At 70.8% G+C, this 230,686-nt stretch carries 189 protein-coding genes and 2 pseudogenes (2 of these 191 cut by a window edge); 87 read left to right on the top strand and 104 right to left on the bottom strand.

The annotated features are described in order from the left end of the window. Positions 1-34: the 3' end of a cupredoxin domain-containing protein gene (locus THESUDRAFT_RS13275; protein ID WP_242823234.1), read on the top strand. The gene continues 347 nt to the left of window position 1, outside the view; only the last 34 of its 381 coding nucleotides appear in the window; its start codon lies beyond the left edge, outside the window; it ends in the stop codon at positions 32-34. A gap of 204 nt (positions 35-238) precedes the next feature. Here the strand turns inward: THESUDRAFT_RS13275 and THESUDRAFT_RS04185 are convergent, their stop codons facing one another. Both THESUDRAFT_RS04185 and crcB read right to left on the bottom strand, forming a co-directional pair. Continuing rightward, a complete protein-coding gene (locus THESUDRAFT_RS04185) occupies positions 239-580 on the bottom strand; it encodes a DUF190 domain-containing protein (protein WP_006903481.1) in 342 nt (113 codons plus the stop codon). Positions 581-621: 41 nt separating this feature from the next. Then, a complete protein-coding gene (gene crcB, locus THESUDRAFT_RS04180) occupies positions 622-981 on the bottom strand; it encodes a fluoride efflux transporter CrcB (protein ID WP_006903480.1) in 360 nt (119 codons plus the stop codon). Between the two features lie 385 nt (positions 982-1,366). Here crcB and THESUDRAFT_RS04175 point away from each other — a divergent pair, with 385 nt between their 5' ends. Together THESUDRAFT_RS04175 and THESUDRAFT_RS04170 are read left to right on the top strand one after the other, a co-directional pair. After that, positions 1,367-2,302 (top strand): TerC family protein, encoded by a 936-nt coding sequence (locus THESUDRAFT_RS04175; RefSeq protein WP_006903479.1) that lies wholly within the window; start codon positions 1,367-1,369, stop codon positions 2,300-2,302. 162 nt (positions 2,303-2,464) lie between these two features. Beyond that, complete coding sequence (locus THESUDRAFT_RS04170; protein ID WP_006903478.1) at positions 2,465-3,868, top strand: class II fumarate hydratase; 1,404 nt, start codon at positions 2,465-2,467, stop codon at positions 3,866-3,868. Positions 3,869-3,895: 27 nt separating this feature from the next. On the opposite strand, the gene THESUDRAFT_RS04165 is transcribed toward THESUDRAFT_RS04170, so the two are convergent. The 3 genes from THESUDRAFT_RS04165 to THESUDRAFT_RS13845 form a co-directional block, all read right to left on the bottom strand. Beyond that, positions 3,896-4,879: a serine hydrolase gene (locus THESUDRAFT_RS04165; protein ID WP_242823233.1), complete on the bottom strand. Its 984-nt coding sequence runs from the start codon at positions 4,877-4,879 to the stop codon at positions 3,896-3,898. A gap of 232 nt (positions 4,880-5,111) precedes the next feature. Next, positions 5,112-5,477: a DUF4363 family protein gene (locus tag THESUDRAFT_RS04160; RefSeq protein WP_006903476.1), complete on the bottom strand. Its 366-nt coding sequence runs from the start codon at positions 5,475-5,477 to the stop codon at positions 5,112-5,114. 8 nt (positions 5,478-5,485) lie between these two features. Beyond that, entirely contained in the window at positions 5,486-5,899 is a 414-nt protein-coding gene (locus tag THESUDRAFT_RS13845; protein ID WP_006903475.1) for a hypothetical protein, read from the bottom strand. 140 nt (positions 5,900-6,039) lie between these two features. On the opposite strand from THESUDRAFT_RS13845, the gene THESUDRAFT_RS04150 reads away from it, so the two are divergent. After that, complete coding sequence (locus THESUDRAFT_RS04150; protein WP_006903473.1) at positions 6,040-7,041, top strand: DUF421 domain-containing protein; 1,002 nt, start codon at positions 6,040-6,042, stop codon at positions 7,039-7,041. A gap of 337 nt (positions 7,042-7,378) precedes the next feature. On the opposite strand, the gene THESUDRAFT_RS04145 is transcribed toward THESUDRAFT_RS04150, so the two are convergent. Next, the gene (locus THESUDRAFT_RS04145; RefSeq protein ID WP_006903471.1) at positions 7,379-7,939 is read right to left on the bottom strand and encodes a deoxycytidylate deaminase; all 561 of its coding nucleotides are present in this window, start codon (positions 7,937-7,939) and stop codon (positions 7,379-7,381) included. 163 nt (positions 7,940-8,102) lie between these two features. Between THESUDRAFT_RS04145 and THESUDRAFT_RS04140 the strand changes: the two genes are divergently transcribed. Then, a complete protein-coding gene (locus THESUDRAFT_RS04140) occupies positions 8,103-8,702 on the top strand; it encodes a DUF2203 domain-containing protein (RefSeq protein WP_006903470.1) in 600 nt (199 codons plus the stop codon). Between the two features lie 18 nt (positions 8,703-8,720). Here the strand turns inward: THESUDRAFT_RS04140 and THESUDRAFT_RS04135 are convergent, their stop codons facing one another. The 4 genes from THESUDRAFT_RS04135 to THESUDRAFT_RS04120 form a co-directional block, all read right to left on the bottom strand. After that, the gene (locus THESUDRAFT_RS04135) at positions 8,721-9,383 is read right to left on the bottom strand and encodes an MBL fold metallo-hydrolase (RefSeq protein WP_006903469.1); all 663 of its coding nucleotides are present in this window, start codon (positions 9,381-9,383) and stop codon (positions 8,721-8,723) included. Next, on the bottom strand, positions 9,383-10,288 hold the full coding sequence (lipB, locus tag THESUDRAFT_RS04130) for a lipoyl(octanoyl) transferase LipB (protein ID WP_006903468.1): 906 nt from the start codon (positions 10,286-10,288) through the stop codon (positions 9,383-9,385). Before lipB ends, THESUDRAFT_RS04135 begins: the two co-directional genes overlap by 1 nt. Continuing rightward, positions 10,285-11,607 carry a lipoyl synthase gene (gene lipA / locus THESUDRAFT_RS04125; protein WP_006903467.1) on the bottom strand — a complete coding sequence of 441 codons (1,323 nt, stop codon included), beginning with the start codon at positions 11,605-11,607 and terminating at the stop codon, positions 10,285-10,287. Before lipA ends, lipB begins: the two co-directional genes overlap by 4 nt. Before the next feature lie 324 nt (positions 11,608-11,931). Then, entirely contained in the window at positions 11,932-12,804 is an 873-nt protein-coding gene (locus tag THESUDRAFT_RS04120) for a hypothetical protein (RefSeq protein WP_006903466.1), read from the bottom strand. Positions 12,805-13,381: 577 nt separating this feature from the next. Here THESUDRAFT_RS04120 and THESUDRAFT_RS04115 point away from each other — a divergent pair. Further along, on the top strand, positions 13,382-13,753 hold the full coding sequence (locus THESUDRAFT_RS04115; RefSeq protein ID WP_341349082.1) for a YunC family protein: 372 nt from the start codon (positions 13,382-13,384) through the stop codon (positions 13,751-13,753). Between the two features lie 411 nt (positions 13,754-14,164). On the opposite strand, the gene THESUDRAFT_RS04110 is transcribed toward THESUDRAFT_RS04115, so the two are convergent. Next, positions 14,165-14,773: an ECF transporter S component gene (locus THESUDRAFT_RS04110; RefSeq protein WP_423219084.1), complete on the bottom strand. Its 609-nt coding sequence runs from the start codon at positions 14,771-14,773 to the stop codon at positions 14,165-14,167. A 1,032-nt stretch (positions 14,774-15,805) separates the two neighbouring features. Here THESUDRAFT_RS04110 and THESUDRAFT_RS04105 point away from each other — a divergent pair. Then, a complete protein-coding gene (locus THESUDRAFT_RS04105; protein WP_006903463.1) occupies positions 15,806-15,997 on the top strand; it encodes a hypothetical protein in 192 nt (63 codons plus the stop codon). Positions 15,998-16,191: 194 nt separating this feature from the next. Here THESUDRAFT_RS04105 and lpdA read toward each other — a convergent pair whose 3' ends face one another. The 7 genes from lpdA to THESUDRAFT_RS04070 all read right to left on the bottom strand — a co-directional run bounded on the left by lpdA (position 16,192) and on the right by THESUDRAFT_RS04070 (position 31,774). Beyond that, positions 16,192-17,676 (bottom strand): dihydrolipoyl dehydrogenase, encoded by a 1,485-nt coding sequence (gene lpdA, locus THESUDRAFT_RS04100; RefSeq protein ID WP_006903462.1) that lies wholly within the window; start codon positions 17,674-17,676, stop codon positions 16,192-16,194. Positions 17,677-17,703: 27 nt separating this feature from the next. Continuing rightward, positions 17,704-19,329 carry a dihydrolipoamide acetyltransferase family protein gene (locus THESUDRAFT_RS04095; protein WP_006903461.1) on the bottom strand — a complete coding sequence of 542 codons (1,626 nt, stop codon included), beginning with the start codon at positions 19,327-19,329 and terminating at the stop codon, positions 17,704-17,706. 142 nt (positions 19,330-19,471) lie between these two features. Continuing rightward, entirely contained in the window at positions 19,472-20,449 is a 978-nt protein-coding gene (locus THESUDRAFT_RS04090; RefSeq protein WP_006903460.1) for an alpha-ketoacid dehydrogenase subunit beta, read from the bottom strand. After that, positions 20,449-21,702: a pyruvate dehydrogenase (acetyl-transferring) E1 component subunit alpha gene (pdhA, locus tag THESUDRAFT_RS04085; protein WP_006903459.1), complete on the bottom strand. Its 1,254-nt coding sequence runs from the start codon at positions 21,700-21,702 to the stop codon at positions 20,449-20,451. The genes THESUDRAFT_RS04090 and pdhA overlap by 1 nt, the downstream gene beginning before the upstream one ends. Before the next feature lie 194 nt (positions 21,703-21,896). Then, positions 21,897-25,283 carry a Swt1 family HEPN domain-containing protein gene (locus THESUDRAFT_RS04080; RefSeq protein WP_006903458.1) on the bottom strand — a complete coding sequence of 1,129 codons (3,387 nt, stop codon included), beginning with the start codon at positions 25,281-25,283 and terminating at the stop codon, positions 21,897-21,899. A gap of 33 nt (positions 25,284-25,316) precedes the next feature. Continuing rightward, positions 25,317-28,157 carry a DUF1156 domain-containing protein gene (locus tag THESUDRAFT_RS04075; protein WP_006903457.1) on the bottom strand — a complete coding sequence of 947 codons (2,841 nt, stop codon included), beginning with the start codon at positions 28,155-28,157 and terminating at the stop codon, positions 25,317-25,319. A 2-nt stretch (positions 28,158-28,159) separates the two neighbouring features. Then, positions 28,160-31,774, bottom strand: coding sequence for a helicase-related protein (locus THESUDRAFT_RS04070; protein WP_242823347.1), 3,615 nt, complete (start codon positions 31,772-31,774; stop codon positions 28,160-28,162). Between the two features lie 130 nt (positions 31,775-31,904). Here THESUDRAFT_RS04070 and THESUDRAFT_RS12125 point away from each other — a divergent pair, with 130 nt between their 5' ends. Further along, a complete protein-coding gene (locus tag THESUDRAFT_RS12125) occupies positions 31,905-33,005 on the top strand; it encodes an MFS transporter (RefSeq protein ID WP_006903455.1) in 1,101 nt (366 codons plus the stop codon). A 10-nt stretch (positions 33,006-33,015) separates the two neighbouring features. Here the strand turns inward: THESUDRAFT_RS12125 and THESUDRAFT_RS04060 are convergent, their stop codons facing one another. Beyond that, on the bottom strand, positions 33,016-34,614 hold the full coding sequence (locus tag THESUDRAFT_RS04060) for an IS200/IS605 family accessory protein TnpB-related protein (protein WP_006903454.1): 1,599 nt from the start codon (positions 34,612-34,614) through the stop codon (positions 33,016-33,018). 190 nt (positions 34,615-34,804) lie between these two features. On the opposite strand from THESUDRAFT_RS04060, the gene THESUDRAFT_RS04055 reads away from it, so the two are divergent. After that, on the top strand, positions 34,805-34,990 hold the full coding sequence (locus THESUDRAFT_RS04055; protein WP_006903453.1) for a hypothetical protein: 186 nt from the start codon (positions 34,805-34,807) through the stop codon (positions 34,988-34,990). Here the strand turns inward: THESUDRAFT_RS04055 and THESUDRAFT_RS13265 are convergent. Continuing rightward, the gene (locus tag THESUDRAFT_RS13265) at positions 34,969-35,106 is read right to left on the bottom strand and encodes a hypothetical protein (protein ID WP_156821712.1); all 138 of its coding nucleotides are present in this window, start codon (positions 35,104-35,106) and stop codon (positions 34,969-34,971) included. The two genes, THESUDRAFT_RS04055 and THESUDRAFT_RS13265, sit on opposite strands and share 22 nt — an antisense overlap. 406 nt (positions 35,107-35,512) lie before the next feature. On the opposite strand from THESUDRAFT_RS13265, the gene THESUDRAFT_RS04050 reads away from it, so the two are divergent. Next, positions 35,513-35,785, top strand: coding sequence for a DUF3243 family protein (locus tag THESUDRAFT_RS04050; protein WP_006903451.1), 273 nt, complete (start codon positions 35,513-35,515; stop codon positions 35,783-35,785). A gap of 91 nt (positions 35,786-35,876) precedes the next feature. Here THESUDRAFT_RS04050 and THESUDRAFT_RS04045 read toward each other — a convergent pair whose 3' ends face one another. Then, positions 35,877-36,419: a hypothetical protein gene (locus THESUDRAFT_RS04045; RefSeq protein WP_242823232.1), complete on the bottom strand. Its 543-nt coding sequence runs from the start codon at positions 36,417-36,419 to the stop codon at positions 35,877-35,879. A 356-nt stretch (positions 36,420-36,775) separates the two neighbouring features. Between THESUDRAFT_RS04045 and THESUDRAFT_RS12120 the strand changes: the two genes are divergently transcribed. From THESUDRAFT_RS12120 to THESUDRAFT_RS04005, 8 genes are all read left to right on the top strand, one after another. Next, positions 36,776-38,134, top strand: coding sequence for an MFS transporter (locus tag THESUDRAFT_RS12120; protein WP_006903449.1), 1,359 nt, complete (start codon positions 36,776-36,778; stop codon positions 38,132-38,134). Between the two features lie 448 nt (positions 38,135-38,582). After that, positions 38,583-39,449: a heme o synthase gene (gene cyoE, locus THESUDRAFT_RS04030; RefSeq protein ID WP_040826258.1), complete on the top strand. Its 867-nt coding sequence runs from the start codon at positions 38,583-38,585 to the stop codon at positions 39,447-39,449. A 4-nt stretch (positions 39,450-39,453) separates the two neighbouring features. Continuing rightward, positions 39,454-39,630: a hypothetical protein gene (locus tag THESUDRAFT_RS13670; RefSeq protein WP_006903447.1), complete on the top strand. Its 177-nt coding sequence runs from the start codon at positions 39,454-39,456 to the stop codon at positions 39,628-39,630. A gap of 156 nt (positions 39,631-39,786) precedes the next feature. Continuing rightward, complete coding sequence (locus THESUDRAFT_RS04025; RefSeq protein ID WP_006903446.1) at positions 39,787-40,371, top strand: cytochrome; 585 nt, start codon at positions 39,787-39,789, stop codon at positions 40,369-40,371. Between the two features lie 16 nt (positions 40,372-40,387). Further along, positions 40,388-42,271 carry a cbb3-type cytochrome c oxidase subunit I gene (locus tag THESUDRAFT_RS04020; protein ID WP_006903445.1) on the top strand — a complete coding sequence of 628 codons (1,884 nt, stop codon included), beginning with the start codon at positions 40,388-40,390 and terminating at the stop codon, positions 42,269-42,271. A 150-nt stretch (positions 42,272-42,421) separates the two neighbouring features. Continuing rightward, entirely contained in the window at positions 42,422-43,912 is a 1,491-nt protein-coding gene (locus THESUDRAFT_RS04015) for an NADP-dependent isocitrate dehydrogenase (protein ID WP_006903444.1), read from the top strand. 189 nt (positions 43,913-44,101) lie between these two features. After that, complete coding sequence (gene acnA / locus THESUDRAFT_RS04010) at positions 44,102-46,915, top strand: aconitate hydratase (protein WP_006903443.1); 2,814 nt, start codon at positions 44,102-44,104, stop codon at positions 46,913-46,915. Between the two features lie 110 nt (positions 46,916-47,025). Beyond that, complete coding sequence (locus THESUDRAFT_RS04005; RefSeq protein WP_006903442.1) at positions 47,026-47,394, top strand: DUF1801 domain-containing protein; 369 nt, start codon at positions 47,026-47,028, stop codon at positions 47,392-47,394. Positions 47,395-47,552: 158 nt separating this feature from the next. On the opposite strand, the gene THESUDRAFT_RS04000 is transcribed toward THESUDRAFT_RS04005, so the two are convergent. The 5 genes from THESUDRAFT_RS04000 to THESUDRAFT_RS03980 all read right to left on the bottom strand — a co-directional run bounded on the left by THESUDRAFT_RS04000 (position 47,553) and on the right by THESUDRAFT_RS03980 (position 53,995). Next, on the bottom strand, positions 47,553-47,801 hold the full coding sequence (locus tag THESUDRAFT_RS04000; RefSeq protein WP_006903441.1) for a ferredoxin: 249 nt from the start codon (positions 47,799-47,801) through the stop codon (positions 47,553-47,555). A gap of 397 nt (positions 47,802-48,198) precedes the next feature. Then, on the bottom strand, positions 48,199-49,362 hold the full coding sequence (locus THESUDRAFT_RS03995) for a M42 family metallopeptidase (RefSeq protein WP_006903440.1): 1,164 nt from the start codon (positions 49,360-49,362) through the stop codon (positions 48,199-48,201). Continuing rightward, positions 49,352-50,380 carry a M42 family metallopeptidase gene (locus THESUDRAFT_RS03990; RefSeq protein WP_006903439.1) on the bottom strand — a complete coding sequence of 343 codons (1,029 nt, stop codon included), beginning with the start codon at positions 50,378-50,380 and terminating at the stop codon, positions 49,352-49,354. Before THESUDRAFT_RS03990 ends, THESUDRAFT_RS03995 begins: the two co-directional genes overlap by 11 nt. Then, a complete protein-coding gene (locus THESUDRAFT_RS03985) occupies positions 50,358-51,470 on the bottom strand; it encodes a M20/M25/M40 family metallo-hydrolase (RefSeq protein WP_006903438.1) in 1,113 nt (370 codons plus the stop codon). Before THESUDRAFT_RS03985 ends, THESUDRAFT_RS03990 begins: the two co-directional genes overlap by 23 nt. Positions 51,471-51,904: 434 nt before the next feature. After that, a complete protein-coding gene (locus tag THESUDRAFT_RS03980; protein ID WP_006903437.1) occupies positions 51,905-53,995 on the bottom strand; it encodes a DUF2512 family protein in 2,091 nt (696 codons plus the stop codon). A 549-nt stretch (positions 53,996-54,544) separates the two neighbouring features. Here THESUDRAFT_RS03980 and THESUDRAFT_RS03975 point away from each other — a divergent pair. The 5 genes from THESUDRAFT_RS03975 (at position 54,545) to THESUDRAFT_RS03955 (ending at position 59,116) form a co-directional block, all read left to right on the top strand. After that, on the top strand, positions 54,545-55,468 hold the full coding sequence (locus THESUDRAFT_RS03975; RefSeq protein WP_006903436.1) for a PRD domain-containing protein: 924 nt from the start codon (positions 54,545-54,547) through the stop codon (positions 55,466-55,468). A gap of 147 nt (positions 55,469-55,615) precedes the next feature. Further along, positions 55,616-56,749 carry a PTS transporter subunit EIIC gene (locus THESUDRAFT_RS03970; protein WP_006903435.1) on the top strand — a complete coding sequence of 378 codons (1,134 nt, stop codon included), beginning with the start codon at positions 55,616-55,618 and terminating at the stop codon, positions 56,747-56,749. Positions 56,750-56,833: 84 nt separating this feature from the next. Then, the gene (locus THESUDRAFT_RS13840) at positions 56,834-57,160 is read left to right on the top strand and encodes a PTS sugar transporter subunit IIB (RefSeq protein ID WP_278199598.1); all 327 of its coding nucleotides are present in this window, start codon (positions 56,834-56,836) and stop codon (positions 57,158-57,160) included. After that, a complete protein-coding gene (locus tag THESUDRAFT_RS03960; protein ID WP_006903433.1) occupies positions 57,153-57,704 on the top strand; it encodes a PTS sugar transporter subunit IIA in 552 nt (183 codons plus the stop codon). The genes THESUDRAFT_RS13840 and THESUDRAFT_RS03960 overlap by 8 nt, the downstream gene beginning before the upstream one ends. A 50-nt stretch (positions 57,705-57,754) precedes the next feature. Continuing rightward, positions 57,755-59,116: a DUF7916 family protein gene (locus THESUDRAFT_RS03955; RefSeq protein ID WP_006903432.1), complete on the top strand. Its 1,362-nt coding sequence runs from the start codon at positions 57,755-57,757 to the stop codon at positions 59,114-59,116. Here THESUDRAFT_RS03955 and THESUDRAFT_RS13260 read toward each other — a convergent pair. From THESUDRAFT_RS13260 to THESUDRAFT_RS03945, 4 genes are all read right to left on the bottom strand, one after another. Next, the gene (locus tag THESUDRAFT_RS13260; RefSeq protein ID WP_156821710.1) at positions 59,096-59,314 is read right to left on the bottom strand and encodes a hypothetical protein; all 219 of its coding nucleotides are present in this window, start codon (positions 59,312-59,314) and stop codon (positions 59,096-59,098) included. The two genes, THESUDRAFT_RS03955 and THESUDRAFT_RS13260, sit on opposite strands and share 21 nt — an antisense overlap. 85 nt (positions 59,315-59,399) lie before the next feature. Next, positions 59,400-62,219 (bottom strand): M36 family metallopeptidase, encoded by a 2,820-nt coding sequence (locus THESUDRAFT_RS03950; RefSeq protein WP_006903431.1) that lies wholly within the window; start codon positions 62,217-62,219, stop codon positions 59,400-59,402. 9 nt (positions 62,220-62,228) lie between these two features. Further along, entirely contained in the window at positions 62,229-62,609 is a 381-nt protein-coding gene (locus THESUDRAFT_RS13835) for a hypothetical protein (RefSeq protein ID WP_006903429.1), read from the bottom strand. Between the two features lie 507 nt (positions 62,610-63,116). Continuing rightward, positions 63,117-63,686, bottom strand: coding sequence for a transcription repressor NadR (locus tag THESUDRAFT_RS03945; RefSeq protein ID WP_242823231.1), 570 nt, complete (start codon positions 63,684-63,686; stop codon positions 63,117-63,119). Positions 63,687-64,347: 661 nt separating this feature from the next. On the opposite strand from THESUDRAFT_RS03945, the gene THESUDRAFT_RS03940 reads away from it, so the two are divergent. After that, positions 64,348-64,890, top strand: coding sequence for a hypothetical protein (locus THESUDRAFT_RS03940; RefSeq protein ID WP_006903427.1), 543 nt, complete (start codon positions 64,348-64,350; stop codon positions 64,888-64,890). Positions 64,891-65,120: 230 nt separating this feature from the next. On the opposite strand, the gene THESUDRAFT_RS15170 is transcribed toward THESUDRAFT_RS03940, so the two are convergent. The 5 genes from THESUDRAFT_RS15170 to THESUDRAFT_RS03915 all read right to left on the bottom strand — a co-directional run bounded on the left by THESUDRAFT_RS15170 (position 65,121) and on the right by THESUDRAFT_RS03915 (position 73,098). Next, positions 65,121-66,422 (bottom strand): C40 family peptidase, encoded by a 1,302-nt coding sequence (locus THESUDRAFT_RS15170; RefSeq protein ID WP_006903426.1) that lies wholly within the window; start codon positions 66,420-66,422, stop codon positions 65,121-65,123. Between the two features lie 267 nt (positions 66,423-66,689). Next, positions 66,690-69,155, bottom strand: coding sequence for an ABC transporter ATP-binding protein (locus THESUDRAFT_RS15165; RefSeq protein ID WP_006903425.1), 2,466 nt, complete (start codon positions 69,153-69,155; stop codon positions 66,690-66,692). A 42-nt stretch (positions 69,156-69,197) separates the two neighbouring features. After that, positions 69,198-70,151, bottom strand: coding sequence for an ABC transporter permease (locus THESUDRAFT_RS03925; protein WP_006903424.1), 954 nt, complete (start codon positions 70,149-70,151; stop codon positions 69,198-69,200). Positions 70,152-70,178: 27 nt separating this feature from the next. Continuing rightward, positions 70,179-71,090: an ABC transporter permease gene (locus THESUDRAFT_RS03920; RefSeq protein WP_006903423.1), complete on the bottom strand. Its 912-nt coding sequence runs from the start codon at positions 71,088-71,090 to the stop codon at positions 70,179-70,181. Positions 71,091-71,439: 349 nt separating this feature from the next. Beyond that, positions 71,440-73,098 (bottom strand): peptide ABC transporter substrate-binding protein, encoded by a 1,659-nt coding sequence (locus THESUDRAFT_RS03915; protein ID WP_051009243.1) that lies wholly within the window; start codon positions 73,096-73,098, stop codon positions 71,440-71,442. A 462-nt stretch (positions 73,099-73,560) separates the two neighbouring features. On the opposite strand from THESUDRAFT_RS03915, the gene THESUDRAFT_RS03910 reads away from it, so the two are divergent. After that, a complete protein-coding gene (locus tag THESUDRAFT_RS03910; RefSeq protein ID WP_242823230.1) occupies positions 73,561-74,577 on the top strand; it encodes a PH domain-containing protein in 1,017 nt (338 codons plus the stop codon). A gap of 172 nt (positions 74,578-74,749) precedes the next feature. On the opposite strand, the gene lysA is transcribed toward THESUDRAFT_RS03910, so the two are convergent. Continuing rightward, the gene (gene lysA / locus THESUDRAFT_RS03905; RefSeq protein WP_006903420.1) at positions 74,750-76,087 is read right to left on the bottom strand and encodes a diaminopimelate decarboxylase; all 1,338 of its coding nucleotides are present in this window, start codon (positions 76,085-76,087) and stop codon (positions 74,750-74,752) included. A 483-nt stretch (positions 76,088-76,570) separates the two neighbouring features. Then, positions 76,571-77,533: a hypothetical protein gene (locus THESUDRAFT_RS03900; protein ID WP_006903419.1), complete on the bottom strand. Its 963-nt coding sequence runs from the start codon at positions 77,531-77,533 to the stop codon at positions 76,571-76,573. Between the two features lie 904 nt (positions 77,534-78,437). Here THESUDRAFT_RS03900 and THESUDRAFT_RS03895 point away from each other — a divergent pair. Next, complete coding sequence (locus THESUDRAFT_RS03895; protein WP_006903417.1) at positions 78,438-80,168, top strand: MFS transporter; 1,731 nt, start codon at positions 78,438-78,440, stop codon at positions 80,166-80,168. Between the two features lie 182 nt (positions 80,169-80,350). On the opposite strand, the gene THESUDRAFT_RS03890 is transcribed toward THESUDRAFT_RS03895, so the two are convergent. After that, a complete protein-coding gene (locus THESUDRAFT_RS03890) occupies positions 80,351-81,394 on the bottom strand; it encodes a thermonuclease family protein (RefSeq protein WP_006903416.1) in 1,044 nt (347 codons plus the stop codon). Between the two features lie 339 nt (positions 81,395-81,733). Here THESUDRAFT_RS03890 and THESUDRAFT_RS03885 point away from each other — a divergent pair, with 339 nt between their 5' ends. The 4 genes from THESUDRAFT_RS03885 (at position 81,734) to THESUDRAFT_RS03870 (ending at position 84,145) form a co-directional block, all read left to right on the top strand. Further along, positions 81,734-82,366 carry a DUF1700 domain-containing protein gene (locus tag THESUDRAFT_RS03885; protein ID WP_006903415.1) on the top strand — a complete coding sequence of 211 codons (633 nt, stop codon included), beginning with the start codon at positions 81,734-81,736 and terminating at the stop codon, positions 82,364-82,366. 152 nt (positions 82,367-82,518) lie between these two features. After that, entirely contained in the window at positions 82,519-82,950 is a 432-nt protein-coding gene (locus THESUDRAFT_RS03880; RefSeq protein ID WP_006903414.1) for a PadR family transcriptional regulator, read from the top strand. Positions 82,951-83,120: 170 nt separating this feature from the next. Then, entirely contained in the window at positions 83,121-83,390 is a 270-nt protein-coding gene (locus THESUDRAFT_RS03875; protein WP_006903413.1) for an autorepressor SdpR family transcription factor, read from the top strand. Next, positions 83,360-84,145, top strand: a complete 786-nt coding sequence (locus tag THESUDRAFT_RS03870) for an SdpI family protein (RefSeq protein ID WP_006903412.1) — start codon at positions 83,360-83,362, stop codon at positions 84,143-84,145. The genes THESUDRAFT_RS03875 and THESUDRAFT_RS03870 overlap by 31 nt, the downstream gene beginning before the upstream one ends. 184 nt (positions 84,146-84,329) lie before the next feature. Here the strand turns inward: THESUDRAFT_RS03870 and THESUDRAFT_RS03865 are convergent, their stop codons facing one another. The 4 genes from THESUDRAFT_RS03865 to THESUDRAFT_RS03850 form a co-directional block, all read right to left on the bottom strand. Next, positions 84,330-86,024, bottom strand: coding sequence for a hypothetical protein (locus THESUDRAFT_RS03865; protein WP_040826252.1), 1,695 nt, complete (start codon positions 86,022-86,024; stop codon positions 84,330-84,332). A 77-nt stretch (positions 86,025-86,101) separates the two neighbouring features. Then, complete coding sequence (locus tag THESUDRAFT_RS12115) at positions 86,102-86,842, bottom strand: RNA polymerase sigma factor (RefSeq protein ID WP_051009241.1); 741 nt, start codon at positions 86,840-86,842, stop codon at positions 86,102-86,104. Positions 86,843-87,138: 296 nt separating this feature from the next. Continuing rightward, the gene (locus THESUDRAFT_RS03855) at positions 87,139-87,669 is read right to left on the bottom strand and encodes a hypothetical protein (RefSeq protein WP_006903409.1); all 531 of its coding nucleotides are present in this window, start codon (positions 87,667-87,669) and stop codon (positions 87,139-87,141) included. A 191-nt stretch (positions 87,670-87,860) separates the two neighbouring features. Next, positions 87,861-88,376: a DUF1572 family protein gene (locus THESUDRAFT_RS03850; RefSeq protein ID WP_006903408.1), complete on the bottom strand. Its 516-nt coding sequence runs from the start codon at positions 88,374-88,376 to the stop codon at positions 87,861-87,863. Between the two features lie 527 nt (positions 88,377-88,903). Here THESUDRAFT_RS03850 and serS point away from each other — a divergent pair. From serS to THESUDRAFT_RS03805, 9 genes are all read left to right on the top strand, one after another. Next, on the top strand, positions 88,904-90,184 hold the full coding sequence (gene serS / locus THESUDRAFT_RS03845) for a serine--tRNA ligase (protein WP_006903407.1): 1,281 nt from the start codon (positions 88,904-88,906) through the stop codon (positions 90,182-90,184). A gap of 207 nt (positions 90,185-90,391) precedes the next feature. After that, the gene (locus tag THESUDRAFT_RS12110; RefSeq protein WP_006903406.1) at positions 90,392-91,792 is read left to right on the top strand and encodes an NUDIX hydrolase; all 1,401 of its coding nucleotides are present in this window, start codon (positions 90,392-90,394) and stop codon (positions 91,790-91,792) included. A gap of 210 nt (positions 91,793-92,002) precedes the next feature. Beyond that, positions 92,003-92,800 (top strand): 2,4-dienoyl-CoA reductase, encoded by a 798-nt coding sequence (gene fadH, locus THESUDRAFT_RS03835; protein ID WP_006903405.1) that lies wholly within the window; start codon positions 92,003-92,005, stop codon positions 92,798-92,800. An 82-nt stretch (positions 92,801-92,882) separates the two neighbouring features. After that, a complete protein-coding gene (locus THESUDRAFT_RS03830) occupies positions 92,883-93,635 on the top strand; it encodes a (Fe-S)-binding protein (RefSeq protein ID WP_006903404.1) in 753 nt (250 codons plus the stop codon). Positions 93,636-94,188: 553 nt separating this feature from the next. Further along, positions 94,189-96,858 (top strand): LutB/LldF family L-lactate oxidation iron-sulfur protein, encoded by a 2,670-nt coding sequence (locus THESUDRAFT_RS12105; protein ID WP_006903403.1) that lies wholly within the window; start codon positions 94,189-94,191, stop codon positions 96,856-96,858. 32 nt (positions 96,859-96,890) lie between these two features. Beyond that, the gene (locus THESUDRAFT_RS03820; RefSeq protein WP_006903402.1) at positions 96,891-98,159 is read left to right on the top strand and encodes an MFS transporter; all 1,269 of its coding nucleotides are present in this window, start codon (positions 96,891-96,893) and stop codon (positions 98,157-98,159) included. A 638-nt stretch (positions 98,160-98,797) separates the two neighbouring features. Then, on the top strand, positions 98,798-99,352 hold the full coding sequence (locus THESUDRAFT_RS03815) for a GntR family transcriptional regulator (RefSeq protein WP_006903401.1): 555 nt from the start codon (positions 98,798-98,800) through the stop codon (positions 99,350-99,352). A gap of 353 nt (positions 99,353-99,705) precedes the next feature. After that, on the top strand, positions 99,706-100,338 hold the full coding sequence (locus THESUDRAFT_RS03810; protein ID WP_242823345.1) for an ABC transporter ATP-binding protein: 633 nt from the start codon (positions 99,706-99,708) through the stop codon (positions 100,336-100,338). Beyond that, complete coding sequence (locus THESUDRAFT_RS03805) at positions 100,335-101,255, top strand: hypothetical protein (protein WP_006903399.1); 921 nt, start codon at positions 100,335-100,337, stop codon at positions 101,253-101,255. The genes THESUDRAFT_RS03810 and THESUDRAFT_RS03805 overlap by 4 nt, the downstream gene beginning before the upstream one ends. Positions 101,256-101,353: 98 nt before the next feature. On the opposite strand, the gene THESUDRAFT_RS03800 is transcribed toward THESUDRAFT_RS03805, so the two are convergent. Continuing rightward, positions 101,354-102,454: an ArsR/SmtB family transcription factor gene (locus THESUDRAFT_RS03800; protein ID WP_006903398.1), complete on the bottom strand. Its 1,101-nt coding sequence runs from the start codon at positions 102,452-102,454 to the stop codon at positions 101,354-101,356. Positions 102,455-102,635: 181 nt separating this feature from the next. Between THESUDRAFT_RS03800 and THESUDRAFT_RS03795 the strand changes: the two genes are divergently transcribed. After that, complete coding sequence (locus tag THESUDRAFT_RS03795; protein WP_006903397.1) at positions 102,636-103,052, top strand: hypothetical protein; 417 nt, start codon at positions 102,636-102,638, stop codon at positions 103,050-103,052. A gap of 73 nt (positions 103,053-103,125) precedes the next feature. On the opposite strand, the gene THESUDRAFT_RS03790 is transcribed toward THESUDRAFT_RS03795, so the two are convergent. After that, positions 103,126-103,527 (bottom strand): VOC family protein, encoded by a 402-nt coding sequence (locus THESUDRAFT_RS03790; RefSeq protein WP_006903396.1) that lies wholly within the window; start codon positions 103,525-103,527, stop codon positions 103,126-103,128. Between the two features lie 320 nt (positions 103,528-103,847). Between THESUDRAFT_RS03790 and THESUDRAFT_RS03785 the strand changes: the two genes are divergently transcribed. Continuing rightward, on the top strand, positions 103,848-104,843 hold the full coding sequence (locus THESUDRAFT_RS03785) for a sulfite exporter TauE/SafE family protein (protein ID WP_006903395.1): 996 nt from the start codon (positions 103,848-103,850) through the stop codon (positions 104,841-104,843). A 249-nt stretch (positions 104,844-105,092) separates the two neighbouring features. Here THESUDRAFT_RS03785 and THESUDRAFT_RS03780 read toward each other — a convergent pair whose 3' ends face one another. The 3 genes from THESUDRAFT_RS03780 to THESUDRAFT_RS03770 all read right to left on the bottom strand — a co-directional run bounded on the left by THESUDRAFT_RS03780 (position 105,093) and on the right by THESUDRAFT_RS03770 (position 108,420). Further along, the gene (locus THESUDRAFT_RS03780) at positions 105,093-105,473 is read right to left on the bottom strand and encodes a DUF488 domain-containing protein (RefSeq protein WP_006903394.1); all 381 of its coding nucleotides are present in this window, start codon (positions 105,471-105,473) and stop codon (positions 105,093-105,095) included. Between the two features lie 300 nt (positions 105,474-105,773). Further along, on the bottom strand, positions 105,774-106,658 hold the full coding sequence (locus tag THESUDRAFT_RS03775; protein WP_006903393.1) for a hypothetical protein: 885 nt from the start codon (positions 106,656-106,658) through the stop codon (positions 105,774-105,776). Positions 106,659-107,034: 376 nt separating this feature from the next. Beyond that, positions 107,035-108,420 carry a selenium-binding protein SBP56-related protein gene (locus THESUDRAFT_RS03770; protein WP_006903392.1) on the bottom strand — a complete coding sequence of 462 codons (1,386 nt, stop codon included), beginning with the start codon at positions 108,418-108,420 and terminating at the stop codon, positions 107,035-107,037. Positions 108,421-108,736: 316 nt separating this feature from the next. Between THESUDRAFT_RS03770 and THESUDRAFT_RS13255 the strand changes: the two genes are divergently transcribed. From THESUDRAFT_RS13255 to THESUDRAFT_RS03735, 8 genes are all read left to right on the top strand, one after another. Next, positions 108,737-108,988 (top strand): hypothetical protein, encoded by a 252-nt coding sequence (locus THESUDRAFT_RS13255; RefSeq protein WP_006903391.1) that lies wholly within the window; start codon positions 108,737-108,739, stop codon positions 108,986-108,988. A gap of 79 nt (positions 108,989-109,067) precedes the next feature. Beyond that, the gene (locus THESUDRAFT_RS15255) at positions 109,068-109,484 is read left to right on the top strand and encodes a PH domain-containing protein (RefSeq protein WP_006903390.1); all 417 of its coding nucleotides are present in this window, start codon (positions 109,068-109,070) and stop codon (positions 109,482-109,484) included. 345 nt (positions 109,485-109,829) lie between these two features. Next, positions 109,830-111,734 (top strand): DUF2397 domain-containing protein, encoded by a 1,905-nt coding sequence (locus tag THESUDRAFT_RS03765; protein WP_006903389.1) that lies wholly within the window; start codon positions 109,830-109,832, stop codon positions 111,732-111,734. Positions 111,735-111,957: 223 nt separating this feature from the next. Then, on the top strand, positions 111,958-113,277 hold the full coding sequence (locus tag THESUDRAFT_RS03760) for a TIGR02678 family protein (RefSeq protein ID WP_006903387.1): 1,320 nt from the start codon (positions 111,958-111,960) through the stop codon (positions 113,275-113,277). After that, on the top strand, positions 113,274-114,425 hold the full coding sequence (locus THESUDRAFT_RS03755; protein WP_006903386.1) for an ATP-binding protein: 1,152 nt from the start codon (positions 113,274-113,276) through the stop codon (positions 114,423-114,425). The genes THESUDRAFT_RS03760 and THESUDRAFT_RS03755 overlap by 4 nt, the downstream gene beginning before the upstream one ends. Before the next feature lie 117 nt (positions 114,426-114,542). Continuing rightward, on the top strand, positions 114,543-117,869 hold the full coding sequence (locus THESUDRAFT_RS03750) for an SbcC/MukB-like Walker B domain-containing protein (RefSeq protein WP_006903385.1): 3,327 nt from the start codon (positions 114,543-114,545) through the stop codon (positions 117,867-117,869). Positions 117,870-118,137: 268 nt separating this feature from the next. After that, positions 118,138-120,057 carry a TIGR02679 domain-containing protein gene (locus THESUDRAFT_RS12100; protein WP_169328702.1) on the top strand — a complete coding sequence of 640 codons (1,920 nt, stop codon included), beginning with the start codon at positions 118,138-118,140 and terminating at the stop codon, positions 120,055-120,057. Positions 120,058-120,198: 141 nt separating this feature from the next. Then, entirely contained in the window at positions 120,199-120,555 is a 357-nt protein-coding gene (locus THESUDRAFT_RS03735) for a hypothetical protein (protein ID WP_006903383.1), read from the top strand. A gap of 16 nt (positions 120,556-120,571) precedes the next feature. Here THESUDRAFT_RS03735 and THESUDRAFT_RS03730 read toward each other — a convergent pair whose 3' ends face one another. Both THESUDRAFT_RS03730 and THESUDRAFT_RS03725 read right to left on the bottom strand, forming a co-directional pair. Next, positions 120,572-121,240 carry a GNAT family N-acetyltransferase gene (locus tag THESUDRAFT_RS03730; RefSeq protein ID WP_006903382.1) on the bottom strand — a complete coding sequence of 223 codons (669 nt, stop codon included), beginning with the start codon at positions 121,238-121,240 and terminating at the stop codon, positions 120,572-120,574. Between the two features lie 183 nt (positions 121,241-121,423). Next, positions 121,424-121,753, bottom strand: a complete 330-nt coding sequence (locus THESUDRAFT_RS03725) for a chitobiase/beta-hexosaminidase C-terminal domain-containing protein (protein ID WP_040826241.1) — start codon at positions 121,751-121,753, stop codon at positions 121,424-121,426. A gap of 414 nt (positions 121,754-122,167) precedes the next feature. On the opposite strand from THESUDRAFT_RS03725, the gene THESUDRAFT_RS03720 reads away from it, so the two are divergent. Next, positions 122,168-123,001, top strand: a complete 834-nt coding sequence (locus THESUDRAFT_RS03720; protein ID WP_006903381.1) for a hypothetical protein — start codon at positions 122,168-122,170, stop codon at positions 122,999-123,001. Positions 123,002-123,365: 364 nt separating this feature from the next. Beyond that, complete coding sequence (locus THESUDRAFT_RS03715) at positions 123,366-124,325, top strand: hypothetical protein (protein ID WP_156821706.1); 960 nt, start codon at positions 123,366-123,368, stop codon at positions 124,323-124,325. Between the two features lie 6 nt (positions 124,326-124,331). Here THESUDRAFT_RS03715 and THESUDRAFT_RS03710 read toward each other — a convergent pair whose 3' ends face one another. The 6 genes from THESUDRAFT_RS03710 to THESUDRAFT_RS03690 all read right to left on the bottom strand — a co-directional run bounded on the left by THESUDRAFT_RS03710 (position 124,332) and on the right by THESUDRAFT_RS03690 (position 130,712). Continuing rightward, complete coding sequence (locus THESUDRAFT_RS03710) at positions 124,332-126,167, bottom strand: thiamine pyrophosphate-binding protein (protein WP_006903379.1); 1,836 nt, start codon at positions 126,165-126,167, stop codon at positions 124,332-124,334. 147 nt (positions 126,168-126,314) lie between these two features. After that, positions 126,315-126,617, bottom strand: coding sequence for a hypothetical protein (locus THESUDRAFT_RS03705; protein WP_006903378.1), 303 nt, complete (start codon positions 126,615-126,617; stop codon positions 126,315-126,317). A 94-nt stretch (positions 126,618-126,711) separates the two neighbouring features. Then, a complete protein-coding gene (locus tag THESUDRAFT_RS03700) occupies positions 126,712-127,941 on the bottom strand; it encodes an IS256 family transposase (RefSeq protein WP_006903377.1) in 1,230 nt (409 codons plus the stop codon). Between the two features lie 258 nt (positions 127,942-128,199). Next, positions 128,200-128,784: a short-chain dehydrogenase gene (locus THESUDRAFT_RS03695; protein WP_006903376.1), complete on the bottom strand. Its 585-nt coding sequence runs from the start codon at positions 128,782-128,784 to the stop codon at positions 128,200-128,202. Continuing rightward, positions 128,781-129,617: an aminoglycoside adenylyltransferase domain-containing protein gene (locus tag THESUDRAFT_RS12725; protein WP_083855336.1), complete on the bottom strand. Its 837-nt coding sequence runs from the start codon at positions 129,615-129,617 to the stop codon at positions 128,781-128,783. Before THESUDRAFT_RS12725 ends, THESUDRAFT_RS03695 begins: the two co-directional genes overlap by 4 nt. Before the next feature lie 162 nt (positions 129,618-129,779). Next, complete coding sequence (locus THESUDRAFT_RS03690; protein ID WP_006903374.1) at positions 129,780-130,712, bottom strand: L-lactate dehydrogenase; 933 nt, start codon at positions 130,710-130,712, stop codon at positions 129,780-129,782. A 268-nt stretch (positions 130,713-130,980) separates the two neighbouring features. On the opposite strand from THESUDRAFT_RS03690, the gene THESUDRAFT_RS03685 reads away from it, so the two are divergent. Then, positions 130,981-132,099, top strand: coding sequence for a DDE-type integrase/transposase/recombinase (locus tag THESUDRAFT_RS03685; RefSeq protein ID WP_242823198.1), 1,119 nt, complete (start codon positions 130,981-130,983; stop codon positions 132,097-132,099). A 527-nt stretch (positions 132,100-132,626) separates the two neighbouring features. Here THESUDRAFT_RS03685 and THESUDRAFT_RS03680 read toward each other — a convergent pair. The 7 genes from THESUDRAFT_RS03680 to THESUDRAFT_RS03645 form a co-directional block, all read right to left on the bottom strand. Continuing rightward, positions 132,627-134,537 carry a thiamine pyrophosphate-binding protein gene (locus tag THESUDRAFT_RS03680; RefSeq protein WP_006903373.1) on the bottom strand — a complete coding sequence of 637 codons (1,911 nt, stop codon included), beginning with the start codon at positions 134,535-134,537 and terminating at the stop codon, positions 132,627-132,629. Next, a complete protein-coding gene (locus tag THESUDRAFT_RS03675) occupies positions 134,534-136,108 on the bottom strand; it encodes an FMN-binding glutamate synthase family protein (protein WP_006903372.1) in 1,575 nt (524 codons plus the stop codon). Before THESUDRAFT_RS03675 ends, THESUDRAFT_RS03680 begins: the two co-directional genes overlap by 4 nt. 686 nt (positions 136,109-136,794) lie before the next feature. Then, positions 136,795-140,049: a phosphoenolpyruvate carboxylase gene (locus THESUDRAFT_RS03670; RefSeq protein ID WP_006903371.1), complete on the bottom strand. Its 3,255-nt coding sequence runs from the start codon at positions 140,047-140,049 to the stop codon at positions 136,795-136,797. Positions 140,050-140,169: 120 nt separating this feature from the next. Continuing rightward, complete coding sequence (thrB, locus tag THESUDRAFT_RS03660; protein WP_006903370.1) at positions 140,170-141,522, bottom strand: homoserine kinase; 1,353 nt, start codon at positions 141,520-141,522, stop codon at positions 140,170-140,172. 2 nt (positions 141,523-141,524) lie between these two features. Further along, entirely contained in the window at positions 141,525-142,688 is a 1,164-nt protein-coding gene (gene thrC, locus THESUDRAFT_RS03655; RefSeq protein ID WP_040826240.1) for a threonine synthase, read from the bottom strand. 594 nt (positions 142,689-143,282) lie between these two features. Continuing rightward, entirely contained in the window at positions 143,283-143,711 is a 429-nt protein-coding gene (locus THESUDRAFT_RS03650; protein ID WP_006903368.1) for an SRPBCC domain-containing protein, read from the bottom strand. Beyond that, complete coding sequence (locus tag THESUDRAFT_RS03645; protein ID WP_006903367.1) at positions 143,708-144,025, bottom strand: ArsR/SmtB family transcription factor; 318 nt, start codon at positions 144,023-144,025, stop codon at positions 143,708-143,710. Before THESUDRAFT_RS03645 ends, THESUDRAFT_RS03650 begins: the two co-directional genes overlap by 4 nt. A gap of 208 nt (positions 144,026-144,233) precedes the next feature. Here THESUDRAFT_RS03645 and acs point away from each other — a divergent pair, with 208 nt between their 5' ends. After that, positions 144,234-146,243 carry an acetate--CoA ligase gene (gene acs, locus THESUDRAFT_RS03640; protein ID WP_006903366.1) on the top strand — a complete coding sequence of 670 codons (2,010 nt, stop codon included), beginning with the start codon at positions 144,234-144,236 and terminating at the stop codon, positions 146,241-146,243. A 116-nt stretch (positions 146,244-146,359) separates the two neighbouring features. On the opposite strand, the gene THESUDRAFT_RS03635 is transcribed toward acs, so the two are convergent. Next, positions 146,360-146,734 (bottom strand): carboxymuconolactone decarboxylase family protein, encoded by a 375-nt coding sequence (locus tag THESUDRAFT_RS03635; protein ID WP_006903365.1) that lies wholly within the window; start codon positions 146,732-146,734, stop codon positions 146,360-146,362. A 353-nt stretch (positions 146,735-147,087) separates the two neighbouring features. On the opposite strand from THESUDRAFT_RS03635, the gene THESUDRAFT_RS03630 reads away from it, so the two are divergent. Beyond that, positions 147,088-147,567 carry a nucleoside recognition domain-containing protein gene (locus THESUDRAFT_RS03630; RefSeq protein ID WP_040826236.1) on the top strand — a complete coding sequence of 160 codons (480 nt, stop codon included), beginning with the start codon at positions 147,088-147,090 and terminating at the stop codon, positions 147,565-147,567. Between the two features lie 63 nt (positions 147,568-147,630). Beyond that, positions 147,631-148,125 carry a hypothetical protein gene (locus tag THESUDRAFT_RS03625; protein ID WP_040826234.1) on the top strand — a complete coding sequence of 165 codons (495 nt, stop codon included), beginning with the start codon at positions 147,631-147,633 and terminating at the stop codon, positions 148,123-148,125. A gap of 67 nt (positions 148,126-148,192) precedes the next feature. Here the strand turns inward: THESUDRAFT_RS03625 and THESUDRAFT_RS03620 are convergent, their stop codons facing one another. From THESUDRAFT_RS03620 to THESUDRAFT_RS03610, 3 genes are all read right to left on the bottom strand, one after another. After that, positions 148,193-148,642 (bottom strand): SRPBCC family protein, encoded by a 450-nt coding sequence (locus tag THESUDRAFT_RS03620; RefSeq protein ID WP_006903364.1) that lies wholly within the window; start codon positions 148,640-148,642, stop codon positions 148,193-148,195. A gap of 170 nt (positions 148,643-148,812) precedes the next feature. Beyond that, positions 148,813-149,967, bottom strand: coding sequence for an XdhC family protein (locus THESUDRAFT_RS14915; RefSeq protein ID WP_006903363.1), 1,155 nt, complete (start codon positions 149,965-149,967; stop codon positions 148,813-148,815). A gap of 85 nt (positions 149,968-150,052) precedes the next feature. Then, positions 150,053-150,703, bottom strand: a complete 651-nt coding sequence (locus THESUDRAFT_RS03610; protein WP_006903362.1) for an O-methyltransferase — start codon at positions 150,701-150,703, stop codon at positions 150,053-150,055. A 491-nt stretch (positions 150,704-151,194) separates the two neighbouring features. Between THESUDRAFT_RS03610 and THESUDRAFT_RS03605 the strand changes: the two genes are divergently transcribed. Continuing rightward, a complete protein-coding gene (locus THESUDRAFT_RS03605) occupies positions 151,195-151,878 on the top strand; it encodes a metal-dependent hydrolase (RefSeq protein WP_006903361.1) in 684 nt (227 codons plus the stop codon). A 244-nt stretch (positions 151,879-152,122) separates the two neighbouring features. Here THESUDRAFT_RS03605 and THESUDRAFT_RS03600 read toward each other — a convergent pair whose 3' ends face one another. The 4 genes from THESUDRAFT_RS03600 to THESUDRAFT_RS03585 all read right to left on the bottom strand — a co-directional run bounded on the left by THESUDRAFT_RS03600 (position 152,123) and on the right by THESUDRAFT_RS03585 (position 156,160). Then, positions 152,123-152,995 (bottom strand): SIR2 family NAD-dependent protein deacylase, encoded by an 873-nt coding sequence (locus THESUDRAFT_RS03600; RefSeq protein WP_006903360.1) that lies wholly within the window; start codon positions 152,993-152,995, stop codon positions 152,123-152,125. Positions 152,996-153,114: 119 nt separating this feature from the next. Continuing rightward, positions 153,115-153,432, bottom strand: a complete 318-nt coding sequence (locus tag THESUDRAFT_RS03595; RefSeq protein ID WP_006903359.1) for a hypothetical protein — start codon at positions 153,430-153,432, stop codon at positions 153,115-153,117. A gap of 118 nt (positions 153,433-153,550) precedes the next feature. Continuing rightward, positions 153,551-155,113, bottom strand: coding sequence for an FAD-binding oxidoreductase (locus THESUDRAFT_RS03590; protein ID WP_006903358.1), 1,563 nt, complete (start codon positions 155,111-155,113; stop codon positions 153,551-153,553). A gap of 186 nt (positions 155,114-155,299) precedes the next feature. Then, positions 155,300-156,160 carry a DinB family protein gene (locus tag THESUDRAFT_RS03585; protein WP_006903357.1) on the bottom strand — a complete coding sequence of 287 codons (861 nt, stop codon included), beginning with the start codon at positions 156,158-156,160 and terminating at the stop codon, positions 155,300-155,302. Positions 156,161-156,396: 236 nt separating this feature from the next. On the opposite strand from THESUDRAFT_RS03585, the gene THESUDRAFT_RS03580 reads away from it, so the two are divergent. Together THESUDRAFT_RS03580 and THESUDRAFT_RS03575 are read left to right on the top strand one after the other, a co-directional pair. Next, positions 156,397-157,437, top strand: coding sequence for a prephenate dehydratase (locus THESUDRAFT_RS03580; protein ID WP_006903356.1), 1,041 nt, complete (start codon positions 156,397-156,399; stop codon positions 157,435-157,437). 231 nt (positions 157,438-157,668) lie between these two features. After that, on the top strand, positions 157,669-157,983 hold the full coding sequence (locus THESUDRAFT_RS03575; protein WP_242823228.1) for a hypothetical protein: 315 nt from the start codon (positions 157,669-157,671) through the stop codon (positions 157,981-157,983). A 184-nt stretch (positions 157,984-158,167) separates the two neighbouring features. Here THESUDRAFT_RS03575 and THESUDRAFT_RS12720 read toward each other — a convergent pair whose 3' ends face one another. Together THESUDRAFT_RS12720 and aceA are read right to left on the bottom strand one after the other, a co-directional pair. Further along, positions 158,168-158,950, bottom strand: coding sequence for a hypothetical protein (locus THESUDRAFT_RS12720; RefSeq protein ID WP_083855334.1), 783 nt, complete (start codon positions 158,948-158,950; stop codon positions 158,168-158,170). Between the two features lie 723 nt (positions 158,951-159,673). Beyond that, complete coding sequence (aceA, locus tag THESUDRAFT_RS03570) at positions 159,674-161,062, bottom strand: isocitrate lyase (protein WP_006903353.1); 1,389 nt, start codon at positions 161,060-161,062, stop codon at positions 159,674-159,676. A 1,305-nt stretch (positions 161,063-162,367) separates the two neighbouring features. Here aceA and ilvN point away from each other — a divergent pair. The 8 genes from ilvN to ilvB all read left to right on the top strand — a co-directional run bounded on the left by ilvN (position 162,368) and on the right by ilvB (position 173,034). Beyond that, a complete protein-coding gene (gene ilvN, locus THESUDRAFT_RS03565; protein WP_006903352.1) occupies positions 162,368-162,976 on the top strand; it encodes an acetolactate synthase small subunit in 609 nt (202 codons plus the stop codon). 102 nt (positions 162,977-163,078) lie between these two features. Continuing rightward, entirely contained in the window at positions 163,079-164,194 is a 1,116-nt protein-coding gene (ilvC, locus tag THESUDRAFT_RS03560) for a ketol-acid reductoisomerase (RefSeq protein WP_006903351.1), read from the top strand. A gap of 68 nt (positions 164,195-164,262) precedes the next feature. Then, on the top strand, positions 164,263-165,546 hold the full coding sequence (locus THESUDRAFT_RS03555; RefSeq protein WP_006903350.1) for a 2-isopropylmalate synthase: 1,284 nt from the start codon (positions 164,263-164,265) through the stop codon (positions 165,544-165,546). Between the two features lie 148 nt (positions 165,547-165,694). Beyond that, positions 165,695-166,996: a 3-isopropylmalate dehydratase large subunit gene (gene leuC / locus THESUDRAFT_RS03550; protein ID WP_006903349.1), complete on the top strand. Its 1,302-nt coding sequence runs from the start codon at positions 165,695-165,697 to the stop codon at positions 166,994-166,996. 79 nt (positions 166,997-167,075) lie between these two features. Continuing rightward, positions 167,076-167,612: a 3-isopropylmalate dehydratase small subunit gene (locus THESUDRAFT_RS03545; RefSeq protein WP_006903348.1), complete on the top strand. Its 537-nt coding sequence runs from the start codon at positions 167,076-167,078 to the stop codon at positions 167,610-167,612. A 69-nt stretch (positions 167,613-167,681) separates the two neighbouring features. Then, positions 167,682-169,205 carry a 3-isopropylmalate dehydrogenase gene (gene leuB / locus THESUDRAFT_RS03540; protein ID WP_006903347.1) on the top strand — a complete coding sequence of 508 codons (1,524 nt, stop codon included), beginning with the start codon at positions 167,682-167,684 and terminating at the stop codon, positions 169,203-169,205. A gap of 23 nt (positions 169,206-169,228) precedes the next feature. After that, complete coding sequence (gene ilvD / locus THESUDRAFT_RS03535) at positions 169,229-170,917, top strand: dihydroxy-acid dehydratase (protein ID WP_040826815.1); 1,689 nt, start codon at positions 169,229-169,231, stop codon at positions 170,915-170,917. A 365-nt stretch (positions 170,918-171,282) separates the two neighbouring features. Continuing rightward, positions 171,283-173,034 (top strand): biosynthetic-type acetolactate synthase large subunit, encoded by a 1,752-nt coding sequence (gene ilvB, locus THESUDRAFT_RS03530; protein ID WP_040826231.1) that lies wholly within the window; start codon positions 171,283-171,285, stop codon positions 173,032-173,034. 21 nt (positions 173,035-173,055) lie between these two features. On the opposite strand, the gene THESUDRAFT_RS03525 is transcribed toward ilvB, so the two are convergent. From THESUDRAFT_RS03525 to THESUDRAFT_RS03500, 6 genes are all read right to left on the bottom strand, one after another. Further along, a complete protein-coding gene (locus tag THESUDRAFT_RS03525) occupies positions 173,056-174,147 on the bottom strand; it encodes an ABC transporter ATP-binding protein (protein WP_006903344.1) in 1,092 nt (363 codons plus the stop codon). A gap of 1 nt (position 174,148) precedes the next feature. Continuing rightward, on the bottom strand, positions 174,149-175,147 hold the full coding sequence (locus tag THESUDRAFT_RS03520; protein ID WP_006903343.1) for an ABC transporter ATP-binding protein: 999 nt from the start codon (positions 175,145-175,147) through the stop codon (positions 174,149-174,151). Positions 175,148-175,330: 183 nt separating this feature from the next. Continuing rightward, entirely contained in the window at positions 175,331-176,209 is an 879-nt protein-coding gene (locus tag THESUDRAFT_RS03515) for an ABC transporter permease (RefSeq protein ID WP_006903342.1), read from the bottom strand. Between the two features lie 10 nt (positions 176,210-176,219). Next, positions 176,220-177,140 carry an ABC transporter permease gene (locus tag THESUDRAFT_RS03510; RefSeq protein ID WP_006903341.1) on the bottom strand — a complete coding sequence of 307 codons (921 nt, stop codon included), beginning with the start codon at positions 177,138-177,140 and terminating at the stop codon, positions 176,220-176,222. Positions 177,141-177,173: 33 nt separating this feature from the next. Next, entirely contained in the window at positions 177,174-178,772 is a 1,599-nt protein-coding gene (locus tag THESUDRAFT_RS03505) for an ABC transporter substrate-binding protein (protein ID WP_006903340.1), read from the bottom strand. 64 nt (positions 178,773-178,836) lie between these two features. After that, positions 178,837-180,210 carry a dipeptidase gene (locus tag THESUDRAFT_RS03500; RefSeq protein ID WP_006903339.1) on the bottom strand — a complete coding sequence of 458 codons (1,374 nt, stop codon included), beginning with the start codon at positions 180,208-180,210 and terminating at the stop codon, positions 178,837-178,839. Positions 180,211-180,629: 419 nt separating this feature from the next. On the opposite strand from THESUDRAFT_RS03500, the gene THESUDRAFT_RS03495 reads away from it, so the two are divergent. The 5 genes and pseudogenes from THESUDRAFT_RS03495 to THESUDRAFT_RS15250 all read left to right on the top strand — a co-directional run. Next, complete coding sequence (locus tag THESUDRAFT_RS03495; RefSeq protein WP_006903338.1) at positions 180,630-181,886, top strand: Zn-dependent hydrolase; 1,257 nt, start codon at positions 180,630-180,632, stop codon at positions 181,884-181,886. Positions 181,887-182,101: 215 nt separating this feature from the next. Beyond that, positions 182,102-184,099: an ABC transporter ATP-binding protein gene (locus THESUDRAFT_RS13665; RefSeq protein WP_006903337.1), complete on the top strand. Its 1,998-nt coding sequence runs from the start codon at positions 182,102-182,104 to the stop codon at positions 184,097-184,099. Further along, a complete protein-coding gene (locus tag THESUDRAFT_RS03485; protein ID WP_006903336.1) occupies positions 184,086-184,928 on the top strand; it encodes an energy-coupling factor transporter transmembrane component T family protein in 843 nt (280 codons plus the stop codon). Before THESUDRAFT_RS13665 ends, THESUDRAFT_RS03485 begins: the two co-directional genes overlap by 14 nt. Positions 184,929-184,955: 27 nt before the next feature. Next, complete coding sequence (locus THESUDRAFT_RS03480) at positions 184,956-185,531, top strand: ECF transporter S component (protein ID WP_006903335.1); 576 nt, start codon at positions 184,956-184,958, stop codon at positions 185,529-185,531. A 237-nt stretch (positions 185,532-185,768) separates the two neighbouring features. Further along, positions 185,769-185,960, top strand: a pseudogene (locus THESUDRAFT_RS15250) (hypothetical protein); the annotation flags it as partial. A gap of 79 nt (positions 185,961-186,039) precedes the next feature. On the opposite strand, the gene THESUDRAFT_RS03475 reads toward THESUDRAFT_RS15250, so the two are convergent. The 20 genes from THESUDRAFT_RS03475 to THESUDRAFT_RS03380 form a co-directional block, all read right to left on the bottom strand. Further along, positions 186,040-186,750 (bottom strand): ABC transporter ATP-binding protein, encoded by a 711-nt coding sequence (locus THESUDRAFT_RS03475; protein WP_006903333.1) that lies wholly within the window; start codon positions 186,748-186,750, stop codon positions 186,040-186,042. 176 nt (positions 186,751-186,926) lie between these two features. Further along, a complete protein-coding gene (locus THESUDRAFT_RS03470; protein WP_006903332.1) occupies positions 186,927-187,700 on the bottom strand; it encodes an ABC transporter ATP-binding protein in 774 nt (257 codons plus the stop codon). Beyond that, complete coding sequence (locus THESUDRAFT_RS03465) at positions 187,687-188,667, bottom strand: branched-chain amino acid ABC transporter permease (RefSeq protein WP_006903331.1); 981 nt, start codon at positions 188,665-188,667, stop codon at positions 187,687-187,689. The genes THESUDRAFT_RS03470 and THESUDRAFT_RS03465 overlap by 14 nt, the downstream gene beginning before the upstream one ends. 16 nt (positions 188,668-188,683) lie before the next feature. After that, complete coding sequence (locus THESUDRAFT_RS03460) at positions 188,684-189,562, bottom strand: branched-chain amino acid ABC transporter permease (protein WP_006903330.1); 879 nt, start codon at positions 189,560-189,562, stop codon at positions 188,684-188,686. A gap of 124 nt (positions 189,563-189,686) precedes the next feature. Beyond that, positions 189,687-190,847, bottom strand: a complete 1,161-nt coding sequence (locus THESUDRAFT_RS03455; RefSeq protein ID WP_006903328.1) for an ABC transporter substrate-binding protein — start codon at positions 190,845-190,847, stop codon at positions 189,687-189,689. 178 nt (positions 190,848-191,025) lie between these two features. Continuing rightward, positions 191,026-192,516, bottom strand: coding sequence for a CoA-acylating methylmalonate-semialdehyde dehydrogenase (locus THESUDRAFT_RS03450; RefSeq protein WP_006903326.1), 1,491 nt, complete (start codon positions 192,514-192,516; stop codon positions 191,026-191,028). 3 nt (positions 192,517-192,519) lie between these two features. Beyond that, a complete protein-coding gene (locus THESUDRAFT_RS03445; protein WP_006903325.1) occupies positions 192,520-193,839 on the bottom strand; it encodes an aspartate aminotransferase family protein in 1,320 nt (439 codons plus the stop codon). A gap of 95 nt (positions 193,840-193,934) precedes the next feature. After that, positions 193,935-195,368, bottom strand: coding sequence for an aldehyde dehydrogenase family protein (locus THESUDRAFT_RS03440; RefSeq protein WP_006903324.1), 1,434 nt, complete (start codon positions 195,366-195,368; stop codon positions 193,935-193,937). A 91-nt stretch (positions 195,369-195,459) separates the two neighbouring features. Further along, positions 195,460-196,593, bottom strand: coding sequence for a zinc-dependent alcohol dehydrogenase family protein (locus tag THESUDRAFT_RS03435; RefSeq protein WP_006903323.1), 1,134 nt, complete (start codon positions 196,591-196,593; stop codon positions 195,460-195,462). An 18-nt stretch (positions 196,594-196,611) separates the two neighbouring features. Further along, a complete protein-coding gene (gene aiiT, locus THESUDRAFT_RS03430) occupies positions 196,612-197,448 on the bottom strand; it encodes a quorum-quenching N-acyl-homoserine lactonase AiiT (RefSeq protein ID WP_006903322.1) in 837 nt (278 codons plus the stop codon). A gap of 150 nt (positions 197,449-197,598) precedes the next feature. Further along, entirely contained in the window at positions 197,599-199,347 is a 1,749-nt protein-coding gene (locus THESUDRAFT_RS03425) for a long-chain-fatty-acid--CoA ligase (protein ID WP_006903321.1), read from the bottom strand. 60 nt (positions 199,348-199,407) lie between these two features. Continuing rightward, the gene (locus THESUDRAFT_RS03420) at positions 199,408-200,391 is read right to left on the bottom strand and encodes a phosphotriesterase family protein (protein ID WP_006903320.1); all 984 of its coding nucleotides are present in this window, start codon (positions 200,389-200,391) and stop codon (positions 199,408-199,410) included. Between the two features lie 191 nt (positions 200,392-200,582). Further along, positions 200,583-201,794 carry an MBL fold metallo-hydrolase gene (locus THESUDRAFT_RS03415; protein ID WP_006903319.1) on the bottom strand — a complete coding sequence of 404 codons (1,212 nt, stop codon included), beginning with the start codon at positions 201,792-201,794 and terminating at the stop codon, positions 200,583-200,585. Between the two features lie 138 nt (positions 201,795-201,932). Then, complete coding sequence (fabG, locus tag THESUDRAFT_RS03410) at positions 201,933-202,685, bottom strand: 3-oxoacyl-ACP reductase FabG (RefSeq protein ID WP_006903318.1); 753 nt, start codon at positions 202,683-202,685, stop codon at positions 201,933-201,935. Between the two features lie 133 nt (positions 202,686-202,818). After that, positions 202,819-203,277 (bottom strand): MaoC/PaaZ C-terminal domain-containing protein, encoded by a 459-nt coding sequence (locus THESUDRAFT_RS03405; RefSeq protein WP_006903317.1) that lies wholly within the window; start codon positions 203,275-203,277, stop codon positions 202,819-202,821. 62 nt (positions 203,278-203,339) lie between these two features. Continuing rightward, the gene (locus tag THESUDRAFT_RS03400; RefSeq protein ID WP_006903316.1) at positions 203,340-203,735 is read right to left on the bottom strand and encodes a MaoC family dehydratase N-terminal domain-containing protein; all 396 of its coding nucleotides are present in this window, start codon (positions 203,733-203,735) and stop codon (positions 203,340-203,342) included. A gap of 114 nt (positions 203,736-203,849) precedes the next feature. Next, the gene (locus THESUDRAFT_RS03395; RefSeq protein ID WP_006903315.1) at positions 203,850-205,016 is read right to left on the bottom strand and encodes an acyl-CoA dehydrogenase family protein; all 1,167 of its coding nucleotides are present in this window, start codon (positions 205,014-205,016) and stop codon (positions 203,850-203,852) included. Between the two features lie 67 nt (positions 205,017-205,083). Next, entirely contained in the window at positions 205,084-205,797 is a 714-nt protein-coding gene (locus THESUDRAFT_RS03390) for an ABC transporter ATP-binding protein (protein WP_006903314.1), read from the bottom strand. Next, positions 205,785-206,615, bottom strand: coding sequence for an ABC transporter ATP-binding protein (locus THESUDRAFT_RS03385; RefSeq protein ID WP_006903313.1), 831 nt, complete (start codon positions 206,613-206,615; stop codon positions 205,785-205,787). Before THESUDRAFT_RS03385 ends, THESUDRAFT_RS03390 begins: the two co-directional genes overlap by 13 nt. Then, the gene (locus tag THESUDRAFT_RS03380) at positions 206,596-206,919 is read right to left on the bottom strand and encodes a hypothetical protein (RefSeq protein WP_156821703.1); all 324 of its coding nucleotides are present in this window, start codon (positions 206,917-206,919) and stop codon (positions 206,596-206,598) included. Before THESUDRAFT_RS03380 ends, THESUDRAFT_RS03385 begins: the two co-directional genes overlap by 20 nt. 142 nt (positions 206,920-207,061) lie before the next feature. Between THESUDRAFT_RS03380 and THESUDRAFT_RS14190 the strand changes: the two genes are divergently transcribed. The 6 genes from THESUDRAFT_RS14190 to THESUDRAFT_RS03355 all read left to right on the top strand — a co-directional run bounded on the left by THESUDRAFT_RS14190 (position 207,062) and on the right by THESUDRAFT_RS03355 (position 213,740). Further along, the gene (locus THESUDRAFT_RS14190; protein ID WP_242823226.1) at positions 207,062-207,487 is read left to right on the top strand and encodes a helix-turn-helix domain-containing protein; all 426 of its coding nucleotides are present in this window, start codon (positions 207,062-207,064) and stop codon (positions 207,485-207,487) included. Between the two features lie 157 nt (positions 207,488-207,644). Continuing rightward, positions 207,645-208,262 (top strand): RNA-guided endonuclease InsQ/TnpB family protein, encoded by a 618-nt coding sequence (locus tag THESUDRAFT_RS14185; protein WP_242823225.1) that lies wholly within the window; start codon positions 207,645-207,647, stop codon positions 208,260-208,262. Between the two features lie 900 nt (positions 208,263-209,162). Further along, positions 209,163-211,244 carry a hypothetical protein gene (locus THESUDRAFT_RS03370; RefSeq protein WP_006903312.1) on the top strand — a complete coding sequence of 694 codons (2,082 nt, stop codon included), beginning with the start codon at positions 209,163-209,165 and terminating at the stop codon, positions 211,242-211,244. Then, entirely contained in the window at positions 211,241-212,089 is an 849-nt protein-coding gene (locus THESUDRAFT_RS03365; RefSeq protein ID WP_006903311.1) for an ABC transporter ATP-binding protein, read from the top strand. The genes THESUDRAFT_RS03370 and THESUDRAFT_RS03365 overlap by 4 nt, the downstream gene beginning before the upstream one ends. A 146-nt stretch (positions 212,090-212,235) precedes the next feature. Then, on the top strand, positions 212,236-212,718 hold the full coding sequence (locus THESUDRAFT_RS03360) for a hypothetical protein (RefSeq protein ID WP_242823224.1): 483 nt from the start codon (positions 212,236-212,238) through the stop codon (positions 212,716-212,718). Between the two features lie 107 nt (positions 212,719-212,825). Next, the gene (locus THESUDRAFT_RS03355) at positions 212,826-213,740 is read left to right on the top strand and encodes a transposase (RefSeq protein WP_242823223.1); all 915 of its coding nucleotides are present in this window, start codon (positions 212,826-212,828) and stop codon (positions 213,738-213,740) included. 81 nt (positions 213,741-213,821) lie between these two features. Here the strand turns inward: THESUDRAFT_RS03355 and THESUDRAFT_RS03350 are convergent. The 3 genes and pseudogenes from THESUDRAFT_RS03350 to THESUDRAFT_RS03345 form a co-directional block, all read right to left on the bottom strand. Further along, positions 213,822-214,313: pseudogene (locus THESUDRAFT_RS03350) on the bottom strand (branched-chain amino acid ABC transporter permease); the annotation flags it as partial. 30 nt (positions 214,314-214,343) lie between these two features. Continuing rightward, entirely contained in the window at positions 214,344-214,508 is a 165-nt protein-coding gene (locus THESUDRAFT_RS13250) for a hypothetical protein (RefSeq protein WP_006903308.1), read from the bottom strand. A 25-nt stretch (positions 214,509-214,533) separates the two neighbouring features. Then, entirely contained in the window at positions 214,534-214,824 is a 291-nt protein-coding gene (locus THESUDRAFT_RS03345) for a putative quinol monooxygenase (RefSeq protein ID WP_006903307.1), read from the bottom strand. A 247-nt stretch (positions 214,825-215,071) separates the two neighbouring features. Between THESUDRAFT_RS03345 and THESUDRAFT_RS03340 the strand changes: the two genes are divergently transcribed. From THESUDRAFT_RS03340 to THESUDRAFT_RS03330, 3 genes are all read left to right on the top strand, one after another. Beyond that, the gene (locus THESUDRAFT_RS03340) at positions 215,072-216,652 is read left to right on the top strand and encodes a spore germination protein (RefSeq protein ID WP_006903306.1); all 1,581 of its coding nucleotides are present in this window, start codon (positions 215,072-215,074) and stop codon (positions 216,650-216,652) included. Beyond that, positions 216,649-219,108 carry a Ger(x)C family spore germination protein gene (locus THESUDRAFT_RS03335; RefSeq protein WP_006903305.1) on the top strand — a complete coding sequence of 820 codons (2,460 nt, stop codon included), beginning with the start codon at positions 216,649-216,651 and terminating at the stop codon, positions 219,106-219,108. Before THESUDRAFT_RS03340 ends, THESUDRAFT_RS03335 begins: the two co-directional genes overlap by 4 nt. 135 nt (positions 219,109-219,243) lie before the next feature. Then, positions 219,244-220,782 carry an amidase gene (locus THESUDRAFT_RS03330; protein WP_006903304.1) on the top strand — a complete coding sequence of 513 codons (1,539 nt, stop codon included), beginning with the start codon at positions 219,244-219,246 and terminating at the stop codon, positions 220,780-220,782. Here THESUDRAFT_RS03330 and THESUDRAFT_RS03325 read toward each other — a convergent pair. Together THESUDRAFT_RS03325 and THESUDRAFT_RS03320 are read right to left on the bottom strand one after the other, a co-directional pair. Further along, the gene (locus THESUDRAFT_RS03325; RefSeq protein WP_006903303.1) at positions 220,774-221,205 is read right to left on the bottom strand and encodes a hypothetical protein; all 432 of its coding nucleotides are present in this window, start codon (positions 221,203-221,205) and stop codon (positions 220,774-220,776) included. The genes THESUDRAFT_RS03330 and THESUDRAFT_RS03325 overlap by 9 nt on opposite strands. 32 nt (positions 221,206-221,237) lie before the next feature. Beyond that, positions 221,238-221,567: a hypothetical protein gene (locus tag THESUDRAFT_RS03320; protein WP_006903302.1), complete on the bottom strand. Its 330-nt coding sequence runs from the start codon at positions 221,565-221,567 to the stop codon at positions 221,238-221,240. A 339-nt stretch (positions 221,568-221,906) separates the two neighbouring features. Between THESUDRAFT_RS03320 and THESUDRAFT_RS03315 the strand changes: the two genes are divergently transcribed. From THESUDRAFT_RS03315 to THESUDRAFT_RS03285, 7 genes are all read left to right on the top strand, one after another. Next, positions 221,907-222,731: a TetR/AcrR family transcriptional regulator gene (locus THESUDRAFT_RS03315; RefSeq protein WP_006903301.1), complete on the top strand. Its 825-nt coding sequence runs from the start codon at positions 221,907-221,909 to the stop codon at positions 222,729-222,731. A gap of 11 nt (positions 222,732-222,742) precedes the next feature. After that, positions 222,743-224,332 (top strand): acyl-CoA dehydrogenase family protein, encoded by a 1,590-nt coding sequence (locus tag THESUDRAFT_RS03310; protein ID WP_006903300.1) that lies wholly within the window; start codon positions 222,743-222,745, stop codon positions 224,330-224,332. Positions 224,333-224,543: 211 nt separating this feature from the next. Further along, a complete protein-coding gene (locus THESUDRAFT_RS03305) occupies positions 224,544-226,151 on the top strand; it encodes an AMP-binding protein (protein ID WP_006903299.1) in 1,608 nt (535 codons plus the stop codon). Between the two features lie 236 nt (positions 226,152-226,387). Then, complete coding sequence (locus THESUDRAFT_RS03300; protein WP_006903298.1) at positions 226,388-226,786, top strand: MerR family transcriptional regulator; 399 nt, start codon at positions 226,388-226,390, stop codon at positions 226,784-226,786. A 25-nt stretch (positions 226,787-226,811) separates the two neighbouring features. Next, entirely contained in the window at positions 226,812-227,660 is an 849-nt protein-coding gene (locus tag THESUDRAFT_RS03295; protein ID WP_006903297.1) for a zinc metalloprotease HtpX, read from the top strand. 129 nt (positions 227,661-227,789) lie between these two features. Beyond that, a complete protein-coding gene (locus THESUDRAFT_RS03290; protein WP_006903296.1) occupies positions 227,790-229,118 on the top strand; it encodes a hemolysin family protein in 1,329 nt (442 codons plus the stop codon). Next, positions 229,115-230,458 carry a hemolysin family protein gene (locus THESUDRAFT_RS03285; RefSeq protein ID WP_006903295.1) on the top strand — a complete coding sequence of 448 codons (1,344 nt, stop codon included), beginning with the start codon at positions 229,115-229,117 and terminating at the stop codon, positions 230,456-230,458. The genes THESUDRAFT_RS03290 and THESUDRAFT_RS03285 overlap by 4 nt, the downstream gene beginning before the upstream one ends. A 77-nt stretch (positions 230,459-230,535) precedes the next feature. On the opposite strand, the gene THESUDRAFT_RS03280 is transcribed toward THESUDRAFT_RS03285, so the two are convergent. Next, on the bottom strand, positions 230,536-230,686 hold the 3' portion of the coding sequence (locus THESUDRAFT_RS03280) for an integrase core domain-containing protein (protein ID WP_207635415.1). Its footprint extends 248 nt past the window's final position; only the last 151 of its 399 coding nucleotides appear in the window; its start codon lies off the right edge, out of view; the stop codon is at positions 230,536-230,538.

Raw genomic sequence — 230,686 nt, 5'->3', positions numbered from 1 at the left:
GGTGGCCCGGGTGGTGATCCGCGGGGAGCGCTAAGCACCGCGCGCCTCGGCCCCATTGCCCGCACCCGGCACCTTCGCCGCGCCTCGCCACCCCCTGGCCGCCCTGTGTGCCCATCCCCGCCTGCACGGCCCCTCCGTCGCCTCCGCCCGGCCCTCCGCCGCCGCCTCCGCCCCACCGGTGCTGTTGGGGCAGCAGCGAGGCCGGCGCCGGCGGGCCCGCCCGCCGCCTTGCCGGTCGTCAGCGCTGCCGGTTCTTCCGGTAGGCGACGATCTCCACGTCCTCCAGGACCACCAGGCCTTCCTGCACCGCTTCATCCAGGAAGGCCAGCAGCGGCTGCAGGCGGTCGACGTGATCGACGATCTCGACGATGACCGGCAGATCCGCCGACAGCTCCAGGACCCGGGCCGCATGGACGCGGCTGTTGGCGCCGTATCCCTCGATCCCGCGGTACACGGTGGCCCCGGCCAGCCCCAGCTCCCGCGCCTTGAGCACGATGGCGTGGTAGAGGGGTTGCCCCTGCCACCGGTCCGTCTCCCCGATGTAGACCGTCAAGCGCCGGGCCGGCGCCTGGATGCGCAAGGCCCCTTCCCCCTCTTCCCGCGATGTCCGCCCCCGCTCCCTCACAACCGCACCCCCAGCGCCTGGCTGGCACCCCAGCCCAGCCAGGCGGCCGCCATCCCCAGGACCAGGCTCGCCCCCAGGTAGGCGGCGGCTGCCCCGGGGCGCCCATCCCGCAGCAGGGTCAGCGCTTCCCAGGTCATGGTGGAAAAGGTGGTGTAGGCGCCGACAAACCCGCTGGTCAACGCCAGGCGTACGGCGGGCGATGTCACGGTATTCAGCAGCAAAGGATGCAGGAACGCCAAGATGAAGGCGCCCGTCAGGTTGATCGCCAGCGTTCCCCAGGGGAACCCTCCAGGCGTCCGTTCGGCGATCCACTGGGTCAGCCCGTACCGCGCCAGCGCGCCGGCCGCTCCCCCCAGCGCGACTCCAAGCCAGACCAGGACCGATCACTCCATTTCCAATTGCCGTCCCTCCCCAGTATAATCGAGGTGAAGATCCGGCCGGGGGCCGCGCCAGGCTCCCGAGCCCACAACGAGGATCCCTGAAGGGGAGTAGCCGCCGCGGGACGAACCGGCCGGTGCCGCCCATCGGGACGGCACCGGGATGATCGCCGGGGTCTCGCGGTCCCGCGGGCCGTCAATACGGGGCGACCAGGCGCCGCCCGGCCCGCGGTGCGCAGGTCCAGCGGGCAAGACCTTCGGGCGCTTGCGACCGTGCGATCGCAGCGGCCCGAAGGTTTTTTATTGAACGTCAGGGGTTCGGCCATGCTGTAGCCGACCTCGAGACCAACAGGAGGGACGGACGTTGGCCCTGGTCCTGTTCAATCTGCTGGTCGTCGCCCTGATCCTCTTCGACCTGGGCCTTGGCCGGCGCCAGGCCACCTTGACGGCTCGCCAGGCCGTCTTCCGGACGCTCTTTTACGTGGCCATCGCCGTCGGCTTCGGCATCTGGCTGGGGCAGGCCCGGGGCGGCACCACCATGGCGGAATACTTCGCCGGCTACCTGGTGGAGTACGCCCTGAGCATGGACAACATCTTCGTCTTCATCGCGCTGTTCTCGTTCTTCTCCGTGCCGGAGGAGCTGCGCCCCCGGGTGCTGCTGTGGGGCGTGCTGGGTGCCCTCATCATGCGCGGGCTGATGATCTGGGGCGGTGCCGCCCTGCTGGAACGCTTCCACTGGTTGCTTTACGTCTTCGGGGTCATCCTGATCGCCACGGGCATCCGCTTCCTGCGGCACAAGGACGACGAGGCCGGCGACGTGGAACGCAACCCCGTGCTGCGGCTGGTGCGCAAGCTCTTGCCCGTCACGGAGGAGTACCACGGGGGCCGGTTCTTCGTCCGGCGGAACGGCCGGCTGTGGGCGACGCCCTTGTTCGTCGTCCTGGTGCTGATCGAGACCACGGACCTGATGTTCGCCCTGGATTCCATCCCGGCCATCTTCGGCATCACCCGGGATCCCTTCGTGGTCTACACCGCCAACGTCTTCGCCATCATCGGGCTGCGGTCGCTGTTCTTCGTCTTCAGCGCCATCCTGCCCCTGATTCGCTACCTGAAGTACGGCCTGGCCGTCACCCTGGTGTTCATCGGGGTGAAGATGTTGCTGATCGACGTGATCCACCTGGCCCCCGCCACCTCGCTGGGCATCCTGGCTCTCATTCTGGGGGCGTCCGTGGTGGCCTCGGTCCTGTTCCCCCCGCGGGAACCGGCGGAAGCCGCGGGCAACCCTCGCCACAAGTCCTGACCTCCGTGGGGGCCGGCGACGGGCGCGGAGGGCCGGACCGGTCGCGCCGCCGGCACCGGCGCGCTCCGCACGCCGCTTGCCGGCCCCCGCAGCCCCGTACGCCGCCACCCGCCCATGGTATGATCAGGATGGCACAAGCCATCCTGGTGGAGGTGGCACCCCGTGGCAGAACAGGCCTATCGCATCGAGCGGGACTCCATGGGCGAGATGCGGGTTCCGGCCGATGCGCTCTACGGCGCCCAGACCCAGCGGGCCGTGGAGAACTTCCCCATCAGCGGCATCCGGTTTCCCCGCCCCTTCATCCGCGCCCTGGGCCTGATCAAGCGCGCCGCCGCCCAGACCAACGCCGAGCTGGGTCTTCTGGACGCCCGGCTGGCCGAGGCCATCGTCCAGGCGGCCGGCGAGGTCATCGAGGGCAAGCTGGACGACCATTTCGTCCTGGACATCTTCCAGACCGGCTCGGGCACCTCGACCAACATGAACGCCAACGAGGTCATCGCCAACCGGGCCATCCAGATCCTGGGCGGCCAGATCGGCTCCCGCAGCGTGCACCCCAACGACCACGTCAACATGGGCCAGTCCAGCAACGACGTGATCCCTACGGCCATCCACATCGCCGCCCTGGAGCAGATCGAACGCAAGCTGATCCCCGCCCTGGAGTCCCTGCGGGACGCCCTGGCCGAAAAGGCCCGCGCCTTCGATGACGTCATCAAGATCGGGCGCACCCACCTGCAGGACGCCACGCCGATCCGCCTGGGCCAGGAGTTCTCGGGCTACGCCAGCATGGTCGACCACGGCATCCGCCGCCTGCGGTCGCTGCGCGAGCACCTGGCCGAACTGGCCCTCGGCGGGACGGCGGTGGGCACGGGCATCAACACCCACCCCGAGTTCCCGCGGCGCACCATCGCCCGCATCGCCGAGGCGACGGGCCTGCCCTTCCGCGAGGCGGAGAACCACTTCGAGGCCCAGGGCTCGCGGGACGCGGTGGTGGAAGCCAGCGGCCAGCTGCGCACCGTGGCCACCAGCCTGATGAAGATCGCCAACGACATCCGCTGGCTGGGCTCCGGACCCCGCTGCGGCATCGGCGAGATCCTGATCCCGCCGACCCAGCCGGGTTCGTCCATCATGCCGGGCAAGGTCAACCCCGTCATGTCCGAGATGCTGATGATGGTCTGCGCCCAGGTCATCGGCAACGACGCGGCCATCGCCGTCAGCAACACCCACGGCAACTTCGAGCTCAACGTGATGATGCCGGTGATGGCCCACAACCTGCTCCAGTCCATCGAGCTGCTGGCCAACGGGGCGGCCACCTTCACCGAGCGCTGCGTGCGCGGCATCGAGGCGAACCGGGAGCGCTGCGAGGCGCTGATCGAGGGGTCCCTGGCCATGGTCACCTCCCTGGTGCCCCGGCTGGGCTACGACACCGCCGCCGACATCGCCAAGGAGGCCTACGCCAGCGGCCGCACGGTGCGGCAGCTGATCCTGGAGAAGGGCCTGCTCTCGGAAGAGGAGACGGCCCGCCTGCTGGACCCGCGGCGGATGACGGAACCGGGCCGGGCCGAGTGAGGGCCCGGCCCGGCTCCAAGATGAACCCTACCGCGCCGGGCCGAGTTGTTCCTGAAAATCGTAGACGATCTTGCTGATGCGGGCGATGTCCTCGAAGCCCTGGTCGATGTTGTCCACGCCTTTCGAAAGGACGGCCAGGACGAAGGGCCGCCGGCCGAAGACGATGCCCACGTCGTCGGCCACACCCTCGATGTCCCCTTCCTTGTGGGCGACGAACACATCCGGGGGCAGCTCACCCGGCAGGCCGACGTGGAAGATGGCGTGACCCATGTCGTCCAGCATGCGGCCGCCCAGCAAGGGGTGCTGGCGAGCAAAGTCCAGCACGGCCTCCACGTAGATCCCCATGTCCCGGGCCGTGCTGATGCGGCGGCCGCCGGGGAAGATCACCTCGCCCCCCAGCCGGCGCATGAACTCGCCCACGTTGTCCTTGCCGAAGTGGCGAAACAGCATGTTGGTCGTCACGTTGTCGCTGATGGTGATGGACAGGTTGGTGAGCACGCGCAGGGAGTAGCTCTTGCCGGGGAAGCCGTCCCTCTGGAGGATGCCGGCGCCGCCCGTCAAATCCCGGTCGGGCTCGTAGACGATCCGGTCGTCCATGCGGGCGCGGCCGGCGGCCACCTGGTGGTTCACGTAGAGCACCAGCGGCACCTTGATGGTGCTGGCGGCGTGGATCGGCTCCCGCTCGTTGATCCCCCAGGTGGCGCCCGTCTGCAGGTCTTTGAAGTAGATGCCGAAGGTCTGGGGCCGCGTCTCGATGAACTCCCGCACCCTGGCCACCAGGGGGCCGTAGTCGGGCTGCCGCGCGCCGGGACGCAGCTGGGCGCGGTCCAGCAGCTCGTCCAGCCGGGCCAGGGTGTCACCGGAATCGGGATCGACCACGGGGATGCTGGAGGCGCTCAGGCCGGGGGCCCTGCCGGGCTTGGCCGCCCGGTCGCCGTCGGGAGCCTGGGCCAGGTTCATCCGGCACCCGGCCACAAGGACGCTGAGGCTTACAAGGCCTGTCAGGGCCACCACCCGCCACGCCCGGGGGCGAGGCCGGCCGTTCCTTTTCTCCCCGCCCTGCCTTCCGGACCCGTCCGGGTGCCGGTCTTCAGGCTCAGGCCGGCCCGGTCCGGCTGCATGCCCGCGGCCCGTGTCCCCGCAGCGCCGTGCCCCGTCATCCATGTTGCTGCGCCCTCCTGCCTTGCCCGGCCCGTGCCCCGCAGCCGATGGGCCCTTGGGTTACCCGGTTCGCCATGCCCCGTCAGTAGGTGCCGATGTCTTCGATGAGGGTGGTCATCAGGGCCAGGGCGGTGATGGCTTCGCTCTTGTCCTGCAGCTCGATGGCTGCACGCAACGTGGCCAGCTGGGCCTCAAAGTCCCGGATGGCCGTGGCATCGCTGTTCACCGCCACGGGCACCCTCACCCTTTTCCACTCGGATTCCAGGCGCGCGGCGAGGGCGGCGGCCCGCTGCCAGTCCTCCGCCTGGACGGCCTCCCGCGTCGCCTGGATGCCCTGGCCGATGGAGCCGCTAGGGGTCAGGGGCTTGCGGAAGTACGTCGGCGCCACGCCCAGGGCGATCCCCATGATCACCAGCAGGGTGACGATGATGTAGCGCCGTGCCTTCATGGACCCGGCTACTCCTTACCGCCGCCGGCCGCCCCGCCGCCGGCGGCGCCCCGGCCTGCGGCCACCGGTTCGGCCTTGCCCCGCCGCCGGCGGGGACTCCCCTGGGCTCCGGCCAGCGGCTCGCCGGGTGCCACCTCGGCCGGGGGCTCGGGCCGCTCCCGGGCCGGGGGACGGTGGTCGTTGTGCCCGTCGGCGCCGAACAGCTCGCCTCCAGGCGACTGGCGCGGGTATTCCGGTTCCTCCGCCGCCACCTTGCGAATGCGGCGTTCCAGTCCCTGCTCCATCACCCGCGCCTGGGCCGCCGCCCGGCGCAGGCGCTCCCGCTCTTCTTCCGACTGCGCGCTGGCGGCGAGGGAATCCAGTCCTGCCCGTACCCGCTTCAGGGTCGCCGCCGCCCGCAACAGCTTGGCGTAGGTCGTCATGCCACAGGCCCTCCTTGCAACGGCCGGTCGCGGCTTCCTGCGGAATCCATCCCATGGCGAAGGCCCGTCGCTTGCGAGTATCCCCCGCCGGCGGGGTGCGTATTTCGCGCCAGTGCCGCAGACACTGGGAGCGGACAGGCGTGACCGGCCGGCGGGCGGGCGTCACCGCCCGTTCGACCCGGCCTGATCAGTGCCGCTGCCGGGCCTTGCCGGCGGAGGGACCGCCGGTTGCGCGGTTTTGCGTCGACGTGATCCGGACGGTGGCTTGGGGGGACGTGCGGGTGCCGGAAACACTACTGGTGCTGATCCGGTCGATCATCGCGTTCGTCTGGCTCTTCTTCCTGACCCGGTTCGTGGGCCGCAAGCAGGTGTCCCAGCTGACGTTCACCGAGTACGTGGTGGGGATCACCATCGGGTCCATCGCCGCCCAGACCTCCACCGATCCCCAGAACCGGTTCCTCGACGGTATCGTGGGCGTGGCCGTGTGGGCGCTGGCTGCACTCGCACTGACCTACCTGCAGCAAAACAGCAACGCGGCGCGCAAGTTCATCGAAGGGGAGCCCGTGGTGGTGGTCGCCCGGGGCCAGGTGCAGGAGAAGGGCTTGCGGATGGCCCGGCTCTCGGTGGCGGAGCTCATGGAGCTGCTGCGCCAGAAGAACATCTTCGACCTGCGCCAGGTGGACTGGGCCCTCATGGAAACCGACGGGCAGCTCACGGTTCTCAAGAAACCCGAACATGAGCCGCTGACGGCAAAGACCGCGGGCGTGCTGACCCCGTCCCGCCCTGAATTCCCGTATGTGGTGATTGCGGACGGGCAGGTTCTTCCCAACTCCCTGCGCGCGGCGGGCAAGGACGAGGCCTGGCTGCGCCAGGAGCTGTTGCGCAACGGGGTCGACGACCCGAGCCAGGTGATGGTGGGCCAGATCATCGGCAACCAGCTGTACGTGGACCTCAAGCAGGACACCCAGACCATCACCCAGCCCTCGCTCCGGGCCACCCTGGGCGCCGACCTGGAATCCCTCCAGGCGGACTTCGCCAGCTGGGCCCTGGAAACGGAAGACCCCGAGGCTCGTCAAATGTATGAGGAGTACGCCCGGAAAACGGGGGAGATCCTGAAGGATCTGGACGCCCTGGTGAGATAGCCCAGCGGTTTAGGGTTTGAATTAATCAATTCGCCCCCCGAAAGAAGCAGGGATACGAAACGAGGTGTCGAAAACCCATAGCGACGAGGGGACCTGCAGCATGCCCCGCCCCTCGTCAACCGGCCAGGTTCCTCACCGCTGGCCCCAAAGCTTCCGGCCCTGCCGGGCGGTCGCCTGCCCCGCCCGCCCGGAGCCGGGCCGGAGGGTACCCATGCCCCCAGCAGAGGCGATGCGCCACCCGCGCAGCGCCTCTGCTTTTTGCGGCTCTTGCCTGGCAGCGGCTCTTGCCCGGCAGCCACCGGCCCGCCGGCGTGCTCGTGCCCCAACACGGGGGCCGTCATGCGGGGGCCGGTCCCCCGGCACCGCCCGCCATGGGCTCCAGCGGGATCCCCGCCCGCTCCAGGAATTCCACCGCCCGCGGGTCGGGGTACCAGTCCCGGTAGACCACCCGCACCACCCCTGCGCCGATCAGCAGCTTGGCGCAGTGGAGGCAAGGGGTGGCCGTGGTGTAGAGCGTGCTGCCCTTCACGGTGACCCCGTGCAAGGCCGCCTGGAGGATGGCGTTGGCTTCGGCGTGGATGGTGCGGACGCAATGCCCGTCTTGCATCAGGCAACCGGCCTCGGTACAGTGGGGGAACCCCGGTGGCGCCCCGTTGTAGCCGGTGGCCAGGATGCGCCGGTCCCGCACCAGCACCGCCCCCACGTGGCGGCGCGGGCAGGTGGACCGCCTCGCCACCACCTCCGCCAGTTCCATGAAATAGGCATCCCAGGGGGGCCGCTGGTCGGCCGGATCCTCCTGGCGTGACCCGGCCGGAGGAGCCGGCTCCGGGTGCGGGTGGGGCCGGACGGCTTGATCCGCCCGGGCTGGTGGATCCTGCGCGCTCTGCTGCTCGGCCATCGGCGCTTTCCTCCCCGCCTGATTGCCTGACCGCCTAAGTGGAGTGCCCGGCGACCGCTTGCCCAGACTCCCCGGCGGCTTGCACGGCCGGCTGGATGGGTCAGCCGTTGCCGCCGCCTGCGGCGATGTTACAATAACACCAGTTTGAGTCGAGGTGACCGCGATGCCCGCCGGAGGCCGCAAGTTCTTCACCCCCGAAGAGGCCACCGCCCTGCTGCCCGTCATCCGGCAGCGGCTCCTGCGCCTGCGCCGCCTCTACCAGAAGGCGCGCCAGTCGTACCGGGAGATGGAGCAGATCGAGGCCGTCGGCTACAAGCCCGACGGCACCCTGATCATGTCCTACGACTACAAGCTGGCGCGGCAGGCGCTGCGGGCAGCGGTGGAAGAGGCCAACCAGCTGCTGGCGGAGATCCACAGCCTGGGCTGCCTGGTCAAGGATGTCGACCTGGGCCTGGTGGATTTTCCGGCGCGCCTGAACGGAGAGCCCGTGCTCCTCTGCTGGCGGCTGGGAGAGCCCCGGGTTGCCTACTACCACGGCGAGCATGAGGGCTTTCGCGGCCGCAAGCCGATCCCACCCGCACGGGGCGGTGGCTCTGCTTCCTGCGGCCCCGCCGGCTGGGACGCGGCGTCGGAGGGCATCGGCCCGGGGGGATCCAGCGCGGGGTCCTCACCGCCGCGCTGGCGCCGCGCCGCCGGTCACAACGGATCCACGGGTCCCGGCACCGGTCCGGACGAACCGGCCGGCCCGGACCGGGAGGCCTGACCACCACCCGTCTCGCCATCAATCCAGGCCCCGACCGGCGGACCGCAACCGGAGGAAGGGGTTGGCCACGCGCTCGGTCCCGATGCGGGTTTCCGGCCCATGGCCCGGCAGCACCCGGGTGGCGTCGGGCAACACCATCAGTTCCCGGTGAATGCTCTGGAGCAACGTCTCCAGATCCCCGCCCGGCAGGTCGGTGCGGCCGATCCCGCCGGCGAAGAGGGTGTCGCCAGCCAGCACCAGCCCCTCGGCGGCACCGCGGCCCACGTACACCACGTGCCCGGGGCTGTGCCCGGGAGTAAAGCGCACCTCGAATTCCATGGACCCGAACGCCAGGCGCTCGCCGCCCTCCAGCAGGTGATCCGCCGGCGGCGCCACCACCGGCTCCAGCCAGACCGACAGGTTCAGCTGGGGATCTCCTAGCCAGCTCGCCTCGTTGCGGTGGATCCACACCGGAGCCCCCGTGGCTTCCTTGATCGCCTGGAGGCCGCCGATGTGGTCGAAGTGGGCGTGGGTGAGCAGCACCGCCGCCACCCGGTAACCCCGGACGGCTTCCAGCATGGGATCGGGGTCATGGGGGGCGTCGACCAGCACCGCGACCTTGCCGGCATCATCCAGCAGCACGTACCCGTTGGCCTGGACGGGCCCCAGGGGAAAGGCCAGCACCCGCAAGGTGGGCTCCATCACCCGGTCCCCTCCCTGGTGGCCGGGGAGGCCGCCGCGCCCTCCGCACCCTGACCGGCCGCCTGGCCAGCCGGCCGGTACCCCCACGCCTCGAGCCAGCCTGAGTCGCCGGTCCACTCCAGGCGGCGCCCCAGGACCCGGGCCAGTTCCTCCGCGGCCACCTGCGCCACCGCTTCCAGGGCCGGTGCCCGGCCCAGCAAGCGGGCCATGGAGGTGACGCCCCGGTCCGTGATGCCGCAAGGGATGATGCCGCCGAAATAGGCCAGGTCGGGGTCCACGTTGAGAGCGAACCCGTGCCAGGTGACGCCCCGGCTCACGCGGATGCCGATGGCGGCGATCTTCTCACGGCCGGCCCACACGCCCACCAGCCCGTCCTCCCGGTGGGCTACGACGCCGAAGCGGGCCAGGGTCGCCACCAGGGCTTCCTCCAGGCCGTGGACATAGCGCTTGAGGCCCCCGGGCAGGTTCTTCAGGTCGACGATGCCGTAGCCCACCAGCTGCCCCGGGCCGTGATAGGTGACCTTGCCCCCGCGGTCGATGTGGAACACCTCCACACCCCGCTGCCGGCGCAGGGTGGGGCTGAGCAGGATCTCGTCGTCGCGGCCGCTGCGGCCCACGGTGTAGACCGGCGGGTGCTGGAGCAGGAGGAACAGGTCCGGCACCCGGCCCTCGCCCCGGGCCCGGGCCAGTCGCTCCTGCAGCCGCCAGGCCGGTTCGTAGGGGGTGAGGCCGGGCAGCCAGGTGACCCGCAGGACGGGCGGGCCGTCCGGCAGCGCCGGGCCGGCAGCGGATGCCGCTGGGACGGCCCGCTGGGGCCCCGCGGCGCCACCCGCGCCGGTGGCGGTGGCGGTTCTTATGATGCCACCGGTCCGTATCCCGGTGTGGGGACCGGTTGGGGGATTCATGCTCCCGCTGCGCCCCCCGCTGCCCGGGCAGCCTGCAGGCCATGGACCGTTGCCAAGGGGGCCGCCTGGGCTGGGGCCCCGCGGTGGGTCTCCGGGGGCCCGGCCTGGACCTGCGCCGGTGCGGCTTCGTCCCCCGCCCCGTCCCGCCGGCGCGCCCGGTCGGCCTGCTCGTGGGCATGGTACGAGCTCCGCACCAGGGGGCCGGATTCCACGTGGGAAAAGCCCATGGCCAGGCCGATGCGCTTGAGCTCCGCGAACTCGTCCGGGTGGTAGTACTTCTCCACCGGGAGATGGACGGGCTCCCGGGTCGGGCGCAGGTACTGGCCGATGGTGACGATGTCCACCTGGTGGGCCCGCAGGTCCCGCAGGGTCTGCAGGATCTCGTCCCACGTCTCGCCCAATCCCAGCATCAGGCCCGACTTGGTCTTGATGTGGGGTGCCCGCCGCTTGGCTTCGGCCAGGAGGGCCAGGGACCGGTCGTATCGGGCCCGCGAGCGCACCCGGTCGGAGAGGCGCCGCACCGTCTCCACGTTGTGGTTCAGGATGTCGGGTTCGGCGTCCAGGACCACCTGCAGGGCGTCCCAGTCGCCGTTGAAGTCGGGGATCAGCACCTCGACCGCGGTATCGGGACAGCGGCGCCGGATGGCCCGGATGGTCTCGGCGAAGACGGCGGCGCCCCCGTCCCGGAGGTCGTCCCGCGCCACCGACGTGACCACCACGTGTTGCAGGCCCAGGCGCTGGACGGCATCCGCCACCCGCTCCGGCTCCGCCCAATCCAGCTCGGTGGGCCGGCCCGTGGTGACGGCGCAGAACCGGCAGGCCCGGGTGCAGATGTTCCCCAGGATCATGAAGGTGGCGGTCAGGTTCTCGAAGCACTCGTAGATGTTGGGGCAGCGGGCCTCTTCGCAGACGGTGTGCAGGCTCATGCCGCGCAGCAGCCGCTTGAGCCGGTTGTAATTGGGCCCTTGGGCCAGCCGCACCTTGAGCCAGTCAGGATGGCGGCGCCCGGCGTGACCGCCGGCCAGGGCATGGCCGTCCGCCGCCGGGAGGTCACGAAACCCTCGGGTACGGGCATCGGAGCCGGATCCACCGGCCGCCGGCGCCGGTCCGGCCCCAGCGGGGGAGCGGCCGGGTTGGGCCGTGGCGGCGGCGTCGGGCCCGGGAAGAGCCGGACCGGTTTCCTGGCCGGCACCTGCCTGGCCAGGGCGAGCCGCCGGGGAAGCAGGTACGATGGCCGGGCCGGCGCCGGACCGAGGCTCCTGCGGTCCCGCCAGCGCTTCCGTTTCGGGCGAGCTTCCATTCCGGTGAAGGGCTTCCATGGGGCGCGATCCCACCTTCATTGGGGTGGCCGCCGCAGGGCCGGCCGGCCCGGCGCGGCTGCCAAATGGGCCTTCGCCTTCGGGCGCCGGGTTCCTCCCGGGCGGGTTTCCACGGGCAGGTACCTGCGGGCGGGGACTTTCGGCAGGGGCCTTCAGGCCGAGGCCTTGCGGCGGGGGCCGTGCGGCGCGTTGTGCCCACCAGTTCCCACCGCGGGCTCCCCCGGCTCGGGGAGCCGCGACGGCAGCACAGCACCGGCCGTCAACGCGACAAGGGGGCCGGGATGGAACCCGGCCCCCTGGACGACCGCACCGGCGGCGGTCACGTCAACCCCGGAAAGCGCCACCCGCCTGCTCGTTGGCCGTGGCCGACTGCCATTTGGCGGAGTAGTTCTCCGCCGGGTTGTAGCTCTGGGCCGTGGCGCCGTACTGGGCATGGCCGCCCGGGCCGGCCTGCCCGTACTGGCCGGCCTGGCCCTGGAACTGCCCGTACTGGCCGGCCTGGCCCTGGAACTGGGCGGATGACCCCGCCTGGTTCTGGAACTGGCCATACTGGCCTCCGGCTTGGCCGTACTGGCCTACCTGGCTCTGGAACTGGCCTGCCGTGCTCTGGGTGTACTGGCCGCCGTACTGACCGTACGGGGCTCCCGCCTGGGCACCCGCCTGGCCATACTGGCCGTACTGGCCGAATTGCCCGGCTTGGTTCTGGAACTGGCCATACTGGCCGCCGGCTTGCCCGTACGGCTGGCCGTACTGGCCAGCCCCCGCGGCGCCATAGCTGGCGCCCCCGGCCTGGTTGCTCATGTTACCCGCACCGGCCTGGGACTGCCAGCGGCTGCTGTAGTTTTCCGCGGGATCGTAGCTCTGGGCCGTGGCGCCGTACTGGGCATGGGCGCTCTGGCCATACTGCCCGAACTGCCCGGCCTGGTTCTGGAACTGGCCATACGCCCCCGCCTGGCTCTGGAACTGCCCGTACTGGCCGGCCTGGCCGCCAGCCTGCCCGAACTGGCCGTACTGGCCCAATTGCCCGCCGGCCTGGCCGGCCTGGTTCTGGAACTGGCCCGAAGCCTGGTTGCCCAGGCCCTGCCCGCCCGCCGGCGACTGCCACTGGGAAGTGTACTGCTCCTGCGGGTTGTACGATTGCGGCGTTGCGCCGTAACGAGCGTGGCTCGGGCCACCAAAGGCGCTGGGTTCGTCCACGATGATCCCCCCTGACGGCTAGCTGTTTCCAGCGGTTAGATTGCGGAAGCCCCCGGCTGCTATACCTTCCAGTTGCCACCATCTCCCGGCACCGGGGGCCGTCCGCCCGGCAGCCCGGCCGGTCCCGTCCGGCCGGTCAAGCCGGTCACTCTACCCGTCACGGCCGGTCACGCCGGGGGCTCCACGGGTCAAGGGCGGCCGGTCCCCCGGTCACGGACCGCCGTCTCGCCGGGACGGGCAGGCCACGGGCCACGAGGCAGCCAGATGGCGTACCGGAGAAGAGGTGAGCCCCGCTCCTGCGAGCGGGACGTGCAGGGAGGAGTCCCGCCTGCCGCCCCGTGTGGGGCGGCGGCCCACGGGCGGCCATACAATGCCCTAGCCAGCGGTTCCAGGGGCCCAGGTCCGGGCGGCGACCCCGGCCAGCGGCGGGCCCTCAAGCCGGGATCCGCCGCGGTTGCCGCGGTTTCCCCGGAGGGCCCCCGCCCCCGGCACCGGGGCGGCCCGTAACCGGACCGGCGGGCTCCGCACGGAACGGGCGCGCTGCGCCCGCACCATGCGCCCGCGCCATCGGGAGGGAATGCCTGTGGTCGAGGTTCGGCCCATCCCCCTCAAGGGCGGAACGGCCGTCGGCGTGAAGGTGGAACTGCCCAAGACCCGGCTGGTGGCCATCGCGACCCCCGCCGGGTACATCATGTGCGGCGCCCTGGACGTGCGCCTGCTGGACGACCTACTCGGAGCCCGCCGCATCGTGGCGGGCCGCGCTCTCGGCGTCCGCGACTTCAGCGATCTCCTGGAGCGCCCGCTGGAGTCGGTCACCAGCGCGGCGCGGGAGTTGGGTATTCACCCGGGGATGACGGGGCGCGACGCCCTGGAACGCCTCCTGGCGGTGGAACCGGCTCCCGCCGTGACGGCGGCCGGCGGCGACGACCCGGGCCCGGCGGCCGGGTGAAGGGCTGGGGGAGGAGGCCATGGGCTGGGCTCGGGGCCGGGAGAAGGGGGTACCGAAGAGCCGGCCGAAGCCTGGAAGCCCGGGTCAACGGCCCACGAAAAGCCCGGAAGAGGCGGGCGGGGGGCGGGCGGTCAAGCCCGCCTGCCCGGCGGCCGCCGGGGTCGCCGGCCCGTCGCCATGAAGGAGGGCAGGGCGCGGAGAAGGCAGGGGGCCGGTTCCTCCGCAGAAACCGGCCCCCTTTTCCTGGGCGAGGACGCCGGGGCACGGCCAGCCCAGGGCCTGCCAGGTGCAGGCGCCCCCCGGGCCCGCGCCCAGCGCCCTGCGCGCGTCATGCACTGCAGCCGCCAGGCCCCGCGCCGCGGGCCGCCAGGCTCCGCAGCTCGCCTGGCGCTGCAGCCCGCCGGGCTCCCCCTACGGGCGCCGCGGCTCCCCGGCCGCCTGGCCCGCCCAGCCCTCGGCCACCGGCGTGGTGAAGACGGGGTCCTCCAGCACGCGGGCGATGCGCGGGTAGGCCACCAGCGCCAACACCCCGGTGGCCAGGCCCTTGATCAGGTTGAAGGGAGTGATGGCGGTGACCACCGTGGCCCCCACCTGCTCGGCGGGCACCCCCCACAGCGGCAGGAAGACGAAGTAGTTGGCCACGGCCATCACAGCGCTGGTGCTGGCGGTCCCCACCAGCATGGCCAGGGCCAGGGCCCAGCGGCTGCCGATCTTCCGGTAAAGCCACGCGGCCGGCACCACATAGGCCAGGCTGGCCAGCAGGTTGGCGGCGATCCCGACCCAACCCGCCGTGGACTTGCCCGAGAAGAGGAACAGCAGGTCCTTGACCAGCGCCACCGTGGCGCCGGCCGCGGGGCCGTAGGCGAAGCCGCCCATCAACACGGGCAGATCGCCGGGATCGTACTTGAGGTACGCCGGGATGAAGGGGAGGAGAGGCGTCAGCTGGATCTCCCACAGCATGAGCAGGAACGCCATGGACGCCAGGAGCGCCAGGCGCACCATGCGACGAACCACCGGCATGCACCCCCTGCGCAGAGCGTGCGGGCGGGCATCAAAAAAGCCCGTCCCGCCCAGCCCTTCGGGGGAACGGACGCAGGTGGACCCGTAGGCTTGCGCGTGGGTCAACGATTTCCCGGTGGCGCGCGGAATTCCGCGCTCGCGTGATCCGCACGGCCGCACGCGACCGCGGGCGTCCCGCACGGGAGATGGCGCCGCAACTGCGAGCGCCCGTCGCGGTCGACCACGACCCCCGGCCGGCACCCCCGGCCGGCTTCCCCTGGCGCACCGGCGTCGACCGGGCGCCGCACATTCCGCGGTCGAACGCCGAACCCCCGCGGTCGGCACGCTGGCGGCACTCCGCCGCGGCGACCCCGGCCCACCCCGCCACCGGCGTCGCCAGCAGGGCCCATCCGCCCGGTGCCAGGTGCGCGGTAGCGGAGCGCAACCACCACGTGCGCGGGACGTCCGCCAGGTGCTCGGTGCACAATGGCGGGACAACCGCCAGGACGCGGCACACCTGCGCGCGGCACTCCACCCGGCGAGCACGGCAAGGCCGCGCTCGCCTCTCCCGGGAAATCCCGCGTCCCTTCCTTCTCCCATCCGGACTATCACCGTCGGCTCCGGCTTCTCACCGGAATCGGCCGCGCCCTTCACCGCACCGGCGCCGGGGAGGCCTGCCTGCCTCGGCCCGGGCATGGGTGCTCCGGCGCGCGGTTCGCGGGCTGGTGCGGTCGCGCCAGGACTGGCGCGCCGCCATCACCGCCGGTCGGGACTTCCACCCTGCCCCGAAGGAAGGTCATGGATTGTGATGTGGAGGTGAGGACCGTCCGGACGAAAACCCACCTCTAAGATGACTATAACAGATCCGGCAAGACCTGAGATCCGCCAGCCCGCGAAATCCGGCGGCACCTGGAACAGCCGCAGGTGTCGCCCGCCGTGCCCTCGACCTGCCCGCGCTGTTACAAGGCTCCGGTCTGCGGCCCCGCCGTTCCGGGCAGGTTATTGCTGCGAAACCGGGTGAACCGGAACGGACGAACCGGTGGGGTGATCGGGATGGGCTGGGCATTGACGCTGGTGGTGGCCGGGCTGGCGCTCCTGCTGGTAGCGCGGCTGGGGATCTTCGCCCTTACCCTGGGGCTGGGCCTGCTGCCCTTCCTCCTGATCGCCGGCGGCGTCATCTGGGCCGTGTCCACCGTGATGGCCCGCCGGCGGAACGGAACCGGCGGGCCGGCTGGCACGAGCTGATGGACATGGGCTGATGGACATGGGCTGATGCACCGTCGCGCCGTTCGACGATCGCCTCCAGCGGAGGGATCGCCCCGGTATCCAAAGGAATCGCTGCCGGAATGCGGCCGGCATGCCGGAGGGGAGGAATCGCCCCCGGCACACCGGACCGTCGAGGCATTGCCCCCCCCGTGACCGCTCTCCGTTACCGCTCGTTACCGCTTCCCCAGCACGTGGATGGCGTGGCCCAGCCCCGCCTCCGCCGCCTCCATCACCGCCTCGCTTAAAGTCGGGTGGGCGTGGATGGTGAGGGCCAGATCCTCCAGGGTGGCGCCCATCTCGATGGCCAGGGCCAGTTCGGCCACCAGGTCGGACGCCTCCGGCCCCACGATGCCCGCCCCCAGGACCACCTTGCTCTCCCGATCGGCCACCAGTTTGACGAACCCGTCCCGCTCGCCCAGGGTCAGGGCCCGGCCGTTGGCCGCGTAGGGGAACCGCCCGACCACCGGGTCGTAGCCCTGCTGGCGCGCCTGTTCCTCCGTCAGCCCCACCGTGGCGATCTCCGGGTCGGTGAAGACGGGTGCCGGCACCGCCACGTAATCGGCCGCCGCGGGCAACCCGGCGATGACCTCCGCCGCCACGATCCCCTCCCGGCTGGCCTTGTGGGCCAGCATGGGACCGGGCACGATGTCGCCGATGGCGAAGATGTTCCGCTGGCTGGTGCGCAGCTGGGCATCGACCTTCACCCGGCCCCGCTCGTCCAGCTCCACGCCCGCCAGCTCCAGTCCCAGGCCGCCGGTGTTGGGCCGCCGGCCCACGCTGACCAGGACCGCGTCGGCCACCACGGCCTGTTCTTCCGATCCGGACGAACCCGCCGATCCCGGCGCCCCGGCTCCCGCCGCCCCCTCCCCGCGGGGCTCGGGCCGGAACACCACCCGGACCCCCTCGCCGCCGGGCGCCTCTTCCCACCCCAGGACGCGGACGCCGGTGTGGACCTTGACCCCCAGCTGGCGGAGGCGCCGGGCCACCACCTGCACCAGCTCCGGATCGGTGCCGGGGAGCAGCTGGTCAGCCAGCTCCAGCACCGTCACCTCCGACCCCAGCTTGGCAAAGGCGGTGCCCAGCTCGAGGCCGATGTACCCGCCCCCGATCACCACCAGCCGCAGGGGCAGGTGGTCCAACGTCAGGGCATCCGAGGAATCCAGGATGCGGATGCCGTCGAAGGCGAAGCCCGGAAGCTCAACGGGCCGCGAGCCCGTGGCCAGGATGCAGTGCTTGAACCGGTAGACCTCGTTGCCCCCACCGGGGTTTTCCACCAGCACCTGGTTGGGCCCGGTGAAGGTGGCCCGCCCCTTCACCACCGTCACGCCGTTGCCCCTGAGGAGCTGCTCCACGCCGCCCGTCAGCCGCTGGACCACCGACTGCTTCCAGCCCTGCAACCGGGCAAAGTCCAGCCGCGCCCCCTCGACCACGATGCCCCGCTCCGCCTCCCGGGCCAGCCGGTGATAGGCCTTGGCGGCATCGATCAGGGCCTTGGAGGGGATGCAGCCCACGTTCAGGCACACCCCGCCCAGGCGGTCTTTCTCCACCAGGGTGACGTCCTTGCCCAGCTGGGCGGCCCGGATGGCGGCCACGTAACCCCCCGGGCCGCCCCCGATGACCAGGACCTCGGTCTCCGTCGCCACCTCGCCGACGACCATCCCATCCACTCCCGTTCTGCCCCGCCATCAGGCCATCTCCAGGAACAGCAGGCTCGGCTGCTCCAGGTACTCCTTGATCCGGTTGACGAACCGCACCGCGTCGGCCCCGTCGGCCACCCGGTGGTCGAAGCTCAGGGCGAGGTACGTGATGGTCCGCACCACGATCTGCCCATCCCGCACCACCGGCGTCTCGCGGAACTTGTGCACGCCCAGGATCGCCACCTCGGGGTAGTTGATGATGGGCGTGGACCACACGCCGCCGCCCAGGGCGCCCACGTTGGTGATGGTGAAGGTCGAACCCCGCACGTCGTCCAGGGCGATCCGCCGCGCCCGGGCCGCTTCGGTCAAGGCCGCGATCTCCCGGGCCAGCTGGAAGATGCTCTTGCGGTCCACGTCCCGCACCACGGGAACGATGAGGCCCTCGTCGGTGGCCGTGGCCACACCGATGTGGTAGTAACCCTTGAGCACGATCTCCTGGCGCTCGTCGTCCAGGCTGGCGTTGAAGATGGGAAACTGCTGCAGGGCCGCCACCACGGCCTTGGCAATGAAGGGTAGATAGGTGAGCTTGATCCCCCGCTGCTCCGCCAGGGGCAGGGCCTTGCGCCGCAGCTCCGCCAGTTCGGTGACGTCGACCTCCTCCACGTGGGTCACGTGGGGGGCGGTGTACTTGGACTGGACCATCTTCTCGGCGATGCGCTTGCGCAGGCCCCGCAAGGGTACGCGCTGCTCGCCTCCCGCTGCAACGACCCACTTGGCGGCCGAACCGGCCGCGGCCGCGGGCCTGGCCGCGCCCGCCGTGGCTGCGGCGGCCACCCCCGGTACCCCCGCCGGGGTCGCCGCGGCGGCGCCAGGGGATGCAACGGCCGGTCCGGCAGACGGGGCCGCACCCGCTGGCGCAGTGGGTGCCACGGCCGGCGTTGCCCCCGGAGCTGCGGGCGGGGCCGCCACCGTCGCGCCACCCGCCGTTGCACCGGCCGCAGTCGCCGTGACCGCCGGCGTCCCGGCTGCCCGGGCCGCGGCAAAGGCCCGCACGTCCTCGGCCGTCACCCGGCCCGCCGGGCCCGTCCCGGGGATCTGCCGGATGTCGACCCCCAGCTCCCGGGCCAGCCGGCGGGTGGCCGGGGTGGCCAGGACCCGCCGCGCTGCGGCCGCCGGCCCGCCGCCTGGGGCCGCCGGGGCTGCGTCGCCCGGCGCCCGAGCCCCGCGCGCTGCATCCGCCCCGGGCACCGCGGCCGGGCCAGGCGGGGGCGGCGGCGTGACCCCAGGTGAGGCGGCCGGCACCCCTCCCGGGGCCGCGGCCGGGCCCGCGGCCGCCGGAGCCGGGGGCGCCTGGTGCGGCGCCGCCGGGGGCGCCGCCTGGGCCGCAGGGGCCGCAGCAGCAGCCGGCGCCGCCCCAGCCGGTTCGTCCCCCTGGGCTTCTGTCTCGATCACCACGATCACGCTGCCGACCTGGACCACATCGCCCTCGTTGCCGCGCAGCTCCAGCACCACGCCGGCCACCGGGGACGGGATCTCCACCGTGGCCTTGTCGGTCTGCACCTCCACCAGGGGCTGGTCCTCGTGCACCCGGTCCCCCGGCTTGACCAGCCAGCGGACGATCTCCCCTTCGTGGATGCCCTCGCCCACGTCGGGCAACCGGAATTCGTACGCCATCCGCCGCACCTCGCTTTTCCGGGGCCGCACCTGGCCGTTCCCGGGCCAGGAGCCCAGCACCCGCTCCACGGCCCGGGTCAGAAGCCCGGGTCAGAAGCCCGGGTCACAAGCCCGGGTCAGACGTCCGGCTCGGAAGTCCGGGTCAGAAGTTCAGCACCCGCTCCACGCCCCGGATCACCCGTTCCTTGTTGGGCAGGTAGTAGTCTTCCAGGTGGAAGAGGGGCATCGGGGTGTCGAAGCCCGCCACCCGGTACACCGGCGCCTCCAGGTACAGGAGGGCCCGCTCGTTGATCAGGGCCACGATCTCCGCCCCGAAGCCGGCCGTCTTGGGCGCCTCGTGGACCACCAGGGCCCGGCCCGTCTTCTGCACCGCCGCCACGATGGCGTCCACGTCCACCGGGCTCAGGGTCCTGAGGTCGACGATCTCGCACTCGATGCCACGGCCCGCCAGTTCCTCCGCCGCTTCCTCCACGATCCGCACCATGGCGCCCCAGGTGAAGATGGCCACATCCCGCCCCTCCCGGACCGTGCGGGCCCGGCCGATGGGGACGGTGTAGGCCTCCTCCGGCACCTCCTGCCGGAAGGCGCGGTAGATCCGCTTGGGTTCGAAGAAGATCACCGGGTCGGGGTCGCGGATGGCGGCGATCAAAAGGCCCTTGGTGTCGTAGGGGGTGCTGGGGATCACCACCTTGAGCCCCGGCTGGTGGATGTACCAGGCCTCGGGGCTGTCGGAGTGGTGCTCGGGCGCCCGGATACCGCCGCCCCAGGGGGCCCGGATCACCAGCGGGCAGGTGAACCGCCCGCGGGAGCGGGCCCGGATGCGGGCGGCGTGGTTGACGATCTGGTCAAAGGCCGGGGCCATGAACCCCTCGAACTGGATCTCCGCCACGGGCCGCAGGCCGTAGATGGCCATGCCAATGGCGGTACCCACGATGGCCGACTCGGCCAGCGGCGTGTCGATCACCCGGTTCTCGCCGAACCGCTGGTAGAGGCCTTCGGTGGCCCGGAAGACGCCGCCGTTGACGCCTACGTCCTCGCCCAGGACGACCACCCGTTCATCCAGTTCCATTTCCGTGCGCAGGGCGTCGGCCACCGCCTGGACGATGGTCAGCTTGGCCATCACCGCCCACCCCCTTGCTGGCCGTCCCGGCCCGGTGCGGCGCCCGGGGCCCCGCCCGCTGCGGTAGCGCCCTGGCCACCGGCCGTGCCGCTCCCGCCGGCCGCCGCTCCGCCCGGACCGCCCGCACCCGGACCCGGGGCCCCGCCCCCAGCAAAGCTGCCGCCCGCAGCCCCGGCCTCCCCCAGTTCCGCCAGCAGCTCCCGCCGCTGTTCTTCCAGGTGCCAGGGCAGCTGGGCGTAGACGTAATCGAAAATGGCCGCCGGCGACGCCTTGGGCATGGCCTCCACCGCCTGCACCGCCGCCGCCACCCGCTGCCGGGCTTCCTCGGCCAGGGTCTGATCCTGGGCCTCGTCCAGCAGGCCCCGGGCCATGAGGAAGCGCCGCATGCGGTTCAGGGGATCCCGGCGCTGGCGCCACTCCTCCACCTCGTCCCGCCCGCGGTAGCGGGTGGGGTCGTCGGCGGTGGTGTGGGGCCCGTAGCGGTAGGTCAGCGCCTCGATCAGGGTCGGCCCCTCGCCGGCCCGGGCCCGGTCCAGGGCCTCCTTGGTCACCTTGTACACGGCCAGCACGTCGTTGCCGTCGACCCGGACCCCGGGGAAGCCGTAGGCCACCGCCTTCTGGGCGATGGTCTCCGACGCCGTCTGCCGGTGCAGGGGCACGCTGATGGCGAACTGGTTGTTCTGGCAGAAGAAGACCACCGGCGCCTTGAAGACCCCGGCGAAGTTGCAGCCCTCGTGGAAGTCGCCCTCGGAGGTGGCGCCGTCGCCGAAGTAGACGATGAAGGCCCGGCGGTCGCCGCGGATCCTGGCGGCCCAGGCGGCGCCGACGGCGTGGGGGATCTGGGTGGCGATGGGCACCGCCACGGTGAAGACGTTGACCTCCGGCGGGATCTGGTTGCCCTCTTCCCGGCCCATCCAGTAGAGCAGCACCTTCTCCATGGGCAGGCCGTGGATCATGGTCACCGCGTGCTCGCGGTAGGATGGGAAGACCCAGTCTTCGGGCTGCAGGGCAAAGGCGCTGCCCACCTGGGCGGCCTCCTGCCCTGCCAGCGGGGCGTACGTCCCCATGCGCCCCTGGCGCTGCAGGTTGAGGCAGCGCTCGTCGAAGGTACGGGCCAGGACCATCCACCGGTAGAACTCCACCAGCTTCTCATCGGTAAGATCCGGGGCCGGCTCCCCGACCAGGTTGCCGTCGGGGTCCAGCACCCGGACCAGCTCCAGGGTCTCCTCCCGGAGGTGGTGCAAGCTGCCCACGCCGCTCCCCCCTGTTGTCAGGAGCTCCCCCGGCGCGGGCGGCCCCGCGCCGCGAGGCTTCCAACGAGGCTTACAAACGGTCGTTAGGAACGAACCCACCGGGTTCAGTTCGGTTGTGCTCTGGCATTGCCTGCCGCGATCGGGCAGGTACCCCCGCCCCAACCCCGCCGCCCCAACCCCGCCACGGGCGCGGCCTACTCTTCTTCGAAGTGGTGCTCCTCGAACTTCAACGTGTTGCAGTTTTCCCGCACCGTCCGGATCACGGGCTCGGAGAACCCCGCGGGCAGCGACGCCTCGATCTCCAGCGTGATCCGGACCTCAGCCCCGGGCGGGGCCGCCAGGTGGGCGATGACCTCCTCGGCGATCTTCCCGGCATCCCCTCCCACCCGCATGGGGTTCAAGGTGGCCCTGCCGTAGAAGCGGCGAAAGACGGGCTGGGGCGGCGTGCCCGGCACAGCCCCCGGCCCTTGGCCCCCGCCCGGAGCGACCACCACACCGGCCACGGTCACCCCGGCGGCACCGGCGGTCGCGGGCTGCCCGGCCGGGCCTCCGCCGGCCACATCACCCGCTCCGGCCGGCCCGACCAGTTCGGCCTTGAGCTGCCGTTCCGCCACCGCCGGACGAACCAGCAGCCCCACCGGAGCAAGGGCATCCAGGGAGACCCCCTCCCCCGCCCTCAGCCCGCGGTAACGGCCGGCCGCCTCGTCATAGCTCTCGGCATACGCGAAGCCGTCTTGCAGCCACGTCAGCATCCCCACGCCGTTCTCGATCGCACCCACCAGCACCGACGGATCCCGCAGCCGGGGGAGATAGAGGTAGCGGAAGAAGTCCTCCACCAGCTGGCGGACCTCCACGTGGTCGCCGCGCCACAGGGGCACCTTGTCCAGCTGCAGGCGCAGCACGTTGCCGCCGAGCTGGGTGTACAGGTGACCGTCAGGAACCAGCTTCTTGCCGGCCCGTTCCACCAGGTTCCCGGAGCCCGACAACCGCACGGCCACCCATTCCATCTCTCCCTGGGGGTCGGGCTGCTCGGGTACCAGCACCCATTGAAAGGCCTCCTCCAGGCGCAGGTTCACCGTGGCATCGGCGTCCGCCCTCTGCCGCTCGGCGGTGCGGGTCTGGTGGGGGTCCAGGTTGAGGGCCTCCCGCTCCCGCAGGATGGAATCCCAGGCCTGGTAGCGCCGGACCGCCTCATCGAGGCCGTCCAACTGGGAGCGGTCCACCGCCAGGAACACCAGCGTGTTCCGGTACACGCGGGGCTGGTGGCCACGCCACTCGAGGATCTGGGCGGCGGCCGCCCGGGCGGGGCTCTCGCCGCTGCGCTGGTGCGGGGCGTCGAGGCCCAGGATCACCAGCCGGGCGGCCGGTTCGTCCGGCACCTCCTGGCTGGATCGGGGGAAGGGGTGCACCCCCGCGAAGGGGCCCGCAGCGTGGCGCGCCTGGTCCCGCACACGGCGCTCGATCTCCTCGGCCACCCTGTCGGGCTGGCCCTTGAGCTGCTCGGCCCGTTCCTCCGCCAGGCTGTTGACGTTGGGCTGGGGAGCGTACCAGTAACGGGTCCCGTCGGTGTACAGGTAGGTCGCCCGGCTGGCCAGGCGCCGCAGGGCATCCCCGAAGACGTTGGGCGACTCGCCGGGTCCGACGCAGCCCAGCCGGATCCGCCGGTCGTCCAGGCCCCGGTTGGCCGCGGTGTAGGTGGGGGCGGAACCGAGGAAGATGGTTCGGGCCACCCGGCGGGCGGCACCGTAGCGACCGAAGGTGTTCGACTCGCCGTCGATCTGCCGGGGCAGCGAGCCCTCGCCGTCCACGTCCCGCTGGATCACGGGGACCCAGTTGTCCGTCAGGTAGCGGGTGAGCTCCGACTGCACCCGCGAGTCGTTCATGGGCAGGGTGGAGGGGAGGATCAGGGGGCTGCGGTCTCCCTGCTCCCACAGGCTGTGGATCACCGCGGCCATGAGCCGCAGCACGCCCCGGGTCCGCTGAAACCGCACCAGGGTCGCCCAGTCGCCGTATAGGCGGTCGAAGACCTCGGGGTGGATGGGGTAGGCCGCCTTGATCCGGCGCTCGTACTGGGGCTGCCGGCACTCGGCGGGGAACTCCCCGGGATGTTTCTCATAAAGCTCCATGAAGGCCCGGGCCACCACGTCCCGCGCCTCGAACTGCTCGGGGTCCGTCATGGGCTGGAAGAGCCGGCGCCGGACGATTTCGAAGCTCTCCTCGGGGGTGGCCGGCCGCCAGGGCACCTCCACGCGCCCGATAACGTTGCGCAGCCGCTCCAAGGCTTCCCGGCCGCGGGAGCCGCCTACCTCGACGTCCTCGGCACCGGTGCGGGTGGCGGTGGGGCTCTCCGACGCCGGCAGGCTCACCACCAGCAGGGCGTGGGGGACGGCCTTGACCGCCTCGGTCAGGGCCTGGGCGAAGGTGAACTGGGTCTCGAAGCTGCCGGCGGGCAGGTCGCCGGCGTCGTGGAGCTGGCGGGCGTAGGCCACCCACTCGTCGATGAGGATCAGGCAGGGCCCGTAGTCCGCCAGCAGCTGGCGCAGGGTGTCGCCGGGGTTGGTGGCCCGCTCGTCGTCGGCCCGCACCCGCTCGTAGGCGTCCCGCCGCCCCAGCTGCCAGGCCAGCTCGCCCCAGAGGGTGCGGACCACCGTGCCGTCGTCCTTGACGCTGGGGTTGCCGACGGAGATGCGATTGCCCACCAGCACCACTCTCCGCGCCCGGGGGATGGAGGTGAAGCCGGCCTCCCTGAGCACGTCCTCGACGCCCGGGAGGCTCCCCGGCCCGAGGCCGGAGAACAGGTGGTACAGTGCCAGCATGGAGTGGGTCTTGCCGCCGCCGAAATTGGTCTGGAGCTGGACCACGGGGTCGCCGCCCTGGCCGGACAGCCGTCGTACGGCATTCACCAGCAGCCCCTTCAAGCTCTGGGTCGGGTAGGTGCGACGGAAGAACTCGGCCGGATCCTGGTACTCGTCCCGAGCCTCACCGAGGTACACCTGCCACAGGTCGGCAGCGAACTCGGCCTGCTGGTAGCGCCCGCCGGCCACGTCCTCGTGGGGGCTCACCACCTCCCGCCAAGGTTTGAGCATCCCGCTGGCCGCCGCCTCGATCAGGGAGCCGCCCGCCTTGCGCCGCTGCTGCCGGACCTTTTCATCAAACTGGATGCGCAGGAGCTCCGCGGTCATACGGTCCAATTCCTCTGCCTCAGGGGCGGCGATGGCGGCCAGCAGGCGCCGGGCGGAATCGAGGACCCGGTAGGTGTCGTCGCTGCTAAAGGGCTCCTGGTGGGCCCAACGGTTGCGCCAATCGCGCATCTCGGAGACGAAGCTGCGCTCGGCCTGGCCCAGGGTATGCTTGAACACGTCGTTCCACGTGTTCCACATCAGCTTGAGGAGGAGGGCGACGTCCCACTGTTCCACCGGCTTCTCGGCCACCAGGGGATCGTCGACGAAGCGCAAGAGGACGCGGTCATCCACCCGCCCCTCCTTGCGGGCGAGGCGGATCTCCCGGGCGACGAAGGGCGCCAGCCCGTTGCGCAGCAGTTCGAGAGCCCTGCGGACCCGTTCGTAGTTGCTTACGGCCACGGTCCCACCCCCAAAAACTCGCCATCCGGCCGATCATAGCACGGTCATCTGCTCGCCCTGGCGGCCTTGCGCCAGCCGGACCAGCTCGGGCCAGGCCAGAACCAGGGCGTTGTAGGCCAGGGACTCCTGGGTCCGGCCCTTGCGCTCGCTGATGCGGAACAGCCGGTAGGCCAGGTCCCGGGCCATCTCCGCCCGGCCACCCAGCCTGGCGACCAGCCAGGCCGTGGCCGCCTCGCCAGCGCCTTCGTGATAGTAGACCCGGAGGAGCTGGTGGGTGGCACTCCACACGGTCGGCGCCTTGTCGCGCTCGGGGTCCCAGTTGGGGTCGAGCTCCTCCGGCCGCAGCAGGCGGACACGGCCGCGCTGGGCCCGTACGATCCCCGCCTGCTCCAGGCCGGATAGGGTGGTCACCTTGGCCTTGGACAGGAGCTCGGCCTCACCGAACTCCCCCTCGTCGAACCCGTGCTGCTCGTACCAGGCTATGGCCCAGCGGGTCTCGTTGTCGAAGTCGTCTTCCTGTTCGGCAAGCACTTCGGTGAGAACCTGGTTGATCAGGGCCAGCGCAGTGCGGACCGTCATCTTCCGGCCGTCGGGTTCCAACACCCGGCTGCAACGGGAGTAGATGGCCATCCCCGGACCGATGGCGGCCTGGGCCAAGTCCACGGGAGCGACGTTGCCCTGTTTGAGCCGCTTGATCGCGTCGGGTAGCTCACGCTTGAGTTCCGCCATGAACCCGCGGCGGTCAATCTGGGGTGCATCCTCGGGTCGGGGTCGACAGGCCAGCACAATGTAGGAAGCAAGCGCGTTGGAACCCATGGCCCGCATCCGCCACTTCTGCGAGGCACGCACCGGCCAGGTGGCGGTGATCTGAAAACCCGTGCCGATCAGAGCCTCCAGCATCGTCTCCCACCCGGTGGTACGGTCCACCCGGTTACCGTTCGTCTCTTCGTCTTTGTTACCCGCTCCGCTCTCCTCGTCGTCCTGCTTGAAGGCATAGTAGACGGTGAGGGGAAACCGCGGGTCCATCTTCTCGCGCAGTTGCCCGAAGGCCCGGCGGAAGCCCTCCTCGAAGTGTTCCTTGGCCTCATGCCTGTCTCCACCAAACCGCTCCGGCGCCGCCACCAGCTCCGGCTCCTTGGGTACAAGAATGGTAGCGAAGAGGGCCGGGTAGAGATCGCCGATCGTCCGCCGCAGCCACACGTAGAAGAAGTCCGAAAGGGCAGCGTAGCCGATGTTGTCATAGTAGGGCGGATCGGTGCTGACGAGGAGGTTCTTGAGGTGATCCCACGGCCGAGCAGCGTCGAGAGAGCGGACATGCCCCGGAGATTTTGGAACTCCGACAACAGGAATTGTCTCGATGGCATCAGCGCATATATTAACCGCATTATACCAGCAAATGGCCTTTTCACCTAGGAGATTAGCTTCAGCGAAATCCCATACCATCGGAATGGCTTGGCGGCCAAATAGGTGCATCTGTTGTTGACCACTAGGTTTCCACGTGCTCAAGGCATTGTTAAAATCCGCGCACCTGTCAAGCGCGAGTGCAAGAAAAACTACCACTGAAGCGGCGTAGGCATCTGCCTCGTCGTGCGACAGTCCGGCGGCGGCCGCATCTCGTCGTACGTCCGCCCGCACTTCCCGTACCAGGTCCGACAGCGTCACCATGGCCGTGAGCTGGCGGGGGGTGAATAGTTCATACCAGTACCTGAAACCGTAGTTTGGTACGACAAAGCCTAGGGCTTTAGATGGCATTTCCTGCACCGGGTAGTCATCGGGGTTGGCCATGCTAGCCACGTGTTCGTGATGCGCATAGGCAGGAAGGTAGAGTCGGCCACGCCCCGAGTCCGCAACAATGGCTATAAGACGAGTGGCCATCATACCAGATTGCGCCTGCTTACGGATATATACAAAGGAAATGGGGTCACCGGTCAAAATACATCGGAACCCAGAAGTCGCCATCTTCGTCCCTGTAGTGATTGCAACGCGATCCTTAGGACGTCCAGTTTGCACAACGAAGTACCAGGTACAGGTTGCACGGTCAATTACGGGTTCAAGATATACTTCCTTGCCTTTTGTGCTGGATAGCCAGAATGTACTCATAAGAGGCACCTGAGCGCCCCTGGCCGCCGGGTTCGGGCTCGGCACGGTCCGCGCCCAGATCCAGGCGATCACCGGCAGTTCCTTGCCCACGTACGGCTGGAGATCCGGCCGTCCCTCGGCCATCTCCGGCGTCACCTTGACCGGGGGATAGAGGTGGCCGATCTTCTCGCGGGCCCGCTCGAGGATCACCCGCCCGTAGTAACGCACGTCCGCTGCGAGACCGGCTGTACCACGCCACCGGGCATTGCCACCGACTTTGCCGCGATCTTCCGGATTGACGGGCGGGTGGTCCGTCCACCGGGGTGCAATCTCCAGGTTGCACTTGTTGAGGAGAACGGCCACCGGGTTGATATCCCCCGCGTAGGCCTCGAACCCCAGGCGCGCAGCCTCCAGCGGGATGGAACCCCCGCCCGCAAAGGGATCCAGCACCGGCGGCAGTTTCCCGTCGCAGTGCTTGAGCATCTCGGCCCGGGCCTCGGCGTAGACCTCGGGGTGCTTGTGAAGCTGCTTCTGCATCATCTTCCGGATGATGCCGAAGAGCCGCTCCCGCTCCCGGGCCTGTTCCTCCTCGGTGGGGAAGCGGTCCGGGTGGCTGGACGGGTCGTCGACCACAGAGGCAAAGAGCACCGCCCGGGCCACCGGCAAGGGCAGCCGCGCCCACCAGTGGTGGATCCCCTTGGGATGGGGGCCGATCCCCGGCATCTTGTCATAGGCCGAAGCGTCGTTGATCTCGGTTAACGGCAGGGCGACTTCGATCAGCTTTTTCCGGGTCAAGGTCAGTCCACCTCACCAGCAGCGATCATGTCTTGCCGTGGGGTCTCCCCCCGCCCCCACAAATCCTCCCAATCGTAATTCACGCTGGCCGCCCCGAAGTCCGGCTCGCGGCGGAAGGGCCGCCGCACGTACCGGACCTCCTGCACCCGGCCGTCCTTCACCTGAACCAGAGCCAGGATGTAGTCCTCCGGCTTGTTCAGGGCTGTGAGGATTTCGTTCTTCGTCACCGTCACCGTGCGGGCGCCGGCGACGCGGCCCTTGACCTCGATGAACCGCAGCCGGCCCGGCTGGGTGGGGATCCGGGATTCGATGTCGTAGCCGCAGCGGTCCCGGCTCACATCCCGGGGCTCGTATCCGAGAGCACGTTCGATGGCCAGGACCGCCTCCATGGCCAGGCGCTCGACCTCTTCCGTCTCCCGGGCGAACAGGCCGGGTTCGTCCGCAGCCACCTCCCCCCGCAGCCGCCGCAACAGGCCCACGGGCACGATCAGGGCATAGCCCAGCACCTCCGGGGGCAGGGCCGCCAGGTTCTTCTCCTGCTCCAGCTCCCGCATGCGCTTCTCCAGCCGGGCCTGCAGCTCGTCGGCCCGCTGGCGCGCCCTGGCGGAGTTGATCCGGGCGTTGACCTTGCCCGCCTGCTCCTGCAGGCGCAGTTCCTCGGCCCGGTGGTCCCAGTAGGCGATCTCCTTGGTCAGGCGGTCCTTGACGGCGGCCATGGTCTTCTCCACCAGGGCGACCTTGTGCCGCCGGACCTCCTCGAAGTGGGCGGGTACCAACTTCTCTATGGCGTAGGAGACGGCCTGCGCCTCCAGGTCGTGGGCCTGCGCCCCCTGCAGCCGTGCCTCCAGCTCCGGGGCCAGGAGGGCCTTCTCCTCCTCCGCCACAGGCCGGTAGTCCAGGTACGGGGCGTAGCCCGCGTTGCGGGCGCGACCGTCGGCATCGATCTCGACGAACTGCAGGCGCCGCGAGACCACCCGCACGCGGCCCTCGCCGTCCACCCGGCCGTCGCGGATGGCGTGCTCCAGGTAGAAGAGCCAGCGGGGCGTCTCCCCCTCGTCCCGTTCGTCCACCAGCACCGCCCCCTGCTTCAGCAGCGGGCGGTACCGCTCCAGGATCACATCGATGGTGGCATCCAGCAAGGGGTGGCCGGGGCAGACGAAGGCGGCGGGCGGCCGGCCGGGGACCCGGATGAGCTCCTTCTCGAAGCAGATGCGCTCATACCGCGGAAGAACCGGCGCCCCCCGGCCGATCACTCGGTCCCGCTGCCGGATCACCGAGGGCACATGGGTGATCTCGTAGCGCCGGGGCTCCCGCTGGCGGGCTGCGCCGCCCAGCTGGCGAAAGGCCTCAAGGAAGAAGGCTTCGATGAAGTGGGGCTGCAGCCTGCGGGCCTCGGCCCGCTCCATCTCTTCCCGGATCTGCTGGACCTGGCGGGCGTCCAGGGTGTCGCGGGCCAGGGCCCCCTCCTCCAGCAGCTGGCGCAGCCGCTCCCGGTCCAGCCGCACGGCGACCACCTGGTTCAGGCGGGCACGCACGTCGGGCCGGTCGCCGTAGCGGATGGCCTCGATCATCAAGTTGCGCAGCTCCGCCCCGTCGATGGCCTTGCCCAGCACGTCAAAGACGCGCCCGCCCAGGGCCCGCTGCTCCGCCTCCAGCTTGCGCAGCAGGGCCAGGTAGACCTCGCCCTCCCGGGTGTTCTGGGCCACCAGATTCCAGAGGTGACAGACTTCCGTCTGGCCGATGCGGTGGATGCGGCCGAACCGCTGCTCCAGCCGGTTGGGGTTCCACGGCAGGTCGTAGTTGACCATGAGATGCGCCCGCTGGAGGTTGATCCCCTCGCCGGCGGCGTCGGTGGCCACCAGCACATGCACGTTGGGATCCTGGGTAAAGAGCTCCTGCGCCTTGCGGCGTTCCTCCCGGCCCATGGTGCCCTCGATGACCACGACGGCCTCGGGGCGCCCCAGCAGGGTCTGGATCCGCCAGGCCAGGTATCGGGCCGTGTCCCGGTGCTCGGTGAAGATCACCAGCTTGCGCCGGTGCCCCCGGGCGTCGAACATGACCTCCCGGTCCTGGAGGATCTTGGAGAGCTCCTCCCACTTGCGGTCGGTGCCGCTCTGGCGCACCCGTAAGGCCAGGGCTTCAAGCTCTTTGAGGGTTTCGATCTCCGCTCGGAGCTCGGCGATGGTCTGGGCGGCCGTCGCCTGATCGACGATGGCCTCCTCGACCTGCTCCAGCTCGCCGGCGGGCGCGTCGTCCTCCAGGTCCGCCCACTCCGACGCGTCCAGTTGCGGCAGTTCATCCCACCATTCTAGGCGTGGGCCCCGTCCGGCTGCAGCGCCTGCGACCGCCGGGGCCAGCTGAGCCAGGCGCCGCTGCGCCTCGGCACCGCGGCGCAAGGCCTCTTCCTCCCGCAGGCGCCGCTCCAGCCGTTCGCGGCGCCGGCGCAGGGACTGGTAAATGGCCTCCGGGGACGAGGCCAGCCGCCGCTGCAGGATGGTCAGGGCAAACCCGACGGTGCCCTTGCGCCCCTCGTTCTGCAGGGCATCGGCGCGGTTGAACTCCTGGCGGACGTAGTCGGTGACCGCCTTGTAAAGGGCTGCCTCGCCGTCGGAGAGCTCGTAGGCGACGGTATAGGCCTTGCGCTCCGGGAAGAGGGGGGTCCCGTCGAAGCGGACCAGGTCTTCCTTGACCATGCGGCGCATGAGGTCGGACACGTCCGTGGTGTGGACGCCGTCCCGGAACCGCCCCTCGAAGCGGTCACCGTCCAAAAGGGCCATGAAGAGCTGGAAGTCTTCCTCCTTGCCGTTGTGGGGCGTGGCCGTCATCAGCAGGAGGTGCCGGGTGACGGAGGCCAGCAGCTTGCCCAGCTTGTACCGCTTGGTCTCCCGGATCTCACCGCTGAAGAAGGAGGCCGACATCTTGTGGGCCTCGTCCACCACCACCAGGTCCCACTCGGTACGGGCCAGCTTGGACTGCAGCACCTCGTCCCGCGCCAGCTTATCCAGGCGGGCGATGACCAGGGGCATCTCCGCCAGCGCGTTGCCGGTCCGGGCCGCCTCGATGCGGTCGTTGGTCAGGATCTCGAAGGGCAGGTCGAACTTGGCCGACAGCTCGTCCTGCCACTGCTCCACCAGGCTGCCAGGGCAGACGATCAGGCACCGGTGCACGTCGCCCCGCAGCATCAGCTCCTTGATCAGGAGCCCGGCCATGATGGTCTTGCCGGCGCCGGGGTCGTCCGCCAGGAGGAAGCGCAGCGGCTGCCGGCGCAGCATCTCCCCGTAGACCGCCGTGATCTGGTGGGGCAGGGGTTCGATCAGCGACGTGTGCACCGCCAGCAGCGGGTCGAAGAGATGGGCCAGGCAGATGCGCAAGGCCTCGGAGACCAGGCGCAGGGCCGCCCCGTCGGCATCCAGGTTCCAGGGCCGGCCCGGCGTGACGATCTCCAGCATGGGCTCCCGGTCGCGGAAGACCAGCTCCGTCCCGGGCCGCCCCGACGCATCCTTGTAGAAGAGCTCGACCACGTTGGACCCGTGCCAGCGCACGTCGATCACGGTGACGGGCCCGCTGGGCAGGAGGCCCGCAAGCAAAGCTCCCCGGGTAATCTCTTCCAGGCGCATCAAGGATTGGGCCCCTTTTCGAGCGGCATTCGCAGGCGATGTCGGCGATGTAATAACTTCGCCATGGAAGGCCATTCCCTCCCCAGCATGACCTGGGGACCGTGAACATCCGGGACGGTGGATCGGGAACGTGGCAAGGGCGGAACGAAGCCGGCCGGAGGCCGCCCGCGGCCTTTTGCTGGCCGCCGTGGCCTTCGGCGCCCTCTTGAATCCCCTCAACTCGTCGATGATCGCCGTGGCGCTGCCCGCCATCGCCCGGGACTTCCGGGTGCCCATCGGGCGGCTCACCTGGGTCATCGCCGCCTTCTACCTGGCCAGCTCGGTGGGCCAGCCGGTCCTGGGCAAGGTGGCCGACCGGCTGGGCCGGCGGCGGGTCTTCTTCACCGGGCTCGTCCTGGTGGCCGCGGCGTCTGCCCTGGCGCCCCACGCCCCGACCCTGGGGGCCCTGGTGGCCGCCCGGGTGCTGCAGGCGCTGGGGAGCTCGGCCCTCTACCCGGCCGGCATGGCCGCGGTCCGCGACGCCTTCACCGGACGAACGGGCCAGGCCCTGGGCATCCTGGCGGTGTTCGCCTCCACCTCGGCGGCCCTGGGCCCTTCCCTGGGCGGGTTCCTGGTCAGGGCCGGCGGCTGGCAGGCGCTGTTCTACGTCAACTACCTGCCCGTGGCCCTCAGCCTGGCGCTGGCGGCCCAGGCCTTTCCGCCCGGCGGAGCCGCCGGTGGCGATCCTGCCGGCGCCGGCCCGGGTCGGGTCGCAGGTCACGGGCCCGCCAGCAGGGCCCCGGCAGGCATCGCCGGTGGCGGGCCCGGCGCTCAAGACGCGCGCGAAGTTGCCAGTGGCGCGCCCGGCGCCGCGGGCCGGGGCAGGGCCAGCGCCGCCGGGGCCGGGCACGCCGAGCGGCCGGGTTCGTCCCCCTCCCGGGGGGTCCGGGCGGTGGAACGGGCCCGGGCGGCGGAAGGGGCCGGCGGGCTCGACCTGCCGGGCATGATGCTCTTCGGTGGAACCGTCTTGGCCGGGCTGGCGGCGCTGCTCTCCCTGTCCGAGCCTCGCCCCGCCTGGTGGGCGGTGCCCGTGGCCGTCGCCCTGGGTCTGGCCCTGGCGCGCCGGGAAGGGAGGGTCAAGGCGGCGGGCGGGGAGCCCTCCAACCTCGCCTTCTACACGATCTTCTTCGGCATGCCGGCCTACTTCGAGGAGGTCCGCCACCTAGACCGTTCCTCAAAACATAGGCATTGATTGCATCCGCCTATGACGCCGGGCGAACGGTGCTCCCGACGATTCGCGCCGGGGGATCGCACCCCGGACCCCAAGCCAGACCATCGCACCCGGGGCCGTGCGGCCTTGAGGCCGCCGGTGCCCGGGTGGATCGGGGTTCCCCCCGACCTGGGGCGTCCTCGGAGGACCGCTCATAGAGCCGGTGCGCCCGCTGGCCGCGCACCGACGGGGCGATGCGCCGCCAATCGCTCCAGACGTGCCGCCCTCGATTCCTCGCGGGTAGAGGGCGGGCGGTTCCGGAGCGCAAGCGCTCGCCCAAACCCAGGCCCCGGCGGGCGATCGCCACCGCCGCGGCGGCGTGGGGCGACAGTCCGTACCGGGCCATAAACTTGACCTTGCCAATCACGCTGGTGAAGGCCGGGTTGACCCGGATCACTTCCACGCCTTCCCGGGCGGCCCGGGAGAGCAGCAGGGTCATGAACGCGCCGTAGGCAAAGGCGGACAGCATCCGGGCGTACCGATCGCCCTCTTCTCGAAGACGAGCCTTCTTCTCCCGAAAATCCAGCCGCTCCACCACGATGGGCTTGCCGGCGCCCTTTGCCCATGCCACCAGGTCCGCCACCACCTCGCCCAGGATGGCCTTCACCTGCTCCCGGCGCTTGCCTTGGAGCGGAAGTCGCATGTCGCGCGCCGCCACCGGGTTGCCGAAGCGGTCGACCTCCGCCACGGCCAGCCGGTCGGGGTTCAGATCGGCACCAAGGGCCCCCGCCCTTCGCGATGTCGTGATCGGGGCCGCGGGCCGTTCGGTGGTGGCGAAGACGTACCAGGCGCCGTTCTTCCGGACAAAGCGGTAGGAAATCGCTTGCCCAGACGCGAGGGCCGCCAGGATGACATCCTGCCCATAGGGGAAACGGACGCCGTGCAGCCAAACATGCCGTCCAAAGCGGCCGGCCAGGGCGTTGGGCAACCGAAGGCGCAAGCGGTCGCCCAAGAGCGAACACGTCTGGTTGCCGCTCCTCTCGTCTTTGGAGCCGAGGCAGAAGAAGCTTTGGCTGCGGGCATCGCGCCATGCCTTGCGCCATGCGTCGTGGGAAGCGAACCCATTCGCCTCCAGGTGGAACTGCCGGTGGAACAAACGCCGCGAGCCAAAACAAATCGGCGGCGATCCCGTCCGCGCTTCCGCCGCTGCCAGGCGGGCGCGCAGCATCGCCAGCCGCCGCTTCTTCTGGTGCAGCCGAAACCGGATCCGACGCCGGCGCGCCGCCCTCTCTTGGGGGGCAAGGGTCGCCCAGCGCCCCTTGCCCGAGGCCAAGGCTTTCTCCTGCTTGTGGAGCTTGGCGATCGCGCGTTCGGTGGATTGGATCTGCCCGCGCAGGTGCGCCAGATGGTGCCGATGGGCTTCCTCCGCCGCCTTCACCTTGGCCTTCAGTTCGGTGGCCAGCGCGTTGAAGTAGCGGGCTGTGATGCCGTCGCGGGCAATGGACTCCCGCTTGCATTCGACAAGGGGACGCTTCCGCACGTAGAGATCGACGAACAACCGGCGCAGCAGGCGACCGTACAGGGCGGCGAGGGCGTCCAGGGCCGGGTAAACCGACCGGTCATGGATCTTCGTCTGGAAGGTCGCCTGCATCGGCCCGATCATCCTCCCTTCCCAGGATACCAAACATATGTTCCATCCACAAGCCGAATAGGGGACAGGTCGGAAGTGGGAGAACCGTTATGCGGAAGGTTCGCCTACGGCTGATAACAGATGATGATGGAATGGTAAGCAGCTACGAACCCCGGGCAGAGAGGAAACGGGGGCCGCCTCGGGGCTCTACATGACCTGCCGCTACATCGGCAGCATCCTCTCCAGCAGCCTGCTCGGGATCCTGCTGGGCGGGCCGCTGGGGAGCGCCATGCTGCGGGAGCTGGCCCTGGCGCTGCTGGTGCCGGCCGCGGGCCTCCTGCTCTTCATCCGGTGGATCCCGGCCCGGGGCGGCCCCTACGAGCCCGCCCGCGGGTAGCGGGCCAGTTCTCTCTCCAGCCGGCGCACCACCGCCTTGCCCAGGCGCCGCTCGGCGGCGGCGCGGAATGCCTCCCAGCTGTCGAAGCCGAACTGGTGGGCCATCTTCTCCTGCATCGCCTCGCGCGTCGGCCCCTGACCACCGGGTCCATCGTGGGCCGGCGGCTGCGCCCCAGCTGGCGCAGGCACCGGCCGGGGTATAGGCCCCGGGTTGCCGGCTGCCCGCATCCCGGATGCGCCTGCAGCTGGTACCTGCCCGCCCGTACCCGGTGCCGGTTCCGCGCCCCGCTGAAAACCGGTCTGGTGGCGGAACCCACCGTCCGTGGGCCTCAAGATGTCACCTCCTGCCATGGACGGTACGTGACCCCCGAAATGGGGTTCCCGCCTCCCATGGCCTTTATGAGGGAGACAAGGCGGCCGGGCCGCCCGGGAGGCCCGGGTACGAGGCGCGCCGCCGCCCGCCCCTCGCATACCGCTGCGGTGCCGGTGACACCTTAGACATCGGCGAAGGGAGGAATCACCGGTGCCGGAATTCAGCGAGGTCTTCCGCCAGCAACTGACCGTCCTGGCCGACAAGGTCCGCACCATGGAGAACCTGGGGATGTCCAGCGAGGGCATTACCGGCGTGGTGACGGAGGTCGGCGACTGGCTGGCGCGGGAAGCGGAGCCGCGCAGCGCCGAGCAGCGGCTCTTGAAGGAGATGTGGCAGAACGCCAGCAATCAGGAGCAGGCGCAGATCGCCTCGGCTTTGATCAAGCTGGCCGACCGCACCGTCGGCCGCAACGTGGCCAGGTAGCCTCCTAGCCCCCTCCCCTCACCCGCGGGGCCGGTGCCGCCTGGGGCACCGGCCCCGCTGCCGTTGCGACCCGCCGCTGTAGCAAGGGGGATCAATCCACGAACGTGGCCGTAGCCAGGTCAAAGCGCAGTTCATCACCCGAGCCGGCCCGCAGGATCAAGACCCCGTCCCCGGCGCCGGTGATCCGCAGGCTGCCCTGCGCACGGGGCGATTCCACCGGCCTCCCCCTGACGAACCGCCACTGGTCATCGTACCAGTGGACGATCACCAGGCCCTGCTCCGGCCGGTCGCGGTAGGCACCGGCGAAGACCGCCATATGGCCGTCCCCGGCGGGGCCCTGCCAGCGGTTCTGGATCACCACCGTGGGATCCGGATACTCGCCCGATTCGATGATGCCCGCCGGTCTTGCGGGGTCACCCTGTTGCACGGCCTCCCGCGCCCCCACCTGGTCCTTGGGTGCCGGGGGAGAAGAACGCCTGTAGACGTCTTCCCGGGCCGCCATCTCCCGCTTCTCGCCGGGAGGCAGGTCAAACCACCACGGCTCCGAAGCGCGGGACGCGGACCCCACGCCGGCCAGGACCATAGACCCCACCGCGACCAGCACCGTTGCGACCACCCGCCTCACCTTCGCCATCCCCCCGACTGTGGTTCCGGGAGCTCGCCCGACTCGGGGTTCCCAGGCTCCTGTGCAGGGCTCCTTCCCGCAGGGGTCCTGCCCGGTGTTCCCAGGGTGCGGCGCGAGGCCCCTCGTCCATTGTGGATGCCCATCCATGTCTTGCCATTTACACCAAGGCTACATGTTTCGTGACGCCAAAGCTACATTTCCTTGACGCAGTTCAGTGCACCGGAGGAGTGCACCAGCGCAGTGTACACCCACCGGAATGAGACCAGCCCGGTTCGGCCGTTGCTGCAGGGCCGCCGGCACGACTACACTCGTAGTGCCAGGCCCGTACGCGGGATGCCGGAGCCCGGCCCGGGGAGCGAACCGTCATGCACCGGTTGCTTTATGTGGCCGTCATGGCTGCCTTCTTCGACCAGTTCTCCCAGATGCCTCTGATCGCCCCCTATGCCCACCGGCTGGGGGTCCCTTCTTTCCTGGCGGGACTCATCGTAGGGGCCTATTCCCTGACCAATCTGACTGGGAACCTGGCCGCCGGCCGCTGGCTGGATGGGGGGCGACGCAAGGGCGTGCTGGTGCTGGGTCTGGCGCTGGCGGCCCTGGGCGCCGGCGCCTACGCCCCGGCGGAAACGGCCGCCCAGCTGGCGCTGGCCCGGCTGGTGCATGGCTTTGGTGCAGGCCTGGTGACGCCGGCGGCCTTTGCTCTCCTGGGGGACCACGGTGAGAGCACCCACCGGGGGCAGATCATGGCCGGTGCCGGTGCCGCCATCGGCCTGGCTTCGGTGGTGGGCCCGGCTTACGGGGGCCTGCTGGCTCAGCGCCTGGGTCCGGGCTGGGTGTTCGCCACCACCGCAGCGCTGCTGTTCCTGGTGACCATGGTCGTGGCCCGTTGGGTCCGGGACGAGGAGGTCGCGGCCTCCCACGGGCCTGCCCGCCGGACCGGCTTGGCCGCCGGCGGGGGTGACATGGCGGCGTACGGCAACCCGGCCCTGGCCGCCGCTCAGGCCCCGCAGGGTTCATCCCCTTCCCCGGCCCGCTCCCCAGCCCCGGGCGGGCGGCGCGCTCCCGAGCCCGGCGCCCCGGCGGCGCCCCGCACGACCCCCCTGTGGAGGAACACAGCCCTGCGCCTAGCCTACCTGGGGGCCCTGGCCCTGATGTTCGCCCTGGGGCTCCTGGTGTACACCCTCCCCGCCAAGGTGGCCGCCCTGAGCGCTGGCCCTGCCGCCACGGGGATGTTGCTCAGCCTGTTTGGGCTTACCGCCATCGCCCTCTTCCTCTCCCCCGCCAGCCGCCTGTCCGACCGCTGGGGGCGGGTTCGGCCGCTGCTGGCGGGCCTGCTGGCCGTGGCGGCGGCCCTGGCGGGCCTGGCCGCCTTCGGTTCCCTGCCCGGCCTGGCGCTGGCCATGGTGGTCTTTGGCACCGGCTTTGCCCTGGTGTTCCCCGCGGCTGCGGCCCTGGTGGTCGATGCCACGGGCCGGGGGCAGCGGGGCCGGGCCTTCGGGCTGTTCTATGCGTGCTTTTCGGTGGCCGTCGTGGCCGGTTCCGCCGCGGCGGGGGCGCTGGGCCATCCCACCTGGACCTTCCTGGCCGGGACCGCTGCGGTCGGCATCCTGGCGGTTCTTCTCGCCTGGACGGGGCGAGCCCTGACGGGACAAGCTAGCCCGGCCGCCGCGGCCGGTCAAGACGGGCAAGGTCCCCCGGCCAGCGGTCGCCCCCTGGGACTTCGCTGAATCCTCTCGCCTCGCCGCCGCCGAACCGGCCTGCAGTTGGGCTTCGCTACCCGGGCCTCCCTACCTGGCTTCCCTGCAGGGGCCCGTTCCACGCGCCAAGACCCAGTTTACCTTTCAACTCAATAAAGACTTAAAGCGCCCCTCCTCCGCCGGATCTTGCCCTTTAACTCACCTTATTTACGGTTTTCGTGTGATCTTCGTCACACGGCGCCTCCCCGTCCCCTCCCTAGCGTGGATCCTGGAAGTCCCGCCCAGGGGAAGGACGCCCGACCCCGGGGACAAGGGGGGACGCGCCATGACGGGAAGCACCACGGACGCCGCAGGCGCCCCGCCACAAGCGGCCCCGAGGACGGCTCCGGTGCTGCCGTCCCGGCGGGCTCCGGTTCCGGGCGCCACGCCATACGGCTGTTCTCCGTGCCGGGCCCTTGCCCCCACGGATAAGGTCCGGATGATGCTGGACCTGGTCATCCTCACCAAGCCGCGCATCGTCCTGATGCTGGTCCTGTCGGGGGTGCTGGCGGGGTACGCCGGGGCTGGCGGGCAGCCCGATCCGGCCCGGCTCGCCGGCTTCGCCCTGGCCGGCGGCATGGCCGCCGCCGGGGCGGCGGCGTTCAACCACTTCGTAGACCGGGACGTGGACAGGCGCATGGACCGCACCGCCGCCCGGCCCCTGCCGGCGGGGCGCCTGGAGCCCCTGCGGGCGCTGGAAGTGGGGGCGGTCCTGTCCCTGGCCGGCGTCTCGGCCGCCGCGGTGCTGCTGGGCGGCGCCGTGGCCCTGGTGCTGCTGGCGGGCATCGCCGTCTACGCCGGGCTCTACAGCCTCTGGCTCAAGCGGCGCACGGCGTGGAACATCGTCCTGGGCGGCACCGCCGGCAGCCTGATGGTGCTGGCCGGGTGGCTGTCCCAGACCGGCACCCCGGGTCCCGGAGCGTGGCTCCTGTTCGCCTGGCTCTTCCTCTGGACGCCTTCCCATTTCTGGCCCCTGGCCATCGTGGTCCGGGACGAGTACGCCCGGGCCGGCATCCCCATGCTGCCCGTCACCGCGGGACCCCGCCGGGCGGCTTGGCTCACCCTGGCCAATACCCTGGCGCTGGTGGTCCTTTCCCTGATCCCCGCACTCTGGGGCTGGTACCGGGGCCGGCACACCCTGGCAGTGGCGGCAGCGGGGGCGGTCATGGTGGCGCTCAACCTGGCGGTCGCCCTGGCCGGCCCCGGCCGGCGGGAGCGCCTGGCCTGGCGGCTGTACAAGCTTTCCGGCCCCTACCTGGGCTGGATCCTGGCGGTCTTCGCGCTGGCCCTGGCAGGAAGGGGGTGAGGCCATGGACGGAGGGCGCGCGGCGGCGCAGACGGACCCGGTGCCGGAGCCGGTGCCGTGGATCCAGCGGCTGCTGGATGACGAGTTCTTCCTGCTCGGCGTGGGCCTGATGGTCCCGGTGCTGCTCTACATCGTGTGGGGCCTGATGGAACTGGCCCAGGTGCCCCTGTTCCCGCGGTGATCGCGCCCGGCCGGAGCCGGCAACGGGACGCGGCAGTGAGCTCAAGGGCGGTGGAACCGGCAACGCCGGCAGCCTGGCGACAGGCGCGGCGCCCCCTCGCCCCAGGGGAGGCGGCAGCCGCCGGCGGTGCCGCAGCACGCAAAGGAGGTCAAGGGGATGAACGCAGCGGAACGTGGCCCGGCGGTCCACGCCGTGGCCGGTCCGGGAAGCGCCTCGGCCCTCGAACCGCCCCCGCGGGTGTGGTGGGGTCCTCTGGGCCGGATCGAACGGGTCTGGCTCATCGCGGCCCTGATCTGGGCCCTGGTGATGTTCGCCATGATGTGGATCTGGCCCCACGTGGGCCACCAGAACACGCCCATCGAGAGCTACCGCATGGCGCCGGCCGACTTTAAAGCCGCGGCCGAGGCCTTCATCAAGGAGCACCAGGTGGGCGAGGAGTTCGGCGTGCCGGTGGTGGAACCGGAGCCGGGAGGCGAGGTCTACCTGGAGGCCATGGCCTACCAGTGGCGGCCGATCCTGCGGCTCAAGCGCGGCGAGACGTACCGGCTCTACGTCTCCTCCACCGACCTTCAGCACGGCCTCTCCATCCAGCCGCTGAATCTGAACTTCCAGGTCCTGCCCGGCTACGTCTACGTGATCGAGCTGACGCCCCAGCAGACCGGCGAGTACGCCGTGGTCTGCAACGAGTACTGCGGCGTCGGACACCACCTGATGAGCGGCCGGCTCATCGTGGTCGACTAGGTGGGGGGGATGGCTCATGGCGTCAAGCACCGTGGTGGCGACCCGCACCCCGGCGCCGGCAGGGCCTGCCGCCGGCTTCCGCACGTGCCCGGTCACCGGCTTGGCCGTCCACCGGCAGGCCGAGACGCTGATCATCGTCAACGCGGTCACGGCGGTGGTCTTCCTGGCCTTCGGCGGCCTGCTGGCCCTGCTCATCGGCCTGACCCGCTGGCCGGCGGTGCACCTTCTCCCGGCGGAGCTGTTCTACCGGTTCGTCACGGCCCACGGCACCACCATGCTGGTCTTCTGGATCCTGTTCTTCGAGGTGGCGGGCCTGTACTTCGGCAGCGCCGTCCTGCTCAATACCCGTCTGGTGACGCCGCGGGCGGGCTGGATCGCCTACGCGCTCATGCTGGCGGGCGCCCTGGTCACCGAGGCGGCCATGCTCACCGGCGAAGCCAACGTGATGGTCACCGCCTACCCGCCCCTGAAGGGCCACCCGGCCTTCTACCTGGGGCTCATCGTCTTCACCGTGGGGGCGCTGGTGGCCGTGGGCGTGTTCTTCGCCACCGTCCTGCGGGCACGGGCGGAAGGCCTGGTGAAGACCTCCCTGCCCCTGGTCACCTATGCCTTCCTGGCCGCAGCGGTGCTGGCGGTCTTCACCCTGGTCTCGGGCGCCCTGGCCCTGATCCCGACCTTCCTGTGGAGCATGGGCTGGCTGCCGTCGGTCGACCCGGCCGTCTACCGGCTCCTCTTCTGGGGCTTCGGCCACGGCTCCCAGCAGGTCAACCTGGCCGCCATGGTGGGCGTGTGGTATGCCCTGGCCAGCCTGACGGTGGGCGCGCGGCCGCTCCATGAGGGGCTGAGCCGGCTGGCCTTCTTCCTCTACGTGGCCTTCATCCAGCTGGGCTCCATCCACCACCTGCTGGTCGACCCCGGGCTGGGCACCAGCAACCGCATCATGAACACCAGCTACTTCATGTACCTGGCCACGGTGGGCAGCATGATCCACGCCTTCTCCATCCCCAGCGCCGTGGAGGTCGCCCAGCGGGAGCGGGGGCATCACCGCGGCCTGTTCACCTGGCTGCGCAAGGCGCCCTGGGGCGAGCCCGGCTTCGCCGCCCTGGCCCTGTCCGTGCTGTGGTTCGGCTTCGTGGGCGGCGTGACGGGCGTGATCATGGGCCAGATGCAGCTCAACATGCTGGTGCACAACACCCTGTTCGTCCCGGGGCACTTCCACTCCACGGTGGTGGCCGGCACCACGGTGGCCTTCATGGGCATCGCCTACTACCTGCTGCCGCTGATCGGCCAGCGGCCCCTGGCCTTCCCGGGCCTGGCCCGGTGGCAGCCCTACATTTATTCCCTGGGCCTGGCCGTCCTGACCGGAAGCATGATGGCCGCCGGGAAGCTGGGCGTGCCGCGGCGCCTGTGGGACATCACCTACCAGCAGGCGGCCATCCCGGTGACGGTCTTTGAAGATCCCCGGGTCCAGCTGCTGCTCGCCGGGGTCGGCATGGGCGCCGTGTTGGCGGTGCTGGGCGGGGCGATGTTCGTGGCGGTCATGCTGGGCACCCTGTTCTCCCACCGCACCACCACCCGGGTTGGCGCGGGGCTGCGCATCGCCCTGCCGGCCACCGCACCCGGCGCGATCCCGCCCATCACCGGCGGATCCGGCCCCGAGGGGCCGGGCGGCGAGCAGGGCCGGCAAGCCCAGGGTGCGCCGGGCGGCACGGGCCCGGCGGGCCACAGGGCGGGCCCGGCCGCGGGGGCCGGCTACGGGGCGGCCCCGGAGCCCGGGGCTCCCGGGGCCCGGGTGGAGGCGCCGGGCACCGTGGTGCTGGTCTTCGCCTTCCTGGCCTGGTTCGTCCTGATGTACGTGGTCGCCTGGTCGAACCTGCACAAGGTGTGGCCGGTGGGCTGAATTCGCGGAACCCCGGGGCCGGCGGCGGCTACGCCGCCGGCCCCGCCGGTTCCTCCCCCGGGGCGGCGGGTCCGGCCGCAAGTTGACTTGGCTTGCAAGCCCAGTGGTATACTCGCGTCGAGGGGCACGGGAGCCCCTGGGGAGGAAGATATGCCACTCGTAACCACCGAGAGCGGGAAGAAGCTCTTCGTCACGGAAGACGGCCGCAAACTCGTCACCGTCATTCCCGGCGACGGGATCGGCCCGGAGTGTATCGACGCGACCTTAAAGATTCTGGAGGCAGCCAAGGCCCCCCTGGTCTTCGAGATCCGAGAAGCGGGGGCCAGTGTATTTAAGAAGGGCCTTGCCTCCGGCGTGCCGCAGGAGACCATCGACTCCATCCGCAAGTCGCGGATCGTCCTCAAGGGGCCCCTGGAGACCCCTGTCGGCTACGGCGAGAAGAGCGCCAACGTCACCCTGCGCAAGCTCTTCGAGACCTACGCCAACGTGCGGCCGGTGCGGGAGCTGCCCAACGTGCCCACTCCCTATTCGGGCCGGGGCATCGACCTGGTGGTCGTCCGCGAGAACGTGGAAGACCTGTACGCCGGCATCGAGCACCAGCAGACTCCGGGGGTCGCCCAGACCCTCAAGCTGATCTCCGACAAGGGATCGGAGAAGATCGTCCGCTTCGCCTTCGAGCTGGCCCGGGCCGAAGGGCGAAAGCGGGTCCACTGCGCCACCAAGTCCAACATCATGAAGCTCAGCGAGGGGACCATGAAGCGGGTCTTCGAACGGGTGGCGCAGGAGTATCCGGACATCGAGGCCCAGCACATCATCGTGGACAACGCCGCCCACCAGCTGGTAAAGCGGCCCGAGCAGTTTGACGTCCTCGTCACCACCAACATGAACGGGGACATCCTCTCCGACCTCACCTCGGGCCTGGTCGGCGGGCTGGGCTTCGCCCCCTCGGCCAACATCGGCAACGAGGTGGCCATCTTCGAGGCGGTCCACGGCTCCGCCCCCAAGTACGCCGGCAAGAACGTGATCAACCCCACGGCGGTGCTCCTCTCGGCGGTGATGATGCTGCGCTACATCGAGGAGTTCGCCGTGGCCGAGCTGATCGAGAACGCCGTCCTCTACACGCTGGAGGAGGGCAAGGTCCTGACGGGCGACATCGTGGGCTACGACCGCGGCGCCAAGACCACGGAGTACACCGACGCCATCATCGCCAACCTGGGCCAGAAGCCGCGGAACGCCCAGGTTCGCTCCTACCGCGCCGTCAAGCTGCCCCAGATCAGCCCCGAACCGGCCTACGTGAAGGCCCGGAGCCGCCGCATCGTGGGCGCCGACGTGTTCGTCGAGAGCGACCTCTTGCCGGAGCAGCTGGGTCCTGCCCTGGAGGAACTGGCGGAGGGCAGCGCCTTCCGCCTGAAGATGATCTCCAACCGCGGGACCCAGGTGTACCCGCCCACGGGCGGGCTGATCGACCTGGTGGACCACTACCGCTGTCGCTTCCTCTACAAGGGCGACGGCGAGGCGCGCCAGGAGGACGTTGTCGACCTGGTCCAGCGGGTGGGCAGCCGCTTCCGCTGGATGCAGATCGAGGTGTTGCAGGAGTTCGACGGCGAGCCGGGGTTCACCAAGGCGCAGGGCGAGGACTGAGGGGGCCTGCCGGCGGCACGGCGGCGCCGGGGGGCGAAAAGGCATCGATAGCTCTTGTGGGATATCAGACGTTCGGGGGGCTCGGCCGGTGGTTGCCGGGCCCCCGCCTTTTTGCGACCCGGGATGGGACCGGCAGGTCCTGGCCGGGCAGAAAAAGCGTTACAATGGCCCCAGAGAGGGGGACGACGGATGGCCGAGCGACGCGACCCGTTTGGCGTGCGCACCACCCTGGAGACGCCGGGCGGCCCCGTGGTGATCTACAGCCTGCCCAGGCTGGCCGAGGCGGCCGGCGTCGACCTGGATCGCCTGCCTTTCACCATCCGCATCCTGCTGGAGAACCTGCTGCGCAACCTGGACGGCGAGACCGTCACCGAGGACGACGTCCTGGCCCTGGCCCGCTGGCAGCCCAAGCCCGACGGGCGGGAGATCGGCTGGATGCCCTCCCGGGTGCTGCTCCAGGACTTCACCGGCGTGCCGGCGGTGGTCGACCTGGCCGCCATGCGCAGCGCCGTGGCCCGCATGGGGGGCGACCCCAAGCGGATCAACCCGCTGGTGCCGGCGGATCTGGTCATCGACCACTCGGTAATTGTCGACGCCTTCGGCACCCAGTATGCCTTCTTCTACAACGTGGAGAAGGAGTTCGAGCGCAACCGCGAGCGCTACACCCTGCTCCGCTGGGCGCAGAACGCCTTCGACAACTTCCGCGTGGTGCCGCCGGGGACGGGCATCGTCCACCAGGTGAACCTGGAGTATTTGGCCAAGGTGGTCCACCGCCGGGAAGAACACGGCGAGGTGCGGGCCTACCCCGACACCCTGGTGGGCACCGACTCCCACACCACCATGGTCAACGGCATGGGGGTGCTGGGCTGGGGCGTGGGCGGCATCGAGGCCGAGGCGGTGATGCTGGGCCAGCCCTACTTCATGCAGGTGCCCGAGGTGGTGGGCTTCCGCCTGACGGGCCAGCTGCCCGAGGGCGCCACCGCCACCGACCTGGTGCTCACCGTCACCCAGATGCTGCGCAAGAAGGGCGTGGTGGGCAAGTTCGTCGAGTTCTTCGGGCCGGGGCTCTCCAACCTGCCCCTGGCGGACCGGGCCACCATCGGCAACATGGCCCCCGAGTACGGCGCCACCTGCGGGTTCTTCCCCGTGGACAGGGAGACCCTGGGCTACCTGCGCCTGACGGGCCGGGACGAGGAGCACATCGCCCTGGTGGAGCGGTACTGCAAGGAGCAGGGCCTCTACCGCACCGACCAGACGCCCGACCCCGTCTACAGCGACGTGCTGGAACTCGACCTGGGCGACGTGGAGCCCAGCCTGGCCGGGCCGCGGCGGCCCCAGGACCGGGTGCCGCTGCGGGAGGCGGGCCGCGCCTTCCGCGAGGCGCTGGCCACCTTCGGCAAGAAGCCCAGCGACACCTCGGTGCCCTTCCGGCCGGGCGCCGAGCCGGGGCGCGAGGCCGCCCGGGCGGGTGCGGCCGCGGCCGGCGGGGACGGCGCGGGAGCCGGAGCGGCCCATGCCGGTTCGTCCGGCGAGGGCGGCGGCGTGGCGGTGCTGACCCGGCCCAGGACCACCACCGAGCTCACCCACGGCTCGGTGGTCATCGCCGCCATCACCAGCTGCACCAACACCTCCAACCCCTCGGTGATGCTGGCGGCGGGCCTGCTGGCCAAGAAGGCGGTGGAGCGGGGCCTGACGGTCAAGCCCTACGTCAAGACCAGCCTGGCGCCGGGCTCCCGGGTGGTGACCGACTACCTGCGGGAGGCGGGGCTGCTGCCGTATCTCGAGGCGCTGCGCTTCCACGTGGTGGGTTACGGCTGCACCACCTGCATCGGCAACAGCGGCGCCCTGCCCGAAGACGTGGCCCAGGCCATCACCGAGAACGACTTGGTGGCGGCGGCCGTGCTCAGCGGCAACCGCAACTTCGAGGGCCGCATCAACCCGCTGGTCAAGGCCAACTACCTGGCCTCGCCGCCCCTGGTGGTGGCCTACGCCCTGGCCGGCACGGTGGACATCAACCTGCTGGAAGACCCCCTGGGCTATGACCCCAACGGGCGGCCCGTCTACCTGCGGGACATCTGGCCCACCCAGGAGGAGATCCAGGCGACCATCCGCCAGGTGGTGCGGCCCGAGCTGTTCAAGAAGGAGTACGCCCGGGTCTTCGAGGGCCCCGAGCAGTGGCGCCAGCTGCCCGCGCCCGAGGGCGACCTGTACAACTGGGATCCGGCCTCGACCTACATCCAGGAGCCGCCCTTCTTCAAGGACATGGGGGACGAACCCGGCCGGCCGGAGGACATCGTCCGGGCCCGGGTGCTGGCCCTCCTGGGCGACTCCATCACCACCGACCACATCTCGCCGGCGGGCTCGATCCCCAAGAACAGCCCGGCGGGCCAGTACCTCCTGGAGCGCGGCGTCAAGTGGGAGGAGTTCAACACCTACGGCTCGCGCCGCGGCAACCACGAGGTGATGATGCGGGGCACCTTCGCCAACATCCGGCTGCGCAACCAGCTGGTCCCCGGCACCGAGGGCGGCTGGACCCTGCACATCCCCAGCGGCCAGAAGATGACCATCTACGACGCCGCCATGCGCTACCAGCAGGAGGGCACGCCGCTGATCGTCATCGGCGGCAAGGAGTACGGCACCGGCAGCTCCCGCGACTGGGCGGCCAAGGGCACCTACCTGCTGGGCGTCAAGGCGGTGATCGCCGAGAGCTTCGAGCGGATCCACCGGAGCAACCTGGTGGGCATGGGCGTGCTGCCGCTGCAGTTCGTCGACGGGCAGAACGCGGCGAGCCTGGGGCTGACCGGCACCGAGGAGTACTCCATCACCGGCATCGGCGAAGGCCTCGCGCCGCGCAAGCGCCTGCAGGTGACGGCCCGCCGCGACGACGGCAGCGAGGTGCGCTTCGAGGTGCTGTGCCGGCTGGACACGCCCATCGAGGTGGAGTACTACCGGCACGGCGGCATCCTGCAGAAGGTGCTGCGGCAGATCATGCGGGCGGCGTGACGGTGCCTGGGCGGGGCGACAGCAAGGCGAGAGGGTATGCGAGATGACCGGCGGGGCGGCTCCAGGGAGGGCCGCCCCGCGGCCCTTGCCGCTGGGAAAGGAGAGAAGCCTTGAGTGGTACAAGATGCGACCTAGGCGAAACCGCCGTTCTGGAGAAGATCCAAACGTGGCGGGAACCCTTCCGGTCCTACGGCTTGCGGCTGCATCGGGTCATCCTCGATGCCGTGCCCGGACTCACCCCGCGACTGTGGTACGGCATGCCCGGATACGCCAGGGGCAGCGGTCCTGTCCTCTGCTTCTTCCGAGCCGACGAGCGCTTCATGACCTTCGGCCTGACGGACAAAGCGCACTTCGAGCGGGAGCCGAACCAGGCCGACCAGTTCATGCCCAGTGCCTGGTTTTTCACGCACCTGGACGAGCTAACGGAGATGCGCGTCGCCGCCATCGTGCGGAACGCCACGGCGGCTCGCCGGCCCTGAACAAAGGCCGGTGGCGAGTTCCGGGGAGCCGGCACTCCGGCGGTCAAAGCCGTGTTCGCCTGGACGGGGCGCGGCCTAAATACAACACGCGCCCCGGAGACGGCTCCGGGGCGCTGCTGGCTGGCACGCTCGGTGATGGGAGCTGGGGCGGCCGAGGATCAGAGCTGGCCGCGTTCCTCGAAGAACTTGCGGGCCTTCTCCTTGTAGTGCTCCCACTGCTCGGGGACCTCGTCCTCGTCGTAGATCGCCTCGACGGGGCAAACGGCCGCGCAGGCGCTGCAGCCGATGCACTCCTCCGGGTGGATGAAGAACTGGTCCTCGCCCTCGTAGATGCAGTCCACCGGGCAGACCTCGACGCAGGACTGGTCCTTGGTGCCGATGCACGGCTCGCAGATGACGTAGATCATCGGCCGGTGCTCCTTTCCTCGCCGGTTTACCCCTCTAAGTCTATGGCAACCCCGTCCACCGTGGCAAGGCGGCTGGCAGCTGTGGTTGCCCCTGGCGGACCCCCGTGGACCGGCCCCGGCGTGGAAGCGCCTGTGGGCCGGAGCGCCCGGCGCGCTCCCGGCGGCCGGGAGGCGTTGCCAGGGACCGGATCAGTGCCCGCCTCTCTTACTGTACCGCATGGCCGGGCGAGAATCCTGCCGGGAACTCGCAAATTCGCGCGATTTCGGCAGAAAAGAAGTGATATTCATTTTCACCCATCCCAAAGGGTTCTCCCAGCCCTTGCTTCTCCCGGCCCTTGCCCCTCCCAGCCCGACTGCGGGCAGGCCGCCCGCGGCATGCCGCCGTTCCGTCCGGGGTCTAGAGTTCCGGCAACGGGCGCTGCAGCATGGCGACCAGCAGCCGCACGGCCCCCTCCAGGTCGCCGGCATCGACCATCTCCCCCGGCGTGTGGGCGTACCGCGTGGGAATGGAGAGGGTCCCCGCCGGCACCCCGGCCCGGGCCAGCTGCATCGCGCCGGCGTCGGTGCCGCCGAAGGGCAGCACCTCCAGCTGGTACGTGATCCCCTCCGCCTCCGCCGTGCCTTCCATCCAGCGGCGCACCAGCGGGTGGGCGATCTGGCTGTTGTCCTTCACCTTGACGGCCGGCCCCTTGCCCAGTTCCACCGCCACCCGGTGCTCAGGCTCCGGGGTGTCCCCGGCCAGGGTGATGTCCACCGCCACCGCCACGTCCGGCTCGATGCCGAAGGAGGCGGTGCGGGCGCCGCGCAGGCCCACCTCCTCCTGGACCGTGAAGACGAAGAACACCTCGTGGGGCGAGTCCTCCAGCCGCGCCATGGCCTCCATGACCACCGCGCAACCCGAGCGGTCGTCCATGGCCTTGGCCACCAGGCGCCGGCCCGCCCGCTCCAGGGGCCGGTGGAACACGGCCATGTCGCCGACCCGCACGGAGCGGCGCGCGTCGTCGCCCGAGGCGGCGCCGATGTCCACGAACAGCTTGCCCATCTTGAGGTCGCGGGCGCCGTCCAGTTTCTCGCTGGAGACCACGCCGATCACGCCGCCGGCAAACTCGACCCGCTGGCCCATGAGGATGACGGGATCCTGCCCGCCCACCGGTTCGACCCGGATGAAACCCTTCTCGTCGATGTGGGTGGCGATGAGGGCGATCTCGTCCATGTGGGCCGCCACCATGATCCGCCGCCCCGAACCGCCGCCGCGGCCCGGGGCCGCCCCACCCCGCGGCCCGCGCCGCGCGATCAGGTTGCCCAGGGCGTCCACCCGCACCTCGTCGGCCCAGGCCTCCACCCGCGCGCGAATGTACTCGCGCACGGCCTCCTCCCGGCCCGACGGGCCGTAGGTCTGGGTCAGGTCGCGGAGGAACCCGATCAGGCGGGATTCGCCCGCCGGCTCCTCCCGCTCCGCGGCCGGGGCGGCAACGGGCTGCGGTTCGCGGCCCGCACCGGAGGGGTGCGGCGGCTCGCCGCCCGGCCCGGCCCGACCGGCCGTCATGTCGTCAGTCACCATGGCGGGGCACGCCTCCTTCGCTCAGGTCTTCAAGAAACCCGCGGACCAGCCTGGCCGCATCGTGATAGTCCTGCTGGCTCATCACCGCGCAGGGGGAGTGGATGTAGCGGCACGGCACCGAGACCACCGCCGACGGGATGCCGGCGCGCGCCTGGTGGATCCGGCCGGCGTCGGTGCCGCCGAAGGTGGTCCGCTTCCACTGGTAGGGGATGCCCCGCCGCTCGGCCGCCGCCACCAGCCGGTCCGTCAGCCAGCGGGGCGGGATCACCGTCCGGTCCATGGCGGTGATGGCCGGCCCGTGCCCGAGGCGGGTGGACTGGCCGTGTTCGTCCGCACCGGGGATGTCGGCGCAGGTGGTGCCCTCCAGCACCAGGGCCACGTCGGGCGCGATGGCATAGGCCGCCGTGGCCGCGCCCCTGAGGCCGATCTCCTCCTGGACGGTGAAGGCGCCGTAGAAGGGGAAGTCGTAGTCCTCCTCCAGAAGGGCGGCCAGCAGCGCGCAACCCACCCGGTCGTCGAAGGCCTTTCCCTTCCAGCAGCCCTGGCCCAGCTCGCCGAAGGCCGTGTCGAAGGTGGCGTACTGCCCGGGACGAACCAGCTTCTCCGCCTCCTCGCGGGAGGTGGCCCCGATGTCGATGTAGAGCTCGTCCGCGGGGGTCACGCTGCTCGCCTTGCGGTCCAGGTGGATCGGCTTGCTGCCGATGACCCCGGGCACGCCGTCCGGCCCCACCCGCACCCGCTTGCCGGGCAGCAGCCGGTCGTCCAGGCCGCCGACCTTGGCAAAACGCAGGAGGCCGCTCTTCTCGATCCGGGTGATCATCACGCCGACCTCGTCCATGTGGGCGGCCACCATGACCCTGGGGCCGGGCTTGTCCTTCCCCTTGACGACCAGCAGGTTGCCCATGCCGTCGATGCGGTAGGCGTCGATGTGGGGGCGCACCGCCTCCAGCAGGAGCTCGCGCACCGCCCCCTCGTCCCCGGAAACGCCCCGGGCCTCACTGAGCCGCGCCAGCAGCACCCGCCCTCACCTCCTGCCAGCCCGGACCCACCAGCCGGCTGGCAGCCCCGGCGTCGAGCCGGGCCGCCGTGGCGGCCAGCAAGCGGGCCGCCTCCTGGACGTCGCCCAGGTCGACCACCTCCGCCGGGCTGTGCATGTGCCGCAGCGGCACCGACACCAGGCCCGTGGGGATCCCCTCGCGGGCGATCTGGATCGCCCAGGCGTCGGTGCCCGAGGCGCCCGGAATGGGCTCGGGCTGGGTGGCGATGCCCTCGGCCTTCGCCGCCTCCCGCAGGGCCTCCAGCACCCGCGGGTGGATGTTGGCCCCCTGGGCGACCGCCGCGCCCTTGCCCAGTTCCACGGTCTTGCCGTCGGGCACGCCGGGCTGGTCGCCGAAGGTCACGTCCACGGCGATGGCCAGGGTGGGGTCGAGGCCGTAGGCGCTGGTGGCGGCCCCCCGCAGCCCCACTTCCTCCTGGACCGTGGCCACGGCGTACACGTCCACGGCGTGGCGCCGGCGGGCCAGATCGGCCAGGGCCAGGGTCAGCACCGTGACGCCCACCCGGTTGTCCAGGCTCTTGCCCGTCATGCGCCGGCCCTGAAGGCGCGCCGGCGACTGGCGGAGGGTGACGGGGTCGCCCACCCGCACCCGGCGCCGCACCGCCTCCGCCGGCAGGCCCACGTCGACGAACAGGTCCCGCAGGCGGGGCACCTGGCGCGCCTCTTCGGCGCTGGTCAGGTGGGGCGGCTTGGTCCCCACCACGCCGGCGAGGGGCCCGCCCGCGGTGTGGACCGTGACCTCGAGCCCCAAAAGGTTGCGGGGGTCGGCGCCGCCGGCGGCGTCGACCCGCAGGAAGCCCTCGTCCTCGATGGCGGCCACCAGCAGGGCGATCTCGTCCATGTGGGCCGCCCACATCACGCTGGCCCGCCGCCCGCCGGGGAGGGCCAGCCCCTCGCCCCGCACCACGGCGATCACGTTGCCCAGGGCGTCCCGGCGCACCTCGGCGGCCAGGGGCCGCCAGAGCTCTTCCACCGCCGCCGCCACGGGCCCCTCATGGCCCGGGGGACCGGCGATGGAGGCGAGGCGGGCCAGCACTTCCGCCGCATCCAACAAGCAACCCTCCTCCCACCCGCCGTTCCCGCCGGTCGAACCGGCCGTCCGGCCCGGCCCGCCGTTGGGCGGCACCTGTTGGCCCGGGGAACGGCGCCTGGAACGGACCCGCCGGTGCGGCGCAAACCAGGGCGAACCGCACCGGCGGGCCGTCCTTCTTCCGAAGTTCGATGATACCACTTCTGGCAGGATGATCTGCGGCCGGGCGTGGCGAGAGAGGACCGCGGAGGCGGGACAGCTGGGCAACGGTAGGCCACGACGGCAGGAGGCTGCCACGGCGGCGGGCCACCGGGGCTGCGGCAGGGCGCCGCCGGCGCGGATCACGGGGCCGCTGCGGCATGGGCCGTCGCAGGGGGTGAACCCCGCGGTCTTCCGGGTATCCGGGCTTTCCGGTTTCCTGGCTGCGGCCGGAGGGTTGCCGGACGGTGTGCCCGCTACTCGCCCGGCACCGGCCGGGCCAGCCCCCGTGTCTTCAAGTACCGGTGGAAGAAGAACTCGGCGATGCCCAGGGCCAGGGACGCCAGCCCCACCGGTCCCGGCCGCAGGGCCAGGGCCGGCCACAGGTAGCCGGCCACCGCCAGGATCAGGGCCGCCAGCAGGACGTCCACCACCATCGCCACCGCCTGCCCGCCGACGGGCAGGACGATGCGATCGCCGGTGACGTAACCGGCCAGGGTGACGGCGGCAGCCAGAAGGAGCAGAGCACCGGGTCCGGCCATGCTCCCGCCTGCAGGGAGGATCCAGAGCAGGACGGCCGCCGTGGCGACGAATTTCACGGCCAGCGCCGAGAGGTGCGGCACGGCTCTCACCCTGGTTAGGATTCCCCGCAACCCGGGCGGCCGCCACCCGTGCCTCCGGCCGGCCGGACCCCCGGCCTGCCCCGCGGGCCGCCCAGGGCCGCCAGGGGACAAGGGGCGCGCACCGCCGGCGCGGCGCGGGCTGGCCCACCGCGCCGGCGAGGGCGCCACCCTGGCCCCGCCGGGGACCACCGCCGGCGCCACGACCGTGGCCCGCCGGGCAAGGGCGCGAGGGGCGGCGGCCCGGGCGGCGGCAAGACCCGCCACCGGCGAGACGATCCCCGGGGTGACCCGCGCCTTGACCAGGGGACTGGGGCGCGAAGCCGGCAAACCTGGAGAGGGCGCCGGGCGCACCAGCGACCGGAGGATGCCGAAGGGGCCGTGGGCCGCGGGCAACTCGACGGTCCACCGCAACCCGCCGGGCGCCGCCCGCCAGCGGCCGGCGTGCAGGCCCGCTACCGCCGCCACCAGCTCCAGGGCCAGGGGCGAGGTCACGCCGCGGCGCCACCGGTTGCCCACGGCCGCCCCTCCCGCGGGGCCGGTTCGTCCTGCAGTGGAACCGGCGGGGCCTGCCGGGCCGCCGGCCCGGGAGCCGGCCGCAACGGCGCCAGGGCGAGCGTCGCGGACCGCCTGCGGCAAGAGCACCGCCCTGCCCTCCGCCGGGTTCATCCCGGGCCGGCCCCCGTCGCCGCCCGGAGCCGGCAGCTGCGCCTCCAGGTCCAGCACGACCGCCGCCCCGTCACCGTCAACCCGCATCTCCAGGCGGCTTCCGGGCGGGCAGCGGTCGATGACCGCCGCCACCAGGCTCGAGCACAGCAGCTCGAGCAACGCCCGGTCGCCGCGCACCACCATGGCCGTCCCGGACCGGCCGGCCAGCGTGACCTGCACCTGGCGGGCCAGGGCCACGGCAGCCAGCCGGCGGGCGACCCGCTCGGCCACGGCGGCCAGGTCGACCCGTTCCCGTTCGGGCCGCACCCGCCGGGCCTGGAGGCGCAGCCAGCAGGCCAGCTGCAAGGCGCTGAGGCGCAGCAGCTCGGCCTCGGCCTCCAGCTGGACCAGCACGTGGGTGTGGGACCGCTCGTCAGCGAACCGGCCGGCGGGCAACCCCTCCTGCACGCGAAGGGGAACGATGCGCCCCCACCCGCCGCCAGGGCCGGCGAGGGACGCGCGGGCGTCCGGCCGGTCCGGGGGATCAGGAAGCCGGGGCCTGGGGATGGCGGCAGTCTCCCTAGCCGCGGCAGCCGGCGCCACCGGGGAGGCGGGAGCCGGCACCGCCGGGAAGGTCGCCGGCGAGACGGGCGAGGCCGGGCCAGCGGGCGCGGCCGGGGTCGCGGGATCCACCGCAGAGGCCCCGCCGGAGGCCTGGGAGCGGCTGCGCCGCAACATGCCGGCCGCCAGGGTGACGGCGGTGGCCCGGGAGCGGAACTCGTCCAGAACCGTTTCCACCAGCCAGCGCCGGTCCTCTTCCTGCCGGCACCAGCGGCCCCACTGCCGGTCGAGCCAGGCGGTACCCGACGCCAGAGGTACGGCTGCGGCCAGGACCACTAGCCAGGCCGGGCTGCCGGCGCGGCGGGCCAGTTCGGTCGCGGTGACGCTGGCCACCACCGTGAGGATGACGCCCGCGGCCTGGCGCCACCGCCACCCGGCGGCGGCGCTCCGGTGCCGGTCCCCCTCAGGCCCGGGGGGAAGGCCCTGCTCCTCGGCTGCTGCCGGCCCGGCCCGCAGCACCCTGCCTTCCCACCCCGATCTGGAGGATCTGGCCGTCCAGCGTGCCGGAAGGCACGCCATCCGCGCCATGCCCGGAATATCCCGGATCCCCATGCCCGCTCCCCCCACCGGTCCCGCGTTCACCCGGGCAGAACCCGGTCACCGTCCCGGCCGGGGCGGGGTCTCGCCTCGCCGGGGCACCGGCCCGCCGCGGGTACTGGCCCAAGTTCGCCCGGACCTGTCCATTTCCTGGCACGAAATGTTCCGAAATACCACGAAATCAACGAGATTCGTGCGACAATTCTCGACGAGCCCGGCGACGGCCCGCCGCGATGCCGCCGGCCGGTTCCGGCCGCAGGGCGGCCTATCGGGTCAAAGCCTTATAGTCCTTCGACCTGTCGTGATGGCCATCTGTCTCGCCTGCCCTGATCGCCCCGGTGGCGGCAGGATCGCGGGCGGCCGCCCGCGAACCCAGGGGCGACGCCCAGCCGAGAGCCACGGGCGCGGGGCGCGAGGCGGGTACCCATGGCACCCGATGCGCATCCTGCCAGGCGAGAAGGAGGGCCGGCGATGTCCCGCGACCACCAGTCCGAGGCGCGCCGGGCGCGGCCCGGCCGGGGCATCGCCGGGCCCGGTGAGGAGGGCCCGGCGGGGTACCGGGTGATGCAAGTCCTCAACAACAACGCGGTCCTGGCCCGGGACGGGAACGGCCGGGCCGTAGTGCTGCAGGGCCGCGGCCTGGGTTACCGGTCCCGGCAATCCCGCTGGGTTGCCGCCGGTGATCCCGCCATCGAAGCCGTCTACGTTGCCGAACCGGCGGCGGTGCCCGCCCCGGACTGGTTGCCGGGCGTGGTGGCACGGCTCGTGCAGCGGGCGGAGGCGGCCCTGGGCGAACCGGTGGACCCCCACATCGTGCCCGCCCTGGTGGACCACCTGGCCTTCGCCCTGCACCGGGTGCGCCAGGGCCTCCCCCTGGAGAACCCTTTCCTGGACGAGATCGAGGTGCTGTTCCCGGAGGAACTGCTCCTGGCCCGCCAGCTGCTGGCGGACGTGGCCGCTGCCGGCGGGCCGGCTCTGCCACCGGCGGAAGCCGGTTTCGTGGCCCTGCACCTGCGAGCGGCCCGGGCGGGCGTCCCGGTCAAGCAGCCGGCCCGGGACACGGCGCTGGTGCACGAGCTGGTGGAGTGGGTCCGGCGGCGGCTCGAGGTGCCGCTGCGCCCTGGCAACCTGGATCACGCCCGGCTGGTGGCCCACCTGCGCTACCTGGTCGACGCCGTGGCGCAGGGTGGCGGAACCCCCAACCCCCTGCTGCCCCGGATCCGGGAGGAGTTCCCCCAGGCCATGGCCCTGGCGGAGGAGATGGGGGCAGAAATCGCCCGGCGGCTGGGCAAGCCCGTGCCCGAAGACGACCTGGGCTACGTGGCCCTGCACCTGGCCAAACTGATGCTGGAGGGCAGGCCCCCGGAAGGAACGGCACCCTCAGGGCGCGAATAAAGGCGATGCCTAGACCACCATCGAAACCCGGTGTGTTACGGGTTCGACCCGGCATGAACCGGAGGCGTGCGCGGCCCGGCAGCAAGGCCGTGCATCCTCCGGTTTTTTGCTGGCAAGGTGGACATATTCAGAGGAGGGGTGTCCGCGATGAACGTCATGGGGGGATTGCAGCGGGTGGGCCGGGCGTTGATGGCGCCCGTGGCGGTGCTACCCGCGGCCGGCATCCTGCTGCGCCTCGGCCAGCCGGACCTTTTGAACATTCCGGTGATGGCGCAGGCCGGGGATGCCATCTTCTCCAACCTGCCCCTGCTGTTCGCCATCGGCGTCGGCATCGGCCTGGCCAACCAGGCGGGTGTGGCCGGACTGGCGGCTCTGGTCGGGTACGTGGTGTTCCAGAAGACCCTCACCACCATCAACGAGGACCTCAACATGGGCGTCCTGGCGGGCATTCTCACCGGCGCGCTGGCCGCGGCCATGTACAACCGCTACCACAACATCCGGCTGCCGGAGTGGCTGGGCTTCTTCGGCGGGCGCCGGTTCGTCCCGCTGGTCACCGCCTTCTGGGCCCTGGTCCTGGGCGTGGTCTTCGGGTTCGTCTGGGGCCCCGTCCAGCAGGCCATCGACGCCCTGGGCAACTGGATCGTGGGGGCGGGGGCTGCGGGGGTCTTCGTCTTCGGGGTGCTGAACCGGCTTTTGCTGCCCTTCGGCCTGCACCACATCATCAACAGCCTGGTCTGGTTCGTCTTCGGCGACTTCACCAACCCCCAGACGGGCGAGGTGGTCCACGGCGACCTGCACCGGTTCTTCGCCGGCGACCCGTCGGCCGGGATCTTCATGGCCGGGTGGTATCCGATCATGATGTTCGGTCTGATCGGCGTCGCCCTGGCCATGATCCACGAGGCGAAGCCGGAGAACCGGGCGGCGGCCCGGGGCATCCTGCTCTCCGCGGCCCTGACCTCCTTCGTCACCGGCATCACCGAACCGCTGGAGTTCGCCTTCATGTTCCTGACACCTGTGCTGTACATCACCCACGCGGTGCTCTCGGGCATCTCCATGGCCCTGGTCTACGAGCTGGGGATCCGCCACGGGTTCACCTTCTCCGCCGGTCTCATCGACTACGTGCTGAACTGGGGCATTGCGACCCAGCCCGCCCTGCTGATCCCCATCGGCCTGGTCTTCGGCGTGGTCTACTACTTCCTGTTCCGGTTCCTGATCCGGCGGCTGGACCTGCCCACGCCCGGCCGGGAGCCGGTGGAGACACGCAGCAATCCGCAGGGTTAGTCTGAAACCGGGGCCGGGTTCGTCGCAGACCCGGCCCCGGAACGGGACCACGTCCCAACCCGCGCGGAGAGAGCCACGAAGCGGGTGGGCCCGGGCGGCGTCGCCGGGCCCGCCCGCGGTGGCTCCACGGCGCGGCCCCATCTGGTAGCCGGGGAGGCGAGAACGATGTCGGACAAGGCCCGGGCCGTCATCGAGGCCCTGGGAGGACCGGACAACATCCGGGAGCTGGACAGCTGCATCACCCGACTGCGCCTGGTGCTGGCGGATCCGGGGAAGGTGGACGAAGCCGCCCTGCGGCGCCAGGGAGCCATGGGCGTGGTGCGCATGGGGGGCGGCGCCGTGCAGGTGGTCTTCGGTACCAGCGCCGAGCACCTGGAAGCCGAGATGAAGGAGCTTCTGGGCCGTGGGTGAGCGGTCGAACCCGGCCCGCGGCGGCCCTGCCGGGGCCGCCGCGGCGGAGCCGGCCGGCGGCGGTGACCGCAGGGAGCTGGCCGTGCCCGCACCGGTGACCGGCCGGGTCGTCCCGCTGGAGGAGGTCCCGGACCCCGTCTTCGCCGAGCGGATGGTGGGCGACGGGATGGCCCTGGACCCGCAGGCGGGCCCCGTCATCGCCCCGCTGGCCGGGACCGTCACCGCCCTTTTCCCCACCGGCCATGCCGTGGGACTGCGGACGCCGGAGGGCGTCGAGCTGCTCATCCACCTGGGGATCGATTCGGCCCACGCCGAGGGGGCCTTCGAGGCCCTGGTGGCGGTGGGACAGCAGGTGGAGGCGGGCCAGCCCCTGATCCGGATCGACCTGGAGCGCCTCAAGGCAGGAGCCCGCTCCCCTCTCTCGCCGGTCCTGGTCACCAACCTGGACGAGCTGGGGGGCCGGGTTGCGCCCGTGGCCCAGGGCACCGCGCTGGCGGGGAAGAGCGTGCTGTTCCGGGTGGTATGGGCCGCCGGGCCCGCCTGAGGACCGGCGAGCGGCCCATGCCAGGTGGCGAAACCCCAGGAGGTCGAACCGTGAACGTCCCGTTCCACCCCGGCGAGCCCGCCGGGGAGAACCTATCCCAGCCCTCTGGATCCCCGCAGCCGCGTGCCACGGGGGCACCGCAAGAGATCGTGCAGGCTGCCGCCGTACAGGCTGCCGTGCCGCCGGCGCCGGAGGGCCGGCCCGCAGGGCGGCTGCTGGAGTTGGTACCGGCCGAGCTGGTGCGCCTGCGGGGCACGGCCCTGCGGCAGGCCATCGCCGCCAGCGAGGGCCGGGTTCTGGCCGCCGAGGTGGTGGCCGTGGCCGCGCCCCTGGTGGACGGCGTGACCAACGGCGAGCTGGCCGCCGCCTTCGGTGCGGACCTGTTGCTGGTCAACGTCTACGACGTGCGGGCGCCCCGGATCGCCGGCCTGCCGGGCTGGGACGAACCGGCCGGCGCGGCCCCCGCCTGGGCCGCGCCGGGTCCGGCGGCGGTTGCCGGCGAGCCCGCCACCTTGCCGGCTGCCCCGCCGGCCTTGACCGGGCGCGCCCAGGCGGCAGCCGGGGCCCCGGCCGTCGCGCCCGGCACCATGCCAGCCGGGGTGGCGACCACCGCGCCCGGTCATGCTCCGGCCTCTGCCGCGTCTACCGAGACCGGTCGTGGTGCCGCCTTGCCGGCCGCCTCCGCACCCGCCGCACCCGCGGGTCAACCCGCGGCCCCTGCCCTCGCCGGGCAGGCGGTGCCGGGTGCCGGGGCGCTCGACCTCGTACGCCCCTTGGCCGCCCTGGCCCTGCTGGCCGGCCGGGTGGTGGGGATCAACCTGGAGCCCAGCGACCGGGTGCCGCCGGGGCGGCGGGCCACCCCGGAGAATGCCCTGCGGGCGGTGGAGCAAGGGGCCCAGTGGATCCTGTTGACCGGCAACCCCCAGACGGGGGTCAGCCCGGAAGGCATCCTCCGGCCGGCGGAGGCCATCCGCCGGGTTCTTCCGCCCGAGCGGCTGCTGCTGGCCGCCGGCCGCATGCACGGCGCCGGCCGCTGGTTCGGGCAGGAACCCTTTCTGGACGAGGGTGACGTCAAGGACCTGGTGGCGGCCGGGGTCGACCTGGTGGCCCTGCCCGCGCCGGCCACCGTGCCGGGAGTCACCCTGGACCAGGCGCGCCGTTGGGTGGAGGCGGTCCACGCCGCCGGCGCCCTGGCCATGAGCACCGTGGGCACGTCCCAGGAGGGGGCCGGCGAGGAGACCGTGCGGCAGATCGCCCTGATGGCCAAGGCGGCGGGGTTCGACGTGCATCATCTGGGGGATGCGGGCTACCACGGCATCGCCCTGCCGGAGAACATCATGGCCTACGGCATCGCCATCCGCGGCCGGCGGCACACCTACCGGCGCATGGCCCTATCGCCCTGGCGGCGGTGATTGCAGAACCGCCAGCGCCCGGTCCAGGAAGGGATCCAGCACCCCGGCGGCCACCTGCTGGGGAAGGTCGGCCGGCCGCCCGGCCCCCAGGTCCAGAAGAACCCGGCCCGTGGCGGGCTCGTCCCGGTGCCCGGGCAAAGGCCGGCGGGGCGCCTGCAGGCGCCCCGCCGGCCCCGCTCCTCCACTGCCCGCTGGCACTCCCCTTCGGGGGAAGCCGTCCCCCGCTCCGCCCGCCGGCGCCGGGGCCGCCGGCGGATTCCGCGGCGCCGCGGCCGGTTCGTCCTCACTGGGACGGTTCGGCGATCAGCCGCAGCGGGACGCTGGCGCCTAGCCACAGGGCGGCCACCACGAACCGGGTGCCGCCGGGGATCACCGCCGACTCGTCGGCGGCGGCCGACGCCTTGCTGCCCAGCATCTGGCAGTTCGCCGCATAGAAATAGAGGTCGAAGTCGTAGGTCCCCGTGCCCGGGCCGGCGGCGGTGATGCGATGGGTCCCGTCACCGAAGGACTCGGGCAGCTCCATCACCCACCCGTCGAGGCCCTGGCTGGAGGGGTTGGGGTTGCAGGTGGCGGCGAACTCGTTTTGCGTCACGCCGCCCACCGTGTCCGAGGTGGGGTTGCCCACCTGGACCGTCCCCTCCTCGACGATCGGGTCTTCCTTGGGCAGCGGCGCCGGTTCGACCGCCGTGGCCCGGTCCCCGCCGAAGACCTGGATCTCCGCGACCTGGGCGTATCCCAGGCTGTTGTCCTGGGCGCTGTCGGCAAAGAACCGGATGTAGGCCGCCTGCACCGGCTGGCTCAGCGTCCAGAGCTTGTAGTGCAGGGCGGGCGCCACGGGACGCGGCTTCTCCGTGGGGAAGCTGCCCTGGAGGATGGTCTTCCACACCACCCCGTCGGTGGACACCTGCAGGGTGAAGTCCTTCAGGGCCGCGAAGCGCGCCTTGGCGATGTCCTTGAAGGCGCTGACCTGGACCGCCGTGATGGGCACGGGCCGATCACCGGCCAGGTCGACCACGATCCACTCGCCGTCATAGCCCTGGTCGTTGACGGCCGTGGCCCAGACCGTCGCCTCGGTGTCGTCCAGGGCGTTCTTGGCCGGCAGGGTGGCGTCCTCGCCCAGACGGCTGACCTGGATCACCTTGGCCCCGTTGGCCGCCGAGGCGTAGTTGGGCTGGAGGCTGAAGCGCAGGGAGGTGGTCCGGCCCGCGGCGACCTTGATGTTGCGGAAGGTCCGGGCCCCGAAGCCCCGCGCCTGGATGGTCACGGTGTAGGCACCGTCCACCATGTCGAGGGCAAAGCCGCCTTTGGCTCCTGTCACCGCCGCCGGGCTCACCCGCGCCTCGTACTCGCCGATGATCACCCGGGCGCCGTCGATGGGCTTCCCGGTGGTGGCGTTGACCACCGTCCCCACCAGCCGGCCGTTGCGGGCTTTGGCCAGGTGGTCGAAGGCCGGGTGGGGGTCGGTGTCGTCGCCGGTGTTGCTCACGGCTCCGGCCCCCAGGCCGCGGCGGGCGAAAGCGGTCCAGAGCAAATCGAAGTGGTCGCCGTGGTAGCGGTCCACGTCGGCCGTGAGGATGGCATCCCGCATGTCGATCATGCTGGGATCGGGCGGCGAGATGGGCATGGCATCGGTCACCAGCTGCTCGGCGATCCGAGCGCCCTGTGCCTTGCCGTACTTGCCCACCAGAGCCTTCCACACGTCCCACAGGATGACGGCCCAGATCTCGCCGTCGGCGTGGACCTCCGGCCCCGTGATGTCATAGCCGATGTCGCCGAAGCCCAGGGGGCTCTGATCCAGGGCGTAGTTGCGGATGCCCGTCTTGCTGTTGCCGGTGACGTACTGGCCGACGATGGGCCGGTCCTGCAGCCCCCGGGCGATCAGGTAGGACATGCCGTACCAGTCGCCCCAGGCTTCGCCCATGGACCCCGCCTGGTGGCTGTTGAGGGCCTCGCCGCCGGCCACCAGCCGGTTCGACAGGGCGTGGCTGTACTCGTGGTAGATCACTCCGGCGTCGAAATCGCCGTCGGCGCACCGGCCCTCAAAGGCCCCCGGAATGGGCTCCCAGAGGAACATGCCGCTCCAGGAGGGCAAGCCGTCGGGCAGCGTCAGCATGTAGGCGTTGTCCCGGCCGGTGTAGAGCGGCTCGCCGCCGGTCAGCGCCCCCGCCTGGGCCAGGCCGAGGATCGGGTCGCCGCCCTGGCCGCCCTTGCCGAAGTTGTCGAGCTGCATATTGCCGGCCGGCTCCGTCCACCCCAGCTTGTAGAGGTGGTCATGGAACAGGTTGTGGTGGTAGAAGAGGTTGGTCACCGCGGCCTCCACGTCTTCGGCGTAGGAGGGTGGCGTCGCCTGGCACTGGGTGCGACCCCACTGGTCCGTGAAGGCATAGTTGAAGTGGGAGAGCAGGTTCACCGGACGAACGAGCCCGGGGCCTTCCGGCACCAGGAAGTTGCTCCAGTTGGCGAAGGTGTCGGCGTTGTTGCCGAAGGTGGTCGGACCGCTGACACCGGGTAGCACCCCTACCCAGCCCCTGGGCGAGGCGCTGGGATCCCCGGCGAAGGACTTCACCACCTGGCTCCCCCCCGCCGGCGCCCCGGGGTAGTTCTCAAACACCAGCCCCTCGGGCCCGCTGAAGTTCACCAGGGGGCGGCGGTACAGGATCTGGCCGCTGGTGGCGTCGACCAGGACCTCGTAACCTTCGGTGAGTTTGGGGATGAACAGGATCCGCCAGGCAGGCCGCAGCTCCTTCCCCATGGGGAAGAGGGCCTTGCGCGCGTACTGCACGGTGGCGAAGGGCCCCTGCGCGAGGACGGTCCAGCCGGCGCGGGTGCCGGTCACCTCGGGCACGTAGTCCACCGCCGGCGCCAGGGCGCCCACCACCTTCTCCAGGGCCTCGGTCACGCTGAGGTCGAACCCGCCCTTGACGGGCGCCGCCGGCTGGGCGCTGGCCGCCACCGACAGGATCCGCCCCTCCCGGTTGACGGCCACGATGATGCGACCGCCCGCGGCCGTCTCGATCCCGCCGAAGGTCTGCTGGAAGGTGACCGGGCGCAGGCCCGTGCCGGGCAGGGCGTAGTCCCGGACCACCTTCAGCCCGTCGACCACCTGGTCCGTTCAGCCGAAGAGGTCCTTATGCTCCCGCAGCCACCGCCGGGCGATGTCTACCGCCTGGCCCTCGGCCGGCCCCGTCAGGTAGCCTTGGCTGCGGGTGATCAGGGACGGGGTCTTGTAGAAGGGGTTCCACCGGATGCGCAGGCCGCCGCCGACCTCGGCAGCCAGCTGTGCCGCCGCCTCCCGGGTCCGCTCCCGCAGGTCCAGGGCCTGCAGGTCGTCCCGGATGTCGAGGGACGGTTCCAGGGCCGCCGCCCGTTCGTCCCCATGCGCCCGCGCATCGAGCCCCTGAAAGGCCTGGGCGGGTGCCGTAAGGAACGAGAGGGCGATGAGAGCGGCCGTCACCAGGCAGGCCAGCGCGGCCCGCCGTTGCCGCTTGGACATGCAGTCCCCTCCTCCCCCGCCCGGACCGGCCCGGGTTCCGGCCCTGACGGGCGGCGATTCCTGCCATCCCCTGGGGATTCACTTAGGGATTCGCGGGCGGGATAGGCTTTGTGCACAGCAGAAGGGCGGTCGCGCCGGCAGGATCGGGTGCAAGCCCAGGGGCGGGCGGGTCCGGTGGACGGGGCAGAAGGGGTCGGACAGGCCGTGGGGCGGGCGGAGCACGCGGGGCGGGCGGGCCGGGCGGCACAGGGGGGTGGGCGGGGCAGGCGGGGCGTTCGGGCGGCACAGGTGGGCGGGCGGAGCAGGCGGGGGCGGGCCGGGCGGCACAGCTGGGCGAGCGGAGCAGGCGGGGGCGGGCCGGCACGCTGTTCGGGCGTGGCGGGAAGAACCGGCGGTCCCCCCAGGGACGGGCCCACGGTCCACGCCAGGGACGGGCCCCCACAGTCCACACCAGGGACGGCGCCCCGGGTTCCCGGGACCCCCAGGCTCCCCTCCGGCGCCAGGGGCTTACTCCTTGTCAAGCAGAAAACCCAGCTCGCGCAGGGCCTGTTCCACCCGGGCACGGGCGGTAGGGTCGTCGGCCTCCAGGGTGTGGAGGTGCGGGCCGCCCGTCAAGGTGAGCAGGGGCTCGGCCCCGGTGGCAGCCATCTGCCGGCAGAACCGGTCGACGTCGTGCCGCGAGCGCAGGTCCAAGAGCCCCCTCAGTTCACCATAGACCGGGTGTTCCACGATGACGTCCCGCACCGTCACGCCCTGGTCCACCATGGCGTAAAGCTCCCGGCGGATGGTCTGCAGCTCGGGGCCGTGCTCGACGGCCACCTGCCAGGTGAAGCGGGCCGGAGGCCGGTTCAGGACATATCCGGCGGGGGTGGCCAGGATGGGCTCCCCCTGGGCCCGCAGCAACGCGACATCATGGACGATCACGGCCCGCGTGACGCCCAGCAGCCCGGCCAGCCGCTGGCCGGGGATGGGTTCCTCTGCGCGAGCCAGGAGCTGGAGGATCGCCTGGCGCCGCCGGGCGGCATCACCCGGCCGGGTCAGCCCCTCGAAACCAGGAGCCCCGCGCCCAGGCGTCAAAGCAGCGGGAGCGTGGGAGCCGGCTGGCCCGGCATGCCCGGAATCAGTAGGTTCCCCCGGAGCCTGCCGGCGGGCCCCCGGCGGATCCAGCCGGGTCCCGTCCCCCTGCCCATGGGAGGGCGTGGTACGCCGGGGTCCGTGCCCCCCGGGGGCCTGGTCTTGCCCCTGCCCGCCTGTCCCTTCGTTCGAGCGGCGCCGCGGCGACATGGCCCCCTCCTTCGCCAGTGGCGGAACCTGGGGTTCGGGCGGTTCCCGTGGCCAACCTCCCGTGGTGGAACCGGGACGCAGGCCGGAACGAACCGGCCCGTGCTCTCCTTCGCAGGATCGCCCCCGCTTTCCTTGTCGCCCCATCGTGGTCCTTGCGGCCGGCGACCAGGCCGCGCCCAAGGTGCCTGTTGATTTGTATCGCTGCCCCTGTGTATATACACCTGTAGATACAGATGTATAGATACAATCGCTCCGGTGTCGATACACCGTTTCCGGATCTCGGCTTCAGAGCCGGAGTCTCGGCAACCACGCCCGCCGGCGCGTTGAGCCACGCGCCCGCATCGCAGGGAGTGGCCGCCGCGGGGCGCAGCCCGTCCCAGGCCGTGCGGCACCCAACACGAACGGTGCGGTACCCCGCAGGACCGGGGGTACCCGCCCGGGGAGGAAGGATCGCATGCCCGCCAGGACGTCCCCGCAGGCTTCGCCTGCCGCCACCGCGCCCGTGGCCCGCCAGGTGGTGCTGGGCGGCCTGCTGACCGCCCTTGCCCTGATGATCCCCATCTTCTTCCGGGGAACGCTGCAGCTCACCCTCGGCCCCTACTACACCGCCACCCTGGCCTCCCACGTCCCGCCCATGCTGGCGATGACCCTCGGCCCGGGGGTGGCCGTGATGGTGGGCCTGGGTGCCACGGCCGGGTTCTTCCTCACCCTGGGCCCGGTGGTGGCCGCGCGGGCTTTCGTACACGTGCCCTTCGCGGTCCTGGGTGCCTGGGCCCAGCGCCGGGGATGGCCCCTCTGGGCCGCGCTGCTCTTGACCCTGCCGGTGCACGCCGCCGGTGAAGGCCTGGTGGTCTGGCTGGCCTCCGGCACGGCGCTCCAGGCGTGGCTCACCAGCGGTGGCACCGCGGTGCACCACCTGATCGACGGCGCCCTGACCCTGGCGGTGCTGCGCCTGCTGCAGCGGGCGGGCATCCGGCTGGAGGCCGTGGGCCGCTGAGGTCCCCACTTCGGGCCTGACCGGGCACTAGGAGGCGGAGCGCCGCCCCGCCTCGCGCGCGAGCCCCGCCACCGGATCGGTAACCGGGCCCGGACCGGACCGCGCCTCCGCGGGCTTCTTTGGGCCCGAATCCTTGTGCAACAGGACACCGGAAGAACCGCGCCCGCCGCCGCAAGCCGGCCGCGTGGCATAAGCCCGCCCGCGCCGGTGGCCTCCCGGGATCCGGCCGGCTAGCCCGCGTGGTAGCGGCGGGCGCCGGCGTACTTCTCCCCGTAGGGCGGCGTGTCCAGGGGGATCTCCTCTACCACCCGCCCGGAGCTGGGGGCGTGGATCATGCGGCCGTCGCCGGCGTACATCCCCACGTGATGCACGCTGCCCTTGCCGCCGTCGTGGGCGAAGAAGACCAGATCGCCAGGCTGCAGCCGGTCCCGCGCCACCGGCCGCCCGTCGCCGTGGTCCCGCTGCGGGGCCGCGTCGCGGGGGATCAGCAGGCCGTGGAAGCGGTGGACCAGGTACACAAAACCCGAGCAGTCCACGCCGAAGCCCGAGGTGCCGCCCCACAGGTAGGGGAGCCCCAGGAACCGGCGCGCCGTTTCCAGGAGGGCCGTCCCCGGCACCTTGGCGGGTGAAGCCTGGCCAGCGGGTGGAACCCGGCGGGGAGGGTCCAGGCGCACGGCCGCCCGCCGCACCCACGCCACGGTGGGAGGTCCTGCGGCCAGCGGGCCATCCTCGGCCGCCGGGAGTTCGATCGGGCCACTGGCGTGCCGGTGCCGGGCCGGATCGCCGGGCGCCGGGCCCGCCGTGGCGGCCCGGGCCGGACCGCCGCCGCCCGCGTCCGGGGTCAAGGCTGCCCTGTGCCCGGGCGCCGGGTTGGGGGTGGGCACCGCCACGGGGAGCCACTCGCCCTCCGCTCCACCGGCGGCCTCGCCACCTCCCGCCGCCGGGCTGCCGTCCAAGACCGCAGCCAGGCTCCCGCTGCCGCCGTCTCCGTAGGACAGGACGGGGAGGCAGGTGCCGAAGCTCACCTCCAGCCAGCGAGCCTGCGGGTGGGGCCGGTGGTAAAGCCACGTGGTCAGGGCCGTGACGGTCGCGGTGGTCAGGCCCTCCCCGGCTTCCTCCGGCGCCGGTGCCCCGGCAAGACCCGCCCGGCGCGCCACCGCCGCCCAGGCGGGATCGGCCGTCAACTGCCAGCCCGGGATCCAGCCCGGATACCCACCGGGAGCGCCGGGTTCCGCCTGTTCGGGAACGGCCACCCGGGCCCACCCGTCCCGTTCTTCCAGCACCGTGACCGGCTGGCCCAGCAACACCTGGGTCTCGATGCGGCCCACCAGGTCCTTCCGGGCCTCCACGTCCAGGGCGGACAGCCACTCCCGCAAGCCTGCGGGGGCCGCCAGCGCCGGCAGGTCGACGGGCCGGGGCCGGCCGGGATCCCGCCAGACGGTGGCTACCGCTACGGCCACCCAGCGGGTGACCGCGGGGCCCACGGGGCTGTCCTGGCCTGAACCGGCGCTCGCAGGCGAAGGGGTTGCCATGCCTTGCCGCCTCCCTCGGACTTGACCTTGCACCGCCTCCGGAGTTGAAACCGGCGCCCGTGCCGCCCGCCCCCTGCCTGGCCCCCACCGCACCCAGCAGCCCGGCACCTGTAGGGGACCGGCGCACCGCCCGCAACAGGCCGGCACGACGAGGGAACGGCGGCGCACCGCAGCGAGCCGGCCTTCCCACGGGAGCGGACCGGCCTCTTCAGCGGCCTGGGAGGCCGGCACGCCCTTTCCCTTCCGGCCTCAACCGGCTTTCCAGTCTCAGCCGGCCAGATGGCAGGCCACCCGGTGCCCCGGCGCCAGCTCCCGGAGTTCGGGCACCTCCTCCGCGCAGCGGGCCTGGGCCAGGGGACAGCGGGTCCGGAAGGGGCAGCCCGAAGGCGGGTTCACCGGATCGGGCGGCTCGCCCTGGACCAGCTGCCTCTCCCGGCGCCGCGCCCGCACCGGGTCGGGGACGGGGATGGCTGCCATCAGCGCCTGGGTATAGGGATGCAGGGGCCGCGCAAAGAGTTCCTCGACCGGCGCCTCCTCCACCACCCGCCCTAGATACATCACCGCCACCCGCTGGCAGACGTGCCGCACCACGGCCAGGTCGTGGGTGATCAGCAGGTAGGAGAGGCCCAGTTCCTCCTGCAAGGATCCGAGCAGGTGGAGGATCTGGGCCTGGACCGACACGTCCAGGGCCGAGAGGGGTTCGTCGGCGACCACCAGCTCGGGTTCCACCACCAGCGCCCGGGCGATGCCGATGCGCTGGCGCTGGCCGCCGGAGAACTCGTGGGGATAGCGCAAGGCGTGGTCGGGGCGCAACCCCACCCGCGCCAGCATGGCCCGCACCCGTTCCCGCTGCTCCCGACGGCTCAGGCCGGGGACGAGGTGGAGAGGCTCGGCGATCAGATCTTCCACCCGCATGCGGGGATCCAGCGAGGCGTACGGGTCCTGGAAGACCATCTGCAGGTGGCGCCGCACGGGGCGCAGGGCCGGTTCGTCCAGCGGGGCCAGGTCCCGGTCGCGGAAGAGGATCCGTCCCCGGGCCGGCCGGTACAGGCGCACGATGGTGCGGCCCAGGGTGGTCTTGCCGCAGCCGCTCTCCCCCACCAGCCCCAGGGTCTCGCCCCGCCGCACTTCCAGGGACACGCCGTCGACCGCGCGCAGGAAGCGGGTTTGCCGCCACCCGCGCTGGATGGGAAAGACGGTGGCCACATCCTCGAGACGGAGCAGGACTTCCGGCTGCCTGGGATCACCGCCCGCCGCCCCGCCGCGGGCGGCCTGGGGAGCCTGCCGCCGATCCTGCCGGCCCGCCTGCCCCAGGTCCCGCTGCCCATCCTGCCCCACGGTCCGGGTCGCCTGCCCCGGGGCCTCCCGCGGGGGCTGCCAGGGATCCTGCCAAGTCGCTTGCCCCGGGTCCGGCCCCAACCCCCGTCCATCGTAGGGACGAACCGGCTCCCCAGGGCCGCTGCCGAAGGTCACCCGCACCCGCGGTCCCGCCGCACCCTGGCCCGAGGCGCGTTCCGCGCCGGCCCCGGCACTGCCCGGTCCGCCAGCGGCCCGGCCGGAGGTCGCCAGCGGGGCGCCTTGGCCGCCGCCTCCGGCCAGCGCTTCCCGGCCGGCGGGCCCTTCCCCTTCGCCCGCCTCTTCCAGCAGCCAGCAAGCGGCCACGTGGCCGGGGGCCAGCTCCCGCAGCGGCGGCACCTGGTGGAAACAGCGTTCTTCCGCCAGCGGGCACCGGCTGGCGAAGGGGCAGCCGGCGGGAAGCCGCCGCGGATCGGGGGGATCGCCGGGGATGGGGTCGGGAGGTCGCGCCTCCGCTGCGAAGGGATCGGGCACCGCGGCCAGCAGCGCCCGCGTGTAGGGGTGGGCCGGCCGGGCGAAGAGCCGGTCGACGGGCGCGGCCTCGGCGATGCGGCCCCCGTACATCACGTACACCCGGTCGGCCAGCTCCGCCACCACCCCCAGGTTGTGGGTGATCAGCAGCAGGGAGGCGCCCGTCTGGCGGCGCAGGTCGTCGAGGAGCGCCAGGATCTGGGCCTGGATGGTCACGTCCAGGGCGGTGGTGGGCTCGTCGGCGATGACCAGCCGCGGCGGGGTGGCCAGGGCCATGGCGATCAGCACCCGCTGGCGCATGCCGCCCGACAGCTCGTGGGGATACTGGCGCAGCCGGTCGGCCGGCCGCGGCAGGCCGGCCAGCGCCAGCAGCTCCTCCGCCCGCGCCAGCGCCCTGGCCCGGGGCATCCGGCGGTGGGCAGTGATGGCCTCCACCAGCTGGTCGCCCACGGTGAACAGGGGGTCGAGGGAGGTCATCGGATCCTGAAAGACCAGCCCCACCTCCCGGCCCCGGATGGCGCGCCAGGCGGCTGGGCTCAGGTCGAGGAGGTCGCGGCTTCCCAGCCGGATCCGGCCGCCCACCACCCGGCCCGGTGGCGGCACCAGCCCCGTGATGGCCCGGGCGGTCACCGACTTGCCCGACCCGGACTCGCCCACCAGGGCCACCACCTCGCCCTGGCCCACGGTGAGGCTCACCCCCCGCACCGCGGGCACCGGCCCCCCGTCGGTGAAGAAGGTCACTTCCAGGTTCTCCACGGCCAGCAGGGGCTCAGCGCCCGGCGCGGTGCTGCCGGCCGGATCTTCCGGGCCCAGCGGCTTCACTCCCGCCACAACCCGGCCGCTGCCCGCCGGCTCCGTCCCCGGGCCCGGTCCGGCGCCGGCCCTTACCTCACCCGTCCTGCCCACATCGCTGCCTCCTTGATTGCAAGATCGCCATGTCGTCCTGGTCTAGCGCAGCCGCGGGTCCAGGGCATCCCGCAACCCGTCGCCCAGAAAGTTGAAGGCCAGCATGGTGACGCAGATGAAAGTAGCAGGGAAGAACAGGGCCCAGGGTGCCGCCCGCAGGGCGCGGTTGCCCTCGGCCGCCAGCACGCCCCACGAGGCGAAGGGGGCCTGCACCCCCAGCCCCAGGTAGCTCAGAAAGGCCTCGCTGAAAATGGCCTCGGGCACCAGCAGCGTCATGGTGACCAGGATCGGTCCGATGGCGTTGGGCACCAGATGGCGCCACACCACCCGCCACGGCGGCACGCCCATCACGCGGGCGGCCAGGACGAACTCCCGCTGCTTGAGACTCAGGACCTCCCCGCGCACGATGCGGGCCATGCCCGTCCAGTACACCGCGCCCAGGGCGATGAACACGTTGTCCAGCCCCGGGCCCATGACCACCACCAGCAGGACCACGTACAGGATGAAGGGCAGGCCGTAGATCACGTCGATGATCCGCATCATCACGTTGTCGACCAGGCCGCCGTAGAACCCGGCGATGGCGCCGTAGGTGACGCCGATGGTCAGGCCGATCAGACTTGCCATGATGCCGACCGCCAGGGACACCCGCGCCCCCCAGAGCACCCGGGTCAGGATGTCGCGCCCGAGATGGTCGGTGCCGAACCAGTGGGCGGCGCTGGGCGGCTGGTTGGCCTCGGCCAGCACCTGCTCCTCGTAGCCGTAGGGGGACAGCATGGGCCCCACGACGGCCGCCACCACCATGAGGACCACCACCACCAGGCCCGCCATGGCCAGCGGGTTCTTCCGCAACCGCCGCCAGGCCTCTTGCCAGTATCCGGGCGCCGGAGCTGCCAGCGTCTCGGCGAGCAGTCCGTCCCCACCGCTTCCTCCCGGAAAAGGGGGGGCCAGGGAACCGGCACCTCCGCCGGGCAGGGGATGGGTCGAGGGGGTCGCCATGGCGTCATCCTCCCGTAACGGCGCCACCTACAGCCGGATGCGCGGGTCGACCAGCCGGTACGCCACGTCGACCAGCACATTGGCCACCACCAGCAGCGCGCTGTAGAACATGGTCACGCCCATGATGACGGAGTAGTCGCGGTTCGTGACACTCTGCACGAAGTACTTGCCAAGCCCGGGGATGGCGAAGATGTTCTCGACCACGAAGCTTCCCGTCAGGACGCCGGCGGCCAGCGGGCCCAGGTAGGTGATGACGGGCAGCACGGCGCTGCGCAGGGCGTGGACGAAGATCACCCGCCGCGGGCTCAGCCCCTTGGCATGGCAGACGGTGATGAAATCCTGGCGCAGGACCTCCAGCATGTTGGACCGCACCAGCCGGGCGATGACCGCCGTGGGCAGGGCCGCCAGGGCCAGGGTGGGCATCACCGCCTGGGCGGGCTTGCCCCACAGGCCGGCCGGCAGCCACCGCAGATGGTAGGCAAAGACGTAGATCAACAGACCGCTCAGGATGAAGTTGGGGATGGAGATGCCCAGGGTGGCGGCAAACATGGCCACCCGGTCGGGCCAGCGGGTGTGATAGACCGCGGCCGCCACGCCGACCCCGATGCCGGCCACCAGGGCGACGCCGATGGCCAGGGCGCCCAGGGCGGCCGAGACCCGGAACCCGTCGGCCACGATGTCGTTCACCGTCCGGTTGGGGTAGGTGAAGGACGGCCCCAGGTCCCACACGGCGGTGCGGTAGAGGTAGTCCAGATACTGGCGCCAGAGAGGCCAGTCCAGGTGGTAGCGGGCCTCCAGGTTGGCCAGGACCGCCGGCGGCAGTTCCTTCTCGGCGGCGAAGGGACCGCCGGGCACCGCCCGCATCATGAAGAAGGTCAGGCTGGCGATGGCCCAAAGGGTGATCAGGGTCACCACAAGGCGCTGGCCCGCGTACTTCACCGTGCTGCCTCCTTCGGGATGAACGCCGCCTCGACCGGCCCCAAGGCATCACAACCCGACCGCCCCCAAGGCATCACAACCGGGCCCGCAGCCCCCCAGCGCCACGGGCCCGGTCGCCTGGGTCACCCAGGGCGATACGCGCCAACGTCCGGCGAGGGGCCGGTCGCACCGCGGGCGTGCCGGGCGGGCAGGGGGCGGGCTGCCGTCCCGCTGCGGCCAGGGTGGCGGGAGGGCTCCCGGGACCCGCGGTAACGCGCCCCGCCGCCGGCCGGGGGAGCCGCCCGCGACGGCGGCTCCCCCGGCGGCGGAAGCGGCGCTTATGGCGAGCCGGGCGCCCCCGGCCCGGGGCTCACTGGCCCTTGCCTTCGATGTAGGCCCACTTGTAGTCCGTCGTGCCCAGGGCGGTGCGGAAGACGCCCTTGACGTAGGGCTTTTCCTGGTAGACGTTGACCCCGAAGAAGATCGGGCCGATGGGCATCTCGTCCATCAGGATCTTCTCGGCCTCGTGCATGTTCTGGAAGCGCACCTGCTGATCGCCGGTGGCCTTGGCCTCCTCGATCAACCGGTCATATTGCGCGTTGGACCAGCCCACGCGGTTGTTGCCGCCGCCGGTGACCCACAGGTCGAGGAAGGTCATGGGATCCAGGTAGTCGCCCACCCAGTTGCCGCGGCTGAGGTCGTAGTCCCCTTGCTTCTGGGCGGCGAGGAAGACCTTCCACTCCATGGACTGCAGCTCGACCTGGACGCCCAGGTTCTGCTTCCACATCTGCTGGTAGGCCTCGGCCAGGGCCCGGTTGGTGTCGTTGTCGTTGTACAAGTAGGTCACCTTGGGGAAGCCCTGTCCGTCGGGATAGCCCGCCTCGGCCAAGAGCCGCCGCGCCGTCTCCACGTCGGCGTCCTGGAAGTAGTCGCCGCCTTCCTCCCGGAAGTCCTGGTTCGTCACCGGGTTGGGAATGCCGAAGGGCACGAAGGCCAGGGCCGGCTTCTGCCCGCCCTTGAGGATCTGCTCGACGATGGCCTTGCGGTCCAGGGCCAGGGTGAAGGCCTTGCGCACCCGCGGGTCGTCGAAGGGCGCCTTGCGGGTGTTGAAGTAGATCGACGTCACGCTGATGATGGGCGACGTCTTCGCCTCGCCGCTGGCCAGCAGCTGGGGGATGTCCTGCGGGTTCAAGCTGCCGTTGGAGTCCAGCTCGCCGTTGGCGAACATGGTCTCCGCCGTGGCGCCCTCGTTGACCATCACGATGTGCATCTTCTCCAGGCGCACGGTGTCCTTGTCCCAGTAGGTGTCGCTCTTCACCAGGTCGATGTGGCTGTCGTGGACCCACTCGGCGATCTTGAAGGGACCGTTGCCCACATAGGTGGCCGCCTCCCCGGCCCAGTCCGGGTTGGATTCCACCGTCGCCTTGTGCACCGGCATCAAGGTGGGGAAGGCCGTCAGGCTGAGGAAATACGGTGTGGGTGACTCAAGGGTCACCTGCAGGGTCTTCTCGTCCAGCGCCTTGACGCCGACCTGGGACGGGTCCGTGATCTCACCGCTGTTATAGGCCTCGGCGTTCTTGATGTAGTAAAGCTGGTATGCATACGGGGCCCCGGTCTCCGGATTCAGCACCCGCAGCCAGGCGTAGACGAAGTCTTCGGCGGTGACGGGATCGCCGTTCTGCCACACCGCATCCCGCAGGTGGAAGGTGTAGGTCATCTGGTCGTCGCTAACCCCCCACTCGGCCGCCATGCCGGGTTCGACCCCGTTGGGACCGATGCGGGTCAGGCCCTCCATCACCGAGTTGACGATCTGGAAGCTGGTCAGGTCGGTCATCAGGGCCGGATCCAGCGTCGGCGGCTCCGATCCGATGTTGTCGTTGAGGACCTGCTCCTCGCCGCCGCTCCCGCCGGAACCCGGCGAGCCGCAACCACCGAGGATCAGGGCGACCAGCACCACGCCCGCCAGGACCGCACCGCCCGCACGGCGAATCCTCCGCAAAACGGTTCGGTGCCACGCACCGTGATTCACCGTACCACCCCTTCGCTCCCCGTCCGGGGATTTTCGGCCCGGGGTCCGCAACGTGGCGGCCGCCCTCTGGCGGCGACAGCCACCGCACCGCCATACCTGCCGGTCCCCCAGGATCCAACGCCATGGGCATTTCTTAGCCGAAACCGCTATTTCCTGCTTGTGGGGCAGTGCATTGCGCAATTTCCCAGGCAATGGCCCGCTTCCCCCGCCCGTCTTCGGGGTCGGCAGAACGGTAGCCCACCCGCTGGAAGCCCCCATAGGACGCTGGGCAAAGCCGAGGGGAAGGGAACATTCCGCCCGGCAGGGAAACGTCCAGACGAAGGTTGGGTTTTCCTATAGGGGGATACTGCCAGGCGCAGGAAGCCGGTTCGCAGCCGGGTCGAGTCCCGAGGTGAGCCCGTGATGCATGAAAACCCACCGGAACGGAAGCCTCTGCCCTCTGCGCCTTCCGGCGCAACAACGGTGGACGAACAGCCTACCCGGGGCAAAGACGCCGCGCAAGACGAGCTGGAGCGAGGCTGGCGGGAGCCCATGACGGTCTGGGAGTGGGTCCTTGAGATTCTGTCGGCGCTCTTGCTCCTGGCGACCCTGGTGTGGATCATCGCCCTTTGGCCCAACCTGCCCGACCGGATTCCGGTGCACTTCAACCTGCGGGGCGAGGCCGATGGCTTCGGGGCCAGGGCCAGCATCTGGGGCCTCTGGGGGATCGGCGTGTTCCTCTACGCGCTGGTCACGGCGGTGACGCGATTGCCGGCATCGTTGCTCAACTGGCCCGTCGAACCGCGGCCGGAGACGGCCCGGGCCATGGCCCGCGCCAGCCGCCACCTGGTGCGCGGGATGAAGTTCCTGCTCATGGCCACGCTGCTGCATCTCACGGTGGGCGTCACCGCCGTCGCCCTGGGCCGGTGGGCTGGCCTTACACCCTGGTTTTATCTGTGGATCGTGGCCCTGCTGACGGTGGCGATCGGGGGATGCGCGGGGGTGTACCGGGCGGGGCTGCGCCTTCCGACGGCGCCGGCCGCGAGAGGGCCGGACGGCCCCTGGCCGGAGGTGGTCGACTTCCCCGCCGCCCGCAGCACGATCCTGCTCGCCCTGACGGCCATCCCGCCGCTGATTCCCTTCTTCATGGCGCTGCGCGGCGACGCGACGGCCATCGTCGGGCTTGTCGCTTTGGGGCCATACCTCTTGGTGGTGGGCTTCACCTTCTGGCGCCCGTCCTACTACCGTGTGACGCCGACCCACCTGCAAATCCGGGTGGGGTTTGCCGACTTCGACATCCGACTGACCCGGATCCGCCGCGTTCGCCCGACCTGGAACCCGATTGCAAGCCCGGCACCGTCCCTGCGCCGGGTGGCCATCGAGACCGACCAGGGCGAGACGGTGCTGGTGTCTCCGTTGGATCGCGACGGCTTCATCGCTCTCCTGCGGGAACGGTGCCCCCAGGCCGTGGTCGAAGGGGGCTGCGGTTCGCGCCGCTGAGCGGCCCTTCTCCGTCCTTGACCGGCCCTCGCCCGGGACCTGCCCCGGCGGGACCGGGACGCCCCAGACCCCGGTGGGGATCACGGAAGCAACGGACTCCCGCGGCATCGGCGGCACCGCCGGCAGCCCCCAAGGGCAGCCCCGCTGCCGATGGCCTGCCGCAGCAGGCCCCCTAGCCCTCCCGCTCCAGGGACGGGGGGATGCGGTCGTGGCGCAAGAGATCGTCGTAGGTCTCCCGCTCCACGATGACGGCGGCCTCGCCCTCCCGTACCAGCACCATGGCGGGCCGCGGGAAGCGGTTGTACTGGCTGGACATGCTGTAGTTGTAGGCGCCCGTGCTGAAGACCGCCACCACGTCGCCGGGCTCGACCCGCGGCAGTTCGATCTCCGGGATCAGAATGTCGCCCGACTCGCAGTAGCGGCCTACCAGGCAGACCCTCTCGGCCGGTTCGTCCAGGGGCCGGTTGGCCAGCACGGCCGTGTAGAGGGCGCGGTAGAGGGCGTAGCGGGGGTTGTCGGCCATGCCGCCGTCGACGGCCACGTAGGGCATCAGGCCCGGAACCCGCTTGACGGACCCCACCGTGTACAGCGTGACCCCGGCCTCGCCCACGATGGAGCGGCCGGGCTCCAGGATGAGCCGCGGCACCGGCAGGCCGCGCTCACCCGCCGCCCGCTCCACGGCGGTCCGGATGCGGGTCACCGTCTCCGCGATGGAGGGCGGCTCATCGCCCGGGACATAGCGGATGCCCAGGCCGCCCCCCAGGTCCAGTTCCCGGACGAACCGGCCCGTGCGCCGGTGCGCCTCGGCGGCCAGGTCCATCATGATCCGGGCCGCCTGCTCCCAGGGCTCGACGGCCAGGATCTGCGAGCCGATGTGGCAGTGGAAGCCGTGCCAGTCCAGGGCCGGTTCGTCCAGCACGCGGTCCAGGGCCTCAAGGACCTGGCCGGTGGCCAGGTCGAAGCCGAACTTGGACTCCTGCTGGCCGGTGCGGATGAACTCGTGGGTGTGGGCCTCGACCCCCGGCGCCACCCGCAGCAGCACGGGTACGGACCGGCCCGCGGCCCGGGCCATGGCGGCCAGGCGGTCGAGCTCGTGGAAGTTGTCGACGACGACCCGGCCCACTCCCGTCTCGATGGCCAAGCGCAGTTCCTCGTCGCTCTTGTTGTTCCCGTGCAGGAGGATCCGGCCGGCCGGGAAGCCGGCGGCCAGGGCGGTGTGGAGCTCGCCGGCGGAGACGGCGTCGACCCAGAGCCCCTCCTGGTCCATGATGCGGAGGATGGCGGTGGTGCAGAGGGCTTTGGCCGCGTAAGCGATGACGCCGGCGCCGCCCATGGCCTCGCGGTAGGCGCGGCAGCGCTGTCGGATCACGGCCTCGTCCAGGACGTACAGGGGCGTTCCGAAGCGTTCGACCAGCTCGACGGCGTCGGCGCCGCCGATCACCAGATGCCCCCGGGGGCTGGTGACCAGCGGCGGCCAGGCCGTGCGCGGCTGCAGTTCGGGCTGCGGCAAGGTGCTCTCCTCCTGGTGATGCCGGTGGTACTCCGGCGATCCGGCTTGTGCTTGGGGAAAGCCACGCAACGCTCCCGGCAAGCCCGACCGTCATGCAAAGGTCCGGGCCGGCGAGGTGAAGCCAGTCCGGGGCGGGATTCGCCGGGATTTGGCACGGGTTGGCGTTAGGTTAGCACAGGCATCCAAGCCGGGACAAGGCGCCACCCAAGGGATGGCGCACCCGCCACGGCATGTGGGGCGCACTGCCAACTTGCTCGTCTCGCCGCCTGGCTCCACCCTCACCCTGGGCCCGCGGCCGTGCTTCGCCCAACGGGTAGGCTGGCCCCGCCCCGCCGGCTCGCCCACCTCGCCCGCTGGCTCTCACGTTCAACAAGGCGGGCCCCCTTGGGGCCCGCCCACCGACGCACTCTTTGTGGCTACGGGTTCCTGACCCCTACGGCTGCCGGTCCCAGTCGCGGCAGCGAGCTTCTCGCCACGCCCGATTCACATCGCACCGGCGCCGAAGCCTTCCCCACCGTCTGGCGGCACGACGGGCGCCGTCCCGGTGGTGCCCCTGACTGAAGCTGCGGGTTCACCACGGGCAGAGCCGGCATCGCCGCTTGCGGCCGAACGGGAGGCGCCGGCTTCATCGTTACGGGCGGCGCCGGGTGGGGTGAACTTCCGGTCCAGCAGGGCGTTGCCTCGTTCCTTCAGCCGCTCGAGCCGCTGGCTGGCCTGCTGCGGGGTCAGCCGCCCGGCGGCCACCGCTGCGTCCAGGCGCCGCTTCGCCGGGCCGATGATAGCGTCCGTGACCTGCTGGCGGGAGACGCCCTGCTCCTCGGCAATCTGAGCCAGGGTCTTGCCCTGCCAGAGCCGGTCCAGGATCTGGCCCGGAGTCAAGTCCAGCGTGTCGCTCAGCGCCTGCAGCAAGCCGCCGAGGCGCGCCGGCTGGCCTTCCCGGAGGAACGGCCCGCCGGGCCGGTGCTTGCCGCCCCATCCGTGGCCCGGCACCCCCATGGGCGGCACCAGCCGGTACTGCCCCTGGGCGATCCGCTGGCGCAGGGCCGCGGCCTGCTCGGATGAGAGCCGCCCGTTCCGGGCAGCCTCGTCCACCATCCCGCTGAGCACCTCGCGGATGGCGGCGTCCACCCGCTCCCGGGGCAGGTCAAGCGCCTGGGCCAGACGCCGAACGAAGGTACCCGTCAGGGACGACGGATCGGCCGGCGGATCCTGGGCTGCACCCGCCGTGCTGGCAGCATCCTGTGCGATCGTGCCGGTGGCGGAGGAACCCCCGGCTGCGGTATCGCGATCCGCCGCCGGGAACACCACGACGCGACCACCCAACGAGGCGTCCAAAGAGCCGGACGCCGGCTGGGCCGCGCCGGCCCGGGCGGTCACCATCCCCGCCACGGCGGCGGCCACGATCCCGGCGCCCAGCAGGCCGCCCAACCACCTGCGGTTGTTCATGATGCGCCCCCTTTCTCCACCCGCACCGGTGCGGGTTGGCAATGACTACGGTACCCGGCCCGTGTTGCGGTCGTTTATGGAGAATGTAAAAGACCTGTAAAACGGCAGGCCGGCGGGCCGGTGAACCTGCAAGGCATCAACGCGAGCATCCTGCTGCCGCGTCCGGGCGAGCCAGGCCGTACACCCCGGTACCCGGGGTGAGGGCTCGGGCCGGGCGACACCCGCCGGCCGCGACCTGGAGCCGGCCCGGAGCCCCCGTTGACGGGCAGGCCCGCTGCATGCTAGAAAGCAGATGTCTTGCTTCCATGATACCACTTTCTGGAAGAAGAGGGGAGGGAGGCAGCCATGCGCACCGTCACGCCTGGGGCCGGGACAACCGCGCCTCGAATGGGGACACCGGCTGGAGCGGGCGGTCCCGGCTGCCTCACGATGCCCCCCGGCCTCCATTGATCCCTCCAGGATCGCGACCGCGACGCGAGGCTCGCTACCGTCGCCGGCCGGTCCCCGCAATCCGCGCAATCCAAGGCAACCCGGTGCACCGCCGGCGCTGGACCGGCGCGGTCCCGTCCCTGGGCCGGCGCCGCTACCGCGCCGTGCCCATCGAGCGCCGGCCCCGAAGAGGCGCACTGGCGGCGTAGCACCCACGCACGCCGGCACAGGGTCGGCGACGGCGTAGTATCCGCGCAGCAGCAGGCGCAGGGGGTACGCTGCAGCGGTGTCGTGCCGGCAAAGTGCCGGTGCAGGAGACGCGCTGCGGTGGCGCGGCGCCGGGGAAGTGCCGGTTCAAGAGGTGCGCTGGGCACGGCGCAGCGCCCGCGCCGTGTCCAGCGCGGCGTTCCCTGTGGGATCCCCAGCAGGGTTCCGCGGGGTGACCCGTTGACCTGAAGAAGGAGAGTGCCATCCCATGAAACGCATCGCCGGGCATCCGGGCCGCACCGGCGGGGCCAGGCAACCCGACCGCGCAGGCGGAGCCTACCGGCCCGTGGCCTGGATGGCCCGCCTGGTCAGGACCGTGGTGCCTTCGGGACTCCCACCTTCCGTGTACTGGCTCACCGCCGGTCAGGTGGTCGACTCCCTGGGAAGCGGCCTGGTCTTCCCCTTGACAACCCTTTTCGTGGTGCAGGTGCTGGGTCGGGATCTGACCTGGGCGGGCACGGTGGCCTTCTTCCACTCGCTGGCTGCCACCCTGGGCGCCGCCCTGGGCGGCCGGCTGGCCGACAGCGCAGGACGAAAGCCCGTCCTGCTCTGGAGCCTGCTCGGCTCCGCGGCCTGCTCCTTCATGCTGGGCTGGCGGCAGGAGGCCGCCACCTACGCAGCCGTCACCGTCGTCTTCGGCCTGGTGATCAGCCTGTTCCGGCCTGCCTCCCAGGCCCTGGTCAGCGACCTGGTCCCCGGGCGGGAGCGGCAGGTCTTTGGGCTTCTCTACATGGCCAACAACCTGGGCGTGGCCGCCGGCGCGGCCCTGGGCGGCCTCCTGGCCAGCTGGTCCTTCCGGGTGGTCTTCTGGGCGGACGCCCTGACCTATGCCGCTTTCGCGCTGCTTCTCCTCAAGGCCGTTCCCGATCCCTACGGGGAAACGCTCCGCCGGCGGCGCCGGCGGAGCGCCTGCCCCTCCACCGGCCTCGCCCCGGAAACGCCCGCCCCGGGGACGGCCGGAACCGCTGCCGGGGAGCCTGCCGGCCCTCGCCACGGGTCCGGGGCGGCCGCCGGCAAGCTTGCGGAGGCCGGATTTGCAAGCCCTGCGGAAGCCGCCAGCGATCCCCCCGGCAGGCCCGCGGACGCCGCAGGAGCCACCTCGGTCCGGGTCCCCACCCCAGGGGATGAGCCCGCCCGCCCGGCCGCGGCAACCGCGGAGGCGCACCCCGCACGGAATTCCGGTGGTGCAGGCGTTGCGGCGGGCCCGCTGCCACAGATCTCGCCGGGGCCGCAGCGGCCGGTCGCCAACCCGGTTCCGGCCCGGCCGGCCTGGCACACGCGACTGGCCGCCTGGCATGCCCAGGGACTCGTCACGGTGGTGCTCCTGGCCGTGGGCAGCGTCGGCCTGTTCTTCCCGTATGCCCAACTGCATACGGCCCTGCCGGTCTACATGACGCGCCGGGGGTTCAGCGAAGCGGCCTACGGCCTGCTCTGGAGCCTCAACGCGGTGCTGGTCGTCGCCCTGACTCCGGTGGCCTCCGCCTGGGCCGAACGGCGGGGCTGGACCCTGGACGGGATGCTGAAGGCCTCCGCCGCCCTGCACGCCGCGGGCTTCGGCCTGCTGACCTTCACGACGGAGTGGACGGCTTACGCCCTCTTTGCCTCGGCGATGGTGATCATCACGGTGGGCGAGGTGCTCCACGCGCTGTCATACAGTGCCGCCGTGGCACGGGTCGCGCCCGCCGACCGCCGCGGCTCGTACCAGGGGCTGGCCGGCACCATCGCCGGGGTGGCCTGGATGGCCGGGCCCCTGGGAGGCGGGCTGGTCGCCGACCGGCTGGGCATGGTGGCCCTCTGGTCCCTCACGGCGGCCACCAGCCTCGGCGCCCTGGCCGTCTTCCGGCTGGCCGAAACGGCCGAGGCCTTGCGGCGCCGCTCGGCCGGTTCGACCGGGTCCGGCGCAGCCGGTTCGGCCGAGGTCCCCGCCACTCCGCTGTGATGGTCACCCCGGGGAAGCCGGTGCACGGGCAGGCCGGTGCGCCAGAGCCCGGGAACCCGGCCGGTGCCGCACCCCTCGAACCTTGCTGCGAGCGGGCCTCGCGAGCGGTGCCCCCAGCAGGGTCCCGCGCCCATGCCCCGAGCAAGGACCGGCGGTGGGGCCTGCTGGGTCACGACTCGCGGTCACGACTCGCAGCCGATGCCGTCGCGGTCGCGGCCGTCCAGCCGGTGCGGGTCGGGGGGCAGGACGCGAAAGTTGCGGTAGGAGAGGTCGCCGCAGTCCAGATCAGGCGGCGGCGGCGGAATGCACACGCCGGGATAGGCCGGGTCGCAGCCGGCCCGGCCGCCCCCGCCGGACGAACCGGCCCCGGCGACCGCACGGCCTGACCGGGCCCCGCCGCTACCGGCTGACCCGGATCCGCTGCCACCGGCGGAAGCGCCGCCGGTTTCGCCCCAGAGGCCGCGGCCCGCCTGCCGGGCCTCTCGCTGGAGTTCGACTAACAGATCCGCGTAGCGCACGTCAGGCGGGTAGGTAGCCACCTGAGCGTAACCCTCCCGCACCAGGATGGCGTTGAACATGCCCTGGCGGACGTCCGCCGGAGCGGGGTCGGCGGGCGGTTCCACCAGCCACACGTATCGCAGGGCACGCCCGTACCGGTCCGTTTCGGAGACGTCCTTCTCCAGCCACACCTGCTGGCCGGCCAGCTGGTGCTCGGTAAAGCGAGCGGCTTCAAAGCCATAGGGTTCCACCCGGCCGTGGATCTCCGGGGTGTTGACACCGATCAGCCGGATGCGGGTGGCGGGAAGCGGCGCCCCGGCCAGGGGCCGGACTTCGATAGTGTCGCCGTCGACCACCTGGACCACCCGGGCCAGGGTGATCCCTGCCCGGGGTTGCTCCGCGGCAGACTGCACCCGGCCCGCCGCCGAAGGATCCTTGCCGTCGCCGGTACCGGTGGAGGCTTCGGCGTTTTCGCTTGCGGCACCGGTCGCCGCTCCCAGGGACTGGCTCCCATCGGTCCCGCCCGATTCCCTACCGGACGGCGCCACCTCCGGCGTGCCAGTCTCCGCCGGTGCAGGCTGGTGGGTTGCAGTGCCACACCCCGCCAGGCTGGCGGCGATGGCGAGAACCAGCACGGTCAGCAGAACTGCCCGGAGAATAGCCCTGCTGGGACGGCCCCGCGCCGGCACACCGGTGCTTGCAGGTTCGCGCACCGCCAGGGTCTCCATCGCTTGCCCACTCCTCCCCAGGTCCTTGGCGTGCGGGATCGCGGGATCTGGCCTGGCTCTGCTCCCGGTGACGATGGCACCGCACCGGGTTCCCCGTCACAGGTACTGCACCATACCAACGTTACTTGTTTGCCGCGGGTGCGGGCACCGTCAAGGGCCACGCCCTGTGAGGCTACGCGGCCGGCCAGCGGCGGCCCTGGATTTAGCTCGTGCCGCCAGCCGCCTGGCGGCCCTGTATATTGGGCTCGCATAGACTATGTTGCAAAACACGATACCATCGACTATGCTCGAGGCGGTACCTTGCGTTACAAGACACATCAGGACCAGGAGGGTTGCGTGATGGTGCGCGGTCCAGACAACCCCGTCACCGAGGCCGTTGACTCGTGCATCGTGTACTGGGCCACGGCAGGACTCCCCCGGCCGCAGATCGATCAGATGGCGGCGGAGCTGCGGGCCCACCTTGAGCAAGCCGTGGCGGCCGGCAAATCCGTCGAGACCGTGATCGGCGGAGACGTCGCCCGGTTCGCCGAGGAGTGGCGGCGCGCCGTGGGTAGCCACCCGTCTAGATGGGAACAGTTGCTGTTTGCGGCACACCCCCTTGCGCTGGCAGTCTTCTTCACCCTGCTGCCGGCCGTCCTGTTCCAGCCAGTGGTCGCGGTGGAGGCGGCTCATCTCGTTCAGGTGCTGTGGATGGCAACGGGCATCTGGATCTTGTTTGCGCCTCGGCTGGGCGGGCGATGGCTGGCGAATAGCGCGAACGAGCGTTACGGGCGCCTGTGGGTCGCGGTGGTGATCGGCACATTCACCGGCATGCTGCTCCTTAGCCCGATCATGCCCTGGGTGCCCCAATGGATTCTCGCCGAGATCCCGCGGTGGCAGGCGGTGCTCGTCATGGCAGCTTGCATGGCGGTCAGCGGGCTGGCGATCCTCCGGGACCCTGCTCGGCCGCGGGCACCGGCCTCCGTTCAGTAGGCAGAAGACTCTAGCATTCCAGGTCAGGATGCCACGGTTACCAACCAGGGTACCACGGTCGCGAGGATGAGGGGGCGCCCTCTGGGCTTTCGGTAGGTCTTGGGTATACGAACAATCTCAAATCACCGTTGCTGGAGGAGGTGGCCCAAGCCGTGCCCGCCCGTAGTCGGGACGAAACCCGCGGCAGCCAGTTGCTCAAAGGCGTACTTGACATGCTGCTTCTGGCCCTGATTGCCGAGCAGCCCCGTTACGGATACCAGATGGTGGAAGAACTCGGGCGGCGCGGGCTTCACCTCGTCAGCGAGGGAAGCATCTACCCTGTGCTCGCCCGCCTGGAGCGGGCCGGGTATGTCCAGGGATACTTCGAGCCCTCGCCACAGGGTCCGCCTCGCAAGTACTACCGCACCCTGCCCCACGGCCAGCAGGTTCTCCACCGTTGGGTAGACGAGTGGCACCGGTTCGCGCGCGGTGTGGACGCGGTGGTGGCGGGCCAGCCCGCGGTGGGCACAGCCGTACCGGCATCCGGACGCGGCGATTCCGCCCCGGACCCCGCCATCGCCTTCCGCGGCGGTGTGAGCCGGTGACCGTGCTCTTCGTCCGATGCCCTGGCCCGTTCGGAGGAACCGCCTCTTCACCGCAACACCGGGCGAGGCCCCGTGCCCACTGCCCTGGCCATGCCCCTCTTGAACGGCTCACCCCACCTGGTTTAATATTTAGACAACCGTCTAAATACCCAACATGAAGGAGGAGCAGCGTGGGTGAGCCCCAGCTGGTCTTCAAAGCCCTGGCGGACCCCACCCGCCGGGCCATCCTGCGGCTGCTCCGCGACCGCGACCTGACGGCTGGGGAGATCGCCGCCCACTTCCCGGTCACCCAGGCCAGCATCTCGCACCACCTTAGCCTTCTCAAGCAGGCGGGGCTGGTGTTGGACGAGCGGCGAGGCCAACACGTGGTGTACTCCCTCAACACCACGGTCTTCCAGGAGGTGATCGCATGGCTGATGGACCTGGCGGGCCCGCGGTGACCTTCACCGGCGCCGGGTACCGTCCGGAAACCGGTGGCCCGGGAGTGGCGCCGGGCGGTGGCCGTCCGGCTCCACACCAGGACGGCCACGGACCCGGCCGGGACGACCGCGGTCGCCACGACCTGGAATGGCTGCTCCTCGCCCTGGCGGCCCTGGCGACCGCCGCGGTCTACCCGCGCCTTCCGGATCAGATGGTGATCCACTGGAACGCAGCCGGGCAGCCAGACGGATGGGCTCCCAGGGCCTTCGCGGCGTGGTTCGGCTGGGCGACGGCGGCGGGCACGTACCTTCTGCTGAAGGTTCTTCCGCCCATCGACCCGCGCCGGGCCAACTACCCCCGGTTCGCAGGCGCCTACCGGCTGGTCCGGCTGATCACCGTCCTGTTCTTGCTGGGCGTCCACGCGGTGGTCCTCATGACCGGCCTCGGCATCCCCGTCGCCGTCGACCGGGTCATCGGCCTTGGCCTCGGCCTGATGCTGATCATCATGGGCAACGTCATGGGTCAAGTGCGCCCCAACTTCTTCTTCGGCATCCGCACGCCGTGGACGCTGTCCAGTGAGGCGGTGTGGCGCCAGACCCATCGTGCCGGGGGCTGGCTGTTCATCCTCGCGGGGCTGGCCATCGCGACGACCGCCTTCCTGCCGCCCAGCTGGACGGTGCCGGTGATCCTCACCAGCGTCATCGGGGTCACCATGGGAACGACGGTCTACTCGTATCTGCTCTGGCGGCGGTTGAACGGCGCCGACATGGGCTGAACGGGCAAGCCGGCGTGGCCGGCCCGGAACGCGCGAGGACCGCAAGGATGGGAAACGGGTGCGGGTCGATCGACCCGTACCCGATCCTGGCGCCGGATCTGCCCGGGCCCCTCTTCCCTCGCCCAGCCTGGCACCCCGCCGCCGGTTCGTCCCAGTGGCGGGGTGCCTCGGTCCGGCAGGGCCGTCACCGCAAGGGGATCTCCACCGACCACGGGCCGTCCACCACTGACTGCGGGGTGGCGAAACGGACCACGAGGACCCCGTCCCGGGGAAGAAGGACTGGATAGGTCAAGTGCACTCGGTCCAACTGGCCGGTGTGGGGGTCGTGTTCGGTGGCCACGCCGTCCGGTATCCAGCCCGCCTCCGCTCCGGGGGAGACTTCCGCCACATCTTCAGGGATGACGCTCGCTGTGACGGATACGCGCTCGAGCACCCTCCCGTCCTGCGCCGGCCCCAGGTCCAGGTTCAACACGATCCGCGCCCCGTCGGGCCGAGCTACTTCCTTGACCGCAACGGTCCACCGGCCCACCCGGACGCGCCGGTCGACACGCCGGGTGCTGCCGGGCGCCAGTTCGTCCAGGGGGATCCGCATCACCCCAGCCCCCGGCTCGAGCACGCGGATGCGGGAGGCCGACAGGTGCAGCGATCGGACCCAGGACGGAAGGACCCCGCGGAAGCGTGCCACCAGCTGGAAGGTGGGGGCGTCAACCCAGCCGTGGGGCACCTGCACGTCGGCAAGCTCCAGCCGGGTACCCAGCGGGCCCGCAAGGCGCAGGTCCTCCACCCCGACCAAGTGCCAGGAGGCTGTTTGCCCGGAGTCGCCGGCTTCACCCGGCCCCTGGCTCGCGTCCGGGACGGCGCCGGCACCGTCCGGCCGCGATGCGCCGGAACCGGCCGCTGGCCGCACCTCTAGATGGAGGACCACCTCGTCCCGTCCCCCGACCAGGTGGGGAACGCCGAGCTGCAGCCCCGCCCGGGCGCTGGACCAGGCATCCGGATCCATGGCCGCCCTGCCGGCACGAGCGCCATCCACGAGGACCAGGGGAAGCCGCAGGTCCGGCTCGTGGGCCAGCGTCACCTCTGCGATCCCCGTCGGGAGGGGAGGGAACCACAGGTACAGGGGGTCGTCCGGCCCCCACGACACCACCTTGGGCGTGAGGACCGTTCCATCGGGCAGCTGCAGGGCCCATCCGTGCATGAGCTCATCGCTCCCGTCCCGCTCCCCCTCCCCCTCCCGGTTGGTGCCGCTCCGGGTTCCGCTGGCGCCGTCGCCACCCATCCGGATCCGGACCTCGGTCAGCTCCGGTAGCGCCACCACCGACTCGACGGTCAGGCGGTCCGGGCCGGGGCCGAGCCAAGCCACCGGCACCGTGACAGGCTCCCGCAGCGCCCGGACCTTGGCCCCTTCCTCGCGGACGAACCCGGCCCCCGGCAGCCACCGGGCAATGTGCTCCAACGCGGCCTGGACCACGGCCGGGTTCGTCCAGACCAGCAGGCCCGCCGCGGCCAGGACCGCTGCGGCCACGAGCCATGGGCGGGAGCTGGCGAGAGCACCCTGAGCCACAGGCCGGTCCCGGAAGGACCGACGTGAGCCGGCGCCCTGTTTGGCCAGGCCGTCCTTGGACTCCGCGCCCATGGCCACCCGGGCGGCGACACGCTCCTGCAGCCGCTCCAGGCTCCCTGCCGGCGCCGCAGGCGCGGAGGCCGCCACGCGTTCGAGGAGCAGATCCCCTACCGCTTCCAGGCGGCTAGGGGGAATGCCCAGCTCTTGCAGGAACGCGGCTTCCTCAGCGGTCCAGCGGGGAGTCACGCGCACCGACTCTCCATCGCCCGTGGAGTCGGGTCCTCGCCGGTCCCGCGCCAGGCGCAGCAGCTTCACACCGGGATGGCTCCGTTGTACGTGCCGCCCCCCTCTTCCCCCGTGCCGGTCCCCGCTGCGTCCCATTCGCTGCCGCGTCATGTGGGATCTCCTTTCCTATCGGCGGATGCCGGCCGCCTACCGGCCGCTGGCGCCCGTTCGACCAGCGCCTTCCGTAGGGCCTGGCGCGCCCGCCAGAGCCGGCTGTCCATGGCGTTCCGCGAGATGCCTGCCTCCCGCGCCATCCGTTCGATGGGTTCTTCCATCCAGTACCGGCGGATCAGCAGGTCCCGTTCCGCCGGGGACAGGGACTCCAGGGCCATGCGCAGCCGCACCGCCTCGTCCCGCGCCGCCACCAGCTCGGCGGGGTCCGCCGGTGAGACCAGGGCGTGGCCGCCCGAAGGCAAGCCTTCGTCAAGGCTGGACCAAGCCGGGCCGCCAGCGTGCGACGCGGGACCGGGACGCCTTCCCGGGCCGGCCCCGGCCCTGTGCAGCCACCCGCTGCGACGGCGCGGCTCGCGTTTGAGCTGCCTGCGCCGGTCCAGGGGCGCGTACTTGAGTAGCATGAAGACCCAGGTCCTGAACCGGCCGCGCGCCGGGTCGAACTCGGCCGCCCGCTGCCAGGCGGCCACCAGGGCGTCCGCCGCGACTTCTTCGGCGTCGGCGTCGGTGCCCGCGGGCCCGAGGATGAGCCGGGCCAGGTACAGCACGGATTCCCCAAGACGCCGCACCATCTCCGCCACGGCGTCCGGGTCGCCCCGGCGAATCCGGTCGACCAGGTCCGGTGGAAAGTCGTCGGTCAGGCCCGCCGGGACGGTGGCCGCAGGGGTCGGGGCCACCGGGGTTGGGCCGGCACCGTCCGGACATGCGGTGGGGTCCTGCGCGTGCGTGACGCCTTCCGGTGACTCCGTGACGCCTTCAGATGACGCCATGACGCTTTGCGGTGCCTTGGATCGAATGCGGAATGGTGGTGGGGTCGAGCCCCCCGCCGGCCGATGGGAGATGGCCCGTCGCCTCCTCGCAGAGTACCCTTCACCCGTTACTACGGTGGTCACCGGAGTCTTCTTGCGAGGGAAGGATCCGGTCGGTGGCATGGGACGGGGCGGGGCGGGACCGGCCGCACGCCGGCGACCCGTCAGGCCGCCCGCGTGCGGCGTCCCGAAAATCCCACGATCAGCAGGCAGGTGGCAAAAGCGACGGCGGTCACCAGCACCGCCGCGATGAGGCCCACGGCAGCCATGACAAGGTCGTCTCCCGGGTACGCCGGCTGAAGACCCGCGAGCCGGTAGGAAAAGGCGGCCGCCAGAAACAAATACGGGCTGCTGCCCAGGAGTGCCACCCGGACGCTGTGGCGGCCCCTCACCCGGCAGGCGGCGGCGGTGCATAGCCAAAGGTACACACTGGCAACCACCGCACCGGCCATGACGAGCCAGTGCAAATACGGAACCTGCAGCCGAACCACGCCCGCCAGCAACGCCAGCGCCGCGCCGAACAGCAGCAGGTTCGATGCCAGCAAGAACCCGCCAGCGCCCGTATCCCGGTGGAACCACGGCAACCGTAGCAGGTGACGGGTCAGGCCATGACCCTGCACCCGGTCCACCAGCGATCGCCGGATCCCAACCACCCCCAACACCCCGGCAAGACCGGCGAGCAGCAGGACGACCACACCCTCTCCCTCCCCGATGGGCCGCCCGAGATACGGAACAACGTACGGTCACGGTGCGGCGTGAATCCATTCCCTGTAGCCTAGTCTGCAGTCATCTCCCTCCGCTTACCGGGGCAGCCGTGCGGGGGTCCGGGGGCACGGGTCAGGCAATGGCCCTGGCCGAAAGAACGGGCAGGGACAGTCGCTTCCGATCATCGCCTTCGAGGTATGGTGAGACTCTGCCACTGCTCGCCAGCCCTGGCCTTGGCCAGGTAGACGATCTGGCCCACGTGATAGGAGTAGTGGAACATCTGGCGCTCGATGGCGTCGATGACGGTGTGCGGCTCGCCCCGGATGGACACGGTCCGCAGCAGGTCGTCCGGCCCGAGGGCGTCCAGCGCCGCGAAGAGCACCTGCCATCCCCTCTCCCACCGCTCCATCAGTTCCTGCCGGGGGAGCCGTTCCTCCACGAATTCGGCATCGCGGTCGCGGCCCGGCTTCTCGCCGTCGGAGGTCAGGAAGTCGGTCCACCGGGAGAGCATGTTGCCGCTCAAGTGCTTGATGATCACCGTGATGCTGTTGGACTCCCCGCCGGGGGACCAGGCGAGGGCGTCGTCGTCTACCTGCGCCAGGGCCCGCTCCGCGAGATCCTTCATGTAGCGGAAGCGGCTCTTGACGGCCTCGAGGTAGACCTCCGCCACCCGCCGGCCGTCCACCAGGTCCTTCACGGGCCTTCCCTCCCTGGGCTGGGAATCATGCACCTCGCCTCCCGGCCGGCGGCGTGGCGCCGGGCTCCGAACGAGGGCGCGCGTAGAGAGTTCGTTGCACATCGTGCCGGGCGGTTCCTGCGCCTCCCGGCCCCCCTTCTTCTTGGTTCCTATTGTTAGAGCCCTCGGTCCGTTGACCCGCTCGCTGGATCCGTGATAGCGTCGTGACAGACAACGGGGTCTGGCCATCTCCGATTTCCGAAGGCGATGAACGGGAAGAGTACCCGGGAAGCGCGCCTCCCAGCGAGCCGGGACGGTGGAAGCCGGTAGGTCGCGCCTGGGGAATCCGCCCGGGAGCCCGCCGCCGAGCCACGGATGCAGTTCGCGCGCCGTCGCGTGCACAGGCCTGGTGGGAAGGCGGCCGGCTGCCGCCCGATACGCGGCACGAGCGGGCGCCGTCACGGCGCCAAGTCCGGTGGCACCGCGGGACGACTCCCGCCCGGAAGGGCGGGAGTTTCTTTTTTGCAGTGCCGAAGGAGGAGACGATCGTGATCGATCCGGAACTGCTTCGCAAGGAGCCCGAGCGCATCCGGGAAGCGGCACGGCTCAAGGGCTTCGACCCCGAAACGGTAGACCTGGCGGTCACCCTGGACCGGCGCCGGCGCGAGCTCCTCGCCGTCGTCGAGCGCCTGCGGGCGGAGCGCAATGCCCTATCCAAGAGGATTGGTAGCCTGCCCCCGGAGGAGCGTCACGCGGCCCTCACCCGCGCGACCGTGCTCAAGGAGCGGTTGGCACAGCTGGAACCCGAGCTGCGGGACGTCCAGAACCGGCTCCAGCACCTCCTGCTGTGCCTGCCCAACCCGCCTGCGCCCTCGTCCCCGGTAGGTTCATCCGACGAAGACAACGTCGAGATCCGCCGGTGGGGCCAGCCGCCCTCGTTTCCCTTCCCTCCACGCGACCACCTGGAACTTGGACGGCTGCTGGGGATCATCGAGACGGAGCGGGCCGTGAAACTGGCGGGTTCCCGCGCCTATTTCCTGAAGAACGAGGGGGCCCTCCTCGAATGGGCCGTCCTCCGGTTCGCCGTCGACCTGTTGCTTCGGCGGGGCTATACGTTGCTGGCACCACCGGTGCTGGTCCTGGACGAGGCCATGACGGCCACGGGGTACTTCCCGCTGGGACGCGAGGAGGTGTACCGGCTCGAGCGGGACGAGCTGAACCTGGTCGGCACCGCCGAAGTCCCGCTGGTGGCTTACCACATGGATGAGACCCTTGAGGAGAACGAGTTGCCCCGGCGTTACTGCGCACTCTCCCCGTGCTTTCGACGCGAGGTGGGCAGCGCGGGCCGCGACGTCCACGGCCTTTACCGGGTCCACCAGTTCTTCAAGGTGGAGCAGGTGATCATCTGCGAGGCCGACCCCGACGCCTCCCGCCGCTACCACGAGGAACTCCTCAAGAACGCCGAGGACATCCTGCAGGCCCTCGAACTGCCTTACCGGGTCGTGCAAGCCTGTACGGGCGACATGGGACAGGGACAGGTTTTGAAACACGACGTCGAGACCTGGATGCCCAGCCGCGGCCGGTACGGAGAAACCCATTCGTGTTCCAGCTTCCACGACTTCCAGGCGCGCCGCGCTCGCATCCGCTACCGGGACAGGAACGGGCGGGTCCGGTACGCCTACACGCTGAACAACACCGCCGTCGCCTCGCCCCGGATCCTGATCCCGCTCCTGGAGATCCACCAGCGGGAAGACGGCAGCGTCCGCATCCCGGAGGCCCTCCGGCCCTACATGGGCGGCTTGGAGGCGCTGGTCCCCCGGGTTACGTAAGTGTAACGGCAGCGTAACGGCCGCCGAGGGGCAGTCCCGGGGGAGGGCGGCAGGCGGCAGCGCCGCGGCAGGGAATCTCTTGCAGAGACGCCCAGCGCCCCGGCCGGCGCCCGCCTCCCCGAACGGAAGGCATCCGCAGGCGCCGGTGGGCCGGCCGGTGGGTCCGGACCTGTGACCCGCCGCGGCGGGAGAGGAGCACGCCAATCCATGGACCACTCCACGGGCAGGCCGACCCTGGTCGCCGCGGTGACCGCCGAGACCATCGCCCTCGAGGTCCACTGGGGCCGGGAGGTTTACTACCTGGAGGTCTCGGACGGTGCCGTGCGCTACCGGGAGACCACGCGCTGGGACCGCAATGCTTCGTACATCGAGAACCTGGTGGACCTGGACAAGCTGGTCGGGGATCTCCGGAGCAGGTACCGGACAAGGTACCCGACCCTGGGATCCCGGCCCGTTGTAGCCGAGCTGGAGTTCGACAACCACCAGTTGACCGTCAGGCGCTGCACCGAGCGGACCACGCCGCGTCCGGTCCCCTGGACGGTGGAAGAACGGTGGCCCCGGGAAGCGGCATGGTATGAGAAGTGGAGCGAGACGCGGTTCGTGTGGGGCGCCTTCGACTGCGAGGGCGTCGTGGCCTGCGTCGATGATGGGCATGGCCACCCGGACGAACCGGCCACCGGCGGGCGGGACCCCCATCGGGGCGACCATCCCGCCGTGATCCTGCTCACCGGGCGCCCTCCCCTTTGGGAAACCGGGCGACTAGCTTCCCTTTTGCGCCAGGGCCGGCCGGTCGTGGTGCTCGATTCGGAGGACGGCTTCCATCTCGCCCCGCGGCATGACCGGCTGCCTCCCCCGGGGGTCCCCAGGGACCGCTTCGGCTACATGTCCGTCGCCTGGTTGCCGGCCCAGGCGCTGGTGGGCCGGACCGTGCGGGTCATCTCCGACGGGCAACAGGGTATCCTCCTCGTACGTCGCCCTGACCGTCCAGCTCATGCACCCGTGATACGTGGCGTGACCCACGATAAGACCCACGATCACGGTAAGACCCACGATAAGGAAGACGCCCTGGGGAACGCGCCCCACCCGACCGGTGCCGGGAACGCCGGTGACCGGGCCCGTTCTGTGCAGGACCGACGGCGCACCGACCTGCTGCCGGCCAGCCGCCACCGGGTCACCCTGACTCCCGTGCCGAAAGACTTCATACCCCCCTTCGAGCAGGTCACCAGCGTGGGGGTCATCGCTTTCACCCGGGAGGGAAAGGTCGCGGTCACTCTGCAATCCCGGGGCTTTGACATCCCCGGCGGCCACGTTCAGCGGGGTGACCGCAGCCTGGAGGAAACGGCCCGGCGGGAAGCCCTGGAGGAAGCCAGGGTGACCCTGGGCAAGGTGGAGTACCTGGGCGCCCTTCGCTCGACCTACTACTCCGAGCCGACCTACATCGTGCTGATGGCGGCCATGGTGGAACAGGTCCTGCCCTTCGCACCGTCACCGGATCACCGGCTGCGGCTGTTTCTGACCCCCGAGCAGTTCGCGTCGGTGTACTCGGCGGGGGACCGGGAGAGGATGCAGGCGGCTGTACGACAGGCCCGGGCCTTGTTCTTCCCATAGAGCACCCATAGAGAACACCCTGTCGGGGCGGGCCGCCGGCTCCCGTCCCGTAAACGGCTTGCGGTGGTGGACCGGGTGTGCGGGCCTCTCACCTTCTACTTTCTACTGCCCCCGCGGGCACCGGGATCTTGCGGCCCGGCGCCCAGCAGGCATCCGGCCGCCCGACAGGGAATGTCTGCTAAGAACCTGCGTCAGGGGAGGGGAGCCGGCGTGCTACCGCCTGGAACGCTGCAGGACCGCGTCGCCATCGTCACCGGGGGAGGAACCGGCCTCGGCAAGGCCATGGCCCTGGAATTCACCCGCCTGGGGGCCCGGGTGGTGCTGGCCAGCCGCAAGCCCGAGAACCTGGAGAAGGCCGCCGCCGAGATCACCGAGCGGGGCGGCCAGGCCCTGACCGTCCCCACCGACGTCCGCGACCCGGAGCAGGTCGACCGGATGGTCCAGGCCGCCCTGGACCGCTTTGGCCGGATCGACATCCTGGTCAACAACGCGGCCGGCAACTTCGTCTGCCCCGCCGAGGAGCTCTCCGTCAACGGGTGGAACGCCGTCGTCAACATCGTGCTGCACGGGACCTTCTACTGCACCCGGGCCGTGGCCCGGCACTGGATCGCCCAGGGCCGGGGCGGCAACATCCTGAACATCATCGCCACCTACGCCTGGACAGGCGGGCCCGGTACCGTCCACTCGGCGGCGGCCAAAGCCGGCGTCCTGGCCATGACCCGCACCCTGGCCGTGGAGTGGGCGCCCAAGGGGATCCGGGTGAACTGCATCGCCCCCGGCCCGGTCGACGGCACGGGCGCCGCGCCCCAGCTCTGGCCCACCGAGGAGGCCCGGCAGGCGGTGATCCGGTCGGTGCCCCTGGGCCGCATGGGGCGACCGGAGGAGATCGCCCACGCGGCGGCCTACCTGGTGTCCGACTACGCCGGGTTCATCACCGGCGAGGTGCTGACCATCGACGGCGGGCAGTGGCTGGGGCGGGGTGTGTTCAAGGGAAGTCCCCGCTCGTAAAGCGGGGCCTCATGAAGGGAGGTCTCATCAAGAGGGCAAGGCCAGCGGGCGGAGTCAAGGCAAGAGGGAGGTAGCACCCCTGGTGCGCGTTGCGCTCTTCATCACGTGCCTCTGCGACCTGTTCTTTCCCGAGGTGGGCGAGAGCACCGTCCGGCTGCTCCGCCGGCTGGGGGTCGAGGTCACCTTCCCCGCCGGGCAGACCTGCTGCGGGCAGCCGGCCTACAACACGGGCTACACGGCCGAGGCCCGCGATGTTGCCCGCAACCTGATCGAGGTCTTCGAGCGGGAGGCGCCCGGTCTGCCGGTGGTCACGCCGTCGGGCTCCTGCGCCGCCATGATCCGGCACCACTACCCGCGCCTGTTTGCCGGCGATTCGGAGTGGGCCGCCCGGGCCGCGGCCTTCGCCGAGCGGGTCTATGAGCTGTCGGAGTTCATCGTCCACGTCCTGGGCCGGACGGACCTCGGCGCTCGTTACCCCGCCGTCGCCACCTTCCACCGGTCCTGCCACATGGCCCGCGGGCTGGGCCTGGTGGAGGAACCCCTGGCGCTCCTGCGGGCGGTGGAGGGGCTTGAGCTGGTGGACCTGCCCCACCCCGGCGAGTGCTGCGGCTTCGGCGGCACCTTCGCCGTGAAGATGGCGGAGCTCTCGACCGCCATGGTCGACGCCAAGGTCCAGGCCATCGGGGAGACGGGGGCGCAGCTGCTGGTGGGCTGCGACGTAGGGTGCCTCATGCACATCGGCGGGCGGCTGCGGCGCCTCGGCCGGCCGGTGCGGGTGCTGCACCTGGCCCAGCTCCTGGACGAGGCGACGAGGCCGGCCCTGCAGACGGCGTAGAGGCCGGCCAGCCTGGCCCGGTATCGCCCCGGCCCTGCCGGGCCGGCTGCGGGTCAAGTTCCCCGCCATGGGACCGGTGAGCGGCGATCGGCCAGGGTGACAGCCTGGGGTGACGGGCGCCGGCCGCCGTGTAGCCCGGCGCCTGGGTCCCTGAGTTACCTGCAGCTCGATGGCGCACCGCGGAGCGACCTCGGGGCGACCCCGGGCGGCCGGGGGCTTCCTCAGGGCAGTCCCGGGGTTCCCGAGGGCAGCCGGGGGGCGGTCTCGCGGCAGTCCCAGGACCCCGGGGGCAGCCTCGGGGCGGCCTCGTGGAGCCCCAGGGCAGCGGCGGAGCAGCCTCAGGGTAGCCGACGCACAGCCTTAAGGAAGCCCCAGGGCGACCGGGCGCCGGCCGCCAAGCAGCCGGGGCGGACACCAAGCAGCCGGAGCCGCCTTATGGCAGCCCCACGGCCGCGGGTTCGCTGGCCCCGGCTCTGGCCCGCGCCCGCCGGGTTCGTCCGCCAGGCGACCCCTTGACCGACGTACCGCGACGTACCGGGGGGAGGAACCGGCCATGCACAGCGTACCATCCGATTGCCATCAGGCGGGGACGGCACCGGCCACCGCCACGGCCGGCAGGCTCGGGAACACGCTCGGGAGGGCCGGCGGTCCGGCCAGCGCGACCCCAAGCCCTACCCTGAGCATCGCCACGCAACCCCCGAGCCTCTCCCACCGCCCTCCCGCCGAGCCCTTCCAGGAGCGAGCCGCCGCGGCCCTGCGGGACGACTTCCTCCGCGTGGCCGTCCCCCGCGCCACCTACCGCCAGCACTACGGCCGCGAGCAGGCCCTGGCCCAGCTGGGCGACCCCCTGAAGTGGCGGGAGCGGGCCCGGACCATCCGCGCCCGCACCATCGCCCAGCTCGACCGGTACCTGGACCAGGCCGTCGCCGCGGTCCAGGCCCGGGGTGGCCACGTCCACCGGGCGGCAACGGCGGGCGAGGCGGTGGAGGCGATCCTGGGCATCATCCAGCGGGCCGGCGCCCGCCGGGTCGTCAAGTCGAAATCGATGGTGACGGAAGAGATCCACCTGAACCCCCACCTGGAGGCGGCGGGCGTCGAGGTGGTGGAGACCGACCTGGGGGAGTACATCATCCAGCTGGCGGGTCACCGGCCGTCCCACATCGTGGCGCCGGCCGTGCACCTGTCCCAGCAGCAGATCCGGGAGATCTTCAGCCGCGAGGCGGGCCGCCCCCTCCCCGACGACGCCGTCGCCCTGGCCGCCTTCGCCCGCCAGCAGCTGCGCCAGAAGTTCCTCCGCGCCGACGTCGGCATCTCCGGGGTCAACTTCCTGGTGGCGGAGTCGGGCACCGTGGTGCTGGTGACCAACGAGGGCAACGGCCGCATGGTCACCTCCCTGCCCCGGATCCACATCGCCGTCATGGGCATGGAGCGGGTCGTGCCCACCTGGTCCGACCTGGCCGTGTTGCTCGAAGTTCTGGCCCGCAGCGCCACCGGCCAGAAGATCACCGTCTACACCACCTTCGTGGGCGGGCCGCGGCGTCCCGGCGAGGCCGACGGACCCGAGGAGTTCCACCTGGTCATCGTCGACAACGGGCGGTCGAACCTGCTGGGGACGCGGTTCCAGGTGGCCCTGCACTGCATCCGCTGCGGGGCGTGCCTGAACGCCTGCCCCGTGTACCGGCAGATCGGGGGCCACCCCTACGGGGGCGTCTACAGCGGGCCCATCGGGGCGGTGATCACGCCGCTGCTGGGCGGGCTGGACGGCTGGGACGACCTGCCCTATGCCTCCAGCCTATGCGGCGCCTGCCACGAGGCCTGCCCGGTGATGATCCCCCTGCACGATCTTCTGCTCGACCTGCGGGAAGAGGTGGTGAACCGGGGGCGGTCCGGTCAGGCGCCCACCGGCAACGACGACGCCACAGCGGCGGGCACGAAGGGCCTCCGCGACCACGGGGAGCGATGGGCCTTCCGCCTGTGGCGGTGGGTCTTTTCTGACCCGCGGCGGTACCGGCTGGCGGCCCGGTTGGCCGCGTGGGTGCAGGTGCCGTGGCTCGATGCGGAATCCCACACCAGGGACGAACCGGCGGCCGGGCTAATGGTCGGGGCCGTCCTCCGCGGCGGGCCGGGCCCCCTGGGTGCCTGGACGGCCTCCCGCGACTTCCCGGCCGTCGCCTCCCGGCCCTTCCATGCTCGCTGGGCCGCCCTAGCCCGGGAGGTGGATCCCGGCCCCGCAGGGTCCCAGGACGCCGAGCCCGGGGGCAACCGCGGTCCATCCCTCACGCCCGCCTCCGCCGAAGCCGGCCCACCGGCCAGGGACGCAGCTGCGATCCAGCCGCAGACCGCGCCGACGATCCGGTCCCAAGGTACGGCCGAGGCCCTGTCGCACCCCCGCTCCGGAACCCGGTTCGACGACGGGTCCCGGCCTGAGAACGGATCCGGGGAGGGATCCGAGGCCGGGGGCGAGCCCCGGACCCCGGGCCGGGCCATGGCTCGGTGCCTGGCGCCCGCTGCACCTGCCTCCACCCCCTCCCCCGTAGTGGCGTCCGGTCCCACCGCCGGCTTGCCGCGGGCGGACCACCCGGGCCCCGACCCTTCCGGCTGGCCCGAGCGCTTTGGTCGGGAGTTGGAGGCTGTCCACGGCACTTGGACCCGCGTCCAGGGCGGAACGCCCGAAGCCGTTGCGGCGGCCTGCGCGGCCGCCTGTGCCGCATTCGTCCGGTCGCGCAGCCTGCGCCGGGTGGTGGCCTGGGACCCCGCCGCCCCGGACCTGCCGGAGGGCGCCGGGCCGGTCCTGGAAGCCGTGCTTCACGCCCTGGAAGAAGCCGGCTGCCGGCTCACCCGCTGGCGGGACCAGCAGCCGGGCTTTTCTCCGCTGAGGCTGCGCGAGGCCGTGGCCATCGCGGACCTGGGTATCGTGGTGGCCCACTTCGCCATTGTCGCCACCGGCACTGTGGCCGTGGTCCACGGTGCGGGCCGCGGGCGGGCCGTCAGCCTGCTGCCGGAGCACCTGGTGATCCTGGTCCCCGGCGCCGTGCTGGTCCCCACCCTGGCCGAGGCCATCACGGGCCTCACCGGCCGGTACGGGGTCGCCGACCCCACCACCGCTCCGCAGAACGTTACTTTCATCACCGGTCCCAGCAAGTCGTCGGACATTGAGCTGCACCCGGTGGTGGGGGTCCACGGGCCGCGACACGTCCACGCCGTGATCTACGGAACGCAATGATCTCTTGTGCATGACGGTAAGGATGACGACAGTTGTACCGGGAGTTGTTGACGAATAAGGCCTTCTTGCTATTGTTTTTGGGCCGCTTGATCACCAATGCTGGCGACAGCGTCTACCTGGTGGCAACGCTGTGGTACCTGAGCCAGTCTGATGCTTCCGGTGTGGTGGCCGGACTGGCGGGATTTCTGATCACGGTGCCACAAGTGTTTCAATTCATCTTCGGGCCCTTTGTCGACCGTCTCCAGGTGAAGCCCGTTGTCGTCGGAGCGCAGATCGTGCAAGGCGTGTTCGTCACGTTCTTGTTGATCCTTGTCACGAAGAACGCGCCCGCCTTGCTCGTATTGCCCGTGGTATTCGGCATTCATCTTGTCGCCACGGCCGCCAAGCCCGCCTATGGCAAGTGGATGCGCCTCATCGTCCCCGACCGGCTGATGGTCCATGCCAGCTCCATCATGGGATTTGCCAATGAAACGGCCGACGTGGTGTTCAACTCCATGTCGGGCGTCATCATCGCCACCGCCGGCGTGGCCGGTTCCCTGTGGTTCGACGTATCAACTTTTGCCGTTGCAATGGTATTGTTTGGGCTGATTGGCGTCTCCCACATGGCCAGGGAGTCTGCTTTAGGGAAACTCTCTTTCAAAGCCTTTTGGGGAGACCTGGTCCAAGGCGTTCGTTTTGTGTCCGGCACGCTGGTCGGCAAGATTGCCCTCACGGCCGTCCTGGCGAACGGGCTGAACGGCATGCTCTTGCCGATACTGCCACACATCGGGGAAGCGCTGGGGGGCCCGGAGTACTACGGATTCCTGGTGGCCGCTCAAAGCGCGGGCATCCTGGCCGGCACGCTTGTTGCACCACTTCTCACGGGGGTTAATGTGGGGATTCTCGTGATTGGATGCATGGTCACCAGCACCATTGCGTGGGTTGGGTCCGTGGTTGCAGCGTTTATTTTCGGGTCTCCCGACGTATCGGTATCGATGTTTGGAGTTGCGTGGCTTCCTGTTGGAATCATGAATGTGGTGGTCTCCTCGGCGGTGATGGTGATCACACCTCCTCATTTCGTGGGAAGGGTGGGGTCCACAGTACAAAGCATCAGCACGATGGTGATGCCTGTCGGAGCGTTGATAGGTGGTGTGCTGGCCGTGTTTTCGAGCGTCGGCACGGTGTTTGGATTGACATGTTTGACACCGTTGAGCATTGCGTTGCTGTGGGTAGCCATTCGCGATTTGCGTGGCATGCCTGCAGCAAGTAAACTGACCCCGTTGCCGGTAGCGGAGGGAGTCGATAGGGGTATCCCCAGGTAGAGCGCAACGTTCTGCTCCGGGAAGTGGGCCCGAATGCTGTGACCGGCGCGAACTGGAGACCGAAAGGGCGACCGAAGGGCGGTCGGGTGCTGTCTCTGTCGATCCCTGGCTCTCCGGCGGATCCACCGTTCCGGTGCTTCGATCCCGCTGTGGTTCTGGTACGGACGGGGAGGCGGATCCATGCCGGTCCTTTTGCTCCTTCACGGCATCCCGGTGACGTCCAGCGTTTGGCGTCCTGTACTGGGGCCGCTTGCCCGCCGAGGCCGGGTGATGGCGCCCGACCCGCCGCTGGTGACAGCGCCTGAAGCGGCACCGATCGACCCCGAAGACTGGTTCCTCTAGCTGGACGTCCAGATCCTCGGCACCATGCGGGGTCCCGTCAGGCCGGTGTAGGATCCCGTGAGCCCGGTGGTCCACGACGTGGGCGGCCCCGTCGGCTTGTAACGTCCACGTGGGAGCGGCGGTCCGTCTGACCACTTGACACTTCGATCAGGTTTGGACTCGCCCCGCACCCCGCCCCATCCCCGAATCGGGCGCGAACCGCTCCATGCACTACTGTCGCCCGCCACCCTCCCCTTGACACCCACCTTTCTAGTGCACTAGTGTAATAGTGCACTCGATCGACGGGAGGAGCGACGGTGCCCGAACTCTTCGGCAGCGAGTTCCGTCTGGACCCAACCCGGCCGATCTACCTACAGATCATCGAGCGGTTCCAGGAGGCTGTCGCCCGGGGCGTGCTCCAGCCGGGGGATCAGATTCCCGCCCAGCGCGAACTGGCCCAGCGCATCGGCGTCAACCCCAACACGGTGCAGCGGGCCTACCGGGAGATGGAGGTCATGGGCCTGGTGGAGACAGCCCGGGGCACCGGAACCTTCATCACCCTGGACGCCGGCCGCGTCCGGGCCCTTCGGGAAGACCTGGCCCGCCAGGCGGTGGCCGAGTTCGTCCGGCGGTTGCAGGACCTGGGCTTCACCCGGGACGAGATCGCCCGCCGGGTGGCGGCGGCCCTTGGCACGCCCATTCCGGGCGGGGGCGACCTCGAAAGGGGGTCCCACCCAGGCGATCCCGACAATTCGTTCCACGCAGGAAGCCCCGGAAGTGGATCCCACGTAGGCCCCGCAAGGGGGTCCCAGGCAGCAAGCCCAGGGAGCGGGTCCCCTGTTGAAAACCAACAAGGAGGGACACCTTCGTGACGCGCTGGTATCCCCTGGCCTCATCGCCTGCTTCATGGCGTGGGTCGTTCACCGTTTCATCGACCATGCGACCCACTGGGGTGGCATCGCCTGCATCATCGACTGGCACCGGTTTTGGGGCCGCCGTCAGCGCGGCTGCCGTCAGCTCGGGGGACAGTCCCCCATCCTCCCCGCCCGGCCCCATGCCAGCAGCCGGCTTCCCCGGTGCCACCTCCCAATCCGCCGTCGAATCCGCCGCCCAATCGGCCGCCAACTTCGGAGGCGGCGAAGACCTGGCGACGGAGGCAGCCCCACCCGCCGTGTCCTTCCACCACGTCTGGAAACGATATGGCTCCATAGAGGCCTTGCGGGATGTGACTTTCACCCTGCCTGCGGGCACCGTCACGGGCCTGGTCGGGGCCAACGGCAGCGGCAAGTCGACCCTCCTCAAGGTGGCGGCCGGGTTTGTGCGGCCCGCCCGGGGTGAGGTCAGGGTCCTGGGCCAAACCCCCGGCGTAGAGCTGCGCCGCCGGATCGCCTTCGTCGCCGAGGTCGACCCGCTGGACCCGTGGATGACGGTGGACCAGACGGTCCGGTTCGTCCGCTCCTTCTTCACCGACTGGGACGAGGACCAGGAGGGCGAGCTGCGGGAGATCCTGGAGCTGCCGGGCCGCAGGCGGGTGGGCGAGCTGTCCAAGGGCATGCGGACCCGCGTGCGGTTACTGCTCGGCCTGGCCCGCGTGGCGCCGCTCGTTCTTCTGGACGAACCCTTCTCGGGCATCGACCCGGTGTCCCGCCGCCGCATCGCCGACGCCATCCTGGCGGCGTGCCGGCGGGGCGGCCGGACGATCCTGCTCTCGACCCACGACTTGAAGGACGCGGAGCCGCTGTTCGACCGGCTGATGGTGCTGGCGGGCGGCCGGCTGGTGCTCGCGGGCGATGCCGACGAGCTTAGGGCCCGACACGGAAAGTCCCTGGAGGGGATCGTCGAGGAGGTGCTGGCATGACGCCGTTCTTCCGGCTCCTCTGGCGGGAGGTGCGCCAGGGGCTGCCCACCACGGCGGCCTCCGTGGTCGCCATCCTCGCGTGGTACACCTTTCTGGCCAGCCGCGTCGGCCGCTGGAACGAGGGGCTGGTCCTGGCGATGACTCAGGTGCCGCTGTGGTGGCTGCCCCTGGGAGCCTTATGGCGCACGTACCAGAGCTTCAAGAACGACCTGGACACCTCCCGCGCCTACCTGCTCCTGTCCCTGCCGGTCTACGGATGGCAGCTGGCCGGGGCCAAGCTGCTGGCGGTGTGGCTGGAGGCGGTGCTGTACGTAGGGGCGACGTTCGGCGGCATCGCGGCCATGGTGCAGGGGGTGGGCGTCCCCGGCCTGCCGCCCGACATGTCCGCCGCCGTGGCCGCCCAGTTTGTGCGCACGCTGGTGGAGACGGTGGGCCTCCTCCTGGCGATCCTGCTGGCCTTCGCGATGCCGGCGTGGCTCGTGCTGGTCCAGGCGGCATGGGGTGCCGGCCGCACCGTGCGGCGGGGGCGCCACGTCCTGATGGGCCTTGCCTTCCTCGCGGGTGCTTGGCTGTTGGTACGCGCGGCTGTCGCTGGGGCGGCCGTGCTGGACTTCCTTCCCACCGTGCCCGCCTTCCCCTACCCCGACCTCTACCGGGCGCCGGGCGGGACCTGGGCCGTCGAAACGCGCTGGCTGGCCATGCACCCGGGTCCGTGGCTGGCGGTGGTCCTGGCCACGGCGGTGGGGTTCGTCGGTACCGCTCGGGCGGTGGAACGGGCCCTCGACGCCGAGGGAGCGCGGTGGCCGGCGGTGGCAGGGGTGGCCATGGTGGCGGCCGCAGCGGCGGTCGACCTGTACCTGAACGGGGTGGGGCTCTTCGACGCCCTTCTCCAGGCGCTGGTTGGGGCCGGGACGTAGGTCGAACGCAGCCGGCCGGCAGCCGGCGATGGCCGGCCGGCGAGGCACGGCCTCCATTCCGCCCGCGGGGAGCCACGCGGCCCGAAGGGCGGGCCGGCCTAGCCGAGGAAGGATCGAAGGTGCCGGCTCACCCTTTCCACCGCATCCTTCCGGCTGGCGTACAGGACGTAGTAGCCGTCGCGTCTCGCCCTCACCAGGCCCGCATCATGAAGGATCCTGACGTGGCGGGAGATCGCGGCTTCCGACAGGCTGAGGGCCCGGGCCAGTTCCTGGGTGCTCTTGGGCCCCTCGTGGCAGAGCTTCAGGATCTGCAGGCGCGCCTCGTGGGCCAGGGCGAACAGCATGCGCTGCAGGGCAACCGGAGGCTCGGCAGGCGGTCGCAGCAGGGGCCCTTCATAAGCATAGACCAGGCATGGCTGCCACGGCGGGTCGCACTCCACGCGGGTCTTGACCCGGGTGAAGAGGCTGGGGACCAGCAGCAAGGGCCGGGTTGGGGTGACGTCGACCACGACGTGTTCGGGGAGCCGGTGGAAGATGAGAAGGTGGCGGTCGCGGACCACCCGCGCGTCGGGTGCCACCTCGTGCAGCACCGTCCACACGTCCGTCGCACGGAGTCGTTGCGAGCGCCGCTCGGCATCGGCCAGCAAGGCGGAGTGGATGCGCGCCCACTCCCCTTTGAAGGCACACTCCCAGAACTGGTCGAGCATGTCCAGAAGTCGCCGCCGCAACCGGTCGGGGCTCCGGATCAGCTCCTCGCAGGCCTCCACATACCGCGGGTCGAGACATCGGGCATGCTCAAGGAGCATCGCCTGGGTCGCGCCGTCCCGCATCACCTCGTCGAAGGTGGGATCCCGCTCTGCCTCCCATGGCGTGAACGCCCTCGCACATTCCTCCACGAAGGTCTCCAGGGGCAGCCGTTCGATGTCCGCCAGTTCCTCATGAAATGCGGGAACGCCCTCCCGCGGCCGCGGGGTGAAGAAGCCCAGTTGCCAGTCCCGATAGGCGAAGCCCAGCTTGCGAATCTCGGTGAGCAGGGAACGGGGCAGCCGCTTGCGCGTCTCTAGAACCCAGTGAAGTTGCAGGGGGTGAGCCCGCGGGTTCACGATCGCCTCGAGGGCACAAACCGCCTCGAGGAGAGGCGACAGGTGGAAGGTCACGGCCGCTTCGGGATTCGCTGGAAGCTGGATCTCGATGGTCACCGTCCGACACCATCCGTCTCGCCGTCGCGGTCCGCCACCATGCCATGGCGAGCCCGCCCAACGCCATCTGATTGCGAATTCTTCGAATGTGTTGAACCGCCGGGTGAGCACCCCATAGGCTTGTGAGCAGCGACACCGCCGAGGAGAGGCTTGTGAGCAGCGATGCCAAGGAGGTGCCCCGATGCCCGCTTCCGCCCATCCCGTGCCCAAGTGCTACCTTGTGGTGGCCTACGCACCGCCGCGGGTGTCCGCCCGCGCCGCCAACGACGCGTTCAACCGGTACATCGCCGATACCAGCCGCGGGTTGGTCCTTACCCATGACCACTTCATCCACCCGCGCGGCGGCTACGCCATCTTCGCCTGCGAGCGGGAAGTACAGGTACGGCGCGTGACGGACGCCCAAGACGAACTGCCCGGCTGGCAGGTTTCCGTCCACCCGCTCACCTTCGCCCACGATGCCGTGACCTGGCTCTACCAGAGCGACTGCACCCTGGCCTGGTACCGCGGCGGGCAGCGACTCCGGACGTGGATGAACCGGTACGAGGCGTCGGAGCATTGCCACAGACTCGAAAGCCGGCTTCCGTCCCAGGCGGATTGACCGTTCCGGCCGCGGCGGTCCACCGAACCGACGGCACCAGACTGCGAGCCTGCACCGGCCGCCGGCGGGACGTTCAACCTTCCGCCCGGCCCTCGCTCAAAGGCCCCAGCAGGAAGATCACGTTGCCATCGGGGTCGTGGAGGCTGCATGCCCGGGCACCCCAGTCCTGATCGGCCGGCTCGGTGGCGAAGGTGAGCCCCTGTTCGGCAAGCCGCCGGTACGCCGCGTCGACGTCGCCCACCCAGAAGCTGATGTGGTCGATGCCCGGCGGGTTGCCCACCAGGTCCGGGCTGCGCCGCGCACCGCCTTCGGGCCGGTTGGTCTGAAAGAGGTAGAGGCGGGCGTCGCCGGCGACCAGCAGGGCCCCCGGCGTCTCGTCCCGGCTCTCCACCCGGAATCCCAGGCGGGTGTAGAAGGACTCGGCGGCCTGAAGGTCGCGCACTGCCACGCCGACGTTGTCGATCCGCTCGACCATGGTGCATCCCCCTCCTTTGGGTGCGGTCCCACCGCACCGCCGGCGGCTTCCCGCTGCCCCCGCTGTCGGGTTGTCGTCCCCCGGGCGACGTTCGCCCGGATGGTCTCCTCGTCCTGCCGACGACGTGGGGAGCCCGCCTTCGTCATTGCACCTCCGGGGACGTCTCGACGGGAGGCCGCTGGTCGACGTAGGATCAAGGAGGAGCGGCCTCGTAGGGATCGCGAACGTTTGGGGGGACTGGCTCCCTGGGGCCGCCCCGACGTGGCCATGGCAGAACGCCCACAAGCAGAACGCCCACAACCAGAGGCAGGAGGATCGTGGTGTCTCCTTTCGCACTGGTGGTCCTCGGTGTCCTGGTTGGCGCCATCGGCACCCTGATCGGCGCCGGAGGCGGGTTCCTCCTGATCCCCGTGCTCGCCCTTCTCTACCCGACCGACGACCCCGGCACCCTCACCGGCATCTCGCTGCTGGTGGTGGCCGTCAATGCCCTCTCCGGGTCCATCGCCTATGCCCGGATGGGGCGGATCGACTTCCGGGCGGGGGCCTGGTTCGCGGCGGCGGCCATCCCGGGGGCCGTGCTCGGGGCGTGGGTTTCGACCGTGATGTCCCGGCGGCTGTTCGAGGCCCTCTTGGGGACGTTGATGGTAGCAGCGGCGGTGTGGCTGCTGGCCCGGGCCCAGCGGGCCGCGCTGGCTGACGCGGCGGGTGCAGCAGGTGCGGCGATGGCTCAAGGCACAGCGGGCACCGGCAGGGCACCGCGGGCCGACGGGGCAGCACGGGCGGCAGCCACGGCGGGTGCGACAGGCCCAGCCGGTGTACTGGGTACGGCCAATGCAACCCCCGCAGCAGACCCAGCGGGTTCCGCGGCGAAAACCGGAGCTGCCCGGTCGGCCGAGGAAGACGGGGTGGGTCCCGCCGGGCCGGCGAGCGGCGCCTCCCGCGGCCGCAGCCTGGGCCGCGGCATGGCCCTCAGCTTCCTGGTCGGCATCGTATCCAGCCTCTTGGGCATCGGTGGCGGGATCATCCACGTGCCGCTTCTGGTCGCGGTGCTGGACTACCCGGTCCACGTGGCGACGGCCACGTCCCACTTCGTGCTGGCCCTGACGGGGTGGGCGGGGGTGGCCGTCCACGCCTGGGCGGGGACGTACCACCACGGGCTCCACCGGGCGGCCTTGCTGGCGGCCGGCGTGATCCCCGGCGCCCAGGTGGGCGCGTTGCTCTCCCGCCGGGTGGACGACCGCTGGATCCTCCGGGCCCTCGCCCTGGCCCTGTTGCTGGCGGGGGTGCGGGTGCTGGCCGAGGCGGCGGGGGCGTGACCGTGGCATGGCCACGTGGCCGCGGGCGCCAGGTCCGAACGCGGCGCGAAACGCCGACGGGCGTGTTCACCGTTGGCCGCCGCCGGGCGGGAGGGGACCCCGGCCGGCTGACTGCCCCGCGGCCATGAGGACGCGCCCCCGACGACCCCGCGGGCAGCGGGCACGCCCCCACCGCTACGCGACCGTGTCGGCACGGCAACGGCCCCGACCGGCGCCCCACGACTTTCCTCGGGCCCCCCACGGGTCCCATCAGGCCCCCGCGGCTTCCCCCAGCCGCTCGATCAACCACTGGCGCAGCACGGGCACATGGCTCCGATCGGGGTTGCGGGCGGCGGTCAGCAGCACCACGGTCCCGTATCGCCGGCAGGCCGCGAGGGCGGGGGCGGTCACCTCGTCGCCGAGGGCATCCAGCTCCTCGCGGTACCGCCGGCGAAACCCGTCCCAGCGGCCCTCGGGGTCCTGGTGGTACCAGCGGCGAAGGGCATCACTGGGGGTCAGATCCTTCCACCACGCGTCCCAGGGGGCGTCTTCCTTGCGGATCCCGCGCGGCCACAGGCGGTCGACCAGCACGCGGTAGGCGCCCGGAGGCGCCGGTTCGTCCCTGTAGACGCGACCAATCCGCAAATCCAAGCCCCTTCACCTCGCCCCTCTTCCGCGCACCTCCCGTTGCGGGTCGAGACCCGCCAGGGCGCCCCCAGCGCTGCACAGCGATGCCCGGCGATACGGAACGGGAGGATCGAACCCGTTGCTCGCGGCCGCCGAGTGTCCTCCCCACCGTCTTTGTCCGACAAGACGCCCTGGGGGTCCTCCCATGGCCGGCCGCACGGCGTGGGAAACCCGCGGTGCGGCCGGTCCCGACCGGGCCGTCGCGCGGCGGCGGTCGCCGCCGAACCTTCGGCCGTGCCGCCGTGTCCCGCCCGCCCCCGTTCGTCACCCGACCAGGGCCACGGCCAGGCCGCTGGCCACCATGGCCACGGCCCAGACCAGGTCCACGTTGACCCAAGCCCGCCGTAGGAAGAACAGGCCGAACCGGTAGTACACGAGAAGCGCCACGGCCCCGGCCACCACCAGCATGCTAGCGGCGTGAACCGCCGCGGCCAGGAGCACGCCGGCCCAGGACCCCAGCCCCGAACCCAACGCGAACCCCGCCGCGGCTCCCGGCCCGGCTCCCAACCCGGACCCGGCCGCGGCCGTCCCGCCTGCTGCCGCCACGAAGGCCGACCCGTCGGCGCCGGCCAGGTGGGTGCCGTGTTCGACCCCCACCGTAGCCGCCGCGGCAGGCCTCGCCGTCGTTGCCCCGGCCGGCCCTGCCGCCGGTGCCGCAGCCGGAGCCGCCGCATCGGGTGCCGCAGGAATGGCCCCGCCCGGCCCAGGCCCCGCCCACCAGACCAGGGGTGCCAGCATCAGCCCGGCACCGTGGGCGGTGGCCATGAGGAACGACCACAGCACCAGGCCGGCGAAGCCCACCTGCATCCCCACCCGCCCCCCGGCATGGCGGGATCGGAACAGGTGGAACAGCCCGTAGCCCACCAGCAGGGCGGCCACCCCGTAGCGCAGGGGCACCGCGGGGAGCACCGCCCGGGCGCCCCACAGCAGAGCCAGGACCAGCCCCACGGACAGAGCGTGGCCCAGGCCGATGGGCAGCAGGGCCCACACCACCCGCCGCCCGCTGCGGGCCTGCATGCCCAGGGCCACGGCGAAGAGCCAACCCATGGCCGGGTTCACGCCGTGATAGGCGCCGAGCAGGACGAGAACCAGCCACGGCCAGGGACTGCCGTGGCCGGTTCCGACCGCATGGGTCAGGTGCTCGTGCACGGGGGTCGCCTCCTGACCGGCCTGGGGGCCGGTGTCGGCCCGGTCCTGGCGGCGTGGCGCCGGACCCGGCCGCCACCGGCGCGGCCGGCGTGAAGCAGGGAAGCCACCTGCGTCAGATCAGGGCGGGGCTCCCCAAGGTGTGGCGCTCCACGGGCCGTCTCTCCAGCGTGTGTCTCTCCAGGGCTCGTCTCCCCGCGGTGTCTCGGCAGGGTGTCTCGCTCCACGGTCCGCCTCGCGGGGGCGGATCTCTCCAGGGTGCGTCTCTCCGGGGTCCGTCTGCCCGGGGTTCCTCCGTCCACGGTCCCCCTCTCCAAAGCCGTCTCCCCAGGGTCCGCCCCGGCCGGCTCCATGGCGGCACGATCGACGCCGCCACGCCTCACGACGGGAAGCAGAAGGAATCGGACGAGCTGTCGCCGCCCTGGAGCCGCACCTGATGCGGCCGGCTCTCGCCGAAGTCCACGAAGAACCCGGGGTCCACCGCCAGCCCGCCGGCGGGATCCGCGTCCAGCTTGACCAGCCAGCCCCGCAGTCCCGGGTAGAACTGGTCGTCCCAGGTGCTGTAGAGGGAGTTGGTGACGTACACCCGGCGCCCGTCGCGGCTGACCTCGACCATCTGGGGACCGCCCGTCAGGGGCCCCGCCGCCGGGTGGGCCGCCCGCCGCACCACACCGCCCAGCCGCACGGAGCCCGCCAGCCTCGGGTGGAAGGGGTCCGACACGTCGTACTGGCGCAGCTCGCCGGTCCCCCAGCAGGAGACGTAGAGGAAGCGGTCGTCCAGGGACAGGTTGATGTCGGTGATGAGGGGCGGCACGGCGCCCAGGGGCTTGAGGATGTCCGGCAAGGCGTCCTTGTCCTCGGCGGGTTCGGCCGGGATCTCGATCACCTTGCGCACCGCCCAGCGGTCCCCGTCCCGGTACCAGAGCCAGACGGAGCCCGAGAGGTCCTCGACGCTGACCACCACGCCGACGAACCCGTACGCCTTGCTGGGGTCGTGGGCGGGCCGCAGCTCGAGGACCATCTGGTGCTGGTCGCCCAGGTCGACCTCCTGCACGTGCCGGCGCCGCCGCAGGTCCCAGAAGTGCAGCCGGTGCCCGTACCGCCGGTTGACCACGTCGTCCAGGTTCAGGCCGCCCTCGAATAGCGAGGGGGCGCCCCACTCGCTGGTGACCACGGTGTCGTGGCCCAGGTGCCACCAGAAGTCGTAGGCGTAGACCTGCGGGCCGCGGTCCACCTCCCAGCGGCCGAGGACGTCGAAGCTGTCGTGGTCGAGGATTAGGATGCCGCCCGGGCCGTCGCCCTCGCGGCCGCCCAGGGCGCTGACATAGATGCCGTCGGGACCGCAGTGGACGGTGTGCAGGCGGGAGTACCCGGCCCGGCGCAGGACCTCTTCCGGTTCCACCACCTTGACCAGCCGCGGCGCCGCCGGGTCGGGCTTGGTATCCAGGATGTAGATCCGGGACGAACGCAGCCCCGGCACCAGCAGGTAGCGCCGCTCCACGTGGGGGTGGGGGGCGAAGGGGCAGAGGGCCGAGCTGCAGGCGTTCCAGCCGAAGTGGTGCACCTCGTCGCCGGTGTAGGGGAAGTCAAGGGTGTGGACGACCCGGCCGTAGGTGGCGGAGCGGGGATCCACGTCGACCACGGCGAAGCCGTCGGGCCGGCCGCCGGTGCGGAGCAGGGCCACGTACGCCAAGCCCTCCCCCGGCGCCTCCATGGCGAGGCGCGGGGAGGGATAGAAGGTGGAATCCGGGCGCCAGATGGGCATGTTCGTCCCCCTTCCGGTAAGGCAAGTAACCATTAGTTAGAATACCGATAGTGTTAGTTGTCTATCAAGTGGGTAGATCCCCCTCGTGGCCCGCCGGTGGCCGGCATCGCTTATACTTACATCCTGGCAGCAGAGGGGGCATGCCCGGCTTGATGACTTTCGCAGGTTGGGAAAAAAAACCTGCCGGAGCAGAGCATTCGGGGCAGAAGGTTCCGGGCAGGGATGACAGACCCCGCCGCGAATCGTCGCCAGGGTGGTCCTTCAGCCGCGTTCCCCAAAGGGGAGCCTGCCACCGCGGACAGGCCGCCGGGACGGGATGAACCCCACACCACAGGTCGTCACCTTTCGCACCCCCACCGCCAAGGCGGTGGCCACCCTGGCATGCGGCCTGTTGATGACGGCGGTGACCGGGTTCGTCCTTCTACAGCCCGTCCCGCTGGTTGTGAAAGTCGTGGGGTGGGTGGGGATCGTCTTCTTCGGGACCTGTACGATCCTGGCCCTTCGGGCCGTCCTGTGGCCCAACCCGACCGGGCGACCGCGAAACGGGCGCCCCAACGATAATCGATAAAGCCTTCGTACTGTATCGTTCTCCGCCCCTTGACCTCACTCTAATCCGTGCCCGATGGCAGATAGGAAGGTCACGGTAGATGAAAGATATCGATGGCTACTTCCCGTCAGACAAGGATTTCTGGTTGGGTCTCTTAGTATGGAGCCCCCTGTTGCTCGTCCCATATGAGGCTATCACAGGGGGTCCGTGGCAGACTGCATCCATTGCGCTAGGTATTTACGCGTTGCTAGTTGGTTGGATCTGGCTTGACACCGGTTATCGTATTACTAAGGATTCACTGCATGTTAAGTCTGGCCCGTTTCGGTTCATCGTCCCGTTAAGGTCAATTCGCGGTGTACGACGAACCAGTAACCCGTTATCGGCACCAGCGTTATCGGTCCATCGCCTGGAGATTGCTTTAGAAAATGGTCGACTGATTTTAATTTCTCCCAAGGACAGGGAACGCTTTATTGTCATGTTACGTAGTCGGTGCCCCCACGCCCATTTCGAGGTCTAGTGCACCGGGCCTCACACGCGGTTCTGGAAGCCATAGCTGAGGCGCTTGATGCGCTTGATCTTCGTGTGGACGGGTCAGGGATTCCAGAGGCAACCGCAACAACACCCGAGAACAGCAGGGGCACCGGCTACCCTGGGCGAACCCGAAATGGCAGGACCGCCGGCGCTGGGGTGAGCATCGCCGCAGCCGGTCAACAGCCGCTGCGGCCGTTGAGCAGCCCCTGCAGCCGGTGAGCAGCCCGAGCCTACCCAGGCCCCCAGGACCGGGATCCCGGCGGCGACGACCTCGGTCGGCGCAGGACGAGCCCGCCCGGCTCCACGACATCGATGCGAGGCGGAAGGCAGCATGGCGGACGGAAACACGCGGGTGGAGAGGGAAGCCGGGGTGGAGAGGAAAGCCGGCGGGCCAGCCCCGGCCATCGACGGGTGGGCAGGCGGCTCGTCGGCACCGGGAACGGCCGCGGCACCCCCGGATGACGCCGACGCTCCCGCCTCCCTCCTGCCCTACCCCACCCGTCCCGTGGACGAGGCCCGCTACCTGGTGGCGGACCATGCCGTGGCCCGCTACCGGATCATCGTGCGCTACTTCTTCCGGCAGCACGAGCGCAGCCGGTACTGGCTGACCGCCGACGAGATCGTCGAGCACGTCCGGAGCGTCTACAGGTCCGATTACACGCTCGACGAGTGCGAGCGGGACCTCGGCCAGCTGGTGCACTGGGGCAACCTCCACGCGGAGCAGGAGCGCTCGCGGGCCCGCACCGTGGAGGAGTTCATCCGCAGACGGCTGCGGTATCGCCTGACACCCTATACCGTCGAGCTCGAACGGTTGCTGGTGCGCCTCGAGCACCCCCAGCGGCAGGGTGGCTCCCTGGATCCCGCCTACCTGGAAGGGCTGTGGGAGCGCCTGCGCCAGCTGGATCGCCTGCTCTCTACCAGGGAGCGGGCAACGGGTGCCATCACCGCCGATCTACCAGGGGGCGGCTTCAGTCTGTACGCCCGTGCCGGCGGCCACGCCGAACCGGCCGGCGCACAGCCGGTTCAACCGGCCCTGGCCCGGCCGACGGGGAATGGCATGGGTCCGATCCACGTCCATCCCGCCGATCGCTCGTTGGCCTCGGACCGGCCGGCGCTCCCCGAGGACACGGCCGATCCCCGGCGGGTGCGGGCGCTCTGGCGCGAAGCAGTGGAGTACTTCACCAAGACCCGCGATTTTGCCAATGACTACCTGTCGTCGCTGAGCGCGGCCCGTCCCCGGGACCTGCAGCAGTTCGAGGCATTCCTCTCGTACAAGGACTTGCTGGTCCAGCACCTGCGCCGGTTCGTCCAGAGTTTGATCACCCATGCCGCCCAGATCGAAGGGCTTTTGCGGCGCTGGCGGCATGAAGGCCTCCACCGGCAGCTGGCGCACCTGGCCGGCACCGCCGACGCGGAGGAACCCGATCCGGTCACCGGCCGGCCGCGGGATCTCGACGCCTGTATCCGCCAGCGGCTGGAGGAGTTGGTCTCCCTGGAGAACTGGTTCTGCGACCGCAGTGGCGTCGACGTGCTGCAGCGAGCCACGGTCGACGCCATCGAGTGGATCGTCCGGCAGACCCAGCGCTGGATCGACTACCGGCGGGGCGGCGCCAGTCTCCAGCGCGACCTGGAGGCACTGGCGATCGCCTTCGGTCGGTGCCGGGACGTGGACGAGGCCCGCCGTCTGGCCGGTCTCGCCTTCGGCTCCCCGGGCACCCGGCACATCCACGGGGCCGAACCCCGCTCCGTGCCGGTCGATCGCGACGTCTGGCGGGATGCCGAACCGGTGCCGGTGGAACTGGTGCCCATCGCCCGCGGCCGCCGGGAGCGGGGCCGCTCCGAGGCGGTGCCCGATCGCCGCACGGAACGGGAGGCGGTGCTGCATCGCGAGCGCCTGCGCCAGCAGGAGGAGGCGGCGTTGTGGGACGCGATCTTCTCCGGGCCCGTCCTCGACCTGTCCGAGGTGCACCTCGAACGGCCCGAGCTGCGGGAACGCTTGCTAGCCGTGCTGGTACGCTGCATGCAGTCGCCCGACCGGGCAACGGTCGCCTCCGACGGGTCCCGGATCGAGCTGGTGGGCTCCGTCCCCGGCGAGGCGGGCCGGCTGGTCGCTCCCGACGGGGTTCTGCACCTGGGCCGCTACCGCCTGCGGCGCCTTCCGCCTCGCCGGCTCCCCCCGCCTCGCCGGCTCCCCCCGCCGCCGCGCCGGCCGAACCGGGAGGCCCCGACCGGATGAAGGCCGCGACGTGGCAGGGCAGCCGGCGACGGAGGCAAGCGTCTCAGCGAGGATCCCTTTGTCCGCTGAACGCCCGGCGGCCGCGACGGCAGCGCGCCCAGCACCCCGAACGCTCCGGAACGCGCCACGCGTTCCGCGCAGGCGACCTCCACGCGGAGGGTGGCGACGATCGGTGCCAGATCGCGGCGGGCCGATCCGCGGTCGACGAGCGAGGGGGGAGCGCATGACGAGCCCGAACCCGAATGCGGTTGGAAGTGGGGCCCGCAGGGAACGCGGAGAACGCCAGGCGGCCGCCATCGATCTCCTCGACCGCCCGGCGGTGCACCTCGCCGAGGATCCGATGGCCTTCCGACGCATCCGCATGCACCTGGGCGAGCTCCGGCAGTGGTTCGACCGCCGCTGCCGCTGGCCGCTGCTGGCCACCCGCGAGCTGATCCGCCTGGTCAAGATCCCGGCCTGGACGAGGGTGGGACACGGCCTCCCCGACCTCCAGCACCCCCTGGACTATGAGCTCTTCACCTGGGTGCTGTGGTACGCGGCCGGCGATCACTCCGAGCAATTCCTCCTCTCCGAGCTGGTCGTCGAGATCGAGGCCCGTGCCAACGCCGCGGCCGGAGAGCGGCATGTCGACTTCGACGACTACGTGCACCGCCAGGCCATGGTGCGGGCGCTGCGAGCCCACGAGCGGCTGGGCACGCTGCGGCGGATCGACGGCGACCCCAACGCCTGGATGAACCGGGGCGAGGGCGGCAACGGGCTCTACGAGTTCGGCCCCCTGGCCTACCGCTGGCTGGTGTCCCTCCGCCGCGAGGGACTGGAGCGGCTGCTCGCCCGGGACGACCCGGCGACGGAGGTCGCCGTCGAGACGGACTTGCCGCCGCGAGTGCGCCTCTACCGCGGGCTGCTGCTCGACCCGGCCGTGTACCGGGCGGATGACCCGGAGGCTTTCCGGCTGCTGCTCGACCGCCACGAGCGGCGGCGCATCGCCGACGAGCTGTTCGACGTGACGGGCTGGGAGCTGGAGGTGACGGGCGCCTACGCCTCCCTGGTGCGTCCGAACGGTTCCGCCGGCCGCCACGGCGAGCTCTTCCCCGCCCGGCGGGCCCGCACCGATCTGGTGCTCCTGATCTGCACCGCCGTGCACGAGGCGGTAAACGGGTCCGAAGATGTGGAGGCTCCCGGTGGTTTCGGCCGATCCGCCCCTGCGAAGGGCATCGGCGCGGCCTGGCGGTGTGGGGAACCCGATAACCAGGGCTGCGTCGTCCTGACGGAGGCCCAACTGGAACGCCTCGTCGTCGCCCTGGCCGACCGCTACCGGACCTACTGGGGCACCACCCTGGCCGGCCACTCCACCGCGGGGCTGCTGCGCGAGGTCCTGGAGGAGATGCGCACCTGGGATCTCCTGCGCGGGCCCGATGCCCACGGGTGCTACCGCATCCTGCCCCTGGCCTCCCGCTTCCGCGGCCAGTACGCGGAGGAACCGGCGGAGCCCGAGGACCTAGGGCGAGAACCGGCCGATCCCTCAGGAGGTGGCCGCCCGTGACCCTCGGCGTGCGCGACCTCGCCACCGGCGAGGAGCTACTGGTGGAACGCCTGGAGGAGCTCAATCGCCGCAGCGGCGCAGCGCGCTGGCGGCCGCGGCGCCTCATCCTGATCAACTGGTGGCTCTTCGACGAGCAGGTGTTCCACTTCGCCCAGGGCCGCCTGGTCCTCCACGGTCGCAACGCCTCGGGCAAGTCCACCGTGCTGGCCGCGGCCATCACCCTCGTCCTCGACGGCAACAAGAGCCCCGAGCGCATGGACACCTTCGGCGGGCGCGGGCGCAGCGTGCGTTACTACCTGGTGGGGGATCCGGACGCCACCCCGGAATCGGCCTTCTACCACGAAAGCCGCACCGGTTACGTGGCCCTGGAGTTTCAGTACGGTGCCTCCGCCCGCACCCTGACGGTGGGCGTCGGCCTGTACACCCACCGCAACCGGCCGGGCGGCGAGGTCGACTTCTGGGGCTTCAGCATCGAAGACGGCCGGCGCCTGGGCGTCGATCTTGCGCTCTACGACGAGCAGCGGGTCCCGCTATCCTGGCGCGCCCTCGCGGAGCGCATCGGTATGGGCGGTCGCGTGGTGCGGAGCGTAGCGGAGTACAAGCGGCTCGTCAACCGGCTGGTCTTCGGCTTCCCCGACGAAGCCGACTACGACGACCTGCTGTCCTTGCTGCTGCAGCTACGCAGCCCCAAGCTGAACAAGGACGTGCGCCCGTCGGACGTCTGCGAGACCCTGCGCACCGCCCTCCCTCCCCTCGAGGAAGGCCTGCTCGACCAGGTCTCGTCCACCATCGAGCGGATCGACGACTGCCTGGACCGGCTGGCGGAGACGGACGAACAGGCCCGGGCCGCCCGCGCGGTCGACCAGGCCCTGGGCAACTACCTGAACTACGTGGCGCAGGAGGCGGCGGTCAAGTTCGACGCCGCTCGGGCTCACCGGCGGGAGGTCGAGGCCCGGCGAGACGTTCTGGAAGCTCACCTGACCACCGAACGAGCCCGTCATCGCAGCCGTTCGGCCCTGCACGAGCGGGTGCGGCAGCGACTGGCGGTGGTCGAGGAGGAGTTGCGCACCCTTCAAGCCCATGAGGTCTTCCGGACCGAAGAGGACCTCGGCCGTGCCCGGGAGGAGCTGGCCCGGGCGCGGCAGTGACGGGACGAGACCCGGGCCGCCCGTGAGCGGGCCGCCACCGACGGGCGACGGCGGGCCTCCCAGGCGCGAGCGACCGAGGCGGCTTGGCACGAAGAAGTCCAGGCCCTGAGCCGGCTGTTGGCCCAGGCCGCCGAGCATGCCCGCGCCGCCGGCTGGGCGGCGGCGCGCGACGTGGTCGCTCACCTCACCCGGGCCGTCGGGGAGCTCCGTCCCCCCTCCGCGGACGAACCCGCCCCGGGTCTCGAGGCCGAAGCGGCCCAAAGGGAAGCGGCCGTGGAAGCGGCGGTGGCTGGCGAGGGACCGGCGGTCCCGGACCTCGGGGCCGAGGCCGAGCGCCGCCGGGAAGCCCTCCGGGCCGTCTTGCGTGCCCGCCAGGAAGTGGCCCGGGCGGAACGGGAGCGGGAGACGCAGTTCGCCCTGCTCGAACAGGCCCGCGAGACCTTCCGCCGGGCGGTGGACGAAGCCCGCGCCGCCGAGGGCCACCTCGAGGCCCTTCAGGACCAAGCGGCCGCGGTCCTGCATGCCTGGCGGGAGCAGGCCCGGCGGGCCTCCGTCCCCGACTTCGTCCTGGCGGCAGCCATCCGCGGCATCCGGGAGTTCCCCGACGTCCAGCCCGTCGTCGACCGGCTGCGGGATCCCTTGGTGGACTGGATCGAACGGGAGCGCCAAGCCCTCGACGAGGAGATCGCCCGCTTGCGGGGCGAACGGCTGGAACCCCAGCGCCGGGCCCGCGAGCTGGAGGCCGAGATCCGACGCCTGCGGGAGGAAAGGGACGTGCCGCCTCCGCGTGCCGCGGCCACCGAGCGGGCGCGGGCGCGGCTGCGGGAGGCCGGCATTCCCGCCCACCCCCTGTACAGCGTCTGCGACTTCGCAGAAGGACTCTCGGAGGCCGAGCAGCTCGCCATCGAGCGCGCCCTGGAGGACACCGGGTTGCTGGACGCCCTCGTCGTCCCTGCCCGCCGGGTCGGCGAGGTGAAGGCCCTGCTCGCCGATCCCCGACTGGCGGATCGCTGGATCGAGCCCCGGCCCCAGGTGCTGGGGTATACCCTGGCCGAATGGCTCCGCCCGGCCCTGCCGCCAGGCACCGAGGGGCTCACCGCCGCCGACGTCATCGCAGCCCTCCGGTCCGTGGTGTGGGGACTGCCGTCGGGGCCGTCTGTTCCCGGTCCCGGAACCGTGACGGGAGGGGCGGCCGTTGGAGCTCCGGATGCTCGGGATGCGGGTGCCGGGTCGGCTTCGGACGCAGGGAGGGGAGCCGCGGCCGGCCCGGCGGCGGCCGCCGGCGCGGCGGCCGCCACCGGAGCCACCGGCGCAACGGAGGCCATGGCCGCCGTGGATGCCTCCGGCGCCTGGCGCCTCGGCATCCTGGCCGGTTCGTCGGAACGGCCGGAGGCCGCCCGGCCCCGATACATCGGCGAGGGCAACCGGCGCGCCTATCGTCGCCGCCGCCTGGACGAGCTGGAAGGGGAGCTGGCCGCCACGCAGCGGGAGATGGCCCGCCTCGACGGCGAGATCGCGGCGCGAGCGGCCGAGCGGGCGGACCTGGATGAAGACCGGCGCGCCCTGGAACGGCTGGATCTCTGGTCCCAGCTGGTGCACGCCGCCCAGCGCCGCCGCGCGGCCGGGGAGGCGCGCGCCGCGGCCGATAGGCGCGTGCAGGAGGCGCAGTCCCAGGAGGCCTGGGCACGGGCGCGCTGGGAGGAAGCCCACGCGGACTACCTGCGGCGGCTCGAGCCCATCCCCGAGGCCCGGGGCCGGGACGAAGACGGGCTCCATGCCATGCTGCGGGCCACCGAGCACGTGACCCGCGATCTGCAGCTGGTCGCTGAGCGGCTCCGCAACCTGCACCGCCGGGCCCGGGAGATCCGCCAGTGGTGGGAGGAACACCGCCGCGCCCGGGCCGAGCAGGCGCGGCTGGAGCGCCGCCTGCGGGACGACGAGGCCGAGGTGGCGCGCCGCGAGGCCCACTGCCGGCTGCTCGAGCAGCGCCTGCAGGCCATGGGGATCGACGAGCTGCGTGCCCGTATCCGCCGGGTTACCCGCCGGCGCCACCTCCTGCAGCGGGCCGACCGGCGGATGGCGACGCTGCTTGCTGCGCTGGGCGAGCGCCTCCGTCACCAGGAGGAACGCTTTCGCGAGGCGGAAGCCGCCCTCGCCGAGGCCCGGGAGCGAGAGGCCCACTGGCAGGCGGAGCTGCGCCAGCGCCTGCTGGCGCACCCTTCCCTGGCCGAGGCCCTGGCCCTGTTCGACGGCGACGCGCCGGGAGACACCGAAGGACCGGCCCGGGCCGCCGCCTATCTCTTGCGTTTCCGCCGCTCGCAAGAAGAGAGGCGCGAGCGGTACGTGGAGGAGGATCGGCAAAAGGCCTTCAACCAGCTGAGCCACGTCTTCCAGCAGGAACGGGGCGCCCTCGCAGGCTACCTGCCCGAGCTGGACGGTTCTACCGGCCTGGTCACCTTCCGCGAGCAGGGCCGCATGCTACGGCCCCATGAGCTGGTGGCCGAGCTGGAGCAGCGGCGCCGCTTCGAACAACAGTTGCTGGAACAGGAAGAGCGGAAGCTCTACGAGGACGTCATCCTCCGCCGCCTGGCCGCGGAGATTCGCCGGAAGATCGCCCGCGCCGAGCGATGGCTGGCCGAGGTCAACCGGCTCCTGGCGGAGCGGCCCCTGCATGGGGGCGAGGTCCTCTCCCTGGACTGGCGGCCGCGCCTCCGCGACCGCAGCGGGTCCACGTCCGGGAATCTTCAGCGGCTCGTGGAACTGATCCGCCGGGACGCCGACACGCTGACCCGGGAGGAGGTCGAGGAGCTGATCGGCCACTTCCGGGACAACGTCAACCGCATCCGCGAACAGGAGCGCGGTAACGTGCTGGCGGAAGGTTTCCGCGCCGCCCTGGAGCGGGTGCTGGACTACCGGGAGTGGTTCGACTTCACCCTGCGGACCCGGCGCCCGGGCGAGCCCGTACGGGAGCTGACCGACCAGCGGTTCGCCTCCCGCAGCGGCGCCGAGAAGTCCCTGGCGGTGTTCGTCCCCCTGCTGGCGGCGGTCCATGCGCGGTATCAGGCGGCCCGGCCCGACGCGCCGAGGCTGGTGGGGCTGGACGAGGCCTTCGCCGGCGTCGACGAGGGCAACATCCAGGCGATGTTCCGGCTGATGGTGGAACTCGATTTCGCCTGGATCATGACCAGCGAGAAGCTCCGCGGCGAGGGCGCCGCCCTGCCCGCCTGCGCCACCTACACCATGGTGCCGGGGGAGGGGATCGTCGTGCCGGTCCTCAGCGTGTGGGACGGCGAGCGTCGGTTGGAGGGCCTCGACGCCGGCGCTGGGCCGGACGAGGTACCGGGCGACGAAGAACCGGGCCAGCAGGCGGCGGAGCCCACCCCACAGACTGGGACACGCCCGGAGGCCGGCCGGGCCGGCTGGTCCACCCTCACCCCGTCATGAGCAGGACGACGGCAGGGAGAACGAAGGGTGACCCGACACCGACCCACGCGGGCACGACCGCCGCCTGCACACACCCCTCCGGCCACGTCCACGGCTTGCGTAGGCCACACCTGCAAGCTCGGGGACCCGAACCGCGAGAGGGACGGGTACGGCGACGAGCGAACGGCAGTGCCAACGGGAGGGGGACAGGCATGGGATGGAAATGGGTACGGGCACGGGCATGGGGACGGGTCGGGGCATGGGAATGGGGACGGGAAGGGCAACGGCCATGAGGGACGCCAACCCACCCTCGCACGACGAAATCGTCACGATCCGGCAAGTCGCAGAGCGGTCACCGGTTCCGGCCCCGTCGGCGGCGGCGATCGCGACGCCTGCGACACCGGGTCCCGCGGCACCGCGGCCGGCGGCCGTGCCGCAGGGGACGGCGGCACCCGGCGGGCCTGAAGACGACGCCGGTTCAACCGACCCGGGCCCCGGGTCCGGCGCCCGGGCGGCCGCAGCCTTTTTCCGCCGGCAGGAAGCGTGGCGCGGGATCCTGACCGCTGCCCGCGAGACCTGCGCGCGACTGGGCAGGGTCGGTGGCACCGTCGCCATCGCCGCGGCTGACGAAGCCGCCTGGTGGGCCCTGGCGAGCTTGCTGGGCCGCGATCCGCGGATCCCGCGCAGACGGCGGCTCGTCCCCCCGACGCAGCGCCGAGAGGCGCAGCCGGAAGCGGTCCGGGTCGCCCTCGCCGAACTCGACCGGGCGCTCCGACGGAGCCGCTTCCGCTGCGGCCTGCTGGAGGCCCTGGAAGCGTACTTCGCTGAACCCGTGGAGAGCCGGCCGCAACGCCGCGCGCGGGAGCTGGGCTCTTGGCAAGACTTCCTGCGGGAGGCCGAAGGCTGGTTCACCTCGGAACCGGCCCGCCGCTGGTGGGAGGGCGTGGCCCGCGGCGAGGCGCCTGGCGCCCGGCAGGTCCGCCGGGACTGGAATCGCGGGGGCGACTCTCGGGCGGCCCTGCGGCGGGCGGTCTGGCACGTGGCCCGGGCGCTGAACGAGCTACCGGCTTTGCAGGGACGGCCGGAGGGACCCGAACGGTCCTCCCGGTCGTCGACGACCCCATGGGGAGCCACAGGCTCTGCCCCCATGGCGCCACCATCGGCCGAACCGCTGGCCCTCTTCGCCCACCGGGTATGCGGCGATCCCCATGCCCTGGATCCGGATACGCCTGCGGGCCGGCTCCTGCTGCAAGCCCTGACGGTCGTGCTGCCGGAGGCCGGCGACCTCGGCCGCGGCCTGACATCGCCGGCCCTGCGCCGCAACGTGTTGCTGGAGGCGGCCGGCCTCGCCGCCGACGACACTTCCTCCACGGTCGCCGCCTTCCACCTGCGCGCCGTGCTGCCGGACCCTAGGAGGGCGCCGCCTCGCGACGGTTCACCCCGGCCGGTCGAGGCCGGCGGGGCCGCGAACCGGGACCCGGGTTGGATCGAGGACCCGGTGGCCGCAGCGGCTTGCGCCACCGGCACGGTCGTCGTCTGGCCGCTGCGGGAGATCCGCCGGCGGCCTCGCTTCTTCGCCGCCGGTGGCGCCGCCTACGCGGTCGAGAACCCGCAGGTCTTCCAGGCGCTGGTGGATACCCTCGTCCGGCGGCGGGAGGCGAACCTGTCCGATGACGAGGGGGGGCCCCGCGGTGGGCCGTCGTTGCTCTGCACCAGCGGCCGGCTGAGCCTCGCTGCGGTCCTTTTGCTGGATCGCCTCATCGGACGCACAGGCCCCGGCACCCCGGCACCCCATCAACCGGCGCGGCACCGAGCGACCGGATCCGACCCGCGTCTGGGTGCCGGGCCAGGGCCGTGCCCGGAGCGGGCACGACTGTACTACTCGGGCGACTTCGACGTCGCCGGCCTGGAGATCGCCTACAGCGTCATTACCCGCTACGGCGCGGCCGCGTGCCCGTGGCGCATGACCGCCGCCGACTACCGCCATGCCCTGGCCGCGACGGCTGGTGACGCCGGCGCCCGCCGGTTCGACCCCGGCGAGCGCCGGCGCCTTGAGCGCCTACGCGCCCGTGGTTTCCTGCCCGAGCTGATCGACGAGATGCTCGCCGTGGGCCACCCTGCGTACCAGGAGGGCCTGATCGATCGGTTGCTGGCCGATCTCCTGGCGGCGGTCCACGCCGGGATGGCCATCCCCCACCCACACCCCTGACCATGTTGACCACGACGCGGAACATCAACGACGCGGAACACAGAGTGGAACGCGTTTCGAATGGAACCTCATGTACTGCAGACAAGGACGAGACTGAAAGAAGACGTTCAGGCTGGCCGGTGCAGAGATGGGGGGAGCCAGATGCGGCGTGTTGTTCGGTGGTTTGGCGTAGTCGCCGTGTTGCTGGCCATCATCGTGGCCAACCTGGCGGCGCTACCAACCGTCGCGGTGATGGTGACCCTCGGCCTCGCCGTCGGCATCGTCACCGCCCGCGCCCGCAGGGAAGCCCTGACGGTCCTGGCCCTCGTATGGGTGGTCAGCGCGATCCTGGCCGCGTGGCTCTGGCGCGCCGGCTTTCAACGAGCGGACGCCAACCTGCCGGAGTCGCCCTGGACCGGTCTGTGGTGGCCCCTGGCGGCGATCGCGGCGGGTTCTCTGGTGACCTTCGCAGGTGTATACCTGAAGCAGCTGCGAGAGCTCGACGATCGCCAGCACTAATACCCATTCTTTGCGGTCATCGCGCGATCGCGGCCTCCCAATCCCGCCGCAGGATGGCGTATAGACACAGGTCGATGAACCGCCCCTTGCTGTACATCACCTCCCGCAGCAGCCCCTCGTGCCGCATGCCGGCCTTCTCCATCACCCGCGCCGACGCCCGGTTCTCCGGGATGCAGCGCGCCTCGATGCGGTTGAGCCCCATCCTTCTGAACCCGTAGTCAACGAGGGTGCAGACGGCCTCCGTCATCAGGCCGCGGCCCCAGTAGGATCGGCCCATGGCGTAGCCGAGCTCGGCCCGGGCGTGCTGGGGCGCCCAGGCGACGAAATCCACGGTCCCGATCACCCGCCCCGTCTCCCGCAGGACCATGGCCCAGGGGGCATTCCGGTCGTCCCGGTAGGCCCGGACCATGGCTTCCACGAAGGTCCGGCTGTCTTCGAGACTCCGGTGGGCCTCCCAGGTGGTATACCGGGCCACCTCCGGGTCCGACGCATAGGCGTAGACGTCGTCGACATCGTCCAAGGTCAACGGGCGGAGGATCAGGCGGGGCGTCTCCAGCACCGGCAGGTTGCGGAAGAATCCTTCACGAACGGAGGGGTCCGGCGCCGGGCCGGAGGACTGCGTCGTCAACCGGTCGCCTTGATCGGGTCCACCGGCCTCCCGGTTGGCTTCATCCAAACCATCCATGCTGGACGACCTCCTCTCCCAGGGGGTCGTGGGTGCGCTTGTTGGGTTGCCCCTATGGTACACCCCAGGGCCTCCTTCGAGAACGCTAACGCAAACACGCCACGGAGCGAGCCCATGACGTGGCTCGCCCCGTGCTCCGCCGCTCGCCCTGTCTGGCTTTCGGCACCGCCGGGCCTTCCGTGCTCAGCGGCCCGCCCCAACCGCCTCCGTCGAAGGCGATGCCGGCTGCCCCGTGCCCTCTCCGTCCCCTTGGTTCTCGATGACGATCCGCAGGCGGTTGTAGTTGCGACCCCGGCCGTCGGGCTTGTAGTTCTTCTCCACCAGGCCCTTGACGTCGACGGCGAAGAAGGCGACCTCCGTCGTCCGGTCGATGCGGATCTCCTGGGGCCGGTCTCGCACCCCCGCCGCTTGGTAGCGGGCGGACTGGAACGCGATGCGGGACCCGTCCAGAGTGTAGTACACGTCCGCCGGTTCGCTGGTGTGGAACCGCAGCCGCACCGGGCCCGTGAACACCAGCGTCTGGTCGTCGGCCTCGTCGAACCGGACCTCCTGGCGATCCCCCTCGCCCAGGGCGCCCGCCGCCGACCGGGTTCCCGCTTCCGGCAGGATCTCGAGCCACGAGCAGGGGCGCTGGCGGTCGCTATGGAGGGAAGACCGTGCCCACGGCGCGAACGGTGTCGACGCCTCCCGTCGATTTCCGCCCCCGTCGTTGCAAGATCGGGTTGCTCAAAGGGGCACCCCGCCCGTGTTCCACGTCGAGGCGAGCCGATCGCCACCCCGTCCCGTCTGGGGAACCTGGGACCTGCCCTGATCGGGAACTCCGCGCTCCCGATTGGCGTCTCACGATCGACGGGAGATCACCGGGGATTTGCGGCCCAAGGAGCGAGAGGAGGGGTTTCCCTGCCCCGGCGAGCGAGAGGAGGGCTTTTGGTCCCTCAGCGGCGCGTGCCCCACCGGTCGGGGCTCTGCCGCATCCTCATCGCGTTGACGTTGGCGGCCGTGCTCGGCCTTCCGATCGCCTGGCGGGCCGCGGCGGCGGGAGACCCGCAGACGGGGGTTCCGTCCGAGGTGGAACAGGCGGTTCGTAGCGACCTGGCCCGTTGGGTGGGTGTGCTCGCCAGCGATCCCCACTCCCGCGCCCACGGCGTGGAGGATCCCGCCCGCTACTCCCTCGGCGATGGCTACCGGCTCTACCGCGTCAGCCGGTTCGTCCGGGAGGGTGGCGTGGCCACGACCCTGGACCAGTTCACCGAAGCCCAGGACGTGTACCGGTTCGTCGTCAACCTGGACGGGAGGCCGTTGGGGATCGCCGAGGTGCAGCGGCAGGGCGGCCGATGGGCCGTCGTGGGCGTCGGCTACGACGGTCCCGTCGAGACCGCCGGCAACGGCGGCACCGCCACGGGTGGCTTCGCGGACCGCTTGGCCAGGGCACGGGCCTTGTTGGCCGAACGGGGGCTTCTGGCCGACGTGCGGTGGGTCGACCATCCGCCGTATCTCACCGGCCTGGCCGGAAGCGACGGTGAGGACAGCTCGTTCATCAGCCTGGGGAACCACCTCGGACTCGCCGAGGGGCACGTCACGAGCCTGGCCGACGTGAGCGCCCGGATCCACCAGGCGGCGGGCACGGATGCGAACGGCACGGATGCGAAGTCGCCGCCCACGACCCCGGACCCCCTGGCGACGGCCCTCGCCGGCGTGGGGGTGCTGGGCGCCGCCGTGGGGGTCGGCGGCTACCTCTGGCTCCGGCGGGCGTCGGGCTAGGACCGTCCCACCCGAAGGACCGGCACAGGTGAACACGGCCGCCCTCCCGAACCGGCCTCCCGCAGCCACGGGCCGCACCGGTCACGAGATTCGGGGCCCGTCCACGGTCATCGCCTCGAGGTGGGGTGACGTCGGGATGGGCGGTCGCCACCATGCGCTGACAATGCCCACCGCCCCATGCGCGCAGGACCTCACCACGCGTTGGCGTAGAGGGTGTGCGGAAGGGGGAACGGGCACGGTGGAGCCGAGGGCACGGCGGGGCATCGTCGCGCTACCGATTGCGATGACGGTCAGGCGGTTTCTCCGGGAATACGCCAGTCATCTCGCCCCCTCGACCCGGGCGCGGTATGCGGATGCCGTGGACATGCTTGAGACCTACCTCACCTCGCAGGCTCCACCCATCCGCCACTGGGACCAGGTCACGCCGCTGACGTGGCGCGGGTTCCTCGGCGACTTCTATCTGCACAAGGTCGCTGCGTCGCCCACGGAAGCACATAGGCTCCTGTCTGCCTACCGGGTCCTGACCCGCTGGGTCGACAAGCAATACAGTGTCGCTACGTACCCCACCTACGCGGTGGTCTATGAGGAATACCGGCGAACTCTCCCCAAGGCGATCGGAGCAGCGCGGCGCATCGCCGAGTGGCTTACCCAGCAGGAGTGGGAGAAGTGGCTGCGCCATGAAAGGCAGGCCCAGGTCGAGTCCATGCATGCCCTGCTGACCTTCCTCAACAATCGCCTTGGCAGGCCGGAAGACGACAACGCTGCCCCGACGGCGGCGGGCCTGGCACCGCAGGACCGGGACCTGTTGATCCGCATGTTGCGTGCGGTGCTCAGCGGCAGCCCGGCAGGCGCACCGGACCGCATCGATCTGCCAGCGTCGCGGCCTCCCGCAAGCAATGCGCGTGCGTCTGTGCTCCAGGGTCTTTGGCAGGTTCGTGAGGTGCGCGACGGCGCCCTCGTGCTCGAAGCCCTTGACGTCGAGGAAGTGGTGGAGGCGGGCGAGGGCAACGAGCTGGCGGAACGGGAACGGGAGGCGCCTCCGGGGTGTCCTGGTCGAGAACATGGAGAGGCAGGCACCCGAACGAACGACGGTGCGGCGGTGCTCGACGAACGCGGCACACCCCCGAGCGACGACAGTCAGACCGCCGTGCGGGCCGCGGGCGGCGCGCCGGGGACCGATCCGACAGACCGGTCCCGCGTCACCGTGGACATGCCAACCGAGATCGCGGCGCTCTTCGAACCCGGCTTCACGCTCGTCGCGACCCTCTCCTGCACCGGCGAGCGAGGTCGATTGGTCGGGGTCGGGCCGGTCTACCCCGATTGATCCGCCTTACACCTTCTCCGGCGCTCGCTCCCGCTGCCGGCCCCGGCCCCACAGGCGCCGGGCGATGGGCTCCCGCCCTGCGGCGGCGGAGGCGCCGGCGCCGTCCCCTTCGTGGTGGGGATCCCCGTCGCGGCCGATCTCGTCCGACGCCGTCCCCGTGGCCGCCTCCCGGGCCTCCGTCTCCGTTCGCGCCGCCCACGGATCCCGCGCCGCCACGGGCTTGGGGCGCTCATAGATCACGGGAGCCACCCGCACGTCCACCAGCACGGGACCGTCGACCCGCAGCGCCCGCTCCAGGGTCGGTTCCAGCTCCCGCACCCGTTCGACCCGGATCCCCCGCCCGCCCGCCGTCTCGGCAAAGGCCGCAAAGTCCGGGTTGACGAACCGGGTCCCGAAGGGTTGCACCCGGGCCCGCGCCTGCAGCTCTTCCTCCTCGGCGTAGCGACCGTCGTTGCAGACGATCACGGTGATCGGCAGCTTCTCGCGCACGGCGGTGGTGAACTCGGTCAGGGTCATGCCCAGGCCGCCGTCCCCGGCCAGGGCCACCACCGGCCGGCGCGGGGCGGCCAGGGCCGCGCCGATGGCCGCCGGCAGGGCGAAGCCCACCGTCCGCCAGTGGCCCGACACCAGGACCGTGTGGCGGTCGGGGAAGAAGTAGCGCCCGAACCAGTAGGTGTGCTGGCCGGTATCGACGCAGATCACCGCCTCGGGGTCGAGGACGCCGGCCAGGGTCGTCATCAGGGCGGCGGGGTGCACGCCCTCCCCGTGCCCCTCGGCGGCGGCGTCGGCCCGGCGCAGCTCCTCGTGCCAGCCTGCCCGCGCCCGCACCCAGAAGGCGCGCCAGCCGGGCCGCTCCTGGGCCCTGAGCCCGTCCCGGAGCGCGCCCAGCACGGCTTCGGCCGTCCCGGGCAGGGCCACTTCGACCGGGAAGGTCATGCCCAGGTGGGCCCGGCGGCTGTCCACCTGGATTACCTTCAGCCCCCGGGGGACGAAGGCGGGCTGCCACCAGGTGCTGCCCACCACCAGCGCCACGTCGGCCGCGCCCAGCACGTCGGCCGCGGCCTGGGTCCCCGCCTCGCCGATGACGCCGCAATAGTGGGCGTGCTCCCCCGGGACGGCGCCGAGTCCGGGCAAGGTGCAAAGGACCGGCGCATCGAGCTGCTCGGCCAGCGCCAGCACCGCCTGCCGCGCCGGCCGCGCTCCCCGGCCCGCCAGGATCACCGGCCGGGCGGCGGTGCGCAGCAGGTGCAGGGCCGCGTCCAGGTCCCGGGCATCGGGCGCGGGCTGCCTGGTCAGGTAGTCGGGCTTGCCGGTCGTCTTGGCGCCGGCCACCTCCTCCCGCTGCAGGTCCACGGGCAGGCCCACCCGCGCCGGGCCCGGCCGCTCGTGGGCGGCCCGCAGGGCCGCCGGCAGGATGCGGGTCACCTGCGGGGCCGCGGTCAGGGTGTGGTTGAAGACCGTGGCGTCCGTGTACACGAGGTCGAGGTTGGCGTCCTGGGGCCAGTGGGTGGCCACCTTACGGGTCGGCAGCCCTCCCGTCAGCGCCAGCAGGGGTACCCGGTCCAGGGCCGCGTCGTAGACGCCGTTGAGCATCTGGATCGCCCCCGGCCCGGCATCGCTGACGCAGGCCGCGGCCCGCCCGCTCAACTTGGCGTACGCCGAGGCCATCAGGGCCGCCGCGCCCTCGTGGCGGGTGGGGATGAACCGGGGCCGCTGTTTCTGGCGCAAGGCCTCCAGCAGCGGGATGACCGAGTCCCCCGGCACCCCGAACACGTAAGGCACGTCCCAGGCCGCCAGCTCGCCGGCGACGTAGTCGGCGACGGTCATGCGGTCGGTTGCCATCGGTCGCTCCCCCTCGACTGCCATCGCTGGTGTCACTACCCTCTCGGCCCCTATCGCTGCCCTTGCGGTCGCCGCTGCGGGGACTTAAGTCCACCCCCGCCGCCACCGCCGCCCGCAGGTCGGCCTCCAGGTTGCCGGGGCAAAACTTCACCCCGATCGGCGCGCCGCCGCCGGCCCGATGGTCAGCCGCGTGTCCACGTCGGGCTCGGCGCGGGGCAGGCGGCCGATCTGGGCGGGGACGAACACCAGCTGCTCGAACTGCGGCCACGGCCGGGTGGCGCCGTAGGGGCGCGTGAAGGGCTTGCCCGTCTCCGCCCGCCGCATGATGGCCAGCATCTGCTCGGGATCTGTGTTGCGCATGCGGACCGGCCACTGGAGCACCTGGTTCCGATCCTGGGGACCGCTGAGCACGGCCACAATGAGGCGGTTGAAGATGTGGGGAGGCGTCAAGTCTGCGGCTGGATTAGGAACCTGGGATGGTTCGGCGTCCTGGATCGCGTCCCGTCAAGGGGTGTAAATTCGCTCCCCGTCGGGTTGGGTGATGTCAGGAACCCCTCACCACCTCCTCCAGATTGTCCCTTTCCGTAGACGGGTCCGCTGGCGCCAGCTTCGCCATCGATGCGGGACTGAAGTCCTTGCGGGAGGCGATCCATTCGTCGTGCTGCTCTTCGAGGACGGCGCCCAGGAGTCGTAACGCGGCAGCCACGTTCGGGAAGATCCCCACGACGTCACACCGTCGCGCCAGTTCCCGGTTCAAGCGCTCCAGGACGTTGGTGGAGTGGATCCGTCGCCAATGTTCGGCTGGGAAGGCCATGTAGGCCAAGACGTCGTTCTCGGCCTCGTGCAACAACGCTGCGACCTTGGGGTACCGTGCCCCCAGTTCGTCGGCCACCTGCTGGAGCCGCTGCCGGGCCGTGACCGCGTCCGGCTGGGCGAAGATGCTGCGGACCTGGGCGGCCACCGCCGGCTGGGCGTACTTGGGGACCCGGGCCAGGAGGTTCCGCATGAAGTGAACCCGGCACCGCTGCCAGCTCGCCCCCGTCAGCACGTCGGCAATGGCCCGCTTCAGGCCCTCGTGGGCGTCGGAGATGGCGAGCCGCACGCCCCGCAGCCCCCGCGCCACCAGGCTCCGCAAAAAGGCCTGCGAGAACTCGTACGTCTCCGCCGCCCCCACGTCGGAGCCCAGCACCTCTCGCTCGCCGCTCGCCTTCACCCCAACGGCCACGACGGCGGCCATGTTCACCACCCGGCCGTCCTGGCGGACCTTGATGGCCTTGGCGTCGAGCCAGAGGTAGGGGTATTCGCCTTCCAACGGGCGGTTGCGAAAGCGCTCCATCCGCTCGTCCAGTTCGGCACAGAGCCGAGAGACCTCGCGCTTGCTGACCCCATCCAGCCCCAGGGCCCGCACCAGCTCGTCGACCTTCCGGGTGCTCACCCCGTGGACGTAGGCCTCTTGAATGACGGCCACCAGGGCCTTCTCGGCGCGCCGGCGCCGCTCCAGCAGGCTGGGGAAGTAGGACCCCTTGCGGAGCTTGGGAATTTTCAGCTCGATGGAGCCGAGGCGGGTCTCCCAGGGGCGGACCCGATACCCGTTCCGGTAGGTCTTGCGCGTTTCGGTGCGCTCGTACCGTTCGGCGCCCACAAGCTCGCTCACCTCAAGCTCCATGAGCTTTTGGGCCAGCCAGCGAAGTCCTTCGCGCAAGGCATCGGCTTCGGGTTCGCCTTGGTGTTTGCGCAAAAGCTCGAGAAGTGCCATCTTGAAGTCAGCGGTCACCGGTGGCTGCCCTCCCTTCAAGCGGTCTTGTCCAACCCGAAGGGGAGCCACCGGTGACCTCTTTTGTCAAGGGTCACCAGGGCCGGCCGGTCCGGCCACGAACTTTTCCACCACCACCTGGGACTCTAGCGCGTCCTGGGGCCCAGGAGACGTTGTCTGTGGGACGCATCAAGCGGTGGCACGCACCAAGCGGTGCGGCAGACGCCGGTGGAGGACGACGCTGATGAGGTCAACAGCTAGTGTGGCGGGCACGAACTTTCACGGCCGCAGATCCCACGGCTCCACGGTTCCGACGATGAACCGGGGCCGGTCGGCATCAACGGCCGCGAGCACGCCGGCGGAGATCTCCTCGTGGGTGAGCCAGCGTGAGCGCCGGCCCTCCAGGACGAAGCCCAGGATGACCTCCCGGTACCGGATGTTGGGCAGGGATGCGAACATGGCCCGCCGCTCGGGGTCGGGCCGGGAGGGATCGGCCGCGGCCCTGCCCAGGACGTGGAAGAAGCGCCCGGGGCGCTCCGGGCTCCCAACCAGGCGCGCCACCGTCAGGGGAGCGGCGGGCGCGGTGCTATGGATCCAGGCGACGGCTAGCTCGAAGGGGCCGAAGCGGGACCGGGCATCGGCTAGGGCGGTCTCAAGGGCGCCGGTGTCACGGTAGTCGAGGGCGATGGGGTAGATGGTCCCCTTCCGGCCGGCCGCGGCCCGGACCAGCGCGGCGAGCCGGCTCTGCCGCCGCGCCACCACCGACACGACGTGACCGCGGGCGGCCAGTTCTAACGAGACACACCGCAGCATTCCGGTGCCGCCCACAACGAGGGCATGGAGGCGGTTGTGCCCTTCTTTCATGAACGTGTCTCCTGATCCCGTTTCCATGACACCCTTTTCCAAGCGTTCCGTGGAGCCAAACCCAACCGCGGCGCCACGTACCGCACAAAGTCGCCAAGGCGCTCGGACGGTAGTCCCATGGCAACGGCCTCGCCCCGGTACACCGCCAGTGCTTGAGCCACCACCTGCCGGTGAGGCTCGGGAAATGTTCCCGCCGCCCACTCTCCGGCCTCGGCCTTACCGGTAACGCTGCCATCCAGCAAGTAGCGGGTGATACGGCACAGGTTGAGAACCGTGTAGACGGGGTCCGCGGTGACAGCCGCCAGTGGATCGGCTACGTCCGACAGGATGGCCGCCCGGTAATCGGCCGGTGGAACGGCCGGAAACACCCTTTCGATAGGCTCCCCACAGAGGGCAATCCCCCGTGCCCGCACAACGGTCACATGGGCGGCCAGGTCCGGGTCTACAAGAGGCATGACGTCCCGGGGATCGAGACCCCGGGCGACAACGTCGCGCACCCGCTCTCGCCAGGCCTCACTGTAGTGGAAGGTAAACGGGGCGGGATGACGCCAAGGGTGGAGGTCTGCTAGCTGTAACACATGAACCTCGAAAGGATACGGATTCCCTGACCATTCGAGCAGCCAGGATGCCAACGCCCGCCGAAAGGCGGGACCTGAATCGCGCTGGCTCACCACCAGGAGGTCCACGTCGCTGCGGCAGGGATTGAAACCGCCGAGAGCCAGTGAACCGTGCAGGTACACTCCCACGAAATCCGGGCCCAGCACAAGCCGCGAAATGTCTACAAAGGCACTGACAGTGTCACGAACGGCGGGCGGACAGTCAGGCCATCGCATGGGTAGTCCCCTTTGTGCGTACAGCGCGCTTCCTCCCACGAGCCCTTGCTCCGCTCGCGCGCACCGGACGCGTTCCTCCTACTTTACGATCTCGATTTCCCGTCTATCCTCCGGTTCCTCCTCGACGGCCACATTCGTGGAAGTGCTTGCGGGCGACGATCTTCACAGCCCCAGGGCCTGGAGGGTCTCCCGCAGGATCGCAGCGGACCGGTCCAGGGCCTGCGCCTCCTCCGGGCTCAGAGTCAAGGGCAAGGGGCCCCGGGCGCCGTGCCGGCCCACCACGCAGGGCACCCCCATGTAAACCCCGTATTGGGGCACCAGGGTGGAGACGGTCAGCACACTGTTCTCGTCGCCGAGGATCGCTTCACAAATCCGCGCCAGGGCCAGGGCGATGGCGTAGTAGGTCGCCCCCTTGGCGGCGATGATCTGATAGGCGGCATCCCGGGTCTCGGCGAAGATCGCCTGGCGCTGCTCCGGGGAGAGACCCAGCGGTGGCCGGTCCCCCAAGCGGGTTCCGGCCACCGTGGCGCCGGACCAGACGGGTACCTCGGAGTCCCCGTGCTCGCCGATGATATAGGCGTGGATGCTCCGGGGGTGGATGCCCAGTTCCTGGCCGATCCGGTACCGGAACCGGGCCGAGTCCAGGAGCGTCCCGGACCCCACTACCCGCTCCACCGGGAGGCCGGAGATCTTGTGGGCCTGGTAGGCCAGGATATCCACCGGATTGGTCGCCACCAGGAGGATGGCGTCAGGGGCGTGCCGTACGATCGCCGGCACCACCTCCGCCATCACCTGGGCGTTCCGCTGCAGGAGCTGGAGCCGGGTCTCCCCCGGCCGCTGCCCCACCCCCGCGGCAATGACCACAACCTGACAACCCGCCAGGTCTGGGTAGTCCCCGGCCACCACACGGCAGGGGGGCAGGAAGGGCGCGCCGTGGCTCATGTCCAGCGCATCGCCCAGGGCTTTCTCCCGGTTGGTGTCGATCAGCACCAGTTCCTGGGCCAGCCCCCGGATGAGAGCCGTATACGCGAAAGTCGAACCCACCGCACCGCAACCCACTACCCCCAGCCGGTGCCCCGGGGGGTTCGCGGTCATCGCACATCCCTCCGCTCGTCCGTCCTGTTCCCCAGGCCGTTTCCCCGGCGGGCGGATTATGCCGCGGGGGGAGCCAGCCGCAGGGCCAAAGCGGCCTGCCCCAGGCTGATACCACCATCATTGACCGGTACCTGGTGTCCCGTCCAGACCGCGCAATCACTCAGCCAAAATGTAACCGAAGGGGTCCCGGATCACTCACGGAGAAATCTTACCGAAGGGACGTGCTGTGCCAATGTCGCTCGCCAGCCGCCGGGAGTATCTCGCCACCATGCGAGAACGGTATTGGGCGGCCCGAACCCGCCGGGAACGCACCGAGATCCTGAACGAAGTCCAGCAAGTCTGTGGGTATCACCGCAAGTACGCGATCCGGGTCCTCCGACAGGCTACGCCGCCGGCCCCGGCCAAGCGCCGTCGCAAGCGGGCCCTGCGCTACCTGGAGGCCTTGCCGGTCATCGCGCGGGTCTGGGAAGCGCTGGACTACCCTTGCGCCGAACGGCTTCACCCGGTCCTCTTGCCCATGGCCGAGCACCTGGCCGCCCATGGGGAAGTGGTCCTCACCGGGGCCGTTCGCGACGCCCTTCGGCAGATCAGCCGCGCCACCCTGGCCCGCCGCCTCGCTGCGATGCCCTCGCCCAAGCCGCGCCGTCGGCTTCCTCGTCCGCGACCGGGGCTGCTGCAAAGCCAGATCCCCATGGCCACCTACGACTGGGACGAAGCCCGGCCCGGGGCCTTGGAGGTCGATCTGGTCGAACATAACGGCGGCTCGACCGCCGGCCAGTACGCGTACACCCTCAGCATGGTCGACATCGTGACGGGCTGGAGCCGCCGCCGCGCCTTGCTCGGCCGAAGCCAGCGCGCCGTCCACGAAGCCATCCAGGACCTGATCGCCCAATGGCCCTATCCCGTCTGGGGCCTGCACACCGACAACGGCGCGGAGTTCGTCAACCATCACCTGCACCGGTACGCCGAAGCGCACCACCTGACGTTCACCCGCAGCCGCCCCTATCGCAAGAACGACAACGCCCACGTCGAGCAGCGCAACCGCCAGCTGGTCCGGGAGATCGTCGGCTATGCCCGCTACGACCGCCCCGAGCAGGTCGAACAGCTCAACCGGCTCTACGCCCGCTTGGACCTCTACGCCAACCTGTTCCTCCCAACCCGGAAGCTCAAGAACAAGGTCCGGGAGGGCGCCCGGGTGCGCAAATCCTACGACGCCGCCCGGCCCCCGCTGGATCGCATCCTCGAGCGCGACGTGCTCTCGCCCGAGGAACGGGCGCGCTGGCTGGCCCTTCGCCAGTCTCTCAACCCCCTAAAGCTCCATCGGGAGCTGGACGACCTGATCGCTGGCCTCCAGCAACCCCCGGAAACGACCATGTCCGCCGATTGAGGTGTTCGGTAACATCCTTACGTGAGTGATCAGGACCCGTTGGGTAACATTTTTAGCTGAGTTGACACGTGGCTTCCTGGCTCTAGGCTGAAGAGTGTGGGTCTGAGAAGGGGAAGGCGGTTGGCGAGCCAAAGGATTGGTAGCCAGTGTCAGACCCCGATGGGTGGTGTCCGTATGCGAGCGCTGGGTGCGTCTCGCCTAAGAACTCGCGCCGTGGTATTGGCTCCAGTGCTCGCTGTCGTCGCCGCGTGCCCTGCGGCGACCGCCGCCGAAACGGTGACCGTGGTTCCGCCCGAGGTGGAGCAGGCGGCACGGAACGATCTGCGTCGTGGGCCTGATCGGCATTGCGGTGCTGGGCGCCGTCGTCGCCGGCGGCTACATCCGGCTGCACCGCGCCATAGGCTAGCCTCACGCCGTACCACGGGCTACGGGCGGCACGATGTACCGCACGAATACGATCCACCGCGCCAAGAGGAACGCGACCGGCGCCGGCTGCGCACGGCCATCCAATCGGGCCGTACGCCCGTTCACACCCGTTCGGGCACCCGGTCGCGGTCCCGATCCCGATGCCGGCCCCGGCTCCACCATCGCAGGCTTGGTGGGCTCCCGGCCGGCGGTTGCGGTGCCCTCGACGTCCGCTCCCCCTGCCGTGGATCGCCATACCGGCCGATCTCGTCCGAAGCCGTTCCCGTGGCCGCCTCCCGGGTCTCCGTCTCGGTCCGCGCCGCCCAGGGATCCCGGTGCGCCACGGGTTCGGGCCGCGGGTAGGTGACCTGGGCCACCCGCACGTCCACCAGCACGGGGCCGTCGACCCGCAGGGCCCGTTCCAGGGCCGGTTCCAGGTCGCGAACCCTTTCCACACGGATCCCCACGCCGCCCGCCGTCTCGGCAAAGGCGGCGAAGTCCGGGTTGACGAACCGGGTGCCGAAGGGCTCCACCCCCGCCCGCACCTGCAGCTCCTCCTCTTCGGCGAAGCGGCCGTCGTTGCAGCAGATCACCACGATGGGCAGCCGCTCCCGCACCGCCGTGGTGAACTCCATCAAGGTCATGCCCAGCCCGCCGTCCCCGGCCAGGGCCACCACCGGCCGGCGCGGGGCGGCCAGGGCCGCGCCGATGGCGGCCGGCAGGGCGAACCCCACCGTCCGCCAGTGGCCGGACACCAGCACCATCTGCCGGTCGGGGAAGAAGTAGCGGCCGAACCAGTAGGTGTGCTGGCCGGTGTCGACGCAGATCACCGCCCCGGGATCGACGACCCCGGAGAGGACGGTCATCAGCGCCGCCGGGTGCACACCCTCCCCCGCCCGGCCGCCACGGCCTGCGGCCCCACCGCGCCCGCCTGCCCGGGTTCCGGGACCCGCGCCCCGGCCCTGGGCCGCCGCATCGGCTTCCTGGAGCTCCGCGTGCCAGGTCGCCCGTGCCCGCTCCCAGAAGGCGTGCCAGCTCTCCCGCGCCTGGGGCTTGATCCCGTCCCGCAAGGCGGAGACCACCGTCTCCGCCGGGCCGGCCAGGGCCACCTCAACGGGTAAGGTCATGCCCAGGTGGGCGCGCCGGATGTCGACCTGGATCACCTTGAGCCCCCGGGGCACGAAGGCCGGCTGCCACCAGGTCGAACCCACCACCAGCGCCACGTCGGCCGCCCCCATGACGTCGGCCGCCGCCTGGGTGCCTGCCTCCCCCAGCACGCCGCAGTAGTGGCGGTGCTCCGCCGGCACCGCCCCGAGTCCCGGCAGGGTCGACACGATGGGAGCATCCAGGGCCTCAGCCAGGGCCAGCAGGGCCTCCCGGGCCGCCCGCGCGCCCCGGCCCGCCAGGATCACCGGCTTCATGGCCGTGCGCAAGAGGTGCAGGGCCGCGTCGATCTCCCGCTGGTCGGGGGCCGGTTCGGCCTTCAGGTAGCCCGGCTTGCCGGTGGGCTTGGCGCCGGCCAGTTCCTGCCGCTGCAGGTCCACGGGCAGCCCCACCCGGGCCGGGCCCGGGCGCTCCCAGGCCGCCCGCAAGGCCGTGGGCAGGATGCGGGTCGCCTGGCCGGCCGCCGCCAGGGTGTGGTTGAAGACCGTGGCATCCGTGTAGACCAGGTCCAGGTTGGCGTCCTGGGGCCAGTGGGTGGCGGTCTTCGCCGTGGGCAGGCCGCCGGTGATGGCCAGCAGCGGCACCCGGTCCATGGCGGCATCGTACACGCCGTTCAGCATCTGCACGGCGCCGGGGCCGGCGTCGCTGCAGCAGGCGACCATCTGGCCGCTCAGCTTGGCGTAGGCCGCTGCCATGATCGCCGCCGCCCCTTCGTGGCGGGCGGCCACAAAGCGCGGGCGGCGGTTCTGCCGGACCGCTTCGAGCAGCGGGATGATGGAGTCCCCCGGCACGCCGAACAGGCAGGGGATATCCCATTCTGCCAGCTCGGCCGCCACGTAGTCGGCCACGGTCATCCGCCGGGAAGTCATGGGTCGTTGCCTCCTTGACCTCTGGGTCCAGGTTGTGAGTGGGCGGTCGCTGCGCCCGGCGCCACGGGCACCCGCGGGCCCCGCGCCGGCGCAGGCTCCCGGGCCGCCCCGGCTCCCAGGGGCCGGCCGTCCACGGCCGGTTCGACCAGCGCGGGCGTTCCCCGCAACCGGCTGAGCCCCGCGGTCCGGGGGTGGTACGCCAGCGGCACCCCGGTGATCTCCGCCACCTCCCGGGTCAGAGCCCGCAGGTCGCCCTTGCCCACGCCGGCCAGGCGGACGTGGCCCAGGGCACGGGCCGCTTCCACCATCTCCTGCACGCACGCCTTGAGGTAGTTGGCCGCCTGGATCGCCGCCTGCTCCCCGTCGAACAGGTGGGTGTAGCGGCCCTTGGCGATGAAGAGCTCGTAGGGCGGCGCGTAGGGCATGAGGCGCACCATCTGTGCCTGCACCATGGCCAGCAGGATCGCCGTGCCCACGTAGCAGGCATCGGCGCCCAGGGCCATGGCCTTGAGGAAGTCCGCCCCGTCCCGGAGGCCCCCCGAGGCGATCAGGGTGATCCGGTCCCGCACCCCCAGCTCCCGCAGGATGCGGTCCGCCTCGGGGATCGCGTAGACGACCGGCAGGCCGAAGTCGTTGATGGTGAAGAGGTACCCCTTGCCCGTGCTGCCCTTGGCCCCGTCGATGCTGATGAAGTCGACTCCCGCCGCCACCGCCGCCCGCAGGTCGGCCTCCAGGTCGCCAGCGCAGAGCTTGACGCCGATGGGTACGCCGCCCGTCATCCGGCGCAGCTCCTCGACCAGCCGGGCCAGGTCGTCCGGCGAGGCCACCTGGGGAAAGCGGGTGTGGATCACCGCCTCCTCGCCGGGGCGCAGGCCCAGGTGCCGCCGGACCGGTTCGTCCAGCATGTCCCAGGGGGTCGACTCCTGGGCGCTGGCGTCGGCGCCCTGGCCGAACTGGATCTCGATGGCATCCGCCTGGCGCAGCTGCTCGGGCCGGATGTTCCAGCCGCCGCGGTTGTACTGGACGATGTAGTGCTTCGCGTGGCGGCGCTCGTCGGCCAGGAAGCCGCTCTCCCCGGAGTTGGTGGCGGTGCCCACCATGGCCGACGCCCGGGCCAGGGCCACCTTGGCTTCCCGCGTCAGGGCGAGGCCGTAGGCCATGCCGGTGATCAGGATGGGGATCTTCAGGTGGAGGGGCCGGGCCGCCTGGGGGCCGATGGTGACCCGGGTGTCCACGTCGGGCTCCCCTCGGGGCAGCCGGCCGATCTGGGCCGGGACGAAGACCAGCTGCTCGAACTGCATCCACGGCCGGGTGGCGCCGTAGGGGCGGGTGAAGGGCTTGCCCGTCTCGGCCCGGCGCATGATGGCCAGCATCTGCTCGGGGTCGGTGTTCCGGGCCAGCACCATCCACTGCAGCATCTGGTTGCGGTCCTGGGGGCCGCTCAGGGCCGTCACCATCATGCGGTTGAACAAGCGCCGCAGCAGGGAGGGGCCGAGCCAGGCCGCCAGGCCGGCCACGACCCCCATCAGCACCAGCATCGCCAGCAGCGCCCCTGCGAAGGCGGCCAGCATGCGGCCCATCCCCCTTGATCGGACGAACCCGGCCCCGGGGCCCCGGCACTGCGGGCTCCGGCCCCTGGGGACGAACCCGGCCCCTGTGGGAGCCCTGGCTCCTGCGCGGCTCCCGCCCCTGGGGGCGCCCCGGCCCCTGCGACCCGGCGCCGCGGCGGACTCCCCCGCCAGGTCCGGTGCGGACGGGCACGGGCGGGCGGTCAAGCCCTTGCCGGACTTCGCGCGATGGGTTCGGGCGTAGGGTACCCGCGCGGAATCGCAAGGAATAAGGGAAAAGGAGGGTTCCCGGCGCGGACATCATCCGGTAATGGTGGGTGCCGGCCCCAGCACCGCCGTACGCGCCGGCCGCCCCAGGGGGTACCTGCCGGGGTGGGCTCCTGGGGCGGGCCCCCGCAGGCCGTCCCCCAGGCGGCTTCCCGTGGTGGACTACCACCGCGGGCTCCCGTGGCGGCCTGCCCCTCGGTTGACTGGGGCGGCCTGCCACGGCCACCTCCCCCAGTAGCCTGTCGCGGTGGCGTCCCGGTGGCCGCCCGGCAGCCTCTCTTGGCGCGCCATCGCGGCGGCCTGTCAAGTGACCGCCCGCGGCGGACCTCCCAGCGGGCCCCCGGGCTGGCCCTCGGGCGGGCGACCACGGGGCACGGGGCGGCGGCATCCCCACCGGCGCAGGTCGACGGCTAGCGGCCGTTCTAGCCGGCGTTCCGCAAGCCCGCCGCGATGCCCAGGATGGAGAGCAGCAGCGCCCGCTCCAGGGCCGGGCGCTCGGGGTCGCCTTCCGGCGAGGCCCGGTACCGGGCCAGCAGCTCCACCTGCAGGTAGCTGATGGGGTCGACGTACGGGTTGCGCAAGGCCGTCTGCCGCGCCAGCACGGGGTGGTGGGCCAGAAGCGGCCCGCCGAAGGTCTCCTCCAAGAGCGCCCGGGTCCGCACCATGGCCTCCTCGAGCCGGGGGAAGAACCGGTTCGCCAGGGGCCCGGGCACCAGCCGCAGGTACTCCCTGGCCACGGCCAGGTCGGCCTTGGCCAGGGCCAGGGCCGCGCCGTCCAGCACCGAGCGGAAGAAGGGCCAGCGGGCAAACATCGCCTGGCGAAGGTCCCGCGGCACCGCCGCAAGACCTTCGGCCAGCCCGTACCAGCCGGGCAGCAGAAGACGCACCTGGGTCCAGGCCATCACCCAGGGGATGGCCCGCAGATCCTGGACGCGCCGGGCCCGGCCCGTGCGGGCCACCGGGCGGGAAGCGATCTTCAGGGCGGCGATCTCCCGGATCGGGGTGAAGTGCTCGAAGAACTCGAAGAACCCGGGCTCCGCCAGCAGCTGGCGGTAGGCCTCCGCCGACCGGGCGGCGGCCCGGTCCATGGCCTCCCGCCAGGCCGCCGGGACGGGGGAACCGCCCGGGGCGAGCCCCTGGCGCCCGCCGCCCGGCCTGCTCGGCGCGGTCCCGGCCCCGCCGGGCGGGCCGGGTTCCTCCGGCGAAAGCACCGCCTCTTGGGCCTGGGCCAGCGTGTCCCGGGCCGCCGCCAGAAGGAAGTGGTAGAGGAGCTGCTCCAGGTTGCGCAGGGCCAGCTCGGGGTGAGCGTAGCGGTCCGCCAGCGCCTCTCCCTGCTCGGTGAGCCGCAGGCGGCGGCCCACGGTGCCCGGCGGCAGGCTGGCGATGGCGCGGCCGGCGGTCCCCCCGCCGCCCCGGGCTGTGGACGTGCCGCGACCGTGGAAGAAGGACACCGGCACGCCCGCCGCCCGGGCCACCGCCGCGATGCCCTCCTGGGCCCGGTAGAGGGCCCAGTTGGCCGCCAGGTAGCCCGCGTCCTTGCTGGAGTCGGAGTAGCCGATCATCACCTCGCAGCCGCCGCGGCCGCGGGCGTGGACGCCGAAGACGGGGTTCTGCAGCAGCTGCTCCATGGCGCGGGGCGCCGCCTCCAGGTCGGCCAGGGTCTCGAACAGGGGGACCACGTCAAAGGGCAAGGGGTGGCCGGGGCGGTACAGCCCCACCTCCCGCGCCAGGACGAACACCTCCAGCACGTCGGCGGGGCCGCGGCAGCCGCTGATGATGTAAGCCCCCCGGTCCTGCCAGGCCCGCAGAGCATCCAGGGCCACGGCCAGCTCGCGGCTGCGGGGCCGGTAGCCCACCGGCGCCAGCGGCCGGGGCGAAGCCAGCTCCCGGGTCAGCACCGCCTCCCGCCCGGCGGCATCCAGGGCCAGGTACTCCCCTGCCGCCATGACCCCACCGGCTTCCAGCAGCTCCGCCACCGCCCGCCCGTGGGCCTCGGCATGCTCCCGCAGGTCGAGGGGCGCCATGGCCTCGCCAAAGACCTGGGCCCGCCAGCGCAGGGGACGCACCAGGGTGGCCGCCGCCTCGCCCAGCCCGGCATCCCGCAGCCCCTCTTCCACCTGGAAGAGCAGGCGATCCAGGGCGGTGGAACCGGCGGCCTCCGGCCCCTCGCCGGCCGGCGGTTCCCCGGCGGTCCCCTTTGGTGGCGCGGCCGCGGCGGGCCGGGAAGGCCGTTCGCCGGCTGGGTCCGCTGGAACGGCGGGCCCTCCAGGGATGCCCTCCGCTGAAGCGGGCGGCCGGGGAGGCATTGCCGCTCCCTCCGGCGGAGCCGCCGGCCGGGGAGGCGGTGCCGTTGCCTCGACTGCAGCGTCCGGCCGGTGGGGTACAGCCGGTGCCTCGGCTGGAGCCGCCGCCCGGGCGGGCGTCTCGCTCCACACCTCTTCCGGCACCGCCCTTGCCGCCCAGTGCCGCTGCAGCCGGTAGGCGAACCGCCGGTAGGGCTCGCCGGGGAACCGGCCGGCGGCCGCCGGCGGCAGGGGCGCCACGGCCTCTGCGGGCAAGGAGGGCAGGGGAGGCAGGGAAGCCCGTTCTTCCGCCACGGACAGATCCCGCGTCAGGGCGGCCAGGCCTCCGGCGTACTTTCGGGCGATCTCGGCCCGCGCGTAGGCCTGGGCCCAGGCGGTGACCTCCGGGGTCACAAAGGGGTTGCCGTCCCGGTCACCACCGATCCAGCTCCGGAAGGCCAGGCGCGGGGGAAGAACCGGCCGCCGCCCGTAGCGGGCGGCCACCGCCCCCTCGAGGGCCTCCATGAGCCGGGGCACCGCCTCCCACAGGGTGGTGGGCAGGTAGTAGAGGCCGCCGCGGACCTCGTCCTCCACCCGGGGCGGGGCCGGGCGCAGCTCGCGGGTGGTCCAGAGCAGGGTGACCCGGGCCACCACCTCGTCCAGGTCCCCCTCGCCCCGCTCCAGCCGGTCCAGGGCCTGGTTGAGCTGCAGCAGGTGGTGGCGCAGGGTGCGCCGCCGCGTCTCGGTCGGATGGGCCGTGAAGGTCAGCTCCAGCCGGGCCGAGGCGAGGAGGCGCACCACGTCGTCGAATTCCATCCCTTGGGCCTGAAGCTGGGTGACCAGGGCCAGCAGCGACTCGGGCCGGGGCCGGTCGGGCGTGCTGGCCTGCTCGCGCCGGCGGTTCACCCGCACCCGGTGCCGCTCCTCCGCCAGGTTGACCAGATGGAAATAGGTCGAAAAGGCCCGGATCAGCCCTTCGGCCGCGGCCACCGAAAGCCCGCCGATCTCGGCCCGCAGCGCCTGCCGGGCGGCGTCGTCCCCCGGGTGCTGCCGGAGGTGCTTGGTGTGGGCGCGGATGTCCTCTTCCAGTTCGAACAGGCGATCCCCCGAGAGGCGGCGGATGGCCTCCCCCAGGGCCCGTCCCAGGAGGTCGACCTCCCGCTTGAGAAGGGGGTACAGCTCCTCTTCCGGCCGCCCATCCGGCGGGGGAACGGATCCCGCCGGGGCAGGCAACGCCTCGCCGGACGAGCCGGCCGCCGCAGGGCGGCTCCCCTGCCCGCCGCCCCGGTCCTGGCGGTCCTGACCGTCCTTGCGGTCCCGGCCGTCCTTCAGGTCCCGGCTCCCCTTCCCCGCCGCCGAGCCGGCCCCTGCCGGCCGGTCACCCTCGCCGCTCACAAGCCCTTCCTCCCTTATCCCGTCCCGGGTGTCCCGTACCGTGCCACTGTTCCATTCCCTTGCGCCCCTTGGACTCCAAGCCCTTCCGGTGTCTTTCCCCCTTCATCCCGGCCGGCGTCCCTAATCCCCCCGGCCGCCTCCCCCGCCGGCGGCCGCGGCGGGGGAGGGGGGGAGCCGGTGCCCGGGGCGGCTCACCAGGCCGGCACGGGCGCCCGGCCCGCCCGCCCGGCCCACGCCCACCCGGCCGGCCAGCCCCAGGGCCGCCATGCGGGCCGACAGCGCCTGGGCCACCGCCGGGGCCTGTTCGTCCGTCACCAGGGCCAGCACGCTGGGACCCGCCCCGCTGAGGCAGGCCCCCAAGGCGCCCGCCGCGGTGGCCACGCCGATCAGATCATCCAGCCAGGGAAACAGGGCGGCGCGATAAGGCTGGTGCAACCGGTCCTGCATGGCTTCCGCCAGGAGGTCGCCGCGCCCGGCGGCCAGGGCGTGGACCAGCAGGGCCGCGCGGGCGGCGTTGAAGGCCGCATCGCCGTGGGCCACCGCCGCAGGTAGCGCCCGCCTTGCCTCATGGGTGTAGCTGGCCACGGCCGGGATGGCCACCACGGCCGCCAGTGGACGGCCCAGGGGGACCGGTACCGCCCGCCAGCCGCCACCAGGGTCGCCGCCGCCTACGCCTGCACCTGCGGAGGCCTCTTCCCGGCGCCCCGCGGCTTGCCCCGCCGCCGGGGCCGGTCGCCAGGCCAGCACCAGGCCGCCGTAAAGAGCCGCCGCCACATTGTCCGCGTGGCCTTCCAGATCGGCCGCCAGTTGCAGCAGGTCCGCCGCTGTCAACGGTCGCCCTGCCCGCCGCAACCACTGGTTGGCAGCGGCCAGGCCGGCGACGATGGCGGCGGCACTGGATCCCAGCCCCCGGGCGGGCGGAATGGTGCTGCGCACAACCAGCCGCCAAGCGGCAGGGTGGGCTTGCCTCGCCCGGTGGAAGGCGGCGACCACGGCCCGGACCACCAGGTTTTCCCCCGCCTCCCCGGGCGGTGCCGCCGGGAGGCCCCAGCCGTCCAGGTGCCAGTGTACGGCCCCGGCGGGGTGGATCCAGTGCCGCGGCTCGGCGGGCCAGGGCTCAAGCCACGCCCTGAGCTCCCAGCCCTGAAGGGCCAGACCCAGGCAGTCGAACCCCGGCCCCAGGTTGGCGCTGGTGGCTGGCACCCGGCTCCAGGCCACCGCCCGCCCGCTGCCGCCGCCTGGCGCGTGGGCCGCGGCCTCGTGGCCCGTCGCCGCACCAAGGGTCTTCTCAGGATCCGGACGCCGGGTGAGGGCGGTGCCCCGCTCCCTATGGGCGCGGGCGACACCCCTTGCGCCACCCCTTGCACCGCCCCTTGCGCCCTCGCTGGCACCCCCCCTGCCACCGGGCCTCCGGCGGTAGAGGCCCATGGGCCCATCCGGCGCCTCCCGGGCCGGTCGCCGTCCCTTCCCCATCTCTACCGACCTCCCGCCGGTGTTGCAAGCAAGTGCTGCACGACGGCCTCCGGATCCAGGGCCCGGGCTTCCAGGGCTTCCAAGGCTTCCAGGTCGCCGCCCTCGCCCCCGCTCGCCCGGGCGGCCCGCAGGGCGGTGTCCACGTCCTTCAGGCCGTGGCCCGTCAGCACGCACACCACGGGCCCCTCGGGCACCTCCCAGCCGGGTTCGTCCCCCCGGGCCAGCTTCAAAAGGCCCGCCACCGAAGCCGCCGAGGCCGGCTCGGCGAAGACGCCTTCCAGCCGGGCCAGGAGCCGCTGGGCGGCGAGGATCTCCTCGTCGCTGACCGCCAGCACCCGGCCCCCGGTATCCCGCACCGCCGCCAGGGCCTTCTCCCCGTACACGGGCCGGCCGATACGGATGGCCGACGCCAGCGTCTGCGGCCGGTCGACCGGCCGGCCCCGGACCAGGGGCGCCGCCCCCTCCGCCTGCACCCCGTACAGCCGGGGTACCCGCCCCAGGCGGCCCGCCGCCGCGTAGGCGCGAAAGCCCATGTGGTAGGCGGTGATGTTGCCGCCGTTGCCCACAGGGAGGAACACGGCCGCCCGTTCGTCCAGACCGATGGCGGCCAGCTGGTCCACCACCTCGAAGGCCGCCGTCTTCTGGCCCTCCAGGCGGTCGGGGTTGAGGGAGTTGACCAGGACCAGTTCCGGCCGCTCGGCCACCACCTGCCGCACCGCGGCCAGGGCGTCGTCGAAGCTTCCCCGCACCGGCAGGATCCGCGCCCCGCAGGCCACGGCCTGGCCCACCTTGCCCGCCGCCACGCCCCCCGCCGGAAGCACCAGCCAGCAGTCCATGCCCGCCCGGGCGGCGTAGGCCGCCGCAGCCGCCGCCGTGTTGCCCGTGGAGGCGCAGATCACCGCCTGGGCGCCCCGGGCCCGGGCGCAGGTCAGGGCCATGGTCATGCCCCGATCCTTGAAGGATCCCGTCGGGTTGGCCCCTTCGAACTTGAGGAACACGGCCGGCGGCCGCCGGTCGCGAGGCAGTTCCTCCAGCAGCCGGTCCGCCCGGATCAGCGGCGTGTCGCCTTCTCCCAGGGTAAGCGGCTCGGCCTCCGGAGGTACCGGCAGCCAGTCGCGATAGCGGGCGATGATACCCTGGCGGGGCAGGACCGGCCCGGGCTCCACCGCCTGACGAGGAGGGCCGGGGCGGTTAGGGTGAGTGGGACCAGACACCGCTCGTTTCACCCTCTCCCTGAAGCTCGAAACGGAAGGATGCCGGCATGGAAAATCGAACGGCCCCGCGTCCCGTTAGGGACGCGAGGCCGTGCTCGCGCGGTTCCACCCTAATTGATCCGCGGCGGCGCCCCGTGGCGCTTCGCCCGGTGCCCTGCCTGACCCGGCGGGGGCATGGGCGACTCCCACCGGCCACCGCCACCGCGAATCCTCTCCGTGCCCGTAAGGGGGGCTGCCCCGCCCAGCTACTCCCGCCCCGCCTGCCTGGCCGGGCGGTTTCGCCGGCGGCTCCCGGAGGGTTTTCGGCCCGGCCCGGTGCGGGGGCTTTCAGCCACGGCCTCCCGTCTCTGGACACCGGCTTGGGGGCCTACTCGTTCCGGTCATCGCGCACGCCGGGATGACGCATTCCTCAAGCCGAACCGGCTCTGGGAACGCTTTTGCGGGATTATAGGGCCTGGCCGGGGCCGGGTCAAGGGGTCAGAGCGCAAGGACCGCCGCGCCGGGATCAGGCAGAACCGGGCGAGACCCACCGAGGACGCGCCGAACTTAGGCTTCAGCCCGGCTTGCGAACCGGTCAAGGATCACGCCCCAGCCCCCCGCGAAGGCCCGCTGGGTGGCTGCACCCGCCTCGCCGAGTTCGTCCCAGCCCCGGTGCTCCAGTTCCACCCGGGTGCCGTCGCCCTCGGGGAAGAACCGGACCTCCACCTGGGTCGGACCCGCCCAGTTGGCCTGGTTCCAGGTGAACACCACCCGGTGGGGCGGCTCGTAGACCAGAACGCGGCCGATCTCGTGCTCTTCGCCGTCCCGGAACCGCTCGTAGAAGCGGCCGCCGGCCCGGCCCTCCAGGACCAGATCGGCGCTGCGTTCGCCGCCGTAGGAGAACTGGTCCAGCGGCCACCACTGCCCGATGCCGGCCGTAAACCGGGTAAAGACGGCCTCCACGGGCCCGCGGACGACGACCCTGCGTCGAATCATCCCTCACCGTCCCCCTCGACGTGGCGGCGGAAGCGCTCCAGGGCGACGTCCCAGGCCCTGGCCACCTGGTCCAGCCAGTCCCGGACCTCCGCCAACCCTTCCGGGCGCAACCGGTACAGCCTCCGCCGCCCCGATTTCTCCACCTCGACCAGACCCGCAGCCGTGAGGACGGCCAGGTGCTTGGACACCGCCGGCCGGCTGATGGGCAGCGGCCGGGCCAGGGTGACCACGTCCTTGGGCCCCGACCGGAGCACCGTGATGATGTGGCGCCGCGTCGGATCCGCCAGGGCCGCGAACTTGCGATCGAGATCCATGGCGCAAAAGTAACCAAGTGGTTACCCATTCGTCAAGCCCCCTCCCCAGCAACGACCCCCTCACCGGCAGGAACCGTCCCCCTGGCCGCCGTAACCGGTTGGCAACAAGCCAGGCGGCCGGCGCAGCGGGTGGATCCCGGGGAACGCCCGGGCAGGCGCCCGCCGCGCCCCACCGGCCGGCCGGATCGCCATCACGGGGGGATGCGCGATGGGGCACACCGAGGTGGAGGTGGCGGGGCCCGAGCCCGCCACGGGGGCACTGCTGGCGCAGCCGCCGGTGCCGCCGCGGAAGCTGTCGGGACGGCCCCTGTTCGAAGGCCCGAACCCGGCAGCGGCCTGTGCCGCCTACCGAGCCTGGGCGGAGGCCGACCCCGACGCCTACTGGGCGGCCATCGCCGCCGAACTGGAGTGGCTGGCGCCCTGGAGCCACGTCCGCACGGGGGAACTTCCTGACTTCCGGTACTTCGTGGGCGGGCTCACCAACGTCAGCCTCAACTGCATCGACCGCCACCTCAGGAACGGCCGGCGCAACCAGGCGGCCATCGTCTGGGAGGGCGAGCCGGGGGACCGGCGGGTCTGGACCTTCCAGATGCTCCACGACGAGACCTGCCGGCTGGCCCACGCCCTGCGACAGGCGGGCATCGGCAAGGGCGACGTGGTGGCCATCTACCTCCCCAACCTGCCCGAGACCTTCGCCTCCATCCACGCCTGCTACCGCATCGGCGCCGTTTATAACGTGATCTTCTCGGGTTTCTCGCCCGACGCCATCCGCTCGCGCCTGGAAGATTCCCGGGCGCGGGTGGTGATCACCGCCGACGGCACCTACCGCCGCGGGCGGCTCCTCCCCCTGAAGGAGACCCTGGACCAGGCCCTGGAAGGGCTCGACTTCGTCGAAAAAGTGGTCGTCGTGCGGCGGGCGGGGGCCGAAGTCCCCATGACGGCGGGTCGCGACGTGTACTACGACGACTTTATCGCCGGCATGCCGGCCGACTTCCCGCCCGAGCCCCTGGAGGCAAACGAACCCGGGTTCATCATCTACACCAGCGGCACCACGGCGAAGCCCAAGGGCCTGGTCCACGCCGGGGTGGGCTTCCTGGTCGGCACCTACGCCAACGTCAAGTGGTCCCTCAACCTGCAACCCGGCGACATCTACTGGTGCACCGCCGACGTGGGCTGGCTGACCTTCCCCATCTTCGCCCTGGTGGGCGGCCTAGCCCACGGGGCGACCCACGTGGTCTACGAAGGCGCCCTGGACTACCCCGACCCCGGCCGGTTCTACCGGATGATCCAGCAGTACCGGGTCAACAAGGTCTTCACGGCGCCCACGGCCCTGCGGATGCTCAGCCGGGCGGGGGCCGGCTGGCCGCAGAAGTTCGACCTGCGCAGCCTCGAGCTTATCGCGCTGGTGGGCGAGCCGCTGGATCCCGAGACCTGGCACTGGGTGCGGCGGCACGTGGGCGACGGCGCGGTGGAGATCAACAACACCTACGGCCAGACGGAGACGGGCACGGCGTGGATGTCGGGCATCGCTGGCGTCACGGCCTCACGGCCGGGCTCCTGCGGCCTGCCCCTGCCGGGCTACCGCTGCCAGGTGGTGGACGCCGAGGGCCGGCCGGTTCCTCCCGGGACCACGGGCTACCTGGTGATCACGGGCCCCTTCCCCTGCCTGGCGCGGACCATCTGGGGCGATCACCAGCGGTACCTGGACACGTACTTCGCCCGCTTCCCCGGGCGGTACTTCACGGGCGACGCCGCCATGTACGACGCCGACGGCCACCACTGGGTGCTGGGCCGGGTGGACGACGTGATCAACGTGGCGGGTCACCGCCTGAGCACCATGGAGATGGAGAGCGCCCTGATCAACCACCCGCTGGTGGCCGAGGCGGCGGTGGTCGGCATGCCCGATCCCGTCAAGGGCACGGTGCCCGTGGTCTTCGCGGTGCTGCGGAGCGGCGTGACGCCACCGCCCGACATCGAGGAACAGCTGCGGGAGGAGATCGTGCGCCGGATCAGCCCCATCGCCCGCCCGGCACGGGTGTACGTGGTCGACGCAATGCCGAAGACGCGCAGCGGCAAGATCATGCGCCGCCTGCTGCGGGAGGCCGTCACCTCCGGGCAGGTCACCGGCGACACCACGGCCCTGGAAGATCCCGAGGTGCTGGATCGAATCCTGGCGCGGGTGGAACCGGGGGCGGGAGGGCCCGCCTCGACCGCCTGACCGCCGGATGGAACGCGAGCGCGGGTACATGACCGGCGGGCACCGGCCGGGACCTGGCCGTGGGGTCAGGTCCCGCCTCTTTTCACTGGCCGGGGTTTCGCTCCGCCGGCCGGGTTTCAGCCTTGCACCCCGGCGGCCCCGGCGCCCGCCTCCACTTCCAGTTCCTCCAATACCGCCACCGCCCGCCGCACGTGGGGAATGGTGATCGACCCGCCCACGATCAGGGCCACGCCGAAGATCTCGAAGAACTCGTCGCGGGTCACGCCTTCCTTGTGGCACTGGATCATGTGGTAGGTGATGCAGTCGTCGCAGCGCAGGACCAGTGAGGCCACCAGCCCCAGCATCTCCTTGACCTTGCTGGACAGGGCCCCCGGCTTGTAGGCCTGCCCGTCCAGGTTGAAGAACCGGCGCACCACCAGGTTGTCGTGGGCCAGGATCTTCTCGTTCATCTCGCTGCGGAAACGGTGAAAGGCGTCGAGCCGCTCGCCCACGGCATCTCCCTCCCCGACCCGCCGGAAAGTGCCGCCGGCAGCCCCGGTTCGCCGGGCTCAGGTCAGGCGCCCCGGCATCCAGGCCTACCGGCATGCCCCGGCTCTGACCGGTAGATTACCGCACCCGCCCGGGGGGGAGGAACCCAGCCCCTGCCGTCCAGCCGTTGACACCACCACGCACCCGCTCTATGCTCAACGCCAGAAGCCACCGCACCGTACCGATAGCCGTGCCCGCCGGGCGGCACCCCGCAGGCCCGCTGCGCTACCGCCACGGCGCGACGGAAGTGCAAAGGCCGGGCGGTGGAACAGGCACCGCTGAAGCCGAGTCGCTACCAGGAAAGAAGGCTGTATCCGTGGCCCGATCCCTCACCCCTCCGGCGGCCTCGCGCCCGGGCGCCGGCCCCGAGGGCACCCATCCCCTGCAGGCCGCCGTAAGCCGGGGCCTGCGGTCGACCCTGCGGATCCTGGTCGACCTGGCCCGCACCATGATCCCCGCCATGATCGTGGTGATGATCCTGGACCGGAGCGGGTGGCTGGCGCGCATCGCCGGCCTGGCAGCACCCGCCATGGCCTGGTTCGGCCTGCCGGGCGGCACCGCCCTGGCCCTGCTCATCGGCAACACCGTGGGGCTCTACAGCGGCATCGCCGCCGCCATCCCGCTGGGGCTCGATTACAAGCAGTGGACGATCCTCGGCACCATGCTGGCCATCAGCCACGCCCACCCGGTCGAAGCCTCCATCATCGCCCGGGCGGGGGCCAACACCTGGACGGTGCTGGCGGCGCGGCTGCTGGCCTCGGCGGCGGCCGGGGCCCTGCTCAACCTGGTCCTCTAACGGGTTCGGGGTTCTGTCACGGGTTCCGGGGTGGACCCGGCTCCATCCGGGGAGGTTGGACCGATGTGGCTTCTGGACGCCATCGTCGACGGGATCGGTGAAGGGATCCTGCTCCTGCTGCGGATCGGCCTCTTCGTTGCCCCGGTGCTGATCCTGCTGGAGTGGGCACGGCTGACCGGCCGGCTCGACCGGACCACCCATCGCCTGGAACCCGTCTGCCGCCGCCTGGGACTGGCTCCGGAGCTGGCGCCTTCGTTGACGGTGGGCGCCGTGCTGGGGGTGATCCTGGGCTCCGGCGTGGTCCTGGAGACCACCCGGGAGCAGCCGGTGCCCCGGGACCAGGTGACGTTGCTGTTCGTCTTCGTGGGCATCTTCCACGCCATGTTCGAGGAGACGGCGGCCATCTTCGCCTTCGGCGGCAACGGGCTCATCATGGTGACCACCCGGTTTGCCTTCGGCCTTGCGGCCTTCTGGGTGTACCGGCGCTGGCTTGCCCTGCGGCCGGCGGCCCTGGGCGGGCCGGTCCTCGCCCCCCATCCGGCGCGGCACCGGAGCTAGCGGTGGCCGGGACCCCTCCGGCCCCCCGGCCCGGCCTCCCGGCCCGGCGCCGCGCCCCGCCTCCGGGTCAGCCGGCCTTCCGCTGCTCGATCTCCCGCGCCAGGCCGCCGAAGAACTGGCCCATGATCATCTTCGCCACGCCGCCCAGCACCCGCTGGCCGATGCTGGCCACCGGCCCGCCCACCTGGGCTTCGCCCTGGTACTTCAGCAGGGTCCCGTCGCCCTGGGGTTCCAGGTCAAGCACCAGGGAGGCCCGCACGAAGCCGGGCCCGCCTTCCCCCTCGATGTTCAGGCGGTAGCGGTTCGGCGGTTCCTTGTCCTCGATGGCGATCCGGCCTTTGTACCTGCCGCGGATGGCCGCGATACCCAGTTCCAGCTCGGCTTCGTACTGGTCTTCGTCCACCCGGGTCAGCTGCTTGCAGCCGGGCGTGCACCGCGCCAGGACCTCCTGGTCGTTGAGGCAGGCCCAGACGGTCTCCACGGGTGCGGCGATCTTCTGGCTTCCGGCAACCTGCATTCCTGGCACCCCCAAGAGCCGGTCGAACGATAGCGGCAGTTCGTCACGGAATTCGCCGGAGATTGGGCTCCCCTCCGGCGTCTATTGTCACGGCCGTTCCAAGAACTTTCGGTTTTCGGCAGGGCCTTTCCTGCTGGGAGGCGACCGGCGGCCGCCGCCGGCCACGCCCGTCAGGCCGCCCCGCCGGCCACGTCCCCGCCGCCGCCCGCCGCCGCGGGAACGGCCGCGGGTCTCTGGGGCCGGTTCGTCCGGCGGGAGGCAATGATCTCCGCCATGATGGCCACCGCCATCTCCTCCGGCGTGCGGGCGCCGATGTCCAGGCCGATGGGCGCGTGCAGCCGCTTGAGGTCGCCGTCCCCGACGCCCGCTTCCCGCAGCGCCGCCAGGCGGCGCTCGTGGGTTCGCCGGCTCCCCATGACCCCGATGTAGCCTGCGGGGGAGCGGAGGGCGACCCGAAGGGCGGGAACGTCAAACTTCAGGTCGTGGGTGAGGACGCAGACCGCATCCCGCGGCGTGATGCGGGCACCGCTCAAGTACTCGTCGGGCCACTGGCGGGCGATGGCATGGGCCGCGGGGATCCGCTCGGAGGTCGCAAAAGGCGACCGCGGGTCGCAGACGACCACCCGGTACCCCAGGAACCGGCCCGCCTCCGCCAGGGCGGCGGCGGGGTGTACCGCCCCGATGACGTAGAGCACCGGCGGCGGCGCGAAGGGCTGGATGAACACGTCCGCGCCGGCCAGCGGCTCCCGGGCGGTCTCATCCCGGGCCAGGAGCACCCCCGCCCGCCGGGCCAGCTCCCGGTCAAGACCGGGGTCGCCGGACGAACCGGCCATGATCCGTGCCGGCCCGCCGGGCTCGGCCTCCTCGAGCAACACCACCGCACCGGCCGGCACCGGCCCCGCGCCCCGCGCCCCGGCACCGTCCCCCGCCGCGGCGCCGAGCACCCGCGCCAGGGCCACCGCCTTCCCGGCCGCCAGCGCCTCCTGCAGCCGGCGAGCCAGCCCGGGCCACGGCCCGCGGGCCGGTTCGACCCACACGCGGATGGTGCCGCCGCAGCTCAGGCCCACCTCGAAGGCGTCGTCATCGGAGATGCCGAAGGTGACCAGGCGCGGCCGGCCGGCCGCCAGCACCTCCTGGGCCACCTCGACCACGGCCGGCTCGACGCAACCGCCCGAGACCGAGCCGGCGATCTCGCCACGGTCGCTGACGGCCATGGTGGTCCCCGGCTCCCGCGGTGCCTTGCGGATCACCTCGACCACCGTGGCCAGGGCCACGTCCCGGCCCGCGTCGAGCCACTCCACCACCCGGTCCAGCACGTCACGCATGGCCTCTCGCCTCCCCTCGCGCCCTCAGACGGTGTGCCAGGTCCCACCCGGGGACCCACCCGGCCCGCCCAGCCGCGACGACGCCCTAGCCCTCCCGGACGCGGGCCAAAACCAACCCATCGTAGGCCGGCAGCATCGTGCTGACCAGCCGGCCGTCCGTGGCAACCCGGCGGTTGAACCGCCGCATCGCCTCCACGGCGGGGGCGGTGTGCACCGGGTCCGCGACCCGCCCGTGCATCAGGGCGTTGTCGGCCACCAGCAAGCCGCCGGGCCGAAGCAGGCGCAGGCTCCACTCCAGGTAGTCGGGGTAGTGTTGTTTGTCGGCATCGATGAAGACGAGGTCGAAGGAAGGATGCGCTGGCTCCGCCACCAGGGCCGGCATGAGGGTGAGGGCGTCGCCGACGCGAATCTCGACCCGGTCGGCGAGGCCGGCCGCCGCCACGTGGGCGTGGGCGACCCGGGCATAATCGGGGTTCTTCTCCAGGGAAATCAGCCGGCCCCCCGGCGGCAGGCCGCGGGCGAGGCAGATGGCGCTGTAACCGGCAAGGGCGCCGATCTCCAGCACCCGGCGGGCCCCGCTGGCCGCCACCAGCAGAGTCAGCAGGCGGCCGTATGCGGGGCGGATGGCGATGTCCGGCATGCCCTGGGCCTCCATGCCGGCTCGTACCCGCTCCAGGTCGGGATCGGGCGGGTACAGGGACTCCAGGTACCGGACGTCCCGCTCGGACGGCAGCACGGGCGCCTCCCCCTCTCGGCGGCCGCACCGATCACCGGCCGTACCCTGCGGCCGCACCGACCGGCGGTACCCGTCAACACCGACCCCGCCGGTGAAGACGGGTGCCTTGCCCCCATTGTACCACCGCGGCAGGGCAGTGGTGCGCCTTCTGTTGACGCGGCCCCTGCCGGGTTCCCGGATGTTCGTCGACGTCTTGCGTGGGTAGGTGTTCCCCGCCTCGTGCTGCCGCGGCCGAGCATCGACGGGCGGAAGAGCCCGGGGTGACGGGATGCGAAGCGGAAGGCCCCCCGCGGGCCACTGCGGTCGACGGGCCGGTCGACGGGCCCCCGCCGAACCCCTCGCTCCCACCGCCGGCCGGGGGCAGGAGCCCCATCTCCCGCGTTGAACTCTCGCTTGCCGGTACGGGGCACCGCCGCCCTCACCCCGTTCACCCCGCCCCGGCGGCACCTTCACCCCTTAAACCGATTAAACCGAAAGGAGGAAGGCCGGTCATGTCCCACAAGCTTCGCTGGCTCGGCCATGCCGGCTGGGAGCTGACCACGGCCGGCGGCAAGGTCATCCTGTTCGACCCCTGGATCAACGGCAACCCCAAGGCCGCCGCCCGCATCGAGGACCTGAAGGCCGACTACATCCTGATCACCCACGACCACTTCGACCACGCCAGCGACGTGGTGGCGGTCCAGAAGCAGACCGGCGCCACGGTGATCCTGCAGCCGGAGACGGCCGAACGCTACCAGAAGGAAGGCCTGCCGGGCGACAAGTGCATCGGGATGAACATCGGCGGCTCGGTGGAGCTGGGCGGCGTCGTGGTCACCATGACCGAGGCCTATCACTCCAGCGAGACCGGTGAGCCGGCCGGGTACATCGTCACCCTGGAGGACGGCAAGCGGGTCTACGACGCCGGTGACACGGGCATCCACTGCAACATGGCCACCTGGGCCGAACTGTATCCCCTGGACGTGGCCATCCTGCCCATCGGCAGCCACTTCACCATGGACCCGCGGCAGGCGGCCCACGCCCTGACCTTCCTCAAGCCCCGGCTGGCCGTCCCCCAGCACTACGGCACCTTCCCGCTGCTGGTGCAGAGCGCCGACGACTTCGTCCGCTTCGCCCGGCAGAAGGCGCCCGGGGTCGAGGTCATGGTGCTGGAGCCGGGCGGAAGCTTCGAGTTCTAACGCTTCGGGTTTTAACTCCTGGTGGAGCCGGTGGGGGCGCCGGACCGGTGGAACCCCGGTACGGGCACCACCGCGGCGGGCGATGAGCCCGGCGCGGGGCGGAGCTCCCGTACCGGAGGGAAGCTTCCGGCACCCCACCGGCACGCCCGCTTTGCCAGGCGCTGTGCCCCCCGGGCCACGGCAAAGCACGACCACCCGGGGCAAAGCGCTGCCGTCCGGGGCTAAGGACTACCGTCCGCGCGGCTCAAGGCTCGCGGGGGGAGGAAGGCGGCCCGTCCCCCGGGCGCCCGGCCGAACCCGGCACCACCACCGGCTCCCCGCAAGCCGCGGCGCCCCCCTCTGCCTCCAGCCGGTGGACCACCGCCGGCAGCGCCTGCTCGGCCGGCGCCGCCACCACCACCTCGGCATCCAGGGCCGGGTGCGGGTTGACCTCGGCCAGCACGGCCCCCGCCTTCCGCGCCCAGCGGGGCAGGCTGGCGGCCGGTTCGACCTCGGCGGAGGTGCCCACCACCAGCAGAAGCCCGGCGTTCTGAACTTCGGCCCACGCCTGCAGGAAGGCGTATTGGGGCAGTTCCTCGCCGAAGAACACGATGTCAGGTTTCAACCAGCCCCCGCACCAGCAGCGGTGGCCGCCACCGCCCGGCAGTCCCGCCAGCCGCCGCACGCTCTCGGCCGCGTAGCGGCTCCCACAGTCCATGCACACCACGCGCCGGAAGTTCCCGTGCAGCTCGATGACGTTCCGGCTGCCGGCCGCCTGGTGCAGGCCGTCGATGTTCTGGGTGATCACGGCCCGGAGGCAGCCCATTTCCTCAAGCCGCGCCAGGGCCTGATGGGCCCGGTTGGGGCGGGCTTCCGCCAGGGCGTCGTAAAGCTCGTCCAGCATGGACCAGACGCGCTCCGGGTCCCGGCGGAAGGCATCGATGTGGGCAAACTCTTCCGGGTCGAACCGGCTCCACAGGCCGTCGCGGCCGCGGAAGGCGGGGATGCCGCTGGCCACCGACACCCCCGCCCCCGTCAGGGCGACGGCCCGCCCGCGGTGCTGTTCCAGCAGGCGAGCCAGCTCGGCGACCGGGTCCCCGGGCTTGAGGCCCGGCGGTTCGGTCCGGCGCCGTTCCATGTCGACCACCCTCCCCGTGACGCACCGCCGGCCCGGCCCGGGTGCGGTCCCTTGCCCTATCCCGGGCGCATCGGGCCGTGCCCCGTCTCCATCTTCTCCCAGCCTGTCCCGCGGTCCCGTCACTCGACCCCGCCGAAGCCGATGGGACGCGGCCTGCGCCCCTCGCCGCTCACCACCACGCAGCGGATCCGGAAGGCGGGAAGCCACACGGTGGCCTCGCCGTGCAGCTGGCCCGATTCCAGACCCAGGACCTCGGCCAGGGAGTTCGCTCCCTGGGCCCCTTCCACCTTGTCGACGGCCTTGACGGGCAGCAGGATCCCCCCGTTGTGCCAGGCTCCCGCCTGCAGGCGGGCGTGGAGGCGGTGGCCGCCCTCCAGCACCACGATGGCGGGGACGCCCGGCAGGTCAGGGTCGACCAGGGGCACGATCTCGTCCAAGTCCGTTCCCTCCCGCGAAAGGCTCGGGCGTGGTGCCCTGCGCCCTGGCTTGCCACCCGGCCCCCCGAACACCTCGAGCGCGGTGCCGGCCCGGGCCGCAACCCAGGGGGCCCGGGCCTCACGCCCGGCTGGTCCAGCCGGGGTGCACCGCCGGGCTGAGGGGCTCGCCGGCGGCCGGGCGGGTCACCATGGGCTCGCCCCACTTGCCCGGGTTCATCAGGTCGAGGGGATCCAGGGCCCCCTTGATCTTGCGGATCACGTCCAGCGCCGGGCCGTACTCGTCGGCCAAAAGCGGCAGCAGCTTCAGCCCCGTGCCGTGGAGGCACTCCATGTTGCCGCCCCGGGCCTGGGCCATGCGCAGCAGATCGTGCATCAGCGACTCCATGGCCGCCGCATCCTCGGCCGTCCACGCGGCCTCCCAGGCGTCCCCGCCGGCCTCTTCGGCCGCGGCGCTGACCAGCAAGGAGAACACTTCAGGGCGGCCCCACAAGCCCGTCTCTCCGGCGCGGAAGCGGGGGTCCTGGGCGATGCGGGCCAGGGCCTCGCGCCGGAAGGGGATGACCTGGCTGGCCGGCAAAGCCAGATTGATGTAGTCGAAGGCGCCCTGCTGCCAGCGCCGCCGCGCATCACGGGCCTGCACCACGGGCAGGGCGAATTCTTCGGCGATTTCGTGGCGCCGCTCCCAGAAGCGGCGGGCCGGTTCGTCCCCCAGGTCCCGGGCGCCGAACTGGCGGGCGATGCGGGCGGCCGCCGCGGCCCGGCCGCGGGCCTCCTCCGCCAGCCCGAAGAACCCCAGATGCAGAAGGCCCGTGCGGCCCAGGTCGTCCTCGTAACCCGGCTCCAGTTCGACCGCTGCAGGCACGTCGTCGGTGAAGTCGAGCAGGTCCGGGATGACCCCGGCCCGCCACATGGCCCGCACGGCCTCAAAGCCGGGGTCGAAGCCCCGGAAGCGGTAACTCCGGAAGAGCATGACCTCGGGCACGCCCACGGCCCGGATCCAGGCCCGGGTGACGATGCCCAGGGTCCCCTGGCTGCCGGCGAAGAGCGCCCGCAGGTCGGGACCCGCCGGAGGCTTGGGGACAGGCCGGGTCCGCACCACCTGCCCGCCGGGCAGCACCACCTCCAGGGCCACCACCTGCTGGCCCATGCTGCCCCACCGACCGGCCAGGTAGCCGACCCCGTCGGTGCCGATGGCGCCGCCCACGGTGGCGATGCCCACGCTCCAGGGGTCGTGGGCCAGGGCCAGGCCGTGGCGCCGCAGGGCCGCGTCGACGGCGGCCAGGGTCGCACCGGCGCCGGCCTCGGCCAGCAGGTCGTCGGGGTGCACCACCACGTCGTCGAGCCGCGTCAGGTCGACCACCACCGCCGGCTGCTGCGGGACGGCCGACCCCATCACCCCGGTGCCGCCGCCCCGGGGCACCAGGGGGATGCGGTGGCGCTCCGCCCAGAGGACCAGTTGCCGGACCTCCCCGGTGTCACCGGGGCGCACCACCGCCAGCGGGCGGCGGGCCTGCCCGCCCGTTCGTCCGAGCCGGTAGCCGCCGGCGAAGTCCATGGCAGCCCATTCCAGGTCGTGGGGGTCGACGCTCACGTGGTGGGCTCCCACCAGGTCGCAAAGTTCTCGACGCAGCGCTTCGGGTAAGGCAACCGGTTCCGTCCCACGGGAACCCTCGCCATCCATGCCGATCCCTCCGCTTACCGCTATCTTTACCTTAATCCGGGAGCGGGCTGCCAGGGCAAGAGGTGGTGCCGGGCTCCACCGGGTGGCCTGCCGCCAACCTGGTGGCCTACCGCCCCGTTGCCCTTCGAGCGGGAGGAACCGGCAGGCGGGACGCGGGTCCGCCGCCGGGGCCAAGTCAGCCCGAGCCTAGCCCAGGCCGTGGACGCGCCGCGTTTCGGCAATCTGCGCAATGTGGTGCAAGGCATGACTGGCCAGCATGGCGATCAGCTCGCGAGCCGTCATGGGAGCCCCCAGGGCCGGCTCCACGGCGCCGTCCAGCGCTTCCGGCCGGTGACGCACCAGGGCCGCCACGTGGTGGCGGATGGAAGCGATCAGGGCGAGGGACGGCTCGATGGGCCGGTGGGCGTGATCCAGGCGCTCGACCCAGATGTCCTGGTCGTAGGGGTTGTTCTGGTACGGGCGGCCCGGCTCGGCCAGGCACATCAAGATGCGGATCAGGCTGGATGCATCGGAATCGGCGATGTGGTGGACGATCTGCCGGATCGTCCACTTGCCGGGGGCCCGGGCCAGGTCCAGCTGGTCGCCGGTCAGGCCGGCAAGGGCTTGGCTGAGGCGATCGGGCGCGCTGGTGTAGATGACCAGCAACTCCTCATCGGTCCATTCCGGCCCCTGCCAGAAGGACAGCCGGTGACCGTCGGGATCTTGCAGCCCGAGGACAAGGCTCCCGTCCGGCGCCTGCTCCGGCGGTGGAACCGGCAGGCCCTGATGGCGCAGCCGGTGAACAAAGGCCTCCAGGTTGCCTCCAGGAGCCCCCAGATAGAGCTGCCGGCCTTCGGCCAGTTCTTCAAAGACCTCATGGAGCCAGGGTGTGGCGTCGACGCCGGGCAGCGCCAGGGTGAAGGGATGCCCATCGACAGGGTCGACCACCGCCACGCCCGCTTCGGGATCGTAGGTGCAGATGCGGAAGCCCAGTTGCCGGTAAAAACGGACCGACCGGTCCAGGTCCTGGACGCGCAGCAGCGCCAGGGACGGCCGAACAGACGACATGGAATCCCCTCCTTGCCGCATGGCACCGTGGACCTGGAAGAACCGGCCCTGCCACCCTGTCCCTGGGGCCCTGCGGCGTCGATCGAGGGATGGTTCGGCGGAACCGGTCGTGATACCTTTGCAGGTAATACCCCCGCCACCGGACACCCCGGAGGACAGCACCGGGTGCCGGCTGCGACAGCGCCTGCGGGAAGGAGAGGGGGCGGCCTGGCACCCGCCCCAGGGGAGGCTGCACTGTGGATCCTTCCGCCTTGTTGCTGCCCGTCGCCTTTCAGGGCGAGCGGGGCGCCTTCAGCGAAGTGGCGGTTCGTTCTTACTTCGGGCCGGATGCCGAGCCCGTGCCCTGCCCGGCCTTCGCCGACGCCTTCGACCGCCTGGTGGCGGGGGCCGTGGCGGCTGCCATGCTGCCGGTGGAAAACTCCTACGCCGGCGACGTGGGCGAGGTGTACGACCTGCTGCGCCGGTACCCCGTGCGGGTCCGAGGTGAGCTGCAGCTGCCCGTCCGCCACTGCCTGCTGGCGCTACCCGGCACCCGGCTCGGCGACCTGCGGGCCGTCCGGTCCCATCCCCAGGCACTGGCCCAGTGCCGCGAGTTCCTCCACCGCCACGGCCTCATCGCCGAACCGGTCTACGATACCGCCGCCGCGGCCCGGCAGGTGGCGGAAGCCGGCCGCCGGGACCTGGCGGCCATCGCCTCCCACCAGGCCGCCGCCTACTACGGCCTTGAGGTGCTGGCCGAAGACATCCAGGACTCGGCCGGTAACGTGACCCGGTTCTTCCACCTGGAACGGGACGAACCGGCCGTCGCGGCGCCAGCGGAACCGGCGAACCCGCCCGGACTGTGCCACCGGCACAGCCCCCAGGGCCTGGACACCGCCGGCATTGAAGCCGGGACGGCGGGTCCGCAGGACGGGGAGGGTCCCGGTACCGGGCATCGCCGCCCCGCAGGGCCCGGGACCCCCGGCCTGCCGGCGGGCAGCCGGCTGGTCCCGGGCCAGATCAAGACGTCCCTGCTGTTCGTCGGCGAGGATCGTCCGGGCGCCCTCTACCGCTGCCTGGGCGCCTTCGCCCGGCGGGAGATCAACCTGACGAAGCTGACGGCCCGGCCGGAACCTGGCGGGTCTTGGCAGTACATGTTCTTCGCCGATCTGGAGGGAAGCCTGGAGGAACCGCGGGTGCGGGAGGCGATCAAGGAGCTGCGGCGGCAGGCGACCTACGTCCGCATCATGGGTAGCTACCGCGTGTGGCAGGTCCATGATGCTGACGCCGGGCATTGACACCTGCAAGTCCTCGACCGTTGAGGCCCTACCGGTCCGGGGTCCAGGGCCGGGCCAGGATCGGGCAAGGGTCGGGCATGGCGTCACCACGCCGCGGCCGTTGCCGGCCCTGGCCACCGGGGCGCCTTCCCAACCGTGTGGTGGGGCCTGGCCGATGAATCCGTCACCACGATGGATCCGTCACCACGGTGTCATGAAACCGACATTCTGCCGTAAGACGGTTCCGGTACCATGCCAGACGCGATGAACCCCTGGGAGGCATGCGCGGTCATGGGCCAGAGCGTCAAGGGGTGTGCGACGAAATCGCTGGTTCAGGGGCTGTCGTCGCTGTGTTTGGGGCTCGCGCTCATCTTCTTCGTTAGCCCGCTGCTCGTCTACGGGTTCGTCCACGGGGATCCGGAGCGGTACCTGTGGATCATCCGCGGACCCTACCCCTTTAGCCATCTGGGCAGCGGACCGTTCCAACTGGCTGTGGGCCTCTTGCTGATCGCCGCCGGGGTGGGGAGCCTGATCCTGTCCCGGGTGTTCGCCACGAGGGCCCGGTGAACCGGCTCGGGCCCTCTTGGACCCGTCCCGGACAGAACGTCCCCGTGGAGGCCGGGGGGACCTGCGTCCTTTCGAAAGACCCGCGGCAGACGCCCTTGGGTCCAGTCCCCGTCCGGGGCTCTGATCCTTGACAAGCGGTCGGTGGCTAGGGAACGACAAGCATCCCGCAGGTGGCGATTTCTCCTCATCTCACCCGCCGCCGTACCCACCAGAGTGATCCGACAATAACTGCCAGCGCACCCGCTCCAAATCCGGCCCATACCGGATTCGGCATAGCATGCTCGGGTTCTGAACTAACACCAGTAGGCCCACCAACAGCACCCTTATCAGAAGACGACTGTATTCTCTGTCGAACCTCACTCACCAACCGCTCCATATCCACGACTTGCGACGAGGGAAGATTATACATGCTTATGTCACGCATGGGCGCAAACCGGCTGTTGCCACGGCTGTCGACCCCCACAAGACCAACTATTCTATGTCCCTCGTCATAGACCAATCGCATTTGCCCAGTAATACCATTGGCCCCAAGTATCCGTTGAGCCTCTCGTACGTCATTCGCAAACCGCGAGTCACTTGATACCCCAATAATTTCCCACTCATTACTGACCCTTTGTACCCATGCGATGCCAACCGGATTTGCATTCACGTAAATTGGGAAAATATGGAGGCTTGGATAGGGCTTAATGATGTCATCCACGTCCGTTGATGCGTCGATAACACCTTGCTCAGAGACATAGTGGACGCGAAAGCCCTCGCCGAAAGTTACGTTATCCGCATCACTCAGTTTTGTAAGCCCAAAATGTTGCGGTTCGCTTGCCAACACAACCCGCACATATGGGATGTCGTCCTTAATGCCCTGGACAACATCAGGCGGTGCGTCAGCGTACGTCGTGTTTACAACTGCAAAGACTGCCACTGCCACCAGCACAGCAACGCGAGTAACGCCTGAGGTTAACCGCCACATATTTTCACCTCGATTGCGAAAAGCGCTCCATCCGCTCGTCCCGTTCGGCACATACACGGGAGACCTCGCTCTTGCTCACCCGTCACTTCGATTTGTTCGCGAACCTCGGCCTCCCTGGCCTCCTGCACGAACCAGCAACATCATCAGCGCCGGAATGGTTAAAACAATACCTCATTCGGAACGATTATTCCTTCCTCAGATAGATCATTTCTGCCATAGAGGCTTGTATCATGAACTCCGAAAACAGAACCCCTCGCTGTAGCACAAGGCGACAAGGGAGCCCACCGACTCAGCGCACAAATACCCTTGGAGTCGGTTTGTGGAGGCGAGTGATAGATACCACGCCTGAGTCGTTTCGACGCATATGACTTGCATTTGACCTGTTCGAGAAAGCGGTCGGCTGCTGGCACCGCCTTGATCTGCTCGAACACCGGCTCGACGGTCTGGAGCAACACGAGGAGTGGCTGGCCTCCCGACGCGACTTCAGATCCGAGTCGATGGCGAATGCCGAAGGGCCGGGTCCTCCCCGGCCCTTCCCACGTCCGCTGCGCTGCGGCACACCCCTCTTCGCCGATCCTGGTATACCTCGGTTGGGTTGGATTCCCGCGGTCCCGTCCTGCCGGCTTTCTCCGCGGTGCATCCGAGACTGCCCATCCGTCGGGCCCGGGCCCGCAGTGGGCACCCGACCGGCGTTACGAGCCGCCCCTGCCGGCCGGCGTTGCCTCACGCTCCCCGGGCTGCCCGGGGCACCTCCTCGAACTGCTCCTCCTCCGTCGACCCCTTCAGCGCCAGGGTCGACGACTGCCCGCCCGAGATGACCTCCGAGACCCGATCGAAGTAGCCCGTCCCCACCTCGCGCTGGTGCCGGGTGGCGGTGTAGCCGAGTTCCTCCATCTCGAACTCCCGCTGCTGCAGCTTGACGTAGGCGGTCATGCCGGTGCGGGCGTAGCCGTGGGCCAGCTCGAACATGGAGGCGTTGAGGGCGTGGAAACCCGCCAGGGTGATGAACTGGAACTTGTAGCCCATCGCGGCCAGTTCCCGCTGGAAGCGGGCGATGGTGTCGTCGTCCAGGTGGCGCTTCCAGTTGAAGGACGGCGAGCAGTTGTAGGCCAGAAGCTTGCCCGGGAACTGGCGGTGGATCGCCTCGGCGAACCGCCGCGCCTCCTCGAGATCGGGCTTGGCCGTCTCGAACCACAAGAGGTCGGCGTAGGGCGCGTAGGCCAGGCCGCGGGCGATGGCCGCCTCGATGCCGTTGCGCACCCGGAAGTAGCCCTCGGGCGTCCGCTCGCCGGTGATGAACGGCTGATCGTAGGGGTCGACGTCGCTGGTCAGCAGCGTGGCCCCCAGGGCGTCGGTGCGGGCGATCAGGATCGTGGGCACGCCGCACACGTCGGCCGCCAGGCGGGCGGCGGTCAGGGTGCGGATGAACTGGCTGGTGGGCACCAGCACCTTGCCGCCCATGTGGCCGCACTTCTTCTCGGAGGCCAGCTGGTCTTCGTAGTGGACCCCGGCCGCCCCGGCCTCGATCATGGCCTTCATCAGCTCGAAGGCGTTGAGGGGGCCGCCGAACCCCGCCTCGGCGTCGGCCACGATGGGCGCCATCCAGTAGGTGGAGTCGTCCCCCTCGGCCCAGTGGATCTGGTCCGCCCGGCGCAGGGCGTTGTTGATCCGCCGGATCACCGCCGGGACGCTGTTGGCGGGGTAGAGGCTCTGGTCGGGGTACATCTGCTCGGCCAGGTTGGCGTCGGCGGCCACCTGCCAGCCGCTCAGGTAGATCGCCTTCAGCCCGGCCTTCACCATCTGCACCGCCTGGGCCCCGGTCAGGGCGCCGAGGGCGGCCACGTAGTCCTCGCTGTGGAGCAGCTCCCACAGCCGCTGCGCACCCTGGCGGGCCAGGGTGTACTCGACCTGCACCGAACCCCGCAGCCGGACCACGTCCTCGGCCGAGTAGTTGCGCCGGATGCCCTGCCAGCGGGGACTGGTCCGCCACTCCTCCTCCAGTTGGGCGGCCTCCTGCCGGATCCGCTCCTCCAGGGGCCGCCGGTCGGGGTGCGGCGGTGCCGCCGAGCCGGCCGGCTCCCCGGCCCTGGGCTTGCCGTTGCGGATGCTCACGGGGATCCCTCCCGGTGGGTGTGGGTGAGAACTGTTCCCTTACCACGTACGGCGGGAGGGGTGACAGAGGCAATGGCCCGCCGGCAAACGGTGGTCCTGGCTCACCGAAGGGGCCGGGAACGGGGGCGGACGGCAAGGGCTACGGTCCCGGCCCCGGCCCGCGCCTTTGCTCGCGGTGCCCTCGTACTGCAGCCCCTCCCGGCCCCGGCCCGTCCTGAGCACCCGACCCTCTCGGTCTTGCGCACCCAGCCCTCCCGACCCTGAGCATCCAACCCTCGGGCGCCGAACCATCCAACCCTCAGGCGCCGAACATTAACAAACCTTAACCCTGCATCCTTCGGTGGAGTGGGTTGACACCCCCGTAGCCGGTGTTATAATCCAGGTCAAACCTGACACGGACACCCAGCATCTCGATAGAGAGCGGTCCGAGTCGGTTTGGGAAGTGCGCCTAGGGTTCCGCACCGGCGTTGTGGCGGCCCACTGCGTCCCCGGGGTTCCGGGGACCTGGCGGACCCGCCATCCGGGTCGCGGGGAGACCGGTCTCAACGGTCTCCGGAAAGCGGCCCGCCGCCGGTGGACTGGACCAAGCGGCGCAACCCGCCGGTTCCGCCGGCGGGACACCGTGGGGATAAAAGCCCCGAGCGGCAGGTTCCCAACCCCGGTTGGCGACTGTGCCGCTCGGGGTTTCTTATTACCTCTCGCCGTTGTCCCTTTGCCCTGGCCGGTCCAGGCGGCGCCAGGGGGTGCCCGGCGGCGACGCCCGGCCAGGTTGACAGCCCAAGGTCAGTTCAGCGGCCGTGAAGGGGAGCAGTACCCGGTAAGCCCGGCTGCAGAGAGCCGGTGGCTGGTGTAAACCGGCGCCGAGGAACCGGGGAACTCGCCCTGGAGCCGTTCCGGTGAAGGGCCCCCAGGCCCCTAGCCGGATCCGGCGGTCTCCGCCCCCGTCCCCCGCGCCCGGCCGGCATCTTCCCGCCGGAGGGCCCTGCCGGGACGGTCCAGGAGGCCGTCGTTAACCAGAGGGTGGCGGCCCGGACACCGGCACACCCGGACACCGGGAAACGGGATACCCGCGGCCCGGGCCACCGGCATACCGGCAACACCGGTACGCCGGCGACACCGGCGACCCGCAGTTCCGCCCGCCGCCACCCGCCAAGGCCGCCGCCGCGAGGCGGCGGCAACCGGGGTGGTACCGCGAAGCGGCGCTCTTCGCCCCCGGCCCGATGGGCCCGGGGCGAAGAGCGCCTTGGTTTTTCCAGCCCTCCAGCGGGGCTGGCCGGCCCCGGGCCGGCGAAAGGAGGTGAACCCTTGATCCACGTCATGGTGCTGGCCGCCGACCGGCCCGGCGTCCTCCGCCGCATCCTCGGCGTCTATGAGAGCCGCCGGTACCGGGTCCGCTCCCTGGCCACCGGCCCCGCCGGGCCCGCCGGGTTCGTCCGCGTCAACCTGGTCCTGGACGAACCGGCCGACCGGGCCCACCGGCTGGCGGCCCAGCTGGCCCGCCTGGTGGACGTGGCCGGCGTCGAGGTGGCCGAACCGTCCCGGGCGGTGGGGCGGGAACTGGCCCTGGTCAAGGTGCTGCTGGAGCATCCTGCCCGGCGGGCCGACTTGCTCCAGATGGCCCAGGTCTTCCGCGCCCGGGTGGTCGACGTGGCCCCGCGCTCCCTGGTGCTGGAGGTCACCGGCGACCCCGCCAAACTCGACGCCTTCCTCGGCCTGGCCCGCGAGTTCGGGCCGGTGGAAGTGATGCGGACGGGGGTGGCGGCCCTGGCGCGGGGTTCGCAGGTGCTGGCGGCAGCGGTCGTAGCGCCTGCAGGCACGCCGGGGCCCTCCTGGGAGCCTTCCGGGGAGGAGGAACCGCTCCCCTCCGGGGCCGGCGCCTTCTCCCCCGCCCTGGCCGCGGGATCCGGCCCCTGAGCGGTGCCGGCCACCGGCACGGTCCGGGATGGATCCCCGCCGGAACCCCGGCCCCACCGTCCAGGAGAGCGAAAGGCGTAACCAAGGATGGGAGGGAGCACCTTGGCGACGATCTACTACGACCGGGACGCGAACCCGGAACTCATCCGGCGGCGGCGGGTCGCCGTCATCGGCTACGGCAGCCAGGGCCACGCCCAGGCCCAGAACCTGCGGGACCGGGGCGTGGAGGTGGTGATCGGCATCCGTCCGGGCCCCAGCGCCGACCGGGCCCGGGCCGATGGCTTCCCCACTGGTACCCCGGCCGAGGCGGCGGCCCAGGCCGACGTCGTGGTGATGCTCATCCCTGACGAGCGTCAGCCTGCCGTCTTCCAGGCAGAAATCGCCCCCCACCTGACCGAGGGCAAGGCCCTGGCCTTCTCCCACGGCTTCAACGTCCATTTCGGCCAGATCCAGCCGCCGCCCGGTGTCGACGTCTTCATGGTGGCGCCCAAGGCGCCCGGCCACCTGCTGCGCCGGTTCGTCCGGGAAGGGCGCAGCGTGCCCGGGCTGCTGGCCGTGGCCCAGGATGCCACGGGGCAGGCCCGGCAGCTGGCCCTGGCCTACGCCTGGGGGATCGGCTGCACCGGGGCGGGGGTCATCGAGACCACCTTCCAGGAGGAGACGGAGACCGACCTCTTCGGCGAGCAGGCGGTGCTCTGCGGCGGCGTGACGGAGCTGGTCAAGGCGGGATTCGAGACGCTGGTCGAGGCCGGCTACCAGCCCGAGATCGCCTACTTCGAGTGCCTCAACGAGCTGAAGCTCATCGTGGACCTGATGTACGAGGGCGGCCTGGCCCGCATGCGCTACTCCATCAGCGACACAGCCGAGTACGGTGACCTCACCCGCGGGCCGCGGATCATCGACGCCGGGGTCCGGCAACGGATGCGGGAGATCCTGGCCGAGATCCAGAGCGGGGCCTTTGCCCGGGAGTGGATCCTGGAGAACCAGGCCGGCCGGCCGGTGATGAACGCCCGCCGCGCCCAGGAAGCCCGGCATCCCATCGAGGCGGTGGGCCGCCGGCTGCGGGCCATGATGGACTGGCTGCCCCGGGAGGACGGCGCCCCTGAGGCGGCCGGCCAGCGGCCGGCGGCGGGGCGCCCGGAGGCACCGGCCGTTCAGGAGGCCCCGGCGACCCCGGCGGCTGCGACGGCGGCCGCCCCGGCGGCCCGGGCGGGCTAGCCCGGTCCGGTACCGGCCGGAGCGGGACGAACCGGCTCCGGCCCGCACCCCAGAGGGAGGGATGCCCCATGGCAGACGGGGTTGGTGAGGTTACGCGGACCCCCATGGCGAGCACCGCCGGCTCGGGCTACGGCGGGGACGCCGGGTTCGACCGGGACCGGGTGCGGATCTTTGACACCACCCTGCGGGACGGCGAGCAGACGCCCGGCGTCGCCCTGACGGTGGATGAGAAGGTGGAGGTGGCCCGCTGGCTGGCGGCCCTGGGGGTCGACATCATCGAGGCCGGCTTCCCCGTCGCCTCCGACGGCGAGTTCGAGGCGGTGAGCCGCATCGCGGCGGAGGTCCATGGTCCCACCATCGCTGCCCTGGCGCGAACGGCGGCGGTGGACATCGACCGGGCCTGGGCGGCCATCCGCCACGCCCGGCGGCCGCGGATCCACGTGTTCGTCTCCACCTCGCCCATCCACCTGGAGGCCATGCTGCGCATGACCGAGGACCAGGTGCTGCGGCTGGTGGAGGAGATGGTGGGCTACGCCCGGTCCCTCTGCGAGGACGTGGAGTTCTCCGCCCAGGACGCTACCCGCAGCGACGTGGGCTTCCTGGCCGAGGTGACGGCGGCGGCCATCGAGGCCGGGGCGACCACCATCAACCTGCCCGACACCGTGGGCTACGCCACGCCCTGGACCTACGCCCAGATGTTCCAGGAGGTGATGGCCCGGGTGCCCAGGCCGGACCGGGTGGTCTTCAGCGCCCACACCCACGACGACCTGGGCATGGCCGTGGCCAACGCCCTGGCGGCGGTGCGGGTGGGCGTGCGCCAGGTGGAGTGCACCATCAACGGCATCGGCGAGCGGGCGGGCAACTGCTCCCTGGAAGAGGTGGTGATGGCCCTGGCCGTGCGGGGCGACGTCTTCGGCGCCACCACCGGGGTCGACACCCGGCAGCTGGTTCCCGCCAGCCAGGTGGTCTCCCGCCTGACCGGGGTGCCCGTTCCGCCCAACAAGGCGGTGGTGGGGGCCAACGCCTTCGCCCACGAGTCGGGGATCCACCAGGACGGGGTGATCAAGAATCCCCTCACCTACGAGATCATCCGGCCCGAGGCGGTGGGCGCCGGCGGCTCCCAGCTGGTGCTGGGCAAGCACTCCGGCCGCCACGCCGTGCGGGTCGAGCTGGAGCGCCTGGGCTTCAGCCTGCCCGAGGACGCCTTCCGCGAGGTGTTCCGCCGCTTCAAGGCCCTGGCCGACCGGCGGGAGTTCGTCAGCAAGGAGGCCCTGGCGCGGCTGGCGGCCCAGGTGCTGGAGGAACGCCAGCAAGAGAGCGGGGCCGCACCCCGGCTTGCCCACGGCGCCTGACCCCCCGAAGCGGGCCGTGGCAAGCACGGGGGCGACCCCCGCAAGACCGGGCGTGCGGCCGGGTCCCCAGCCCGGACGGCCGGCCGCATGCCCAGCCTATGAACATTCGCCAGCCGGGGTACCGGCCCCTGCGAAGGAGGTTCATCCCATGGCGGCCCAGCGCCCCATGACCATCACCGAGAAGATCCTGGCCGCCCACGCCGGCGTCCCCTGGGTCGAACCCGGCCAGCTGGTGGAGGTCCGGGTCGACTTCCTCATGGCCAACGACATCACCGCGCCCCTGGCCATCCGCGCCTTCCGCGAGATGGGGGCGACCCGGGTCTTCGATCCCGAGCGGGTGGCCATCGTCCTGTCGCACTTCGCCCCCAGCAAGGACATCCGGAGCGCCGACCAGTGCAAGGTGGCGCGGGAGTTCGCCCGGGAGCAGGGGCTGGTCCACTACTACGAGATGGGCGAGGGCATCGAGCACGCCCTGCTGCCCGACCGCGGGCTGGTTCTTCCCGGCGAGCTGGTGCTGGGGGCCGACTCCCACACCTGCACCTACGGGGCCGTGGGCTGCTTCTCTACCGGCGTGGGCAGCACCGACCTGGCCTACGCCATGGCCACCGGCGAGACGTGGCTCAAGGTGCCCGAGACGCTGAAGTTCGTCTACTACAACCGGCTGCAGCCCTGGGTGACGGGCAAGGACCTGATCCTGTACACCATCGGCCGCATCTCCTGCGACGGCGCCACCTACAAGGCCATGGAGTTCACCGGCGAGGCCCTGGCCGGCCTCAGCATGGACGGGCGGCTGGCCATGGCCAACATGGCCATCGAGGCCGGCGGCAAGAACGGCATCTTCAATCCTGACCAGCGGACCCTGGACTACGTGGCGCGGCGGGCCCAGCGGCCCTGCAGCCCCGTCTGGTCCGACCCCGACGCGGAATACGCCGAGGTGTACGAGTTCGACGCCGCCCGGATCGAGCCCCAGGTGGCCCTGCCCTGGTCGCCCGACAACGTGCGGCCCCTGAGCCAGGTGGAGCGGGTCCCCATCGACCAAGTCTTCATCGGCTCCTGCACCAACGGGCGCCTGGACGACCTGCGCACCGCCGCCCGCATCCTGCGGGGACGGCGCGTGCACCCGGAGGTGCGGGCCATCGTCATCCCGGCCTCCCGGGACATCTACCTGCAGGCCCTCAAGGAGGGGCTGATCGAGATCTTCATGGCCGCCGGGTGCGTGGTCAGTGCCTCCACCTGCGGGCCCTGCCTGGGCGGGCACATGGGCGTGCTCGGCAAGGGCGAGCGGTGCGTCAGCACCTCCAACCGCAACTTCGTCGGCCGGATGGGCCACCCCGAGTCGGAGTCCTACCTGGCGAACCCGGCGGTGGCCGCGGCCTCGGCGGTGGCGGGCCGGCTGTGCCATCCGGAGGAACTCGGCATCCGGTACGAAGAGGTGGCCGGGGTGGCGTGAGGCGCCGGCCGGTGCGGCCGCCGGTGGGCCTGCCGGCCGGCGGCCGGTTCGTCCCAGGAAGGATGAGGAGGTGGCGGCCGTGGGCCGCGTGTGGAAGTACGGCGACGACATCAACACCGATGTGATCATCCCGGCGCGATACCTTTTCACCACCGATCCGGCCGAGCTGGCCGCCCACTGCATGGAAGACCTGGACCCCAGCTTTGCCTCTGGCGTCCGGCCGGGCGACGTGATCGTCGCCGGGCGCAACTTCGGCTGTGGCTCGTCGCGGGAACACGCGCCGGTGGCCATCCGGGCCGCCGGGGTGCAGTGCGTCATCGCCCGCTCCTTCGCCCGGATCTTCTACCGCAACGCCATCAACGTGGGGCTGCCCATCCTGGAGTGCCCGGACGCGGTGGCGGCCCTGGAGACGGGGGAGCAGGTGGAGGTCGACCTGGCCGCCGGCACCATCCGCCGGGTGGCCACGGGCGAAACCTTCCAGGCCGCTCCCTTCCCGCCCTTCATGCAGGAGATCCTGCGCTGCGGCGGGCTGGTGGAGTATGCCCGGCGCAAGCTGGCCGCCCAGGGCGCCGGGGGCGGCGGAGGGGGTGCCGGCCGTGGCGCCGCCGGCCGGTAGTGTTTCCGCTGGCAGCAGGGTGGCCGCGGGTCCCGCGGCGGCCGGAAGCTGGTGGAGGGGGCGAGGAACATGACCTGTCGCATCGCCGTCCTGCCGGGCGACGGCATCGGGCCTGAGGTGATCCGGGAAGCCGTGCGGGTGGTCGAGGCCGTGGGCGCGGCGACGGGCATCGCCTTCGACTTCACCGAAGCCCCCATCGGCGGCGCCGCGGTGGAGGCCACCGGCGATCCCCTGCCGCCCGAGACGGAACAGGCATGCCTGGCGGCCGGCGCCATCCTGCTGGGTGCGGTGGGCGGCCCCCGCTGGGACCGCGAACCGGCGGCCCGCCGGCCCGAGACGGGCCTGCTCAGGCTGCGCAAGGCGGTGGGCGCCTACGCCAACCTGCGGCCGGTGCGGGTTCATCGGGCCATGGCCGGCCGGGGGCCCCTGCGGCCCGAGGTGGTGGGGACCGGCATCGACGTGCTGATCGTCCGGGAGCTGACGGGCGGCCTCTACTACGGCGAGCGGGGCCTCCAGCAGGAGCCCTTCGGCGAGAGGGCCTACGACACCATGGTCTACACCACGCCGGAAATCGAGCGCATCGTGCGCATGGCCTTCCAGTTGGCCCGGGGCCGGCGGCGCCGGGTGGTGTCCGTGGACAAGAGCAACGTGCTGGAGACCTCGCGGCTGTGGCGCCGGGTCACCGAGGCGGTGGCGGAGGAGTTCGGCGATGTGGAGCTGGAGCACATGCTGGTCGACAACGCCGCCATGCAGCTGGTCCGCAACCCCGGCCGGTTCGACGTCCTGGTGACGGAAAACACCTTTGGCGACATCCTGAGCGACCTGGCCGCCGCCCTCTGCGGCTCCCTGGGCCTCTTGCCCTCGGCCAGCCTGGGCCTGCCGGGGCGGCCGCCCCTCTTCGAGCCGGTCCACGGTTCGGCGCCCGACATCGCCGGCCGGGGCATCGCCAATCCCCTGGCCGCCATCGCTTCCGCCGCCCTGATGCTCCGGTATGCCTTCGGTCTGGAGCGGGAGGCCCGGGCCGTGGAGGACGCCATCGACGAGGTGCTGGCTTACGGCCCGTGGACGCCCGACATCGCCCCGCCCGGCGCTCCCGTAGCCGGAACGGAAGAGGTGGGCCGGGCCGTGGCCCTGAAGGTCAGGGAGCGGCTGGCTCCCGCGCCCCTGGAGCCTGTGGACGCGCCGCTGCAGGTGGCCTTCTGGGATCCGGTGGAGCCCGCTGATCCCGCGCCGCCCGGGGAGGGTTACCCCGGTGGGACGGCCGGGACCACGGGAGAGACGCCTCCTGCGGCTGTGCCGGGATCTTCCCTTTCCGCCGCCGCTGCCCCGGCCGCTTCCGGCCCCGGGGTGGCCGGCGACAACCTGGCCGTGTCCTGGATCGCCGGCGACCACGGCTTCCGGCCGGTCCTTCCGGACGAACCGGACCCGGCGGCCCCGGGGGTGGCGCCGGTCGCCCCGCCCCCGGCCGGGGCGACCTCCAGCGGCCACCGCTGTAGCCACCGGACCCGACACCCCGCCGGCCGCCGGGCGGAGTCGAAGGCCCGCACCCGGGCGGGGGCCGGGAGCCTGCCCGGGGCAGGGAAGGGAGCGTGACGCCCTTGACGGAAACGGCCACCCTGCGCAGCCGGGAGGTGGTGGAGGGGTTCCACCGCGCCCCCCACCGCTCCCTCTTCAAGGCCATGGGCTACACCGACGAGGAGTTGCGCCGGCCGCTGATCGGGGTGATGAACAGCCGCAACGAGATCATCCCCGGCCACGTCCACCTGGACAACATCGCCCGGGCGGTGTGTGACGGCATCCGCATGGCCGGCGGCACGCCGATCCAGTTCGGCGTCATCGGCGTCGACGACGGCATCGCCATGGGCCACCGGGGCATGCGCTTCTCCCTGCCCAGCCGCGAGCTGATCGCCGACTCCATCGAGACGGTGACCGAGGCCCACCAGCTGGACGGCCTGGTGCTGATCCCCAACTGCGACAAGATCACGCCGGGGATGCTGATGGCCGCGGCCCGCCTGAACCTGCCCACGGTGGTGGTCAGCGGCGGGCCGATGATGGCCGGCAACGTCTTCGGCCGGGCGGTGGACCTGGCTACGGTGTTCGAGGGCGTCGGCGCCTTCCAGGCCGGTCGCATCACCGCCGAGGAACTCTTCGAGCTGGAGGAGGCCGCCTGCCCCACCTGCGGCTCCTGCTCGGGCATGTTCACCGCCAACTCCATGAACTGCCTGACGGAGGCCATCGGCCTCGGCCTGCCCGGCAACGGCACGATCCCGGCGGTGGAGGCCGCCCGGCTGCGCCTGGCCAAGCAGGCCGGCATGCAGGTGATGGAGCTGGTGCGCCGCGGCATCCGGGCTCGGGACATCCTGACCGAGGCCGCCTTCCGCAACGCCCTGGCCGTGGACATGGCCCTGGGCTGCTCCACCAACACGGTGCTGCACCTGCTGGCCATCGCCTACGAGGCCGGGCTGGCAGACGTCATCAACCTGGATTTGATCGACGAGATCAGCCGCTCCACGCCGCAGCTCTGCAAGCTCTCGCCGGCCGGCCCGCACCACATCCAGGACCTGCACCAGGCGGGCGGCATCCAGGCGGTGATGGCCGAGCTGCTGCGGGGCGGGCACATTGACGGCTCGGTGCTGACCGTGACGAGCCGCACCGTGGCCGAGAACCTGGCCGCCGCCGAGCGGCGCATCCTGCGGGCGCGAGCTTGGCGCTCCGAGGTCATCCGGCCGCTGGAAGAACCCCACAGCCCCGAGGGCGGCCTGGCGGTGCTGCGGGGCAACCTGGCCCCCGACGGCGCCGTGGTCAAGCAGGGCGCGGTCGACCCCGCCATGCTGCGCCACCGCGGGCCGGCCCGCGTCTTCGACGGCGAGGAAGAAGCTACCGCCGCCATCCGTGAGGGCGCCATCCGCCCGGGCGACGTGGTGGTGATCCGCTACGAGGGGCCACGGGGTGGCCCCGGGATGCGGGAGATGCTCGCCATCACGGCCGCCCTGGCGGGCATGGGCCTGGACCGGGAGGTGGCCCTGATCACCGACGGGCGCTTCTCCGGCGCCACCCGCGGCGCTTCCATCGGCCACGTCTCCCCGGAGGCGGCGGCTGGCGGCCCCATCGCCCTGATCGAGGAGGGCGACGTCATCGAGATCGACATCCCGGGCCGGCGCCTGGAGCTCCGGGTTCCTCCGGACGAACTGGCCCGCCGCCGCGAGCGGTGGCAGCCGCGGCCCCCGCGGGAGACGCGGGGCTATCTGGCGCGGTATGCCCGGGCGGTGACCTCGGCGAACACGGGCGCGGTGCTGATGGGTTGACCGGATGGGCGACAAGACGATCGGTTGAGGAGGGTTGCACCGTGTCTTCATCTGGCGAGCAAGTCGCGGCCCGCCCAGCTTCAACGACCGCCGCGGACGGACATCCGCCCGGCCCGGAGGGGGTGCCCAACCCGGAGGGGAGGCAGTCCGGGCTCCTTCGGGCGGCGCCGGCAGCAGGCCATGGCCGGGTTGCCAACGGAAACCCGGCGCCGAGGGTAGCAGGTGACGACGGGGCAAGCAAGACAACCTCGGACGGCCGGGTGAGTTGGTGGAACGGAGCCGAGGCATCCACGGCCGGGACCAGGCAGGCACCCGCCGCCGGCAGTGAGCATCCACCCGTGACCGCCGGTAGCGAGCGTGCACCCATGACCGGTGCGGAAGCGGTGGTGCGGGTCCTGGTCGAGCAGGGCGTGGAGGTGGTGTTCGGCATTCCCGGCGGCGCCGTGCTGCCCCTCTACGACGCCCTCTACGGTGCCCCCATCCGCCACGTCCTGGCCCGCCACGAGCAGGGTGCCGCCCTGGCCGCCGACGGCTACGCCCGGGCCAGCGGGCGGGTGGGGGTGTGCATCGCCACCTCGGGCCCTGGAGCGACCAATCTGATCACCGGCCTGGCCACCTCTTATCTGGATTCGGTCCCCGTGGTGGCCGTCACCGGCAACGTGGGGCGGGCGTTCCTCGGCACCGACGCCTTCCAGGAAGCCGATACCTTCGGTGTCAGCATGCCGGTGACCAAGCACAACTACCTGGTGCTGGACCCCGAGGAGCTGCCCGCCGTCCTGCGGGAGGCCTTCGCCGTGGCTGCATCCGGCCGCCCCGGGCCGGTGCTGGTGGACATCCCCAAGGACGTCTTCACGGCCACCATCTCGCCTCGGGCCTGGGACCGGCCGTTGCGGCGTTCGGTATCTTGTTTCGGGCATTCCGCCGCGGATTCCGGGACGGGCCTCGCCCGACCCACCCCCCCTGGGCGCTGGCATCCTCGCCCGCACGATGCGGAGCGCCTCGAGGAGGCTGCCCGGCTCATCGCCCGCGCCCGCCGGCCCGTGCTCTATGCCGGGGGCGGCGTGATCGTCGCCGGGGCCGCCGAGGCGCTGCGCCAGCTGGCCGAAGGGGCGGTTCTTCCGACCACGACCACCCTCATGGCCTTGGGCGCCATGCCGGGCGACCATCCCCTCTTCCTCGGCATGCCCGGCATGCACGGCACCTACGCCGCCAACATGGCCCTGACCGAGACCGATTGCCTGATCGCCGTCGGGGCCCGCTTTGACGACCGGGTGACCGGCAGGGTGTCGGACTTCGCCCCGGAGGCCGCCATCATCCACATCGACGTCGACGCCGCCGAGCTGGGCAAGGTCAAGGCACCGCGGGTGGCCATCGCCGCCGGCGCCCGGCAGGGGCTGGAGGCGCTGCGGGAGGCCCTGGGCCGGGTTCGTCCGGACGAGTGGTCCGATCGCAGCCCGTGGCTCGAGCGGGTGAACGGCTGGAAGCAGGAGCACCCGTACCGCTACGACCGGGACCTGGCCCGCCGCGAGCTGCTTCCCCAGGCGGTGATCGAGGAGCTCGAGCGCGCCACGGGCGGTGACGCCCTCGTGGTCACCGGCGTCGGCCAGCACCAGATGTGGGCGGCCATGTTCTACCGCTATCGTTGGCCCCGGCAGTTTTTAACCTCCGGCGGCCTGGGCACCATGGGCTACGGACTGCCCGCCGCCCTCGGCGCCCAGCTGGCCCGCCCGGACGCCCGGGTGCTGTGCATCGACGGCGACGGCAGCTTCCAGATGAACGTCCAGGAGCTGTCGACGCTGGCCGAGCTAGGGCTACCGGTGAAAGTCTTCATTATTAATAACCGCGCCCACGGCATGGTGCGGCAGTGGCAGGACCTGTTCTACGGGCAGCGGCTGTCGGCCAGCGTCTTCGAGCACCAGCCGGACTTCGTCAAGCTGGCCGAGGCCTACGGGGTGGCGGCCTACCGCATCACCCACCCGGACGAACTGGCCGGGACGGTGCGCGAGGCCCTGGCCCGCCCGGGGCCGGTGGTGGTGGACTGCGTGGTGCGGCAAGAGGAGCACGTGCTGCCCATGGTGCCGCCGGGGGCGGCGCTGAAGGAGATGATCGTGGGGTAGCCGGCAGGCTACCCCGCAACGTTATCGGGCCACAACGTCGTCGGGTACCCGCCGGTGGGATACGGCGGCACCGGCTAGTGCCGTCGCCCCCTCCCCCGCCCGCAGGTGGCAGGCCACCCAGTGACCGCCGCCGATGTCCACCAGCGGCGGCTCCTTCTCCCGGCAGATCGCCTCCGCCAGCGGGCAGCGGGTGTGGAACCGGCACCCCCGCGGCGGGTTCAGCGGGCTGGGCACGTCGCCCTGGAGGATGATGCGCTCCCGCTTCACCGTAGGGTCGGGGATGGGGATCGCCGACAGCAGCGCCTCGGTGTAGGGGTGCAGGGGATTGCGGTAGAGCTCGTGCTTGTCCGCCAGCTCTACCAGCTTCCCCAGGTACATCACGCCCACCCGGTTGGAGATGTGCTTCACCGCCGCCAGGCCGTGGGCGATGAACAGGTAGGTGAGACCGAACTCCCTCTGCAGGTCGGCCAGGAGGTTGAGGATCTGGGCCTGGATGGACACGTCCAGGGCCGACACGGGCTCGTCGCATACGATCAGTTTGGGGTTCAGGGCCAGGGCCCGGGCGATGCCGATGCGCTGCCGCTGGCCGCCCGAGAACTCGTGGGGGTAGCGGTGGGCGTGGGCCGGAGACAGGCCGACCACTTCCAAGAGCTCCTTGACGCGCTTCCGCTTGGCCGGGCCCCGCGCGACGCCGTGGACCTCGAGAGGCTCTCCGATGATCTCCTCCACCGTCATCCGCGGGTTGAGGGAAGCGTAGGGGTCCTGGAACACGATCTGCATCTCGCGGCGCAGCCGGCGGAGTTCCTCGGGCTTCATCTTGAACACGTCCCGGCCCTCGAACAGCACGGAACCGGCAGTGGGCTCCTGCAGCCGCAGGATCACCTTGCCGAGGGTGGTCTTGCCGCAGCCCGACTCGCCCACCAGGCCCAGGGTCTCCCCGCGGTAGATGTCGAAGCTGACGCCGTCCACCGCCTTGACGTGGCCGATGACCGCGGAGAACAGACCGCCGCCGGTCACCGGATACCACTTGCGTACATCGCGGACCTGCACCAGGACCTCCTGCCGGGGTCCCACGGCCGGGTCCGGCGACCGCGTCGCCACCTCTGCCGTCATCTCAGACCACCCCCTCCCCGGTCAGGCGCTCCGCCGCCAGGTGGCAGGCCGCGTACCGCCCCTCGCCCAGCGGTTCCAGGCGGGGTTCGACCTCCCGGCAGGTGTCCGTGGCATAGGGGCAGCGCGGGTGGAACGGGCACCCCCGGGGCAGTTGCCCAGGGCTCGGTACGGTGCCCTCGATGGCGGGCAGCCGCTCGCGGTCTTCGTCCAGGCGCGGGATGGAGCGCAAGAGCCCTTCCGTGTACGGGTGGACGGGATTGCGGAAAATCGAGTACACGTCGCCTTCCTCCACCACCCGACCGGCGTACATCACCACGACCCGCTCGGCCATCTCCGCCACCACGCCCAGGTCGTGGGTGATGAGCAGGATGGCCATGCCCAGCTCCTCCTTGAGCCGGCGCATCAGGTCGAGGATCTGGGCCTGGATGGTCACGTCCAGGGCCGTCGTCGGCTCGTCGGCGATGAGGAGCTTGGGATGGCAGGCCAGGGCCATGGCGATCATGACCCGCTGCCGCATCCCGCCCGACATCTGGTGCGGGTACTCTCGCACCCGCCGCTCCGGCGCCGGGATGCCCACGTGCCGGAGCATCTCCACCGCCTGTTCCAGGGCGTCCCGACGGCTCATACCCCGGTGGAACATGAACACCTCGGCAATCTGGTCTCCGACGGTGAAGACCGGGTTGAGGGAGGTCATGGGCTCCTGAAAGATCATGGCGATCTCGTTGCCGCGGATGCGCCGCATCTCCTCTTCGGACAGGCGGAGGAGATCGCGCCCCTCGAAGATGATCTGTCCCGCCTCGATCCGGCCCGGGGGTGAGGGAATCAGACGCAGGATGGAGAGAGCCGTCACGCTCTTGCCACAACCGGACTCCCCCACCACCGCCAGGGTCTCGCCGCGGCGAATGGTGAGATCGACACCGTGGACGGCGGGAACCGGCCCCTCTTCCGTCTGAAAGCTCGTCCGTAGACCTCGGATCTCCAACAAGTCGTCCTGTTGCATGCGTTCTCACGCTCCGTCCAACCAGCCGCAAGGCACAGAACATCACGTGGCCACCTCGGCCCGATACCTGCGGGCACAGCCCGGCCCTGCCCCCCTGCCATGCACAGTCGCACCCCTCGACTCTGCCCGAGCGTCCTCAGGAACCCGCATCGGGGCGGCGCCGGTCAGGCGACCTCGAGTCGCTCATGCGGCCTTGACGTTCCGCAGGCGCGGGTCCAGGGCATCCCGCAACCCATCGCCGACCAGGTTGAAGGCGAGCACGGCCAGGAAGATGGCAACACCGGGGATGGTCGCCAGGTGGGAGGCGCTAAAGATATACTGCCGGCCCTCGCCCAGCATCGCGCCCCACTCGGGGGTCCCCGGGGGCACGCCCAGGCCCAGGAACCCGAGGCCGGAGGCGACGAGGATGGTCGAACCCATGCTCAGAGTCGCCTGCACGATGACCGGGGGCCACGCGTTGACCAGGATGTGACGGAAGATCACACGCCCGTCCGAGACCCCGATGGAACGCGCGGCTTCCACGTAGGGCTGCTCCCTGAGCACGAGCACGACCCCCCGCACGATCCGTACAAAGGCCGGGATCGTCCCGATGCCCACGGACAGCACGGCATTCTCGACGCCGACGCCCAGCGCTGCCACCAGCAACAGGGCCAGGAGGAAGGTCGGGAACGAGAGCAAGATGTCCGTCACCCGCTGAATGATCAAATCGACGAAGCCCCCGTAGTACCCGGACACGACCCCCAGAGGAACCCCCACGGCCAAACCGATGGCCACCGCCAGGGCACCGATCGCCAGGGAGTAGCGCGCCCCGTAGAGGAGCCGCGCGGCCATATCCCGTCCCAGGTGGTCGGTCCCCAGCGGATGCTCTCGCGACGGCGGCTGGAAGACGGCCGAGAGCTTCTGGGCCTGCGGGTCGTGGGACGTCAGCACGGGCGCCAGGATGGCCAGCAACGTGAGCAGCACCACGATGACCAGTCCGACCACCGCCGGCCTGTTGCGACGAAACCGCCGCCAGAACGCCCCGCGCCGCGCCCGCTCGGGTACTCGGCCCTCGGGTGCCATGGGCGCCGTCTCAACCGTAGCGGATCCGGGGGTCAACGTAGGCATAGAGCAGATCCACCCCAAGATTCAAAAGGATGATCATGGTCGAGTAGATCAGGACGATGCCCTGCACCATGGGAAAATCCCGGGCAAAGATGGAGTCCACCAGCAGCAGGCCGAGGCCCGGCCACGCGAACACGGACTCGGTGAGAACCGCACCGCCCAGCAGGGCGCCGAACTGCAGCGCTACCACGGTGACGATGGGGACCAGCGCGTTACGCAGGGCATGCCGGTAGATGATGCGCCGCCGCGGCAATCCCTTGGCCCATGCCGTCCGCACGTAGTCCTGCTCCAGCACCTCGAACATCGTGGCCCGGGTCATCCGTGCCACCAGCGCCACCGAATAGGCAGTGAGGGTCAAGGCCGGCAACACGATGCTCGCCGGTTCGTCCGCCCCGGCGGCCGGCAGCCACTGCAGGCGCACGGCAAAGAGCACGATGAGCAGGATGCCGAGCCAGTAGACAGGCATCGAGACGCCGAGCAACGTGCCGAATGAGGCCAGGTAGTCGAACAGCGTGTAGCGGCGGGTGGCGGCGATCACCCCCGCCGCCACCCCCGTTACCGTCGCCAGGGCACCGCTCACCAATGCCAGTTCCAGGGTGTAGGGCAGCCGCGCCAGGATCTCACGCAATACCGGTTGCTGGGTACGGGCCGAAACACCCAGGTCACCCCGGATCAGCCGGGAAAGGTAGGCCCCGTACTGCTCCAGGAACGGCCGGTCGAGTCCCAGCTGGGTGCGGATGCGCTCGACCTCCTGGGCGCTCGCCATAGGGCCGGCGATGACCACCGCCGGGTCACCCGGAATGAGCCGCACGGTGAGGAACACGGCGAAGGTGACGCCGAGCAAGGTGATCACGGCTGCCAACAGGCGCTTCACGATGTACCGTTTCATCGGCGATCGAGGCGGCCCCCTCCCGCATACCCGTCACTGAACCGGCCGCGCGTAGATGGCATCGAACTTCTCGTTGGGCAGGTACGAGATGTTGGTCACCTCGGCCGAGTGTACGATCGGGAACCGCTGCACCCAGAGGAAGATCCAGGGCGCGTCCTCCCAGATGATCTTGGCCGCCTCACAGTACAGTTGCTCGCGCTTCGCCTGGTCGACCTCGCGGTTGGCTTGGGCCACCAGTTCCTCCACCCGCGGGTTGGTGTAGTAAGAGGACGCCAGGCCCTTAGGCGGGTGGTTGTCCTTGGTGAACTGCAGCATCTGCTGCTGGGCGTCCATGAAGGTCGGTGCCCAGCCCAGGATGTGGAGCTGCACCGTCGCCTGCTCGGGCGGTACCTGCACCGTGGCGGTGTAGGTCGGCCAGTCCATGGTTGACAGGGTCGTCTTGACGCCGGCCTGCTGCAAGAAGTTGGCGATGGCCTGGGCGGCCTGGTAGTCCTGCAAGTACCGCCCCGTCGGCGTGACGAACTTCAGCTCCAGGTTCGTCACCCCGGCCTCCTGCAGCAGTTGCTTGGCCTTCTCGGGGTCGTACGGGTAAGGACCCGTCTGGCAATACCCCAAGAGCGGCTTGGCCATGGGCGCGTCCATGACGTCGGCGGCGCCGAAGAGCACGTTCTCGATGATCTCTTCCTTGTTCACCGCGTAGTTAAGGGCCTGACGCACCCGCTTGTCCTTCAGCGCCGGGTGCTGGGTGTTGATCGCGACGAAGATTGTCCGGTCGCTGGGCGCGAGCAGGACCTTGACCTTCGAGTTCTTCTGCAACGCGGGAATGTCGGAGGTCGGCGGCAAGATGATCATGTCCACCTGACCGGCGAGCAGGAGGCTCTCCCGGGTCGCCGCCTCGGGCACGATCTGGAACACGACCTGGTCATAATAGGGTTTCTCGCCCCAGTAGTCCTGGAACTTCTCCAGGACGAGCTGGCTGCCCTTGGTGTACTGCTTCAAGACGTATGGACCCGTGCCCACCGGGTGCTGATAAGCCGTCATGCTGTTGCCGTGCTCGTTGACGGAATTCGGCGAGATCATCCCGGCCGCGGTGTAGGTGAGAGCGCCCAGCAGATACGGCGCAGGCTCCTTGAGCTGGAGGGTCACGGTGTACTCATCCTGTACCTCCACGCCCTGGATCACCGCGTAACTCGCCCGCAGCGGCATCCGCACGTCGGGGTTCAGGATCCGCTCGATGTTGAACTTGACGGCCTCGGCGTTGAACGGCGTGCCGTCCTGGAACTTGACTCCCTGCCGCAGCTTGAAGGTGATCGACCGGCCATCGGGAGCCACCTGCCACGACTCCGCCAGAGCCGGTTGGATATTCCCGTCTTTGTCGATCTTGACCAGCGTCTCGACGATGTAGTCCACCATGTTGGCCACGGTGGTGGTGGTCATGCCGGCGGGATCCAGCGTATCGGGATCGATTCCCACGGCGATGCGGAAGGTCTTGTCCCCATCCGCACTGCTGCCGGACCCGCCCCCGGAGCTCCCGGACGGAGCGGCCCCGCCGCCCGAGCAGGCGGAAAGCAACAGGGCAGCGACGAGGACGACGGCCAACGTGACAACCCGCATGGATTTAAGCCACCGCATTCGGCATCCCTCCTCGTCATGAATGGTGGCTGTCGCACCTGGCGACCCGGCCCGGGGCCCGCCGTCATGCCTCCTCCCCGAGCCTCTGCAGCAGCCGGACATACCCCCGCTGCCCGCGGTCGAAGTTCTCCAGGCGGAAGAACTCGTCCGGCGCGTGGAACCGCTCGTCCTCGACACCGAAGGCCACGGTGATGGTGTGGGCGCCCAGGTGGGCGAGGAACAGGGCCAGGACGGGTACGGTTCCTCCCGTACGGATCAGGTAGGGCTCCTTGCCGTACACCTCGGCCAGCACCTGGCGGGCCACCCGCAGGGCGGGCAGGTCCGGCGGCACCACGTAGGGGTGCGCGCTGCCGGGGAAGGGGCGCACGGTCACCCGCACGCCCGGCGTGGCGTTCTGCTCCACGTGGGCTTTGATGCAGGCGATGATCTCCTCCGGGTCCTGGTCGGGCACGAGGCGGCAGGAGATCTTGGCGTGGGCCTCGTTTGGGAGGACGGTCTTGGTGCCCTCGCCCTGGAAGCCGCCCCAGATCCCGTTGATCTCCAGGGTGGGACGGATCCAGGCCCGCTCCAGGGTGGTGTAGCCGGGCTCGCCGAAGGTCGCGGGCACGCCCAGGTTCCGGGCGTAGGCCTCCTCGTCGAAGGGGATGCGGGGCAGCATCTCCCGTTCCTCGGAGGAAAGGGGCGCCACCCGGTCGTAGAAGCCCTCGACCAGGATCTTCCCGTCCGGGCTGCGCATGGAATCCAGCAGCCGGACCAGGGCGTGGATGGGGTTCTGGATCGTACCGCCGTAGAGGCCGGAGTGGAGGTCGCTGCTCGCACCCTGCACGTCGATCTGGAGCGCGCAGAGGCCGCGGGAGCCGACGGACAAGGAGGGCTGGTCCTCCGCCCAGTTGGCGCCGTCGGTGCTGATCACCAGGTCGCAGGCCAGAAGGTCCTTGTGCTGGGCGATGAAGGCAGGCAGCTGGGGGCTGCCGATCTCCTCCTGCCCCTCTAGGAAGAACTTGACGTTCAGGGGCAGCCGGCCCTCGCCGCGCAGCAGCGCCTCGACGGCGAACACCGCCAGGATGAAGTTGCCCTTGTTGTCGGAGGCACCCCGGGCGTAGACCCGGCCATCCCGAATCGACGGGTCGAAGGGCGGGCTCGACCACAGCTCGAGCGGGTCGACGGGCTGCACATCGAAATGGCCATAGATCAGCACGGTGGGCTTGCCCGGCGCGTGCAGCCACTCGCCATACACCACCGGGTGCCCGCCGGTCTCCATCACCCGCACGCCCTCAAGGCCCGCGGCCTCAAGCCGGCGTGCGACCCATTCCGCCGCCCGCCGTACGTCCTGGGCGTGCTCGGGCAGGGCGGAGATGCTGGGGATGCGCAGCAGGTCGAGGTAGTCTTCGAGGAACCGGGTGCGGTGGTCATCCAGATAATGCTGCCAGGACGCCATGGTCGCGACCTCCTCGTCGTCAGGTCAGGGTTGCCTCGTCCTAACAAGCCGTCGGCAAGGATTCCCCGGGCAGGGACGGCGGCCGGCCAACAGCGCCCGGAATGGGGCATTCACGCCGGCTCCCATCATGCCTGCTTGCCGGTATGCAGGTTGTTGTGCGATACATCCGCTTCTCGCCAATATTTCCCTAGATGGTTTCATATTTCGAAACAAAGTGGGGGCATGTTGTTGTTTCACAAGTCATACTCTGTAGATTCAGCAATTCCTGCTGGCGAGGTGCGGGGGTTCCTGACCGGCCGTGGACGACGGGAGGCATTCCGTACCGGAAGGTGTCCTGTACAGCACAGGTCGAAGGAAAGGAGTTGATCGCAGGAACCAGATCGAAGAACCCCATGTGGGCGAAGGGAGACGTGAAAACGGTGCCGGGGTCACGCCCGACGGTACGCACCGAGCGGCTCTGGGCCGACATCATGCAACTTGCCGCCTTCACGGAACCGGACCGACCATACACCCGCCGCGCGTTCACGGAGGTGTACCAGGCGGGCCGGCGCTGGCTCGCCGCCCGCATGCAGGAGGCGGGCCTGGCGGTTCGCGTCGACGCGGGTGGCAACCTGATCGGCCGGTGGGAGGGAACCGAGCCAGGGCGGTCGCCGTTGATGCTGGGATCGCACACCGACACCGTCCTCGATGGAGGGCGGTTCGACGGGGTGGCCGGCGTCCTCGGCGCCCTAGAGGCGGTGCGCGCCCTGCGGGAGGCAGGGGTACGGCTGCGCCACCCGGTAGAGGTTGTCGACTTCCTCGCGGAGGAACCCAGCGACTACGGACCCTCTTGCATCGGCAGCCTGGCGCTGACCGGAGGCCTCGCGCCGGAGATGCTGGCAGAGGTCAACCCGGCCGGTGAAACCTTGGCCGAGGGCATCCGGCGCATGGGCGGGGAACCCCGCAGCCTCTCCGCTCCCCTGCGCCGGCCGGGCGATGTCGCGGCGTATGTGGAGCTGCACATCGAGCAGGGGCCCGTGCTGGAGCAGCGCGGTGTACCCATCGGGCTCGTGACCGCCATCGCCAGCATGGAGTGGCACAGCGTGACCCTGGAGGGCCAACCGGGCCATGCGGGGACGACTCCCATGGAACTGCGGCGCGATGCCCTGGCGGCGGCGGCAGAGGTCATCCTGGCGGTCGAGCGTACGGGCCGTGAGCTTGCCACCGGCGGCCATTGCGTCGCGACCACCGGCCGCCTGCTCATCGAACCGAACAACGTCAACGTGGTCCCGGGCAAGGCCGAACTCACGGTCGACGTGCGCAGCCACGACCCGCGGCGGCTGGCGCAGGCCTGGGCCGACATCCGCACCGCCATCGAGGGGATCTCCCAGACACGTGGCGTGAGGTGGACCAGCCGCTGCCTCGGACGGGCCGAGGGAGCCGCGGCCGACCCGCAGGTGATGGAGGCCCTCGAGGTCGCGGCCCACGAGCTGGGCTATCCGGTGCTGCACCTGGCCAGCGGCGCCGGGCACGACGCCATGCACCTGGCGCGCATCGCTCCCATGGGCATGCTCTTCATCCCCTGCCGCGGGGGCCTCAGCCACTGCCCGGAGGAGTGGTCTTCTCCCGACGACGTGGCCCGCGGTACCCAGGTGCTGGCCGTTGCCCTTCAATACCTGGACCGCATCCTCCCCTGAGAGGGAGCCCCGGCACCACGAGCCCCACCCGGCTTGCGCCCCGTGGCCGACCCCCCTTGTGGGGCACTGCGTCCTCTGACCACGCTTCCTTTGACCATGCTTCCTATGCCCCTGCATCCCGTCGCGCCGCAGGAGTTGGTCCCGATGGTGCGAACTGTTTCAGCCATCCGGGGGCAGAACACGGGGTGCCATTCCATAATTAAAGTATGCATTCCATGACGCGACACCTCATTGCAGCCCGGGACGTGGAGTTCGCCTACTCCGAGCGGCTGGCCGCGCCGGTTCAAGCCCTGGCCGGCGTGTCCCTCAGCATCGAGCCGGGCGAGCACCTGGCCGTGGTCGGCTCCAACGGCAGCGGCAAGTCCACCCTGGCCCGCCACTTCAACGCCCTGCTCCTGCCCACCGCCGGAACCGTCCTGGTGGACGGGCGCGACACGCGCCACGTGCTGGCCGACCCCGCCCTGCGCAAGCAGGTCCGCGCCACCGTGGGCATGGTTTTCCAGAACCCCGACAGCCAGATCGTGGCCACCATCGTGCGGGAAGACGTGGCCTTCGGCCCCGAGAACCTGGGCGTCCCGCGGGCGGAGATCGAGCGGCGGGTCGCCGAAGCCCTGGCCTGGACCGGGATGGAAGCGGCTGCCCTGCGCCCGCCCCATTTGCTTTCGGCCGGCCAGCGCCAGCGGGTGGCCATCGCCGGCGTCCTGGCCATGCGGCCGCGGGCGGTGATCTTCGACGAGGCCACGGCCATGCTGGACCCCGCCGGCCGCCGCAGCGTCATGGCGATCCTCGACCGGCTGCACCGGGCCGGGGTGACGGTGATCCAGGTCACCCACCACATGGACGAGGCCGCCCGGGCGGACCGGGTGGTGCTCCTCCACCGGGGGCGGGTGGAAGCCGATGGCCCGCCGGGCACCGTGCTGGTCGAACCCGAGCGGCTGCAGCGTTACGGCCTGGATGTGCCGCCCACGGTGGCCATCGCCCGCCAGGTGGCCCGGGCTGTGCCGGGCTTTCCCGCCCGGGTGCTGACCGTCGACGAACTGGTCCAGGCCGTGCTGGAGCGAGCCGCTTCCCGGGCCGGATTGACGACAGCCCATTTGACAACCCCGAACGGTGAAGCGCCTCGCGGGGGCACCCCCAGTGGCGCTGCCTTCAACGCAGCCCCTTGGACGGCGACATCCCCCTGGCTGGGGGGAACCGGAGCAACCGGCGGCGCCGGCAGGGCCCCCCAGGGGGCCTACCAGGCCGCTGGCGGCGGGCAGCCGGGTGAACGCGCCCCGACGTCGGCGGAACCCCATGGCGGGGCCCCCGGTGGGCGCCGCCACCTGCCGGACCCCGTCATCCTGGTGGAAGATCTGGCTCGCGACTACCTGCCGGGTACGCCCCTCGCCCACCGGGCTTTGGACGGGGTTTCCCTGGTCGCCGGCGCCGGCGAGGTGGTGGCCATCATCGGCCCGACGGGCTCGGGGAAGTCGACCCTGATCCAACACTTCAACGGCCTGCTCCGGCCCCAGCGGGGCCGGGTCCGGGTGGCCGGCATCGACCTGGCCAGCCCCCGGGCGGACCTGCGGGCCCTGCGCCGGCGGGTGGGCATCCTCTTCCAGCGACCGGAAGATCAGCTGTTCGAACGCTTCGTGGGCGACGAGGTGGCCTTCGGCCCCTACAAGTACGGCCTGCGCGGCGATGCCCTGCGCCAGCGGGTGCGGTGGGCCATGGACGTGGTGGGGCTGGACTTTGACACCTTCCGCGACCGGCCCGTCTTCGCCCTCAGCGGCGGCCAGCGCCGCAAGGTGGCCCTGGCGGGCGTGCTGGCCCTGCGCCCCGAGATCCTGGTCCTGGACGAGCCCACGGCCGGCCTGGATCCCCAGAGCCGCGAGGAGCTGCTGGCCATCCTGGCCGAGCTGCGGGAGCGGGAGGGGCTGACGGTGGTGCTGGTCAGCCATAACCTGGACGAGGTGGCCCGCCTGGCGGACTATGCTTACGTGCTGGCGGGGGGCCGGGTGGTCCTGCACGGCACACCCCGGTCCCTCTTCGCCCGCCCCGCGGCCCTGCAAGCCCTGGGGCTGGACGTCCCGCCGGCGGCCCAGGTGGCCCATGGGTTGCGGGCCGCCGGCCTGCCGGTACCCGCCGGCGCCATCCACCCCCAGGAGGTGGCCGCAGCCATCATCCGGCTGCTCACGGTTCCCGAGGAGGCCCACGGCCGTGCAGGAGCTTGACCTGCTGCGCAACATCACCCTCGGTCAGTACCTGCCCACGGGGTCGGTGATCCACCGGCTGGATCCCCGGGCCAAGCTGCTCTGCGCCACCATCCTGCTGGTGGCCATCACGGCCAATGCCAGCTACCTGGGACACGGGCTGCTGCTCCTGGTGCTGGCGGCCATCCTGGCCCTGGCCCGGATCCCGCTGGGCTACGCACTGCGTGGCGTCCTGCCTGCCCTGCCCTTTCTCGTCATCCTGGCCGTGATCCAGCTGCTGTTCTTCGGCCGGAGCCTGGACCCGGCAAGCCCCGTGCTCTGGGAGTACGGGTTCGTGGTCATCACCCAGGCCACGGTGCAGGCCATCGCGGTCTCCTTCCTGCGCCTGGTGGAGCTGATTTTGCTGGCCAGCACGGTGACCTTCACCACCGCGGTAACCGAGCTGGCCCACGGCCTCGAGGGGTTGCTCCGCCCCTTGCGGCCCTTGCGGGTTCCGGCCCACGAGCTGGCCCTGATCGTCACCATCGCCCTGCGCTTCGTGCCCACCTTCGCCCAGGAGCTGGAGCGGATCATGAAGGCTCAGGTCTCCCGCGGTGCCGACTTCGGATCGGGCGGCCGGTTCAACTTCGTCCGCCGGACGGTGAGCATGCTGCCTTTGCTGGTGCCGCTGTTCACCATCGCCCTGGAACGGGCGGAAGAACTGGCCCTGGCCATGGAGGCGCGGGGCTACGTGGGCGGCCAGGACCGCTCGGCCCTGATCGAGCTGCGGGCCACGGCCCGGGACGGGGCAGCGGTGGCCCTCAGCCTGATGGTCGCCCTGGTGGTTCTTCTGGTACCGTTTCCCTTTTGACAGGGACCGGAAAGGAGGTAAGTTTCAATGACCGATTTCGGCCCGTCCAACACCCGCCCGTCCAATTACAGCCTGTCGGTACGGCGGATCGTCGTCGCCGGGGTGCTGGCCGCCGTCGCCATCCTGCTGGGCGTGACGCGGCTCGGCTTCATCCCGATGCCGACGGGGATCAACGCCACCATCATGCACGTGCCGGCCATCATCGGTGCCGTGGTGGAGGGCCCGCTGGTGGGCGCCATCATCGGTACCATCTTCGGCATCTTCAGCCTGGTCAACGCGACCCAGCCGCTGTTCATGGACCCGCTGGTGGCGATCCTGCCGCGGATCTTCATCGGCATCACGGCCTACTATGCCTACGCCGCCCTGCGGCGGAACGAGTGGCTGGCCCTGGGGGTCGCAGCGGCAGTGGGAACCCTCACGAACACGGCCCTGGTGCTGACCATGGCCACCCTGCGGGGTTACCTGCCCGCCAACGTCGCCCTCACCGTGGGGGTGACCCACGGCATCCCGGAGATCATCGTGGCCGCCATTGTCACCTACGCCGTGGCCGTGCCGTGGAAGCGGCTCGACACGGGCCGGGCCCAGCGGGCCCGGCGGGTGTAAGCCCAGCGCGGCGCGGGGCTGGTGGCGGCAGCAAGCGCGGCGAGTCCTCCCGGCGACCCGCTGCTCCGGGCGGCGGCGGAGGCGGTGCGCCGTGTGACCGGCCGCGAGCCCCCGCCCTGGCCCTGGCGGACTGCGGCGCCCTCGTGGTAGCCGCCGGCCGGGACACCGCCGGGCTCGGCACCCTGGCCCGGGAGCTGAGGCGGCCGGCACCCCGGGCGAGACCGTGACCCCAGACATCTGCCACCGTACTGGACTCCGCAGGGCGGTGGCGACGAGCTGGACCGGGTGCTGGGCCTGAACCTCAAGGGCACCTTCAACCTGCGGGTGGAATCCGGGCGGGTTATGGCGCAGCAGGGAGGCGGGAACCTGATCGCCTTTGCCTCCATCCGCGCCCAGGTGGTGGAACCCGGCCAGGGCGTCTACGCCGCCACCAAGGCCGGCCCGTCGACGGCGGCTGGACCGCCATGGACGGGCGCTACGTCCCCCCTCTGGGTGGTGTCCACCCGCCTCAGGCGCCCAGATAGGCCTCCTGCACCCGGGGGTCGCCGGCCACCTGCTCTGCCGGGCCCTGCAGCACGATGCGGCCCGTTTCCAGGACGTAGCTGCGGTCGGCCAGCCGCAGGGCGGCATGGGCGTTCTGCTCCACCAGGAGGATGGTGGTGCCTGTCCGGCGGATGGCCTCGATGACCTGAAAGATTTCCCGCACCAGCAGCGGCGCCAGGCCCATGGAGGGCTCGTCCAGGAGGAGGAGCCGTCCCCGCATCATCAGGGCCCGGCCGATGGCCAGCATTTGCTGCTCGCCGCCGCTCAGGGTGCTGGCGGGCTGGTGGGCCCGCTCCTCCAGCCGGGGGAACAGGTCGAAGACCCGCCGCAGGTCCCGGCGGATGCCCTCCCGGTCCCGGCGGCGGTTCCAGGTGGCCAGCTCCAGGTTCTCCATCACCGTAAGCCGGGGAAAGACACCGCGCCCCTCGGGCACGTGGACCACGCCCAGGGCCGCCACCTGGTGGGGGCGCAGGGGCGTGATGTCCCTGCCGGCGAAGCGGAGGCGTCCCTGGCAGGGTACCAGCCGGGAGATGGCCCGCAGGGTGGTGGTCTTGCCCGCGCCGTTGGCGCCGATGAGGGCCACCACCTCGCCCTCGTCCACCGTCAGGGAGATGCCGTCCACCGCACGGATGGCACCGTAGTGAACGCTGAGCTCTTCGACCTCCAGCAGCGGCACCGCATCCCGCCCCCTTGCCTGCCGGGTCCCGCTAGCGGCGCGGAGCCCCGGCGTCCCCCGCCGGCCGGATCCCGGCAGCGGCACCGGGCCCCGGCATCCTCCCGCCGCCGGGCGGCTTCTTGCATCGGCCTGCCGGGCCGGCTCCATCGCGGCCGGGCGACCTACCGCCGGGCCGCCTACCCGGCCTCCTCCTGCTCGCCCAGGTAGGCCTCGATGACCTGCGGGTTCGTCCGGATCTGGTCGGGCGTCCCCTCGGCGATCACCCGGCCGAAGTTCAACACCACGATGCGCTGGCAGACGCCCATGACCACCGGCATGTGGTGCTCGATCAGCAGGATGGTCAGGTCAAACCGTTCCCGGATCCAGCGGATGAACTGCATCAGCTCGCGGCCCTCGGCCGGGTTCATCCCCGCCGCGGGCTCGTCCAGCAGCAGCAGGCGGGGCCGGGTGGCCAGGGCCCGGGCGATCTCCAGCCGGCGCTGCTCGCCGTAGGGCAGGCTGCCGGCGGGCTGGCCGGCCCGCCCTTCGAGGCGCACCAGGCGGAGGAGTTCCATCGCCTCGTCCCGCATGCGCCGCTCCTCGGCGGCGAAGCGCGGTCCCCGGAACACGGCCTGCAGCAGGCCGTAGCCCGCCCGGAAGTGATGGGCCACTAAGATGTTGTCCAGTACCGTCAGCTCCGGGAAGAGCCGGATGTTCTGGAAGGTCCGGGCGATGCCCCGCCGGGTGATCTCCGCCGGCGGCAAGCCGGTGAGGTCCGCGTCCAGGAAGCGGATCCGGCCGCGGGTAGGCCGGTACACGCCGGTGATCACGTTGAAGACCGTGGTCTTGCCGGCGCCGTTGGGGCCGATGATCCCCACCAGCTCGCCGGGTTCGACCCGCAGGTGGAGGTCGTGCAGGGCCGTCAGGCCGCCGAAGACCATGGCCACCCCGTCCAGCTCAAGCAGCGGCACGGCGTCCCACCCCCCGCACCCGGCGCAGGCCGCCCAGGTGCAGCTCCCGGAAGCCCAGGATGCCGCGGGGCATGCGCAACATGATCACCACCAGGATCAGCGGGCTGATCACCATGCGCCAGACGCCCAGACCCCGCAGGCTCTCCAGCAGCACGGTGAGCAGCGAGGCGCCCACCACCGAACCGCTGAGGCTGCCCATGCCGCCCAGGTACAGCATCGCCAGGATCTCCGTGGACTTGATGTAGGTGAAGGAACCGGGGTTGATGTACTGGATCAGGTGACCCCACAGGGCTCCTGCCAGGCCCGCGAAGAACCCGGCCAGGACGAAGGCCAGCATCTTGATGCGCCGCACCCGGATGCCCATCAGGTTGGCGGCGACCTCGTCCTGCCGGATGGCGTGGAAGGCGCGGCCGTAGTTGGAATCCACCAGGTTGCGGAACAGCCACAGCATGAACAGGACCGTCCCGTACACCCAGAGCAGGTTGGCCGCCTTGGGCAACCCCACCATGCCCCGGGGACCGCCCACGGCATCGATGTTGTTGATGATGTTGACGATGATCATGTTGAACCCCAGGGTGACGATGGCCAGGTAATCGCCGAACATGGTGAAGGCGGGGATGCCCACCAGCCAGGCCACCAGCCCGGCCGCCACCCCGGCGGCCAGGAAGGCCAGGGCAAAGGGCAGGTCCAGCTTGACCGTGAGCACCCCGGCGATGTAGGCGCCCACCGCCATGAACCCCGCGTGGCCGATGGCGAACTCGCCCAGATAGCCGTTGACCAGGTTCAGGCTGGCGGTCAGGATGATGTTGATGCCCACCAGGCAGAGCACGTGGGTGACGTAGCTGCTCACCCAGCCTGCCTCGCCCAGCGCATAGAGCGCCACCACCGCCCCGGCGGCCGCCGCCCAGCCCCATCCCACCGCCCGCCGCGGGCCGGCCACCTCCGCTCGTACCGCCTGCGTCTGCACCGCCCCGCCTCCTCCGTCACACCTTGGTCGACAGGGGCCGGCCCAGAAGGCCCGTGGGCCGGACCAGCAGCACCAGGATCAGAATGGTGAAGGCGATGCCGTCCCGGAAGGTGGAGGGCAGGTAGGCCGCCACCAGCACCTCGGTGAGTCCCAGGAGGAACCCGCCCAGCATGGCCCCGTCGATGAGACCGATGCCGCCCAGCACCGCGGCGATGAACGCCTTCCACCCGATGAGGATCCCCATGTAGGGCTCGATGACGGGGTAGGCCTGGGCGACCAGGATGCCCCCTGCCGCCGCCAGGGCCGAGCCGATGGCGAAGGTGGCCGTGATGATGCGGTCCGGGTTGATGCCCATCAGGCCGAGGACCTCCCGGTTGTCGGCGATGGCCCGCATCGCCTTGCCCAGCATGGTCCGCATCACCACGTAGCGGAGCAGGGCCATGAGCAGCACGGAGACGGCCACGATCAGCACCTGGACGCCGGAAACGGTGATCCCGCCCACGTTCCAGGTGGTGGCCGGCACCAGCGCCGGGAAGTTGCGGGGTGCGGCCCCCACCGTGGCGCGGACCAGGTTCTCCAGGAAGAGCCCCACCCCCAGGGCGGTGATCACCAGGGACATGCGGGGCGCGTTCCGCAGCGGCCGGTAGGCCACCCGCTCCACGGTCACCCCCAGCAGGGCGGTGGCCGCCATGGTCAGGACCAGGACGGCCGCCAGGGGGAGCTTGAGGTACACGGCGACGAAGAGACCGATGAAACAGGCCACCATGAAGATGTCGCCGTGGGCAAAGTTGATCAGCTTGAGCACGCCGTAGACCATGGTGTATCCCAGGGCGATCAGCGCGTAGATCCCACCCAGCTGCAGGGCATTGGCCAGCTGCTGCAGGAACGTGACCAAGGGCCGCACCTCGCCAGGGTTGGCGGTGGGCGCAAGGCCGGTCCCCAAGGCCGACCGGGCCCCACGGCCCGCGGGCCCGCCGGGGCGGCCCCGCGCCCGCCCGCACCCCCGTTTTACCCCCGTTTTACGGGTTGATGGTGGTCTCGTACTTGAACCCGCCGTTTTCGATCTTGAGGATCACCGCCGGCTTGACAGGATCCCCCGAGCCCTGATAGGAGATGGTCCCCGTCACGCCTTCGAAGTTCTGGGTGGCGGCGATGGCGTCGCGGATCTTTGGCCGGTCCAATGAACCAGCCCGCTGGATGGCCTGGAACAGGATGTAGGCCGAATCATAGGTCAGGGCTGCCGCCGCGTCGGGGGTGGTTCCGTATTTGGCCTTGTACTTCTCGACGAACTCCTTGACCTTGGGCGTGTCGGCCTCGGCGGAGTAGTGGTTGCTGAAGTAGCTCCCCTCCAGGTCCTGGCCGCCCAGGTTGAGCAGCTCCGGCGAGTCCCAGCCGTCGCCACCCAGGATGATGGCGTCGATGCCCAGCCGCCGGGCCTGGGAGACCTGCAGCGGCACCTCGCTGTAATAGTTGGGCAAGAACAGCACGTCGGGGTCCGTGGCCTTGATGGAGGTCAGCTGGGCGCTGAAGTCCCGGTCGCCGGTGGTGTAGGTCTCGTAAGCGGTGATCTGGCCGCCCATCTTGGTGAACTCGTTGCGGAAGACCTCGGCCAGGCCCTTGTTGTAATCCTGGGCCACGTCATAGAGCACCGCGGCCTTGCGGGCCCCCAGGTTCTCATAGGCGAACTTGGCCATGACGTACCCCTGGAAGGGATCGATGAAGGCCGCCCGGAACACGTAGGGCTTGTCCTTGGTGACGTTGGGGTTGGTCGCCCAGGGGGAGATCATCGGCACCCCGGCGTCGTTGGCGATGGGAGCTCCTGCGTTGCTGGCACTGGAGCTCTGGGAGCCGATGATGGCCACCACCTGATCCTGGGTGATCAGCTTTTGAAAGACGCTGGCGGTCGACTCCGGCTTGTTCTCGTCGTCCTCGATGATGAACTGGACCTTCATCTTGCGGCCGCCCACGTCGATGCCGCCCTGGGCGTTGATCTCTTCCTCCGCCAGGCGGATCGCCTTCTCCGTAGACTCGCCGATGGCCGCGATGTTGCCCGTGATGGGCGCCGAGACGCCGATCTTGACCACGTCCCCCTGCGCCCCGGGCCCGCCGCAGCCCGCCATCCCCAGCACCAGGGCTGCCACGACGACCCCGATCCCGGCGGCCCCCAGCCGTCTGCGCACCCCTTCACCCCTCCCGCCAAGACATGATGACGGCGAATGGTGGACGAGACATTCGCCGGGAATCGTTCCTTTTCCTTTCCCCATCTTCTTTTTCCGGCGGATCCCGGCGGATCCGCCCGCCCCCACGGCGGTTTTCCCACCCGCCGGCCGGCTCCCCGCCCCCTTTATCAGCTCAGGCTCACCAGCGGCTCGTCACCATCTTGACCTCGGTGTAAAACCGGACCCCGTCCTTGCCCGTAGCATGGAGATCGCCGTAGAAGGACGCCTTCCACCCGGAGAAGGGGAACCAGGCCATGGGCGCCGCCACCCCCACGTTGATCCCCAGCATGCCGGCCTCGATTCCGTAGCGGAAGGCCCGGGCCGCCGCACCGCTGCGGGTGAAGATGCTGGCCGCGTTGCCGTAGCGCGAGCGGTTGGCCACGGCGATGGCCGTATCCAGGTCGGGAACCCGGACCACCGAGAGTACGGGACCGAAGATCTCGTCACAGGCCAGCTCGTGCCCGGGCTGCACGTGGTCGAACAGGGTCGGCCCCATCCAGAACCCGCCCTCCGGCCCCCGCAGGTGGGGGTGCTTCCGCCCGTCCAGCACCAGCGCCGCCCCCGACCGTGCGCCCCGCTCGATGTAGCCGGCGATGCGATCCCGGGCCTCGGCCCGGATCACGGGGCCCATGTCGACCTGCGGATCGGTCCCCTCGCCCACCACCAGCTTCCCGGCGGCCTCGGCCAGGGCGGCCACCAGGGGATCCCCCACCTCCCCGACGGCCACCACCACGCTGCCCGCCAGGCACCGCTGGCCGGCGGAGCCGAAGGCCGAACTCACCACCGCCCCCACCGTCGCCTCCAGGTCGGCGTCGGGCATGACGATCAGGTGGTTCTTGGCCCCGCCCAGGGCCTGCACCCGCTTGCCGTGGCGGGCGGCCTCCGCGTAGACGTTCTGGGCCGCGGGCTGGGACCCCACGAAGGAAACGGCCTTCACCCCGGGATGGGCCACCAGGGCATTCGCCACCTCCCGGCCCCCGTGGACCAGGTTCAGCACGCCCTCGGGCGCTCCGGCTTCCAGGAACAGTTCCGCCAGCCGCACGGCCGTCAGGGGGGTCCGCTCCGAGGGTTTGAGCACGAAGGTGTTGCCGCAGGCCACGGCAATGGGGAACATCCACAGGGGGATCATGGCCGGGAAATTGAAGGGGCAGATCCCGGCCACCACCCCCAGGGGCACCCGCACCAGCTCGCTGTCGATGCCCCGGGCCACGTCCTCGGCCATCTCCCCCAGCATCAGGGTCGGGGCTCCGGCGGCAAACTCCACCACCTCGATGCCCCGCCGCACCTCGGCCCGGGCTTCGGCCAGGGTCTTGCCGTGCTCGCGGGTGATGGAAAGGGCCAGCTCTTCGAAGTGCCGCTCCAGCAGATCCCTGTAGCGGAACATCAGCCGGGCCCGTTCCACCGGAGGAACCCGGCGCCACGCCGGGTACGCCGCGGCCGCCGCCTCCACCGCAGCCGCCACGTCGGCCCCGGTGGCGAAGGGCACCCGGGCGATGACCTCCCCCGTGGCCGGGTTGTACACCAGCTCCCACCGTTCGGCGGCCGGTGTGATCCAGCGGCCGCCGGCAAGCCCCGGCACGGCCGGGACGCCCGGCGCCGGTTCGTCCCTTTCCAGGCGCAGCTGGGCCACGGCTCACACCTCCATGTAGGGCTGGACCTCGGCCATGGCCTCGTCCATGATCCGGAGCATGATCTCCGCGTCGCTGCGGGTCACGTTGAGGTGGGGCGCGATGCGGGCCACATTGCCGTGCAGGCCGCCCTTGCCGATCAGGAGCCCCCGCTTGCGGGTCGCCTCCAGCCACCGGTTCAGCAGGTCGGGCGCCGGCCGCTTGCCGCCGTGGACGAGTTCCACCCCGATCATGAGCCCCATGCCGCGGACGTCGCCCATGCAGGGATACTTCTCCTGCAGGGCCTTGAGCCCGTCCATGAGAAACCGGCCCACCCGGGCGGCGTTGTCGGCCAGGCCTTCTTCCAGGATCACGTCGATGACGGCCAGGGCGGCGGTGGCGGAGACGGGGTTTCCCCCGAAGGTGGAGATGGTGCTGTGGCGGAAGGATTGGGCGATGTCGTCGGTGGTGATGGTCCAGCCGATGGGCAGGCCGTTGGCCATGCCCTTGGCGGAGGTCATGATGTCGGGCTCCACGCCCCAGTGCTGGATCCCCCAGAGGTAGGTGCCCGTCCGTCCCCAGCCGGTCTGGACCTCGTCGCAGACGAACAAGCCGCCGTACCGCCGGACGATGGAGACCACTTCCTTGAAGTACTCCGGTGGCGGGGTGATGAACCCGCCCACCCCCTGGATGGGCTCGGCGACGAAGGCGGCCACTCGGCCCGAGGTGGCGGTCTGGATCAGTTCCTCCACATCCTTGGCGCAGCGCAGGTCGCAGGACGGGTAGGTCAGCCCGAAGGGGCAGCGGTAGCAGTAGGGGCTGGCTAGGTGGTGCACCCCGGGCACCGGCGTGGCAGCCCGGTAGCCGTGGGTCCCGCCCAGGGTCATGGTCAGCATGGAACGGCCGTGGTAGCTGTGACGCAGGACAATCACGTCGTCGCAGCCGGTGTGGGCCCGGGCCACCACCAGGGCGGTCTCGTTGGCTTCGGTGCCGCTGTTGGTGAAGAAGCTGCGCTTGAGAGCCCCCGGCGCCAGCCCGGCCAGGCGCTCGGCCAGCCGCACCTGGGGCTCGGTCACGTAAAGGGTCGAGACATGCTGCAGCGTCCGCAGCTGGCGGGCGACGCGCTCCGTCACCTCCGGGTGGCAATGCCCCAGGCTGACGGTGAGGATCCCGCCGAAGGCGTCCAGGTACTGCCGGCCCTGGTCGTCCCAGACGTACTTGCCCTCGCCCCGCACGATGACCAGCGGCTCTTCGTACAGCGTGGCCAGGTTGGGGAACAGGTACTCCCGCTGCTTGCGGCGCAGGTCGTCCCCTTCGTGGGCCATGGCGGGCATGGCATCGGCCATCGGTCTCCCCTCCCGCAGGACAGATCCCTGGGGGGTAGTTCGCCGCCCGCAGGCCCAGGCCTCTTGTCCCCGGTGCCGCGATGCGGAGGTTCAGCTCACAGGTTGAACACCACCAGCCGCAGGTCGGTCAGGTGTTCGATGGCGTACCGCGGCCCCTCGCGGCCGATGCCGCTGCCCTTGACGCCGCCGTAAGGCATCAGGTCCACTCGCCAGTTGGGGATCTCGTTGACCATGACGCCCCCGACCTCGATCTGCCGGGCCGCCTTCATGGCCACGCCGATGTCCCGGGTATAGATGCCGGCCTGCAGGCCGTAGAAGCTGTCGTTGACCATGGCGATGGCCTCGTCCACATGGTCGAACGGCACCACCGAGACCACCGGCGCGAAGACCTCCTGGCAGACCACCTTCAGGTCCGGCTGGACGTCCACCAGGACGGTGGGCTCCAGCACAGGCCCCTGCCGGCGGCCGCCGGCCAGCACCCGGGCGCCCCGTTCCACCGCCTCGCGGATCCAGGCCTCGGCCCGCTGGGCCTCGGCCTCGCTGATCATGGGCCCCACGTCGGTCTCCGGGTCGAGGGGATCGCCCACCTTGAGCTTGCGGGTCTCGGCCACCAGCTTCTCGAGAAACGCCTCGTAGACGGGCCGCTGGACGTAGACCCGCTGCACCGAAAGGCAGATCTGCCCGGCGTTGGCGAAGGCCCCCCGGGCGCAGCGGGCGGCGGCCAAGTCCAGGTCGGCGTCGGCGCAGACGATGGTGGCCGAGTTGTTGCCCAGTTCCAGCACCACCCGCCGCAGGCCCGATGCCGCCTTGATCCGCTCGCCCACCGCGGCGCTGCCGGTGAAGGTGTAAGCGGCGATGCGGGGATCGGCCAGCAGCCACTCCCCCACCTCCCCGCCCGCACCGGTGACCAGGTTGAGGTAGCCGGGGGGCAGGCCGGCATCGACCAGGGCCTGCACCAGGTGGACGGCACTCAGGGGCGTGGCGGTGGCGGGCTTGAGCACCACGGCGTTGCCCGCGGCCAGCGACGGCCCCACCTTGTGGGCGGCCAGGTTCAAAGGGAAGTTGAAGGGGCTGATGGCCGCCACCACCCCCACGGGAACCCGCAGGGTGAAGGCCAGCCGGTTCTCGGCCCCTGGCGCCGCCTCGATGGGCACCTGCTCGCCGTGGATGCGCTTGGCTTCCTCCGCCGAGATCTCCAGGGTCTGGGTGCAGCGGTCGACCTCGGCCAGGGCTTCCTTCAAGGGCTTGCCCGCTTCGGCGGCGATGGTGCGGGCCAGCTCGGGCTTGCGCTCCCGGATCAGCTCCGAGGCCCGCTTGAGGATCTCGTACCGCCGGTAGGGCGGCAGGGGGTTGTCCCGGTACGCCCGCTGCGCGGCCGTCACCGCCCGCTCGACGTCGTCGCGCGTCGCCCGGGCGACGTAACCGATCACCTCGCCCGAGTACTTGTTGTGCACCGGAATGGTCTCGTCCCGCTCGACCCAATGCCCGTCGATGAACAGGCCGTGGGTGCGAACTGCGACGGCAGCCATGGTCTCTACACCTCCCGTCCCCGCAGGCCGACCTCGGGCCACCGCCCCCGGCTGGGCCCGCGGATTGCCACCTTCCGCCGGGAAGGCCGGCTCAGCCTGCGTTGGGCATGACCACCTGCCGCACCGCTTCACCAGCGGCCAGGCGATCAAAGCCCCGGTTGATTTCGTCGAGGCCCAGGCGGTGGGTGATCAGCCGGTCGACGGGCAGCCGGCCCGCCCGGAAAAGGCGGAGGAAACGCGGCAAGTCCCGCCGGGGCACGGCGGAACCCATGTAGGAGCCACGGAGGACCCGTTCCTCCGCCGTGACCGTCACCGCCGGGATGGACAGCGTCGCCTCAGGGTGGGGCAGGCCCACGGTGATGGTCGTACCACCGCGCCGCGTGGCCCGGTACGCCTGGGCGAGAACGTCCGCGTTGCCCGCCGCCTCGATGGCGTAATCGGCACCGCCGCCGGTGAGATCCCGCACCGCCTCCACCGCGTCGACCGACCGGGCGTTGACGGCGTGCGTGGCACCCAGCATACGGGCATGCTCCAGCTTTTCCGGAAGCACGTCGGCCGCCACCACCGGATGCGCCCCTGCCGCCACGGCGCCCATCACGGCGGCCAGCCCCACTCCCCCGAGGCCGAACACCGCGACGGAACTTCCCGGTTCCACCCGAGCCGTGTTCACCACGGCGCCGACCCCCGTCATCACGGCACACCCGAACACGGCGGCGACCTCGAAGGGGACGCCGGGATCGATCTTGATCAGGGACTCCTCGGCCGCCACGGTGAACTGCGAGAAGGCCGACACCCCCAGGTGGTGGTGCACGGGTTCGCCATGGCGGTGGAACCGGCGCCCGCCTCGCAGGAGCTCGCCGCGAGCGTTGGCTGCGTTGCCCGGCTCGCACAAGGCGGGCCTGCCGCTGGTGCAGTACACGCAGCGCCCGCACATGGGAACGAAGGTGAAGACCACGTGGTCACCCGGCTGCAAGCCGGTCACACCGGGCCCCGTCTCCCGGACGATCCCCGCCGCCTCGTGCCCCAGAACCATCGGCGTGGGCCGGGGCCGGCTCCCGTCCACCACGGAGAGATCCGAATGGCAGATCCCCGCCGCCTTCAGCTCGACCAGCACCTCACCGTACCCCGGACCGTCCAGGTCCACCTCGTCCACGACCACCGGGCGGGACTCGGTGTACGGTCGGGGCCGTCCCATCTCAACCAGGATGGCGGCCCTGGTTTTCACGGCCGGTTCCCCCTTGAATCACTCGTAATAGCCCTCGGTCGACTTGATCAGCTGCGCAAACTGCTCGGCATCGTGTCCGAACCACACCTGGGAGCGGGTCGCTTCCGCCAGCCGGCGGATGCGCTCGACGGTCCGCGTGTACCCCAGCGAGTCGTAGATGATGCCGGGCAGGCGCACGGGCGGGCCGTAGTTGGCGGCGCAGTAGACGGCATCCGACGCAAGGATGATGCCGCCGGTGCCGGGCAGTTGGACCTGCAGGCCAAGCATGCCGAAGGCATGGCCGCTGCCCAGGTTGAGGATGTGAACCCCTTCCACCAGCGGCAGGTCCCCCTCGTCGCTTCGCACCGGCCGCCAGTGAAGCTGGTTGCGGATCCATGCATCGATGTCGTCCCAGATGTACGCTCCCAGGCGCTGGTGCATGGCGTACAGCTTCAAGGCTCCCGCCAGTTCGTCGTCATGGACGATGATGGTCGACTTGCGGAAGTACTCGAGGCAACCGGCGTGGTCAAGGTGCAGGTGCGAGCACACCACGTAACGGATGTCGTCCGGGCGCACGCGCAGTTGCTCCAACCGGTGGGGCAGGTAACACTCCTCGCCACTGACGATGGGGAAGGTGTTCTGGGTCTGTTCCGGCCAGCGACCGTTCGGCCCCATGGAGTTCGGGTTGCAGCCGGTGTCAAACAGCACGTTGCCGTCGGGGTGGTCGATGAACACCGAATAGATGGGGAACTCGATCCACTCGGCGGGCCGGTTCGGGTTGTCCCGGGAGGCCAGGGTCGCCCCGGCGAGCATCAAGGACTTGTCCATCTGCATCCGGCCACAGTCCAGAACGTACAGTTTCATCCGCACGGACATGGTTGCATCCCCCCAGATCTTCACACGACCAAGGTGTTCCCGCCCACGTGGACCCCGCCCCCCGGCATTTCCTGGGCTCCCGGCGGTCCGCCGCTGCCCTGCCCAATCCGCGGCAAGCGCCACCGCCGGCATCCGGTGCCCCGGCGGGTCTTACCCTTCCCTCCCCCGCTCCCGCAGCACCCGCCGCAGGATCTTCCCCGTCAGCGTCTTCGGCAGCTCGGGCACGATCTCCACCTGCCGCGGGTACTTGTAGGCCGCCATCCGCTCCCGGCAGAAGGCGATGAGCTCCTCCGGCGTCACCCTGCCCTCGAATTCGGGCTTCAGGGACACCACCGCCTTGACGGTCTCGCCCCGGTAGGGGTCGGGCACCCCCACCACCGCCGCTTCCCGGACGGCGGGGTGGCGGTAGAGCACGTCTTCCACCTCCCGTGGCCAGACCTTGAAACCCGAGGCGATGATCATGTCCTTCTTCCGGTCGATCACGTAGAACCAGCCCTGGGCGTCCATCCGGCCCACGTCCCCGGTGTGCAGCCAGCCGTCTCGGATGGCATGGGCCGTCTCCTCGGGTTTCTGCCAGTATCCGGCCACCACCATGGGGCCGCGGGTCACCAGCTCGCCCACCTCGCCGGGCGGCAGGTCCCGGCCGGTCTCCAGGTCCACTACCTTGACCACGGTGCTGGGCACCGGTGCGCCCACCGACAGGGCGCCCGACTCCTGGTCCACGGGCGCCCGGCGCCCCAGGGGCACGGCGTGGGAGGGCGAGGTGGTTTCCGTCAGCCCGTAGATGTTGTGGATGTACGTCCCGGTGGCCGCCTCGAAGCGCTCCACCACCGCCGCCGGGATGGGCGCCCCGCCGCTGTAGGCCTTGCGCAGCGAGCTCACGTCGCGGCGCCCGAAGTCGGGATGGTTCATCAGGGCGATGTAGGCGGTGATGGCGGCCACCATGAAGGTCCCGCGCCAGCGCTCGATGAGCTCCAGCATCGTGCCCGGGTCGAACCGGTACCCCAGGATGACCGGCACGCCGGCCAGACCGGCGGCGGCCAGGTGGCCGATAAGCCCGGTGATGTGGAAGAGGGGCGCCGCGCCCACCACCACGTCCCCCGGCCCCAGCCCCATCCAGGTCCGGTAGACCTCCGCGTTGAAGGCCACGTTGCCGTGGGTGTTCATGGCGCCCTTGGGCGAGCCGGTGGTGCCCGAGGTGTAGGTGAGCAGCGCCACGTCTTCGGGCCGCGGCTCGGCCCCGGGGTCGGCCGCTCCTTCCAGCCGGCGGCAGATCTCCACCAGGTCCCAGGTCTCGCCAAACCGGCGCCGGGACGAACCGGCCAGAACGGCCGGGACCCCGCCCCCGGACCCGGAGCCGGCCGCACCCGGCGCCCCCGTCGGCGGGGTGAGGAAATCCAGCTCGGAGGTGGTGATCACGTGCCGGACCTCGGTCCGCCCCAGCACCCCGCGGGCCACGCCATCGTAAAGGGACTCCAGGCTGACCAGCACCGTGCTGCCCGAGTCGTTGAGATGGTAGGCCAGTTCTTCTTCCTTGAACATGGGGTTCAGGGGCACGGCGATGGCGCCCGCCTTCCAGGCCGCCAGCAGGGCGATCCAGAACTGGGGGACGTTCTGGAGGAACAGGGCCACCCGGTGGCCGGGTTCGACCCCCAGGTCCCGCAGCCCGGCGGCCAGGGCATTGCTCAGGCGGTCCAGCTCGCCAAAGGTCAGCACCCGGTCGAAGTAGTACACCGCCGGCCGGTCGCCGGCCCGCCGGGCGGTGTTCCGGAACTGGTCCACCGCCGGCCGGGCGGGCAAGGGCAGGTCGGCCGGTACGCCGGCGGTGTAAAGCCCCAGCCAGGGGCGGCGGGGCGGGATGCCCGCACCGCCCCCCTGGGCGCCATACGGTTCCATCATGGCCAGGCACCCCCATGGAGCGGGCCGTACGGGCCCTGCTCGGCCCACCGGGCCCGTTCCTCACTCCGCCCCGAAGAGCCGGGCCGGGTTGCGGGTGAAGATTCCCTCCAGGACCTCCGGCCGGACCCCCGCCGCCACCAGGGCCGGCACCACGTCGTCGAAGAGGTGGGTAGGATGCCAGGCCGCCAGCAGGTCCGCCAGCTCGGGCGGCCACCGCACCGGCCGGCCCAGCCAGAAATTCACCGAATCGTGGGAGAGCATGATGCGGTCGGCGTAGCCCAGGGCGATCAGCCCGGTCACCAGGGCGTTGCGGGTCTCGTCGGAGGGCATGCCGACGAACCGCTGGATCCCGTAGCGGTCGAAGGCGATGAAGACGCCGTGGGCCAGGGTGGCCAGGTGGTAGGCGATGTCGGTGTTGCCGTCCATGTGGCCGATCATGATGCGCCGTGGATCGGCCCCCTCCCCCACCAGGAGGGCCGCCTGTTCCGGCCCCATGGTGCCTTCCTGGGTGTGGGTGATGATGGGAACCCCCGTCTCCCGCTGGGCGCGGGCCGCAGCCCGGAAGAACATCTGCTCGTACTCGGTGATCACGCCCTTGCTGGAGGCGAGCTTGATCACCCCGGCCCGGATCCCCGTGCCGCCGATGCCCTCGGTGATCTCCCGCATGAACATCTCGTAGATCTCTTCCTCGGCATCCCCCAGGGCGCGGCGGAACTTGAAGTACGCCGGGGCGCCTTCGCCCTCGTAGTAGTAGCCCGTGGAACAGATGATCTGCAGTCCCGTGCGCTCGCTGATCTCCCGCAGCAGCTCGGGATCGCGGCCGCAGTCGCTGGGCGTGGCGTCGACCACCGTGCGGACGCCGCAGGCCATGACCCGCCGTGCCACATCGAGGCCAACCTCCAGCGCCCGCTGCCGGTCGTAGGGCGCCACCGTCAGGTCCCCGTGAAATCCGGGGTACCCGAACACGAAGTGCTCGTGGACCAGGGTCTTGCCCAGGTCCTCGGGACGAACCGGCCCCGTCACGGTGTTCACCGTGCGGCCCACAGGACCCACCCCCTCTGGCGGGCGGCTTCCCGCTCCCGTTTCTCCGGGGCCTTTCCGGCGGGCCGGGTCCGGTGTCACCCCGCCGGGTCCGGTTCCGCCGGATGGCCCCGCCCGGGTTCCCCCAGCGACCCGGGCAGGCCGGCCCCAATGCATGTCTATTCGGCGCTTGTCCGGGGTATGTCTCGGGACCTTCACCCCTCCCTGGGACCGGGCAGCCGGTACCACCGGGCCGGCGCATCGCCCCGGCGCCCGGCCAGCCCCTCCCTCTCCAGCCACAGGAGGAAAGCCAGGGTCTCGGCCACCGCCCCCCGCAGCCGGTGGGGCGTGTGGCGGGCATCGTCGGGCCGGCGGGCCGCCACGATCTCGAAGGCCGTGGGGCCGGGTTCGTCCGGCAGGCGGTCGCGCAGGGCGAGGGCGGCCCGCCGGTGCCACCCCGCCAGGGCCGTCGCATAGGGCATCATGGGCCCGCTCCACGGCAAGCCGTGCCCGGGAAGGACCGGCCCTGCCGTCCGGGAGCCAGGGTCCCGCCCCGGGCTCCCCTCCGCAGCATCCGCACCTTGCCGCCAGCCCCCGGACCCGCCCTCGCCCCGGGCCAGGCAGGCCCGAGCCTTTGCCCCGGCCGCCCCGGCCGCCTCGTCACGGGCTTCCAGCCCCCAGGCCGCATCCAGCCGGGCCACCGCCTCCAGGTTGGCCAGATAGGCCCCCATGGGGTCCGCCGGCCCGGCAGGGTTGGCCCAGACGTTGATGCCCGCCCGGGGGAGGACGTGGTCCCCTGTGAAAACCCAGCCCGTTTCGGCAACCCGCAGCATGACGTGGCCCGGCGAGTGCCCCGGCACGTAGACCACCTCAAAGGTGAGTCCCGCCACCGGCAGGGCGGCCGCGGGCAAGCCCGGGCCCTCCGCCAGGGGGGCCCGCCGCGGGTAGGGCACGGCATCCGGCGGCAGGGGCATGCGCTCGGCCCGGCGCAGGAGGGTCTCCATCACCTCTGCCGGCATGCCCGTGAAGGCGAGCCATGCCTCCAGCACCGCCGGGTCCGCCCGGTCCAGCTCCAGCTCGGCCGGATGGACGTAGACCCTTCCACCCCACCGCTGGCGGACGGCCACCACGTCGCCCGCGTGGTCGGGGTGGCGGTGGGTCAAGAGGATGGCGGCCAGGCCGCCGTCGGGCACCCCGGCCGCCCGCAACGCCCAGCCCAGGGCCCTGAGGCAGGCCGGAGTGCCCACCCCGGCGTCCACCAGCACCCACCCGCCGGGGGCCCGGACCAGGTAGGCGTTCACGAAGGGGACATCCCAGGGCAAGGGCAGCAGGATGCGGTAAAGACCTGGTGCCATCTCCCAGCAGTGCTCGTCGATGGGTCGTTCGGGCAACCGGTCCGGTTCGTTGCCTTGCGACGTCGCCCCCACCCCCCCCCGCCTTGGAAGAACCGGCCCCTGCGGGCCGGGAGCCCGCGGCGCAGGGCCTGCGCCACGGGCGGGCCCCGATCGGGCCCCGAGAACCCCGGCCCGCGGGACGGAGAGCTGCCCTGGCCGGGACGGCGGCGCTCATGGACCGCCGCGGACGTAGATCACCTGGCCCGAGACGTACCCGGCGTCCTCGCTGCAGAGGAAGGCGATGACCCCGGCCACATCCTCGGGCTGGCCCACCCGGCGCAGGGGCGTCCGCTCGGCGGCCGCCTTCTTGAGCTCTTCGAAGTCGACCCCGGTGCGCTCGGCCACGGCCCGGGTCATCCGCGTCTCGATGAAGCCGGGCGCCACGGCGTTGACGTTGATGTTGAAGGGCCCCAGCTCGATGGCCAGAGTCCGGGCCATGCCCTGGATCCCCGCCTTGGCGGCCGAGTAGTTGGTCTGGCCGCGGTTTCCCAGGGCCGAGGTGGACGACAGGAAGACCATCTTCCCGTAGCGCTGGGGCACCATCACCCGCTGGGCGGCCTGGGCGCAGAGGAAGGTGCCCTTGAGGTGGGTGTCGATCACCCCGTCCCAGTCGTCATCGGTCATCTTGTGGATCAGGTTGTCGCGGATGATCCCCGCGCACGTCACCAGAAAGTCCAACCGGCCGAAGGTGTCCACCGCCCGCTGCACCATGGCCTCCACCTGGCCGCGGTCCCGCACGTCGCAGGCGACGGCCAGGGCCCGGCCGCCCTCCTGGCGGATCTGGGAGGCCACCTCCTCCGCCGGCCCCTCATCCACGTCGGAGACCACCACCGCCGCCCCTTCCCGGGCAAACCGCAGGGCGGTGGCGGCCCCAATGCCCCGGCCGCCCCCGGTGACCAGGGCGACCCGATCGGCAAAGCGCATCCGGATCCTCCTCTCCCTCCATGGCCCGTCGCTCGATGGTTACGCCGCCCGGCCGGCGGGCCGGTTCGTCCAGGGCCCGGTACCGGTTCCCGGGCAGGCCCCGTTGCAGGACCGGCTCCCGGTCGGGCCCGCTTCAGCACGAACCTGCCGGCGCCGGCACCAGCACCTCACCCTCGCCGGCGGTGACCGCTTCGCCCCGCTGGTTCTCGGCCCACACTTCGACCCGCACCCGCCGCAGGCCGGGAGCCTCTTCCGCCCCCACCTCCACCACCCGGCCCTTGCAGGTCAAAACATCGCCGGGCCGGACCATTTGCCGGAAGCGGACCTTCAACCGGCGCACCCCTTCCGGGCCCGCCAGCTGGACCAGATACTGGCCGAGGAAACCCATGCTGAGCATGCCGTGGGCGATGACGCCGTCGAGCCCGACCCGCCGGGCGGTCTCGTCGTCGGTGTGGATCAGGTTGTAATCGCCGGAGGCCCCGGCGTATTTGACCAGCTGCACCTTGGTTATGGGTTCTTTGACCAGCGGCGGCAGCTCGGCTCCGGGTTCCCAGCGCACCGGCGCCGCCTCTGCCCGCACCGGTTCCACCACGGTGGTTCACCTCCCTGGCAGCCTGCTCAGCGAGCACCCCGGCGGGCGAGCGCCCCGGCGGCTCAGCGCACGATGATGGTACTCCGCCCGGTGAAGACCAGCTCCCCGGCCTCGTCGCGCCCCTCGATCTCGGTGACCAGGAAGGTCATCTTGCCCAGGCGCCCCTCCCGCTCGTAGACGTCGGCCACCCGGGTCTTGCAGCGCAGCCGGTCGCCCGCCCGGATGGGGCGGCGGTAGCTGTACTCCTGCTCGCCGTGGAGCACCCGGCTGAGCTCCAGGTTCACCCCGGGGATGCCCATGCGGAACGTGGTGGGGAAGGTGGGCGGCGCGATCTCGCCGCTGCGGAAGGCGGGGTGGGGGTCGCCGATGGCCTCGGCGAACTTCCGGATGGCCCCCCTCTCCACCTCGAAGACCTCTTCGGGCGATTCCTTTCCTATTAAGGAACGGTCCACGGCCACGGATCCCAGCCTCCTCTCCGGCCCCGTCGACGGATCCGGCGCCATCTCCGGCCGATTCCGGCCTTCGCTTTCCGGGCCGGCTCGGTCCGCCGGCGGTGCGTCTGGCCGCTGGGGTCAGTCCCAGGTGCCGGTACGCACGAGGTCGCGCAGCAGGTTGCGGGCGATGGTGCGGCGCTGGATCTCGTCGGTCCCCTCGTAGATGCGGTACACGCGCACGTCCCGCAGGACCCGCTCGATGGGCAGCTCCCTGGTGTAGCCCATGCCGCCGTGGATCTGCATCACCCGGTCGGCCACCCGCCAGATCATGTTGGCCCCGGCCAGCTTGGCCATGGAGGCCTCGTGGCGCACGTCCTTGCCCTGGTCGGCTTTCCAGGCGGCGTGGAGCACCAGCCACTTGACCTGCTGGATCTCCACGGCGCTGTCGGCCAGCATCCACTGGATGGCCTGGTACTCGCCGATGGGCTTGCCGAAGGCCACCCGCTGGCGGGCGTAGTCGATGCCCAGCTGCAGCAGCCGCTCGGCCTGTCCTACCGCCCGGGCGGGGATCAGGATCCGGCCGTTGCCGATCCACTGCATGGCCAGTTCGAAACCGCGGCCCACCTCGCCCAGCACGTTCTCCTCGGGCACCCGCACGTCGCTGAACACCAGGCGGGCCGGGCTCCACCCGCCCATGGTGGCGATGGGGTACGACTTCCAGCCCATCTCCCGGTCGACCAGAAAGCAGGTGATGCCGCCGCGGGCGCCCTTCTCCTTGTCGGTGACGGCGAAGACGATGGCGAAGTCCGCCTCCAGGCCTCCGGTGATGAAGATCTTCTCGCCGTTCAGGACCCACTCGCGCCCGTCCTTGACGGCCGTCATGCGGATGTTGGTGGCGTCGGAGCCGGCGGTGGGCTCCGTCAGGGCGAAGCACGAGCGGCGCTCGCCGTTGATGGTGGGGATGAGGTAGCGCTTCTTCTGCTCCTCATTGCACGCGAAGAGGATGTTGTCCGCGGACCCGCCGTAGGTGAAGGGCACGAAGCTCCTGGCGGTCTCCATCAGGATCAGGCAGGTGGTCACGTAGTCGAACCCGGCCCCGCCGTATTCCGGCGGGGTCATCAGCCCCCATAGCCCGATTTCCTTCGCCTTGAGCTGCAGCTGGCGGTGGGTCTCGAGGTCGGGGAACCGGCGCCCCTCCAGCTCGGCCCGCTGCATCTCCCGCTCCAGGGGCATGAGCTCGCGCCTGACGAACTCCCGCACCGTCTCGACGATCATCTTCTGCTCCGGCGTGAGGGAAAAATCCATGCGGGAGACACCTCCAGCCTCCTGATTTCCATCTTCCTCCGGGCCGTCCTGCCGGAATCCGGACGATTCAGGCCCGCAGGCCCGTGTAGGCGCTCCACACCTCCTCCCGGGACCTGAGCTCGCGGGCCGGAGCGGACAGGACGACGCGGCCGTTTTCCAGCACGTAGGCCCGGCCGGCCACCTGTAGGGCGATATGGGCGTTCTGCTCGACCAGCAGGATGGAGACCCCCTCCCGGTGCAGGTCGCCGATGATGGTGAACACCTCCTCCACCAGGCGGGGCGAGAGGCCCATGGAGGGCTCATCCAGCAGCAGCAAGCGGGGCCGGGCCATGAGGGCCCGGCCGATGGCCAGCATCTGCTGCTCGCCGCCCGAGAGGGTGCCCCCCAGCTGGTGGCGCCGTTCCTTGAGGCGGGGAAACCGCTGGTACACGGCCTCCAGGTCCTGCCGGATCTCCGCCCGGTGGCGCCGGGTGAAGGCGCCGGTCCAGAGGTTCTCCTCCACCGTCAGCTCGGGAAAGATCTGGCGCCCCTCGGGCACGTGGACCACCCCCCTGCGCACCACCCCCTCCGGCGGGTCGCGGTGCAGGGGTACGGCGCCGTCGAGGACGATGGCGCCACGCCGCAGCGGCACCAGCCGGGAGATGGCCCGCAGGGTGGTCGACTTCCCGGCGCCGTTGGGCCCCAAGAGGGCCACCAGCTCGCCGGACCCCACCTGAAGGGAGATGCCTTCCAGGGCCCGCACGCTGCCGTAGCTCACGTGGACATCCTTCAGCTCGAGCACGCCTGCTCCCCCCGGTCCTGGCCGCCCAGCGTACCGTCCGGGCCGCCCGCCGCACCGGCCTCGCGGCCGATGTAGGCGGCGATCACCGTCGGGTCCCGCCGCACCGCAGCGGGCGGGCCCTGGGCGATCACCCGGCCGAAGTCCAGCACCGTCACCTCCTGGCAGAGGTCCATCACCAGGCCCAGGTCGTGCTCCACCATCACCACCGTGGTCCCCAGTTCCCGCTGCAGGCGGGCGATCAGGGCGGCCATCTGCCGCCGGTCGCCTTCGGCCAGCCCGGCCGCCGGTTCGTCCAGCAGGAGCAGCCGGGGGCGGCTGACCAGGGCTCGGGCCAGTTCGACCCGCTTCTGGGCCCCGAAGGGCAGCTCGGAGACCCGCCGGTGGGCCCACGGCCTCAGGCCGACCCACTCCAGGGCCTCCAGCGCCCGGGCGCGGGCGTGCTCCTCCGCCCGCATCGCTGCCGGCAGGCGGAGGGCGGCACCCCAGAAGGAGACGGGCAGGGAACGGTGCAGGCCCGTGAGGACGTTGTCCAGCACCGTGAGCCGCTGGCAGAGCAGCACGTTCTGGAAGGTCCGGGCGATGCCCAGGCCGCCCACGGCATGGGGCGGCAGCCGGAGCAGCTCCCGGCCGTCGAAGAGCACCTGGCCGGCCGCCGGCTGGACGAACCGGCTCACGACGTTGAAGAGCGTGGACTTGCCGGCCCCGTTGGGACCGATGAGGCCGTGGATCGTCCCCTCCGCAACGGTCAGGCTGACGTCCGAGAGGGCCACCAGGCCACCGAAGCGCACCGTGATGCCCTCAACGGCGAGGAGGGACATCGGGGCTCCCTCCTTCCGGGCCGGCCAGGCGGGGGGCTGGTTCGTCCCCACCGGTCCAGGTCGACCGGCCGGTGGGTCCGGCCGGGCGGGTTCCGTGACCCGGCTCCCCGGCGGCGGGGGAGCCGGCGGCCGCCTCCGCCGCCGTGGCAGGGGACGGCCGCGGGAGGCCGGCCCCGGCCGGCAGGACATGTCCCCAGGCCCGCCAGGTCCGCCAGCGGGCCGGCAGCGACGCCAGCCCGCCGGGAAGGAACATGGCAAAGAGGACGATGATGGCGCCCTCGACCACGGACAGCCAGCCCGGCATCCGGGTGAATACCTGCAGCAGGGCCACCAGGGCGATGGACGAGGTCAGGTTGAAGTAACGTCATCAAATTTTCGCATCCCCTCCCCTCCGCCCGTCTGCCGCTCTTTGAAATCGAACATACGTTCTGGTATGCTGGCCCTGGATGATTTTGGGGGGCCTGCCCGTGCGTGTGTTGCAGGCGTACCGCTTCGCACTCGACCCCACACCCCGCCAGGAACGGGCGCTGGCCTCCCACGTGGGCGCCCGCCGCTTCGCCTTCAACTGGGGTTTGGCCCTGGTGAAGGAGCGCCTGGAAGCCCACGCCCGGGTGAAGACGTCGAGGTGCCGTGGACCCTCCCCGCCCTGCGGCGGGAGTGGAACCGGCAAAAGCACCGCGTCGCCCCCTGGTGGCGGGAGAACTCGAAGGAAGCCTACTCCTCCGGTCTGGACGGGCTCGCCCGGGCCCTGCAGAACGGGTCCAAAAGCCGACAGGGTAAACGCAAGGGGCGCCGGGTGGGGTTTCCCCGGCTCCGGAAGAAGGGCCGGGGGCGGGAGTCGGTGCGGTTCACCACCGGCGCGATCCGGGTAGACGACCAAAGCCACGTCGTCCTGCCCCGGATCGGGCGGGTGAAGACCCACGAGCCCACCACGGCCCTGCTCCGGCGCATCGAAGCGGGAACGGCCCGCATCCTGTCCGCCACGGTGTCACGGGAAGGGGCCGGTGGTTCGTCAGCTTCACCTGTGAGGTGGAGCGGCCGCCGGGCCGGCCCCGGTTCCCCTGGAAGGTCGTCGGCGTCGATGCGGGCGTCAAGCACCTGGCGGTGCTCTCCACCGGGGAGGTCTTGCCCAATGCCCGAGCGCTGGAGATGAACTTAAAACGGCTGGCCCGGTCCAGCCGCGCCCTGGCCCGCCGCCAGAAGGGCAGCCGGGGGTGGCAAAAGGCCCGCCGCCGGCTGGCCCAGATCCATGCGCGAGCCCGGAATCTCCGCCAGGATGCCCTTCACAAGCTGACACACCACCTCGCGAGCACCTACGGCGTGGTGGTCGTCGAACAGCTGAATGCGGCGGGCATGATGAAGAACCGGCGGCTGGCCCGGGTGCTGGCCGATGCCGCCCTGGCGGAGATCCGCCGCCAGCTCAGGTATAAGTGTCCCTGGCACGGGGCGGTCCTGGTCGAAGCACCGCCCTTTTACCCGAGCAGCAAGCGGTGCTCCCGGTGCGGGGTGGTGAAAGCATCGCTCCCACTTTCGGAACGCACCTTCCGCTGTGAGGAATGCGGGCTCGTGCTGGATCGGGACGAAAACGCGGCCCGGAATCTCGCGGCCTTGGTGGCCGCCGTCGCCGGGAGTGGCCCGGAGACGTGAAACGCCCGTAGACGGGGCGGAAGATCTGCCGCCCGGCAGGCGGTCCCGGAGGAAACGGAAAGCCGGCACCGGCTCATGGCCGGGTAAGACCGGCACCGTCGATCCGTGAGGATCGGCTGCCTGAAACAGTTTCAGGTAACGGTACGGCGTGGCGGAGTTCACCTACACGTGCGCAACCTGCGGAGGGGTGGCCCAGTGCATCCGCGAGGTGGACGACGTGCTGGCCGCCCTCGCCGCCCACGAACGGCATCCATCGCGGCCCGGCGGCTGGCTGGAGGTGCGCTCATCCTGCATCCAGCAGTCAGCAGTACACGTCCTCGCTTCGAGCCGTCACATCCAACGCGAAAGGGAGCCACCAGTGACCTCTCTAAGAAGGAAACGGAGCCTTCCTGCCGAAATTATCCAGTGGTAGCACATTAACACCCCGGAGGTGGTGCATGAGAGCGTTGTTCTCCGTGCGGGTCAGGCCGGTAGCCTTGCTGTTGACGTTCATCTTCGTTATAGCGCTTACCGTTACTGTCTTTGCTGCTTCAGTGACCGTATACATCAGCACAGGACAAACCAGTGTGCGGTCGTCAGCGATTACATCGAATTACGGCGCATCATACGATGGTTACAACTATTCTTCCTCCGGACATCCGTTGTATATCGACCTACAGTACTCTGATGGTACAGGTTGGCAGACTGAACGCACGTCGCTGATGGCCATCGGGTCAGGTGCCTACGGAAGTTCTTCGCGTTCTGGTGCCCTCCTGTGGCGTGTTCAACTGAATTGCATGTATTGGTACAGCGATTGCATCGGTAGGGGAACAGTGTCGAACTAGTTGCTTTTAAATTAACAATGACTCACCATAAACAGGGGTATGGGCCCCTGTTTATGGTTTTGGAGGCCTTGCATCCATGATTGTTCCTTTGTTTCGAATATTCTGGCGTGCCAGAGATCGAAGCATCCTGTTCATTACTACACATCTAGCACTGGCGCTCTACTGGGGATATCATCTCCGAATCTTTTTGCGCCATCGAGCTCTATTCCCTGCGTTAGAGTCCGTTTTCCAGCCTAACATTTTTATTGTGGCGTTGTTCATCTATTGTTTTTATAACCTGGCTCGTACCCTTCGCGACCACTCATTGGACGAATCCTTCAAAACGACAAAGTATGGTCTAGCCAGGGTGTATGCTGGCCTCGTCGGGTGTCTGTTGGTTATCTCGACAATTCCTTTCGTCCTCTATCTAATGTTGAGCGCATTGTTTTATGCCCTTTCGGGTTTGGACTTCGACCCAGTGCTCATACATCTCATTAAAACATGCATACTGTATTCATGGCTATCCTTTCTCATTGCCGGGTTGCTCGGTATCGTGTTTGGATCCGTCTTCGGGGGGAGGCGGCTTGCGGTTTATGGCCTAACCGTTGGCCTGATCCTTCTCAACACGACGTTCACCGAGGTTCCTTTCCGAATCCCCCTTCTTCTTTTTGGATCGTCATGGACCGAGAATCTGCTTTATTCCATTAAGGACTTTGTACGCCTGGTACCCCATGAGATCGGCAACGCCTTTGCCGTTCCCGACATCTATGGATTTCCACTGGAACCAGTTCGGTGGGGTCTGGCTCTCTTTTGGATGGTCTTTTCCCTCGCCTTAATCGGTTACACCGCGGCCCGTAGTCGTCAAGTTAAGAATGTCTTGCTCGCCGCAACCATTGTGACGGCATCTGTTGCCGTCGTTTTGTTCTCCTACCGCGGGTCGACCCTGGCGATGGACCGGCGGATGCAGTCGTTTCCGTACGCGGATCCAATCTACTACATGGGGCAGGACGAACCAGACTCCCAGCGACTGGAGCCCGGATTTCAGGTGGAGGCGTATGACATGAAGTTCACAATCAGCAACGAGTTGCGTGCCGAGGTCAGGGTGACCCTTGACAACCCTGATCTTGACCGGTACGATTTCACCCTTTACCACGGATACATTATCACGGACGTGCACACGGAAACTGGCAAAGTGCGTTTTATCCGCGATGGGGACTACGTCACCGTGGGCCCACTCGCTGGAGCGAGGACCGTCACGTTTCGGTACCATGGGAAGTCACCGAAATACTATGCGAATGCCCAGGCCATCACCCTGCCGGGGTATTTTGCGTACTACCCGAAACCCGGTCGACTCAAGATCTGGGACTCCGACCGGTACGGATACGTGATCAACTTGTCATCTAACGAAAGCGAATACACGGTTAAAGTGCGGTCGAACCTTAAGGTCTTTTCGAATCTGGACGGCCACGACAACGTCTTCGCCGGTCGTACGAATGGCCTTTCGCTGTTCGCTGGGCTTGACGACGAGGTGGAGAACGGAATCTACGCAGAACCCACGCGCAACGACCGGCCTACCCGTGAGTGCTTGCGCCGGGCCGAACATATCCTGGACCGCGTCTATACGGAACTTGAGCAGCCGATGCCGGCATTGATCCGGGGTTTTTCTGAGAAGAAGTTCTTTCAGGTACCGCGGAGTTTTGGCCTCAATTCAAATACGGAAGATGTCGTGATCATGAGCGACCATGTGACGGCCCAATCATGCGGCAGTGGCGCCGAACTGGCCCGTAGCATCATCATGACCCAGTTTCAAGCGGGAGTGTCTGCAGAAAACTTTAGGTTTGTGAGCCAATACGTAGATTACCTTGTTGGGATCCCAGAGGGTGCCCCGGTCGATCCGTCTGCAAGGTTGGACCCGGCCAAAATCTTGTCTGACATCCAGGAAGTTCGGCGACTGCGCCAGCAGTCGGCTTCATCTACAGAATCCGGCCCTAGCGCCGAGTCCATGCGCCAGGAAGAGCTGGCGGCGACGGTCCTGGACCAGGCAGCTCGTTATCTGTTTTTGGAATCGCCGCAAAAGACGAAGCACCGTCGCAGGTTTTATGATCATCTGACCTCCGGCGAAGGTGGGGAACCCCTTGACTTCATCGAGCGGGCCTTGAGGGAGGAACTCGGGGAATGATGGCGATCAACCAGGTGAGCAAGCGTTTCGGACGGCGACAGGTGCTGAAGAACATCTCTCTCCGGCTGGAGGCGGGCGTCTACGGCCTGTTAGGCCCGAACGGCGCGGGGAAGACGACCTTGCTTCGCTGCATGGTGGGCCTGATTCATCCCGACCAGGGCCAGGTGCTTTACCAGGGCGTGCCCATCGAAAAGTCGAAGGTGTTCTATCAGGAAATGGGATATCTTCCCCAAACCTATGGCATGTTTCGTGAACTCACCCTGTACGAGATGATGGCTTACGTAGGTTCCCTGAAGGGCATACCCCGGCAACAGCTGGCCGGTGAAATCGAGAGGGTGCTTGAAGCGGTGAATCTGGCGGATCGGGCTGGCGATCGGGTCAAGGCGCTGTCGGTCGGCATGATCCGGCGGGCCGGGATAGCCCAGGCCCTGCTGGGTAGCCCCCGGTTGTTGCTCTTCGACGAACCGACGGCGGGTCTGGACCCGGCCGAACGGACCCGGTTCAAGAACCTGGTCAACACGATTAAACAAGGCCGGGCGATTCTCCTCTCGACGCATCTGGTGGAGGATGTCGATGCCTGTTGTGACAGGGTCATCATCCTAGACCGGGGACAGGTTCTGTTCCAGGGCAGCTGCGAGGAACTGCGCCGCCTGGCGGAGGGGAAGGTCTACCAGGTCGATGCGGAGAATGCGCAGGACATCGCCGGGCCTCACTTCACCGTGCGAATCACCGAGGTCTCGGGTCGCGTGCAGCACCGCGTCGTCACACGGCAGCCTCAGCGGTTCCCCGCCGTTGCGCCGACACTGGAGGACGCCTACATGGGGCTGATCCATGGGCTATGCTGAGTCGGGCCTTTTACCTCGAAATGAAGAATCTTGGCCTTTACGGCCTGGTGCCGCCCGCCATCGTGGTGGGGTTGACGCCTCTGACCGTGCTCGCGGCGACCGCGGAAGGTCAGGATCCAAGCATCGTTGCGACGGTATGCCAGTTGTTGATTCCCGTCTTCGCTCCCTGGTGGCCCCTGCTGATCCTGCGGGAATACGTGGACTCGCCGGCTCGGGAACTGCTGCTCGTCTACGCCGGCCGCCGGAGTGCCCTCTTCGCCAGGATGATCATCTGTTGGGTCCTGTTCGTCGCCTTGTGCGCCGTCTCGTTCCTGTATCTCTCGACGCGTTTTGGGCGCCTGTGGCTGCTCTTTATCGCCGTCGCCGTCCAGAGTGCGGCTCTCATCGCGGCAGCCTATTGCCTTGCCCTTGTGGTTCGAAACACTTTTCTCCCTCTACTTTTCAACGTAACGTATTGTGTGGGTTTCATGTTGACCGCGCCCAACCTGCCCGTGAGCATCTTTCAGCTCGGCCTGTACGATCGCTGGAGTGACCTGGGCAAGGTACCCGCTGTGGGCGTCCTCGCCGTTGGCCTTTTTGCCGTGGGCCACTGGCTTGAAACCCGGGGGTACGTCCACACCCGCCTTTGACGGGTCGGCCAGCAGCCTCCCAAGGGCCGGCGCGCCGTGCCGCCCCGCGCCGTACCGGCCGCCGGAGGCCCGGTTCGACCCGACCGCCCCACCGCTGGTTCCCCGCCGTGGTGCGGGAGCTGGAGTCGGTGCGGTTCACCACCGGCGCGATCCGGGTGGACGACCAAAGCCACGTCGTCCTGCCCCGGATCGGGCGGGTGAAGACCCACGAGCCGACCACGGCCCTGCTCCGGCGCATCCAGGCGGGGACGGCCCGGATCCTCTCGGCCACGGTGTCGCGGGAAGGCGGCCGGTGGTTCATCAGCTTCACCTGCGAGGTGGAGCGGCAGCCGGGCTGCCCCCGGTTCCCCTGGCGGGTGGTGGGCGTGGACGCGGGGGTGCGGCACCTGGCGGTCCTTTCGACGGGCGAGGTGTGGCCGAACCCGCGGCCCCTTGAAAAAGCCCTCCAGAAGGTCGCCCGGTCCAGCCGCGCCCTGGCCCGCCGCCAGAAGGGCAGCCGGGGGTGGCAAAAGGCCCGCCGCCGGCTGGCCCGGCTCCATGCGCGGGTCCGGAATATCCGCCAGGACGCCCTTCACAAGCTGACGCACCACCTGGCGACCACCTATGGCGTGGTGGTGGTCGAACAGCTGCACGTGGCGGGCATGGTCCAGAACCGCCGGCTCGCCCGGGCGCTGGCCGATGCGGCCATGGCGGAGATCCGCCGCCAGCTCCAATACAAGTGCGCCTGGCACGGGGCGGTCCTGGTCGAAGCGCCGCGCTTCTATCCCAGTAGCAAGCGTTGCTCCCGGTGCGGCGCGATCAAGCCGTCGCTGCCGCTTTCGCAGCGTGTTTTCCGCTGTGAGGAATGCGGGCTCGTGCTGGATCGGGACGAAAACGCGGCCCGGAATCTCGCGGCCCTGGCGGCCGCCGTCGCCGGGAGTGGTCCGGAGACGGAAAACGCCCGTGGACGGGATGGAAGACCTGCCGCAAGGCAGGCGATCCCGGAGGAAGCGGGAAACCGGCACCGGCGCATCGCCGGGTAAGACCGGCACCGCCGATCCGCAAGGATCGGCTGCCTGAAACAGATGACGATGTTTCAGGTAACGGCTGATGAAGCCCACCAGTTAGGCGTAAAGGCCCCCGGCGATCCCGGCGTAGACGGCGCTCAGGGTGAAGGCCAGGGTCTTGCAAGTCACCAGGTTGATGCCCAGGGACTGGGCCAGCACGTCGCTTTCCCGCAGGACCATCAGGGCCCGCCCCGGCCGGGTGCGGAGCAGGTTGCCGGCCACGGCCATCAGCACGAAGGCGGCGCCCCAGGCCAGGTAGTACACCTGCCGATCGCCGGCCAGCTCCCGAGGACCCAAGGCGGGCCGCGGCACTAGGACCCCGGCATGGCCACCCGTCAGCGTGTCCCACTGCAGGATGATCTCCGGCACCGCCGCGCCGAAGCTGATGCTGGCCAGGGCCAGGTAATGGCCGTGGAGGCGCAGGGCCGGCAGTCCCATGACATACCTCACGGTCCCGGTGACCCCGGCGACACCCAGCAGAGCCACGGGGAAGCTGGCTCCGGCCCGGGTGGCCAGCAGGGCCGTGGCATAGTAGCCGATGGCATGAACCCCAGTGAATCCCCACCACGCTGTAGTTCTTCACCAGTACGTGTTGGCGGGCACCTGGGGAATGCCGCCGCCGGCAAAGCCCGCCGCTTCCACTCGGATCTTCACCGTGCCGGGTTCCACCACCGGTTCGGGCACGTCCGTCAGGCGCAGGACCTCCCGCGGCGGCCCCAGCCGCTCGACCTGCCAGGCAAGCACAGCCTCACCCCCAGCACCGCGGCCGTCACGGCGTCACCGGCCGGTAGAACTGGCGCTCCCTCTGCTCCAGCAGGGGCACGATGGTCTCCTGGACGATGCGGCGAAAGTGGGGCGACTGCCGGTGGGCCTCCAGCGCCGCCTCATCGCGGTACACCTCGTAGAGCAGAAACTCGTTCTCCCGCTCCACCGAGCGGTTCACCTCGTAGCGCAGGCAGCCCTCTTCCTGGCGGGAGAGGGTGATCATCTCCCGCACGGCGGCCTCGACCCGGTCCGCCATGCCGGGGCGGGTGACGTAGCGGGCCACCAGGACGATCATGCCGTCCACCTCCCGCAGGTTGTTTCCCTGCGGGCAGGGCAAGAACCTCCAGGTCCTGGGGCCAGCCGCTCGCTGCCCCCACCGTGCAGGCCCCGGCTTGCGGCGACAAGGTCGGTGGCCTGCGGCCCCAGCCCGGTTCGCCGCCGGGGCTCGGCCGCCTTCGGGGCCACCGGTCCCTGCCAGCGGCTCCTCCGGCACCCCACCAGGGCAGGCGGCACGGTCCGCGACTGCACATACTACACCTGCTATGGCCAACCGCAACCTGCTGGACCGGCTCACGCAAGAGATCCATACGGCCAGCAGCCGCCTTGGCGCGTACCTGGACGGTTGGGCCGCCGATCGGGCCGCGGCGGAACCCCTTTCCCACCGGCTCGATGAGACCACCCGCCGCCTGGCTGCGCTGCTCGGCCATGCCAGCGACCTGCACATCCGCCACCTGCGGCTGCGGGGCCAGGTCCGGGTGGCCGTGGCGGTGATCGACGGGCTGGCCGTCGACGAACTGATCCATCGCTTCGTGCTGGTCCCGCTGGGAAGCATCCCGGCCGATGTGAACACCCCGGACGAGGTGGTGCGGTGGCTCGTCCGCCGCGGGCTCCAAGGAACCCGGCTGCAGCAGGCCCGCCTCTTCGACGAGGTCGTGCGGGAGCTGCACCGCGGCAGTGCCGTGGTGCTGGTGGATTCGGTCGACCGCGCCCTCATCCTCGACTTCAGCGGCTTCGAACACCGCCTGCCCGAGGAACCGGCCACGGAGGTGGTGACCCGCGGGCCGCGCGAGGGGTTCACCGAGGTGCTCCGCACCAACCTGGCCGCCGTGCGGCGCCGCCTGGCCGATCATCGCCTGCGCGTCGAGGACTTCGAGGTCGGTCGCCTGAGCCACAGCCGGGGCGCTCTCCTCTACGTGCTCGGCCGAGCCGACCCGTTGCTGGTCCAGACCTTGCGGCGGCGGTTGGCCGCCGTGGACCTCGACACCGTGGTCGACACGAGCCAGCTCGCCTCCTTCCTCTCGGGGCGGCCCTGGTCCCCCTTCATGCAGTACCGCAGCACCGAACGTCCGGACGTGTGCACCGCCGCCCTCGCCGAGGGCCGGGTGGTCCTGATGCTGGACGGCACGCCCTTTGCGCTGATCGTCCCGGCGACCTTCTGGGACCTCCTGCAGAGCCCGGAAGACTACTACCTGCGCTGGCCCTTCGGCACGGCCATGCGACTGCTGCGCCTGTTCGCCGTGCTGGTCAGCGTCAGCGGCCTGGCGCTGTACGTGGCCATCGTCAACTACCACCACGAGCTGATCCCGACCAACCTGCTGGTCACGATCCTCACCAGCCGCGCCGCCGTACCCTATCCCACGGTGGTCGAGGCGATCATCCTGAACGTCGGCTTCGACCTCCTGCGGGAGGCGGGCGCCCGCATGCCCCGCGGCATCGGCGGTGCGCTCTCCGTGGTGGGCGCCCTGGTGGTGGGGGAGGCCATGGTGCGGGGCGGACTGGCCAGCGCCCCGATGGTGGTGCTGGCCGCGACGACGGCCGTCGCCACCCTCTCGCTCCCGACCTTTGCCGTGACGGTCCCCTTCAGGCTGATTTCCTACGCGTTGTTGCTCCTGGGCAGCGCCCTGGGGCTGTTCGGCATCGCCGTCGGGGTGACCGCCGTGGTCGGGCACCTGAGCTCCCTGGAGTCGGTGGGCAGGCCCTTCCTCGCCCCGCTGGCACCGTGGCGCGGCGAGGCGCTGCTGGAAGACGCCCTGGTGCGCCTGCCCTGGAGGCGGCACCGCAAGCAGGTCCCCTTCGTCCCCGTGGAGCGGAGCGCCGGGCGGGCGGCGGAGCCCGGGCCATGAGGTCGCAGCGGGTCGAAGCCCTGCAGGTCGCCATCAACGCCACCATCGCGGTGACCACGGGGGCGCTGCTGTACCTGCCGCGGCCCGTGGTGGTGAAGGCGGGACGGGACGGCTGGATGGCGGTGGGCGTGGCGGCGATGCTCGGGATGGTCCTGGCCTGGTGCTGGTGGGCCCTGTACTTCCGGCCGGAGCGGGCGCCGGGCGAGCGGACGGCCGGGGACCGGCCCGGCTGGGGCGACCGCCTGCTCGCGGCGGGCTTTGCCGGGTATGTCACGTACCTGGCGGTGGTCCTCGTCGCCCAGGTCACCACCGTGTTCGCCACCGTGCTGCCTGAGATGCCGGTGGCGGTGTTCGCCGCCGGGACGGCGCTGACGGGTTGGGTCCTGGCAGCCTACGGCCTGGAGGCGGTCTACCGCAGCGGCCAGGTGCTCTTCCCCCTGATGGTGGGCGCCAGCGTGCTCAACCTTGCCGTCGTGCTGGCGGGGAACGTGGACATGCGCGAGCTGACGCCGGTCCTGGAAACGGGTGTGGGTCCGGTGGCGACCGCCCTGCCGGTCGCCTTCGCCTTTTCCGGCGCGTCGGCCGTGGTGCTGGCGGCCGGCGGCCGGTTGCGGGACCCCGGACGACTGCGCTGGGCCCTGCCCCTGGCCGTGGCCCTGTCGGGCCTGCTGCTGGTCGCCTACACCGCGGCCGCCGTCGCAGTGCTCGGCGTGTCCGAGGTGGCGCGGTCGACTTTCCCGGTGCTCAGCCTGATCCGTCAGGTCCGCGCCAGCCTGTTCCTCCAGCGCCTTGAGATCCTCACGCTGTTCGCGTGGCTGACGGGGACGTTCGTCCATCTGGGTCTCTTGCTGACCGCGGCCGCTACGGCGGTGGCCCGGGCCCTCCCCGGGAAGCCGCGATGGCAGGGCGTGGTGACGGCCGTGATTGGCGCCGGGGCCGGGTGGGTGGGCGTCGTGGGGTTCACCAGCGGCCCGGTGCTTCTTCACCACGTGGAGAGGGTCTTCCCGGAGGTGTCCATGGCGGGGACGGCCTTCCTGCTGGCCGGCGGGTGGATGAGCCTCAAGGCACGCCGGTCCGGCCGGCCGCGACCGCCGACGCCCCGGACCGCGTCCCCCAGGACGAACGGGGGAGAGGAGCCACCACGCGAGGGACCGGAAGGGGGGCGTACCGGCCTGCGCCGCGTCCCTGGTTCGGACCTCGGAGGCCGCCTCCCTGGTCCGGATCCTGGTGAAAGGCTTCCGTCATCCCAGGTGAGCGGATCCGGTACGTCTGCGAAAGCGGGTCCCTCCGGCTCTGAGGTCCGGGGCGCCGCGGCCAGGTCGCGGCGGGCGGCAGCCCTGGCGATGCTCGCCCTCTGCGCCGGCCTCTTCCTTGGCGGCTGCTACGGCCGCATCGAACCCGAGCAGGCCGCCGTGGTGACGGTGCTGGGCCTCGATCGAACCCGCAGCGACCGCCTGCTGCTCACCGTGGAGATCGTCGGCGCCCCCACCACCGGTCCCAGGGAACAACCGGGCAGCGTCGTCCACCGGCTGCTCCAGGCCGAAGGCCAGTCGCTCCTCGACGCGCAGCGCCAGCTGGAGCTGGCCGCAGGGCGGGAGATGCTGTGGAGCCACGTCAACGTGGTGCTGGTGGGGCGGGACCTGGCGCGATCGGGCCTCGAGCCCGTCCTCGACACCCTGTCCCGGCGCTACACCTTTCGTCGTAACGCCTTCCTGTTCGTCACCGACAGCCCCGCCGGCCGGTTCCTCCACCGCCTCCAGCCCGCCTTCGGCGCCCCGCGCTTCGTCGCCTTCCAGCGGATGATGCTTCGTCCCTCCGCCCGTCTCGGCCCACCCATCGATCTGAACGCCTTCCTGCGCACCGTGGGCCACGGGGGTGAGGATCCGGCGGTGCCCGTGGTGGATCTCGCCGCGTCGACGCCGACCGAGCCCATGGTGCGGCGCGTGGCCCTGTTCCGCGGCCTGCGCCTGGTCGCCCTGGCGGACGAACCGGCCACCCGGGGCCTGTACTGGCTGACCGGCCAGCAAGAGGTGGACCGGCTGGTGTGGCCCTGCCCCGGCGATCCGCCGGACCGCGGGTTCGGGGTCACCGCCGTGCGCAGCAGCAGCCGGCGGAGTGTCCGCTGGACGCCCGCCGGGCCGGCGGCCTCCGTGCGGGTGCGGATCGAAGCGGACGTCGAAGAGTGGCGGTGTACGGAGCCCCTGACGACGTCCGTGCTGCCGCGGGCCCAGGCGGCGGCGGCACGCGCCGTGGGACGCGACGTGGCGGCGCTGCTGCAGCTGGCCCGCCGGGAGGGGATCGACCCCGTGGGGTTCGGCCTGGAGTTGCATCGCCGCGATCCGGCCGCGTGGCGGGGCGTCGCCCCGCAGTGGCGCCGGCGCGTCGCGAGCCTGCCGGTCTCGGTGCAGGTGGACGTCCACCTGCGCCGCACCGGCTTGACGATGGGCGCCCCGTGAGACCAGATCCGGCCCCGGACAGCGCGGGCAGGAATCCACTGCCAGGGAACGTATATGGCGAACATGGCCGGCGACGGGGCGGCATGTTCTGCCCTGACCGGCGCAGTCCGCTCTGGAGAACGGGGGACCCGAGCCGTGGGTTTCAAGGAATACGACCGGTACGACGGTCTCGGCCTGGCCGAACTCATCCGCTCGCGGCAGGTCAAGGCGGTCGAGGTGGTCGAGGCGGCCATCGAGCGCGTGGAGGTGCTCAACCCCCGGCTCAATGCCGTGGTCGTCCCCCTGTTCGACCAGGCCCTGGAACAGGCCCGGGCCCTGGATGAGGGCACGCCCGGCGGGGCCGCTGGCGCTTCCGGCGCCGGCGCCCCTGGCCCCTTCACCGGCGTCCCCTTCCTGGTCAAGGACCTGGGCGAGGCCCTGGCCGGGGTGCCCCTGACCCACGGCTCCCGGGCGTATGCCGGGTTCGTCCCGGATCACGACGCCGAGACGGTCCGGCGCTACAAGGCCGCCGGGCTCGTCATCCTGGGCAAGACCAACACGCCCGAACTGGGCCTTGTGGCCTTTACCGAGCCCGAACTGTACGGCCCGTGCCGGAACCCTTGGGACCCCTCCCGGACCCCTGGCGGGTCCAGCGGGGGCTCCGCGGCGGCGGTGGCGGCCGGCATGGTCCCCCTGGCCTCGGGGGGCGACGGCGGGGGCTCGCTGCGCATCCCGGCCTCCCACTGCGGCCTCTTCGGCCTCAAGGCGAGCCGGGGGCGGACCCCCACGGGGCCCGACTTCGGCCAGATGTGGCACGGCGCCGCGGTGTACGGGGTCCTCACCCGGTCGGTCCGGGACAGCGCCGCCATCTTGGACCTGCTGGCCCCGCCCGAGCCCGGGGCGCCTTACGTCATCGCCCCGCCCCGCCGATCCTATCTGGACGAACTCGGCCAGGACCCCGAGCCGCTGCGCATCGCCGTAGACACCCGCTCCCCCATCGACCGGCCGGTAGATCCCGAGTGCGTCAAGGCGGTGGAGGGGGCGGCCCGCCTGTTGGAGGAACTCGGCCACCACGTGGTGGAGGCCCGGCCGGAGATCGACGGGCTTGCCCTGGCCCGCAGCTACCTCACCATGTACTGCGGCACGGTGGCGGCCGAGGTCCGGCGGGTGCGGGAACTCCGCGGACCCGAGGCGGTGAAGCGCCTTGAGCCGGCCACCCGGATGCTGGGGATCCTCGGGGAGACGGTCAGCGCCGGCGAGTTCAGCCAGGCCCTGGAGCAGTGGGACCAGGCCGCCCGGGCCCTGGGCCGGTTCTTCCAGCAGTGGGACCTCTACATGACGCCGACGGTCGCCCGGCCGCCGGTGGCCGTCGGGGAGCTGAAGCCCTCTCCGGCCCAAGAGCGTTTGATGAACCTGCTCAACGCCCTGGGCATCCTGGGCTCGGGGCGGGTGTACCGGGCGGCGGGGATCCTCGAGCAGGTGGCCCTGGAGAACCTGGCGGCCACGCCCTTCACCCAGCTGGCCAACCTGGCCGGGGTGCCCGCCATGTCCGTGCCTCTTCACTGGACGCCGGAGGGCCTGCCCATCGGGATCCAGTTCGTCGCCCCCTTCGGCGCGGAAGACCGGCTCTTCCGCCTGGCGGGGCAGCTGGAGCGGGCGGCGCCGTGGTTCGAGCGGCGGCCGCGGCTACCGTGATCCCGCGGGCCGTCCGGTGGGGTCGGACGCAGAACCCCGGGGGTCCGACAGCGGGCGCCCCACGTTGCCTGTATTGATGCGTTCCGCACCCACCAGGACCAGGCATGCCACCAGGGGCAGCAGGAAGATCAGCCGCAACGGCGACAGCAGGAAGGGCACTGCCAGGATCGCCGTGCCGGTCGCGAAGGCCAGGTCGTAGCCGAGGAGCCCGGCGGCACTGGCGCCGCGCTTCACCCTGCGCGCGACCAGCGGCGCCCAACTCAGCAAGAGCAGCACCAGCAGGGATCCGAGCAAGATGATCCCGGTGGGATGGAGTTGGGCCCCCTGCAGGTGATGGGGCAACCAGAACAGGGCGCCGTAGAGCACCGCCGTCGAACCCACCGTGCCCACCAGGGACGCCAGCGTCGCCGTGGTCCGGTGCACCGTCCCCCACCCCCTCCATCGTGTCAGTAGGTTCAGTAGGCGGCTGCCATCCCGTACATCAGGAGCAGGACAAAGACCGCAAGGTAGACGGGCGCCACCACCACCGTGGCGAGATCTGGCCGACCCCGCTGCATCGCCACCCCCGCACCCACCAACAGCAGCGGCCCCAGGGCACCGAGGGTGGCCAGCGCCGCCGACAGGCCGAGCAGGTAATAGCACGGCCCCAACGCGCAGATCCCCGCCGCGTACAGCCATCCCGGCCGTCGCCGCACCAGGCCGAGGACCGATGTCACCACCACCGCGACCAGGGCACCGAGGCCCACCGTCAACTGTAAGGCGACCTGGTGAGGGTCGAAGGGCATGGATCGCGCCTCCCGTTTGCCAACCCTCTCTCGTCCCGAGGAAGGGGCGGCCTCCCGCCGCCTCTTCCGGAACATACATCGTTACCTTGTTACCTTGCCACCGGTGCACGCGCCGCTTGGGGACGGCGGATCAGCGCTTCGTCGCGGGCCAATTCCCGCCGCCCGTCCCTTCGACGTTAGGGCAGGTGGTTCCCGCCCAGAGGCACCGTTTCCGGCCTGAGGGGAGACGAACCGGTGTCTGGAGGCCAGTCGGCCTTGTGAAGGAGAAGGAACGGGGCGGAAACCCGGCGTATTAAGTTAGTTAGTAATCACTCACGAATAGCATCCCGTCGCCCGGCGATGGTTCGTACCGACCCCCGGGTCTTCGGACGTCGCAGACGAGGAGGTGAACCCGCGATCTGCCCGCGACGAGCGACGACGAAGCGGTCCGAGCAGATCCTCCGTACGGCCACGGCCGTGTTCGCCCGGTCCAACTACCGGTCGAGCACCACGGCGGAGATCGCGGCCGAGGCCGGCGTCTCGGAGCCGCTCATCTACCGTTATTACCCGTCGAAGAAGCAGCTGTTCCTGGCGGTGCTGGACGACGTCACCCGGCGGATCCTGCAGCGCTGGGAGACCGTCCGCCGCTCCGAGCCGTCGAGCCTGGCCTGCCTTCGGCGGATCGGCCAGGACTACCTGGATCTCGTCGACCGGAACAGCGAGGACCTGAAGGTCTTCTTCAAGGCCGTCTCCGAGGACAGCGACCCGGAGATCCGCCGGTTCCTGGCCGAAAGCTACCGCAAGTATGCCCGGTATCTCGAGGAGGTCGCCCGGGAGGGACAGGAGCGGGGGGAGATTCGCCGCGATGTCCCGGCCCGCGCCATCGCCTGGCAGATGATGAGCCTGGGCGCCGCCTTCAACCTGTTCGCCGTGCTGGAGCTGTCGGAATGGACGAGGGCGGACCGGGAGGCCCAACTGCTGGCGTTCCTCGAGCGAATCGGCAGGGCAAACCCGGCCACCGGAGCACCGAGCAGCATGCACGCTGGGGTGGATGCGCCCGAGGATGGGCTCGCGGGTTCGCCCGCCGGGTCACCCGCAGGCGCGTCGGACCGCTCGGCGACCGGCTCGGCCGTGAGCCCGGGCGACGCTGGGGCGGCCCGGCCGGCCGCCCGGCCGGATCGGTAGGAGGAGAAAGCGTGAGATACCAGTCCTATGCCTACGGGCAGAACCACTGGGAGGTCGACCCGGACCTGCGCCACGTGCTGGCACACTACTGGCCGGCCTTCACCGCCCACGAGGCCCAGCTGCGCCGTTTCGGCGCCCTGTCCGGCAAGGAGGTCTACGAAGTCGCCTACCACGTGGACCATGACGCCCCGCCGGTGCTGGTCATGCACGACCTGGACGGCCACCGGGTGGACCGGGTGCGCCTCTCGCCCGCCCAGGAGGCGCTGCTCCGGGAGCTTGCCCCGATGAACCGTCCCCCCTATGAGGGCGGGAGCTGGCACCACCAGTACGCCTTGGGCTACCTGGTCGCCGATCCCGGGATCTACTGCATCCTGACCATCACCAACCAGACGGCCTACATCATCCACAAGTATGCCGCGGAGTTCGGCGAGTGGAAGGACAAGCTCCTCCGCGGCGAGTTCTGGGGCGCCACCTGGATGACCGAGGTCCAGGGCGGCAGCGACCTGGGCGCCAACACCCTCCAGGCCACCCGCAATGGCGACGCCTGGCGCCTCGACGGGGAGAAGTACTTCTGCAGCGGTGCCGGTCTGACCGACGTGGCCGTCGTCACCGCCCGGCCCCAGGGCGCACCCGCTGGGCCCAAGGGATTGGCCCTGTTCCTGGTTCCTCGGATGAACCGGGCCGGCGCGCTGAACTACCACGTGCGCCGGCTCAAGGACAAGAGCGCCACCCGGGCCGTCCCCTCGGGTGAGGTGGATTTCCGCGGCAGCGAGGCCTTCCTGGTGGGCGAGGCAGAGCAGGGGATCTACTACACCCTCGAGGTGCTCACCGTCTCCCGGCTGGCCAACGCCATCGCCGGCATGGGCATCGCCCGCAAGGCCCACCTGGAGGTGCTGGAGCGGGTGCGGCGCCGCCGGTCCTTCGGCCGCCCCCTCGTCGATCACCCGCTGATCCGCCGGGACCTGACCGACATGGCCGTACGCATCGCCGGCGGCCTGATGCTGGGCTTCCACGCCGCCGACCTCTTCGAGAAGGCGTGGGACGAGTTGCCGCCCTACACGGCCCGCTACCACTACGCTCGGTTCCTCTCCCACCTGGCCAAGAACCGCACCGCCGACCACGCCGCCGAGGTGACGCGGCTCGCCATGGAGCTCTTCGGCGGGCTCGGGTTCCTGGAGGAGTACGCCGTAGCCCGCTGGCACCGCGAGGCTCTGATCACGCCCATTTGGGAGGGGCCCAGCAACATCCAGGCCCTGGACCTGCTGGAGGCCATGCACAAGAAGCGGGCCCACGAGGCCTTCCTGGCTGAGTTCATCCCGATGCTGGAGAAGGCCGGCACGGCCGAGGCCCGGACCGCCCGGGAGGTCATCGAGGCCACCCTTGCCCGGCTGGCCGGCAGCAAGCCCGAGGAGGCCCAGTGGTACGCCAAGGATGCCACGGCCCGCTTGGCCGACGCCGCCCAGGTGGGCCTGCTGTACAAGCTGGCCGAGACCGCGGGCGAGCGCTATGCCCAGCTGGCAGCCCTGTATGCCCGCCGGTTCCTCCTGGGCGAGGAGTACCCGGCCTGGGCACTGGAGAAGCCGGAGGTGTGGTCCGCTTAGGCGCGGGCAGCCCCCTGGGCCGGGCCCCGGGGGCCGGCCCAGGCCTGTGAGCAGGCGTGGGGGACGGGGGTGCGGGAACCGCACGCGACGTGCGATCCGGCTACCACACATCCCAATGCCGAGGGGATACAACGAGAGGAACCCTATACGGGCCCGCCCGCCGGCCGGGCCCGCGTACGATCACTGACCACGTAGAGAGGGGGAGCGCACGGTGCGCGAGCTGGTCGTCCACGAGGTGTTGCAGAGCGCGCTGCATAACGGGCTGAAGAGCGAGATCGTCTACGGGGGGCAGCGGTTCACCTACGAGCAGTTCTACGAGCGGGTGCTGCGGCTGGCCCAGAGCCTGAAGAAGCAGGGCGTGGGCCGGGGCACCGTGCTGGGGGTCATGGACGTCAACAGCCACCGGTACCTCGAGCTGCACTACGCCAGCTCCATGCTGGGGGTCGTGTTGCACACCATCAACTTCCGCCTGCCGCCTGACGACCTCCTCTATAGCCTCCAGCACGCCGGCGTCGAGTGGATGTTCGTATGGGAGGGGTTCCGGCAGCCGCTGGCCAAGGCGCGGCCGCTCTTCCGGAACTGGGTGTGGCTGACCGACGGCGACGAATCACCCGAGCCGGGCACGCCCACCCATGAGGACCTGGTTCAGGAGGGCCGGGCCGAAGTGCCGGACGAGGCGGCGCGGGTCCGCGAGACCGATCCGTATTCCATCTTCTACACCACCGGCACTACCGGCCGGCCCAAGGGGATGCTCTACCGGCACCGGGACATGCTGCTGGCGTCACTGGGCATCCTGCACCATCTGGCCACCCATCCCACCGGAGCGGCAGCCGGCAGCCGCGACGTGTACATGCCGTGCATCCCCTTCTTCCACATCCACGGCTGGGGTACCGCCCTGTTCGTCCCCTACCTGGGCGCCAAGCTGGTGCTGCCCGGTAAAGCTACTCCCGCCGAGCAGTTGCGCCTGATCCTGGACGAAGGGGTCACCTGGTCCAACATGGTGCCGACCCAGCTCCACATGCTGCTGGAGGCGGCCGACCAGGCCGGCGTGGCCGAGCTCAAGGGGTATAAGATCCTCACCGGGGGAAGCCCGGTGCCTTCGGGCCTGGCGCGGCGGGCCCGGGAGCGGGGCATCGCCTACAGCGTGATCTACGGCGGCTCCGACCAGCTGGCGGCCACCATCTCGGTGGTGCCCAGGGGCGTCGAGCCGGGCACGCCCGAGGCCTGGGAGGCGCTGCGGACGAACATGCTGCCGCTGGCCATGGTGGAGGTCCGGCTGGAGGACGAGAACGGCAACCCCGTGCCCGCCGACGGGAAGAGCATCGGCGAGGTACTGGTGCGGTCGCCCTGGCTGCCGGACGGCTATTACAAGGATCCCGATCGGAGCCGCGGGGTCTATGAGGACGGGTGGTTCCGCAGCGGCGACCTGGGCGTGATGAACCCCGACGGTACCCTGTACGTGGTGGATCGGAAGAAGGACGCCGTGAAGAGCGGCGGCGAGTGGATCGCCACCGGCGTGCTGGAGGCGCTGATCTCGGAGCATCCCGACGTGGCCGCCGTGGCCGTCATCGCCCAGCCCGACGAGCGCTGGGGCGAGCGGCCGCTGGCGGTGGTGCAGCCCCGTGGGGGCCTGGCGGGCGAAGAGGCTCGAGCGGGCCTGGAAGAGTCCCTCAGGGCTCACCTCGCCGCGGCGGTGGAACAAGGGCGACTCGCCCGCTTTTGGATCCCCGATCGCTTCCTCTTCGTCGAGCAACTGCCCCTGACCAGCGCCGGCAAGATCAACAAGGTGGCGCTGCGGCGGGAGCTGGTGGCGCGGTAGGCTGCCGCTAGAAGGGTGAAGAAACGCCACAGAGGATCGCGAGGGAAGGCAGTGTTTCCGTTCGTGGCGGCGGGTCTTGCGGAGCCCGCCGCCACACACGTTATTCCTATGTCTGAAAAAATCCTCCTAGCTCAGCTGGACGTGGTCCACACGGAATGCACACTTTACTGTACGGTTTTTGTATGATATGAAGGTGGGCGAGGGAGGGGATCTGCCTTGGGAAGTCGCTGTACCGGGTGGGAGAACTGGCGCGGGCGGCGGGCATAAACCCGCGCACGGTCGACTACTACACGCGCATCGGCCTGCTGCGGCCGGAAACACGGACACCTTCCCAGTACCGTCTCTACTCCGAAAGGAGCCTGGAGCGGCTGCGTATCATCCAGGCGCTCCGGGCACGCAAGTACTCGCTGGAAGAAATCAAGGCGATACTGGACCGGGGACCTTCGGAGGTCCTGGCTGAGGCGGCCCGGCTCGAGGCGAACCTGGAGCACCTGCTGGACACCCTGGACGACCTGAAGGATCGCCCGTTGGACGCTCGAGCCCGGGCCATGCTGACCACGCTGGCCGTCAAGGGCATGGCGCTGGCCCAGCGCCTGCTCCTTCTCCTCAACGAGGAAGGTTTCACCGGGCTCTGAGGGCCGGAGGTGAAGCGGTGGCACCATGAACATCTGGCGGACCTGGTTGCTGATGGGCGTCCTGAGCGCCCTGCTGGTGGTGTTCGGGCACCTGTTGGGCGGCCAGTCCGGGGCCCTGTTCGCGTTGTTGCTTTCCGCGGCCATGAACCTGGCCGGCTACTGGTTCAGCGACCGGCTGGTTCTCAGCATGTCCGGGGCGGTACCCGTCTCGGAGACCGAGGCGCCCGAGCTTTACGAAATCACGCGCCGGCTCTGCCAGCGCGCGGGCTTGCCCATGCCTCGGCTGTACGTTATCCCGGCCGCCCAGCCCAACGCCTTCGCCACGGGGCGCAACCCGCAAAATGCCGCGGTGGCGGTTACCGCGGGGCTCCTGGAGATGATGGACCGGAGCGAGCTGGAGGGCGTCATCGCCCACGAGCTGGCACACATCAAGAACCGGGACATCCTGGTGGCCAGTGTTGCCGCCGCCCTGGCCGGGGCCATCACCATGCTGGCGGACATGGCCCAGTGGGCCCTGATCTTCGGCGGTGGCCGGCACCAGGACGAGGAGGAGGGCGGCGCCGGCTCGCTGCTGGGCTCGCTCGTGATGGTGTTCCTGGCGCCGCTGGCGGCGACCCTGATCCAGCTGGCCATCTCGCGGAGCCGGGAGTACCTGGCCGATGCGACGGCCGCCCGGATCGTAGGCCATCCCCACGGCCTGATCCGCGCCCTGGAGAAGCTGGCCTACGCCACCCAGGCGGTGCCGATGCGGGTGAACCCGGCCGTGTCGCACATGTACATCGCCCAGCCCCTGAGCGGCGAGGGCCTGCTGCACCTGTTCAGCACCCACCCGCCCATCTCCGAGCGCATCCGGCGGCTGCGGGCCATGGCGTGACGGGCACCCAACCCGTGGATGGGAGGCGCTACCGATGATGGATCACCGTTTCGAATTGAAGCGTTGCTGCCGTGCAGCGGTGATAGATGGGCAACCGCCGCCACGTGGCCAGAAACGAGGAGGATGCTCATGACGTTCTCCACGTGGCTCATTGTCCTCTTCCTGATCCTCGTTAATGCCCTTTACGTGGCCGCAGAATTTAGCACCGTCAGCGTCCGTAGAACGCAGATCCAACAAATGGCTGAGCGTGGCCACGCCCTGGCCCGGCGGCTCCTACCGTTCCTCGAAGACTCAACAAAGCTGGATCGATACATTGCCGCGTGCCAAATCGGCATCACCCTTTCCAGCTTGATCCTTGGTGCATACAGCCAGGCGACTCTGGCGGTGGAACTGGCCAATCTCCTGACGCGGTGGGGTGGGTTATCGCCGTTAGCTGCACAGTCAACCGCATCGATGGCGGTGCTCATCGGCATTACAGCCCTGCAGGTGGTCATTGGCGAGCTGGTACCCAAGTCGCTCGCCCTGCAGTTCCCGGCCCAGGTCGCCCTGGCTACGGTGTGGCCCATGCGTTGGTCCCTGACCCTCTACACCTACACCGGATTTCTCCCTGCACTCAACGGTAGTGGCATCGCCTTCCTCCGGCTTTTGGGCATCCCGTACTCGCCGCACAGACACCTCCACCGGCCGGAAGAAATTGACCTTTTGATCGAGGAAAGCCGGAACGGCGGGCTCCTGGATCCCAGGGAGCAACGCCGCCTGCAGCGAGCCCTCCGCCTAGGTACTCGGCTGGTTCGCCATCTGATGACACCTCGCGTCTACATGCACGCTCTCAATGTGAACGCATCGCCGGAGGAAGTACATAGAGCGATCATGGCAAGCCCTTATACCCGGTTACCGGTCTACCGCGATACGGTTGATCACGTGGTGGGACAGGTCAACGTGAAGGACGTTGTCTCCCATTATCTCAAGCACGGCCGCCTGCCTGCTATTCGGGACGTCATGCGGGCGGTGGAGGTCGTGCCGGAAACTAGCGCTGCCGACGACTTGCTACGGGTGTTCCGCGAGCGCCGGACTCAGCAGGTGGTGGTCCTGGACGAGTTCGGTGGCACCTCGGGCCTAGTAACCATGGAAGACGTGCTGGCAGAGGTCCTGGACGATATGTCGGAAAAGTTCCGCGTGGCTGGCCAGCCGGAACCGGAGCGACTACCGGATGGCCGCGTCCGGCTGCCGGGCCTCATGCACGTCGACGATGCAGAGCCCTGGATCGGTACCCGGTGGCAAGGCCGTGCCACCACCGTCGGCGGGCACGTGCTGCAGGTGTTGAACCGCATGCCCAAGCAAGGAGATCGTCTGACCGTCGACGGTGTCGACGTCGAGATTGAGCAGGTCAGGAACCACGCCATCTGGTCTGTGCTCGTCACCCCCGTAAGCCGGGCTGAGGAGAATGAGAAAGCATGAGTAGCTGGCTTGTCCCTATCGCTCTGATTAGCATCCTGATCCTGCTCAACGGACTGTTTGTCGCCGCGGAGTTCGCCATCGTACGGGCGCCCCGGGCCTCCATCGAGCACAAGGCCGCACAGGGTCACCGGGTGGCCAAGCTCGTCAGTCTGATTCAGCGCAACCCGCTGCGCGTCGATCGTTATCTGGCCACCGCCCAGTTGGGGATCACTCTGGTCAGCCTGGGCCTAGGCATGTACGGCGAGCATGTGCTTGCCGAATGGTTGGCTGCGTGGCTTGAGGCGCTGGGTGAGTGGCGGTGGATTGGCGCCCATGCCCTGGCCAGCACGATTGCTGTGGCTATCCTCTCCTTCTTCCACATCGTCATCGGGGAGATGGTGCCCAAAGCGGTAGCCCTGAAACATGCAGAGGAGACGGCGCTACGGGTCACCCGACCGATGATTTGGATCGAGTGGCTGTTGTTCCCCCTGGTCTGGAGCCTGAACGGCCTTGGTTACGCCCTGTTGAAGGTGTTTGGCATCAACCGCGCAGAGGCTTCCCAGCACCAGTACTACACTCCCGAAGAGCTGGAGTACATCATCCGCGAAAGCCAGGCGGGCGGGCTTCTCCGCAAGGAATCAGGCGACGTGCTCCGGGAACTGTTTGATTTCGGTGACCTCACCGCCGGGGAGGTCATGGTGCCGCGGGTGAACATGGTAGGAATCCCCCTGGGAGCCGGACCGGAGCAAGTGGCCAATATCCTCAGGCGTGCCCTGCATACCCGGTACCCCGTATACGAAGGCGATTTGGACCACATCGTTGGTGTCGTACACATTCGAGAACTTCTGCGTTGCCTTCTGGAAGGACGTGCGGTCCAGGCCGCGGACGTTCAGGCGGTCCCATTCGTACCTGAAACCGCTACCCTGGACGCGGTGCTCGCAGCGATGCGCCAAGCCCAAGCACAGATGGCGATTGTCATGGATGAACACGGTGGTACGGCGGGGCTGGTAAGTGTGGAAGACCTGTTTGAAGAGGTGGCCGGCGAGGTGGACGAAAAACCCGTCAGCCATCCGCCCATCGCTTGGGATCAGTCCGGACGCCTGATGGTGGACGGCACCGTGCGCCTGGAAGACGTGGGCGAGGCTCTGGGAGTCACGCTGGACCATGAAGAAGTAGACACCGTCAGCGGGCTTGTGCTCTCCTTACTCGGGCGTCCTCCGCAGGTGGGCGACGTGGTGGAGTATTCTCAACTGCGTTTTGAGGTGATAGCCGTAGCGGGCCGAGGGGTGAAGATGTGCGCGGTAACGCCACCGGTCCGGCAAGAGGTCACTGATGGTAGTACCGTCGAAGACGATTCCTGATGGCATGCCACGGGCCTTATAACCCATTGAGGACGTCCATCCCTGGAGTTGACCCGGTTTCGTGGACAGGTTGAGGCTTACGCGACGACCCCTTCCTGTGGCTGAACCTTTCGCTCCTGGATCCAACGCTCCTCGTACTCGTAAGGCGAGAGGTAACCCAGTGCCGAGTGACGCCGCCGCCGGTTGTAGAACCCTTCGACGTACTCGAAGATCGCCATGCGCAGTTGA

This window comes from Thermaerobacter subterraneus DSM 13965, assembly GCF_000183545.2.
Lineage (GTDB): Bacteria > Bacillota > Sulfobacillia > Thermaerobacterales > Thermaerobacteraceae > Thermaerobacter > Thermaerobacter subterraneus.
Note: the sequence above shows the minus strand (reverse complement) of the source record. Positions and strands in the feature narration are given on the sequence as shown.

What these genes read in the sequence shown, in the direction of transcription:
- THESUDRAFT_RS04060 (WP_006903454.1), bottom strand. Translation starts at nt 34,614, where the DNA reads ATGCAGGCGACCTTCCAGACGAAGATCCATGACCGGTCGGTTTACCCG.
- THESUDRAFT_RS03925 (WP_006903424.1), bottom strand. Translation starts at nt 70,151, where the DNA reads ATGGCGACCCCCTCGACCCATCCCCTGCCCGGCGGAGGTGCCGGTTCC.
- THESUDRAFT_RS03765 (WP_006903389.1), top strand. Translation starts at nt 109,830, where the DNA reads ATGGCGGACGGAAACACGCGGGTGGAGAGGGAAGCCGGGGTGGAGAGG.
- THESUDRAFT_RS04140 (WP_006903470.1), top strand. Translation starts at nt 8,103, where the DNA reads ATGCCCGCCGGAGGCCGCAAGTTCTTCACCCCCGAAGAGGCCACCGCC.
- lipB (WP_006903468.1), bottom strand. Translation starts at nt 10,288, where the DNA reads ATGAATCCCCCAACCGGTCCCCACACCGGGATACGGACCGGTGGCATC.
- aiiT (WP_006903322.1), bottom strand. Translation starts at nt 197,448, where the DNA reads ATGTCCGTGCGGATGAAACTGTACGTTCTGGACTGTGGCCGGATGCAG.
- THESUDRAFT_RS04145 (WP_006903471.1), bottom strand. Translation starts at nt 7,939, where the DNA reads ATGGCCGAGCAGCAGAGCGCGCAGGATCCACCAGCCCGGGCGGATCAA.
- THESUDRAFT_RS03975 (WP_006903436.1), top strand. Translation starts at nt 54,545, where the DNA reads ATGTCCCGCGACCACCAGTCCGAGGCGCGCCGGGCGCGGCCCGGCCGG.
- THESUDRAFT_RS03650 (WP_006903368.1), bottom strand. Translation starts at nt 143,711, where the DNA reads ATGATTCGACGCAGGGTCGTCGTCCGCGGGCCCGTGGAGGCCGTCTTT.
- THESUDRAFT_RS03575 (WP_242823228.1), top strand. Translation starts at nt 157,669, where the DNA reads ATGCCAGACGCGATGAACCCCTGGGAGGCATGCGCGGTCATGGGCCAG.
- THESUDRAFT_RS03900 (WP_006903419.1), bottom strand. Translation starts at nt 77,533, where the DNA reads ATGAACAACCGCAGGTGGTTGGGCGGCCTGCTGGGCGCCGGGATCGTG.
- THESUDRAFT_RS12105 (WP_006903403.1), top strand. Translation starts at nt 94,189, where the DNA reads ATGCACAGCGTACCATCCGATTGCCATCAGGCGGGGACGGCACCGGCC.
- THESUDRAFT_RS03600 (WP_006903360.1), bottom strand. Translation starts at nt 152,995, where the DNA reads ATGGAACGGCGCCGGACCGAACCGCCGGGCCTCAAGCCCGGGGACCCG.
- THESUDRAFT_RS03970 (WP_006903435.1), top strand. Translation starts at nt 55,616, where the DNA reads ATGAACGTCATGGGGGGATTGCAGCGGGTGGGCCGGGCGTTGATGGCG.
- acnA (WP_006903443.1), top strand. Translation starts at nt 44,102, where the DNA reads ATGGCCGAGCGACGCGACCCGTTTGGCGTGCGCACCACCCTGGAGACG.
- THESUDRAFT_RS13845 (WP_006903475.1), bottom strand. Translation starts at nt 5,899, where the DNA reads ATGACGACCTACGCCAAGCTGTTGCGGGCGGCGGCGACCCTGAAGCGG.
- THESUDRAFT_RS03730 (WP_006903382.1), bottom strand. Translation starts at nt 121,240, where the DNA reads ATGGATGGTTTGGATGAAGCCAACCGGGAGGCCGGTGGACCCGATCAA.
- THESUDRAFT_RS03480 (WP_006903335.1), top strand. Translation starts at nt 184,956, where the DNA reads ATGACCGATTTCGGCCCGTCCAACACCCGCCCGTCCAATTACAGCCTG.
- THESUDRAFT_RS03715 (WP_156821706.1), top strand. Translation starts at nt 123,366, where the DNA reads ATGCTTGAGACCTACCTCACCTCGCAGGCTCCACCCATCCGCCACTGG.
- THESUDRAFT_RS04110 (WP_423219084.1), bottom strand. Translation starts at nt 14,773, where the DNA reads ATGCCGGTGGTTCGTCGCATGGTGCGCCTGGCGCTCCTGGCGTCCATG.
- THESUDRAFT_RS15170 (WP_006903426.1), bottom strand. Translation starts at nt 66,422, where the DNA reads ATGGCAACCCCTTCGCCTGCGAGCGCCGGTTCAGGCCAGGACAGCCCC.
- THESUDRAFT_RS03625 (WP_040826234.1), top strand. Translation starts at nt 147,631, where the DNA reads ATGTGGCTTCTGGACGCCATCGTCGACGGGATCGGTGAAGGGATCCTG.
- THESUDRAFT_RS04095 (WP_006903461.1), bottom strand. Translation starts at nt 19,329, where the DNA reads ATGGCGTACGAATTCCGGTTGCCCGACGTGGGCGAGGGCATCCACGAA.
- THESUDRAFT_RS03340 (WP_006903306.1), top strand. Translation starts at nt 215,072, where the DNA reads ATGGCCAACCGCAACCTGCTGGACCGGCTCACGCAAGAGATCCATACG.
- THESUDRAFT_RS03680 (WP_006903373.1), bottom strand. Translation starts at nt 134,537, where the DNA reads ATGACTTCCCGGCGGATGACCGTGGCCGACTACGTGGCGGCCGAGCTG.
- THESUDRAFT_RS03685 (WP_242823198.1), top strand. Translation starts at nt 130,981, where the DNA reads ATGCGAGAACGGTATTGGGCGGCCCGAACCCGCCGGGAACGCACCGAG.
- THESUDRAFT_RS03370 (WP_006903312.1), top strand. Translation starts at nt 209,163, where the DNA reads ATGATTGTTCCTTTGTTTCGAATATTCTGGCGTGCCAGAGATCGAAGC.
- THESUDRAFT_RS03805 (WP_006903399.1), top strand. Translation starts at nt 100,335, where the DNA reads ATGACGCCGTTCTTCCGGCTCCTCTGGCGGGAGGTGCGCCAGGGGCTG.
- THESUDRAFT_RS03940 (WP_006903427.1), top strand. Translation starts at nt 64,348, where the DNA reads ATGCCCGCCAGGACGTCCCCGCAGGCTTCGCCTGCCGCCACCGCGCCC.
- THESUDRAFT_RS12120 (WP_006903449.1), top strand. Translation starts at nt 36,776, where the DNA reads ATGCACCGGTTGCTTTATGTGGCCGTCATGGCTGCCTTCTTCGACCAG.
- THESUDRAFT_RS03395 (WP_006903315.1), bottom strand. Translation starts at nt 205,016, where the DNA reads ATGGATTTTTCCCTCACGCCGGAGCAGAAGATGATCGTCGAGACGGTG.
- THESUDRAFT_RS03675 (WP_006903372.1), bottom strand. Translation starts at nt 136,108, where the DNA reads ATGCTGGCCGCCTTCGCAGGGGCGCTGCTGGCGATGCTGGTGCTGATG.
- THESUDRAFT_RS04020 (WP_006903445.1), top strand. Translation starts at nt 40,388, where the DNA reads ATGGCGTCAAGCACCGTGGTGGCGACCCGCACCCCGGCGCCGGCAGGG.
- acs (WP_006903366.1), top strand. Translation starts at nt 144,234, where the DNA reads ATGGGGCACACCGAGGTGGAGGTGGCGGGGCCCGAGCCCGCCACGGGG.
- cyoE (WP_040826258.1), top strand. Translation starts at nt 38,583, where the DNA reads ATGATGCTGGACCTGGTCATCCTCACCAAGCCGCGCATCGTCCTGATG.
- THESUDRAFT_RS03425 (WP_006903321.1), bottom strand. Translation starts at nt 199,347, where the DNA reads ATGATGGAACCGTATGGCGCCCAGGGGGGCGGTGCGGGCATCCCGCCC.
- THESUDRAFT_RS03710 (WP_006903379.1), bottom strand. Translation starts at nt 126,167, where the DNA reads ATGGCAACCGACCGCATGACCGTCGCCGACTACGTCGCCGGCGAGCTG.
- THESUDRAFT_RS03285 (WP_006903295.1), top strand. Translation starts at nt 229,115, where the DNA reads ATGAGTAGCTGGCTTGTCCCTATCGCTCTGATTAGCATCCTGATCCTG.
- THESUDRAFT_RS12720 (WP_083855334.1), bottom strand. Translation starts at nt 158,950, where the DNA reads ATGTGGCGGTTAACCTCAGGCGTTACTCGCGTTGCTGTGCTGGTGGCA.
- THESUDRAFT_RS03620 (WP_006903364.1), bottom strand. Translation starts at nt 148,642, where the DNA reads ATGCAGGTTGCCGGAAGCCAGAAGATCGCCGCACCCGTGGAGACCGTC.
- THESUDRAFT_RS03525 (WP_006903344.1), bottom strand. Translation starts at nt 174,147, where the DNA reads ATGACGGCAGAGGTGGCGACGCGGTCGCCGGACCCGGCCGTGGGACCC.
- THESUDRAFT_RS03870 (WP_006903412.1), top strand. Translation starts at nt 83,360, where the DNA reads ATGGCTGATGGACCTGGCGGGCCCGCGGTGACCTTCACCGGCGCCGGG.
- THESUDRAFT_RS03520 (WP_006903343.1), bottom strand. Translation starts at nt 175,147, where the DNA reads ATGCAACAGGACGACTTGTTGGAGATCCGAGGTCTACGGACGAGCTTT.
- THESUDRAFT_RS03510 (WP_006903341.1), bottom strand. Translation starts at nt 177,140, where the DNA reads ATGAAACGGTACATCGTGAAGCGCCTGTTGGCAGCCGTGATCACCTTG.
- THESUDRAFT_RS03590 (WP_006903358.1), bottom strand. Translation starts at nt 155,113, where the DNA reads ATGGATGGCGAGGGTTCCCGTGGGACGGAACCGGTTGCCTTACCCGAA.
- THESUDRAFT_RS03345 (WP_006903307.1), bottom strand. Translation starts at nt 214,824, where the DNA reads ATGATCGTCCTGGTGGCCCGCTACGTCACCCGCCCCGGCATGGCGGAC.
- THESUDRAFT_RS04115 (WP_341349082.1), top strand. Translation starts at nt 13,382, where the DNA reads ATGCCTGTGGTCGAGGTTCGGCCCATCCCCCTCAAGGGCGGAACGGCC.
- THESUDRAFT_RS04025 (WP_006903446.1), top strand. Translation starts at nt 39,787, where the DNA reads ATGAACGCAGCGGAACGTGGCCCGGCGGTCCACGCCGTGGCCGGTCCG.
- lipA (WP_006903467.1), bottom strand. Translation starts at nt 11,607, where the DNA reads ATGGAAGCCCTTCACCGGAATGGAAGCTCGCCCGAAACGGAAGCGCTG.
- THESUDRAFT_RS03290 (WP_006903296.1), top strand. Translation starts at nt 227,790, where the DNA reads ATGACGTTCTCCACGTGGCTCATTGTCCTCTTCCTGATCCTCGTTAAT.
- thrB (WP_006903370.1), bottom strand. Translation starts at nt 141,522, where the DNA reads ATGGGGAAGGGACGGCGACCGGCCCGGGAGGCGCCGGATGGGCCCATG.
- ilvB (WP_040826231.1), top strand. Translation starts at nt 171,283, where the DNA reads ATGACCGGTGCGGAAGCGGTGGTGCGGGTCCTGGTCGAGCAGGGCGTG.
- THESUDRAFT_RS04135 (WP_006903469.1), bottom strand. Translation starts at nt 9,383, where the DNA reads ATGGAGCCCACCTTGCGGGTGCTGGCCTTTCCCCTGGGGCCCGTCCAG.
- THESUDRAFT_RS04090 (WP_006903460.1), bottom strand. Translation starts at nt 20,449, where the DNA reads ATGGCCAAGCTGACCATCGTCCAGGCGGTGGCCGACGCCCTGCGCACG.
- leuC (WP_006903349.1), top strand. Translation starts at nt 165,695, where the DNA reads ATGGCGGCCCAGCGCCCCATGACCATCACCGAGAAGATCCTGGCCGCC.
- THESUDRAFT_RS03320 (WP_006903302.1), bottom strand. Translation starts at nt 221,567, where the DNA reads ATGCCCTTCGACCCTCACCAGGTCGCCTTACAGTTGACGGTGGGCCTC.
- THESUDRAFT_RS13670 (WP_006903447.1), top strand. Translation starts at nt 39,454, where the DNA reads ATGGACGGAGGGCGCGCGGCGGCGCAGACGGACCCGGTGCCGGAGCCG.
- THESUDRAFT_RS14190 (WP_242823226.1), top strand. Translation starts at nt 207,062, where the DNA reads ATGATTTTGGGGGGCCTGCCCGTGCGTGTGTTGCAGGCGTACCGCTTC.
- THESUDRAFT_RS12725 (WP_083855336.1), bottom strand. Translation starts at nt 129,617, where the DNA reads ATGCGATGGCCTGACTGTCCGCCCGCCGTTCGTGACACTGTCAGTGCC.
- THESUDRAFT_RS13665 (WP_006903337.1), top strand. Translation starts at nt 182,102, where the DNA reads ATGACGCGACACCTCATTGCAGCCCGGGACGTGGAGTTCGCCTACTCC.
- THESUDRAFT_RS04015 (WP_006903444.1), top strand. Translation starts at nt 42,422, where the DNA reads ATGCCACTCGTAACCACCGAGAGCGGGAAGAAGCTCTTCGTCACGGAA.
- THESUDRAFT_RS14915 (WP_006903363.1), bottom strand. Translation starts at nt 149,967, where the DNA reads ATGCGTGACGTGCTGGACCGGGTGGTGGAGTGGCTCGACGCGGGCCGG.
- THESUDRAFT_RS04045 (WP_242823232.1), bottom strand. Translation starts at nt 36,419, where the DNA reads ATGGCGAAGGTGAGGCGGGTGGTCGCAACGGTGCTGGTCGCGGTGGGG.
- fabG (WP_006903318.1), bottom strand. Translation starts at nt 202,685, where the DNA reads ATGCGCTTTGCCGATCGGGTCGCCCTGGTCACCGGGGGCGGCCGGGGC.
- THESUDRAFT_RS03605 (WP_006903361.1), top strand. Translation starts at nt 151,195, where the DNA reads ATGTCCCACAAGCTTCGCTGGCTCGGCCATGCCGGCTGGGAGCTGACC.
- THESUDRAFT_RS03690 (WP_006903374.1), bottom strand. Translation starts at nt 130,712, where the DNA reads ATGACCGCGAACCCCCCGGGGCACCGGCTGGGGGTAGTGGGTTGCGGT.
- THESUDRAFT_RS03585 (WP_006903357.1), bottom strand. Translation starts at nt 156,160, where the DNA reads ATGTCGTCTGTTCGGCCGTCCCTGGCGCTGCTGCGCGTCCAGGACCTG.
- THESUDRAFT_RS03795 (WP_006903397.1), top strand. Translation starts at nt 102,636, where the DNA reads ATGCCCGCTTCCGCCCATCCCGTGCCCAAGTGCTACCTTGTGGTGGCC.
- THESUDRAFT_RS03505 (WP_006903340.1), bottom strand. Translation starts at nt 178,772, where the DNA reads ATGCGGTGGCTTAAATCCATGCGGGTTGTCACGTTGGCCGTCGTCCTC.
- THESUDRAFT_RS15255 (WP_006903390.1), top strand. Translation starts at nt 109,068, where the DNA reads ATGAAAGATATCGATGGCTACTTCCCGTCAGACAAGGATTTCTGGTTG.
- THESUDRAFT_RS03995 (WP_006903440.1), bottom strand. Translation starts at nt 49,362, where the DNA reads ATGGTGACTGACGACATGACGGCCGGTCGGGCCGGGCCGGGCGGCGAG.
- THESUDRAFT_RS13265 (WP_156821712.1), bottom strand. Translation starts at nt 35,106, where the DNA reads ATGCAGGAGAAGATGGCCCACCAGTTCGGCTTCGACAGCTGGGAGGCA.
- THESUDRAFT_RS03315 (WP_006903301.1), top strand. Translation starts at nt 221,907, where the DNA reads ATGGTTCGTACCGACCCCCGGGTCTTCGGACGTCGCAGACGAGGAGGT.
- THESUDRAFT_RS03515 (WP_006903342.1), bottom strand. Translation starts at nt 176,209, where the DNA reads ATGGCACCCGAGGGCCGAGTACCCGAGCGGGCGCGGCGCGGGGCGTTC.
- lpdA (WP_006903462.1), bottom strand. Translation starts at nt 17,676, where the DNA reads ATGGTCGTCGGCGAGGTGGCGACGGAGACCGAGGTCCTGGTCATCGGG.
- THESUDRAFT_RS04070 (WP_242823347.1), bottom strand. Translation starts at nt 31,774, where the DNA reads ATGCGCCTGGAAGAGATTACCCGGGGAGCTTTGCTTGCGGGCCTCCTG.
- THESUDRAFT_RS03445 (WP_006903325.1), bottom strand. Translation starts at nt 193,839, where the DNA reads ATGGCCGATGCCATGCCCGCCATGGCCCACGAAGGGGACGACCTGCGC.
- THESUDRAFT_RS03760 (WP_006903387.1), top strand. Translation starts at nt 111,958, where the DNA reads ATGACGAGCCCGAACCCGAATGCGGTTGGAAGTGGGGCCCGCAGGGAA.
- THESUDRAFT_RS03385 (WP_006903313.1), bottom strand. Translation starts at nt 206,615, where the DNA reads ATGTCCCTCCTCGCCGTTGAGGGCATCACGGTGCGCTTCGGTGGCCTG.
- THESUDRAFT_RS13255 (WP_006903391.1), top strand. Translation starts at nt 108,737, where the DNA reads ATGAACCCCACACCACAGGTCGTCACCTTTCGCACCCCCACCGCCAAG.
- THESUDRAFT_RS03365 (WP_006903311.1), top strand. Translation starts at nt 211,241, where the DNA reads ATGATGGCGATCAACCAGGTGAGCAAGCGTTTCGGACGGCGACAGGTG.
- THESUDRAFT_RS03790 (WP_006903396.1), bottom strand. Translation starts at nt 103,527, where the DNA reads ATGGTCGAGCGGATCGACAACGTCGGCGTGGCAGTGCGCGACCTTCAG.
- THESUDRAFT_RS03895 (WP_006903417.1), top strand. Translation starts at nt 78,438, where the DNA reads ATGAAACGCATCGCCGGGCATCCGGGCCGCACCGGCGGGGCCAGGCAA.
- THESUDRAFT_RS04105 (WP_006903463.1), top strand. Translation starts at nt 15,806, where the DNA reads ATGGGCTGGGCATTGACGCTGGTGGTGGCCGGGCTGGCGCTCCTGCTG.
- THESUDRAFT_RS04000 (WP_006903441.1), bottom strand. Translation starts at nt 47,801, where the DNA reads ATGATCTACGTCATCTGCGAGCCGTGCATCGGCACCAAGGACCAGTCC.
- THESUDRAFT_RS03890 (WP_006903416.1), bottom strand. Translation starts at nt 81,394, where the DNA reads ATGGAGACCCTGGCGGTGCGCGAACCTGCAAGCACCGGTGTGCCGGCG.
- THESUDRAFT_RS04160 (WP_006903476.1), bottom strand. Translation starts at nt 5,477, where the DNA reads ATGAAGGCACGGCGCTACATCATCGTCACCCTGCTGGTGATCATGGGG.
- THESUDRAFT_RS03295 (WP_006903297.1), top strand. Translation starts at nt 226,812, where the DNA reads ATGAACATCTGGCGGACCTGGTTGCTGATGGGCGTCCTGAGCGCCCTG.
- THESUDRAFT_RS03440 (WP_006903324.1), bottom strand. Translation starts at nt 195,368, where the DNA reads ATGGCTGCCGTCGCAGTTCGCACCCACGGCCTGTTCATCGACGGGCAT.
- THESUDRAFT_RS13835 (WP_006903429.1), bottom strand. Translation starts at nt 62,609, where the DNA reads ATGTCCAAGCGGCAACGGCGGGCCGCGCTGGCCTGCCTGGTGACGGCC.
- THESUDRAFT_RS12100 (WP_169328702.1), top strand. Translation starts at nt 118,138, where the DNA reads ATGAGGGACGCCAACCCACCCTCGCACGACGAAATCGTCACGATCCGG.
- THESUDRAFT_RS03735 (WP_006903383.1), top strand. Translation starts at nt 120,199, where the DNA reads ATGCGGCGTGTTGTTCGGTGGTTTGGCGTAGTCGCCGTGTTGCTGGCC.
- THESUDRAFT_RS03770 (WP_006903392.1), bottom strand. Translation starts at nt 108,420, where the DNA reads ATGCCCATCTGGCGCCCGGATTCCACCTTCTATCCCTCCCCGCGCCTC.
- THESUDRAFT_RS12110 (WP_006903406.1), top strand. Translation starts at nt 90,392, where the DNA reads ATGGACCACTCCACGGGCAGGCCGACCCTGGTCGCCGCGGTGACCGCC.
- THESUDRAFT_RS03335 (WP_006903305.1), top strand. Translation starts at nt 216,649, where the DNA reads ATGAGGTCGCAGCGGGTCGAAGCCCTGCAGGTCGCCATCAACGCCACC.
- THESUDRAFT_RS03885 (WP_006903415.1), top strand. Translation starts at nt 81,734, where the DNA reads ATGGTGCGCGGTCCAGACAACCCCGTCACCGAGGCCGTTGACTCGTGC.
- THESUDRAFT_RS04055 (WP_006903453.1), top strand. Translation starts at nt 34,805, where the DNA reads ATGACCTGCCGCTACATCGGCAGCATCCTCTCCAGCAGCCTGCTCGGG.
- leuB (WP_006903347.1), top strand. Translation starts at nt 167,682, where the DNA reads ATGACCTGTCGCATCGCCGTCCTGCCGGGCGACGGCATCGGGCCTGAG.
- THESUDRAFT_RS03380 (WP_156821703.1), bottom strand. Translation starts at nt 206,919, where the DNA reads ATGCCGGGCTGGCTGTCCGTGGTCGAGGGCGCCATCATCGTCCTCTTT.
- THESUDRAFT_RS03695 (WP_006903376.1), bottom strand. Translation starts at nt 128,784, where the DNA reads ATGAAAGAAGGGCACAACCGCCTCCATGCCCTCGTTGTGGGCGGCACC.
- THESUDRAFT_RS03555 (WP_006903350.1), top strand. Translation starts at nt 164,263, where the DNA reads ATGGCAGACGGGGTTGGTGAGGTTACGCGGACCCCCATGGCGAGCACC.
- THESUDRAFT_RS03500 (WP_006903339.1), bottom strand. Translation starts at nt 180,210, where the DNA reads ATGGCGTCCTGGCAGCATTATCTGGATGACCACCGCACCCGGTTCCTC.
- THESUDRAFT_RS03645 (WP_006903367.1), bottom strand. Translation starts at nt 144,025, where the DNA reads ATGGATCTCGATCGCAAGTTCGCGGCCCTGGCGGATCCGACGCGGCGC.